The following is a 230,081-nucleotide window of genomic DNA, read 5'->3' on the forward strand; positions in this document are numbered from 1 at the left end:
TGAACAACTGTAGCAGGGGCTCCGCGCGGTTCGTCCAATCGAATGCGCGCGCTCCCCCGAGCCGCGCCGATCCCGGCAATCCAGTGGTGCCCCGTCCCCCCACAGCGGTAGTGTCGCGCCCGTGAACGCCCTACCCGCACGGGTTCTCGTCGTCGAGGACGACGAGGTGATCCGGGAACTGATCCGACTGAACCTCGAACTGGAGGGGTTCGAGGTCTTCACCGCGGTCGACGGGCAGGACTGCCTCGACCGCGCCGGGCACATCGATCCGCACGTCGTCACGCTCGACGTCATGATGCCCCGCCTGGACGGCTGGGCGGCGGCCGAGTCCCTGCGCGCCGACGCGCGCACCCGGGACTGCAAGCTCGTCCTGGTCACCGCCCGCGCCCAAGGGGACGACCACCGACGCGGGGAACGGATCGGCGTGGACGCCTACGTCACCAAGCCCTTCGACCCCGACGACCTGGTCGACGTCATCCGGGGCCTCGTCGACGGAGACGACGCGTGACCCCCTGGACCCTGGAAACCGCCCTGCGCCGGGCCGCGGTCCGCGCCTTCGGCCTGGCCCCCGACGCCGTCCCCCTCGTGTGGCCGCGCAACGACCACGCCGACGAGGGCGCTGACGCGGCGAGCGCGCTGCCGCTCCGACTCATGCGCCTGGTCGACGACGGGGCACGGCGCTCCCGGCCGCTGACGGTCGCCGGACGCGTCGCCGCCCAGCTCCCCCTCATGCGCGACGAGGGCCTGGTCGACTTCGCCCGGACGTTCACCGACGCGCGCGGGTTCGTCAACGTCGTGTTCACCCACGAGCAGTCCCGCGACCTACTGGCCGCGGCCGCCGACGGCCCCCGGTTCCTCACCGGCCGTGCCTGGGACGGCGCCGGGGAGTGGCCGGACACGCCGCTGCACGACGCGGTTCCCGTGGCCCAGGCGCGGCGCCTGGCCAGGGCGGACGCCCGCAAACGGCTGACCCTCGCGGTCGGGGGGGAGCCCCCTCCGCCGGGGCCCGGCGACGCCGAGGTCTCCTGGCGCGACCCCTACCTGGACGGGGGCAGCGCGGAGCCGATCACCCCCGCCGCGCGGGTCCTCGGCACCATCGGCGAGGCCAGTGCGCGTGTCGCCTTCTGCCGCTCGATCCCCGAGCGCCCCAAGGAGGCCGAGACGACCGGCCGCGACCTGCCCGTGCTCCCCTCAGCGGACCGTCCGGGAGCCTGGGCGCGTCTCACCGACGCCAACCCCGCCTTCCGCCTGCGCTACGCCCACGCCCACGCGCTCAGCCGGGCCCGCTGGGCACGGGAGGGGGCTCCCCCCCTCGCGGGCTGCCCACGGCACGCCGCCAGGGTGCGCGGCCTCCTCTTCGACGGCGCCAGCTCGGTGGACACGGCGGCGCGCCGAGAGGAACCCCATATCCTGGTCAGATACCTGGAGGCACTGGCCAGTGCCTACGATGAGTGGCGAACGTGCCCCACAGCCGATCCCGAGGGGGCGGAGGGGGCCGCCGCGGACCCGGCGCTGCCAGCCGCCGTCGCCGGAGTCCTGCGCACCGGGCTCTTCCTGCTCGGGGTGTCGGCGCCCACAAGGCTGTAGACATCCCGCCCCGCCCGACGGGCCGACCCAATTCCTTTGTCCCTACCGGGTAAGTGGACAATAGGTGGGGGCCTCCACCGCCAGTACAGCCGCATCCCAGCCGAAAGCCCATCATGAGCCGCTACGCCCACCCCGCCGGATCACGCCACGCGGAGATCCTGCCGGAGGACAACCCGCCGATGCCGCCCGAGGACCTCATCGGACTCGACCCCCGGGTGTGGCCCGCCACCGCGCGGCGCGCGGACGGCGAGGTCGCCGTCGGCGGCGTCGGTGTGCGCGAACTCGCCGAGACGTACGGCACCCCCCTCTTCGTCGTGGACGAGGAGGACTTCCGGGGCCGCGCCCGCGACTACCGCAACGCCTTCACCGACGCCGACGTCTACTACGCGGGCAAGGCCCTGCTGACCAAGGCCGTCGCGCGCTGGGTGGTCGAGGAGGGCCTCAAGCTCGACGTGTGCTCCGGGGGCGAGCTCGCCGTCGCCCTGGCCGCGGGTGTCCCCGCCGAACGGGTGGGCATGCACGGCAACAACAAGTCGACCGCGGAGCTGCGCCGCGCCGTCGAGGTCGGGGTCGGCCGCGTCATCATCGACTCCCTCGACGAGATCGAGCGCCTGGAGGCCGTCGCCGCCGAGTTCGACCGCCGACCCAAGGTCCTCATCCGCGTCACCACCGGCGTCGAGGCCCACACCCACGAGTTCGTCGCCACCGCGCACGACGACCAGAAGTTCGGCTTCGCGCTGAGCACCGGAGCCGCCGCCGAGGCCGTCCGCCGCGTGCTCGACGCGCCCCATCTGGAACTGGTCGGCCTGCACTCACACATCGGCTCGCAGATCTTCGACACCTCCGGCTTCGAGGTCGCGGCCCGCCGCCTCACCCGCTTCCTCACCGGAGTCCACCAGGACCTGGGCGTCACCCTCGCCGAACTCGACCTCGGCGGTGGCCTCGGCATCGCCTACACCTCCGGGGACGACCCGCTCGACCCCAAGAGCATCGCCGAGAGCCTCACCGCGATCGTGCGCCGCGAGTGCGAGGAGGCCGGGCTGCCCGTGCCGCGTATCGCGGTCGAACCGGGCCGCGCCATCGCGGGCCCCGCCGGGATCACCGTCTACGAGGTCGGCACCGTCAAGGACGTCGAGGGCATCCGCACCTACGTGAGCGTCGACGGCGGTATGAGCGACAACATCCGCACCGCCCTCTACGGTTCCGAGTACACCAGCCAACTGGTGTCCCGCGAGAGCGACGCCGAACCGATGCTCTCCCGCCTGGTGGGCAAGCACTGCGAGAGCGGCGACATCATCGTGCACGACCTCTACCTGCCCGCCGACCTCAGGCCGGGCGACCTGGTGGCGGTCGCCGCCACCGGCGCCTACTGCTACTCCATGGCGAGCAACTACAACCACCTGCCCCGACCCGCCATGGTCGCGGTCCGGGACGGGAAGGCGAGGGTCATCGTACGCAGGGAGACCGAGGAGGACCTCCTCCGCCTCGACGTAGGCTGAACCGGCCGCCGACGCGGCGCGGCCGCGCGACGGTAGGACACGAGAGAAGTGGGAGTCACGCCCAAATGGCGATGAAGGTGGCGCTGCTCGGATGCGGCGTTGTGGGCGCGGAAGTCGTCCGCCTGATCGAGGAGCAGTCCGACGAGCTGGCCGCGCGTGTGGGCACGCGGATCGAGGTCGGCGGCATCGCGGTCCGGCGCATGGACCGGGACCGCGGTGTCGATCCGGCGCTGCTGACCACCGACGCCACGGCACTGGTCACCCGGCCCGACATCGACCTCGTCGTGGAGGTGATCGGCGGGATCGAACCGGCGCGCTCACTCATCCTCGCGGCGGTCAAGGCGGGCAAGTCCGTGGTGACGGCCAACAAGGCGCTGCTGGCCGAGGACGGTCAGACGCTGCACACGGCCGCCCGCGACGCCGGTGTGGACCTGTACTACGAGGCCGCCGTGGCCGGGGCGATCCCGCTGCTGCGTCCGCTGCGCGACTCCCTGGCGGGGGATCGGGTCAACCGGGTGCTCGGCATCGTCAACGGCACCACGAACTACATCCTCGACCGGATGGACTCCCTGGGCGCCGGGTTCACCGAGTCGCTGGAGGAGGCCCAGGCCCTGGGCTACGCGGAGGCCGACCCGACCGCCGACGTCGAGGGCTTCGACGCCGCGGCCAAGGCCGCGATCCTGGCCCGCCTGGCCTTCCACACCCAGCGGGTCACCGCCGCCGACGTCCACCGCGAGGGCATCACGGCCGTGTCGGCCGCCGACATCGCCAGCGCGCGCGCCATGGGTTGCGTCGTCAAACTCCTGGCGATCTGCCAGCGCTCGGAGGACGGGGGGTCCGTGGGCGTGCGCGTCCACCCGGTGATGCTCCCGGTCGAGCACCCGCTGGCGAGCGTCAAGGAGGCCTACAACGCGGTGTTCGTCGAGGCCGAGTCCGCCGGAAGGCTCATGTTCTACGGCGCGGGTGCCGGGGGCACGCCCACCGCCAGCGCCGTGCTCGGCGACCTGGTCGCCGTGGCGCGCAACCGCCTCGCCCACACCAGCGTGGCCGAGGGAGCGCACGACACGGGGCTCCCCGTGCATGACATGGGCCACACGATCACCAGCTACCACGTCTCCCTGGACGTCGCGGACCGGCCGGGTGTCCTGTCGAAGGTCGCCGAGGTCTTCGCCGACCACGGGGTCTCGATCAAGAACGTGCGCCAGGAGGGCAGCGGCGAGGACGCTCAGCTGGTCCTGGTCAGCCACCCGGCCCCCGACTCCGCGCTCAGCAGCACCGTGGAGCGCCTGCGCGGCCACGAGCTGGTGCGCGAGGTGGCCAGTGTGATGCGTGTGGAGACCTTCGCCGACTGACACCGCTCCGTGCCCGGTCCCGAACGGTCACCCGAGGGGGTTATCGTTCGGGCGCCGGCGGGGTGGTTATGGATGGGACCGCGCCGCAGGCGTCCGTTGGGGCTGGTGGCGGGCGACGGGCGGGCAGCATCCCTGCCCCGGGGGCGACCGAACACGGTCCGAAGCGGAGCGGAGGCCCGAAACGAACACGGCCCAGGGCCGGTGAGGCGTACCCGCTGGTCCGCATGGTGAGATATCCGACCGCGATTCGAGATACTCCGGGTGGGGTCATAGACTCGTAGCTGGTGGCGGCGGCACCGCGACGGTGAACGCCCCGCCGAGTCCATCTGCGCGTCAAGCGAAGCCGCATCCACCCGAAAGGGAACAGTCGTGAGCATGGCACGGGCGTGGCGAGGGGTCGTCGAGGAGTACCGCGACCGCCTCCCCGTCAACGAGAACACCCCCGTCGTCACCCTTCAGGAGGGTGGCACGCCCCTGCTCCCGGCCACGCGTGTGTCCGAGCTGACGGGCTGCGACGTCCACCTCAAGGTCGAGGGCCTCAACCCCACCGGTTCCTTCAAGGACCGCGGTATGACCATGGCCATCACCAAGGCCGCCGAGGAGGGCGCCAAGGCCGTGATCTGCGCCTCCACCGGCAACACCAGCGCCAGCGCCGCCGCCTACGCCATCCGCGCGGGCATGACCTGCGCCGTGCTCGTGCCACAGGGCAAGATCGCCATGGGCAAGCTCGCCCAGGCCCTCGTCCACGGCGCCCGCCTGCTCCAGGTGGACGGCAACTTCGACGACTGCCTCGAACTGGCGCGCAAGCTCAGCGTCGACTACCCGGTCGCCCTGGTGAACTCGGTCAATCCCTACCGTCTCCAGGGGCAGAAGACCGCCGCCTTCGAGATCGTCGACGCCCTCGGTGACGCGCCCGACATCCACTGCATCCCCGTGGGCAACGCGGGCAACATCAGCGCCTACTGGATGGGCTACACCGAGTACGCCGAGGACGGGGTCTCCACCCGGCGCCCGCGCATGTTCGGTTTCCAGGCCAGCGGGTCCGCTCCCATCGTCGACGGCGCGCCCGTCACCAGCCCGAGCACCATCGCCACGGCGATCCGTATCGGCAACCCCGCCTCCTGGAAGCTCGCCGAGCAGGCCCGCGACGAGTCCGGCGGCCTCATCGACAAGGTGACCGACCGCGAGATCATGGCCGCCTACAAGCTGCTCGCCGCGGAGGAGGGCGTGTTCGTCGAACTCGCCTCCGCCGCCAGCGTCGCCGGTCTCCTCAAGGCCGCCCAGGCCGGGCGGGTGCCGCGCGGCAGCCGCGTGGTGTGCACCGTCACCGGCAACGGCCTCAAGGACCCCGACTGGGCCCTGGCCGGAGCCGCCTCCGCCACGACCGTCCCGGTGGACGCCCGGGCCGCCGCCGAGGCACTCGGACTCGTCTGACGCCCCGGGGAATCCCCCTCAGAAGGAACCACGATGATCCCACCGCGCCCCGCACGGGTGACCGTCCACGCGCCGGCCACCAGCGCCAATCTCGGCCCGGGCTTCGACGCCCTCGGCCTCGCCGTACGGCTGTACAACCGGTTCGACGCCGCCTTGCGCGACGATGACCGGATCAACGTCGAGGTCACCGGCGAGGGTGCGGGGGAGGTTCCCCTCGACGAGCGCCATCTCGTGGTGCGCGCCATGCGCGAAGCCTTCGACCGGGCCGGTGAGAAACTACCCGGGATCGACCTGACCTGTGTCAACAACGTCCCGCACGCACGCGGGCTCGGTTCCTCCTCCTCAGCGATCGTCGGCGGCGTCGCCGCGGCGTCCGCCCTGCTGGGCCGGACCGGTCCGGGCGGGGGCCCGGACCGGGACTGGATCTACCGGATCGCCGCGGATATCGAGGGCCACCCGGACAACGTGGCCCCCTGCGTGTACGGCGGCTACACCGTCGCCTACCGCGGCCAGGAGGGGTGGGGCGCGGTCTCCCTCGCTCCGGACGCCCGGATCCTGCCCGTCCTGTGCGTTCCCTCGTGGCGGCTGTCCACGGAACGCGCGCGCGGACTGCTCCCGGAACGCGTCACGCACGCCGACGCGTCCTTCAACGCGGGACGTTCCGCGCTCATGACGGCGGCCGTTTGTGGCCACCCCGAAACCCTGTACGCGGCCACCGAGGATCGGCTACACGAGTCCTATCGGGAACCGGCGATGCCGCGTACCCTCGAACTCATCCGTGACCTGCGTGAACGCGATGGGCTGCCCGCCGTGGTCTCCGGCGCGGGGCCGACGGTGCTCGTCCTGTGCGCCGTTTCGGAGGGCGAGGCGCGCGAGGAATCGCCGGAAATCGCCCACCAGATTGATTCGATCAGTCGGCGGGCGGGTAATGATTGGGACATACGCCCCCTGCGCGTCGAGCCGGCGGGGGTGCGGACCCCACTCCCCATCCGTAGCACCTGTGTTGAGGAATAGCCGTGGCCTCTGGTGATGTTAGGCTAGGTGAAGCACCAGATGCCCCGTTGCGGGGCGAGTGCTCATCCGCCACAGCGGCTTCCGCGAACCATACTCCGACGGTCGGATCTGACGATCGTTCGGAGGCGGCGGCCACTGTGTCGAGTCAGCGGTTTCCCCGCGACTGTGCCCACGTCACCAAAGTCAGCACCTCCTCCTCGGATGAGCGTGCCACCACGGCTGACGGGCATCACCACCGAGCCATCCGCCCCGACGTCTGGCTGTACCCAGAGCCCGCCGCGATTGGGTAGGGGACCGTCATCCGCCGGTTTCCAGCATCCACGTGGGGCAAGCCCTACCCGGCCCCTGCCGGATAGCACCACCGGGCCGGCCGCCCAAGCACCAGCTGACGGCCGAGGCCCGCTCCTTGGGAAGGACCCTTAGTGAGCGACACCACCGAACTCCACACGGACGCGGCGGTCGACAGTCAAGCCACCACCGGCGCCTCCGGAGCGGAGGCCGGCGACGCCGCCCCCTCGGGAGCGTCGGCGTCGTCGCGGTCCCGAGCGGCCACGCGCGGGACCGGGCTCGCCGCCCAGAAGCTCCCCGAGCTGCAAAAGCTCGCGTCGAGCATGGGCATCACCGGTGCGGGGCGCATGCGTAAGAGCGACGTCATCGCCGCGATCGAGGCCAAGCAGGGCGGCCCCGTCGCCGCGCCCACGAAGGCCAAATCCGCGAAGAAGGCCGATGCGGAGCCCGCGGCCGGTAAGGTCGAGGCAACCGACGGCCAAGCCAAGACCATGACCTCCGCTACGTCGGACAACGGCGACACCGCACGAACGAGTGCGGGTGAGCGGCCGTCGGGCCAGGCCGTGGCCGAATCCCAGGGTGGGCGGGGCGACAAGCCGTCCCGCAGCCGCCGTTCGTCCCGCAGGCGCGGAGACGAGTCCGGTGACCAGCCCCGGTCGGCGGACGGCACCGACTCCACTACCTCCGCGAGCAGCGTGACCAAGACATCCAGCACCCCCCAGAAGAACGGCCCCGACACCTCCGAGGACCGTGAGACGAGGTCCGGGCAGGGTCGCGAGCGCCAGCGCAACCGCCGCAACCGCAACCGCGGCGGTGACGACCAGAACAACACCGGTGCCCAGCAGGGCGGTGGCGGCCAGAACCAGGGTCGCGGCGGCGGTGACGACGACGACTTCGGCGGCGGTGGCGGCCGCAGGCGGGGTCGCCGCCGGGACCGCCGGGACCGCCGCGGGCGCGGCGGCGGCCAGGACCAGGAGCCGGTGATCGGCGACGACGACGTCCTGCTGCCGGTCGCGGGCATCCTCGACATCCTGGACAACTACGCGTTCGTCCGGACCACGGGTTACCTGCCCGGGCAGAGCGACGTCTACGTCTCCCTCGCCCAGGTGCGCAAGCACGGCCTGCGCAAGGGCGACCACATCATCGGTGCGGTCCGCCAGCCGCGCGAGGGCGAGCGCCGGGAGAAGTTCAACGCCCTGGTGCGGCTGGACTCGGTCAACGGGATGTCGCCCGACCAGGCCAAGGGCCGGCAGGAGTTCTCCAAGCTCGTCCCGCTCTACCCGCAGGAGCGGCTGCGCCTGGAGACCGAGCCCAACGTTCTCACCACGCGCATCATCGACCTCGTCGCACCCATCGGCAAGGGGCAGCGCGGGCTCATCGTCTCGCCGCCCAAGGCCGGTAAGACGATGGTGATGCAGGCGATCGCCAACGCCATCACCGAGAACAACCCCGAGTGCTACCTCATGGTGATCCTGGTCGACGAGCGGCCCGAGGAAGTCACCGACATGCAGCGCACGGTCAAGGGCGAGGTCATCCACTCGACCTTCGACCGTCCGGCCGAGGACCACACGGTCGTCGCGGACCTGGCCATCGAGCGGGCCAAGCGGCTCGTGGAGATGGGCATGGACGTCGTCGTCCTGCTGGACTCCATCACCCGCCTGGGTCGCGCCTACAACCTGGCCGCCCCGGCCAGCGGGCGCATCATGTCCGGTGGTGTGGACTCCACGGCGCTGTACCCGCCCAAGCGCTTCTTCGGCGCCGCCCGCAACATCGAGGGCGGCGGCTCGCTCACCATCCTGGCGACCGCGCTGGTGGAGACCGGCTCGCGCGCCGACGAGGTGATCTTCGAGGAGTTCAAGGGCACCGGCAACATGGAGCTCAAGCTCAACCGGGGCCTGGCCGACAAGCGGATCTTCCCGGCCGTCGACGTCGACGCCTCCAGCACGCGCAAGGAGGAGATCCTGATGTCGCGTGAGGAGCTGAACGTCGTCTGGAAGCTCCGCCGGGTGCTGCACGCGCTCGACACCCAGCAGGCCATCGAGCTGCTGCTGGAGAAGATGCGCGAGTCCAAGAGCAACGCGGAGTTCCTGATGCAGGTGCAGCAGACCACCGTCGGTCCCGAGCGCTAGACGTTCGTGGCCGACCCCGACGCCGACGGCCCCCGCCCCTTCGGGTGGGGGCCGTCGGCCGTGCGCCGGAGCCCTCCGCGCCCCCGCGCATGGGAATGGGCACTGGTCCCGGGAGCGTTGAGGGTCTGGCAGACTGGTAACCGGGACCGGCCCGCCCCTCCGCGAGGGGCCCGCCACCCGACCACCTGGATCTACGCGGCACCGGTTCGCGCATGACCCACGACGAACGCGCCACCCCCGCCGGTGGTGCGCCTGGCATGCGTCCGGCGGTCGCCCTAACGAGGAGACACACATGAAGGCCGACATCCACCCCGAATACGTGGCGACTGAGGTGACCTGCACCTGCGGGGCCCACTTCATCACCCGTAGCACCATCACCGAGGGCAAGCTGCGCGCCGACGTGTGCTCCGAGTGCCACCCGTTCTACACCGGCAAGCAGAAGATCCTGGACACCGGTGGCCGGGTCGCCCGCTTCGAGAAGCGCTTCGGCAAGCGCAAGTAGCGCCGCCCACGTTCCCGTGGCGCCGCCCACGCGGGCCGGCGCCACGGGACGGGTCCATCCCCGCACGGGGAACGGTGAGGCGAGGCGAACGAACAAGACGGGGACGTGGCGGAAGTGAAGCTGGACGATCTTCTGGGGGAGTACTACGAGCTGGAACAGCAGCTCGCGGACCCCGAGGTGCATGCTGACCAGAATCAGGCGCGCACACTGGGCAAGCGGTACTCGCAGCTCACCCCCATCATCGAGGCCTACCGGGCGCTCAAGGGGATCGAGAGCGACATCGAGGCCGCGCGCGAGCTCGCCGCCGAGGACCCGTCCTTCGCCGAGGAGGCCGACCGGCTGACCCAGGAGGCCGAGGACCTCACCGAGCGTCTGCGCTACCTGCTCATCCCGCGCGACGCCGCCGACGACAAGAACCTCATCATGGAGGTCAAGGCGGGTGAGGGCGGTGAGGAGTCCGCCCTGTTCGCCGGCGACCTCGTCCGCATGTACCTGCGCTACGCCGAGCGCCAGGGCTGGAAGACCGAGGTCATCGACTCCACCTACTCCGACCTGGGCGGGTACAAGGACATCACGATCGCCTTCAAGAACAAGGGCACCCCCGAGCCCGGCACGGGCGTGTGGCCGATGCTCAAGTTCGAGGGCGGCGTGCACCGCGTCCAGCGCGTGCCGGTCACCGAGTCCCAGGGCCGCATCCACACCTCCGCCGCCGGTGTGCTCGTCGTCCCCGAGGCCGAGGAGATCGAGGTCGACATCCAGGACAAGGACCTGCGGATCGACGTCTACCGTTCCTCCGGGCCCGGCGGCCAGAGCGTCAACACCACCGACTCGGCGGTCCGCATCACCCACATCCCGACCGGGATCGTGGCCTCCTGCCAGAACGAGAAGAGCCAGCTCCAGAACAAGGAGCAGGCCATGCGCATCCTGCGCGCCCGCATCTACGCCGAGGCCCAGGCCAGCGCGGACGCCGAGGCCGCCGCCGAGCGCAAGAGCCAGGTCCGCACGGTCGACCGCTCCGAGCGCGTGCGCACCTACAACTTCCCGGAGAACCGCATCTCCGACCACCGCGTCGGCTACAAGGCCTACAACCTCGACCAGGTCCTCGACGGGGAGCTGGGCGGGGTCATCAGGGCTCTGGTGGACGCCGACACCAAGGAAAGGCTCGAAGCGGCCCAGTCATCATGAACTTCCTGCTCGACGAGGTCGCCCGCGCGACACTGAGACTCGCGGAGGCGGGCGTGGCATCGCCTCGCACGGACGCCGAGGAGCTCGCGGCGTTCGTCCACGGTGTTCGTCGAGGGGAACTGCACGCGGTACGCGACGCCGACTTCGACGCCCGGTACTGGGAGTGCGTCGCCCGCCGCGAGGCACGTGAACCGCTCCAGCACATCACCGGCCGCGCCTACTTCCGCTACCTGGAACTCCAAGTGGGACCCGGTGTGTTCGTCCCCCGCCCGGAGACCGAGATCATGGTCGACTGGGCGATCGACACGCTGCGCGCCATGGACGTCGCCGACCCGCTCGTCGTCGACCTGGGCACCGGCTCCGGCGCGATCGCGATCTCCATCGCCCAGGAGGTCCCGCGCTCGCGCGTGCACACCGTCGAGATCGACCCCGCCGCCCTGCGATGGGCCCGCCGCAACATCGACGCCAGCGGCCACGCCGACCGGGTCACTCCCCACCTCGGCGACATGCGCGCCGCCCTGCCCGAGCTCAACGGCCGCGTCGACCTGCTCATCAGCAATCCGCCGTACGTGCCGACCCGGGAGGCCGGGGACATCCCGCCCGAGGTGCGCGACTACGACCCCGCCCCGGCGCTGTGGTCCGGCGAGGACGGCCTGGACATGATCCGCGACCTGGAGGCGGTCGGTCGCCGCCTGCTGCGCCCCGGCGGTGCGATGGCCGTCGAGCACCACGACGGCCAGGGCATCGACATCCCGTGGTTGTTCCCTGAGGACAAGGGATGGCGTGACGTCCTCAACCGCAAGGACATGGCCAGACGCGACCGCTTCGTGGTCATGCGCCGTGCCGACGAGGACGGCTAGGCTGTGTCTGCTTCGGTCCCGCCGCTTCGCTTCGGACCGTGTTCGGGCGCCCGAAAGGCCAGGTGTCTTCATCCTCGACCGCGCCCGCCGCCCGTTCCTCGCTCGCGGCCCGCCCCGTCTCGCAGACCCCTGGCGGCGCCCGAACGAGACCTCCACCCCCACCCGATCCGCTTGAGAATGAGGTGAACGCTGGTGAGCCGCATCTACGACTGCTCGGACGAGACCGCCCGCAAGGACGGCATCGCCGACGCCGCGTCAGCGGTACGCCGAGGCGACCTTGTCGTGCTGCCGACCGACACCGTGTACGGCATCGGCACCGACGCCTTCAGCCCGACCGCGGTGGCGGGTCTGCTCGCCACCAAGGGGCGCGGCCGTGAGATGCCGCCGCCCGTGCTGGTCGGTTCGATGCGCGCGGCCATGGCACTCGTCGAGGACCTCGGCAACCACGGCCGGGACCTGATGGAGGAGTTCTGGCCCGGTCCGCTGACCCTCGTGTGCACCGCGACTCCGAGCCTGAACTGGGATCTGGGCGACACCAAGGGCACCGTGGCCGTGCGCATGCCGATGGACCCGGTCGCCCTGGAACTGCTCAAGGAGGTCGGGCCGATGGCGGTGAGCAGCGCCAACAAGTCCGGCCAGCCCGCCGCCTCCCGTGTGGAGGAGGCGATCGAACAGCTCGGTGAGGAGGACGTGGCCGTCTACCTCGACGGCGGCGTGAGCGAGTCGCCGGTCGCCTCCACCATCGTCGACCTCACCTACGCGGTCCCGCGCGTGCTGCGCTCCGGCGCCATCACCATCGAACAGCTGCGCGGGGTGTGCGGCACCGTCATCGGTGAGCTGCGCAAGGGACGGACCAGGCCGAAGAAGGACGAGGAGGCGAAGGGCTCCGAGGGGTCCGAGACCCCCGAGGAGACCGACGCTCCCGAAACCTCCGAAGCGACCGATACCCCCGAGGCCTCCGAGAACGCCAGGACCCCCGCCGCGCGGGGGACCGAGGCCCCGGCGGACTCCGCTCCCACCGGCTCCGAGGCGCCCGTGGACGGCGGCCGGACCGCGGACGGCGACCGCACCGAGAACTAGAGGGGCCCGGACGTGCGGGAGTACGCACTCACCTTCGTCATCGCCGCCGCGGTGACCTATCTCCTCGTTCCGCTGGTGCGGCGGGGCGCGATCTGGTTCGGTGCCACGCCGCCGGTCCGCGACCGCGACGTGCACACCGAACCCATCCCGCGCCTCGGCGGGATCGCGATCTACGGTGGTTTCGCCGCGGCGCTGCTGATCTCCGCTCAACTGCCGCACCTGCAGAACGTCTTCGTCGCCCACACCTGGCGCGGGCTGCTGCTGGCGGGCGGGCTGATCACGATCATCGGGATCGTCGACGACCGCTGGGGCATGGACGCGCTCAGCAAGCTGGCGGGGCAGGTCGCCGCCGCGGGGATCCTCGTGTCGCAGGGAGTGCAGCTGCTGTGGCTGCCGCTGCCCGGGACGCAGCTGTCCCTGGGGCCGTGGCTGGGCGCGATGATCTCGGTCCTGCTCATCGTGGTGACCATCAACGCGGTGAATTTCGCCGACGGACTGGACGGGCTCGCGGCGGGCATCGTCGCGATCTCCTCCATGGCGTTCTTCGCCTACTACTACGTGGTCGCGGTGGACCAGGGGTTCGTCCGCCAGTCCTACCCGGCGATGATCGCGATCATCCTGGCGGGCACCTGTGTGGGCTTCCTCTTCCACAACTTCCACCCGGCCCGGGTGTTCATGGGCGACACCGGGTCGATGCTGCTGGGACTGCTGCTCACCTCGATCACCATCACGGTGACCGGACAGTTCGACGCCAACACCGCCCGGGAGGAGTTCAACTCCTCGGGCCTGGTGGTCTTCCTGCCCATCCTGCTCCCGCTGCTGGTCATCGCCCTGCCTCTGGCCGATCTGGTGCTGGCGGTGCTGCGGCGCACCCTCGCGGGCAAGTCGCCGTTCGCCCCGGACCGCGGTCACCTGCACCACCGCCTGTTGGACATGGGGCACAGCCACGTGCGCGCGGTGCTCCTGATGTACCTGTGGGCCGGGATCGTGGCCTTCGCCTCGGTGTCGCTGTCGATCTTCGACTCACCCGCGATCGTTCTGTCGGTGACCGCCCTCGTCGCCACCTGCGCGGTCGGACTCATCGCACTGCCGCGGCTGCGCCGCCGGGGGCTGCTTCCGTGGGGCGGCCGTCGGAGCGTCGCGGCGGCCCGTCATCACCATCCGACATCCGATGGATGAAGGAACGGTCACGCGTGGGGACGGGGTTCCCCAAACGTGGTGTCTCTGACCTGCGATGCCGGACTTCGGGTGTGGTGTGGTGAAGGTGACATCAGTCCCGGAAAGCGCCCGCACGAGGGCCTTCGCGCGGCGTTAAGGGTGCGTTAAGGAACCCCGGGATTCGGCACCAAAAACCTTGTGATAGCTTTCACGAGCAGGATCCCACTGAACCCCACGGAGCTTTGTCATGCAGGAACACGACGCCCGGATTCTCCGAGGCGCCGCGCTTCCGACTGCCGTCGTCGGCGTGGTCGCGCTGATCGTCGGTGTCGCTCTGGCCGGGACCCAGGGCCTGTTCGGTGCGCTGTTCGGCGTGGTGCTGGTCATCGGCGCCTTCGCCGTCTCGGCCTTCGTCATCTCCTGGACCGGCGGTCGACGGCCGGAACTGCTGCTCCCCGTGGCGTTCCTGGTCTACACGACCAAGCTCGGTATCCTGCTGGCCATCCTCCTCCTGTTCAGGGGCACCACGGCCCTGGACACCACCGTCTTCGGGTGGTCGGCGCTCGCTTGTGTCATCGCGTGGCTCGCGGCTCAGGCCGTGGCCATCAAGCGGAGCAAGCAGCCGACCATCGTCCCCGAGGGGGAACAGGACGAGGCCACCACCGAGGACAGTGGGGTACACCAGTGAACCCGCGCGGGCGGGGTGGTGTGCGCAGCCCGCTGACCTACTGCTATCTTCCGGAGCGAGATGAACGAGAACCGAGAAGGGGACGACGGACCGTCGGCCCCGAACGGCACGACTCTCGTCTCGTATCTGCTGGGGGGCCTCGCCTTCTGGGGCGGCGTGGGCTGGGTCGCCGACTGGGCACTGGGCTTCTCCGCCCTGTTCCTGCCCATCGGGATGGTCATCGGCCTGGTCGGCGGGATCTACCTCATCTACGCCCAGCATGTCCGGTCCTGACCGAACATCGAGGTGCGCCCGCCCGCGCTCGGCGCGGCACCGTACCGAACACAACCCTGAGGATTGAGTTGCGTCACGACGAAAGGGATCGCCGTGGGTGCTGACGTGAGCGTCGTCGCGGCGTCCGAAGAAGGCTGCCACATTTTCAACGACTTCGGCTGTGGGTTCGAGCCCCCGGGAGTCAGCCTGTTCTTCCCCACCCCGTGGTTGGACTTCGGGCTTCCCGGAACCTCCGGCTTGAACAAGTACTACCTGGTCGCGGTCGTCGCCCTGCTGGTCGCCGCCGCCTTCTGGTACTTCACCACGCGCAACGCGAAGGTCGTCCCCGGCCGCGGTCAGAGCGTGGCCGAGCTGCTGGTCGGCTTCCTGCGCGACCAGGTCACCCGGACCGCCATCGGCAAGGAGGGGGACCGCTACCTCCCCCTGATGGTGACCCTGTTCATCTTCATCTTCAGCATGAACATCATGGGTCTCATCCCCGGCCTTCAGCTGCCGGTGACCTCCAACCTGGCCTTCCCCGCGGTCCTGGCCATCATCGTCTTCCTGCTGTGGAACGTCATCGGCATCCGTCACCACGGGTTCGGCGGCCACTTCAAGGCTCGTCTGGTCCCCAGCGGTGTCCCTGGATGGATCCTGCCGGTGGTCGTGCCGATCGAGGCGTTGTCGAACTTCATCATCCGGCCCGCCACGCACATGATCCGTCTGTTCGCGACCATGTTCGCCGGGCACCTGCTGCTCGCGCTGTTCGCGGCCGCCGGGTTCTACATGTTCAACCCCACCTCTCCGATGGGCCCGCTCTTCGGCGCCATCTCGGTGGGCTACTCCGGTATCGCCCTGGTCGGCTTCCTGGTCTTCACGGCCTTCGAGCTGTTCATCATGGCGGTCCAGGCCTACGTCTTCGTCCTCCTGTCCTCCATCTACATCGGTGAGGCGCTGGAGGGCGCGCACTAGGAGTCCGGCCGCACGGCCCGTGTCTCCGCGCACCCCAAGACCCCGTCCGAATCGTCACCCACACCGGCGGCACCATGGTCGCCGGCGAGAAGTAAAGGGAAAATCAGCATGGACATCACCGGCAGCATCAACACCATCGGTTACGGTCTCGCCGCCATCGGCCCCGGCATCGGCGTCGGCCTCGTCTTCGGTCTCGGCGTGCAGGCCATCGCCCGTCAGCCCGAGGCGCGCGGCGTCCTCCAGGGCCAGATGATCTTCGGCTTCGCGGTCATCGAGGCCCTCGCCATCCTCGGCTTCGTTCTCGCGTTCGCCCAGGGCTAGACACCGGTTAATCGAACGCGAAGGGGATGCCAACCGTGATTTTGGCAGCTGAACATGAGAACGTCCTGCGCATTCACTGGGACGAGTTCACCTTCGGTCTCATCGCCTTCCTCGTCATCCTGGCCGTCGTCTACAAGATGTGGCCGAAGCTGACGAAGGCGCTTGACGAGCGTGCCGACCAGATCGAGGGTGGCATCGCTCGCGCTCAGAAGGCCGAGGCCGAGGCGGACGAGATCCGCCAGCAGTACAAGGAGAAGCTCGAGGAGGCGCACCGCGAGTACGCCCAGGAGCTGGAGAAGGCCAAGGAGCAGCGCGCGGCGATCATCGCCGAGGCTCGCGAGGAGGCCCAGGTCGAGGCGCGTCGGATCGTCGAGGCCGCCCAGGCCCAGATCGAGGCCGACCGCCAGCAGGCGATCGTCCAGCTCCGCGGTGAGATCGGCGCCCTGTCGACCGAGCTCGCGACCCGCATCGTCGGTGAGACCCTCAGCGACGACGCCGCGCGCTCGCGCGTGGTGGACCGGTTCCTGGAGGAGCTGGAGCAGAGCGAGGGCTCGACGCAGGCCGAGGTGCGCTGATGCGTGGTATCAGCCGTACCTCCCTGGCTGAGGTGACCCGGCGCCTGGACGAGAACGTCCTGGCGTCGGCCGACGCCGGCCAGTACGCGGCCTCCCTCGGCGGCGAGCTCTTCGAGGTCGTCGCCCTGCTCGGCGGCGAGCACTCGCTCCGCCGCTGGCTGGCGGACCAGTCCAACCCGGCCGAGAGCAAGACCGCCCTGGTCGGGCAGCTGCTGGAGACCAAGGTGTCGCCGTCCACGCTCATCGTGGTGGGCGACGTCGTCCAGCAGGACTGGTCCTCCGCGGCCGACATGGTCGAGGCCGTCGAGCGCATGGGCGTCTACGCCACCGTCGCCTCCGTCGAGGGCTCGCGCCTGGACGAGTTGGAGGACGAACTGTTCCGCTTCCAGCGGATCGTCGTCTCCCAGCCGGAGCTGCGCGCGGCGCTCACCCGCGAGGGTGTGGCCGCCGAGCACCTGCGCTCGCTGGTGGAGAACCTGCTCTCGGGCAAGGTCAACTCCGCGACGCTGGCCCTGGTCGGCGAGGCGGTCACCCGCCCGCGGGGACGTACCCTGGAGCAGGCGCTCGAACACTTCGGGCAGTTGGTCGCCGAGCGGGCCCAGCACTACGTCGCCGTGGTCCGCGCCGCACACGTCCTGAGCGAGGCCCAGCAGGAGCGCCTGCGGACCGCGCTCAGCCGGAAGTACGGCCGCGACATCCACCTGAACATCGAGATCGTCCCCGAGGTCCTGGGTGGACTGTCCATCCAGGTGGGCGACGAGGTCATCGACGACACCATCGCCGGGCGCATCGCTGAGGTCCAGCGCCGTCTGGCTGGCTGACACACGCGAACACGCAAGGCAAGCACGCACGGCGCCAGCCCGGCGCCATTTGAGAGCAAGGACAACGCAGAGATGGCGGAGCTGACGATCCGGCCGGATGAGATCCGGGACGCGCTGCAGCGCTTCGTCCAGTCGTACGAGCCTGACGCCACCCGCGCGGAAGAGGTCGGAACCGTCACCTACTCCGGTGACGGCATCGCCCGCGTCGGTGGCCTTCCCTCGGCGATGGCGAACGAGCTGCTGAAGTTCGAGGACGGCACCCTGGGCCTGGCCCAGAACCTGGAGATCGGTGAGATCGGTGCTGTCGTGCTGGGCGACTTCACCAGCATCGAGGAGGGCCAGAAGGTGCGCCGCACCGGCCAGGTCCTCTCGGTGCCGGTGGGCGACAACTTCCTTGGCCGCGTGGTGGACCCCCTGGGCGCCCCCATCGACGGCAAGGGCGAGATCGAGACGACCGAGCGGCGTGAGCTGGAGCTCCAGGCCGCCACGGTGATGGAGCGCAAGCCGGTCCACGAGCCGCTCCAGACCGGTATCAAGGCGATCGACACGATGACCCCGGTCGGCCGCGGCCAGCGCCAGCTGGTCATCGGTGACCGCCAGACCGGTAAGACCGCGGTCTGCATCGACGCGATCATCAACCAGAAGGCCAACTGGGAGACCGGGGACCCCGACAAGCAGGTGCGCTGCATCTACGTCGCGGTCGGCCAGAAGGGCTCGACGATCGCCGGTGTGCGCGGCGCCCTCGAGGAGGCCGGCGCGATGGAGTACACCACCATCGTCGCCGCTCCGGCGTCCGACCCCGCGGGCTTCAAGTACCTGGCCCCCTACACCGGTTCGGCCCTGGGCCAGCACTGGATGTACGAGGGCAAGCACGTCCTCATCGTCTTCGACGACCTGACCAAGCAGGCCGAGGCCTACCGCGCCGTGTCCCTGCTGCTGCGCCGCCCGCCGGGCCGTGAGGCCTACCCGGGTGACGTCTTCTACCTGCACTCCCGCCTCCTGGAGCGCTGCGCGAAGCTCTCCGACGAGATGGGCAAGGGTTCGATGACCGCGCTGCCGATCATCGAGACCAAGGCGGGCGACGTCTCGGCGTACATCCCCACCAACGTCATCTCCATCACCGACGGCCAGGTCTTCCTGGAGAGCGACCTGTTCAACCAGGGTCAGCGCCCGGCGATCAACGTCGGTGTCTCGGTCTCCCGTGTCGGTGGCGCGGCGCAGACCAAGGCGACCAAGGGCGTCTCCGGCACGCTCCGCCTCAGCCTGGCGCAGTACCGCGAGCTGGAGGCCTTCTCCGCCTTCGGTTCCGACCTGGACGCGGTCTCCAAGCAGCAGCTGGAGCGCGGCGCCCGGATGATGGAGCTGCTCAAGCAGGGCCAGTACTCGCCGTTCTCCATGGAGAAGACGGTCGTGTCCATCTGGGCCGGTACCACCGGCAAGCTGGACGACGTCCCGGTCGAGGACGTGCGCCGCTTCGAGGAGGACTTCCTGGCCTACATCGACCGCGAGCACGCGGGCGTCCTGGCCAGCATCCGTGACAGCGGCAAGTTCGAGGACACGGACAAGAAGACCCTCGAGGGCGCGGTTGAGAAGTTCAAGCAGGGCTTCAAGACCTCCGCCGGCACGATGCTGGGCGCCGAGGCGCTCGACGAGGAGAAGGTCGGCCAGGAGACCATCAAGGTCGCCAAGGGCGGGAAGTAACCCATGGGTGCACAGCTTCGCGTCTATCGCCGGAGGATCCGCTCGACCAAGGCGACGGCGAAGATCACCCGCGCGATGGAGCTCATCGCCACGACGCGCATCACCAAGGCGCAGCGTGCGGCGGAGGCTGCCGGACCCTACGCGCGGGAGATCACGCGGGCCGTGTCGGCTCTGACCGCCAGGGTCAGCGACCACCCGCTGCTGGCCGAGTCGGACAAGCCCACCCGCGCGGCCGTCCTCGTCATCACCAGTGACAAGGGCCTGGCCGGCGCCTTCTCGGCGAACGTGCTCAAGGAGGCGGACTCCCTGACCCAGCTCCTGAAGGAGCAGGGCAAGGAGGTCCTGACCTACATGGTGGGCCGCAAGGGTGTGAACTTCTACAACTTCCGCGACCGTCCGGTCGAGGCCACGTGGGAGGGCATCACCGAACGGCCGACCTACGCGCACGCCCAGGAGATCGGCTCCGCGCTGCTGGAGAAGTTCACCACCGACGCGGCCGACGGCGGCGTCGACGAGATCCACGTGATCTCGACGGAGTTCGTCTCCATGCTGACCCAGCGGGCGCACACCGTCCGGACCCTCCCCCTGGAGGTCGAGCCGGTGTCGAAGGAGGAGCTGGAGGCCGAGCAGGGGCCGCTGTCCCTGTACGAGTTCGAGCCGTCCGCGGAGGAGGCCCTGGACCGACTGCTGCCGCAGTACGTCACCAACAGGATCTACTTCGCGCTCCTGGAGTCCTCCGCGTCCCAGCAGGCGTCCCGTCGCGCGGCCATGAAGGCCGCGACCGACAACGCCGAGGAGCTCGCCAAGAACCTGACCCGTCTGGCCAACCAGGCGCGTCAGGCCGAGATCACCAACGAGATCAGTGAGATTGTCGGCGGTGCCGACGCGCTCGCTGCTGCCAGCGCGGGAAGTGAGTAACAAAAGTGACTGCGACTGTTGAAGGGACGGCTGGGGCTGGCACCGCCACCGGCCGCATCGCCCGGGTCACCGGCCCGGTCGTCGACGTGGAGTTCCCCGTCGGCTCCCTCCCTGCCCTCTACAACGCCCTGCACACCGACGTCACCGTCGGTGGCAAGGAGAAGACCGTCACCCTGGAGGTCGCCCAGCACCTGGGTGACAACCTGGTGCGGGCCGTCTCCCTGGCCCCGCAGGACGGCATGGTGCGCGGCGCCGAGGTGCGCGACACCGGCTCCCCGATCAGCGTCCCCGTGGGCGACGTCGTCAAGGGCCACGTGTTCAACACCCTGGGCGAGTCCCTGGACGTGCCGACCTCGGAGCTGAACGTCACCGAGCGCTGGCCGATCCACCGCGAGGCCCCGGCCTTCGACCAGCTCGAGTCCAAGACCGAGATGATGGTCACGGGCATCAAGGTGATCGACCTCCTCACCCCGTACGTGCGTGGTGGAAAGATCGGTCTGTTCGGTGGTGCCGGTGTCGGCAAGACCGTGCTGATCCAGGAGATGATCACCCGTATCGCCCGCAACTTCGGTGGTGTGTCCGTGTTCGCCGGTGTCGGCGAGCGCACCCGTGAGGGCACGGACCTCTTCCTGGAGATGGACGAGATGGAGGTCCTCCAGGACACCGCTCTCGTCTTCGGCCAGATGGACGAGCCTCCGGGCACCCGTCTGCGTGTGGCGCTGTCCGCTCTGACGATGGCGGAGTACTTCCGCGACGTCCAGAAGCAGGACGTGCTCCTGTTCATCGACAACATCTTCCGTTTCACCCAGGCGGGTTCGGAGGTCTCCACGCTGCTGGGCCGCATGCCCTCGGCCGTGGGTTACCAGCCCAACCTGGCGGACGAGATGGGTCAGCTCCAGGAGCGGATCACCTCGACGCGTGGTCACTCGATCACCTCGATGCAGGCGATCTACGTCCCCGCGGACGACTACACCGACCCGGCTCCGGCGACCACCTTCGCCCACCTGGACGCGACGACCGAGCTCTCCCGCCCGATCTCGCAGAAGGGCATCTACCCGGCGGTGGACCCGCTGGCCTCCACCTCGCGCATCCTCGACCCGCAGTACGTGGGCGAGGAGCACTACCAGGTGGCCCAGCGCGTGAAGGAGATCCTGCAGCGCAACAACGACCTGCAGGACCAGATCGCCATTCTCGGTATGGACGAGCTGTCCGAAGAGGACAAGATCATCGTCAACCGGGCGCGGCGCCTGGAGCGCTTCCTCTCGCAGAACATGTTCGTCGCCGAGAAGTTCACCGGCAACCCGGGCGTGTTCGTTCCGCTGGAGGAGACCATCGCCTCCTTCAAGGCGGTCTGCGACGGTGAGTACGACCACCTGCCCGAGCAGGCGTTCCTCGACGTCGGCAACATCGAGATGGCCGTCGAGAAGGCCAAGAAGCTGCAGGGCTAGTTTCTTGCGGGCGGGTCGACTCCGTGACGGGGTCGACCCGCCCGAACTCGCCCGCTAGCCGAGGAGTTTGTGGCAGTGTCGAAGAAGCTTTTCGTCGAGATCGTCTCTCCCGAACGTGAGGTTTGGGCGGGCGAGGGCGACATGGTCATCGCCAAGACCGTCGACGGCGAGATCGGTGTGCAGCCGGGGCACCTGCCCGTGCTCGCGCTCCTGGCCCAAGACGCGGTCGTGCGCGTCCTGGGCGCGCGCGAGACCGGCGAGGTGCGGGCGGCCGCGCACGGCGGTTTCGTGTCGGTCACCGGTGAGGGCCGGGTCTCCATCCTCGCCGAGACCGCCGAGCTGGCGGAGGACGTCGACGTGGACCGTGCGCGGACCGCGCTCTCGAGCGCGACCGAACAGGGCGACAACGACGCCCAGGGTCGTGCCCGCAGCCGCCTGCGTGCCGCTGGCGAGGACGTCGCCTAGCGAACCTGGGACCGAGGGGGGACATGGAGCAGAGGGAATCCGCTCTGGCGGGAATGGTCTCGTGGCCGGGGTCGACACAGTGGGTCGTCCTCGTCCTGCTCCTGGTCCTCATCGCGGTGCTCGCCGGAATCACCCTGCGCCGGTGGTTCCTGGTACGGCGAGGCGGGGCCGTGGAGTGTTATCTGCGTGCCCCCGGCGTACGGGGCCGCCGGGGCTCCTGGCGTATCGGTTTCGGCCGGTACGGCACGGAGAGCCTGGGCTGGTTCCCGATCTTCTCGCTCAGACCGCGGCCGACAGCGATGCTGTCGCGCCGCGGTCTCGTCGTTGTGGGGCGTCGGTCCCCCGACGAGGACGACCGCGCCCACCTTCCGGGCGATGTGAGCGTCGTCCAGGTCGCCTGGACGGGTGCGGACGGCGCGGATCCGCTGGAGCCCGAGTTCGAGATCGCGATGGGCGACGCCGCGCTGACGGGCTTCCTGTCCTGGATGGAGTCGATGCCTCCGGGGACGCAGTGGGAGGCGTGAGTGTCGTCCTTCACAGAGGGTGACGGGACGCCTAGGGTGGCCCCATGATCGTCGCTTTCTCTGTGACCCCGCTCGGTACCGACGAGCACATCGCTCCCGCTGTCGCCCGCGCGGTGAAGGTGGTACGCGACAGTGGGCTGCCCAACGAGACCACCTCCATGTTCACCAGTGTCGAGGGTGAGTGGGACGAGGTGATGGACGTCGTCAGGCGCGCGGTCGACGCGGCCGGACAGGGCGCGCACCGCATCAGCCTCACTCTGAAGGCGGACATCCGCGAGGGCGTGGTCGACGGCCTGCACAGCAAGGTGGAGGCCGTCGAACGCGAGCTCGCGCGCTAACGCTCCCCGCCGGGCTTCCACAGGATCTCGTCGCCGTCGGAGGCCACGTACCTGCCGAGGATGAACAGCAGGTCCGACAGGCGGTTGAGGTACTGGGCGGTCAGCGGGTTGACGGTGTCGCCGTGCTCCTCGATCGCGGCCCACACGCTGCGCTCGGCCCTGCGGACCACGATGCGCGCCGTGTGCAGCAGCGCGACCGTGGGGGAGCCCCCGGGCAGGATGAAACTGCGCAGCGTGGGCAGCTCCGCGTTGTAGGCGTCGCAGGCCTCCTCCAGCCGGGTGATGTACTCCGGCAGGACGCGCAGCGGCGGGAACTCCGGGTCGGGCACGATCGGCGTGGACAGGTCGGCTCCGAGGTCGAAGAGTTCGTTCTGCACCCGGGTGAGCAGGGTGCGCACGTCGTCGGGGATCTCACCCATGGCCAGGGCGACGCCGATGGCGGCGTTGGCCTCCTCGGTGTCGGCGTATCCGACCAGTCGCGTGTCGTTCTTACCGGTCCGGCTCATGTCGCCGAGCGCGGTGGTGCCCTGGTCCCCGGTGCGGGTGTAGATCTTCGACAGTACGACCGGTGTGTCCGTGTCCCGTTTGGTCATGGGCCCAGCCTATGCCCGGACCACTGGACCGCCGCTGGCCCGGTGCTGGGCTGGTACGGCGGTGATGCGTGGGAAGTGGAGTTTCCCAGGGCTCCTTTGCCGGCCCTGGACGACGTCGTCGAAGGACCGACGGCCGAGGCTCACATCGTGGATGCGCCACCCGCCGCGCGGCGGAACCTCGTCGCGAGGCGATCGAACGCCGCCGCGAGACCGTCTCCGTCGATCACCTCGATGTCGACGTCGAGCTGCGCCATCCACAACGCGAGCCGGTCCGGGTCGTCGGAACCCAACTCGACCTGGCACGTGGACTCGTCGACCGCCTCGATGTCGACCGGGATGGGGATCTTCGCGGCGATCTTGGCGGCGGGAGCGTGCACGAGTACCCGGGCGCGGTACTTCCAGGCCGCCTTGCTGACGCGTCCGACGACGTACTCGACGGCATCGTCCTCCGGGATCACGCGCGGCCGGAACCGCGCGCCCGTCGGTGCGTGCGCGACCATGCGGTCGACACGGAAGACCCGCCAGTCGTCACGGTCGAGATCCCACGCGAGCAGGTACCAGAGCGGCCCCCAGCTCACCAGCCGTTGCGGTTCGGTGTGGCGGGCCCCGTGGCCGCCCCCGGGCTTGGTGTACCCGAACCGGAGCCGTTCGTGGCCGCGGATCGCGGCGGCGACCGCGCCGAGAACCGAGAGATCGAGCGGCGGCTGCGACCCTGGGACGACGCTCATCGCCCCGCGTACCGCCTCGACGCGCCGACGCAGGCGCGAGGGCAGCACTTGCTCCAGCTTCGCGAGCGCGGTGAGCGACGTCTCTTCGACGCCGAGCCTTTGGGTCGCGACCGCACCCAGTCCGACCGCGACGGCGACGGCCTCGTCGTCGTCGAGCAGCAGTGGGGGCATCGCCGTCCCGGCGGCCAGCCGGTACCCGCCCGCGACGCCGGGGCGCGCGTCCACGGGATAGCCGAGCGACCGCAGCTTGTCGATGTCGGCGCGCACGGTCCTCGTGCTCACATCGAGCCGGCCGGCGAGCTCGGAGCCCGTCCAGTCGCGCTTGAGCTGGAGCAATGACAGCAGTTCGAGCAGGCGGGCCGAGGTCTGCAACATGTTCTCCACCATCTCAGCAATCGCGGAAGCTCACCTGCCGCATTGCCTGGGAACGTCGGTGCCATGAACGAGGACAACGCACTCACACCGTTTCGCGTCGACATCTCGCGGGCCGACGTCGACGACCTGCGTCACCGGCTGGCGCACACGCGCTGGCCGATCCCCGTGCCGGGCCGGGACGATCGCGCCGACTTCAGCCGCGGCATCCCGCTGGTGTACCTGAAAGAGCTCGCCGAGTACTGGCGTGAGGGGTTCGACTGGCGTGCGCAGGAGGAGAAGCTCAACGAGTACCAACAGTTCACGACGGTCGTCGACGGCCAGACGTTCCACGTCGTCCACGTGCGATCGACGAACCCGGAGGCCACCCCGCTGATCCTGAACCACGGCTGGCCGGGCTCGTTCGTCGAGTACCAGCGACTCATCCCGCTGCTGACCGATGGGTTCCACGTGGTCATCCCGTCGCCGCCCGGCTTCGGGTTCTCCACCCCGCTGTCAGGGACCGGCTGGGATCTGGCGCGGACGACGGACGCCTACGCCGAGATCATGACGCGTCTGGGCTACGAGAGGTTCGCGGCCCACGGCACGGACATGGGTGCGGGCACCGCCGGCCGTCTCGCGGCGCTCTACCCGGAGCGCCTCATCGGCACGCACTTGGGCGCCGACCCCCGGTGGCTCGGGTTGCTCGGCGACAAGTTCCCCTTCCCCGAGGGCCTGTCCGATGACGAGATCGCCCAGATCGAGGCGGTGCGCGCCGAGGACGCGGCCGATCGCGGGTATCTCGAGACGCAGAGCCACCGTCCCGACACGATCGGCGCGGCTCTCACCGACTCGCCGGTCGGTCAGCTCGCGTGGATCGCCGAGAAGTTCAAGACCAGGGCCGACGGCGTCCACCGGACGCCGGACGAGACGGTCGACCGCGACCAGCTCCTCACGAACGTCAGCCTGTACTGGTTCACTCGCAGCGGCGCGTCGAGCGCGCAGTTCTACTACGAGTCCGAGCACTCCGGGGCCGACGTGGTCATGGGATCCGGGGTGCCGTCCGGATGGGCCGTGTTCGACACCCACCCGGTCATGCGCCGCGCGATGGACCCGTGGAAGGCGATCGGCCACTGGAGCGAGTTCACCGAGGGCGGCCACTTCCCCGCGATGGAGGAGGCGGAGCTGCTCGCGGACGACATCCGCGCCTTCTTCCGCGGCGTTTCCTGACCCGGTGCCAGGGCCCGCGGGTCTCGAACGAGAACGAGCCGCCGGGCCGGAGTGCTCCCCTGACCGCCGCGAGCGCCTCCGCCCATTCGGCGTCGGTGCGCACGACCTGTCGCACTCGTCAGAGTGCCTCCTGCTGGCGTTTGACCTGCGAGAAGACGCGCGTTCCCGCCCGCTTGGGGTTGTGGGGCCGAGGAAAGTGGAGTTACGGAGGATAACTGTTCGGCATCATGGGGTGAAGGTGACCCATGTCACTGATACCTTGTTGCACATAGGGAGCTACTGAGAGTAGTTTCCGCACGGTGTCCGTATCGGCGATCCCGAGTGGAACATGATGAGGGGGGCCACCCGGGCGCGCCGTGGAGGGGGAGGCACCGTTCGGGGTGGGCGGCGTGGAACCGGGGGGTTCACGCCGTCCACCCCGACACGTCCTAGCGGACCCAGTCCTCACCCAGTCGGGCGAAGTCCGGAGCCGCGGCGGTCCGGAACACACCGTTCACCGGCAGGGTGCTCTCCGCGAAGAACTCGACGCCGTGGGCGCCCGCGGCGGACAGCTCGCCCAGGGAGTCACTGTTGACCTGCTCCAACGTGTCCTCGGCCGTGTGGTAGTACGGGTCGAAGGTCTCCCCGGCCGTACCGCCGTACCACTCCACCTGCTCCTCGGTCTTGACACCGTCGGCGCCGCTGAACAGGCCGCCGATCGGGACACCGGCGAGGGCGAAGGCCCGGTAGTCGGTGCGCCCGCTCAGCACACCGGGCTCGCTGACCTGGTCCTGGGAGTCGAAGTACTCCTCGAAGACCTGGGCGATCGCCCCCGAACCGGACGGCGCGGGTTCGGAGTCGGCCAGCGCACCGCCGCCGTCCAGGACGAAGCGGGCGTAGTTGCTGGAGCCGATCATGTCGAAGTTGAGGTAGAGCGCGACGTCGTCGAGCTCGCTCTCGCTCAACCCCTCCACGTACCGGGTCGAGCCGATCAGGCCGCTCTCCTCGGTGCCCCAGAAGGCGAAGCGCACCTTGTTGTTGGTCGGTGCCTGCTCGGCGAGCTGGATGGCGGTCTCCAGGACGAACGCCGTGCCGCTGCCGTTGTCGTTGATCCCCGGGCCCTCCTCGACGCTGTCGAGGTGGCCGCCCACGACCACGACGTTGTCGTCGCGTCCGTGCCGGGTCTCCGCCAGGATGTTGAAGGACTCCCGGGTCTGGACGGTCGAATCGACCATCACCCGCAGCTCCAGGGCGTCCCCGGCGGCCAGCAGGTCGGCGCCCGCGGTACCGGACACCCCGAGGACCGGGATCTGCGACGGTTCACTGACGGTGCCCGCGAAGAGTTCGTCGGAGCTGTTGATCACCAGGGCCGCGGAGGCGCCCGCGTCGGCCGCGTTCTGGGTCTTCTGGGCGAAGGAGCAGCCGCCGCGCATGGTCACCGCGACGGCGCCCGTCGGGAAGCCCGTGAAGTCGTCGGCGGTGCACCCGCTGTCCGCGCCGTCGACGTCCACCTGGACGCCGGGGGCGGTCACGTCGCCCGCCGCGGAGTAGCTCATGGTGAGGTAGTCGGTCCCGCTCGCCAGGTCGACCTGCTCGGGGGCGGTCTGGCTGAGGACGGCCTCGGAGTTCTCCTCCCAGGCGGTGTACTCGTAGGTGTCGCGGTAGGGCTCGTACCCGGCACGCTCCAGCTGGTCCTCGACGTACAGCGCGGCGACGTCGTAGCCGGCTGTCCCCGAGGCGCGGTTGCCGCCGTTGTAGTGGGCGATGGTGGCGAGGTTCTCCAGGTGCTGCTCGATCGCCTCGGCGGTCACCGCCTCCGACAGCGAGTCGCCCGCGTGGTCGGGGATGCGGGCGTGATCGGGCGGGCCCGGCTCCCCGCCGGGGGCGGCGTGGGCCGGTGCTCCGGCCGCGAGGGTTCCGGCGGCCATCAGCACGGCCATGAGACCGGCCGTCGCCGTACGCCGTGCCGTGGGGGAGGGGGAGTCCCCTCGGCGCTGTCGTCGAACGCGGTCATGGGTCGGTCGCAACGAGCCTCCTCCGTCGTACGGGGCCGTCACACCGCGGGCGCGGGGACGGGGGTACCCGTGGTGGGTGTAGCGACCGGTGCAGCCTGTCATCGGACGGAGGCACGGGGCAAGGACTGATGGGGGAAATTGCCACAATCAGCCACAGGTCTTACGTATGGGTGATCACTGTGGTTGGATAGACGGCTCGATCCGAGCAGAACGTCTGCCTCGAGCGCGGTTCCGTCGCTCCGTGTTCAGCCGTCGGCGTCGCGCTGGTGCTTGCGTCGCTTGTACTTGACGTCCACGCCGCCCATGACGGCGATGCCGCGAACGTGCACGATCGGCGCGCCGGGGGCGGCCGGTCGGCGCTGCCCGCGACCGCCGCCGAACCCGCCCATGATCGGCAGGCCGTGCACCCGCACCTCGATGTCGTCGGGCGCGACGATGTCGATGCCGCCCATGACGCACCCCGTCCAGATAGTGGTCTCGTGCTGGGTGAACCGTGCCTCGCGCAGGTCGAGGTCGATCCCGCCCATGCAGGTCGCGGCGACGAAGTGGTTCGGGACCACCCAGCTCCCGGAGCGGTCGGCGCCGCCCATGACCGCGATCGCCACACGGCTGGTGGGCGCGGCCTGGGTGACGCGCCGGGTGCCGTGCAGAGCCTGGGGGGAGGCGGGGGCGCTGGGCGTCGCGGGGGCGGTGTCCGCGCTGGGCACGGGCAGGTCCTCGGTGATGGGGACGAGTTCACCGAGAGTCTTGGCTCGGTAGACCGCCTCCAGGCGTTCGCCGTGCTCTTCGGTGTCGAGACGGCCCTCGGCGAGGGCCTCGCGGAGTCGGTGCGCGACGGCGTCACGGTCGGCGTCGGAGGCGCGCATCCTGCCTTCGTCCGAGGGGGTGATCTCGTTCATCTGCTCCACCATAGTTCGATTGTCGAGCCGGCGAAGGCTCCGCCGCATCGGGGACGATCCCTGACCCTCCCCTGATCCGGTGCACTCACGCGCCGGGAAGGAGACCGCGTCGGATGGCCTGACTGACGGCCGCGGTGCGGTCGGCCACCCCCAGTTTGTCGTAGACGCGCATCAGATGCGTCTTGACCGTGGTCGCGCTGATGTGCAGGGCCCGGCCGATCTCGGCGTTGGTGCGTCCGTCGGCGGCCAGACGCAGGACCTCCGTCTCCCGCGGCGACAGCGCGGGCGTCTCGGTGCGCCGCCGGACCCCCGCCACCAGACGGCCCGTGATCGCGGCGGCGAACACCGTCTCGCCTCGGGCGGCCGCGCGCACGGCCTCGGCCAACTCCGCCCGGGGCGTGTCCTTGAGCAGGTATCCGGTGGCCCCGGCCTCCACCGCGCGCAGGATGTCGGTGTCGGTGTCGTAGGTGGTGAGCACGAGGACGTGGCAGTCGGGATGCTCGGAGCGGATGCGCTCGGTGGCCGCCACCCCGTCACCGCCGGGCATGCGCAGGTCCATGAGGACCACGTCGGGGGTGAGCGCGGCGGCCCGGGCCACCGCTTCGGGGCCGCTGGCGGCGTCACCGACGACCTCCAGGTCGGCCTCGGCGCCGAGCATCCCCCGGATGCCCTCCCGGACCACGGGGTGGTCGTCGACCAGCAGGACGCGGACCTTCACGGCACGGCCCTCCTCTCACAGGCGGAGTCGGGTGCCGCAGGGGCGGCCGGGTCCCCCGGCTCCGGATCCAGCGGAAGGAGTAGGCGCACGGTCGTGCCCGTGCCCGGCGCGCTCGCGACGTGGACCCGACCGCCGAGTGCCTCCGCCCGGGCGCGCATCCCGGGCAGACCGTGTCCGCGCGAGTCGGGGAGCGGGGTGAAGCCCCGCCCGTCGTCGGTCACGGACAGCTCCACCGACTCCGGGGCGAAACCGAGCGTCACGCCGACCCGCCCGGCTCGGGCGTGCCTGCGGACGTTGGCCAGCGCCTCCTGAGCCGTGCGCAGCAGGCACACCTGGTGGGCGCCGGGCAGGAAGACGGGATCGCCGTTCACGCTCAGCCGCGCGGTGACGCCCGACTCGCGGCCGAACCGCTCTGTGAGGCGGGACAGCGCCGCCTCCAGGGTCTCGTTCTCCAACTGGACCGGTTGACGGGCGGCCACGATGGCGCGCGCCTCGGCGAGGTTCTCGGTGGCCGTCTCGCGCATGAGCGCCAGGTGCCGCCGCGCCAGGTCGGGGTCGGTGTCCAGCTCCGACTCGACCGCCTGGCTGAGCGCGATGATGCTCGTCAGCCCCTGGGCGAGCGTGTCGTGCAGCTCACGGGCCAGTCGTTCGCGCTCGGCGAGGGCACCCGCCTCCTCGGACAGGCGGGTGCTTTCCTCCCGGCTGGTGCGCAGCGCCGCGATGAGGTCGGCGCGCTCGTGGCTCTGCACGATCACCCGTTCGAACCAGCGGGCGAACCACAGCGAGAAGAACAGGATGACCAGGAAGATGAGCAGCTCCGGTGCCGCTGCCTTCCAAGGGAGGGAGCCGGAGACGAGTCGGAACAGGATCGGACCGAACAGGAGCGCGGCGGCGGTCGCCGTGCCCAGCCACGCGCCGCCGGTCATGAAGACGAGCGGCGAGACGGAGAACATGGCGAAGGTGGCCGTCGGGGTGAGGACGAGGGCCGGGACCATCAGCGCGACCAGACCGGCCAGGAACGGGATCGTGCGCGGGCTGCCGTGGAACTCCTGCGGGCGCAGCAGACGGCGCCCGAGGAGGAGGTACCAGACGACCACACCGCCGAGGAGTGCGGCCGTGACCCAACCCCGCCAGCCGTCGCCGGTCATGACCGCGATCACGGCGATCACCGCCGTCGACCCCGTGAAGTAGGTGCCCCAGGCCCGGTCCACGTGCCAGGCGTGGTCGTCCTCCCGTTCCTCCGTCATCGCCGCCTAGCCGTCCTTCCCCGTCTTCCAACGGAACGTGGCCAGCGTCAGGGCGAGGCCGACCACACACCACACTCCCAGAACGGCGGCCGCCGTCGTCAGGTCCCAGGACCCGCCCGGTTCCAGTGCCGCCGCCTGCGCCGGGTAGAAGGCGGCGCGCATACCCTGCGCCATCCACTTCAGGGGGAACAGTGAGGCCACGTTCACCAGCCAGTCGGGGAGCACCATCAGCGGAACGAACACACCCGAGGTGAACTGCAACGCCAGGAAGGGGACGATCACGATGGCGGAGGCGCTCTTGGCGCTGCGGGCCAGCGAACTGAACGCGATCCCCAGCAGGGAGCAGGCGATCGTGCCGAGGACGAACACCCAGGCCATCGTGGCCCACGCCTTCGGACCAGCGGGAAGGTCGGCGCCGTACACCCCGACCGCGATCGCCAGCAGGACCGCGACCTGGCCCAGCGCCAGCACGAACACCAGTGCGGTCTTGCCGACGAAGTAGGCCGACGGGGGCATCGGCGTGCCGCGCAGCCGTCGCAGGGTTCCGTTGTCGCGCTCCAGGGTGATCGCGATGGCCAGGTTCTGGAAGCTGACCGACATCAGGCCCATCGCGATCAGACCGGGGAGGTAGAAGTCGGCCGCGGGTATCTCCGTCCCGGTGGCGCCGTCGAAGATCGTCCCGAACAACAGCAGGATGAGGGCGGGGAGCGCGAACGTGAACGCCACGCTCTCCCAGTGCCGGGTGAACTCGCGCACCTCCAGCCAGGCCCGGGACAGTCCGATCCGCAGCGGACCGGGCAGCGGGCGTTCCCCGGTGGTCATCGTGGTCACGCCGGTACCTCCGTCGGCTCTGTGGCGGGTGTGTCGGCACCGATCAGCCCGAGGTAGGTCTCCTCCAGAGTGGGGCGGTGCACGGTCAGTCCCGGGATCTCCCCGGTGTGGGTCTCCATCAGGTCCCGCACCACCCGGGTCGGTTCGTCGGTCCGAACGTCGCGCCGCTCGCCGTTCTCGTCCAGCCAGGTGACGACGGTCCGCGCACGGGACCGCCCGCCCAGCGAGGCCGGGGTGCCCTCGGAGCGGATCCGACCCTCGGTGATCACGCACACCCGGTCGGCCAGCGCCTCGGCCTCCTCCAGGTAGTGGGTGGTCAGCACGATGGTGGTGCCGTCCTCGGCCAGGCCCCGGACCATCCGCCAGAAGTCGCGGCGCGCTCCGGGGTCGAAGCCGGTGGTGGGCTCGTCGAGGAAGAGGACCTCGGGGCGGCCCACGATGCCCAGGGCCACGTCCAGGCGTCGCCGCTGGCCACCGGACAGTGCGGCCACGAGGGCGTCGGACCGCTCGGCCAGCCCGGTCAGGGCGAGCACCTCGTCCATGTCGCGCGACCGGGGGTAGTACCCGGCGAAGTGCCGGACCACCGCCGAGACGGTCAGTTGGGGGACCTCGGTCTCGTTCTGCCACACGACGCCGACGCGCGAGCGCCACCGGCGTGCCGCCTGGCCCGGGTCGGCGCCCAGCACGCGTACCGTTCCCGCGTCGCGGGTCCGGAAGCCGGTGAGGATCTCCGTGGTGGTGGACTTGCCCGCGCCGTTCGGGCCGAGCAGGGCGAACACCTCGCCCCGGGCGATGGTCAGGTCGAGGCCGTCGACGGCCGGGCGGCCGCCGTACTCCTTGCGTAGTCCGCGTACCTCGACGGCGGGTCCGCGGTGTTCGGTCTCCATACCCCGATCCTGGCGCGCGGGCGCCGCCCCGGGTATCCGCCGAGCGGGCCGACCGGTGTCCTCCGAACGGAGGACACCGGTCGCGGAGGGGCTCAGAACAGGCGGAGGGTGTCCGGCTCGATCCCGCGCAGCTCGTCGTAGTCGAGCACCACGCACGAGATCCCGCGGTCCTCGGCGAGCACGCGCGCCTGCGGCTTGATCTCCTGGGCGGCGAACACGCCGCGCACGGGGGCCAGTTGCGGGTCCCGGTTGAGCAGCTCCAGGTAGCGGGTCAGCTGCTCGACGCCGTCGATGTCGCCGCGCCGCTTCAGCTCCACGGCCACGGTCGCGCTCCGCCCGTCACGGCACAGGATGTCGACCGGGCCGATCGCGGTGGGGTACTCGCGGCGGATCAGCGTGTAGCCGTCGCCGAGCGTGGTGATGTGTTCGGCGAGCAGCTCCTGGAGGTGCGCCTCGACGCCGTCCTTCTGGAGCCCGGGGTCCTTGCCGAGTTCGTGTGAGGTGTCGTGCATGACCTCTTCGACGGTCAGCACGAGCTTCTCACCGGACTTGCTGTGCGTGACCGTCCAGACGTCGGGTCCGTCGGCGACGGTCTCCTCACGGAGCTTGCACGGCGGGTTCATCCAGTTGAGCGGCTTGAACGCGCGGTCGTCGGCATGGATGGACACGCTCCCGTCCGCCTTGATGAGGATCAGGCGGGGAGCCATGGGCAGGTGGGCGGTGAGTCGGCCGACGTAGTCGACGCTGCACCGGGCGATGACGAGACGCACGGCGGCCACGTTACCGCCTTCCGTGAAGCCCACGGGCCGGAAGTCGGGTGACACCGTCCACGCTGGTGCCACCCGGTGGGTTACTGGAGAGTAACCTAGGGCTGGCGGCCCCGCCCCGAACCCCGACCGTGTGCCTCGGTCGTCGGACCACTGGCGGGGCGGGGCCGCGAACCAGAAAGTGCGTGGTCCCGCCCCCGTGCTGGGCCGCGCCTCCGTCTAAGGTGGGGCGCATGGTGCAGGAATTTGAGAAGGTCGGTGTCGTCGGACTCGGCACGATGGGCGCGGGCATCGCTGAGGTGTTCGCCCGTGCGGGGTTCGACGTCACCGGGGTCGAAATCGACCAGGCCGCCCTCGACCGCGGCCGCGGCCACGTCGACACGTCCCTCTCCCGGGCCGTGAGCCGGGGCAAGATCACCGAGGAGGAGCGCGCGGCGATCGACGCCCGCCTGACGTTCACCACCTCACGTGAGGACCTCGCGGACGCCGACTTCGTCGTCGAGGCCGTGCCGGAGAGGATGGCGATCAAGCGCGACGTCTTCGGTGACCTGGACAGGATCTGCCCCCCGGGGACGATCCTGGCCACCAACACCTCCTCCCTGTCCGTCACGGAGATCGCCGCGCTCACCGGTCGTCCCGAGAAGGTCGTCGGGCTGCACTTCTTCAACCCGGCCCCCGTCATGAAGCTGGCCGAGGTGGTCACGACCGTCTCCACCAGCGAGGAGACCGTCGACATCGTCACCGAGGTCGCCAAGCGCATCGGCAAGACCCCCGTCACGGTCGGCGACCGGGCCGGGTTCGTGGCCAACGCGCTCCTGGTCCCCTACATCAACGACGCCATCCGCCTGTACGAGCGCCGTGTGGCCACTCGCGAGGAGATCGACGCCTCCGTCCAGAAGGCCGCCGGACTCCCCATGGGCCCGCTCACCCTCGCCGACCTGGTCGGCCTGGACGTGTGCCTGGCCGTCATGGACGTGCTCTGGGAGGAGTACCGCGAACCGCGCTACGTCGCCGCCCCGCTGCTGCGCCGCATGGTGGCCGCCGGGCGCCTCGGCCGCAAGTCCGGCCAGGGCTTCTACACGGGTCAGGACGACCCCGCCGAACCCCAGCCCACGGGCCGCTTCGCGGAGATGGTCCGTGAGGAGGAGAACCTGGACCTGGGCGAGATGCTCGTCGCCCCCCAGATCGACGACGCCCTGCGCATGATCGGCGACGGCTACGCCTCCGCCCGCGATGTCGACACCGCCATGCGGTTCGGCTGCGGCTACCCCAAGGGCCCCACCGAACTGCTGGAGGAGCGCGGTGCCGAGTCCGTCGTCACCACCCTGGTCGCGATGAGCGAGTACAGCCTGACCAGCATCGCGGTACCCGCGCCGCTGCTGGTGGACCAGCTGCCCGACATCGAGCACGAGGGCCACGACCACTGAGCCCCGGCTGAGCTCGCGAGGCCGTCATAGGCACGGCGAGGGGCGTATCGGGTTCCGCGCGCCCGCCCCGAGCCCCGTACGAGCGTGTGAGCGCGTAAGAGGCACGGGCAGGGCCGCCGCCACGGGGTGTGGCGGCGGCCACTGATCGGCCTCTTCTACCCTGGAACACGTGAGCCCGCGCCGTAACTCCCCCCGCCGTAAGTCCTCCCGGGGTCGCGGCGGTCCCGCAGGACCGCCCGACGAGGATGCTCTGATGCTGCGCATCACCGGGGGGCAGCGCCGGGAGACCGGTCCCGACGGGGAGTGGGTCACGCGCCGGATCCCCGGTGCGTCCGCCACCAAGGTCTACCGTTGCCCCGGGTGCGTCCAGGAGATTCCCGTGGGTATGGCCCACGTCGTGGCCTGGCGCCCCTACGGCGACGGCGACGACCGGAGGCACTGGCATTCCTCCTGCTGGGACCGGCGTGCCCGCAGGTCCCCCCGCCACTGAGGCCCGACCCGGATTCGAGGAGCCATGGAGATCCGAGCCACCACGGTGCTTCCCGCCGTGCGCAGACCCGTCACCCTGCACACCGCCGACGGCCTGGAACTGGTCGGTGAGCTGGCCACACCAGAGGGCCGCGACCCCGTGGCCACCCTGGTGTGCCTGCACCCGCTGCCCACCGCCGAGGGCATGATGGACAGCCACGTCCTGCGCAAGGCGTCCTTCCGCCTGCCCGCCCTGGCCGATGTCGCCGTGCTGCGGTTCAACACCCGCGGTACCACGTCGCGTCACGGCACCAGCCAGGGCGGTTTCGGTGAGGGCGAGACCGAGCGGCACGACGTCCTCGCCGCCATCGAGTTCACCGAGTTCGAGGGCCTGCCCGACCCGTGGCTGCTCGGCTGGTCCTTCGGGACCGAGCTGGCGCTCAAGTGGGGGTGCGACCCGCAGGTGACCGGGGCGATCCTGCTGTCCCCGCCGCTGCACCGCGCGGGTGAGGCGGACATGAAGGTGTGGGCGGACTCGGGCAAGCCGGTGGTCGCGCTGGTGCCTGAGCACGACGACTACCTGCGCCCCGACGAGGCGCGCGAGCGGTTCGCCCCGCTCACCCAGGCACGGATCATCGGTGTGGACGGTGCTCGGCACCTGTGGGTGGGGGAGCCGTACGTGCGCCGGGTGCTGGACGAGATCGTCCGGAACGTCAACCCGGCCGCTCATCCGCTGCCCACCGAGTGGGACGGGCCCCACGAGAAGGACGTCGCCCCCCTGGGCTGACCCGCGCCTTCACCAACGACACACGAGGGGCCCGCGTCCGAAGGTGATTCGGACGCGGGCCCCTCGCGGTGTTCGCTGTGGTCCTCCGCTGCGCTTCGGACCGAACGGCGAACCCCTGGGGTGACCGTTCAGAGGAACAGGCCCCAGGGTTCCTCCGCTACTCCTGCCACCAGTCCTCGTCGTCGGAGCCCTTGCCGGAGTGGGCGGGCTGCTTGGCCTCCTCGGCCGGAGCCGGGCTCTCCTGCGGGGCGATCGCGGCGGGAGCCGGGGCGGCCGGAGCGGGGGCCGGTGCGCCACCGCCGCCGAGCAGCTGACGCAGCTGCTGGAGGTGCGACTGGATGCTGTCGCGCTGCGCGTTGAGGTCGTCGACCTCCTTCTTGGCGGCCGTCATGATCCGGTTGGCCTCAGCCTTGGCGTCGGAGAGCTGGTGCTCCGCCTTCGACTTGGCCTCCGACTCGATCTGCGCGGCGTTCTTCTTGGCGTTGCCGACCAGCTGCTTGGCGTGGTTCTCGGCGTCGCGGCGGGTCTGCTCGGCCTGCTGACTGGCCTTGGTGGCCCGCTGTTCGGCGCTGTTGGCGCGCTCCTCGGCCTCGCTGACCATCTTCTGGGTGGCGGCCTGGGCGGCGGCCAGCCGCTCGGCGTCCTGGCGCTCGGCCTCGGCACGGCGGTCGGCGAGCTGGAGCTCGAACTGGTCTTCGGCCTCGGTCCGACGCGCCTCGGACTCGGCGGCGGCCCGCTCGGCGTTCTTGCGCAGCTCCTCGGCCTGGCTCTTGGCGGCCTGGATGGTCTCGTCCCGCTCGCGCTTGGCGGCGGCGCGCGCCTGGGCGCACTCGCGCTCGGTGGTGGTGCGCAGCTTGGCGATCTCACCCTCGAACGTGGCGCGCTTCTCCGCGATCTCGTGGTCGACGGCGGAGCGCTTCTTCTGAACCTCGCGCTCGGTGGTGGAGGCCAGCTCGTCGGCCTCGCGGCGGGCCGTGGTGGTGATCTCCTCGGCCTCGGACTCGGCGGTCTGGCGCTGCTCGTCGGCCTCGCGCTGGGCGAGGGTGCGCACCTCGGTCGCCTCCGACTCGGCGGCGGCGCGCATCTCGGCGGCTTCGATCTTGGCGGCCGAACGGATGTCGTTGGCGTCGATCTGGGCGCTCTGGACGAGCTCGTTGGCCTGCTCCTCCGCCAGGCGCAGCAGCTCTTCGATCCGCGAGCCCAGGCCGGAGTAGGAGGGGCGCTCGCGCTCCTGGAGCTGGCGGTTCTTGGCGCCCAGTTCGGCCTTGAACTTCTCGATCTTCTTGTTGGACTCCTCCAGCTCGCCGCGCAGGCTGGCCGCGTAGTCGTCCACCTGGGTGCGGTCGTAGCCACGCAGCACCACGTCGAATTCGGGCGGGGTGTTGTCCTCGTTGAAGATGTTGTTGAGTTGGGAGTCAATGTTGTTTGACGACATGTGGCGGAATCCTGAACGGGTGCGAGACGGCTAACTTGCGAGCGGCCGGGGGGCGGCGGACGGCGGCCGCGTCGTCCCCGGTGGACGGGCGGTATCCAGGTGTGCGGCTACCGGACTGCAAGACATGAACCTCGGCCGGAAGAACACTCCGGCGGCTAGGCGACTTTATCAAGCGTGGAACGCCTGGGAAGAGGGTTTCGGGTAACTTCCGGTGGGCCTGTGGGCAACTCGTCCCCCACGACCCAAGCCGTGACGTGTCCGGAACGTCCCCGTGACTTTTCCGTCCGGGCGGCCACCCCAGGGGGTTGCCGTTCGGGCGCCCGAACACGGTCCGAAGCGCGGCGGAGGACCAAAGCAGACCCAGCGACTGTCACTCGGCGCTCTGCACGAGCTCGGTGAGCACCCCTCCGCAGTCCTTCGGGTGCAGGAACACGATGCTCGACCCCATCGTCCCGTGGCGCGGCTCGGCGTCCAGGACGCGCACGTCGCGCTTCCCCACCGTCGCGGCGCTCGCGGCCACGTCGGAGGTGCCGAAGGCCACGTGGTGCACACCCTCGCCGTTGCGGTCGAGGAACTTCGCCACGGGGGAGTCCGGGCGGGTGGGCTCGAGCAGTTGCAGATAGGTGGCGCCACCGTCGTCCGTGCCGTTGATCCGGAGCATCGCCTCGCGGACCCCCTGCTGCTCGTTCACCTCCTCGTGCTCGACCTCGAAGCCGTAGGTGCTGCGGTAGAACTCGATCGAGGCGTCGAGGTCGCGGCACGCGATGCCCACATGGTCGAGCCTGGTGAGACCGGAGAAGGGGGCGGTGGGGGCGGGTGCGTCACTCATGAGCGTGAACCTCTCGGATGTCGCCGAACGCTGTGTGGGTATCGTTGCAGACCAGGTGCGTCACCGATCACATGGAGGCCAGTTAAGATGCCCGGTTCCGTCATCGTCGGTGGGGCACGGACCCCCACCGGCAGACTCCTCGGCTCCCTCGCCGGGTTCTCCGCCGCCGACCTGGGCGGCTTCGCGATCAAGGCCGCCCTGGAGCGTGCCGGTGTCAGCGGTGAACAGGTCGGATACGTGGTCATGGGACAGGTGCTCCAGGCCGGTGCCGGGCAGATCCCGTCCCGCCAGGCCGCCGTGAAGGCGGGAATTCCCATGAGCGTTCCCTCCGTCACCATCAACAAGGTGTGCCTGTCCGGTCTGGACGCGATCGCCCTCGCCGACCAGCTCGTCACCGCGGGCGAGTTCGACGTCGTGGTCGCGGGCGGCATGGAGTCCATGACCAACGCCCCGCACCTGCTGCCCAAGTCGCGCAAGGGCTTCAAGTACGGTTCCGTCGAGGTCCTGGACGCCACCGCGCACGACGGTCTCACCGACGCCTTCGACAACGAGTCCATGGGCGCCTCGACCGAGCGGCACAACGCCAAGCTCGGCATCGGCCGCGCGGAGCAGGACGCCTTCGCCGCCCGTTCCCACCAGCGGGCCGCCGCGGCCGCGGCCGAGGGCCGCTTCGCCGACGAGATCGTCCCCGTGGAGATTCCGCAGCGCAAGGGCGACCCGGTCGTCTTCGGGACCGATGAGGGCGTCCGTCCCGACACCACCGTCGAGAGCCTGGCCAAACTGCGCCCGGCCTTCGACGGTGACGGCACCATCACCGCCGGAACCTCATCGCAGATCTCCGACGGCGCCGCCGCCGTGGTCGTGATGAGCCGGGCCAAGGCCGAGGAGCTCGGGGCGCCGGTCCTCGCCGAGATCGGCGCGCACGGCAACGTCGCCGGTCCGGACAACTCCCTGCACTCCCAGCCCTCCAACGCCATCCAGCACGCGCTGACCAAGGCCGGACGGGCCGTCGAGGACCTCGACCTGATCGAGATCAACGAGGCCTTCGCCGCGGTGGGCATCCAGTCGACGAAGGACCTGGGCGTCTCCGAGGACATCGTCAACGTCAACGGCGGTGCCATCGCGATCGGTCACCCGATCGGCGCCTCCGGTGCCCGCATCGCCCTGCACCTGGTCCACGAGCTGCGCCGTCGTGGCGGTGGGCTCGGCGCGGCCGCCCTGTGCGGTGGCGGCGGCCAGGGCGACGCCCTGCTGTTCACGGTGCCCGCGCAGTAGGCACGACCCATCGGGTCCCGGCCGGGGCCGAACCGACGAGGAGTCCCATGAACGCAGCCCGCCTGGTGGAACGGCTTCGGGAGGGCGACCGCAGGGCACTGGCCCGCGCGGTCACCCTGGTCGAGAACGGGGCGCCGGAGCTGCGCGGCATCATGGCGGCCCTGGCCCCGCACACCGGGCGGGCGCGCGTGGTCGGCTTCACCGGGGCCCCGGGGGTGGGCAAGTCCACGACGACCAACGCCGTCGTGCGCGTGGTCCGCGCCCGGGGGCTGTCGGTCGCGGTGCTCGCGGTGGACCCCTCCTCGCCGTTCACCGGCGGTGCCCTGCTCGGGGACCGCGTGCGGATGCAGGAGCACTTCACCGACCCCGGCGTCTACATCCGCTCCATGGCCAACCGAGGGCACCTGGGCGGACTGTCCTGGGCGGCGCCGCACGCGCTGCGCGTCCTGGACGCGGCGGGGTTCGACGTGATCCTGGTGGAGACGGTCGGCGTCGGTCAGGCCGAGGTCGAGATCGCCGGGCTGGCGGACACCACCGTGGTGCTGTGCGCCCCGGGGATGGGCGACTCGGTCCAGGCGGCCAAGGCGGGGGTGTTGGAGGTGGCCGACGTCTTCGCCGTGAACAAGGCCGACCGGGACGGCGCCCGGGTCACCCTGCGCGAACTGCGGCAGATGGTGGCGATGGTGGACCGGACCGACGAGGAGTGGAAGCCGCCGATCGTCATGACCGTGGCCGCCGAGGGCGAGGGCACCGAGGAGCTGTGGGAGCGGGTGGACCAGCACCGGTCCCATCTGGAGTCCACGGGTGGACTCACCTCGCGGCGGCGTGCCCGCGCCCGCGAGGAGGTCCAGGGGATCGCGCTCGACCTGCTGCGCTCACGCATGGGCGGGGTGGGTGAGAACGGCGGTCTGGACGCCCTGGCCAAGGAGGTCGCGGAGGGGGAGCGCGATCCCTACACCGCGGCCGACCTCCTGCTCGAGGACCTGGGCGCCGACCCCCGGTGAGGTCCTGACCCCGAACACGCCGGGCGCCGCCCCCCCCCCGGGGGGCGTTCGGGTCCCCGGACATGAGAGGGGCCGACGCGGACCGTCGCACATCGGTCCGCGTCGGCCGGGGCGGCGGTGCTCCCCGGATCAGAGCACCGACGCCCGTCCCGGAGCGGAGGGATCCGCCCGGGAGTCCGTGGTCACCGGTTCTCGACCAGTGCCGTGTCGATGGCGGCCATGAGGCTGCCGTCGGCGTCGTCGCCGTCGATCGACCAGACCATGACACCGCCGAGGCCGTTGTCGACGGCCCACTCGGTCTTCCGGGCCATGGCGGTCTCGTCGTCGTAGGTCCAGAAGGTGTTGCCGTCGTAGAGCCAGGCCGTACCCAGGTCGTCGTTCCGGTACAGGTCGAAGCCCTCCAGCTCCTTGAGAGCCGACCAGCGCGCGTCGCCCCGGGCCGGGCCGGTCGCGTTCTGGAAGAGGCCGTCCCCGTTCGGTCCGGGGTCGACGCCGGTCCAGCCCTGCCCGTAGAAGGGCACGCCCAGGACGATGTCGGCCGGGTCGACACCGCGGTCGACGTAGGCCTGGACCGTGTCCCGCGTGGAGATGACGGGTCCCCCGTCCGCCGGATCGCCGACCAGGTTGGACTGGTGGTTGGTCGTGCTCTCCCAGGTGCCGTGGTAGTCGTAGCCCTGGAGGGTGACGAAGTCGAAGTCGGTCATGAGCTCGTCGAGCTCGTAGCCGAGGTCGATCCGCCAGGTACCCGCGGGTAGGAACGCGGTCAGCTCGTACTCGCGGTCGGTGTCCGCCTCCAGGGCGTCGAGCTGGGTGCGGAACTCCTGGACGAGGGCGGTGAAGTTCTCCCGGTCCTCGGGGCGGACGGTGTTGTGCTCGTGGCCGGCGCTGCCGGGCCACTCCCAGTCGAGGTCGATGCCGTCGAAGATCCCGTAGGCCGAACCCTCTCCCCCCGCGCCGTCGATGACGGGCAGATCGCCGCGCAGGTAGAGGTCGATGCAGGAGCTGACCATGCGCTGTCGGGATTCGGGGGTGAGGGCGGCGTCGGAGAAGTGCTCGGACCAGGTCCAGCCGCCGAGGGAGATGTTGACCTTCAGGTCGGGGTACATCTCCTTGAGCTTGCGCAGCTGCTCGAAGTTGCCGCGCAGGTCCTGGCCGGGGTCGTCGGCGGCGCCGTCGACGCTGTTCTCCGCGCTGGTGGGCGTCCCGTAGTCGGCGCGGGCCTCACCCAGGCCCTCCTCGTCGGTCATGAGGCACTCGCCGTCGGCGTCGATGTTGCCGAAGGCGTAGTTGATGTGCGTGAGCCGCGCGGCGGTGCCGGAGGTGACGAGGTCGCGGACGCGGTAGCCGTGGTCCTCCGCGCTCCACTGGGGGAGGTAGGCGACACTGAGACGGTCGTGGTCGGGGCCGGTGTCGCCGTCGCACGGGACGCCGTTGACGAGGCACAGGACGGGGGCGGTCGCTCCGTCCTCGTGCAGGCCGTTGAACCCGAAGCCGTAGCTGCCCCCAGCCGGGATCGTGGCACCCCAACGCGGCGGGGTGACCGTGTACCCGCCGTCCGACTCCGCCAGGTCCGCGTTCCACATCTCGTGGACGCTGCTGCCGTCGGGGAGGTCGAAGCGGATCGTCCAGTCGGTGACCGGGACGTCAGAGGTGTTGGTCACCGTGACCTGGCCGCTGTACCCGGTGTTCCACCGCGCGGACTCCGCGAAGACGACTGTCAGGTCGCCCGGCTCGGCGGCGGAGGTCTCGTCGGCGGACGCGGGCGTGGCCGCCATGGCGAGGGGCGCCGTCAGGGCGGCGGCGGACAGGGCCGCCAGCGGGCGGCTGGATCGTCGTGTACTCACGGGTTGGATCTCCTGTGGGGCTGGGGGTGATCACACGCGGCCCCATGAGAGGGCTGGATGTGACCTGAGCCACGGGCGGATCAACTATTAGGAAACTTAACTAACAATTCTTCGTGTCGTCAAGGAACACTGTGTGATTCATGGTCACGCAGAGCACGAATGGTGCTCGTGAGGAGAACCCGACCAGCATGGGGGCCGGACCAGTGGCCGGAAGGGGAATCGTGTCCCCTTCCGGCCACCGCCATCCCTTGACGTCAGCCGCCCCCGTCGTGCCGGGCGGTCTCCGAGGGGTGGGTCAGGACGCCAACGCCGCGTCGACCGCGTTCATCAGCGTGCCGTTGGCGTCGTCACCGTCGATGGACCAGATCATGACGCCGCCCAGGCCCTGGGCCTGCGCCCAGTCGGTCTTCTGGGTCAGCGCGATCTCGTCGTCGTAGGTCCAGAAGGTGTTGCCGTCGTACAGCCAGGCGGCGCCATGGGTCTCGTCCCGGTGCAGGGTGAAGCCCGGCAGGTCCTTGATCACCTTCCAGTCGTCGATGCCCTGCTCGTAGGTGCCGGGCGCGGGGCCGGTCGCGCTCTGGAAGAGGCCGTCCCCGTTCGGGCCGGGGTCGACGCCGGTCCAGCCGCGGCTGTAGAAGGGCAGGCCGAGGACCATGTCGGCGGGGTCGACGCCCCGGCTGACGTACTCCTGGATCGCGATCTCGCTGGAGAACTGCCGCGGGCTCGGATCGTTCTGGTCGAACACCAGGTTGGACTGGTGGGCCGTGGCGTTCTCCCAACCGCCGTGGTAGTCGTAGCCCTGCACCGTGACGAAGTCGAAGTTGGGCATCAGCTGGCCCATCTGGAAGCCGGCCTCGACCTTCTCCGGGTCGGCGGGCAGGAACGCGGTCAGCTCGTAGGGCTGGCCGGTCTCGGTCTCCAGGGCGTCGAGCTGGGTGCGGAACTCCTGGACGAGGGCGGTGAAGTTCTCCCGGTCCTCGGGGCGGACGGTGTTGTGCTCGTGGCCGGCGCTGCCGGGCCACTCCCAGTCGAGGTCGATGCCGTCGAAGATTCCGGCGGCCGCGCCGGGGCCGCCGGCGCCGTCGAACATGGGCAGGTTCCCGCGCAGGAACTGGTCGATGCAGGAGCTGACCATGCGCTGTCGGGATTCGGGGGTGAGGGCGGCGTCGGAGAAGTGCTCGGACCAGGTCCAGCCGCCGAGGGAGATGTTGACCTTCAGGTCGGGGTACATCTCCTTGAGCTTGCGCAGCTGGTTGAAGTTGCCGCGCAGGTCCTGGTTCCAGGTGTCGGCGACACCGTCGACGCTCTCGTCGGCGCGGAACGAGCGGCCGTAGTCGGCCCAGGCGTCACCCTGGCCGAGCTGGTTGGCCATGAAGCACTCGCCGTTGGCGTTGATGTTGCCGAAGGCGTAGTTGATGTGGGTGAGGTTCGCGGCGGTGCCGGAGGTCTCCAGGTTGCGGACCAGGTAGCCCCGGTCGTAGATGCCCCACTGGGTGAAGTAGGCGACGCGGCGCTCGCCGGTCGGGGTGGTGCCGCCGCCCTCGAGGGTGGTCGCGGTGACCGCGGCGCTGTCCGCGCCGCGGTTGTTGGAGGTGTCGTAGGCGCGCACCGTGAAGCTGTACTCGGTCAGGGGTTCCAGGCCGCCGACCGTGGCGGTGAGGGTGTCCCCGTTGACGGAACGCACGACCTGGCCGCCGGAGACGATCTCGTAGCCCGCGACGCCGACGTTGTCGGTGGCCGCGTCCCAGGACAGGGCGACGGTGTTCGAGGTGACCTCGCCCACGGTCAGACCGCCGGGCGTGGACGGCGCCTCGGTGTCGGGCTCGCCGGGGTCGCCGGAGCAGGGGGAGCCGTTGACCGTGCAGTTGACCGGGGTGGTGTCACCGCCGCCGTGGGTGCCGTTGAAGCCGATCTGGTACGACCCGTTCGCGGGAACGGGCGCGCCCCAGGACGGCGGCGTAAGGGTGTGGGTGTTGCCGTTCACGGTGTGGACGGCGTTCCACAGGCTGGTGATCTGGACACCGGACGGGGTGTCGAAGCTCACCGTCCAGTCGGTGAGATCACTGGTGGTCTCGTTCTGGATGGTGATCTGTCCGCCGTAACCGCTGTCCCAACGGGACGTCTCGACGTAGGTGACGGTCACCTCGCCGGGTGCCGCGGCGGCCGGTGTCGGGGCCAGGGCCAGGGGGGCCACCAGCAGTGCCGCGGCCAACGCGGCGAGCCGGTTTCTCAGATGGCGTGCTCTCACGGAGGGGTCTCCAGTATGGGGGGAGGGACTGTGGGCTGACCGCAGGGGAGCGGGCGCTCCGGGCAGCGGAGGGAGTCCTTGCGGAGTGGTGATGCGTCGGATCTGAGTGAGGTCAAGGACGGTGGTGAGCGGGCCATAGCGTCTCTGACGTGGGGGAACTAATTTTTAGGAAACTTAACTAATAGTTTCCTCACGAGTCAATGAGAGCGCGGGGCCTTTTTTCGCCTTCCCCGGGGGCGGGGCGCGTTGACTCCTGGGTCAAGCCGGCTTTTCCGAGCTGGGAGGCCGGACCGGTATCGGGTGCCCCAACTGTCCCCTTGCGGCCAGGGGGGCATCTTGTCTTCCTCTGGATCGAGTGGTATTCGAGCGCATCGGAGGGCGGGTCCCGACGGGTTTGTACCGCTGTCCGTCGGCCTCCCCGGCGGCGGACCCTCGCCGGTGTGATCCGGGTCGCCGTCGTCGGCGCCGATGTCTACCCGTGAGTAGCATTCCGTCCGAGGAGCGCACGGCGGGTTGAGACGGCCCGGTTAGAGTGGCGGAGTGGGAAACCCGTTGAATCTTCCGTTCGACCCGATCGAGCGCGCGCACGACAACTGGACGCGTCGGTGGGGCGCCTCGCCCGCCATGGCCGCCGTCACCTCCGTCATGCGCGCCCAGCAGATCCTGATCGGGGAGCTGGACGGCGCCCTCAAGCCGTTCGGCCTGACCTTCGCCCGCTACGAGGCCCTGGTCCTGCTCACCTTCAGCACCTCGGGCGCGTTGCCGCTCGGCAAGATCGGTGAGCGGCTCATGGTGCACCCGACCAGCGTCACCAACACCATCGACCGGCTGGAGGGGCAGGGGCTCGTCCGCCGTCGTCCCAACCCGAGCGACGGCCGCGGTGTCCTGGCCGAGATCACCGACGCCGGGCGCGAGGTCACCGAGGAGGCGACCAACGCGCTCATGAACATGGACTTCGCCCTGGGCTGTTACTCCGACGAGGAGCTCTGGCGGATGCACGAGATGTTCACCAAGCTCAGGATCGACTTCGGGGACTTCCCCGAACCCGTCGTCGCCGAGGGTCGCTGACGCCCGTCCGGCGCCGAGGAAGCGCCATGGGCGCGCCTTCTGTACAGACTTACTTGGACGTCCTACTATCTTGGTATGACGGACACCACACCGGGGCCCACTCCCAACGGCGGATCCGAGGAGATCGAGTCGGGTCGTGAACGCTGGCAGCGCCGTTACGACTCCGCCCGGGTGCGCGACGCGGACTTCAGCTCCCTGTCCGGGCGCCCCCTCCATCCCGTGTACGGTCCGCCCCCCGGCTCCGAGGTCCCCGGTTTCGAGCGGATCGGCTGGCCGGGCGAGTACCCCTACACGCGCGGTCTGTACGCCACCGGGTACCGGGGGCGTACCTGGACCATCCGCCAGTTCGCCGGGTTCGGCAACGCCCGCCAGACCAACGAGCGCTACCGGATGATCCTCGCCTCCGGTGGCGGCGGGCTCTCCGTGGCCTTCGACATGCCCACCCTCATGGGGCACGACTCCGACTCACCGCACGCGTTGGGCGAGGTCGGGCACTGCGGGGTGGCGATCGACTCGGTCGCCGACATGGACCTGCTCTTCGACGGCATCCCGCTCGACGGGACGACCACGTCGATGACGATCAGCGGCCCGGCCGTCCCCGTGTTCTGCATGTACCTCGTCGCCGCCGAGCGGCAGGGGGTGGATATCGGCACGCTCAACGGCACGCTCCAGACCGACATCTTCAAGGAGTACATCGCCCAGAAGGAGTGGCTGTACCCGCCGAAGCCGCACCTGCGCCTCATCGGCGACCTCATGGAGTACTGCGCCGAGCACATCCCGGCGTACAAGCCGCTGTCGGTGTCCGGCTACCACATCCGCGAGGCGGGGGCCACGGCGGCACAGGAGCTCGCCTACACGCTCGCCGACGGGTTCGGCTACGTGGAACTCGGCCTGTCCCGCGGCCTGGACGTCGACCGGTTCGCGCCGGGTCTGTCGTTCTTCTTCGACGCCCACATCGACTTCTTCGAGGAGATCGCCAAGTTCCGCGCCGCCCGCCGGATCTGGGCGCGGTGGATGCGCGACACCTACGGGGCCACCACCGAGAAGGCGCGGTGGCTGCGGTTCCACACCCAGACCGCGGGGGTGTCGCTGACCGCCCAGCAGCCGTACAACAACGTGGTGCGCACCGCCGTCGAGGCGCTCGCCGCCGTGCTCGGCGGGACCAACTCCCTGCACACCAACGCGCTCGACGAGACCCTGGCGCTGCCCACCGAGCAGTCCGCCGAGATCGCGCTGCGCACTCAGCAGGTGCTCATGGAGGAGACCGGGGTGGCCAACGTCGCCGACCCGCTCGGCGGCTCCTGGTACCTGGAGTCGCTCACCGACGAGCTGGAGGCGGAGGCGGAGCGGATCTTCGCACAGATCCTGCGCATGGGCGGCGGGCGCGGGGCGGAGCACGAGATCGGGCCGATGACCTCCGGCATCCTCGCGGGGATCGAGAACGGGTACTTCAACTCCGAGATCGCCGAGGCGGCCTTCCAGTACCAGCAGGCGCTGGAGAAGGGCGACAAGCGGATCGTCGGGGTCAACTGCCACACCAGCACGGTGTCCGGGGAGCTGGACATCCTGCGGATCAGCCACGAGGTCGAGCGAGAGCAGAAGAGGGAGCTCGCCGATCGCCGCGAACGACGCGACGGGGCCGCCGTCGACCGAGCCCTCGCCCGTCTGCTGGAGGGCGTTCGGGCCGACGACGGCAACCTGGTGCCGCTCATCATGGACGCCGCCCGCGCCGAGGCCACGCTGGGAGAGATCTGCGCCACGATGGGGGAGGAGTTCGGGACCTACACCGAGGACCCGCGTTTCTGAGCCCCGCGCACCAGGGACGGCCACTCGGAGGCGGGGAAGGAGAGGTGGCCCGTGTCGCGGTTCCGCGTGTCGCGGATGTCGGCTCCGGCGGTGGCTACGCGGGCCTCCACGCACCGATCTCCGTTCATGCTGTGACCGGCCCTGCTCCTTCGCCACCCGGGTCTGTGGCAGCCCGCGCAGTTCCCGGAGCCGTCGCAGCTCTCACTGAAGCTCACCCATAGTTCACAGGTTGTCGCGGTGTTGTCAGGCGCAGGAGCTGTCCAGGTGGTTATAGCAGCGTCCCTGGCGGTGACGGATCAGTCTGGTTCAGCGTGGAGCCGTGGAGACGGCAGAATGCGGTACCTCCGGGCGGGCGACATCTACGAACCCCGCGATGCCCGTAACACCGCCGAGGCCGAGGTCGAGGAGTGAACTTCCCGGCGGCCGGTGACCGGTTCGGGAAGGCCCCCGATCCCACCCGGGCCGGTCGCGTCCACGCCGGGGCGGGGGAGGCCGTCCGGCCCCGTCCTCCACAGCTTCCTCCGGGCGTCACCCGCTCTTCCGCGCATGGGGCAGGATGGAAGTATGCAGCCTTCGGACTTTTCACCGAACAGTGCGGTTGACCTCGGGGCGCGCAAGGCGGCCTTGGAACGCGAGGCCAAGCAGCGCGCCGAGGAGTCGGCCGGTCGATCCAACCCGTACGCCGTCAACGTCGACGAGGCGAACTTCCAGGCCGAGGTCCTGGAGCGGTCGATGTCCGCCCCGGTCGTCCTCGCCGTGCTCGCCGGGTGGTCGGAGCAGTCCAAACAGGTCGAGAGCGCCCTCGACCGCCTCTCCTCCGCCTCCGGCGGCAACTGGTTCCTCGCCAAGCTCGACAGCGAGGCCAGCCCGCAGCTCGTCCAAGCCCTCCGCGTGCCCACGACCCCGATGATCATCGTGGCCGTCCAGGGCCAGGTCATGCCCGGTCCCGCCGGTCCGGCCACGCAGGAGCAGTTGCGCGACTGGCTCGGCCAGGTGTTCTCCGCCCTCGCCGAGCAGGGCATGCTGCCCCCGGGCCACCCCGGCACCGTCGAGGGCGAGCCCTCGGCGGAGGAGGCCCAGCAGCCCGAGCAGCCCGCCGTCGACCCGGTCGACGCCGAGGCCCAGGCCGCTCTGGAGCGCGGCGACCTCGCCGCCGCCGAGGCCGCCTACGCCAAGGCCGTGGAGGCCTCTCCGGACGACGTCGAGGCCAAGCTCAAGCTCGCCCAGGTCCGTCTGGTCGGCCGTCTGCAGGACGTGGACGCCGGTGCCGTGCGCCAGGCCGCGGCCGACGACCCCGAGAACGTCGCCGCGCAGTGCGCCGTCGCCGACATCGACATGTACGGCGGCAAGTTCGAGGACGCGTTCGACCGCCTGATCACCACGGTCAAGCGCACCAGCGACGACGACCGGAACAAGGCGCGCACCCACCTGCTCACGCTCTTCGAGCTGCTGCCGCCCGGCGACCCGCGCGTGGGCGCGGCCCGGCGCAAGCTCACCTCGGCGCTGTTCTGAGCGCACGTCCCGGGGCGTCGCGGGGTGCCGGCATCGGGTGGGAAATCCCGTCGTCGGCACCCGGCGATACCCGGGGTGTCACATACTTGGACATAACGGTAAATCGTCGCTTTCTTCTGCTCATGTGGACATCGGGGTAGCCGACCGGGTAGCGGGTACGAACCCGGTGACGGCGGGTCGCACGGCCCGATGGCGACCCGGCAGGTGCCCATGAACGACGACGCTCCCCGTGACGGCGGCCCCGTGGTCACGATCTCGGCGACCTTCGGTACCGGAGGCGGCGTGATCGGCCCCGCCGTCGCCGCCCGACTCGGGGTCCCCTTCCTGGACAGGGCCGTCCCGACCGCGGTGGCGGCCCACGTCGGCTGCTCCCTGGAGGAGGCCCTGCGCCACGACGGCCGCAGTCCGGGCGGGCTCGAACGCCTCCTCGCCAGTGCCGCGCGGCTTCCGACGGTCACGCTCGGCGGCGTGGACACCGCCCTGAGCGGGCCCACCGACACCCACGGCCGCCTGTTGTACGACCACGAGTTCGTCGAGGAGACCGAACGCGTCATCAATGAGGTCGGCCACGCCGGGGGAGTGGTGCTCGGTCGCGCCGCCGCCGTGGTCCTGGCCGACCACCCCACCGCCCTGCACGTGCGCGTCGACGGCGACCGGCAGGCCCGCCTGCGCCGGGCCCGCGAGCTGTGGGAGACCGGGAACCGCGACGAGGTAGGGGGTTACGACTGGTGCGACACTCCGCCCACGCTCCGCCTGCTCGACGACAACGACCGTGCCCGTGCCGCCTACGTCCGCCGCTTCTACCGTGTCGATCCCGCCTCCCCGGAGCTCTACCACCTGATCCTGGACGGAACCGCGCTGACCATCCCGGCGTGTGTGGACGTCGTGGTCCACGCGGCCCGGGGCCGAAGGGCGGACGGTGTGGCGGACGGCACCGGGAACGATGACGCCGCCGATGGTGAGGGCCCCGGCGACGGCCGGTCCCCATGACGTCGCTCCGGGGTTGCACCCCAGTCATGGAAAATTGTGGAGTTTTTTACTGAAGGTCGAATTGTCGCCTACTGCTGACGATCTCGCCTTGACTCGGGTAGGGTGAGGCGACCCGGTCGCGTGCACGAACCAACCCCCTGCCGTGACCGCGGTCCACCGTGCGGTGCACCATGAATGGAGACACCGCGCGCAGTGGGCACGCAGGACAACCCACGTTCCGCCGTGCGGACACGCGTGTCGAAGCCGCGCCCGGCGCGGGGACGGCGCACCGCCCGGAACGGACGGATCGCGGGGACGGGGTCCGCACCCCGGACCCGGACGGGGTTCTGCGCCACGGGCCTCCGTTGAGGGCGTCCCACCCGCCGCGAAGCGGCCCTTGGGCGGTGGTGGGCGACGGGCGGGCCTCCCGGGTGCCGACGTCAACGCCGACGCCCCGGGACATACGGGGCCGTCCGTGTACCCCACGGACGCACGACACCAAGCAAGAGCCAAGGAGCAACACGTGGCCAGCCTTCCCAGCGTTTCCTACTCCCTCACCGTCCGGCTCGAACTGGACGCGGGAGGCAGCGCCGTCGGCAGTCTCACCAACGCCGTCGAGCACGTGGGCGGCATGATCACCGCGTTGGACGTGGCGGCCGCCGGGCACGAGCGCATTCGGATCGACGTCACCTGCGCCGCGCGTGACACCGACCACGCCCAGGCGATCGTCGACGCCCTGGGCTCGGTCGAGGGCGTCACCGTCCACAAGGTCAGTGACCGGACCTTCCTCATGCACCTCGGCGGCAAGATCGAGATGTCCTCCAAGGTGCCGCTGCGCAACCGCGACGAGCTGTCCATGGCCTACACCCCCGGTGTCGCCCGCGTCTCCCAGGCCATCGCCGCCAACAAGGACGACGCCCGCCGCCTGACCATCAAGCGCAACAGCGTCGCCGTGGTCACCGACGGCTCGGCCGTCCTCGGACTGGGCAACATCGGTCCCGAGGCCGCCATGCCGGTCATGGAGGGCAAAGCCGCCCTGTTCAAACGCTTCGCCGACATCGACGCCTGGCCGATCGCCCTGGACACCCAGGACGTCGACGAGATCGTTCGCACCGTCCAGGTTCTGGCCCCCGGCTTCGGCGGGATCAACCTGGAGGACATCTCCGCCCCCCGCTGCTTCGAGGTCGAGGCCCGCCTGCGCGAGCTGCTCGACATTCCCGTCTTCCACGACGACCAGCACGGCACCGCCATCGTCGTGCTCGCCGCCCTGCGCAACGCTCTGCGCGTGGTCGGCAAGGAGCTGAGCCAGGTCCGCGTCGCCATGTCGGGCGCGGGTGCGGCCGGTACCGCCATCCTCAAGCTGCTCATGCACGCCGGGGCCAAGGACGTCATCGTCTGCGACGTGCACGGAGCCGTGCACACGGGACGCGAACAGCTCGACGACAACCTGCGCTGGATCGCCGAGCACACCAACCCCGAGGGCTACTCCGGCGACCTCAGGGGCGCCGTGGCCGGCGCGGACGTCTTCATCGGCGTCTCCGCGCCCAACCTCCTCAGCGGTGACGACATCGCCGAGATGAACGACGGCTCGATCATCTTCGCGCTGGCCAACCCCGACCCCGAGGTCGACCCCGAGGTCGCCCACCTGCACGCGGACGTCGTCGCCACCGGCCGCAGCGACTACCCGAACCAGATCAACAACGTGCTCGTCTTCCCGGGCTTCTTCCGCGGCCTGCTCGACGCCCAGAGCCACGAGGTCACCTCGGACATGATGGTCGCCGCCGCCGAGGCCCTGGCCGACGTGGTGACCGAGGACGAGCTCGGCCCGAACTACATCATCCCCAGCGTCTTCCACTCCGACCTGTCCGCGCACGTGGCCACCGCCGTGCGCGAGGTCGCCCAGCGCGGCCGGGGGAACTGACCTTCGGACACGCGCCCGCGGAGAGGGGCGGTCACCACTCACGAAACCCCGGGTAGGGGTGTGAACCTGGGTAAGGGTGCACCATGGACCAGCCAAGACTGACCGGGCGACTTCTGGTGGCCGCCCCTCTCCTCCAGGAGGACTCCTTCCGCCGCTCGGTGGTGTTCGTCGTGGACGACACCGCCGACGGCACCCTCGGGGTGATCCTCAACCGTCCTCTGGACACCTCCGTCGACGAGGTCATCACCCCCTGGGGCGCCTACGCGAGCGAGCCCGCGGTGATGTTCTCGGGTGGCCCCGTCGGCGAGGGGGCGGGGATCGCCCTGGGCGTGGCGGGAAGCAACGACCCTCCACCGGGCTGGTCCCCGCTGGAGGGGCTCGACCAGAACCTGGGGCTGGACGGCGTGGGCGTGGTGGACCTGGACGAGTCGCCGTCACTGCTGGGCGGAGCCCTGGGCGCGTTCCGGGTCTTCGCCGGTTACGCGGGGTGGAGCGCGGGTCAGCTGGCGGGAGAGATCGACGAGGGCGCCTGGTACGTCGTCCCCGCGATCACCGACGACGTCTTCACCATCGCTCCGGAACGGCTGTGGTCGCGTGTGCTGCGGCGCCAGGGCGGTGATCTGGCATTGTTGTCGACCTACCCGGAGGACCCCACGCTGAACTGAGCGGCGCCGAACGATCGCCGTCGGGTGCGCGGCACCCTATACCGTGGAACGCAGACGTGGAAAGGTGTGAGGAACGATGCCGATGGATGTCTTGAACAAGGTTCTGCCGGACAGCGAAACCAAGCCGGACACCTCGCACGACGACGGTGATCGTGAGCGCTTCGCGCACTACGTGCAAAAGGACAAGATCACCGAGAGCGCCGTCACGGGCAATCCGGTGATCGCCCTGTGCGGCAAGGTGTGGGTCCCCAACCGGGACCCCAAGAAGTTCCCCGTGTGCCCCGAGTGCAAGAAGGCCTACGAGGAGCTGGTGAAGTAGGCGCCTCCCAGCGCCCGCCTCGTGCTCCGACGGGAGGGCCCCGGCACAGGACGTGTGCTGGGGCCCTCCCGTCCCCCGTTCTGTCTCCACCGCGCCGGGGACGCCGCGCGGTGGGGCGGGATCAGCCCTCGGACTCGGTGGTCGCCTCGGCGGGGGCGCGCCCGCGGGACGCGACCATCGCGGCACCACCGGCGCCGATCGTCACGACCGCCGCGACGAGCAGACCGGTCAGGGCCACGCCGGTGTTGGGCAGACCCGGCTTGCCGTCTCCGTCACCGCCGCCGTCGTCACCGCCGTCCCCGTCCCCGTCCCCGTCTCCGCCACCGCCGTCGCCTCCGTCGCCTCCGTCGTCACCGTCGTCACCGTCGCCTCCGGTGTCACCGCCGGGCACGTCGGCGTCCTCGGACACACCCACGGTGAGCGTGACCGGGTCCAGCTCCTCACCCTCGGCGTAGAAGTCGGCGAAGGCGGGTACCCCCTCGGCGGTCAGGGCGGCCGGGATCGCGTCCCAGGTCAGGACGTCCTCGGCGAGGGTGTACTCGACTCCCGACAGGTCCAGGTCGGCGAAGGCCACGTCGTCGTAGGCGATGAGTTCCTCGTCGTCGAGCGACTTGCTCACCACGTCGGCGTAGAGCACGCCGGACGCGCCGTCGATCACCACCCGCGGGTCGGTGACGGTCATGTGGAGGAGCGGGTCGCCCTCCTCGTAGGCGTGCCCCTCGAAGAGCACGGTCCCCTCGAAGTCGAGGTCGGCGGTGGCCGCGGCGAGGTCCACCTCGCCCTCGCCGCCGGAGAAGGCGAACGTGCCGTCGTCGTTGCGGGCGGCGCCGTCCTCGGTGCTGATCGAACCCTGGGCGATGTCGCCCTCGATGTAGGTGCGGAAGGACTCGCGGACGCCCCAGTCGGCGCGTCCGGAGTGCACGGTCGAAGGTTCCCCGGGGGTTTCCCCGTCCCCGTCGTCGTCGGCGGCGAAGGCGACCGGGACCCACACGTCCTGGTCGCGGTTGTCGAGGTCGTGGCGGTCGTTGAACACCGCGACGTAGCACTGCTCCTCGGCGCAGTCGTAGGACGTGCCGTCCTTGTCGAAGGCGCCGACCACGTCCAGCTCGGTGCTGAAGGTTCCGTCCTCGGCCGGGGCGGCGGCGTCGCGCAGCCAGACGCCGTCGCCGTACCAGTGCCGGGGGTGGGAGTCCGGCGACCGGGGGACGCCGGTCAGCGCGACGTAGATCCCCGCGCCGGGACGGAAGCCGGTGCCCTCCACCGTGACGACGTCACCCTCGGGGTCGAGGGCCGTGGACGGGGTCACCGTGACCCGGGGGTCGTGCGGGACCGGCTCTTCACCGGCCTGGAGTGTCGTGGTGAAGGCCAGCGGGTCCATCGCGGTGCCCGCGGTGTAGAAGTTGGCGAAGGCCGGTACGGCGTCGGCGCGCAGGCCGCCGGCCGTGGACGTGAGTGTGAGGTCCTCCTCCTCGACGGAGAGCTCGACACCGCTCAGTTCGGCGACGGGGACCTGACCGAAGTCCTCCAAAGGGGCGGGCGTGGTCTGCTGGACACCCTCGAAGGGGCGACTCTCGACGTCGGCCAGCACCAGCGCGGAGCCGTCGCCGTCGAACTCCACGCGCGGGTCGGACAGGCGGATCTCCAGGACGGGCCCGTTGCCGTAGTCGTGCCCGGTGAAGGCCACCGTTCCGCCGAAGTCGACGTGGCCGGAGGAGTCCTCCTTGGACACCTCCCCTCCGACGGTCGGGAAGTCGACGGTGCCGTCGGCCAGGACGGTCGCGCCGTCGGAGCCCTCGTACCCGCCCTGGGCGATGAAGCCGGACACGTAGTCGCGGAAGGACTCCTTGACGCCCCAGGCGGCCGAGCCGCCCTCGACGGTGACGGTCTCCTCGGCCGAGGCGCTCTGGACGGGGGCCAGGGCGAGCGTGCCACCGACGACGGTGGCTCCCGTGGCGGCGGTCAGTGATCTCAGCAGGCGTCGGGTCCTCCCCGGGGCCCGAGTCCCGTTGGACGGGGTGGTGATCATGGGGCGGCTGGTTCCAATCGTGTCGGGGGATTGCCGGTGTGAGGTGGGGGGGAGAGGACGGCGGCGCGGGGTGGGACTCCGCGCCGCCGTCGTTCGGTCCGGACCTGCGTCAGTTCGTCTCGACCGTGAAGGAGATGGGGTCCATCGCGGTTCCGGCCGAGTAGAAGCCCGCGAACGCGTCGACGGCGTCGGCGTGCAGGGTGCCGCCGGTGGAGTCGAAGGTCAGCTCCGTGCCGGTGTCGGTCACGCTCTCGCCGGTCAGCTCGGTGACCGCGATCTCCCCGTAGTCGACGAGCGGGTTCGGAGTGGTCTGGAGCGGGCCGTCGAAGGTGCGGCTCACCACGCGGGCGTAGACGATGGCGTCGGTGCCGTCGAACTCCACGCGCGGGTCGTGGACCCGGACCTCCAGGACGGATCCGTTGCCGTAGTCGTGGCCGGTGAGGACCACGCCGCCGGAGAAGGAGGCGTCGAAGGACCCGTCCGTGGCCAGGGCGCCGCCGGCTCCGGGGAAGTCGACGGTCCCGCCGGTGTTGACGGTGGCGCCGTCCACGCCGACGTAGTCGCCCTGGGCGATGAAGCTGGTCACGTAGTCGCGGAAGGACTCCTTGACGCCCCAGTCCGCCGAACCGCCGGTCAGACCGGCGTCGGCCATGGCGGTCGAGGGGGCGAGGGCGAGCACGGCGCCGAGGGCGGCGGTCGAGGCGACTGTGGCGAGGCCGCGCAGCGTGCGACGGGCACGGTCGGACGTGTGGGGAGCCATGGTCAGGGACATTGGGGTGTTACCTCCGAAGGAGATGGTGGAAGGGACCGTCCCGGGTGGGGACGGGGCCGACCCGTGGCCCGGTGGCCGGACACCGGATCGGAGTGGGTGACGTCGTGGGGTGGACGCTGCCCGTGGCGGGGGCGCCCACGTGGCGTGCCTCAGGTGGCGGCGGTGTCCCGCCGTCGACGGGTGACGATCAGGGCTGTGGCTCCGGTGGCGGTGGTGACGACCGCGGTCAGGACCAGGGCCCAGAGCGCGGATCCGGTGGTGGGCAGCTCTCCGATGCCCTCGTTGCCACCGCCCACCGCGCCGCGGGAACCGTCGGAGCCCGAGTCGTCCGACCCGGAACCGGAGTCCGATCCCGAACCGCCGGAGCCCGATCCGTGATCGGACCCGTCCTGTGACGTGCCGCCCTGCCCGGAGAACGTGATCGGGACGAACACGTCCTGGCTCCGGTCGCTGGAGCGGGTGTGGTCGTTGCGGGTGACCACGGCGCACTCGGTCGAGGCGTCCGTGCAGTCAGTGTTGGCGTCGCCGGCGCGCACGGTCAGCTCGACGGAGAAACCCCCGTCGGCGCCGCCGCCGTCGTAGGGGACGGCCAACCCCTCGCCGTAGGGCGGTGGGTTACTGGACACCCACACGGACGATCCGCTGGACCCGTCCATGTCGACACCGCCGATGCACGGGCTGGGCGCCTGGTCGGCACCGGCCCGGCTGATGTCGCACAGGGCGACGTAGATGCCTTTGGAGGTGTCGTAGCCGGTGCCGGTCACGGTGACGGTCTGTCCGTCGGGGTCGAGGCCGGTGGTCTGGGAGACGCTCAGCGTCGGGTCCGCCCGGGTGGTGGGGGCGGTGGTCCGGGGCTGTGTCGTCTGGGTCCGGGGGCGTGTGTGGGGTTGGGGCTGGGTGTTCGGCGCCGTTTCAGGGGCGGCGAAGGTGATCGGGACCCGCCCGACGACCGGGGCCGGGGCCGGAGCCCTCGGGAGGAGGACGGGCGTGATCGTGCCCGCGCCCGGTGCGGTCGAGGCGTCCTCGTGCGCGCCGTCCGTGGCGGCCGCGTCCTCGGCCTCCGTGTCGGCGGTGTCGGTCTCCCCGGTGTCCTCGGTGGCGTTCGGGGGCCGCGTGCCCTCGGAGTCCTCCGTCGGCCCCGGTGGCTCCGTCGCCTCCGGGGCGGGGCCGACCTCCACGAGACGGATCTCGAAGAGGTCCTCCACGGTGTCCAGCCCGGCGTCGACGGCGAAGCCGGTGTCGGTGTCGAGGGTCACGGTGAAGGCGCCGCGCTCGCCGACGTCCACGGCGACCGCGTCGTCGGCGTCGTGGACCGCTGCCGGGTCGACCTCCGGGTCGGCGTCGGTCGCGGTCCCGGCGGGGACGGCCCAGGTGGAGACCTCGAGCCGGGACCCGGGGGCGTGTCCGATCCCGGAGACCGTCACCGTGTCGCCCTCGGGGGAGAGCCCCTCGGTCCGGTCCACGGTGGTGACCCGGGCATGGCCGTTCTCCTCGTCGGAGACCGTCTCGGCGGACGCCGCCACGGCGGGCGTGGCGGCGATGACAGCCGTCGCCGCGGCGACGGCGATTCTCCTACGCATCAGGGGCCTTCGCGTTCGTGCGGGTGTTCGGTGGGGCGTTCACCCGCGAGACGTGGGGAAGTGTACTTAGGTTATGCTTACCTATCTGAAGTGAGCCTTACCTAAGTCGGCGTTCAAGCGAGAACAGTGGACCACCGGAGCCCTGGGGTTGTCAAGATAATGACGATGTGTCATAAAAACGGGCAGGCCAACCGCACCCGACAGCCCCCACCTCGCCCCGGCCCGGACGACCGAAAGCGATCGCCATGCTCCACGCCGACACCCGGCCCTCCCGCGCGCACCGGCGCCGACGCCGCGCCGCCCCCGTGTCCGCCCGCGTTCTGGCCGCGGCCTGCGCGCTCGCCGCCGCACTCGCCGGTTGCTCCCCGGCGGGCGTGGCCCCGGACGGGACCCCCTCCGGAAGCGGTGGCGAGGACATCCCCGACCTCGCCGACAACCGGCTCCAGATCCTCGCCGACCCCGACGCCCCCGAGCTGCCCGTCACCGTCTCCTCGGTCGTGCACGACCCCTACCGCACCAGCGAGGACCCCCTGGAGTACGAGGACGTCGAGGTCACCGACGTCAGCCGGATCCTGCCCCTGAGCGGGAGTCTCGCCGAGATCGTCTTCACCCTCGGCCTCGGTGACAACGTGGTCGGCCGTGACGTGTCCGCCACCTTCGACGAGGCCGCAGACCTGCCCGTCATCAGTGAGGGGCACGACATCTCCGCCGAGTCCGCCCTCGCCCTCGAACCCACCGTCGTCCTGGCCGACACCCAGAGCGGACCGCCCGAGACCATCGAGCAGATCCAGAACGCGGGGGTACCGGTCGTCATCGTCGAGGAGGCGTGGACGATCGAGGAGATGTACCCGCGCTTCTCCCGGGTCGCCGAGGCTCTGGGCGTGCCCCACGGCGGCGCCCGCCTCACCGAACGGACCCGGGAGCAGATGGCCGAGGTAGGCGTCTCCGCCGGCGAGGCCGTCGGGGACCCGAGCGTCGCCTTCCTCTACCTGCGCGGCACGGCCGGGGTCTACCTCCTGGGCGGACCCGGCTCCGGTGCCGACGCCATGCTCGCCGAGATCGGCGTCCGTGACGCCGGGGTCGAGATGGGACTGACCACACCCTTCACCCCCATCACCGCTGAGGCGCTCATCGCCGCCCAACCCGACGTGATCCTCGTCATGACGGCAGGCCTGGAGTCGGTCGGCGGGATCGACGGGCTCGTCGAGATCCCCGGGGTCGCCCAGACCCCCGCCGGAGCCGACCGCGCCGTCATCGACTTCGAGGACGGTGTCCTGCTCAACTTCGGGCCCCGGACCCCGCAGGTCGTCGCCGAACTGGCCGAGGAACTGGCCGCCGTCGTTACGGGCGGAGCCGGCGAGTGACCGCGCCCACCACCCCGACCGGCGCCGGTGAACCCACCGCGTCCGATCCCGCCCCCGGGGGCCGCCGCGTACGGCACCGCGTGCGCGCCACCCTGCTGCTGACCGGCCTCACCGCCGCCCTCGTCGCGGTCGCCCTCGTGTCCGCCGGCCTCGGCGCCTACCCCGTCCCCGTCGACCAGGTCGCCGCCTCCCTCCTGCACGCGGTCGGCCTCGACCTCGGCACACCGCCCGACCGGATCGGACAGACCGTCCTGTGGGACGTCCGCCTACCCCGCGTCACACTCGCCGCCGCCGTGGGCGCCGCGCTGGGCGCCGCGGGCGCGATGATGCAGGGGATCTTCGGCAACCCCCTCGCCGAACCCGGGGTGATCGGTGTGTCCTCCGGCGCCGCCGTCGGCGCGATCCTCGTCATCTTCAGCGGCCTCACCGTGTTCGGCCACTGGACGATCATCGCCTCATCCTTCGTCTTCGGCCTGGCCACGACCCTGTTCGTGTACGTGTTCGCGCGCTCCCACGGGCGGACCGAGGTGGTCACCCTCCTGCTCACCGGTGTCGCCGTGAACGCCGTCGCGGGCGCGGCGATCGGTCTGATGACCAACTTCTCCCAGGACGCGCAGATCCAGACGATCACCTTCTGGCAGCTCGGCAGCGTCTCCACCGCGACCTGGGCCAAGGTCGCCGCCATCACCCCGTGCCTCCTCCTCGGGCTGGCGGTCATCCCCCTGTACGCGCGCCGCCTCGACCTCCTCGCCCTCGGGGAGGGGCCCGCCCGCCATCTTGGGGTGGACGTGGAACGCATGCGCTTGGTGGTCATCGCCGCACTGGCCCTGCTCACCTCGGCCGCCGTCGCCTTCGCCGGGATCGTGGCGTTCATCGGCCTGGTCGTGCCGCACATCGTCCGCATGGTCACAGGGCCCGGCCACAGGATCCTGCTGCCCTCCAGCGCGCTCGGCGGCGGCCTGCTCCTGATGTCCGCCGACCTGCTCGCCCGGACCGCCGCCGCCCCCGCCGAGATCCCCCTCGGCGTGGTCACCGCCGCCCTCGGCGGACCGTTCTTCTTCTTTCTGCTGCATCGCACCCGTGCCAAGCAGGGAGGCTGGTCGTGAGCGCCTGGTCCCGACTCCGTCGGCGCACCGCCGCCGCGGTCGCGCCCCTGTCCCGTCCGCCCCAGCACCCCGCTCCCGCCCCACCCGGTACGGCCGTGGTCCGGGCGGAGGGGCTCACCGTCCGGCGGGGCGGGCGCACCCTGCTCGACGGTGTCGACCTCACCGTGCGCGCCGGAGAACTGGTGGCCCTCGTCGGCCCCAACGGCGCGGGCAAGTCCACCCTCCTGGGCGTGCTGTCCGGCGACGTCGGCCCCCGGGACACCGGCGCCGCCGACTCCGGCTCGGTCCACCTGTTCGACCGGCCGCTCGCCGACTGGACCCCACCGGAACTCGCCCTGCGCCGGGCCGTCCTCCCGCAGGACTCGTCGGTCAGTTTCCCGTTCTCCGTCGCCGAACTCGTCGCCATGGGCCGGGCCCCCTGGGCGGGACTGTGCGACGCGGACACCGACGCGGCACAGACCTCCGCCGCGATGGCCCGAACCGGAATCCCCCACCTGGCCGAACGCCGTTTTCCGAGCCTCTCCGGCGGTGAGCGGGCCCGGGTCATGCTGGCCCGCGTCCTGGCACAGGGAACCCAGCTGCTCATGCTCGACGAGCCGACCGCCGCGCTCGACATCCGGCACCAGGAACTCGTCCTTTCCGTGGCGCGTGAGCTCGCGGAGGACGGTCGGACCGTTATCGTGGTCCTGCACGATTTGGGGCTTGCGGCCGCCTACGCCCATCGTGTGGCGGTGCTGTCCAGAGGACGGATCGCCGCACGGGGCACACCCGCGGACGTGTTCACCGCGTCGCTCCTCAGCGACGTGTACCAGCACCAAGTCGACGTCCTGCCGCATCCGCGTACCGGGGCCCCGCTGGTCGTTCCCCGCAGGTAGGTGTCGGAGCGCCCGAAAGCGTCCACAGGAGTAGGTCCTATTGGTCTCCACAACTGAACGGCACAAGCACGACGCCCCCGAGCCCCGTCGCGGGCGGGGCCGTCGAGGTTCGGGAGGCAGGCGCCGCAGGCCCCGCACTCCCCGCCACACTCCCGGCGACATCGTCCGCGGCGTGGTCCGAACCATCGGCGAGATCCTGTTGACCGCGGGCCTGCTCATGCTCTTCTACGCCTCCTACGAGGTCTACGGCGGCCAGTGGGAGACCGAGCGTGAGCAGGAGGAGCTGGCGCAGGGGCTGGAGGAGGTCTGGGCCGCGCAGGAGGAAGAGGAGTCCGAGCCCGGACCGGAGTCCGAACCGCTGCCCGGCAGCGCGGACAGCCGCCTGTACCTGCCCAGCCTCGATCTCGACTGGGTCGTGGTCAACGGGACGACACCGCAGGACATCCTCAACAGCCCCGGCCACTACACCGAGTACGACAGTGAGCCCGGCGCGGCCGGGAACTACTCCGTCGCCGCGCACCGCACCCCCGGTCTGTTCTGGGACATCGACCAGCTGGAGGACGGCGACGTCATGGTCCTGGAGGACGCGGAGAACTTCTACACCTACGAGGTGTTCGAGGAGCAGACGGTGCTGCCCACCGACGTGTGGGTGATCGAGCCGGACCCGTTCGACGACGCCAGTGACGAGGAGCCCGAGCGGTCCCTGATCACGCTCACCACGTGCGCCCCCAAGCTCAACAACACCCACCGGCTGATCGTCTGGGCCGAGCTCACCGAGACCACCCCCAAGTCCGAGGGCATGCCGGAGTCGATCGCCCACATGGCGCCGGACGCCGAAGAGGACGAGGAGTAGAGGCGGATGTACGGACTGATCTGGCGTGTGCTGCCCGGCCCCTGGCCGTCCAAGCTGATCCTGTCGGTGGGCCTGGTGGCGGCCGCAGCCGCCCTGCTGTGGCTCTTCGCCTTCCCGAAGCTCTCGCCGCACATGCCGTTCAACGACGGCGCGGTCGAGGTGCAGGGCGCGGACGCCGCTCCCGAGGGGGCCGGCGCCCCGGACGCGCTGCCCGGCGCGGAGTCCCCCTCGGAGTCGGGTTCCCCGGAGCCCTCCGAGTCGGAGAGTTCCTGAGTTCCCGCGCCGCCTGAGTGACGGTGCCGCGCGCGGCCACGTGTGCGCGGTACCACTGGAGCGGCTCCCGGACCGGTCCCCGGGGGCCGCTAACCTCTACCAGGTGAGTAACGGGGGACGGACAGCATGACGGTGACGCAGACCACCACGCAGGACCGCCTGCGCGGGCTCCGCGCCTGGCAGCGGGAAGCGTTCGAGGAGTACTTCCGCCGGGAACCACGCGACTTCCTGGCCGTGGCCACGCCCGGCGCGGGAAAGACCACCTTCGCCCTCACCCTGGCGAGTGAACTCCTTCGGCGGCACGCGGTCCGTTCGATCACGATCGTGTGCCCGACCGAACACCTGAAGAAGCAGTGGGCCGAGTCGGCCGCCCGGTTCGCCATCCCCATCGACCCCGAGTTCCGCAACGGTCAGGGCGCGCTGGGCCGCCAGTACATCGGCGCGGCGGTCACCTACGCGCAGGTCGCCGCGCACCCGATGCTGCACCGCAACCGCACCGAGGCGCGCAAGACCCTCGTCATCTTCGACGAGGTCCACCACGCCGGTGACGCGCTCTCCTGGGGAGACGCGGTCAGGGAGGCCTTCGACCCCGCCGCGCGGCGCCTGTCGCTGACCGGAACCCCCTTTCGCTCCGACATCAACCCCATCCCGTTCGTGGACTACGTCCAGGACGGGAACGGGGTGCGCCGCTGTTCGTGGGACTACAGCTACGGGTACGCCCCCGCCTTGGAGGACGGGGTCGTGCGCCCGGTCATCTTCATGGCCTACTCCGGCGAGATGCGCTGGCGCACCCGCGCGGGCGACGAACTCGCCGCGCGGCTGGGCGAGCCGCTCACCCAGGACGCGCTCTCCCAGGCCTGGCGCGCGGCCCTCGATCCCAAGGGCGACTGGATCAAGAAGGTGCTGCAGGCCGCGGACCGCCGTCTGACCGAGGTGCGCAAGACGCACCCGGACGCGGGGGGCCTGGTCATCGCCAGCGACCACGAGAACGCCCGCGCCTACTCGCGCATCCTGCGGCAGATCACCGGCAAGGGCGCCACCGTGGTCCTGTCCGACGACCCCACGGCCTCCAAGAAGATCTCCCGCTTCTCCGAGAACGACGACCGATGGATGGTCGCGGTGCGCATGGTGTCGGAGGGCGTGGACGTACCGCGCCTCATGGTGGGCGTGTACGCGACCTCCACGAGCACCGCCCTGTTCTTCGCCCAGGCCATCGGCCGCTTCGTGCGCGTGCGCAAGCGCGGCGAGGTCGCCTCCGTGTTCCTGCCCTCGGTGCCCACGCTGTTGGAGTACGCGGGGGAGATGGAGCGCGAGCGCGACCACGTCCTGGACCGGCAACCCTCGGACGAGGAGTACCCGGAACAGGACCTGATGAAGGAGGCCAACAAGAAGCGCGACACCCCGGAGGCGGGGGAGGAACTGCCGTTCGAGACGATGGAGTCGGCGGCGGAGTTCGATCGCGCGCTCTTCGACGGCGCCGAGTACGGCAGTGTGCCCGGTTCCACCGAGGAGGAGGACTTCCTCGGCCTGCCCGGCCTGTTGGAGCCCGACCAGGTCTCCCAGCTGCTGCGCAAGCGCAAGGCCGATCTGAAGGCCAGTGAGCTCAAGGCCAGGCAGAAGATCGAGAAGGAGCCTGACGAGGGTCCCACGCACGAGGTCGTCGCCGAGTTGCGGCGTGAACTGAGCGGGCTGGTCGGGGCCTGGCACCACCGCACGGGCAAACCCCACGGGATCATCCACAACGAGCTGCGCCGGGCCTGCGGCGGCCCGCCCGTGGCCCAGGCCTCCCCCGCCCAGATTCGTGAGCGCATCGCCAAGCTCCGTACCTGGGCGGTCGGCCGGAAGTAGCAGGTGCGGGCAAACACTTTGCAAGCTCACGCACGCCTTGTCAGCTTAGAGTGATTTTATAGCTACAGTCCGTTTGGTGATTGGACGAAGCCTCGGCGGTGGCGCAACCGCACTGTGGTCAGGACTGGTGTTGTGCGGGGTCACCCTCGCCGGGATCGTGGCGGGCACGGCGTACCAACCCGCCGGAGCCGGGGCGGACAGCGCCGAAACGGCGACGGTGGCGGCGGGGAACCGGCTCGACGAGTGCACGCCGGCCATCGACGCCCGGCTGGCCGACCCGAGCCGTTCCACCCTCCTGCCCGAGGGCGGTGACGTCTCCGTGGGGCAGGCGGCCGAGTACGAGCGGCAGTTGCGCGAGGCTCTGCGCCCGCTGCGGGGCCATGAGGCCGAACCGACGCGGGTCGTCCCAGTGGTGGTGCACGTCATCTCCGCCTCCGACGGGCGCGGGAACCTCGGCGACTGGCAGATCCGGCGGCAGATCGACGTGCTCAACCGGGCCTACCGCGGCGGGTACGCCTTCGGCGACGAGGGCGCCGACACGGGCTTCCGCTTCCGGTTGCGCGAGATCAACCGCACGGTGAACGACGGGTGGTTTCGCGACTTCAGCAGGCAGCGCGACGAGATCCGTGAACGCCTCCACCGGGGCGGCGCCGACACGCTCAACCTCTACACGACCAAGCTCGACAGTGGCCTGCTCGGATACTCCACCTTCCCGCAGGACCAGAAGTCCCACCCCAAGCGGGACGGCGTGGTGATCTCCTACGACACACTGCCCGGCGGCGACCGGTACCGCTTCAACCACGGGCACACCGCCACCCACGAGATCGGCCACTGGCTGGGGCTCTTCCACACCTTCCAGAACGGCTGCGACGAGCCCGGCGACTACGTGGACGACACCGCCTACGAACGTGAGGCCGCCTCCGGCTGCCCCCGAGGCCGCGACACCTGCCGCAGGGACCCGGGCGAGGACCCGATCACGAACTTCATGAACTACTCCGAGGACGCCTGCATGACCCACTTCACGCGCGGTCAGGGCAAGCGCATGGCCGACCACTGGAGAGCCTTCCGCTCCGGTGCGAACGAGGAGGAGGTCGACCCCCGGAGGGCGGCCCTCGCGACGGGGAGGTCATCCGGGGACGTGCGGACCACCGCGGAACCCGACGGCACGGTCGAGGGCGAGGAGAGCGTCGACTGACGGCGGACGGGTTCGGGAGCGGCCCGGTTCCGCGGGGCGGGCCCCGCGGAACCGGGCCGCCCGCGCGTCATCGGCGCCGCCCAGGGCACGAGGCACGGCTGTCCCGCTGGTCGGGCGACCGGCTCCCGGGAATCCGAGCCAGGTGTGCGGACGCGCGCCGATAGGCTGGGGCCATGGCAGCGAACACCTACCTGACCGGGATCAAGCCCACCGGTGACTTCCACCTGGGCAACTACGTCGGCGCGATCAAGCCCGCACTCGCGGCGTCCCACGAGTACGACACGTACTACTTCATCGCGGACTACCACGCGCTCAACACCATCAAGGACGCCGAGGAGCTCCGGCACAGCATCCGGTCGGGCGCTGCCACCTGGCTCGCATGCGGGCTCGACCCCGAGCGGACCATCGTCTACCAGCAGTCGCACGTCCCCGAGACCTTCGAGCTCACCACTGTTCTCAGCGCCCTGACCCCCAAGGGCCTGATGAACCGCGCCCACGCCTACAAGGCCGCGCGCGACCGCAACGTCGCGGCCGGGGTGACCGACCTGGACGCCGGGATCAACATGGGGCTGTTCAACTACCCCATCCTCATGGCCGCCGACATCCTCGTCATGGAGGGCACCCACGTGCCCGTCGGCCGCGACCAGACACAGCACATCGAGTACACCGCCGACATCGCCGGGTACTTCAACCACCGGTTCGGCGACGCCTACTCCTTCCCCATCCCCAAGGGCGTCATCGACGACAGCGACGCGAGCATCCTGCCCGGCGTCGACGGCCGCAAGATGAGCAAGTCCTACGACAACCACATCCCGCTGTTCCTGCCGGAGAACAAGCTCAAGAAGGCCATCCGGCGCATCCCCACCGACTCCACGCCGGTCGAGGAGCCCAAGGACCCGGACGGCTCCGTTCCCTTCCAGCTGCTCCAGCACTTCGCCGCCGACGACACGGTCGCCGACGTGCGCAAGCGCCTCCAGGCGGGCGGCATGGGCTGGGGGGAGCTCAAGAACGAGCTGTTCGAGGCGGTCAACGCCGAGATCGGGCCCAAGCGGGAGCGCTACGAGGAGCTCATGGCCAACCCGGAGGAGATCGACGCGATCCTCCGGAAGGGCTCCGAGCGCGCCCGCGTGCGCGCCCGCGCCACGCTCGACCGGGTGCGGACCGCCATCGGCGCCGCCTGACACGCGCGTTCGGCCCCGCGGGTTCCCTCGCGGGGCCGACACCTAGCCGACCGCCGGCTCGCCCTCGAGCTCCACACCGGCCGCGCGCAGCCGGTCCAACGCCTCGTCCACCGTCGGGCGCGCGACACCGGCGGTCAGTCCGAGCAGTACCCGGGCGCGCAGCCCCTCGCGGGCCGCGTCCAGGGCCGTGGCCCGGACACAGTGGTCGGTGGCGATGCCCACCACGTCCACCTCGTCCACTCCGTGCCCCCGCAGCCAGTCGGCCAGGGCCGTGCCGTCGTCGCCGATCGTGCCCTCGAACCCGCTGTAGCCGTCCGCGTACTGCCCCTTGCTGAAGACCGCGTCCACCCGGGCGGTGTCGAACGCCGGATGGAAGTCCGCCCCGGGTGTCTCCGCGACGCAGTGTCTGGGCCAGCTGCGCACGTAGTCCGGCTCGTCGGAGAAGTGCGCGCCCGGATCGATGTGCCAGTCCCGGGTCGCCACCACGAAGTCGTAGTCGTCGGCGTGCGCGCGTACGTACTCGGTGACCGCGGCGGCGGTGGCGGCCCCGCCGGTCACGGCCAGGCTGCCGCCCTCGCAGAAGTCGTTCTGCACGTCCACCACGATGAGTGCCTTCATCGTCAGTCCTCTCGCTTCCTCGCGGTTCCCCGCCTAGTGGAAGACCGTGGCCAGCGCCACGTCGCCGCGCGACATCCGCAGCGCCTCCTCGGGGAGCTCGGCCAGGGTCTCCCGGTGCCGCTGCCGCGCCTCGTGCACGCTCTCGTGCCCGACCACCTCGCCTCCGAGAACCAGGGGACGCAGCAGGGGACGTGTGCCCCTGTCCCCCGACGGCTCGTACGGGTAGACCTCCTCACCCACGGCCGTACCCCGGTCGTCCAACCGGCGCACCGCCCACTTACGACCGCCCCGGCTCGGCTTGCCCACCGAGCGCTTGGCCACCGGCTCCAGGGGTGCCTCCGGGGCGGTGCCGCGGGCCCGGGCCACGAGCTTGTAGACGAGCGACACCGTGGGGGCGCCCGAGCCGGTGACCAGCGCGGTGCCCACGCCGTAGCCGTTGACCGGCGCCACGGCCAGCGCTTGGACGGAGTGTTCGTCCAGGTCGCCGGTGACCACGATCCGGGTCTCGGTCGCCCCCAGCGAGTCCAGCTGCTCGCGCACCCGCCCGGCGGTCGCTGCCAGGTCACCGGAGTCGATCCGTACCGCGCCCAGCTTCGGTCCGGCCAGTTCCACGGCGGTGCGCACGGCCCGCTCGACGTCGAAGGTGTCGACGAGCAGCGTGGTCTCGGCGCCCATCGAGTCCAGCTGGGCCTGGAAGGCGTGTCGCTCACTGTCGTGCAGGAGGGTGAACGCGTGCGCGGCGGTGCCGCCGGTCGGCACCCCGTAGGCGCGTCCGGCCTCCAGGTTGGAGGAGGTGGCGAACCCGGCCACGTACGCCGCGCGCGCCGCCGCGACCGCCGACCGCTCGTGGGTACGGCGCGAGCCCATCTCGATCAGCGGCCGGCCGCCCGCCGCGACCACCATGCGGGAGGCGGCGGAGGCGATCGCGCTGTCGTGGTTGAAGACCGAGAGCGCCAGGGTCTCCAGGATGACGGCCTCGCCGAAGGGCGCCTCCACGACGAGGATCGGGGAACCGGGGAAGTAGGCCTCGCCCTCGCCGTAGCCCCACACGTCCCCGGAGAAGCGGTAGTCGGCCAGCCATTCCAGCGTCCGCTCGTCCACGACGCCCCGGTCGGACAGGAAGTCCAGTTCGGCCGTGTCGAACCGGAACCGTTCCAACAGGTCCAGGAACCGTCCGGTCCCGGCCACGACCCCGTACCGGCGACCCTCCGGGAGTCGGCGTCCGAACATCTCGAACACCGACCGGCGCCCGGCGGCACCGCTGCGCAGGGCCCCCTGCAGCATCGTCAGTTCGTAGTGGTCGGTGAGCAGCCCGCTGCTGCTGTCCTCGCTCATGCGCACGAGCCTAGTTCTTGCGGGACGGCGCGCGGAGGCCGCCCCACCAGCGGCGGGTGAGCCCGAGGAGTGGCCGGAATCATTAATACCCATCTGGTTGGTAGGGAACAGTGTTTGGGTACCCTGGGACGCATGCTGAGGATTGATCGCTCGATCTACGACCAGATCGTCGCCCACGCCCGCCGTGACCACCCGGACGAGGCGTGCGGTGTCGTGGCCGGTCCCGAGGGCTCCGACCGCCCCGAGCGGTTCATTGAGATGATCAACGCCGAGCGGTCCCCGACCTTCTACCGGTTCGACTCCCTCGAGCAGCTGAAGGTCTGGCGTGAGATGGACGACAACGACGAGGAACCCGTCGTGATCTACCACTCCCACACCGCCACCGAGGCCTACCCCTCGCGCACCGACATCTCCTACGCATCCGAGCCCGGCGCCCACTACGTGCTCGTGTCCACACGCGAGCCCGACACCGTCGAGTTCCGCTCCTACCGGATCGTCGACGGTCAGGTCACCGAGGAGCCGGTGGAGGTCACCGGCGCCGCCGCGGACCAGTAGACCCGCAGGGCCCGTACCAGCGGGGCGGCCGGTCGGAATGGGAGCGGCCGGACCCCTGTTGGGAATGAACGCACAACAACGACCGCTAACGGAGACACCTTCATGGCCATCGAGGTCCGTATCCCCACCATCCTCCGCAACCTGACCAACGACGCCAAGGTCGTCGAGGGCTCCGGCGACACCCTCGGAGCGCTCGTCAAGGACCTGGACAGCCGCTACCCGGGCATCGGTGAGAAGTTGGTGGACAACGGCAAGCTCCGCCGCTTCGTCAACGTCTACCTCAACGACGAGGACGTCCGTTTCGTCGGCGGCCTGGAGGCCGAGCTGTCCGACGGCGACAACGTGACCGTTCTGCCGGCCGTGGCCGGCGGCAGCCGCTAGGCCGGGTATGCGCTACGACTCCCTGCTCGACTCCCTCGGTGGCACGCCGCTCGTCGGCCTGCCCCGACTGTCGCCCTCACCGGACGTCCGGCTGTGGGCGAAGCTGGAGGACCGCAATCCCACCGGCTCGATCAAGGACCGCGCCGCGTTCTTCATGATCGAGCAGGCTGAGAAGGACGGGCTGCTCTCCCCGGGGTGCACCATCCTGGAGCCGACGTCGGGCAACACCGGGATCTCCCTGGCCATGGTCGCCAAGCTGCGCGGCTACCGCATGGTCTGTGTGATGCCGGAGAACACGTCGGCCGAGCGTAAGCAGCTGCTGAGTATGTGGGGGGCCGAGGTCCACTTCTCCGATGCGGCGGGCGGGTCCAACGAGGCCGTGCGCGTCGCCAAGGAGATGGCGAGGGCCAACCCCGACTGGGTGATGCTCTACCAGTACGGGAACCCGGCCAACGCCCGGGCCCACTACGAGACCACCGGCCCCGAGATCCTCGCGGACCTGCCGGAGATCACCCACTTCGTGGCGGGGCTGGGGACCACCGGCACCCTCATGGGAGTGGGCCGGTACCTGCGGGAGAACAAGCCGGACGTGCGGATCGTCGCAGCCGAGCCGCGCTACGGCGAGCTGGTCTACGGCCTGCGCAACCTGGACGAGGGGTTCGTCCCCGAACTGTACGACGAGAGCGTGCTGACCACACGCTTCTCCGTCCCCTCGGACGCCGCGCTCAAGCGGACCCGGGAGCTCCTCGACCAGGAGGGGATCTTCGCGGGCATCTCCACCGGCGGCGCCCTGCACGCCGCCTTGGGGATGGCGCGCAAGGCCGAGCAGTCGGGTGAGCGCGCTGACATCGTGTTCGTCATCGCCGACGCCGGGTGGAAGTACCTGTCCACCGGTGCCTACGAGGGGACGCTCGACGAGGCCGAGGAGCGCCTGGAGGGTCAGCTCTGGGCCTGAGGCCCTTCGACTCGACCGTCGGCCCGTGCCGGCCGGGAGGGCCGGCGCCCCGAACGGGGCGCCGGCCCTCGGTGTGTCGGGAACGACCGCGTCGGACACCGGTGGCTCCGGGATGTGACCGAACCGGACATCATTGGTCAGGTCGTGTGAAAAATTCACACGTGACGCACGTCGCCTGAGATGCAGGCCACATTTTGTACCACCCGGGCGGCCATTGGGGTACACCCGTAACAACGGGACATCCGCAGAACCAGCCGCCATCCGCGCTCAGCGTCGACAGGGACGACGAGGGTGCCACGGACGCCGCGCGGCCCATCGAGAAGGCGACGACGACGTGCGACTCACGATTATCGGGTCCTCCGGGAGCTTCCCCGGGCCGGACAGCCCGGCCTCCTGCTACCTGGTCGAAGCGGACGGCTTCCGTCTGCTCCTCGACATGGGCAACGGGGCGCTGGGGGCGCTCCAGCGGCATGTCGACATCTACTCCGTGGACGCGGTGTACCTGAGCCACCTGCACGCCGACCACTGCTTCGACCTGTGCTCGTACTGGGTCGCGCGCATGTTCCCGCCGGGCGGCGTCAAACCGCGCATCCCCGTGTACGGCCCCAAGGGCGTGGCGTTGCGCATGGCCGAGGCGTACGGACTCGACCCCGACCCCGGCATGACCGAGGCCTTCGACTTCCACGAGCTCACCGTCGGCACGTTCGGGATCGGTCCGTTCACCGCCCGCGTCGACGAGGTCAACCACCCGGTGGAGGCGTACGGGATCCGACTGGAACACCGGGGGCGGACCCTGACCTACTCCGGTGACACGGGGGCCTGCGACTCCCTGATCGAGCTCGCGACCGACACCGACCTGTTCCTGTGCGAGGCGGCCTTCCAGGACCACCGGGAACACCCCAAGGACATGCATCTCACCGGCAGCGAGGCGGGCGAGCACGCCAGCCGGGCACGTGCGCGCAAACTGCTCCTCACCCACTTGGTGCCGTGGAACGACGACGAGGTCACACTCACCGAGGCACGATCCACCTACGACGGTCCGATCGGGCTGGCGCGCAGCGGTGAGACTCACATCGTCGGGGCCTGAGGGCCGCTGAGGGCCGGGTTGGGAAGCGGATCCGTCGGCCGTGCCGGGCATGGTCGACGGACCAAGACCGCCGAAGGACGGCAAAGGGCGCGCCCTTCGCCGAGGCGGACACTTCGCGGCTCCCGTACCGATGGACACTCCACGGATATACGCTCTTTCCATGGCTCGACCTGACGGACGCGTTCCGACCCAACTCCGACCCGTGACCATCACCCGCAACTGGCTCCGCCACGCGGAGGGTTCCGCACTCATCGAGTTCGGTGACACCAGAGTCCTGTGCGCGGCCACCGTCGAGGACGGTGTCCCCCGGTGGCGTCGGGGGACCGGCGAGGGCTGGGTCACCGCCGAGTACGCGATGCTTCCCCGCTCCACCGACACCCGGGGCGCCCGTGAGTCCGTCCGCGGCAAGATCGGCGGCCGCACGCACGAGATCTCCCGCCTCGTCGGCCGCTCCCTGCGCGCCGTCGTGGACTTCAAGGCGATGGGCGAGCACACCATCACCCTGGACTGCGACGTTCTCCAGGCGGACGGCGGAACCCGGACCGCGGCGATCACCGGCGCCTACGTGGCCATGGCCGACGCGATGAAGTGGCTGCGCAAGCGCCGCAAGCTGAAGAACAACCCGCTCACCGGCTCGCTGTCCGCGGTGAGCGTCGGCGTGGTGCAGGGCCAGCCCCGACTGGACCTGAACTACCTGGAGGACTCGGTCGCCCAGACCGACATGAACGTCGTCGTCACGGGTGAGGGCAAGTTCGTCGAGGTGCAGGGCACCGCCGAGGGCGCCCCCTTCGACCGGGAACTCCTGGACTCCCTGCTCGATCTCGCGGTCAGCGGCTGCGAGGAGCTGACCGCGATCCAGAAGAAGGCGTTGGCGGAGTGACCACGGCTCACACGGCCCATCCCACCGGTTCGACGCGAGGCGGCATCGGCAGGCGGATCGGGAGCGTGCCCGGAGGAGGCGGAGAGGTGCGGATCGTACTGGCCACCCGCAACGCCAAGAAGGTCCCGGAGATGCGGGCCATCCTGGCCGAGGCGGGCGTCGAGGCCCAGGTGCTGGCGCTCGACTCCTTCCCGGACGCTCCGGAGGTCCCCGAGACCGAGCCGACCTTCACGGGCAACGCGCTGCTCAAGGCCCGCGCCATCGCCGCGCACACGGGTCTTCCCGCGGTGGCGGACGACTCGGGACTGAGTGTCGACGAGCTCAAGGGCATGCCCGGGGTGCTGTCGGCACGGTGGTCGGGGCGGTTCGGGGAGAAGGACCAGGACCGCGCGAACCTGGACCTGGTGCTCGACCAGCTCGCCGATACCCCCGCCGAGCGCAGGGGCGCACGGTTCGTGTGCGCCGCGGCGCTGGTGATGCCGGACGGGGTCGAGGTGGTGGCCGAGGGGGTGCTGCGCGGCCGACTCCTGCGGGAACGGCGCGGGGACCACGGGTTCGGCTACGACCCGGTGTTCGCCCCGGAGGGACACACCAGGACCACCGCGGAGATGTCCCCGGAGGAGAAGAACGCGATCAGCCACCGGGGGATCGCGTTCCGGAAGCTGGCGCGTGAGCTGGCCGAGATGATCTGAGGCGCGTGCCTCCCGCACGGTCGACGACGGGTGTGCGGAGCGCGCCGCACGTGAACGGACCCGGGGCGGTTCAGGGGCTTGGGAGTCTCTGGACCGCCCCGGGTCCGTGCTGTCGCGGGGGATGGAGGGTTCCCATGAGGAATCTGGGATCGGGGGGTTTGAGTCTGGGGTGAGCTGGGGAGGATGGATCTTGCCTGGACATGGTCCAGGTCACAGACAGCCGGTCCTCGAAAGAGGATCGACTCGCCCGGAGGCGCCGCTAGTCCGTGAACCGGTCGCCAGGATGAGGATCGACGCGGGACATCCGATGGCGGGGGTTACCCTCCACCAAACAGATGGAGTTGACGCTTCCGGGCCCATTGTCTAGACTCGGCAAGTCTTCGCGGGACGGCGAGCGGCGATCAGTCGACTCGGAACCGGGCCGCGGCTCACAGACCTCCTCCCGATCGAACCGGTCCGAGCACATGCTTGGAGCGGGTAAGCTCGGGGAGCCGCTTCACCAACCCGAACGGGCGAATCCGTCCGCTAGGGTGAATGAAGCAAAACGGGTGCTTTACCCCGTTCGGTTGATCCGAAACCGCCGATTTGGCGGGACACGGAACACCTGATAAAGTAAAGACACAACAAAGCGGAAACGCAGACGCCTTCCACGGAAGAGCGACCGGACACACCGTCCGGGGCTTGTACGGGAAGAGCGGTTGCTTCTTGAGAACTCAACAGCGCGTGTTTGATTTTCTTTAAGCCATGTTTGTTTTGGCCCCGTCACACACGAACCACGTGTTCGGTGTGAAGGGTTCCTTTGATTAACCACGAGAGTGGTTGGTCAGGATTACTTCTAGGTTTACCCGCCCAGACCCCTTTCAGGTGGTCGGGCAGGGTTGAGTGACCTTTATGGAGAGTTTGATCCTGGCTCAGGACGAACGCTGGCGGCGTGCTTAACACATGCAAGTCGAGCGGTAAGGCCCTTCGGGGTACACGAGCGGCGAACGGGTGAGTAACACGTGAGCAACCTGCCCCTGACTCCGGGATAAGCGGTGGAAACGCCGTCTAATACCGGATACGACCCACCACCTCATGGTGGAGGGTGGAAAGTTTTTCGGTCAGGGATGGGCTCGCGGCCTATCAGCTTGTTGGTGGGGTAACGGCCTACCAAGGCGATTACGGGTAGCCGGCCTGAGAGGGCGACCGGCCACACTGGGACTGAGACACGGCCCAGACTCCTGCGGGAGGCAGCAGTGGGGAATATTGCGCAATGGGCGAAAGCCTGACGCAGCGACGCCGCGTGGGGGATGACGGCCTTCGGGTTGTAAACCTCTTTTACCACCAACGCAGGCTCCGGGTTCTCCCGGGGTTGACGGTAGGTGGGGAATAAGGACCGGCTAACTACGTGCCAGCAGCCGCGGTAATACGTAGGGTCCGAGCGTTGTCCGGAATTATTGGGCGTAAAGAGCTCGTAGGCGGCGTGTCGCGTCTGCTGTGAAAGACCGGAGCTTAACTCCGGTTCTGCAGTGGATACGGGCATGCTAGAGGTAGGTAGGGGAGACTGGAATTCCTGGTGTAGCGGTGAAATGCGCAGATATCAGGAGGAACACCGGTGGCGAAGGCGGGTCTCTGGGCCTTACCTGACGCTGAGGAGCGAAAGCATGGGGAGCGAACAGGATTAGATACCCTGGTAGTCCATGCCGTAAACGTTGGGCGCTAGGTGTGGGGACTTTCCACGGTTTCCGCGCCGTAGCTAACGCATTAAGCGCCCCGCCTGGGGAGTACGGCCGCAAGGCTAAAACTCAAAGGAATTGACGGGGGCCCGCACAAGCGGCGGAGCATGTTGCTTAATTCGACGCAACGCGAAGAACCTTACCAAGGTTTGACATCACCCGTGGACCTGCAGAGATGTGGGGTCATTTAGTTGGTGGGTGACAGGTGGTGCATGGCTGTCGTCAGCTCGTGTCGTGAGATGTTGGGTTAAGTCCCGCAACGAGCGCAACCCTTGTTCCATGTTGCCAGCACGTAATGGTGGGGACTCATGGGAGACTGCCGGGGTCAACTCGGAGGAAGGTGGGGACGACGTCAAGTCATCATGCCCCTTATGTCTTGGGCTGCAAACATGCTACAATGGCCGGTACAATGGGCGTGCGATACCGTGAGGTGGAGCGAATCCCTAAAAGCCGGTCTCAGTTCGGATTGGGGTCTGCAACTCGACCCCATGAAGGTGGAGTCGCTAGTAATCGCGGATCAGCAACGCCGCGGTGAATACGTTCCCGGGCCTTGTACACACCGCCCGTCACGTCATGAAAGTCGGCAACACCCGAAACTTGTGGCCCAACCCCTTGTGGGAGGGAATGAGTGAAGGTGGGGCTGGCGATTGGGACGAAGTCGTAACAAGGTAGCCGTACCGGAAGGTGCGGCTGGATCACCTCCTTTCTAAGGAGTCTTTCACAGACCAGCGTTTTTCCTATGTGCTGGTCGGACTCGAAAGTGGACCCGCCGGGTTCCCTTGGTGGAACCGGTTGGGAGTGGCTTAGATGAGAATCGAACTTTGCCCCGGGCGACTAGAAGCGCCCGGGGGCGCGCTGTTGGGTGTCTGAGGAAGCAACCCTTGGGTTGGTTCCCGCGGACCGCCCCGGAGAACTCTTGTTCTGGTGGTGGGAGACGATGAGTCTTCTTGCTTCTGGTGTGAGTGGTGTTTGGGTATGCGGTTGGTGTTTTGATTTGTGAATAGTGTGCGCGAGCATCTTGTTATCTGTAGTGGCCAAGTGATAGTGGCATACGGTGGATGCCTTGGCACCAGGCGCCGATGAAGGACGTGGGAGGCCGCGATAGTCCACGGGGAGTTGTCAACCGAGCTTTGATCCGTGGGTGTCCGAATGGGGAAACCTAGCCCGAGTTGTGTCGGGTTGCCGCTGTCTGAATGTATAGGGCAGTTGGTGGTGACGCGGGGAAGTGAAACATCTCAGTACCCGTAGGAAGAGTAAACAACAGTGATTCCCTGAGTAGTGGTGAGCGAACGGGGAAGAGGCTAAACCGTGCGCGTGTGATAGACGGCAGTCGTTGCGTGTGCGGGGTTGTGGGGTGCATCTTTTCAGGTCTGCCGGCCTGGAGCGCTGATATCGACGATAGTTGAAGCTGTTGGGAAGCAGCACCGTAGTGGGTGAGAGTCCCGTAGATGAAGTCGTTGGTTAGGTGTTGATGTTCTCCCGAGTAGCGCGGAGCCCGAGGAATTCCGTGTGAATCTGGCAGGACCACCTGCTAAGCCAAAATACGTCCTGGTGACCGATAGTGCACTAGTACCGTGAGGGAAAGGTGAAAAGTGCCCCGGTGAGGGGTCGTGAAATAGTACCTGAAACCGTGTGCTGTCAAGCCGTCAGAGCTGACTTTCGGGTTGGTGATGGCGTGCCTTTTGAAGAATGAGCCTGCGAGTCATGGTGTGTGGCGAGGTTAACCCGGGTGGGGTAGCCGTAGGGAAACCGAGTCTGAAGAGGGCGTTGAGTCGCATGCTGTGGACCCGAAGCGGAGTGATCTACCCATGTCCAGGGTGAAGCGGGGGTAAGACCTCGTGGAGGCCCGAACCCACCAGGGTTGAAAACCTGGGGGATGAGGTGTGGGTAGGGGTGAAAGGCCAATCAAACTCCGTGATAGCTGGTTCTCCCCGAAATGCATTTAGGTGCAGCGTCGCGTGTTTCTTGCTGGAGGTAGAGCTACTGTTTGGCTGATGGGCCCGACAAGGTTACTGACGTCAGACAAACTCCGAATGCCGGTGAAGTGAAGCGCGGCAGTGAGACTGCGGGGGATAAGCTTCGTAGTCGAGAGGGAAACAGCCCAGATCATCAGCTAAGGCCCCTAAGCGTGTGCTAAGTGGGAAAGGTTGTGGAGTTGCTGAGACAACCAGGAGGTTGGCTTAGAAGCAGCCATCCTTTAAAGAGTGCGTAATAGCTCACTGGTCAAGTGGTTCTGCGCCGATAATGTAGCGGGGCTAAAGCACACCGCCGAAGCTGTGGAGCCCAGTCGTTTGGCTGGGTTGGTAGGGGAGCGTCGTGCATCCGGTGAAGCTGCCGAGTGATCGTGTGGTGGAGGGTGTGCGAGTGAGAATGCAGGCATGAGTAGCGAAAGCAACGTGAGAAACGTTGCCGCCGATTGACTAAGGGTTCCTGGGGCAGGTTAATCCGCCCAGGGTGAGTCTGGACCTAAGGCGAGGCCGACAGGCGTAGTCGATGGATAACGGGTTGATATTCCCGTACCCGTGCACGAGCGTCCAGTATCGAGGCGACGGATGCTAACCACGCTGGATGCCTAGGGTCCCTTCGGGGAGCTTGGGTTTTCTGGTCTGGGAACCGATGTTGTAGTAGGTAAGTGATGGGGTGACGCAGGAGGGTAGCTCTACCCGGCGGTGGTTGTCCGGGGGTAAGCGTGTAGGCTGGTGTGTTGGTAAATCCGCGCACCGTGTGGCTGAGACGTGATGCCGAGCCGTTTTTGGTGAAGTGAGTGATCCCATGCTGTCGAGAAAAGCCTCTAGCGAGTTCGTGTGTGGCCAGTACCCTAAACCGACGCAGGTGGTCAGGTAGAGAATACCGAGGCGTTCGGGTGAACCATGGTTAAGGAACTCGGCAAATTGTCCCCGTAACTTTGGGAGAAGGGGAGCCCTGTCTGGTGAAGATCTTTTCGGTCGGAGCTGGGTGGGGTCGCAGATAGCGGGGGGAAGCGACTGTTTATTAAAAACACAGGTCCGTGCGAAGTCGTAAGACGCTGTATACGGACTGACGCCTGCCCGGTGCTGGAACGTTAAGAGGACTGGTTAGTGGGTTTCGGCCCGCGAAGCTGGGAATCTAAGCGCCAGTAAACGGCGGTGGTAACTATAACCATCCTAAGGTAGCGAAATTCCTTGTCGGGTAAGTTCCGACCTGCACGAATGGCGTAACGACTTCCCCACTGTCTCAACCATGGGCCCGGTGAAATTGCACTACGAGTAAAGATGCTCGTTTCGCGCAGCAGGACGGAAAGACCCCGGGACCTTCACTATAGCTTGACATTGGTGTTTGGGATGGTTTGTGTAGGATAGGTGGGAGCCGGTGAAGCTGTCACGCTAGTGGCGGTGGAGGCGTTGGTGAAATACCACTCTGACTGTTTCGGGCATCTAACTTTGGACCGTGATCCGGTTCGGGGACAGTGTCTGGTGGGTAGTTTAACTGGGGCGGTTGCCTCCTAAAGAGTAACGGAGGCGCCCAAAGGTTCCCTCAGCCTGGTTGGTAATCAGGTGTTGAGTGTAAGTGCACAAGGGAGCTTGACTGTGAGACGGACGTGTCGAGCAGGAGCGAAAGCTGGGACTAGTGATCCGGCACCGGCGTGTGGAAGCGGTGTCGCTCAACGGCTAAAAGGTACCCCGGGGATAACAGGCTGATCTTCCCCAAGAGTCCGTATCGACGGGATGGTTTGGCACCTCGATGTCGGCTCGTCGCATCCTGGGGCTGGAGTTGGTCCCAAGGGTTGGGCTGTTCGCCCATTAAAGCGGCACGCGAGCTGGGTTTAGAACGTCGTGAGACAGTTCGGTCCCTATCCGCTGTGCGCGTTGGAGACTTGAGAAGGGCTGTCCCTAGTACGAGAGGACCGGGACGGACGAACCTCTGGTGTGCCAGTTGTCCTGCCAAGGGCATGGCTGGTTGGCTACGTTCGGGAGGGATAACCGCTGAAAGCATCTAAGCGGGAAGCTTGCTTCGAGATGAGGTCTCCTGCCTCCTTTGAGAGGGTAAGACTCCCTAGAGACGATAGGGTTGATAGGCCGGGTGTGGAAGCCTTGTGAGGGGTGGAGCTGACCGGTACTAATAGGTCGAGGGCTTGTCCGCTGCAGATAATTGGGTGTTCGCGCATACTGTTTCACACGGTTTTCCGCTGTGGCTCCTTGGTTCCCTTTGTGGGGGTGGGGGTTGTGGTGGTGTTGGGTTTCCGTGGTGGTTATGGCAGAGGGGTTACACCCGGTAACTTTCCGAACCCGGTCGTTAAGTCCTTGTGCGCTGATGGTACTGCCCTGTGGTGGGGTGGGAGAGTAGGTCGCTGCCACGGTTTTTCTTGGGGGGTCGTCCTTGGTGGGCGGCCCCCTTTTTTTGTGTGCCGGGGTTTGTGCGTTCGTGAACGGGGTGCCCGGAACGCCCGGCCGGGGGAGGGGGCTCGCCCCGGGGCTGGGAGAATCGACCCATGACGACGATTCCCGCTGAACTCCTGGCAGCCGCTGAGGCGGCCAAGGGCTTCATGCCCACCGACGAAGGCACCGCCCTGTACGAGGCCGCGCTTGCCTACGCACATCTCGGCCCGATCGTGGAGATCGGCACCTACTGTGGCAAATCCACCATCTTCCTCGGTGCCGCCGCACGGCAGACGGGGCGGAAGGCGTACACCGTGGACCACCACCGGGGGTCCGAGGAGCACCAGGTGGGTTGGGAGTACCACGACGCCACCCTCGTGGACGAGGTCACGGGGAAGTTCGACACCCTCCCGCACTTTCGGCGCACGATCACCCAGGCCGGACTCGACGACGAGGTCATCGCGCTGGTCGGTCCCTCAGCCGACATCGCCGCCGTATGGGGCGCCCCACTCGGGATGCTCTTCATCGACGGCGGTCACAGTGAGGAGGCGGCCCAGACCGACTACGCGTCCTGGAGCCCGCACGTCGCTCCGGGCGGGGCACTCGTGATCCACGACGTCTTCCCCGACCCCGCGGACGGCGGCCGACCCCCCTACAACATCTACTGCCGCGCCCTCGACTCGGGTGCGTTCAAGGAGGTTCGTGTGGTCGGCTCCATGCGTGTCCTCGAACGTGCGCTGTGACACGCCGGTCCAGACGTTAAGCCTTTGGTAAGAAGTTCCAGCTGGCTCGGCTGACCGACGATCACGCTGTTACGCCCCGGTATCGTGTGGGAGAGGGTTGAGCGAACGTGGCGGTATTCCCCGAGTCACCGCTTCAGTCCTGATTCTTACCGAACCGATCCGGGGCACAGGCGCGTCAAATATCAGGACGGCACCGTGCCGGACGTGATTTGCCATGGGGGCGGGGAACTGAGCGAGAGCACACACGGCGACGGCGGGGCGGATGGGCAGCGTCCTGAGACTGAGATGCCGGACACCAACACCTCTTCCGAAGAACTGCCCACTGACGCGACTTCCGAGAGTGGCGTACCCACCGCGGACGGGGACCAACCCTCCGAGGAGCTGATCCAGCCGGATCCGGGCGTCTTCAAGACCAGCGGCTCCTTCCTGCGTGACCGGGTGGCCCAACACCTGGAGGACCGGGGTTTCGGCAACAGAGAGGAGCCCGAGGACACTGACTCCCCGGAGACCTCCGAAGGGGAGGGCGCGCCGTCCACCGCCAGTGGCGGCAACGACCCGGTGACCTCTCCCGAGGGTGATGCCGAGGCTGACGCTGACGCCGCCTCTCCGGACACGCCGGCCGCGCCCCATCCCGCCGAGGCCGCGCCCTCCGACGACCACGCTGCCTCCTCCGAGAACGCCGACGACACCCAGTCGACGGAGGGCACGGCGGCCGCGACGGTTTCCGCACCCGCGGAGCAGGCCACCTCCGAGGCTTCCCCCGCCGCCGAGGAGAACACGGCCGAGAACGGTCCCGCGACGCAGCCCTTCCAGCCGGTGGACGAACCGGCCGACAAGGACGAGTCGATGTGGCCGACCCCCCAGCGGCTGTCCGACATCGTGTCCCAGGACCAGGACCAGGACCAGAGTCAGACAGAGGACCAGACTCCTGCTCCGGCACCCGTCCCGGCCCCGAACCCGGGCCAAGGACCGGAGCAGGGGCAGACCACCGGGGCCGCCGCTGAGGCCGCCACCGGGGCGGTCGTGACCGAGACCAAGGTCGAAGCAGCGAAGGGCGAGAAGGGGAAGAAGGGGAAGAAGGGCAGGAAGGCCCCGCTGTGGTGGCGGATCCTCCGCGTCTGCCTCGTGCTGATCGGGGTCGGCGTCATCGCCGGATGCGGCGTGTTCGCCTACTTCTACACCACGGTGGAAGTCCCCGACGCGGCCCAGGCCGACGCCGTCGACGAGGGCTCGACCTTCTACTTCTCCGACGGTGAGACCGTGTTCGCCGAGCGCGGCGTCGCCCGGGAGATCATCTCCTACGACGAGATGACCGCCGGCGGCGACCACGTGGTGGAGGCCGTCATCTCGGCCGAGGACCGGGGCTTTTGGACCGAGCCGGGCGTCTCCGTGCGCGGTACCACGCGTGCGGTCTGGTCGACCGTCACCGGCCAGCAGGTCCAGGGCGGTTCCACCGTCACCCAGCAGATGGTGCGCAACTACTTCGAGGGCGTCTCCAACGACAGGACGATCGCGCGGAAGATCCAAGAGATCATCATCGCCATCAAGATCGACCAGAGCGAGTCGAAGGAGTGGGTGATGCAGCAGTATCTCAACACCATCTACTTCGGCCGCCAGGCGTACGGGATCCAGGCCGCGGCGGAGGCCTACTACCACAAGGGCGTCGACGAGCTCACGCCGGAGGAGGCCGCCTTCCTGGCCGCCGCCATCCAGCAGCCGACCCCCTTCGGTCAGGCCGACGTGGAGACCACGCCCGAGATGGAGCAGCGCTGGCAGTACGTCGTCAACGGCATGGTCACCACCGGGGCGATCACCCAGGCCGAGGCCGACGCGATGGAGTTCCCGGCCCCCGAGCCGGAGCGTCAGACCACGGACCTCAGCGGCTACCGGGGCTACATGTTCCAGGAGACGATGAGCGAGCTCGAACGGCTCGGCTACACCGAGGACATGGTCAACCGGCAGGGCTACCGGATCGTCACCACGTTCGACCAGGACATGATGGAGGCCGCCTACACGGCCGTCGACGAGAAGGTGTCGCAGGAGGAGCTCCCCGAGGGCATCAACATCGGGCTGAGCACCGTGGACCCGGCGACCGGCGAGGTCCTGGCCTTCTTCGGCGGGCACGACTACAACGCCAACCAGTACGACAGCTCGTTCCTGGGCACGGCGCAGGCAGGGTCGGCGTTCAAGCCGTACGTGCTGGCCACCGCGCTGGAGCAGGGCCACAGTTTCAACTCCACCGTGGACGGGCGCGGGCCGCAGGTCATCAACGGCGCCTCGATCCAGAACGCGGGCAACTCTCCCGGCGGCATCATGACGCTGCGCCAGGCGACCGAGGTCTCCAACAACCTCGGGTACATCAACCTCGCCCAGGAGGTGGGTTTCGAGGAGATCCGCGACACCGCCTACGCCGCGGGGCTGCCGGAGGGCAGCATCCTCGACAACCAGCTCGTCCCGGTCATGGCACTGGGACCGAGCAGCGTCCGGCCGGTCGACCAGGCCAGCGGGTACGCGACCTTCGCCAACGGCGGGACGCACGTCGAGGCGCACGTGGTCCGGGAGATCGTCAACCGCGAGGGTGAGAACGAACGCCCGGAGGTGGAGAGCAACCGGGCCCTCTCCGAGTCCACCGCCGCGGACCTCACCTACGTCCTGGAGAGCGTGGCCAACAACGGGACCGGCCAGAACGCGAACCTGTGGGACCCGGACCACCCCGTCGCGGGCAAGACGGGGACCGTCAGGGACGAGGTCAACGGCGGCACCGCCGCGGCCTGGTTCGTGGGGTACACGCCGCAGCTGTCGACGGCCGTCGGGGTGTACAACGACGCCAACCGCGGTTTCACCATCCCCGGACAGAGCATCTCCAGCACGGGCCTGCCGTCGCAGATCTGGAAGAGCTACATGACGGCGGTGATGGAGAACTACGAGCCCGCGTCCTTCCCGGACCCGGCCTTCGGCGGGGACAACGAGTACTGGGCGCCCCAGGTGACGCCCGAGGCCCCCGAGGCCCCGGTCGACGAGGGACCCACCACGCCGGAGGTCCCGGAGGTTCCGGAGATCCCGGAGCAGCCCGAGATCCCGGAGGTCCCCGAGGTGCCCGACCCGGGGAACCCGGAGCAGCCCACCGACCCGGAACCGGGCGACCCCGGGGACACGACCGAACCGGAGGACCCGGAGAACCCGTTCTTCCCAGGGGGCGACCGCGGTAGCGGATGACGGACGGGCCCCGCACCACCGACGCGGGTGGTGCGGGGCCCTCTCGTGTCCGGGGCCGTTGGCCCGGCGCCCTACGCCTCGTCCCAGGTGTGCAGGAAGACCCGTGAACCGCCGGTCGCGCCGGTCAGGGCGTCCACGGCCAGGATCACCGCGGCCGAGGTCCACGTGCTGCGCTCGATCGGCCAGCGCACGTCCTCGGCGAACTGGTAACCGGTCCAGTAGACGCCGTCATCGGCGTCCCTCAAGTGCTGAACGTCCTTGAGCACACGTTCCCCGGCCTCGCGCTCGCCCATGGCGGCCAGCGCCAGGACCAGCTCCGAGGACTCCGCGGCGGTCACCCACGGCTGGTCGCTCACGCATCGCACACCCAGGCCCGGGACGACGAACCGGTCCCACCGCTCCTGGAGGCGCTCCTTGGCGGCCACACCGCGCACGGCCCCGCTGAGGATCGGGTAGAACCAGTCCATCGAGAACCGCTCCCGGTCCGCGAACAGGTCCTCGCGCTCGTTGATGAGCGTCTCCAGCCGGTCGGCGGCGGCCTCCCACTCCGGCCGCTCGTGTCCCAGCCGGGCGCCCAGGGCGGCGCCGCAGCGCAGGGCGTGGTAGACGCTCGAGCACACCGTGAGCAGCGCGTGGTCGCCCGGGGAACCGTCCTCCGAACGCGCCCACATGATCTCCCCGTGCTCGCCCCGCAGGTCCAGCACGAACCCCAGCCCGCTCTCCACCACCGGCCAGGTGCGCTCGGCGAACGCCACGTTCCCGGTGACCAGGAGGTGGTGGAGGAGGCCGACCGCCGGATAGGCGGCGTGGTTGGCCTCGCGCAGGGCTGTGGCGGGCGCGCCCTGGCGGAGCTTGGCGGGCCAGCCCCCGTCGGGGTGCCGGGTCTTCGCCAGCCACAGGTAGGCGCGGCGGGCCGCCTCGGCGTGCTCGGGCACGGTCCGTCCGGTGACGGTCAGTGCCATGGCGCACTCGACGTGGTCCCACACGTCGGTGTGGCCGCCGGGGAACCAGGGGATCGCGCCGTCGGGCTCCTGGGCGCGGACCAGGTAGGCGGCCGAGCGCAGGACCTGGTCGGCGGTCAGGACATCGGGGAGGGCGAGTTCGGTGCGCATCACGGCTTGCGCACGTACACGACGACGCTCTTGCCGATGACCGGATTGAGCAGGCGTTCGGCGACGCGGGTCACCTTCGGGGCCTGGAGCATGTCCCACACCAGGAGGTCGTGGTAGGCCTTGGCCGCCGGGTGGTCGTCATTGGACGTGCCCACGGCGCACTTGATCCACCAGTAGGGCGAGTGCAGCGCGTGCGCGTGGTGGTGCGGGCCGATCTCGAAACCGGTGGCCTTGAGCTTGGCCTCCAGCTCGGCGCGCGTGTAGATGCGGATGTGACCGCCTTCGTTGGTGTGGTACTCCTCCGACAGCGCCCAGCACAGCCGCTCGGGCAGGAAGCTCGGCACGGTGACGGCGGCGATCCCCCCGGGCCGCAGCACCCGGAAGAGCTCCTTCATGGCGGCGGTGTCGTGCGGGATGTGCTCGAAGATCTCGGCGGCCACGACCCGGTCGAAGCTGGCGTCGTCGAAGGGCATGTCGAGGGCGTCGCCCTTGACCGTCTCCGCGGTGGCTCCCTCGGGGGCCTCACCCTCGGTACGCATGGCGGCGAACATCGTCTCGACCTCGGCCAGGTCGCTGACGTTCTGGTCGAAGGCGACGACGTCGGCGCCGCGGCGGTAGATCTCGAAGGCGTGGCGGCCGCCGCCGCAGCCCAGGTCGAGTACGCGCTTACCCGGGCCGACGGGGAACAGGTTGAAGTCGACGGTGATCAGTGGAGGCTCCCTACAGGTGTGATGCGCGGTCAGGCGTGGTGTGCGCGGGTCCCCGGCCAGAGCCCCTGACAGCGTCGATGGTGGAGGCGTAGCGCTGGGCCGTGAGTTCGGCGACGGCCCGCCACGTGAACCGCTCCTGGACGCGCCGCCAGGCGGCGGCGCCCATGCGTGCGCGCTCCTGGTCGTCGTCCAGGAGGGCGGCGAGTTCGCTCGCCAGGACCTCGGGGTCGCCCGGGGGGACGAGGCGTCCGGCGTCGCCGTCGGTGCCCACGACCTCGGGCAGGGCTCCGGCGCGGCTGGCGACGAGGGGGGTGGCGCAGGCCATGGCCTCGACGGCGGGCAGGGAGAAGCCCTCGTAGAAGGAGGGGACGACGGCCACCTGGGCGCTGGCGATGAGTTCGGCGAGGGCGGTGTCGTCGATGCCGCTGACGAACTCGACGCGGTCGCGCAGGCTCAGCTCGTCGACGAGGCGGTCGGTGGGGCCGCCGGGCTTGGGCTTGCTGACGATGGTCAGCCGCACGTCGCGCTCGGTGGCGAGTTTGGCGGCGGCGCGCAGCAGGGTGGCCACACCCTTGAGGGGGCTGTCGGCGCTGGCGGTGCACACGATGCGGCCGGGTACCCGTTCGGTGTCGGGGCGGGGGTGGAAGTAGCGGGTGTCCACACCGAGGGGGGTGACCTCCATGGCGGCGGGGTCGACGCCGAACTCGCGCGCGATGTCGTCGGCGGAGGAGCGGGAGGGGACGAGGATCGGGTCGAGCTTGCGCGCGACCTTGGCCTGCATGGCGACGAACCCGTACCAGCGGCGTTTGGAGAGTTTCTGGAGTCCCCGGGCCTCGTCGAGTTCGATGCGGCGGTCGACGCTGATGGGGTGGTGGATGGTGGTGACCAGGGGGAGCCCGGCGGACTTGATGCCGAGCAGGCCCCAGCCGAGGGTCTGGTTGTCGTGGACGACGTCGAAGTCGGTGAGGCGGCGGCGCAGTTCACGGTTGGCGCGCAGGGAGAAGGTGAGCGGTTCCGGAAAGCCCGCGGTCCACATGGTGGCGACCTCCAGGACGTCGATCCAGTCGCGCCACTCGCGCACGGGAGGTGCGGTGAACGGGTTGACGTCGTTGTAGAGGTCGAGGGAGGGGACCCGTTCCAGGGTGACGCCCTCGTCCAGCACGGGGTAGGGCTGGCCGGAGAACACGGTGACCTCGTGTCCGAGGGCGGCCAGTTCCCGCGAGAGGTGGCGCACGTACACGCCCTGGCCGCCGCAGTGTTCCTTACTGCGGTAGGACAGCAGTGCGACGCGGAGGGGGCGGTCGCCGGACGGGTGCGGGTTCGGTCCCGTGCTGGTGCCCGACTGGGTCAAGAGTCCACCTCTTCGTTGGGTCGCGGGCCCGGTCGCCGTCGCGCCGTCGGGCAGCCTTCGATGGCGGGGCGTCCCGGTGTGGGCGCGCGTGCTCGCCGGTGAACAGGCGTCCCATATGTTACTCGGGAGTTTTGTGCGGATCGGTGCCGGGCTGGTTGGTAAGGGATCCTATGTGTGGCTCGCCTGGCCGGTGACGGCGACCCATCGGGGACGGTCGTCGGTTCCGTGTCGGGCGGCGCGGCCCCGTTCCTCAAGGGTGCGCAGGTGGGCGGCGGTCTCGGCGGCGGCCATGTGGCGGGCCAGGAGACGCATGTCCTGCCAGGGACGCTTCCAGCGCAGGCGCGAGGTGAGTTCCCACAGGGTGGCGGGCCCCTCGTCCAGGAGCGCGGTCATCGCGTCGAGGCGCTCCTCGTGGTGGGCGACGATCGTCGCGGTGCGGTCGGGCAGGCCGGTGAACCGCCGCTCGTGTGAGGGAAGGCACAGCAGACGGTCGGCCCCGGGGAGGGCACCGACGGTTCGCTGGGAGGTCAGGAAGTCGCCGAGCGGGTCCCCGGCGGGTGTGTCCAGGGGGAAGTGGCCCACGTGCGGGGTGATGCCGGGCAGGACGTGGTCGCCGGTGAAGAGCATGTCGGCGTCGGCCAGGCGCAGGCACAGGTGCCCGGGTGTGTGCCCGGGGGTCCACAGGGTGCGTAGGTCGCGGCCGGGCAGGTCGACGGCCGCGCCGTCGTCCAGGGCGAGGTCGGGTAGAGCGGAGGGGTCGATCACGTGGGGGTCGGCGAGGAAGGCGTCGACGTCCTCGTCGGGGAACCCGGCGGCGCGGAACTGCTCGGCCACGGAGTCGGCGCGTTCGCGCGCGCCGGTGGCGGCCAGCTGTTCGGTGACGGCGATGTCGGCGGGGTGCATCGCGATCCAGGCGTCGGAGGAGGCGCGCAGACGGGCGGTGAGTCCGGAGTGGTCGGGGTGGAAGTGGGTGAGGACGGCGCCGCGGATGTCCTCGACCGCGTGTCCGGTCTGTTTGACGCCCTGGACGAGTCCGTCCCAGGAGTCGTCGTGGTTCCATCCGGTGTCCACGAGCACGGGGCCTCGGTCGCCTTCGACCAGGTAGACGAGGGTGGCGCCGAGGGGGCTGTGGGGGATGGGTACCGGTAGGCTCCACACGCCGTTGCCGAGGTCTTCGACCGGGGGGACGTCGTTCATGCTCGGGGCGACCTCTCCACTAGAAACCGAATCTGATTCGATTCTAGGGGTGGGCGCCCCGGGCGGGGGCGCGCGGGGTTCGGGTGGAGGGAGATGGTGGAGTGGTGTGTCCGGGAGGTGTCGGACTGTCACATCGGCGGCAAATAGAACATATTCTACAAATGCGATCGAGGGATCCGAAAACCCTGTCCATCTCTTCGTATTGCTACTGCCACGTCGGGCAATGAGGCGAGGATCATGGGTTCGAAGCACTCCACGAACGGGAAATCCTTAGATAACGTGTTCTCGGTCGGAGCCCAGAGCGGGCGCCGGCTCCACGAACGGCGGCGCGGCCGGCGGACGGCGCGCGACTGATGACGAACGGGAGAGACCCTGTGGCGGTGCAGGCGCCGACTGGAACCATGTCGCGAAGTCAGACCCAGCGCCGCAAGCGCATCGTGCAGACCGCCGCGGCCCTGGCCGTGCGCGGCGGCGTCGACGCCATGCAGATGCGCTCGGTGGCCGAGCGTGCCGGGGTCGCCCTCGGCACCCTCTACCGTTACTTCCCCTCCAAGATGGACCTCGTCGTCGCGGTGGTCACCGAGGAGCTCGACCTGCTGGAGGGCGGTATCGTCCGCCGTCCGCCCACCGCGGACACCCCCGCGGGTCGCGCGGTCGACGTCCTGCTGCGCGCCACCCGGGGCCTGATGCGCGAGCCGGAACTGGCCGACGCGCTCGTCCGGTCGCTCATCATGGCCGAGGTCAAGATCGAGCTCGACACACGTATCTCCGACCTGGTGTGGCGCGTGGCCACGGGCGACCTGGAGGGGGTCGCGCCCGCCGAGGAGCCGGTCGAGGGTGGCGACGGCCAAGCACCGGTCGACCGCGACGAGGTCGGGTACGTCCTGGTCGGTTCGCTGACCAGCGTGTGGATCTTCGAACTGGTGGAGATCCTCAAGGGCCGCCGTGACGTCGATGAGGTCGAGCGGCGCCTGCACACGGCCGCCGAGCACCTGCTCGCCCCGTTCTGACCGGGTTCGGGAACCGGCGGGGCTCAGCCGTCGCCGAAGAGGAAGTCCAGCAGCCCGTCGAACAACCCGTCCTCGGACTTCTCGCCGTCGGGGACGGGGGTGCTCTCGTCCTCCGGGTTCTGCGAGGGGTCCTCGTCCTGCGTACCCCCCGACTCCTCCGGTGAGGGTGAACTCGGTGCCTCCGAGGGCGAGGGGGAGGGCGCCTGCGGGGGCGGATCGCTCTGCTCGGTCCCTCGCACCGGCTCCTTCGTGGGGTGCCCGGACGGCGCCGCGTCGTCTCCCCTCTGGTGGCCGCTCTGGGGGTCGTGCGCCTGGTCGGGGGCGCCCGTGTCCGGTTCCGCGACCGGTCTGCCGTCCGAGGTGGTGGATGCCGCCTCCAGGTCTTGGGTCATGGGGCTGCGCTCGGCGTCGGCGTTGTCGGTGCCGATGATCGTGGAGGGAGCGCCGAGCGCGCTGGCCCACCACCACAGGGCGACCGCGAGGACCACCGTGATCACCCCGGAGACGGCGGGCAGCGGCCATCGGCGCGGGGAGGCGCCGTCGTCTTCGGCGCCCGGGGCGGTCGACGGCCCGGGCAGCGGTGTGGTCGTCTCGGCGCGGACCGGGTGGTCACGGGTGGTGACACGGTCTCCGGGCAGGGCGCGCGGCAGTTGTTCGGCTGCGGGCTCGGCGGGCTCCGGGGCGGGTTCCTCGACGTCCTCGCTGGCGCGGGCGCGGTGTACCGGGTACCCGTCGCTGGTGAGCGGGTGCATGGCCGCGCCGATTCGCTCGCGCCGCTCCGCGTGGTCGGGGTCCACGCAGGTGCGCACGACCAGGTCGCGCAGGCCCGGGGGAGGCCCCGGCGGGCGCAGCAGCGCCAAGGTGAAGGACACCTCCTGGACCCGGGCGCGCCACGTGGCGGCCGGTGAGTCGGGCCTTTCACCGTCGTTCCCGTCGAGGTCGGACAGCCCGTCGGCGGCGCGGCGGATCGCGGAACGGGACAGTTCGCCGCACAGCTGGGTGTCCAGGCCGAGGATGCGGGCGATGGCCGAGACCGGCAGCGCGTGGCGCAGGTTGAGTTCGACGAGTTCCCGGTGGCTGGCGGGCAGTCGCGCGAACATGCGTGCCGCGGGTGCCTCGGCGGGCATCGTGGCCAGGCGGGTGTAGGGGCAGGTGAGGGCGAAGCCGCGGCGCTGGCAGGCTGAGCGGACCAGGGCGTAGAGCCAGGGGCCCCGGTCCGCGGGGTCGGCGAGCTCGTCGGCCAGGACCACACTGGCGACCAGGCCGTCGTGCACGGCCTCGGCGACACGGTCGGCGGCCTCCCTGGAGGCGGTGCCGCCCACCGGTTCGGTGGCGTGGTTCGGATCGGCCCCGCCGCCCAGCAGAGACCAGGCGTACCGGTACAGGGCCGGTGCGAAGGCGTCGTAGAGCTGCTCGACCGCCTCCGGGGTTGGTTCGTCGCTTTCGATGCCTCTGGTCACGATTCTCCCCCCGCTTCACCCGAGACGGTAGCGGGGGCAGGCGCGCGGCGCGGGCGTTTCGGTGACCTTCGCCATGAAGGTGAGGGTTCTGTTATCGCGGACGGGGACGTGACCGGCCCGGTGCGGTTCCGGGCCGGTCACGGAGCGGTCGGGTTCCGGAACCGACCGCTACTCGCCGCCTCGGGAGGGGGATCCGATGGCGATCATCCGCTCGACGGAACGGCGGGCGCGCTCGGAGGTCTCGGCGTCGACGGTGATCTCGGTCGTGCCGTGGCGCAGCGAGCCGAGGAGCTTGTCGGCGTCGATCATCTTCATGTAGTGGCACTCGGCGCGGTTGTTGACCGGCTCGAACTCGGTGGTCGCGTTGGCGTTGCGCAGCTGGTGCAGCATTCCGGTCTCGGTCGCGATGAGCACCTTCTTGGCGGTGGTGTTCTCCGCTGCGGTGAGCATGCCGCCGGTGGAGAGCACCTTGACGCGGTCCTCCGGGACGGCGCCGCTGCCCACGAGGTAGAGGGCGGAGGTGGCGCAGCCGCACTCGGGGTGGACGTAGACCTCGGCGTCGGGTTCGGCCGCGACCCGCTCGCGCAGGGTGTGGCCGTCGATCCCGGCGTGCACGTGGCACTCGCCCATCCACACGTGGATGTTGTCCCGGCCGGTGACGCGCTTGACGTGGGCGCCCAGGAACTGGTCGGGGAGGAAGAGGATCTCCTGGTCCTCGGGGATGGACCGGATGACGTCGGCGGCGTTGGAGGAGGTGCAGCAGATGTCGGTCTCGGCCTTGACCGCCGCGGTGGTGTTGACGTAGGCGACGACGACCGCGCCCGGGTGCTCGGCCTTCCAGGCGCGCACGTCCTCGGCGGTGATGGTGTCGGCGAGGGAGCACCCGGCGTTGGGGTCGGGCAGCAGGATCGTCTTCTCGGGGGCGAGAATCTTCGCGGTCTCGGCCATGAAGTGCACGCCACAGAAGACAATGGTGCTGGCGTCGACGTTCGCGGCCAGGCGGGAGAGGGCCAGCGAGTCGCCGGTGTGGTGGGCGACGTCCTGGATTTCCGGGCGCTGGTAGTTGTGCGCGAGGATGACGGCGTCGCGCTCGTCCGCCAGGCGGCGGACCTCGGCGGCCCATTCCTGCCTGGTCATGGTGTCCGCCGTGGCGGTGACCGGTGCCATGTCCTACTACTTCCTTGAGGCTGTGGGCACGTCGTACGGGCTCCGTGCCAGTGGTGGTCGGTGCTGGTGGACAGGTTTTAGCCTGTCAGGCACAAACCTGATTCAGCTTAACATGGCGTGGAACGGAAGGGACAGGGTGGACATCCTTAAAGGAAACGGACAGGTGGCCACGCGTGGTACGGAGGAGAGCGAACCGCTCTCCGCTCACGAGGCCCTGGCCGTCGTCCTGCAGATTCGCGCCGGAGAGCTGTGCGTCCTGCTGTGGCGGCGGGCACTGCCGCCGTGCGAGGGCGAGTGGTCGCTGCCCGGCGGCAGGCTGGGCCCGGACGAGAGCCTGGGCTCCTCCATCCGGCGCCAACTCGCGCAGAAGGTGGACGTGCGCGACCTGGCCCACCTCGAACAGCTGGAGACCCGCAGCGACCCCACCCGGCATCCCCGCCGCCGGACACTCGCCACCGCCTACCTCGGCCTGGTCCCCGCCCACATCGACCCCGTCGTGCCCGAGGACACCGGCTGGCACCCGGCCGCCGATCTGCCACCGATGGCCTTCGACCACGCCGCCATCGTCCGCTCCGGGCGGCTGCGACTACGCGCCAAACTGGGCTACACCAACGTGGGCTTCGCCCTGGCGCCACCGGAGTTCACGATGTCGGAGCTGTCGGGCTACTACCGGGCGGCCCTCGGCTACGACGTGGCCGCCACGAACCTGCGCCGCGTCCTGCTGCGGCGCGGCCAGATCGAGGAGACCGGCCGATCCGTCCCCTCCGGCCGTTCGGGCGGGCGCCCCGCCGCGCTCTTCCGGTTCCGCGCCCGCGAACTGGAGATCACCGACGCCTTCGCCGTCCTGCGCCCGCCCGAACGCGGCTGAGGCCCCGAACACGGGTCTGTTTCCTGGAACAGTTACCCCTGGGGGTTTCGTTCGGGCGCTGGCAGGGTTCTTGTGGATGGGACTGCGCCGCAGGCGATGCTCCTATGGGTGTCAAACGGCTTGGGTGAGGTCTTTGCGTGGGGTGCCGCAGACGGTGCTGGTGGTGCGGATCGACCGCATCAGGACGGGATAGACCTCGCGGGCCACATAGCGTTTGAGGCAGCGCATGATCTCCTTCGTGGACAGCCCATCGCGGGTGCGGCGTTCGACGTAGGCGCGGGTGCGCCCGTCGCAGCTCATCCGGGTCAGCACGATGGTGTGCAGCGCGTGGTTGGCGGCCCGGTCACCGCCCCGGTTGAGCCGGTGCCGGTCCCGCCTGCCGGAGGAGGCCGGGATCGGTGCGGCCCCGCACAGGTGGGCGAAGGCCGCCTCCGAACGCAGCCGGTCGGGGTTGTCCCCGGCGGTGGCCAGTAGCTGCCCGGCCACCTCGGGGCCCACCCCCTTGAGGTTCAGCAGGCCAGGAGCGGTCTGGGTAGTCAGGGGCTTGAGGTGGGTGTCGAGCTCGGTGATCTCCTCGTCCAGGGCACCGATTCGCTTGGCCAGGCGGCGCAGCGCGGCCTTGGTCGCCTGGGTCGGGTCGGCCAGGTCCGGCCCGGGCCGCAGCCGGGCGCACGCCTGGACCAGGGCCTTGGGTGAGAGCCCGCGCAGCGTCGAGCGGAGCTGTTCGGGAGCGGTGACCAGCAACTGGTGGAGCTGGTTGAGGGCCTGGGTGCGGGCTTTGACCGCTGAGCGGCGTGCCACGCGCAGGGCGCGGATGGACTCCACAGCGCCGTCGCGGGTCTTGGGGGTGCCGCTGGCCCGGCCGGAGGCCACTGCTTGGGCGGCGGCGTAGGCGTCGATGGGGTCGGACTTGCCCTTGGACCGGCGTGTCTTGCGGTCGGGGCGGTCGACCTCCACGACCCTCAGGCCGGTGCGGGTCAGGGTGCGGGCGAGTTCAGCGCCGTAGGAACCGGTGCCCTCCACGCCGATGGCGGCCAGGGGGCCGAAGGAGTCCAGCCAGGTGAGCAGTTGTTGGTAGCCGGTGCCGGTGGCGTCGAACTCCTTGTCGGCCAGGTGGCGGCCCAGGTGGTCGATGACGGCGGCGTGGTGGGTGTCGTGGTGGGTGTCCACGCCCGCTGTGACTTTCAGGGCTTGATCGGTCATGCTGGTTACCGCTGTCCTGTCGTTGGTTCCGGTGGGGTGGCACGCGTCGGCCGGGCGGGCGGACAAGACTGTGGTGGGGCTTGTTGGGCCAAGCTCCTATGAGGTCACATGCCCGTCCGGTCGTGTGCGGTGGTTTCCCCGTACGGGTCGACAGATCGTCTGCGAGACAGTCGCTGAGGGCGTCAGTCCGTTGGTGGGTCAGAGCCCGTTGGAGAAGCCACCACACATCCTCACAGTCCGTTGAGGGTGGTGGCGGGCGACGGGCGGGCCAAAGCGAAGCGGAGGACCAGAACAAACACGACCGTGGTCCGGCACGCCTTGTACACTCCCTGTCCGTGGCAATTCGTACTGTGGTGTTCGACGTCGGCGAGACGCTGGTCGACGAGACGCGGATCTTCGCTCGCTGGGCCGACCGCCTCGGAGTCCCGCACATGGCGTTCTTCGGCACCATCGGCGGTGTCATCGCCTCGGGCGGTACTCTGACCGACGCGTTCGATCTGGTCGTGCCCGGATTCGACCTGGCGGCCGAGAGCGCGCGCTGGCGCGCCGAGGACCCCGGGGGCGAGCGCGAGCACTTCGGCGAACGCGACCTGTACCCCGACGTGCGCCCGGCGTTCGACACCATGCGCCGGGCCGGTCTGTCCCTCGTCATCGCCGGGAACCAGCCCCCCGAGGCCGGACCGGCGCTGGCCGCCATGGACCTCGGCGTCGACGGCATCGGCATCTCCGACGACTGGGGCGTGAGCAAGCCCGACCCCGCCTTCTTCGACCGTGTCCTCAAGCTCGCCGACGCGGCCCGGCCCGGGATCGGCGCGGACGAGATCCTGTACGTCGGCGACCGCGTCGACAACGACGTCCTGCCCGCGCGCGCGGCCGGGATGCGCGCCGCCCTGCTGCGGCGCGGTCTGTACGGCTACCGGCACGCCGCCACCCCCGAGGCGCGAAGGGCCGACACCGTCGCCGACGACCTCCACCAGCTCGCCGACTGGGCCGCTGAGCGGACCTGAGCGCGCATTCCGGTGCGCGGCGTCGGACATCTCACGTCGCACAGGTGTCCGAAGCGGTCCGGCGTGTCGTCCGTTTGATCTACCTTCGCCTGGGTAGCGTGCGATCCTGCGTACGCCTCCGACCACCACCCGCCCCCGAATGGAGGCAGCCCGGCCGATGATCACGTTCGAGGGTGCCAGCAAGCACTACCCCGACGGCACGGTCGCCGTCGCCGACCTGGACCTGACCGTCGAGACCGGGGCGACCACCGTGTTCGTCGGTCCCTCCGGCAGCGGCAAGACCACGTCGCTGCGGATGATCAACCGGATGGTCGAGACCACCGGAGGGACCATCCGGATCGACGGCGAGGACATCCGGCGCCAGGACCCCGCCGTGCTGCGCAGGTCCATCGGCTACGTCATCCAGCAGGCGGGCCTCTTCCCGCACCGCACCGTCCTGGACAACATCGCCACCGTGCCCCTGCTCCTGGGCTGGCGCAGGGCGAGGGCGCGGGCGCGCGCCGCCGAGCTGATGGAACTCGTCGGACTCGAACCGGCCCAGGCCCGCCGCTACCCGCACCAGCTCTCCGGCGGGCAGCAGCAGCGCGTGGGCGTCGCCCGAGCCCTGGCGGCCGATCCGCCGATCCTGCTCATGGACGAGCCGTTCAGCGCCGTCGACCCCGTCGTGCGGACCACCCTCCAGGACGAACTCCTGCGCCTCCAGCAGGAGCTGCACAAGACCATCGTGTTCGTCACGCACGACATCGACGAGGCCGTCCGGCTGGGCGACCGCATCGCCGTCTTCCGGCCGGGAGGCGTGCTCGCGCAGTACGCCGCCCCCGAACGCCTGCTCGCCGAGCCCGCCGACGCGTTCGTCGAGTCCTTCATCGGCTACGACCGGGGCGTGCGCCGCCTGTCCTTCTTCCCCGCGCGCGACCTGTCCCCGCACGAGGACACCGTGTTCGACGACCAGACCCGGGCCGAGGACGCGCGCGACATCGCCGCGGGCCACGGCAGCCCGTGGGTGCTGGTGGTCAGCGCCGAGCGCATGCCCCTGGGCTGGGTCGGCACCGACCACCTCTCCCGGGTGCCCGCCGGGGTCCCGCTCGGCGACCTCGATCTGGCGCCCTACGGCCACACCTTCAACATCGGCACCGACTCGCTGCGAGCCGCCCTGGACGCGGCGGTGCTCTCCCCGGCGGGCAGGGCGGTCGGTGTGGACGAGGACGGACGCGTGGTCGGCGTGGTCTCGCAGGACGACCTGGGCACGGCGATCTGGTCGGTGACCGAGTGAGCGCGGCCGAGGCGGCGCACGCGGGGGCCGCCGCCTGGGACTGGGTCACGGGCGTCGCCCAGTGGGGCGTCGACAACTGGAGCCGACCGGGTGAACCCGACCGCGGTATCCGACCGAGGCTGGTCCAGCACATGCGGTTGTCGTACGTGTCGATCGGTATCGGGCTGGCGCTGGCCCTGCCCCTGGGGCTGGCGTGCGCGCGGTGGAGGCGGCTCTATCCGCCGGTGCTGACCGGTGTGAACGTGCTGTACGCGGTGCCCTCGATCGCGCTGTTCTTCCTCATGCTGCCCTACACCGGGTTCAGTGAGTGGACGGCGATCGTCCCGCTGGCGCTGTACACCCTGGTCATCCTGTTGCCCAACGTCGTGGACGGGTTGCGGCAGGTACCCGACCACGTGCGTCAGGCGGCGGTCGCGATGGGCTTCGGGCCGTTGCGCCGACTGGTGTCCGTGGAGTTGCCGGTGGCGGTCCCGGTGATCATCGCCGGGCTACGGGTCGCCTCCGTGGCCACCATCAGCATGGTCAGCGTCGCCTCCCTCGTCGGGTTGGGCGGACTGGGCCAGCTGATCCTCACGGAAGGGTTCCGGCGCCAGTTCGACGCGCCCATCGTCACCGGCATCCTGCTCACCGTCGCGCTGGCGCTGGTGACCGACGCCGTACTCGTTCTGGCTCAGCGTCGGCTCACACCGTGGGCCCACCGTGACCGGGCCCGGACCAGGCGTGTCCGGGCGGCCTCCGCGCAGGCGGGGAAGAGGTAGCCGTGGACATCCTGATCGATCTGTACCAGTGGTTCGCCGACCCCGCGCAGTGGTCCGGAGCCTCCGGGATCCCGGCCCGGCTGGTCGAGCACGTGTACTACTCGGCACTCGCGCTGGTGCTGTCGAGCGCTGTCGCTGTGCCGCTGGGCCTGCTCACCGGGCACACCGGCGTGGGCGGGTTCGCCACGACCAGCCTCGCCAACTTCGCCCGCGCCCTGCCGACCATCGGGGTGCTCTTCCTCGTCGTGCTGTTCGCGGGCATCGGCCTGGTTCCGGTGGTGTGCGCCCTGGTCGCGCTGGCCGTACCGCCGATCCTCGTCAACACCCACGAGGGGGTGCGCGGGGTCGAGCCGCGGTTGAGGGACGCCGCCCAGGGGATGGGCATGCGCGGCCGCGAGGTGCTCATGCGGCTCGAACTCCCGGTGGCCACGCCTCTCATCCTCATCGGTATGCGCACCGCCGCGGTACAGGTCGTGGCGACCGCGACCATCGCCGCGTACGTCGGTGTGGGCGGCCTGGGGCGGTACATCGTGGACGGACAGGCCCGCCAGGACCTGACGATGATGCTGGGTGGTTCCGTGCTCGTGGTGGCGCTGGCCGTGGCCACCACGCTCCTGTTCGCCGGGTTGCGGAGGTTGCTCGTCGCACCCGGACTGCGCGCCGAGACGGCGTCGGCGCGCTGAGGCGCGCACACCGTGAGAGAGAAGGTTGGGACATGCGGAACAGAATCGCCCTCGCCGGGCTCCCGTTGGCGCTGCTGCTGAGCGCGTGCGGTGGGAGCGACCCCTACGAGGAGGGCGGCTCCGGCGAGGAGGGCGCCGGCGGCGACGGCTCCGTCGTGGTCGGGTCGGCCGACTTCCCCGAGAGCCAGCTGCTGGCGGAGATCTACGGGCGGGCGATGGAGGCCGCCGGGGTCGACGTCGACTACCAGATGGGCATCGGCAGCCGAGAGGTGTACTACTCGCAGATCGAGTCCGGCAACCTGGCGGTCTTCCCCGAGTACAACGGGGCCATCCTGGCCTACCTCGACGAGGACGCCCCCAGCGGCACCAGCGAGGAGACCAACGCGCTGCTGGCGGAGGCGCTGCCGGAGGGGCTGGAGATCCTGGACTCCTCGGCCGCGGAGAACAAGGACTCGGTGACGGTCACCCGGGAGACCGCCGACGAGTACGACCTGGCCAGCCTGGCCGATCTCGCCGAGGTCTCCGGGGAGCTGACGCTGGGCGGGCCGCCGGAGTTCGAGACGCGGCAGCAGGGCGTGGTCGGCCTGGAGGAGGTCTACGGGATCGAGTTCGGCTCCTTCCGCTCGCTCGACGTGGCCCTGCTGACCCAGGCGCTCCTCGACGGTGACGTGCAGGCCGCGAACCTGTTCACCACCGACCCCCAGATCGCCGCGAACGGTTTCGTGGTGCTGGAGGACCCGGAGAACCTGTTCGGCGCGCAGAACGTCACCCCGTTGGTCAACTCCGAGCAGGTGGGGCCGCAGGCGCGTGAGGCGCTCGACGCGGTGTCCGCCGCGCTGACCACCGAGTCGCTCACCGAGCTCAACGAGCGCGTGATCGTCGACAACGAGAACGCGGCGGACGTCGCCGAGGAGTGGCTGTCCCAGGAGGGCCTGGCCTAGCTTTCTTCGGGCCTGCCGCCTCGCTCGGAGTGAGGCGTTCCCGAGGACGGGACGGGCCGCACACGATGATCCGTGTGCGGCCCTCCTGCGTTCCGGGGGCGGTGGTGGCTACAGGCCCTCGCCGTGGACGGAGCCGGGGGTGCCGCCGGTGGTGGCGTAGGCGCCGGTCGCGCCCTTGTCCTGCCACTCGTCGAAGGACAGCTGCCAGTAGCCCCAGCCGTTGTACCACTCCACCTCGCGGTCGGTGCCGGTGGTCTCCAGGACGTCGCCCAGCGCGGTGTTCTCGTACAGCCAGCGGGCGTCCTCCATACGCAGGTTGGTGCACCCGTTGGAGGTGTTGGCGATGCCGATGTTGGTGTTGTAGGACGCCTCGTGCAGGTACTCGCCCGAGTTCGTGGTGCGGATGCCGTACCTGACCGTGGTGTTGTAGCCGGCCATGTCCTCGGGCATGTCCGTGGTGGAGGAGTCCATGGTCACGGTCTCCTGCCGTTGCATCAGGACGTGGCTGCCGCTGGTCGTGGTGTTGAACCGCACGGTGGCGGCGCCGTTGCTGACCGGGATGACGCGCTCCTGCTCGCCGTCGGTGGTGACGACCAGTTCGTGGTCGGGCACGTGCATCGTCAGGATCCGCTCGGCGCCGATCTCGAACTCGAGGCGGTGGTTCTTGATGCCGTACACGCCGTCGGCGGCCTCCACCCCCGCCAGGTGCATGTCCACGGCGACGCTCTGGTGGGGTTCCCAGTACTCCTCGGGCCGGAAGACCGCCGTCGTGTCGTTGTCCAGCCATCCCCAGGCCCCGGTGACGCCCTGGTCGGATACGACCTCCATGGCGCTCTCCACCTGGGCCTTGTTGGTCACCGGCAGGTCGAAGTTGACCACGATCGGCATGCCCACGCCGACCGTCTGCCCGCTGTTGGGGAAGTTGCTCACCAGCTCCAGGCGCTGCCCGGCGACGGCGGGCGCGGTCGTGAACTCGGCGGTCTCCTCGGTCGTCCCGCCCGATCCCTCCGCCACGGTGGCGGTGACGGTCACCTCCGCACCGGGGCGCAGAGCCCAGTCGCTGACCCACTCGGTGGCGTCCCCGTTGAGGGACCCCGTCATCGAGTAGAGGTCGCCGTCCCCCGTCTCGTCCCCGTCCGGCGAGCTCGCCCCGTCGACCACCTCCTGCTCCACCCGCACGTCGGTGATGGTGCCGCCCTCGGCGGCCACGCGGACGGGGGTGTTCGGCGCGACCTCCCCGGCCCCCGGGGTGATGCTCAGCTCGACGGACCCCGACGCGTTGTTCTGGGTTTCCGCTTCACTGGTGGTGCAGGCGGTCGCGGCGAGGGCGAGCGCCGTCAACCCGATGCCGAGTCCGCGCACCCCCGCCGCGTGGTTCCTGGCCGCCACGTGTGAACCTCCATGCCATCCGTTGACCATCCAAGAGATGGGATGCGCGGAGACACAAAAGGTTCAAGGATTCATCAAATCCACATACTTCAGCGGGGCGGTCAGGCCAACGAGTGGTAGCGGCCCGACCACCGGGCCAGTGCCGGGCCCGTTCCCCCGACCTCGGGCAGTCCGGTGACGTCGGCGAAGAACACCACGTGGTCGCCGATCGCCACCCGATGGCGGACGGAGCACTCCAGCGCGGCCAGCGCGTCGTCCAGCACCAGGGCACGCGTGCGCTCGCCCCGGTGGTGCGGTTGCCCGGAGACGAGCAGTCGCGCGCTGGGGCGGCCCTCAGCCGAGAACCGGCCGGCCAGGGCGCGCTGTCCGGCGCCCAGCACGTTCACCGCGAACGCACCGACCTCCTCGATCACCTCGGCCATGTACCCGTCCGCGTGCACACTCACCGACACGATCGGCGGGTCCGCGGACACCGACCCGAAGGCACTGACCGTCGCACCGACGTCGTCGCGGCCGTCAGCGACGGTCACCACGGTCACACCGGTCGGCACCAGCGCCATCGCGTCGAGGAACGGGCCCGTCAACGGATCTCCCAACCGTCGGCCATCGACAGCGGACCGCCCACGGGCAGTCCCATCGCCAGGGCGGCGTTCTCCAGCGCCCCCCACGGGCTGAGCGTGGACTGCGGCTGGGCGGAGGCCAGGTCCTCACTGGACTCGTGCGGACGGAACCGGTCGAGCGGGTGCGTGCGGGGGAAGGTCCGCAGCGGCAGCGGTCCCGCCCCGGCCCTCTCCCGGGCCAGGCGCACGGCCGTCGCCAACCCGCCCAGCTCGTCCACCAGCCCGCGCTCGAGGGCGTCCCGGCCGGTCCACACCCGGCCCCGGGCCACCTCGTGCACCTGTTCGCGCGTCATGCCGCGCGCCTGGGCGACCTTGCCGACGAAGTCGTCGTAGATCTCGTCCAGCAGCGCGTTCACGCGCTCCCACTCGGACTCGGTGAACGGGCGGTCGGTGTCGAACATGCCCGCGTGCTCGGCGCTGCTCACGGAATCGGTGGTGACGCCGAACCGCTCCATCAGCGCCCCGAACACCGGCTTGCCGGTGATCACGCCGATCGACCCGGTGATCGTGCCCGGTTGGGCGACGACCGCGTCCGCGCCCAGGGTCACGTAGTAGCCGCCCGACCCGGCGACGTCGCCCATGGCGGCCACCACGGGGATTCCGGCCTTGCCGGTCAGTTCGCTCTCGCGGCGGATCGCGTCGGAGGCGGTCGGGGAGCCGCCGCGGCTGTCCACCCGGAAGACGACGGCCTTGACCCGCGGGTCGCGCCGCGCGGCGCGGAAGGCGGCCGTCACGGTGTCCGAGCCCATGATCGTGCCCCCGCCCAGCGGGGAGCGGCGGGACCGGCCCAGAGTGATCGCCCCGTTCGCGGAGATCAGCGCGATGTACCCGGGGCCCTCGCCCACCGTGGGCCTCGGTACGGGCGTGTGCTTGCGGTGGTAGCGGGCGACGTAGAGCAGTTCGGGCTCGTCCTTGCCCGGGTGCTCCTCGCGCACCTGGCCCAGGAGGTCCTCGTACACCTCGTCGCGGTAGGCCAGCGCGTCGACCAGACCGGTGTCGAGCGCCTCCTTGGGCATGAACGGACCACCCGAGACGAGCTCGCGTACCTTGTCCTCGGTCAGCCCGCGCGCCTCGGCGACGGCTTCGACGATCTGGTCGCTGAGGGAGGTGACGATCCGGTCGGTGGCCTCGCGGTGGGCGTCGGTGAAGCCGGTCTCGGTGACCCCGTTGAGGGCGTTCTTGTACTCGTGGCGTTTGCCGACCTCGTACCGGACGTCGAGCTTGTCGATGGCGCCCTTGACGAAGGTGCTGCGCATGATCAGGCCGGTGAGCCCCAGGACCCCGGTCGGGGACATCACCACGCGGGAGAACGCGCACGCGAGGTAGTAGGGGAGGTTGCCCGAGCCCAGCTCACCGAAGGAGTCGGCCCAGGCGATCGCGGTCTTGCCCGAGGCCCGGAAGTCGGCGACCGAGTCCCGCAGCTCCTGGGTCTTGGCGAACCCGAGCGGGCGGCCGTCGATGCGCACGATCAGGGCCGCCACCTTGGGGTCGCGCGCACCCCGCCGGATGCCCTCGACGACGTCGAGGAAGTGCTGCCGACGGCGGTTCATGAGCTGGCCGATCGGGTCTCCGGGGGCCTCGTCGGCGACCCCCTCGGTCAGGTCCAGCTCCAGCACCAGCGGCCCGTGCGGGCCGGGGCGCAGACGCGGGAGGGACAAGGGCTCCGTGATCTTCGACAGGTCCACCATGAACCCAGACTAATGGCCGGTGAGCGGACTTCCCCCGTGCCGCCGCGCGGACCGCGCCCCCTGGCCGCGGGGGCCTGGGGAGTGCACGGGCGGTGGGCGGGAGCGCCAGGGCGTGTTCGCCGGATATGCCTTATGGTCATGGGTGTTCTGAGCACGGGACGCACGGCTGAGAGGGACGACGCATGGCGGGCACGAAGGACGGGGCCGTCCACGGTCGACGGTGGCGGACACCCGCCGCGCGCACCGGTGTGGGAGTGGCGGCGGCCGCGACGGCGATGCTGGTGCTCGGCGCCTGTTCCGGCGGCGGTGGCGGTGAGGGCGACCCCGAGATGCGGTTGGGCGACAGCGGTCTCATGGCCGCGGTCGATCCCCCGAGCGCGGGCCCCGAGGGTTTCAGCCCGGTGGACGTCGCGGGGATCGCGATCAACGCGCCGGAGGGGTGGGAGGTCCAGAACGAGGGTGACTCGCTGTGCATGACCCCGCCCGGGCAGGCCGCGTGCGCCTACGGTTCGGTGCGGCTCGTCCCCCGGGCGGCGGCCAACCACCCCCAGGGCTGGCCGAACGAGGGCGAGGCCTTCAAGGACGAGAACGGGTGGGCCGCCAACCCGGACAACTGTCGCAGCCTCAACACGGCTGCCTCGGGCAACATCGGGGTGGAGGGCGCCGCGCTCACCTTCTCCGGCTTCTTCGAGGACCACGCGGACGGTCTGGTCTCCCACCAGTCCGTGTGGGAGGTGCGGTGCGTCAACGGTGAGAACTTCGAGGTGCGTATGTGGTTCCTGCCGATCAGCGACGTCCTGCTCTACGTCTGGTCAGCGGACCCCCAGTACGACGAGGTGTACACCGCTGTCGCCGAGTCCATGGACACCACCGGCTACCAGGACTGAGTCCGGCCGGCCCCGCCGCTTCCACCTCCGTATGCGGCCGATCACGCGATGGGTGTCCGGAAGCCCTCCAGAGGCCGTAGGGTCGTAGTCGTCAAGTGACGATGACAGTTCGGCTACGGCGCGAATCGGGGTGCAACACTGGTGACGACCAATGAAGCGGCGGGACGTGTGGGTCAGTACACGCTCGACAACGGATTGCGTTTGGTGACCGCACCGGCGTCCACCGGGCGGGTCGCCGCCGTCAACCTCTGGTACGGGGTCGGCTCCCGCCACGAGGTGCCTGGGCGCACCGGGTTCGCGCACCTGTTCGAGCACCTGATGTTCCAGGGCAGCGGCAACGTCGTCAAGGGTGAGCACTTCGAGGTGGTCGAGCGGCTCGGCGGCGACATCAACGCCTCCACCTCCACCGACCGCACGAACTACTACGAGACGGTCCCCGAGCACGCGCTCGACCTCATCCTGTGGCTGGAGGCCGACCGCCTGTCGACCCTGCGCGACGGGATGACCCAGGAGGTCCTGGACAACCAGCGCGACGTCGTCAAGAACGAGCGGCGCCAGCGTTACGACAACCAGCCCTACGGAACGGCCCTGGAGCGCATCCTGCGCCTGGCCTACCCCGAGGGGCACCCGTACCACCATCCGACCATCGGTTCCATGGCGGACCTGGACGCGGCCGACCTCGACTACGTCAAGTCCTTCCACAAGGCGCACTACGGTCCGGACAACTGCGTCCTGACCGTCGTCAGCGACCTGGACCCCGAGGACGTCCTGGCCCGCGTCGAGCGGTTCTTCGGCCCCATCCCCGCCCGTGACACCCGTCCCGAGGCGCCCGACGCCGCCCTGCCCGCGCCGCTGGGCGGCCCGGTCCGCGACGCGGTGACCGAGACCGTGCCCGCCGCCGGTGTGTTCGCCGGGTTCCGCGTCGCCCCCTACGGCACGCGCGACTTCGACGTCATGCACCTGGCCTCGGCCGTGCTCGGCCAGGGCCAGGGCAGCCGTCTGTACCGCGCCCTGGTGGTCGACCGGCCCATCGCCGCCGACGACGGCGGGGCGGCCGCCGACATCCTGTCGTTCCGCTACACCGACAGCCTCCTGCTGGTGAACATGCTCGCCCGCGAGGGTGTCAGCGGCGACGAGCTGGAGACCGCGATGCGTGAGGAGATCGCCAAGCTCGCCACCGGTATCACCGAGGAGGAGCTCGACCGCGCCCGCGCCGTCCTGGAGCGCGACCACCTCCAGTCGATCTCCAGCCCGGCGGGCCTGGCCGACGCCATCGGCAGCGCCACGCAACTGCTCGGCGACCCCGAGCTGGTCTTCACCTGGCCCGAGCGTTGGGTCGACATCACCGCGGAGGAGGTGCGCTCGGCCGTCGAGCGCCTGCTGGTGGACGACAACCTGCTCGTGGTCCGTTTCGACCCCCAGGCGGCCGAGACGTCCCCGGAGCCCGAGCCCGCCGTCTCCTAGTCACAGGCCCTGTCACCGCAAGCCGCAGAAAGAGCCGCAGAGCATGCCGAACACCCGTCCGGACCTCGGTGCCCCAGCGTCCTACTCGTTTCCCAAGCCCCAGCGGATCAGCGTCGGGGGCGGCACGGTCGTCGCCGTCGACGTGCCCGGCCAGCAGCTGGCCTCCCTCCGCCTCGTCCACCCGCACGGTGGCGCCGCCGAACCGCTCGACGCCATGGGCGTCAGCGCCCTCACCAGCGAGGTCCTGGAGGACGGCCCCGACGGCAACAGTTCCCTCGCCCCGGCCCTGGAGCGCCACGGCGCCGAGTGGGTTTCCCGGGTCACCTGGGACGCCTTCATCACCGGCCTCGACGTCCCGGTGAACCGCCTGGGCGAGGCGGTGCGCCTGTTCTCCGACGCCGTGCGCCGTCCCGCGCTGGCCGCCGACGACGTCGTCCGCCGCCGCGACCAGCTCCTGGAGCGGTTCTGGCTGGAGTGCGCGTCCGCGTCCACGCTGGCCATGCGCAGCCTGGGCGGACAGCTGTTCACCGGGCGCTACGCCACACCGCTGGCGGGCGGCCCCGTCCGTCTCGCCGACGTCACGCCCGAGACGGTCGCGCGCTTCCACAACGACTTCGTCGCCTCCGTCGCGGGAACCCTCGTGGTCGTCGGCGACCTGACCGGCGTGGACCTGGAGGCCCTGGGCAAGACCGTGTTCGGGGACGTCGCCTCCCTGCCGGAGCCGGAGTTCACCGCCCCCGCCCCGCCGCCCGGGGAGCTGCCCCGCCTGCTCATCGTGGACCGGCCCGGATCGGTGCAGTCGGCCCTGGTCATCGCGCACCGGTCCCCGTCGCGCTCCCAGGTGGACCTGCCCCGCGCCGAAGGCATCGGCGAGGTGCTCGGCGGGATGTTCACCTCCCGCCTCAACATGGAGCTGCGCGAGCGTCTGGGCTACACCTACGGCGCCGGCGCGCGGTTCGACCTGCGCCGCGACAGCGGGGTCTTCTTCGCGTCCACGCAGGTGGAGGCGGACACCACCGCGCACTCGATCACCTCGTCCCTGGAGCAGTTCGCCAAGCTCCGCGAGTCCGGGGTCACCGAGGAGGAGCTGTCCGCGGTCCGCGAGTCCAACATCGTGGGCCTGCCGGTGAGCTACTCGACCGCGCGTGCCATCGCGGGCGCGCTCGTGGACATCGTCGTGCACGACCTGCCCGACGACTACGTCGACCGCAACCGGGCCGGGTACGAGCGGCTCACCCGGTCCGACCTGGACTCCGCGGCCCTGGAGTACCTGCACCCGGAGGAGGCGGTCGTGGTCGTGGTCGGCGACGCCGAGCGCCTGCGCCAGCCCCTCACCGACATCGCCGTGGGCCCGGTCCAGGTGCGCACTCCCGAGTCGCTCTGGTCCTGACGCCGTGCGCGGGCGCGGTACCCGTCCGGACACGGGCGCCGCGCCCGTCCTCGCCCCCGGCCCCGGGCAAGGAACGGTCAAGGAGAGGTAGGTCACCGCATGTGTGCCCGCCTACCGGACATAACGAAAACGAACCTATGTATCAGTGTTCCGGCAACGACCAGCATGGACCCCGGGTGCGCCTGATATAACGAGTGATCCGTGCACCTACGTGGTGACAGCGACCGCAATGCTCCGCAGGAGGCCGCCATGACCGGTGAATGGACCCGTGGATAACCTTGTCCTCCCTAGACAACCCCCACACCCAGCGGCCCGAGGCGTCGCCCGACGCGGCGTGCCCGGAGGATGCCAGCATGGCCGAAGCCGAACCTGAGGGACGGCTGCTCAAAGGGCGCTACCAACTGACCTCGGAGATCGCCAGGGGCGGCGTGGGCACCGTGTGGCGCGCCACCGACCTCGTCATCGACCGAGAGGTCGCCGTCAAGGAGCTGCGGCTGCCCGCCGACCTGAGCCGGTCCGAACGTGAGTCGCTGTTGCAGCGGACCACGCGTGAGGCCCGCGTCGCCGGGCGCCTGACCCACCCCAGCCTGGTCACGGTCCTGGACGTCGTGGACGAGGACGACCGCCCGTGGATCGTCATGGAGTTGGTGGAGGCCTCCACCCTGGAGGCGATCATCCAGGTGGGCGGCCCGCTGCCCTATCAGCGTGTGGCCGAGATCGGGCTCCAGCTGATCGACGCCCTGAAGGTGGCGCACGCCGAGGGCATCGTCCACCGTGACGTCAAACCCGACAACGTGATGATCAGCGAGTCGGGGCGCGTGGTGCTGACCGACTTCGGCCTGGCCGCGTGGAACGGGGAGTCGGCGCTCAGCGCCTCCGGGCGCATCATCGGCTCGCCCGCCTACATCCCGCCGGAGCGGGCCAAGGCTGGTCCGGTGGGGCCGGAGTCGGACCTGTGGTCCCTGGGCGCGACCCTGTACGCGGCGGCCGAGGGGCATCCGCCCTACGACCGCAAGGGCTACATCAAGATCCTGCGGGGCGAGCAGCTGGACGAGCCCGCGGAAGCGGCCAACGCCGGCCCGCTGGCCCCGGTGCTGGCCGGACTGTTGCGCGTCGAGCCCAGCGAACGGCTCACCGCGGAGAACGCCACCAAGATGCTGCGGATCGCCGCGCTGGCCCCGTGGGCGCCCGAGACCAGTCCCGAGCGCGCCGCCGACGGTCCCGCGATACCCGCGGAACCGCGTCCCGGTGGCGAGGAGCTCCCGGACCCCCACTCATCGGCCCGTGAGCAGGCCCGTGAGCACTTCCGGGCGGGGGCGCACGTGCTGGCCGAGTCCATCAACGAGCGGCTGCGCCACAGTCCCGAGGCGATGAACTCGATCATGACCTCGATCCGCGACTCCACGGACACGCTCGGCCTGACCAGTTCCGGCAAGCACGCCGAGAGCAGCCGTCTGCCGGTGGTGATCGCCGTCGTACTGGGGATCGTGGTGCTGCTGGCCGTCGTGCTGTGGGCGCTCCTGGGCCGGTAGCGCAGCGGCGGGCCCAGAACGAGCACGGCCCCGAGGACGGTTGTTCCCGTCCACGGGGCCGCCGCGAACCTCAGTGGGGCCGGCGGGATTCGAACCCGCACTGTACAGCACCTAAAGCTGCCGTCTCCTGCCAGTTGGACTACGGCCCCGTCGGGACAACTGTACCGGTGCCCGGAGGGGGTGCTGCGCCCGGCCCGAGGGGGACCGGGCACCGCCGGTGCGGGGCCTCAGACGCCGAGTTCGCGCTTGACGCGGTCGACGTGGCCGGTGGCCTTCACATTGTAGAAAGCCTTGGCGACCTTGCCGTCGGCGCCGACGACGATCGTGGAGCGGATCACGCCCTGCACGAGGCGGCCGTAGTTCTTCTTCTCCCCGTAGGCGCCGTAGGCGCGCAGGGTGTCCTTGTCGGGGTCGCCGAGCAGGGGGAAGGTGAGTCCCTCCTTGTCCCGGAACTTGGCGAGCTTGTCCGTGGTGTCCGGGGAGATGCCCAGCACCGTGAACCCGGCGGAGTCGAAGTCGCGGAGGTTGTCCCGGAAGTCGCAGGACTCCGTGGTGCAGCCGGGCGTCATGGCGGCGGGGTAGAAGTACAGAACGGCGCTTTTGCCGGTGGAGGTCAGGACCTCGCTGAGCGTGACGGGCTTGCCGTCGGCGTCGGTGAGGGTGAAGTCGGGGGCCTGGTCGCCGGGTTCCAGACGGATCGGGTCGCTCACGTGGTGTTCCAATCTGTGGCTGGCGGGGCGGTGCGCCCCGTTGTCCTTCGTCCTCACACTACGGCCCCGGGACGCGGGCCGCCGCTTCGGAGGCCGGGGCCGCCGGCTCGGGCGTCGTTCGGTTGCGATTGCGGTTCGGTTCCTCCGCGACGGCGGTGATCGGCGGTTTCATCGCCTATCGTTGACCGAACTCAGGATTTCGGTCCGGTCCGTCGCGACCCGGACCTGTACGTACACTCGGGCGACACGCCCGCTCCGGTAAGGCGGCCTCGAAGCCCCACGGGACCGGAACAGACCCGCTTCGCGTTTGGGAGTCATTGCCGACGATGCCTGGATTCACACTCGACGAGGTCAGGACGCGGACCCTCAAGCAGCGCGACTCCTGGTGGACGGTCCACCTCATGGACCCGATGGCGATCCGGCTCGTGCGCCTGTTGGCGAACCGGACGTCGGTCACGCCCAACCAGCTGACGGTGCTCGCGCTCTTCCTGGGGCTGGGCGCGGCGGTGTGTTTCGCGCTGGGCTACCGGGAGGCGCTCGCCCTGGGCGCACTGCTGTACTTCCTGTGCTTCCTGGTGGACTGCACGGACGGTAAGCTCGCCCGGCTCACCGACACCGAGTCGCTGTTCGGATCGTGGATGGACTACGTCTCCGACCGGTTCCGCGTGCTGGTGTGCGCCGTCGCCCTCATGGGCGGCCAGTACGTCGTGGCGACGGAGAACAACCCGGACTCCGCGCCCGTGGTGTTCGTGTGGCTGGCCCTGGCCGTGGTCTTCCTGGACATGTTGCGGTACCTGAACGCTCTCCAGGTGTACAAGCTGCGCCGTGAGATGCGCTCCCACCTGGCGGGGGCCCTGGAGCGGGCGCGCGCCACGCTGTCGATGCTGGAGCCGGAGGAGGACGACGGCTCGGAGCTCACCGGTGAGCGGCGCGGCGGCGCGATGAGCGACGGCGGTGAGCAGGCGGTCCTGCGGCACGGGATCGACGTCCTGGAACAGATCCTGCGCAGCCAGAACGAGCGGGAGACGCGCAACCACCGGACGGCGGGCAAGCAGCCCGACATGACCCTGCCCAAGGTGGACCTGCACCAGGAGTTCCGGACACGGTTCCCCTGGTACACGAGGTTCTGGGGGGCGTTGAACGACCGCCGGGTGCGCACCCACCTGTTCAGCGGCATCGAGTTCCAGATCGCGGTGTTCGTGATCGCCCCGGTGGCCGTCGCGGTGACCGCGATGCCCGCGGTCATCGGTTGGATCGCCGCGGTGGCGGGCGTTTTGCTGCTCGCGTTCGAGATCGCCATCATCTATAAACTGTGGTTGTCCACGCGGGACTTCTTCCGCGTGGTCGACGGAATCGATGGCGCGCTGAGATTCTCCGGTCCGTCCGACGGCGCGGAGGAAGAGAGCCGGGAGACCGGCTCGGACACGGACTCCCATTCGACCCTGCGCTGATGGAGGAAGGCAACCCAATGACGGGACGCGACACCGAGCCGCGCCAGACCCCGGCCGACATCGAGGCCGAGATCAACCGCGAACAACGGCGGTTGGCTGAGACCCTGGACCAGTTGTCCGAACAGGCCCGCCCGTCCAACATCGCGCGCAGGCAGATCAGTCGGGTCCGTGAGCACGGCGCCCGGATCGCCGACGAGGCCCGGGCGCTGGTGGCGGGGGGCGGCGCGGTGCGGGTGGAGAGCCACCTCGTGGAGCCGGAGGAGGGCAGCATCCTCCTTCGGGGTGACGAGGAGGTCGTGACCACCTACCAGGCGCGGCGCAAGCTTCCCCCTGAGGCGCTGATCCTGGCCGCGGGCGTGGGCACGGTCATCGCCGTGGGCGTGGTGGCCTGGGCGGTCCGCCGGAGTAAGTAGGCGTGGACGTTCTCTCGGGGCGGTCACCCGAGGGGGTTCGACGTTCGGGCGCCGGCAGGGTGCTGATGGACGGGGCCGCGCCGTAGGCGTCCGTGGAGGGCGACGAAGAGGGAGAAGCCGCGCCGGAGGCGTCCGTTGAGGGTGGTGGAGGGCGACGAAGAGGGAGAAGCCGCGCCGGAGGCGTCCGTTGAGGGTGGTGGAGGGCGACGGGCGGGCCGAAGCGAAGCGGCGGGCCCAGAACGAACACGGCCCGGACGACACCGTCCGGGCCCGACGTGTGCGCGGGGTTCGGTCAGAGGAAGGTGCGGCCCTCGCCCCGGTAGGTGGGGGCGTCGCCCAGGTACTCGCCAGTGTCGCCGTCGACGAGGTGCAGGGCGGCGAAGCGCTCGCACATCTCGCCCGCCTTGGCGTGGCGCATCCACACGCGGTCGCCGACCTCCAGGTCGTGCGCGGCCGCGCCCAGAAGTGGGGTCTGTACCTCGCCGGCGCCCTCGTTGGCGGTGTAGGAGAGCCCCTCGGGCAGGTACGGCACGGGTGCGCGGTGCTGGTCGGCCGGGCCCGACGCGGGGTAGCCGCCGCCCAGGACGGTGGCCACGCCGGGGGAGGGGCGGCGGACGACGGGCAGCGCGAACAGGGCTGCGGGACGGCCGTCGAAGGCGCGGAAGTGGTCGAACAGATGGGGATGGTAGAACCCTGAGCCGGCGGCGAGCTCGGTGACCGCCCGTTCCCGGCCGGTGGTGTGCAGGCTGCCGGTGCCGCCTCCGTTGACGAAGCGGACGTCGGCGACCTCGCGGACCGCACGGACGATGGCGGCCCGGCGCCGGGCGAGTTCGACCGCGGAGCGCCGCTGGACGGTGCGCAGCAGGCGGCCGAGGAGGGGTTTGCCGGGAGGGGCGTCGCCGACCCCGGCGATCTGACCCTCGTAGGCCATGACGCCGTCCAGGAGGAGTTCGGGGCGGCGGACGACGGCGCGGGCGAGGGCGGCGGCCTGAGCGGGGGTACGGACGGGGGAGCGGTAGGTGCCCACGCGCAGTCCGGGGCCGAGCGGCTGCCAACTGGTGTCGATGTCCAGGCACACGCGGATGGGGGGTGCGTCGGGGCCGCGTTCGTCGGCGGCTCGGGCGACCGCGGTGCTGATGAGGTCCAGGTGGGCGGTGGAGTCCACCATGAGGGTGATGCCGCGGGACGCCGAGGGCGTGCGCGCGAGCTGGACGAGGGCGTCCTGGTCGGCGGTGGGGTAGGCGACGAGGATGTCGTCGCTGATCGGGCCTTGTTCCTCGTCGGTCGCCAGCCAGAGTGCCTCGGGGAGGGTGAAGGCCATGACCCCCGCGTAGCCGGGCAGTTCCAGGGCCGCGCGCATCAGGTGGCGGCAGCGGAGGGACTTGCTGACGACGCGGATGGGGCGGCCGTGGGCACGTCGGGTGAGAGCGGTCGCGTTGGCGCGGAAGGCGGCCAGGTCGACGACGGCGAAGGGGGCCTGGAGTTCGCGTGTGGCCGCCTCGTACTTCTCGCGCGGGTTTGTCATGTTTTGAGGATGCCAGAACATGAATAGATTTCATATTCCTTGGAGTGGCCGTTCCCGGACGCGTGTGTGGCGGCCACGACCCGGCCGAACCCGCGCGCGGCTCGACAGGTGCCGATATCCTGGAGCATCCTGGCTGATCAGCCGGTGTCCGATCCCTGGAGTGGTTTTTTCCATGAGTGAGCGCGAGTACGTCCTGACCCTTTCGTGTCCCGACAGCAGGGGCATCGTCGCGGCGGTGGCCAACCTGCTGTCCGACCACGGTTGCAACATCACCGAGAGTCAGCAGTACGGTGACCACTACACGGGACGCTTCTTCCTGCGGATGCAGTTCGTGGCCGAGAGTGGAACGGACGGCGCGGCGGTCGGCGAGGACGCTCTGCGGGGCGCGTTCGCGGCGCTGGCCGGCGACTTCGGCGACGGGGGCGGTGACCCCGTGGTGGAGTGGAGCCTCCAGGTCCGCGACATCCGCCCGCGCATGATCGTCATGGTCTCCAAGTTCGGGCACTGCCTCAACGACCTGCTCTACCGCCAGCGCAGCGGGCTGTTGGACGTCGACATCGCCGCCGTGGTGTCCAACCACCCCGACCTGGAGTTCCTCGCCGACTCCTACGGCGTGGACTTCCACCACCTGCCGGTGACCTCGGCGACCAAGGGGGAGCAGGAGGCGCGGCTCCTGGAGCTGGTCGACTCCTACGACGTGGACCTCATCGTCCTGGCCCGCTACATGCAGGTGCTCAGCGAGCAGCTGTGCACCAAGATGTCCGGCCGGATCATCAACATCCACCACTCCTTCCTGCCGAGTTTCAAGGGCGCGCGCCCCTACCACCAGGCACACCGGCGCGGGGTGAAGCTGATCGGCGCCACGGCCCACTACGTGACCGCCGACCTCGACGAGGGGCCGATCATCGAGCAGGAGGTGTCCAGGGTCGACCACACCCACAGCCCGGAGCAGCTCACCGCGATCGGCCGGGACCTGGAGTCGGTCGCGCTGGCGCGTGCGGTCAACTGGCACGCCCAGCGCCGTGTCCTGCTGAACGGGGACAAGACGGTCATCTTCGACTGACGCGTGTGCGGTTCTCCCGGGGCGGCACGCCGGGTCGGAGCCGTTTTCGGACGCATAGGGGGGCGCCTTCGGGCGCCCTCTCGTTTTCCCGTCCACAAGGTTCGCGGCGCGGTTTTGGGGCAAGGATGGTATTGCCGTTACCTTTCTGACCTGGGAAATCTCACTCACTGTATCTTGTCGACCACGAACAGTACGTATATGGTGTGTTGAGGTAGATTCCCGTCGGTACACAGGTCGGAAACGGTGACCGGGTTTCGGTCCGCTACTCCTGGGGTGCTTCGCCCGAGGGGGAGGACAGAAATGGGTAACCGCGTGTCAGGGAGGTGGCCCCAGGCCACCGACCTCCGACACCGGCCGCGGCCACGGGTCTGGTGCACACTGCTGAGGGGGACCGGTGTCGGATACCAGGAGCGAGGCAAGGGTGCCCGGGGCCCGCGACGCGGCCCAGGGCGAGCGCGGCGCCGGAGGCGCCGGACACACGCACATCGCCGACGGCGTGGTCGCGAAGATCGCCGGGATGGCCGCGCGGGAGATCGGTGGCGTCCACGCCATGGGCGGAGGCGCGGCGCGCGCGGTCGGAGCCGTGCGCGACGCGGTGACCCGAAGCGGTGACGGCGGGTCGGTGACCCGAGGGGTCTCGGTCGAGGTGGGGGAGCGCCAGGCCGCCGTCGACATCGACCTCGTCGTCGAGTACGGCGTGGCCATCCAGGACCTGGCCGCCGCGGTGCGCCGTAACGTCACGGCCGCCGTGGAGCGGATGACCGGGTTGGAGATCACCGAGATCAACATCAGGGTCGACGACATCCACCTGCCCGACGACGGTGATGACGCAGGCGCCGAGCAGGGCGGGGGCGGCGGCGCGCCCCGGGTCCAGTAGCGGTGGGCGAGGACGACGAACCGGCGGAGACCGCCGCGCGCCTGGCCGAGGCCGCGCTCTGCTTCCCGGACGTGGTGGGGCTGTCCGCGGGAGCGTTCGGGACGATCAGCACTCCGGCGCGCGGCGGATTCGTCCACGGCGTCGCGGTCCGGTCGGGGGCGGTCGAGGTCGGGCTCGTCGTGCGGTTCGGGAGGCCGATCCCGGGGGTCGTCACCGAGGTACGGGACGGGTTGGGGCCGCTCTCCGGAGGACGCGCCGTCCACGTGTTCGTGGAGGACGTGGTGGCAGGGCTCGGAGGGGACGCGCCGTCCGGTGGCTGAGGTCGCCGCGGGCGCTGGAGGCGGTTGGACACGAGAGGGGGAGGCCATGTGGCCGATCGTGGGGTTGGCGTTCGGGACGGTGCTGGGTCTGGCCGGGGCGTTCGGCGGGTTCGCGGCCTTCGGTCTGGTGCTGGGCCTGGGGATCGCCGGGTTCGTCGCGGGGCGGGCGGTGGAGGGCGAGATCGACCTCGCCCAGGTGTTCACGCGGCGCTCGGCCTAGGGGCGCGTGTGGAACGGTGGCGCGACGGGCGACTGACGGTCCCGCGGCAGCGGAGCCGGCCGGGGCCGGAGGGCGTCGTCGGCCGAGACCCCGGAGGACGGACGGGCATCCCGCCGCGCGTGGTCGAGCGGGTCGCGTTGCAGGCGATCCGGGAGGTTCCCGGGGCCGAACCCGCCCGGTCACGTGTGGCCAGGGCCCGGATGGGCGGCGGCGTCGTGCGGTTGCGGCTGCGGATCGTGGTGCGCTACCGGGATCCGGTGGGCCGGGTCGCCGGACGGGTGCGCTCGCACGTCAGGGAGCGGGTCGAGTGGGCCACGGGAGGACGGGTCCACCACGTCGACATCGAGATCACGGAGTTGGTGCGCTGACATGACCACCGTGGAAGAGGCCCTGGGCCGTCCCGACCAGGGAATCGACCGGCGGGCGAAACGCGTGGCGGTCCACACGTTCCGTCCTCGCAGGTCCTGGCCCGCGGTGATGACGGGGGCGGTGATCCTCGTGCTGGCCGTGGTGTCGGCCGCCGAGGTCATCTCCGCCCTGGCGGGCAGCCCGCTGCGGATGATCCCGGTCGGGGCGGCGACGGACTACGCGGAGACCACGACGTGGTCCGAGCCGTCGGTCCAGATCGCCTCGGCGGTGCTCGCCGCGATCGGGCTGGCCCTGATCGTCATCGCGTTGGCCCCCGGCAACGGGCGGTGGACCGCGCTGCGCACCGACGACCCGGCGCTGGTGGTCGGGTTGACCCGCCCGGCCCTGCGCCGGACGGTGTCGTCGGCGGCGCAGGAGGTCAGCGGGGTCGACTCGGTGCACGTGGTGCTGAGGGGGCAGCGGATACGGGTCCACGTGCGCACGGACACACCCGACTGGGAGGGGCTTCCGGCCGAGGTGACCGCGGCCGTGGAGCGCCGGTTGGAGGAGTTGGCTCCGCTGCGCAGCATGCGGATCGTCACGCACGTGCGCTACGCGGAGGACTGACATGGGTCGGGACATGAACCGCCGGTCGGCCAGGGGCAACCGCGTGGGCCTGCTGGCCGTCGGGTTGCTGTTGATGATCGTCGGTCTGGCGGCGCTGGCCGCGGGCCGGGGCGTCCTCGGGCCGGACCTGGCCGGGGAGGCGATCGCCGGTACGCGGGTCAGGGAGCTGCTCGACCAGCGGTGGGTGCCCTACGCGGCGGTCGCGGTGGCCTTCCTCTCCGGGTTCCTCGCCCTGCGGTGGCTGCTGGTGCAGGGCATGAACGACACGGTCGGCAGGGTGGTGCTCGACCACGGCCCGGGCGGGCGCGTGGAGATGAGCGAGAGCGTGGCGCGCGGCGCCCTCGAACAGGAGGTCGCCGAGTACCCCGGGGTACGTCGGGCGCGGGCCCGGCTGACCGAGTCGAGCGAGGCGCCGCACCTGCGGCTCGCGCTCCTGCTGGAGGAGGACGCGGACGTGACACGGGTGTGGGAGCGGGTGCGCTCGGAGGCGTTGGCGAACCTGGGCGAGGCGCTCGACCTGGAGCGGATCCCCACGGTCATCCGGATGTCGGTGGCCGCCCCGGCGCGGGTTCCGCGCCGCGGCCTGGCGTGAGGAACGCCCGGCCCCCGAAGCGGGAAGGAGGCCGCCCGCTTCGCCGACGACGACCTGCGCGTCGACATCCTGTGCGGACGCGGGGACTCCCCCACCTGGTACCGGATCAGCGGTCTGGTGCCGTCCGGGGGCGGCTGAGAACGGTTTTCCACGCGGTCTCCTGAACCGCGAGGTCCGTCGGCACTCGATGACGTTGACGGCCAGGCCGCCGCGCGAGGTCTCCTTGTACTTGTCGTGCATGTCGCGGCCGGTGTCCCTCATGGTCCTGATGGCCTTGTCCGGGGAGACGGATCCACACGCGGGAACCGGGGTGGCGGTCGTCAGGGCCGTGGGAGGCCTCCACCGCAGTATCCGGTTCGCCTGATACATTGTGTACACAAAGTTCATTGGTTACTCTGTAGCCATGAATGACACAATCTCCTCCAGAGAGTTTCGAGCTCACCTCGCCGAGGTCATCGACCGCGCGAGAGCCGGTGATACCACGGTCGTCACCCGCAATGGCAAGGCCGTGGGAGCGTTCGTTCCCATGGAGGTCCTGGAGAAGGCGCGACGGAGCGACGAGGACGAGCTCCGGCGGCTCATCGAGGAGCGTCGGGACTCGCCGCTGGTATCCATGGCCGAGGTGATGGCGGAGACGCTCGAGCGCGATGACTAAGTACGTCACGGCCTTCAAGGTCGAGGCCCAGGCCGAGCTTCGGAAGATACCCCGTGATCAGGCCATGTCGATCCTGCGGAAGCTCGCCGAACTCGAGACGGATCCATTCGCGTTCGGCACCAAGGCCCTCGTGGGGATTCCCGGGCACCGGCGGCTCCGTGTCGGCGACTACCGCGTGATCTACACCGTTGACCAGGGGCGACTCGTCGTCGTGGTCGTTCACGTCGACCATCGGTCGACCGTCTACGATTGACGGAGCGTGTCGTCGGCCCTCAGCACTCGATGACGTTGACGGCCAGGCCGCCGCGCGAGGTCTCCTTGTACTTGTCGTGCATGTCGCGGCCGGTGTCCCTCATGGTCTTGATGACCTTGGCGGGTGCGATGGTCAACAACGCCTGTGCGGTCACTCCTGACGGATGTAACCTGGTACCAGGTTAGGTACCAAGTGGGGTGGGAGTATGCCTGCGCTGAACATCGAATTCTCCGAAGAAGAGATGGAGCAGATCCGCCAGGCGGCCGCGGCTGAGTCGACCAGCGTCAAGAAGCTCGCCAAGGAGAGTGTCCTCGACGCGATCCAGCGTCGTCGGGTTATGGAGGCAGCAGCGCGGGTGACCCGTGTCTCCGCTGAGCTGAACCGGAGGCTCGCCCAGTAGATGCCCTCAGACGCCGTCATCTATCTGAACGCGTCCCTCATAGTCGAGATCACCACCCTCACCCTGCGACAGAACGAGCAGGGTGACGCGGTGGTACGGGACTACGGGCTCCTTGAGAGCGCGACACATCGTCCGCGCTCGTCATCGTTCGGCGTGGAGCACTATCCGGGGCTGTTCGACAAGGCCGCAGCACTCATGCACTCCCTCGCTCGGAACCACGTGTTCGTCGACGGCAACAAGCGGGCCGCGTGGAACTGCGCGGCCACCTTTCTGGAGGTGAACGGGGCTCCGTTGATCGAACCCGTCGACGAGGACAGGGCGGAGGCGTTCGTCCTCGACGTCGCCACGGGAAGGCTCGGCGACATCGAGGACATCGCGGCGGCCCTGCGCACCTTCCACGTGGTGGCCTGAGACGCCCTCAGCACTCGATGACGTTGACGGCCAGGCCGCCGCGCGAGGTCTCCTTGTACTTGTCGTGCATGTCGCGGCCGGTGTCCCTCATGGTCTTGATGACCTTGTCCAGGGAGACGAAGTGGCTGCCGTCGCCGCGCAGCGCGATCCGCGCCGCGCTGATCGCCTTCACCGAGGCCAGCGCGTTGCGCTCGATGCACGGCACCTGGACCAGTCCGCCGATCGGGTCGCAGGTCAGCCCCAGGTTGTGCTCCATCGCGATCTCCGCCGCGTTCTCCACCTGGGCCGGGGTCCCGCCCAGCACCTCGGCCAGACCGGCGGCCGCCATCGACGACGCAGAACCCACCTCGCCCTGGCAGCCGACCTCGGCCCCCGAGATCGACGCGTTCTGCTTGAACAGGATGCCGATCGCCGCCGCGGTCAGCATGAACCGCACGACGCCCTCGTCGCCCGCGCCCGGGCTGAAGTGCAGGTAGTAGTGGAGCACCGCGGGAACGATCCCCGCCGCGCCGTTGGTCGGGGCGGTCACCACCCGGCCCCCCGCCGCGTTCTCCTCGTTGACGGCCAGGGCGTACAGCGTGATCCAGTCGCTGCCGCGCATCGGGTCGGAGTCCACCGAGGCGGGCGGCAGCAAGCCCGAGTCGTCGCACACCCCGCCCAGCTGTCGGTACAGCCGGTGCGCCCGGCGCGGCACCTTCAGCCCCCCCGGCAGGCTTCCCTCGGTCAGCACGCCGCGTCGCACGCACTGGCGCATCGCCGTCCAGATCGTGAGCAGTTCGGCCCGGATCTCCGCGGTGGTACGGCCGAACGCCCGCTCGTTGGCGAGCATGATCGCACTGATCGACATCCCGGTCTCCGCGCAGAGGCCGAGGAGTTCCTCAGCCGTGGCGAAGGGGTGGGGCTGCGCGGTCTCGTCCACGGTGATCCGGTCGGCACCCGCCGCCCGCTCGTCGACGACGAACCCGCCGCCCACGGAGTAGTACACCTTCGCCGAGATCTCGGCGCCGACCGAGTCCAGCGCCACGAACCGCATGCCGTTCGGGTGGTCCGGCAGGCTCTCCTTGCGGCGGAAGTCGACGTCGACCGCCGGGTCGAACGCGACCGCCGGCCCCTCCGGGCCGCCCAGGGACAGCGTCCGCTCAGCACGCGTCCGCTCCACGAGCGCGGGCACCGCGTCCACGTCCACGTGTTCGGGCGTGTGTCCCATCAGCCCCAGGATCACGGCGGTGTCGCTGCCGTGCCCCTTGCCGGTGAGGGCGAGGGAGCCGTACAGCTCCGCCCGCACGTGCGCCACAACGGACAGCTCGCCGCGCGACCGCAGACCCTCGACGAAGGTCAGGGCCGCCCGCATCGGGCCGACCGTGTGCGAGCTGGACGGTCCGATACCGATGGTGAACAGGTCGAAGACACTGATGGCCATGGCTGTCCTCCTCGTCGAGCACAGGTGTGGCGTGTGGGCCGCGCGGGGCGCGCTGCGCCCCGCGCGGTGGGTGTTACAGGTTGGGGTAGAGCGGGTGCTGGTCCGCGAGCGCCCGCACACGGCCCCGCAGGGCCTGGGCGTCGAACTCGGGCTTGAGCGCCTCGGCGATGATGTCGGCGACCTCGGCGAAGTCGTCCTCACCGAACCCGCGGGTGGCCAGCGCCGGGGTGCCGATCCGCAGACCCGAGGTCACCATCGGCGGACGCGGGTCGTTGGGCACCGCGTTGCGGTTGACCGTGATCCCCACCGAGTGCAGCCGGTCCTCGGCCTCCTGGCCGTTGATCGCCGAGTCCACCAGGTCCACCAGGACCAGATGCACATCGGTGCCCCCGGTCAGCACCCTGACCCCGACCTCGGCCATGTCCGGGCGGGTCAGCCGCTCGGCGAGCAGTCGGGCGCCGGCCACCGTGCGGTGCTGGCGCTCGGCGAAGTCCTGGCCGGCGGCGACCTTGAGCGCGACCGCCTTGGCGGCGATCACGTGCTCCAGCGGGCCGCCCTGCATGCCCGGGAACACCGCGGAGTTGATCTTCTTGCCCAGCTCCTTCCTGGCCAGGATCAGTCCGCCGCGCGGGCCGCCCAGGGTCTTGTGCGTGGTGGTGGTGACCACGTCGGCGTGCGGGACCGGGTTGGGGTGCTCGCCGGCGGCGACCAGGCCCGCGAAGTGGGCCATGTCGACCATGAGCAGGGCGCCGACCTCGTCGGCGATCTGGCGGAAGCGCGCGAAGTCGAGCTGGCGCGGGTAGGCCGACCAGCCCGCCACGATCATCTTGGGCTGGTGTTCCTTGGCCAGGGCGGCGACCTCGTCGTAGTCGACGGTGCCGTCCTGGGGGCGCACGTGGTAGGCCACGGCGTTGAGGATCTTGCCCGAGTAGTTGATGCGCATGCCGTGGGTCAGGTGGCCGCCGTGGGCCAGGTCCAGGCCCAGGATGGTGTCGCCCGGCTTGAGCAGGGCGAAGTAGACCGCGGTGTTGGCCTGGGCGCCCGAGTGGGGTTGGACGTTGGCGTGCTCGGCGCCGAACAGGTCCTTGGCGCGGTCGATCGCGAGCTGCTCGACGACGTCGACGTGCTCGCAGCCGCCGTAGTAGCGGCGCCCGGGGTAGCCCTCGGCGTACTTGTTGGTCAAAACGGTGCCCTGGGCTTCCAGGACCGCCTGCGGAGCGAAGTTCTCCGAAGCGATCATCTCCAGGGTTTCGCGCTGGCGCGCCAGCTCGGCGTCGACCGCCGCCGACACCTCCGGGTCCAGCTCACTGAGGCTCTGGTTGAGCACGGTCTTGTCGGTAGCCATCGGAGGCCTACTCCTCATCCTTGGTCAGAGCCTGGTACTCCTCGGCGGAGAGCAGGTCGGAGGGTTCCCCGGAGACCCGTGCCCGGAACAGCCACCCTTCCTCGTAGGGGCTGGAGTTGACCGTCTCCGGTGTGTCTTCGAGGGCCTCGTTGACCTCGACGACCTCACCGTTCACCGGCGAGTAGATGTCGCTGACGGACTTGGTGGACTCCACCTCGCCGCAGGTCTCCCCGGCGGTCACCTCGGTGCCCGCCTCGGGGAGCTCGACGTACACGATGTCGCCCAGCGACTCGGCGGCGAACTCCGTGATCCCGACGGTGGCGACACCGTCCTCGATCCGGACCCACTCGTGTTTGTCGGTGTAACCCAGCTCCGTGGGAACGCTCACTTCGACTCTCCTTGGAGATATACCTTCATCCTGCCGTGCGCGCGTGCGGCGCCCCGGCCCGGCCTACGCCTGGTCACACCCCGTACGTGCCGGTCCCCGGGTCGGGGATCCCGCCGTGGGGGTGGGTGGGCCCCAGGGGTGTGGGGCCCGGGCTGTCACGACTGCCGCTTGTAGAACGGCAGCTCGACCACGTCGACGTCCTCACCGCGTCCGCGCACGTCCACGGTGAACGCGCCGGTCGTGGTGTCGAGGTCGCCGTCCACGTAGGCCATGGCGATGGGGCGGCCCAGGGTGGGTGAGGGCGCGCCACTGGTGATGGTGCCGACGACGGCGCCGTCGCGCAGGACGTCCTGGCCCTTGCGCAGCGGGCGGCGGCCGCGGGAGGCGAGGCCGATGAGGCGGCGTTCGCGCGCGGTGCGCGCGGATTCCTCCAGGGCGGCGCGGCCGACGAAGTCACCCGGCTTGTCGAACTTGACCACGCGGCCGAGACCGGCGTCGAAGGGGGTGAGGTCGGCGGTGAGCTCCTGCCCGTACAGCGGCATCCCCGCTTCCATGCGCAGGGTGTCGCGAGCGGAGAGTCCGGCGGGGACCAGACCGTACTCGGCGCCCGCCGCCATGAGGGTCTTCCACACGTGCGGGGCGCGGTCGGCGGGGCGGATGAAGATCTCGAACCCGTCCTCGCCGGTGTAGCCGGTACGGGCGAGCAGCACGGGGACCCCGGCCACGGTGTGCTCGTAGCCCGCGTAGTAGCGGATCCCGTCGAGCTCGGCGTCGGTGAGCGGGGCCAGGATGTCCACCGCGCGCGGGCCCTGGACGGCGATCAGCGCGTATTCGGCTGACTGGTCGGTGACCTCGACGTCGAAGGCCTTGGCCCGTTCGGTGAGGGCCTCGGCGACCACGGACACGTTGGCCGCGTTGGCCACGACGAGGTACTCCTCCTCGCCGAGGCGGTAGACGATGAGGTCGTCCAGGACTCCGCCGTCGGCGGCGGTGATCATGGTGTAACGGGCGCGGCCGACCTTCACCTTGGACAGGTGGCCGACCAGGGCGTGGTCGAGGGCCTCGGCGGCTTGCGGCCCGGACAGGTGGATCTCACCCATGTGGGAGAGGTCGAAGAGCCCGGCGGCCTCGCGGACCGCCGTGTGCTCGGCGGTCTCGCTGGCGTAGCGCAGCGGCATGAGCCATCCGGCGAAGTCGACCAGGGTCGCGCCGGATTGTTCGTGGATCTCGCGCAGCGCTGTCGCGCGGGGCGCGGACGCGGGCTCTGACATGGGCACTCCCGAGAGGATGGGCGTCTGTCGTGTGTGGCGTTGCCATCCTCCCCCTCTGTCATCTGTGCCTGAGAGCTTCACCACGTGCTCGGCGTGGCTTGCACCTTCGGCGAGGGACGCGTGTCCCTGCTTTCCAGAGTGGTCTCGCCCGTACGGTCCACTGTGCCTGAGAGGTTTCATCGGGGAGGGATTGCTCCTTCGGCGGCCCACATTGGCTACGCGGGCGCTCTCCCGTACGGGGTCAGCAACATGATCAGCCTAGCAGTGGCCGCTCTCGGCTCCCAAGGGTGGCCGAGGTCTTACACGGCGCGCGGCCGAAACCTCCCTACCGCGGGGGCGCAGCCGTTAGCTTGGGTTCGGTGGAACGGGAACCGACGCGTGGGGAGGCGCGAGTGGGTACCGACATCGGGTGGGGGAGACGGACGGCGGTTTCGGGCCGTCGGGTGGTGCTGACGGTCGCGGCGGGTGCGGTGACCGTTCTGGTGGGAGCGGCGTGCTCCACAGTGGTTCCGGAGACCGCGGGTCACGTCCGCGGCGACGCGCGGCCCGTCGACCGGGCGGGTGGCGACGTTCCCTCGGTGGAGCGGGAGGACCTGGAACGGGTCTTCGACGAGGCGGGGGTGGAGGGCACCTTCGTCCTCTATGACACGAGTGAGCGGTCGGCCATCGTCGTCGATCCGCAGGAGGCCCACCGCCGCAGTGTGCCCGCGTCCACGTTCAAGCTGGTCAACTCGGTGATCGCGTTGCAGGCGGGCGCGGTTGCCGACGTTGACGAGGTCGTCCCCTACGGCGGTGAGCCGCAGCCGGTCCCGGAGTGGGAGCGGGACATGAGCATGCGTGACGCCCTGCCCGCGTCCAACGTGCCCGTCTACCAGGAGATCGCGCGCAGGGTCGGTCGTGACCGGATGGCGGCCTGGGTGGACCGGTTCGACTACGGCAATCGCGAGATCGGCGGCGCGGACGCGGTGGACCGGTTCTGGTTGGAGGGTCCGCTGGAGGTCACCCCCATGGAGCAGACCGTGTTCCTGGCGAGCCTGGCCCGGGCTGAGCTGCCGGTGGAGGAGCGGCACCAGCGCGCCGTCCGCGAGATCGCGATGGTCGACGAGGTCGGTGACCACGCCCTCTTCGCCAAGACCGGATGGGGCGGGACCGTGGACCCGTCGCCGGGGTGGTGGGTCGGCTGGGTCGAGTACGGGGACGATGTGCACACCTTCGCCCTGCGGGTGGACATCGAGGACGAGTCACAGCTGGAGCTGCGTGAGCGGGTCGGTCGGGAGCTGCTGGTCGAACTCGGTGTGCTGCCGCCGGAGGCCGCCGCCTGATGTGTCCGGCGGTGGGTCGCCGCCCCGCGTGTTCGTGACACGGTGTGGGCCCGGCGCGCGCCGGGCCCACACCGTGTCTTCGCGGCGTCCGCGTCCGACCTGGCTCAGGCGGCGTTCTTGCGGCGCTGGCGCACGGCTTCGGCCAGCTCGGAGAGCACGTGCTCGGTGGTCTCCCAGCCCATGCACTTGTCGGTGATCGACTGGCCGTAGGTCAGCGCGGCCGGGTCGCCCAGCTTCTGGGCGCCCTCCACGATGAAGCTCTCCAGCATGACGCCGATGATGCCGGTCTGCCCCCCGGCGACCTGCTCGGCGATGGCGGAGGAGACACCGGGCTGGCGGGTGTGGTCCTTGCCGCTGTTGGCATGGCTGGCGTCGATCATCAGCCGGCGCGGCAGGCCCGCTCGGCCGATGACGTCGAGCGCGGCCTCGACCGGCTCGGCGTCGAAGTTGGGGCCGCTCCGTCCGCCGCGCAGGATGACGTGGCAGTCGGGGTTGCCTTCGGTGACCACGACCGATCCGGCGCCGGTCGGGTCGACGCCGAAGAACGTGTGCGAGGCCGCGGCCGCGCCGACGGCGTCCACGGCGACCTGAACGTCGCCGTCGGTGCCGTTCTTGAAGCCGACCGGGGTGCTCAGCCCGCTGCTCAGCTGGCGGTGCACCTGGCTCTCGGTCGTGCGGGCGCCGATCGCGCCCCAGGTCACGGCGTCGGCGATGTACTGGGGCGTGATCGGGTCGAGGAACTCGGTGCCCGCGGGCAGTCCCAGAGAGTTGATGTCCAGCAGGAGCTGGCGGGCGATGCGCAGGCCGTGGTGGACGTCGTAGGTGTCGTTCAGGTGCGGGTCGTTGATCAGGCCCTTCCACCCCACGGTGGTGCGCGGCTTCTCGAAGTACACGCGCATGACCACGCACAGGTCGTCGCGCAGGGAAGGCACGAGGCCGATCAGGCGTCGGGCGTAGTCCATCGCCGACTCGGGGTCGTGGACCGAGCAGGGTCCCACGACGACCAGGAGGCGGTCGTCCTCTCCGTCGAGCACGCGCTTGACCTCGGCGCGCGACTCCTCGACGAGGGAGTTGCGCTCGTGGCCCAGGGGCAGTTCCTTGAGCAGGTCCCCGGGGGCGATGAGTGGCTGGTAACTCGCCACCCGTGTGTCGTTGGTGCTCGGCATCGTGTTCCCCTCGGTCCCTCGGTCGGTGCTGGCTGTCGCCGCGACTGACAGTAGCGCGGCCCGGGCCGGTCGAACGCGGTCGTGTGGGGTGTCGGCGTCGCACACGGGATGGGAAACACCACACGGACGAGACACGGAAAAGATTCGTCTCACTATGTGGGACGGAAATTCCTGAGTCCATTCCGCTCCGGGGGCGCAGATCAGTCCTTCAGCCCCGGAAGATCCTCTTCCCAGAACTCGCGCTGGTTGCGCTGGCCGTCGGTGACCGTGCCGCGCTCGGCTTCGGCCCGCCGTAGTTGTACACGTCGGATCTTACCCGAGACGGTCTTCGGAAGATCGGTGAACTCCAGGCGGCGCACCCTCTTGTAAGGGGAGAGACGCTCTCGGGAGTAGGTCAGGATGGCGCGGGCCGTGTCCGCGTCCGGGGGCACGCCCTCGGCCAGGGCGATGTAGGCCTTGGCCACTGACAGGCGCAGCGGGTCGGGGGAGGGGACGACCGCGGCCTCGGCGACGAATTCGTGCTCAACGAGCACACTTTCGAGTTCAAATGGTGAGATGCGGTAATCCGAAGCCTTGAACACATCGTCGATCCGGCCGATATAGGTAATGTAGCCGCGCGGGTCCCGGGCGGCGAGGTCACCGGTGTGGTAGAGGCCGAGCCGGGTCACGTCACGGGTCATGTCGGTGCCGTCGGCGTACCCCGTCATCACCCCCACCGGGTCCCCGGACAGGTCGACGCAGATCTCCCCCGTCTCGGTCCTCTCGTCGGTGGTGGGGTCGGTGAGCACGATGTCGTAGCCGGGCAGCGGGCGGCCCATCGACCCGGGCACGACGGACTGCCCGGGAGCGTTGCCGACGAGCATGGTCGTCTCCGTCTGCCCGAACCCGTCGCGGACGGTGATCCCCCAGGCGTCGCGCACCTTGTCGACCACCTCCGGGTTGAGTGGCTCGCCCGCGGCGGCCGCCTCGCGCAGCCGCACGCTCCAGGAGGTCAGGTCGGTCTGGATGAGCATGCGCCACACCGTGGGCGGCGCGCACATGGTGGTCACGCCACAGCGGACGACCTGGTCCAACAGCCGCTCGGGGTCGAACCGGGCCTGGTTCACCACCAGGGAGGTCGCCTCGGCGTTCCACGGGGCGAACACACTGCTGTAGGCGTGCTTGCCCCAGCCGGGGGAGGAGATGTTCAGGTGGATGTCGGCGGGCTGGACGCCGAGCCAGTACATCGTCGACAGGTGGCCGACCGGGTAGGAGCGCTGGGAGTGGGAGACCAGCTTGGGCCGGGAGGTCGTGCCGGAGGTGAAGTACAGCAGCAGGGGGTCGTCGGCGCCGACCGGGCGCGGCGGCGTGAAGTCCAGGGCGGCGTGCTCCGAGTCCGGGTAGCTCAGCCAGCCGTCCATGTACCCGACGCAGACGCGCGTCCAGTGGCCGCGCAGGTGCGCGAACTTCTCGGTCTCCGCGGGGGAGCACACCACGTGCGCGACGTCGCCCCGGTCCAGCCGGTCGACGAGGTCGCTCTCGGTGAGTATGGGCGCCGTCGGGCAGACGACGGCACCGAGTTTGATCGCCGCGAGTGTGGTCTCCCACAGTTCGACCTGATTGCCGAGCATGAGCATGATCCGGTCGCCCGGGTGCACGCCCTGGCCGATCAGCCAGTTGGCCACCTGGTTGGAGCGCTCGGACAGGTGCTGGTAGGTGTACTTGGCCTCGCTCCCGTCCTCCTCGACGATCCACAGCGCGGTGCGGTCGGGGATGGTCTCGGCCAGCGCGTCGAAGTAGTCCAGGGCCCAGTTGAACCGGTCGGGCCGGGGCCAGCTGAACTCCCGGTGCGCTCTGGGCTGGTCCTCGCGGTGCCGGAGCAGCAGGTCACGGGCGGCCCGGAACTCCGCCGCGCCCTCGGCGGCCCTCTCTTTCGACATCGTCGGCGACCTCCGGTTCGGGATCCGCGGACGGGGTGGCCCGTCCGCGCGCTCGGCCCGCGTGGGGCGCTGTGAACGGTGTGCCCAGCAGGTCCTACCCGGTAAGCGCGCGGGCGACGCCTGCGGTCCGCGCGCCCTACCATGGGCCGCATGGAGGAACTGCGCGGACACCACGGAACCTGGCGATTCGACGGGCAGACGGTTCGGCTCGGGTTTGACTCGGGGCGCAGGGTCCCCACCCTGTTCAAGCACCTGGGGGAGTGCGCGGTTCCGCTGGCGGCGGTGCGTGAGATCGAGTTCGACCGCGGCGACCGCAAACGCGGGTGGCGGCTGCGGCTGCGGCTGGTCGACGGCGCCGACCCGTACGCGAACCTGGGCGTGCCCGGCCGGGGCGGAACGTCCCCGCTCCTGCTCACCGGGCCGCACGACAGGGAACTCGTCGCCGAGTACGTGGCCGACGAACTCACCTCCACCGTCCGCCTGGCCAGGGAGACCGCCGACGGTGTCCCCGACCCGCGACAGGTGGCCCGGGGGCTGGTCGCCCGCCTGCCGTTCCAGGCCCGCACAGCCGAGGGGTCGGCCACTTTCGACGGCACCCGTGTCCGGATCCAGTGGGACGGCCTGATGGCCGGTTCGGCCAAGGAGAAGGAGAAGGCGCGCGAGTTCCGGCTCACCGAGATCGCCGAGGCCCGCTGGCTCCCGCCGGTCGACCTGACCGAGGGCCTGCTGCGCATCGAACTGCGCGGCGTGACCGTCTCGGAGGCCACCGACATCGAGCACGACTTCTTCACCCTCGCCTCCCACGGCACCAAGGGCGGTGACGAGACCCTCCTCATGGCGGCGACCATCAACGCCCACCTCACCCCGTCCCCGGTTCCGGAGGCGGCGGCACTGCCCGGGGCCGGTCCGTCCCCCTCGACCGAGCAGGACGCGGAGACGATCTTCGCCACCATCCGTGAACTGGGACGGCTCCACGCCGAGGGGCTGCTCACCGACGAGGAGTTCGGTGCCAAGAAGGCCGAACTCCTCGGACGCCTCTGACGGTGTCCGTACGGCCTCGGCCGGGAACCGGGGCGTGGAGGACCCGCCCCCCTCGTATGTCTGTTCTGCCCGCCGGACGACCGTCCGGCGGTTCGCACTCGGAAAGGTCACAAGCCTTGCGCACCCTGTACCCGTCCATCGAGCCGTACGACTCCGGAATGCTCGACGTCGGCGACGGAAACCGCGTCTACTGGGAGCTGTGCGGCAACACCGCGGGCAAGCCCGCGGTGTTCCTGCACGGTGGCCCCGGCGGGGGCTGCAACCCCGCCCACCGGCGGTTGTTCGACCCGGAGCGGTACCGCGTCCTGCTGTTCGACCAGCGCAACTGCGGTCGGTCCGTCCCCCACGCCAGCCGGATGGACTCCGACCTGTCCGCGAACACCACGTGGACGCTGGTGGAGGACATGGAGCGTCTGCGCGAGATGATCGGCGTGCGGACGTGGCAGGTGTTCGGCGGGTCCTGGGGTAGCTGCCTGGCGCTGGCCTACGCGCAGACCCACCCCGAGCGGGTCAGCGAGCTCATCCTGCGCGGGATCTTCACCCTGCGCGACGAGGAGCTGCGCTGGTTCTACCAGCAGGGTGCGTCCATGCTCTTCCCGGACCTGTGGGAGTCCTACCTCGCGCCGATCCCCGAGGAGGAGCGCGACGACCTCATCGCCGCCTACGAGCGGCGCCTCAACGACCCCGACCGCGACGTGCGCCTCGCGGCCGCCCGCGCGTGGAGCGTGTGGGAGGGGTCCACGGTCACCCTGCTGCCCAACGAGGAGATCCGCAGCCAGCACGCCGACGAGGACTACGCGCTGGCGTTCGCGCGGATCGAGAACCACTTCTTCTCCAACCGCGGTTTCCTGACCCCGAACCAGCTCATCGACGGCGCGGAGAAGATCCGGCACATCCCCGGGGTGATCGTGCAGGGGCGCTACGACGTCTGCACACCCGTCCACACCGCCTACGACCTGCACAGGTCCTGGCCGGAGGCGGAGTTCCACATCGTCGACGACGCCGGGCACGCCTACAACGAGCCCGGCATCCTCGACCGGCTCATCGAGGCCACGGACCGCTTCGCCGGTTAGCGGGCCGTCCGGGTTCCGGGCGCTCGTCGCCCGGAACCCGGAGCGCGGCCGTCGCCGCCGACGGGTGTCAGGGACGGTAGGAGTCGATGCAGTTCGCGTTGAACTGGTCGACGTAGTCGAACGGCCCCGCTTCCGCCAACAGCCGCCGTCCCTGGCTGCGGGACAGGTTCCACGACGCGAGGCCCCCGTGGTCGGGGCGCTCCAGGCGGTCCTGGAGCGCCAGGAGCGCGCAGACCCGGTCGTCCTCCTCCAACTCGATGAGTCCGGGGACCGCGTCGGCGGACAGGGTGTCCAGGTACCAGGTGTCGACCGTGGTCAGGTCGAGGTCCTGGTGGCTCTCGGCGATGCGCAGATCCGGGTTCCCGTAGGCGAACACGGCCAGTGCGACCGCGGAGAGTGCGACCGTGGCACGCGGGAGCCAGGTGGTGGAGCGGCCGAGCGTGTTGACCAGACCCGCCACCATGACCAGGACGAACACCGCGCCGCTCCACAGGATCCACGCCTCGGCGCCGGCCCGCATGCGCGTCAGCCCGAAGACGTCGATGTAGAGCTGGAGCCGCATCATCGCCGAGGCGAGGATGACGAGGGTGAGCAGGCACAGCAGACCGAGCAGGACGTTGCGCGTGGTGCGCACGGCCCTCTCCCGGGCCGGGACCAGCGCCGTGGTCAGGGCGATGACGCCCAGGACCAGGAAGCTGACCACGACGAGCTGGAAGAAGCCCTGCCGGGCGTACTCGGCGTAGATGAGCCCGGTGACCGACTGGACGTAGTCGTCGCCGCCGAACATCACCGCGCCCTGCACCGCGACGAACGCCGTGAACAGCGCGATGAGGGAGCCGAGCGGGATGCTCCAGACCCACATCGGCCAGTTCGGTCCGGACTCGGGGGGTGGGACCGGCCCGTAGCGGGGCGCCGGGCGCCGCCGGGCGGCCAGGACGGCCGAACCCGTGAAGAGGACGGTCAGGGCGCCGCCGAACAGGCGGGAGACGACCGTCCCGAGGTCCATGTTCTCGAACGGTCGGGCCAAGTAGTTGGCGAACACGGGGTCGGCGAAGGCGAGGAGCACGCCGAAGACGGTCAGCAGCAGGGCGGTGACGACCGCGGTGAGCACGGCGGGGGCCACGAGCCCTCGGGCCCGGCCGGAGCGCAGGGGGCTGAACAGCAGGCGCGGGCTCGCCGGAAGGTGCCGGAAGAGCGCCAGGCTCCCGACGAGCACGCTGACGGGGCCGCGCCGGGAGGCGGGGTTGTGGACGGCGAAGGCCAGCGAGGCCAGGAGGAGGGCGCCGGTCAGTGTCCACACGAGGACCCAGCCCGCGTCGCGGACGGCGGCGGTGGCCAGCAGCACGGCGGCGAGCACGCCGAAGACCGCCGACCAGGCACGGCTGTGGCGTTCGGGTTCCGGTTCGGGGACGGGCACCACGGGTGGGGGAGCCTGGGCGGTTCCCCAGGGGGCGGGCGCGGCCCGGTGGGGGTGCTGTCGCGGGTACGGCGGCCAGGGGGAGTGTCCCCACGCGGTGTTGTACGCCTGGGCGGGGTGGGGGCCGTGGGCGGGGTGGGGCGGGTGTCCCGGGGAGGGCCAGGGGGCGCCGCCGGGTCCCTGGGGGCGGTGCGGCGGGTTCGCCCGTTCGTTCCCGGCGGCCGCGCCGGGCTCGGAGGTTTCCCGGGGCGTGTCCGTCCCGTCGCCCTTCCGGGGAGTGGCGGTCTCGCCGGTCGTCTGGGAGTCCTCGGAATTCGTCGCCTCCCGGGCCTCGGCGGCCTCACCGGCATCAGTGCCCCCGGGAGCTTCGGGGGTGGCCGCGTCTGGTTCGGGGGGCTCCGGTGCCACGGTGGCGGCTTCGTCGGTCGCCTGGGAGTCCTCGGGGTCCATCGCCTTCCGGGCCTCGGCGGCCGCTCCGTGTCCTCCGGCCTCGGCCGTTGATTCCGCCCCCTCGGCTCCCGTGCGTTCCAGGGGACCAGCGGACTCCTCGGACCCGGCGGCCGCGTCGTGGCCGTCTGCCTCGCCGGGTTCGGATGCCGTGTCCGGTTCGGGCTCCTCCGCGGGGGTGTCCCCGTCGAGGGCCTCCCGTGCCGTCGCGGCTTCGTCGGTCGGCTGGGAGCCCTCGGGGCCCGTCCGGGCCTCGGCCGACTCCTCGGAGTCGTCCTCCGTGAGGGCGGGCCGCGCCATGAGGGCGGCGAGCGCCGTCAGCCCCGCCGCCACGCCGGTGATGACCAGTCCGATCCCTGGTCGGTTCAGCGTGGCGAGCAGAGCGGCGACGACGCCGACCGCCACTACCGCGACGGGGAGCCAGCCCGGCGGCCGGGGGAGCGGGGGCCTCGGTCTGCGGTAGGACGGGTGGACGAGCGGATCATAGGGCGAATAATCCGACGGCGCCGCCACCGGGGGTCGGGGCCCCAGCCGTGCTTCTTCTGATGTGCCTTTGTAGGCGGTCAACGCGTCCCCTTCCTCGTACGGGGCTCCTGGGCCCCGTGGGATTGTGGGAGGTAGGACCGCCCAAACGGGGAGAAGGTTCACACGGCGCGCCCAAGGCACACCCCCTCGGGGGCCGCGGGCCTCGTGGGCCGGGGCCCGGTGCGGCATTAGAGTCGAGGCACCCGCAATCCGCGCGAGGAAGGGACAGTCATGCGAGTCGAGGTCGACTTCGACCAGTGCGAGAGCAACGCCCTGTGCATGGGAGCGGCCCCCGAGGTCTTCGAGGTCCGCGACGACGACTATCTCTACCTGCTGACCGAGGAGCCGTCCGCCGAACTGCACGAGAAGGTGCGTGAGGCCGCGCGCCTGTGCCCCAAGCAGGCCATCACCGTGAAGGAGTAGCCCCCGCGGCGGTCAGCGCCTCATCCCATGGCGTGGGCTTCTCCAGCAGGCCCCGGTACCGCATGGTGCGGGGCGTTGACCGCAGTCCCAGCACCCCGGTGAGCATCCCGTCCCGGCCCAGGAAGGCCACGAACTTCCGGTCCTCCGCAGATCCGTGCACGAAGGCGACCTCATCGGCGGGTGCGCCCTGCCCCAGCAGCTGGATCTTCATCTTGTATTGGTCCGACCAGAAGTAGGGGACCGGGGTGAAGGGGGTCCGGCCCGTGCCCGCGAGGAGGTTGTTCGCCGCCGCCGCGCCCTGTTGGCTGGCGTTCGTCCAGTGCTCCAGCCGGATCCGGCCACCGTAACGGGGGTGCGGCCAGTTCGCCAGGTCGCCGACGGCGTACACGCCGGGCGCGGACGTCGCGGAGAACTCGTCGCAGACCACCGCGCCGTCGGCGAGCAGTTCCACACCCGAACCGCGCAGCCACTCGGTGTTCAGGTGGACGCCCAACCCGGCCACCACGAGGGACGCCTCGATCGACGACCCGTCCGCCAGCCGGACGCGTTCGACGCGGTCGGCGCCCTCGAACCCGGTCACGCCGACCCCGAGGCGCACGTCGACCCCGTTCTCCCGGTGCAGTTCGGTCAGGATCCGCCCGATCCTCGGGTCGATCACCCGTGTCAGCGGCGTCGGCGCCGCCTCCACCAGGGTCACCTCCATACCCACGGCACGGGCGCTGGCCGCCACCTCCGCTCCGACGAACCCCGCTCCGACGACCACGAGGCGCCCACCCGAGTCGAAGGCCGCGCGTACGGCCTCGGCGTCGTCGAGGGTGCGCAGGACGTGCACGCCGCCGAGGGGCGTGTCGGGGCGTCGGGCCCGCGCACCGCTCGCGATGACGAGGCCGTCGTAGCGCACGGTCCCGCCGCCCTCCGGGCCGGTCACGTCGATCTCACGGGCCCGGGCGTCGAGCCCGACCGCCCGGGTGTTCAGGCGGAGGTCCAGGTCCAGGGCGTCCACGTCGGCGTCGTCGCGCAACCGGAGGGAGCGGTGGCCCACGAGCCAGCCGGGCCCGCCGTTCGACGGGTCCATCCCGACCCCGGTCAGGACCTCCTTGGACAGCGGGGGCCGCGAGTAGGGGCGGTACGGTTCCTCACCGACCACCGTGAGCCGTCCGTCGAAGCCCTGTTCCCGCAGGGCCTCCGCGGCGTGCAGCCCCGCCATACCGGCGCCGACGATGACGATGTCCTTGAGGGTGTCCGGCACTGTGGTGCCCTTCCGAAGTCGAGTCCCACCGGGGGTCGGATGTCCGGTCTACAGCGCGCGGACCTCCCCGACGGGCGCGCCGCCGCCGTAGATCTCGACGCGCAGCCGGTCCTGGACGGGGGAGACGTCCACGCCGATGGTGCGCAGCGCGTTGAGTGCGACCAGGGTACGCGCCCGCTCCTCGGCGTCGCCGTCGCTGATCTTGACCGCGACGGTCTCGCCGGTGGGCGCGCCGATGAGGTGTACCCCGTCCGCGCCGATCTTGGCCACCGCCCCCGGAACCCGGGTCATCAGCTCGGTGTCGATCCGGTCGGTACCCGACACGTACTCCGGGTGGGCGCTCATGGCGTCGGTGACGGCGCGTTCCCGGCTGCCCTCGGGGGAGGTGCGCATCCGCCACAGGCCGCGGGCCAGTCCGGCCAGGGAGACGGCGAGCTGGGGAGCCCCGCAGCCGTCGACGGCGGTGTGCGCGACGTGCTCCCCGGTCAGTTCCTCGATGGTCTCGCGGACGAGAACCTGGAGGGGGTGGCCGGGGTCGAGGTAGTCGTCGGTGCTCCAGCCCCGCTCGACGCAGGCGGAGAGCATGCCCGCGTGTTTGCCGGAGCAGTTCATGAGGAGGCGCTCGGGCTCGCGGCCCGCCCGCAGGAACGCGCGGCGCGCGGCCCGCCCGCCGGGGATGTCGGCGGGGCACCGCAGTGCGTCGGGGGTGAGACCGGCCTTGGCGAGGATGCGCTCGGCCTCGGCGGCGTGCAGGTCCTCGCCTCCGTGACTGCCCGCGGCGATGGCCAGGGAGGGGCCCTCCAGCGGGGCGCCCGCGCGCAGCATGGCCAGGGCCTGGAAGGGCTTGGCGGCCGAGCGGGGGAACATCGGCTGGTGGACGGGCCCGCGCGCGACCGCGATCCGTCCGGTCGCGGACAGGGCGACCACCGCGCCGTAGTGGACGCTCTCGCGCATACCGGAGCGGGTGGCCTCGGCGAGGGGCACGTACTCCGGGTGCGGGCTCAGCGTCGGCTGCGGGGTGTCGGTCATGCGGGCTCTCCTCGCCGTTGAGGTTCAGGTGCGCGGGGAGTGTCCATGTTTCTGTGGACACGACTAAGAACGTTACATAATCAGCCTTTCTTCCGGTCGCGGGGTGGGATCGACCACTCCGTCGGCCTCTCGTTCCCGCTCACACGTGTACCCCGGCCACACGCGGCCCGGTCGGCTCCTCGGACGGCCGTGGTACCGGTGCGCACGGGGAGTAAGGTCGGTTCGAGCACGGACCGGTCCGGACACCGGTGGATCGGCGGTGACGAGGAAGTGGAGCACGCGATGGGAACGCTGCGAATGGGCGCGCTGACCCGGAGACGGGTCGGCCTGCGGGCGGCGGACCTGGAGTACGCGGTGCTCGACACCGAGACGACGGGGCTGGACCCGAGCACGGGTGCGCGCGTGGTCGAGATCGCCGTGGTGCGCGTGCGCGGTGACGGAACGGTGATCGAGGAGTTCAACACGCTGGTGGACCCGCGTGCCGAGGTGAGCGGGCACGAGTTCCACGGCATCGGCGACAGCGACACCGTCGGCGCCCCCACCTCGGCCCAGCTGGTGCCCAAACTGACCGAACTCATCTCCGGCGCGGTCGTGGTCAGCCACAACCTGGACTTCGAACAGCGTTTCCTGGCCTCGGAGTTGATCCCCGCGGGGCTCCCCGCCGGCCAGTCCGGCCTGTGCACGCTGCGGGCCCTGCGTTCCCAACTCGACCTGGGGCGGTACTCGCTCGCCCGGGCCTCCCACGCGCTCAGCGGGGACTGGCCGACCGGTCAGCACACCGCTCTGGGGGACGCCCGGGCCTGCGCCAAGCTGCTCGCGGAACTGCTGACCAACGCCCCCGGCGAACTCCGCTACAGCGGTCCCGAGCCGCGGATTCTCCCGATCTCCGGAACGGGAGCCGCCTCCGCCTCCGTGCGGTGGAAGCCGCGCACGAACGCCGTGCCCGGCGGCCTCGCGCCACTGAGCCCCTGGTCGTCGTCCTGGCGGGCGGTGGAGCTGGACGCGCAGCTGTGCGGGGGCGCGTTCGACGCCCGGGCCCGGGCGGAAGCGGAACTGGCCGCTCACCGCGACAGCCGCCTGCGCGCGCGGCTGGCCACGGCCGCGGCGGTGACGGGCGGGGTGGCGGCCACGGCCGTCGGCGGGCTGCTCGTGCGCATGGCGGGGGAGTTCGGCGGCCTCAGAGGCCGGAGAGGGTGAGGAAGAACGCCACGATCAGCGCGCTTCCCCCGACCGCCGTGCACAGGGCGCGTCCCTGTTCGGTGAGCCGCGCCGAGACCAGCCGGACCCGGGGGCGAACGCCGGCCCGGGGCCCGGTCGCGGCGCGACGGGTCGCCGTGCCCCCACGTGCGGGCGCGGCGCCGCGCCCGGTGGTGGGACGGCTCGGCGCCACGTAGCGGGGCACCTTGTTGAACAGCGCGAGCGACACCAGGGCGGTGCCGAACAGGATCAGCACGAGGGACACGTCGGGGAGGGCCTCACGACTCGGCGGGGTGGTCGGGCGCCCGGGAGGGGCGGGCAGCCCGATTCTTACCGAAGGCGCCGACACGTCGCGACTCGGTCCGCCTGGGAGGGGTTGACCGCTCGCGTTACGGACCCGCCCTTATCGCGCTGTGCTCACGTACTCGTACCGTGGGTTACGGTGCGCGTCGATTTCGGCAGGATCGTGTCGACGGTTTCGGTTGGCACTCCCAGTGCCCGGAGGACGAACCGGGTGACGAGCGCGTGGGTCTCGTCCAGGTCGATCTCCCCGCTGACGAGCGGGATGCGTTGGGACCCCACCATGGACAGGGTGAGCCGTGCGGTCGCCTCGGGGGGTAGCGGGTCGAATTCGCCGGCGGCGGTGCCCTCCTCCAGGATCCCGGTGAGCAGGCGCTGCATAGGCGCCACGTGCGCGGCGAGTGCCTGGTAGGCGTCCGGGCCGAGGCTGGCCCCGAGTTCGGCCGCTGGCGGATGCGGGTGGGCGACGATGCCTTCGAGCTGGAGGCGGACGAACGCGGAGACCCTGCGCGCGGCCGACACACCGGACGGGAGTTCGCGCTCGTACTGGTCGACGAACGCGCTGCTGACCTCCTCGGTGAAGGCCAGCAGCAGCGTGGCCTTGTCCGGGAAGTAGTTGTACAGGGCCGTGCGGGTGATGCCCGCGGCGTTGGCCACGTGGGTCATGGAGACGCGGTCGATCCCCTGTGACCGGATCAGCTCGTCGACGGCCGCCATGATGCGCTCCCGTGTGCGGGCACGGTGCGCGGCGATGGTCGGTGCCGTGATCTTGGGCATCCTCCTATGGTGTCACGCGTCGCGGCCCCCGGGTGCGTACCGCGGCGCCGGGCGGGGGCGTCCGGTGTGACCGCCGCAAGGACGAGGAAGGCGGGGAGGAGGTTTCCTACCGGGGTCGCCACACACGTCCCAGGTCGGCCAGGACCTCGGTGTTGAGCTGGTAGGCCAGGCGGGTCTCGCGGACGAGGCGGTCGGCGTCGGCCGGGGCCAGGTCCAGGGAGTCGAGTCGTTCGCGGTAGCCGGAGCGGAACCGGGGCAGGCTGCCGAGCTCGTCGAAGACGTAGAAGGACAGTCCCTCGTGCGTGAGCCCGTAGGTCCTGGCGGCCACCTGGCGGATGAACTGGCCGCCGGACACGTCGCCCATGTACCGCGTGTAGTGGTGGGCGACGAACCCCTCGGGATGGTCGGCCATCTGCTCGATACGTGCCACGTAGGTGCGGGTGGCGGGGGTGGGGGAGATCTGGTCGCGCCACCCGGGGCCGAGGAGGTGCTCCAGATCGAGGGCGAGCGCGGGGACGCGCGGGAGTCCGGGCCAGTGGAAGCGTCCCGCCACCGGGTCGTCGGCCAGGGCGCGGCCGAGGTCCTCCAGGGCCGCGTAGGCGAAGTAGTGCTGCGCGACCATGGCGGTGTAGCCGCCGATCGGGAGCGTGCCGCTCATGAGGGCTTGGGTGAATCCGTGGTGCTCCGCCGCCCCGTGGTCGCTCCAGGTCGCGGCCTTGAGCCGTTCGGAGAACGGGGCCCCGGACTCCTGGGGCGTGGTGGCCTGGGCCGTCGCGCTCATCCGGGCTTCCGCCTTCCGTCTCGGAAATTTCATGACATGATGTCATCAAGACGGGGCGGCGTGTCAAGAGGTATATGACACCGTGTCAGATACATTGCCGATGCACGCCGGGCCGAGCGGAACATCACATCCCGCATGTTCCCCATGCACGCGCTGATGCGTGTGCCAAAACCCTTTGCAGCGGGCCTGCACGTGCATTCCCGCGCGCCTCCGGGGCTCCTACGTGCGGCGAAGGGATGCCCCCTGAACGCGCCGACGTTGGATGTGTCTCGTCACGCCCGCTGGTCAACAGGTCGCCGTGGCGTTTATCGTTTGGTTGTCGTGCGGGTCCGAACCGCCGGGAAGACCCGAGGTGTCCAACCCCGGGACACGCGGTGCGACAGCGCCCCACGAGCCAGCAGATCAAAGGCGATGAGTGGATACCAGGAGAACAGGGCACGATCCCGTGACGGTGATCGGTGACGAGGCGGCCGGTACCGCCACCACACACGGCGCCGCCGCCTATGACGGCGCCGCCCTCGGTGACGGCGCCGACCCGGCACATCGTCCGGAGGCACCCGTCGAATCGGTGGACATCCTGCTCGTCGAGGACGATCCGGGCGACGCCCTCCTCGCCGAGGAGCTGCTCGCCGACACCCCTCTGGCCACGCGCATCACGTGGGTCACCACGCTCGGGGACGCCCGCGCGCCCCTCAAGGACTTCCGCGGCTGCGTCCTGCTCGACCTCAACCTTCCCGACGCCCAGGGCCTGGACCTGCTGCGCGAGGTGCTCCAGAGCGCGCCCTCGGCCGCCGTCGTCGTCTTCACCGGCCTGGACGACGAGCACGAGGGCGTGGCCGCGGTGGCCGCCGGAGCCCAGGACTACCTGGTCAAGGGCCAGGTCGACGGCTCCCTCCTCGGCCGCAGCCTGCGCTACTCACTGGAGCGCCGCCGCGCCGACGACAACGCCCGGCAGCTGAACGAGGCCCGCATGCGCGCCCGCGAGAACACGCGCCTCGAACGCGGCCTCCTGCCCCAGGTCCTGCTCCAGAGCTCGCCCCTGAGCCACCGCGCCTACTACCGGCCGGGCCGCAAGCGCGCCGTGGTCGGCGGGGACTTCTACGACGCGGTCGAGAAGAACGGCACCACGCACGTCATCATCGGCGACGTCAGCGGCCACGGCCCTGACGAGGCCGCTCTGGGAGTGAGTCTGCGCATCGCCTGGCGCACCCTGGTCATGGCCGGGGTCGACGAGGACCAGGTCCTGCCGAACCTGGAGGAGATCCTGGTCAGCGAGCGGGCCCAGGAGGAGATGTACGCGACGCTGTGCATGGCCAGCCTGGACAGCGGCACCGACCGCGTTCGCGTCCGTGTCCTGGGCCACCCTCCGCCCCTGGTCATCCAGGATGGCTCGGTCGTGGAGACCCAGGCCTCCCCGCAGCCGCCGCTGGGTGTCTTCCCCGTCGAGCAGGCCGACGTCGACGAGGTCGTCCTGCCGGTGGGCGCGAGCATGCTCTTCTACACCGACGGCCTCGTCGACGCCTACGACGGCGGCCCGCCCGCGCGCCTGGAGGTCGCGGGTCTGCGACGGATGGTCAGCGGTGTCCTCGACCAGGGCGTGTCCCTGAACCTCCTGCCCGAGTACGTGGTGGACGAGGCCGAACGCAGCAACGGCGGTCCGCTCCAGGACGATGTGGCGATGCTGTTCATCGCGCACGGTGTGGACGGGGACGCCGAGTGAGTCGTACCGGGGAGGCGGTCGTGGAGTCCGAGGAGAACGAGCCCCGCCGCTCCCCGGGCACGCCGGTCGGCGGAGTCCTGTTCGTGGACGGTGTGCCGCGCGGGCTGGCCGGACCACGCGCCTCCTGGAGCCTGCGCCGCCGCGTCACCAGCCTGTTGACCGTGGTCGCGGTCGTGCTGGTCACGGCCGTGTCGGTGATCACGCTGGCCGCGCTCAACGCCCGTGACTCGCTCACGCTGCAGGTGGACTCGCTGAACCCCGCCGTGAACGCCGTCGAACAGACCCGTTCGGCCTACCTCAGCCAGGACCACGCCCTGCGCGGCTACATCCTCACGCAGGACCGCGAGTTCCTGGAGCCCTACGTGGAGGCCAACGTCGAGCTGCTGGACAACCGCGCCGAACTCGCCCACCGGGCCGAGGACAACCCCACCGTGGCCTCCAACGTCGAGGACCTGCTCGTCGCCGGGGAGGCGTGGACCACGGAGTTCGCCGAGCCCGTCCTGGAACAGGTCAGCAACGGGGAGACCCCCTCCCAGGAGGACCTCCAGAACGGCCGGGTGCTCTTCCTGGAGCTCAACCGCGTCAGCGACTCCACCAACCAGCAGCTCCTGAACGAGATCGACGAGGCCCGCACCGGGTTGACGACGGCCACGCAGCAGGTCGTCGCGCTGCTGGTCCTGGTCGGTCTGGTCGTGGTGTTCTTGTCGGTGTTCCTGTGGGTCATGCTCCAGCAGTGGGTCCTGCGACCTCTGGAAGAGCTCGCCGGGCACATGAGGCAGGTGTCGGAGGGGTACTACGCCCACCGCATCAGCCTGCACGGGCCGCCGGAGATCGTCCGGCTGGGCCAGGACGTGGACGCCATGCGTGAACGCATCGTGCACGACCTCGACGAGGTGGCCAACGCGCGTCGTACGCTCCAGGAGCAGTCCACGCTGCTGGAACACCAGACCGAGGAACTGCGCCGCTCCAACCTGGAGCTCGAGCAGTTCGCCTACGTCGCCTCCCACGACCTCCAGGAGCCGCTGCGCAAGGTGGCGAGCTTCTGCCAGCTGCTGCAACGCCGCTACCACGGGCAGCTGGACGAGCGCGCCGACTCCTACATCGACTTCGCGGTCGAGGGAGCCAAGCGCATGCAGACCCTCATCAACGACCTCCTGGCCTTCTCCAGGGTCGGCAGGACCAAGGACTTCGCGTCCGTGGACCTGGACGTGGCGCTGGGCGACGCGCTGAGCAGCCTGTCGACCAGGCTGGAGGAGGCGGGCGCCGAGGTCACGGGCGACTCCCTGCCCACGGTCCAGGGTGACCGCACACTGCTCACCCAGGTGTTCTTCAACCTGGTGGGCAACGCCGTGAAGTTCCGCGCGGAGGAGGACCCGCGGGTCCACATCAGCGTCGAGCGCGACGGTGACGAGTGGGTGTTCTGCTGCACCGACAACGGGATCGGGATCGAACCGCAGTACGCCGAGCGCATCTTCGTGATCTTCCAGCGCTTGCATACCCGTGACAAGTACACGGGAACGGGTATCGGCCTGGCGATGTGCAAAAAGATCGTGGAGTTCCACGGCGGTCGGATCTGGTTGGACACCGACGACGGGTCGGAGGACACCGGTCGGACCGGAACGCGCATATGCTGGTCCCTGCCCGCGGACCCCGACGAGGACGTGACGGCCGACACGGGAACCGTCGAGGACGTCAGCGACGATATCGGGGACGAGGGGGCGGAGGACGCCGGAGCCACGACCGCGGACACGGACGTGGAGCCGGCACCGGCGGCCGCTCGGCGGCCCGCGGGCACCGACGCCTCCGGAGTGGACGGCGCGGAGCCGGGCGCGGAGCCCGGTGGGACGTCGTCCTCCCGGTCCGTCACCGATGACGGTACGGTTCCCCCCGGTGACGGGGCGGGGCCCTGAGCAGGGGTCTGGAAGCTTGAGCGAGGTCATGTTGGTGCATCCGATAGAGGTGCTGCTGGTCGAGGACGATCCCGGGGACGTCCTCATGACCAAGGAGGCGTTCGAGGAACACAAGCTGGGCAACCGGCTGCACGTGGTCTCGGACGGCGTGGAGGCGCTGCGTTTCCTGCGCAGGGAGGGTGAGTACACCGACGCGCCCCGCCCGCACCTGATCCTGCTCGACCTCAACCTCCCCCGCAAGGACGGACGCGAGGTCCTGGAGGAGGTCAAGGCCGACGACGAGTTGGCGCACATCCCCATCGTGGTGCTGACGACCTCCGAGGCCGAGGAGGACGTGCTGCGCAGCTACCGCCTGCACGCCAACGCCTACGTGCCCAAGCCGGTGGACTTCGAGCAGTTCATCAAGGTGGTCCGCCAGATCGACGACTTCTTCGTCACCGTGGTGCGCCTGCCCAAGGGGTAGGCGGTGTCCGTCTCGGTCCTCCGCTTCGCCGCGGCCCGTGTTCGGGCGCCCGAACGACGGCCCCTGAGCCCGCGGAGGGAGAGACGCGGCGAAGACCCGCAAGGACACTGCTTCGGCTCTTCGGGACGCCGAGCGCGTGAGCTGCGCGGTTTTTCGTTACGGTAAGAGGTATGAGCTTGCCGGAACCGCGTGACCCCGCCGGGCCGTACCGTGTCAGCCTCGTGTGCCTGGGGAACATCTGTCGCTCGCCCATGGCCGAGAAGGTCCTGGCCGCCGACCTCGAACGGGCGGGTCTGGGCGATCTCGTCGCCGTCGACAGCTTCGGGACGGGCGACTGGCACGTGGGCGGGGGCATGGACCCGCGCGCCGCGTCCACTCTGCGCGTCCACGGGTACCTGACCGACCACACGGCCAGGCAGTTCACCCCGTCGCTGCTCGCCGAACGGGACCTGGTCCTGGCCCTGGACCTGGACAACCTGGAGGACCTGCGCACGGTCGTGGGCGAGCGGGGCGCTGAGCTCGGTTTCTCCGTTGACCGCCTGCGCCTGTTCCGCTCGTTCACACCGGGGGTCGGCCCCAACCCCGAGGTGCCCGACCCGTACTACGGCGGCGACGACGGCTTCACGGCCGTCCTCAACATGGTCGAGTCCGCCGCCAAGGGTCTGACCGGTGAACTCGTCGTCCGGCTGCGTGGGTAACGCGGGTGGACGGAGACCCGATCGTGTGCCCCGTCGGCGGTGGTGACGGCGACGGGCCCCGCGAGAACCACCGCCGGGATCCCGTCACCGGAACGATGGCCGACCGCCTCACCGTCCTGCTCGGTCGGGGTGTCCGTCGTGCCGCGTGGGCCGGGAGCAGCCACGACTGGGAGATCTCCTACGCAGAACTGACCGACGGCACCCGGCTGTTCGTCAAGTCCCTGCCGCGGGGGGCACCGGCCAGCGGGGTGCTCACAGCCGAGGCGCGCGGGCTGGACTGGTTGGGGCGCGGCCTCGGGTCACCCGCGATCGACGTCGTGGCCTGGGATGATCGTATCCTCGTCCTGCCGTGGGTGACGGAGTGCGAACCCTCGCCCCCCGCCGCCGAGCGGCTGGGACGCCAGCTCGCCGGGATGCACCTGACCGGCGCGGACCACTTCGGGGCGGATTGGCCCGGCTACATCGGCCCGTTGCCCATGGACCACACGCCCTCCGCGGACTGGTCGCGCTTCTACGCCGAGCAGCGGCTCCGCCCCTACCTGCGCCAGGCCGTCGACCAGGGGGCGCTGACCCCCTCCGACGCCCGGATCGTCGACCGGGTGGTGGAGGCCGTACCCGACCTGGCCGGAGCCCCCGAACCTCCGGCTCGTGTGCACGGCGACCTGTGGAACGGCAACATCATCTGGCGGGCCGAGGACGCGGTGCTGGTCGACCCGGCGGCGCACGGAGGTCACCGGGAGGCCGACCTGGCCATGCTCGCGCTGTTCGGTCTGCCGTTCCTGGACCGGGTCCGGGACGCCTACAACGAGGTGGCGCCGCTGGCCGACGGCTGGCGTTCCCGGGTGGCGCTGCACCAGCTCCACCCGCTTCTGGTGCACGTGTGCCTGTTCGGCGCCGCGTACCGGACCACGGTCCTGGAGGCCGCGCGGTCGGCGCTGCGCGGCGGCTGAGCCGTGCTTGCCTTGGGTTTTCGCTGATGGGTCACCCCAGGGGGGGTGCCGTTCGGGCGTCGGCGGGGTTCTGCAAGACGAGGCGAGCCGCGTAGCGAGGAACGAGCGACAGGCGCCGCCGAGGATGAAGAATCCCTGCCCTGAGGGCGCCCGAACAGAGTGAGTACCGCGCCGAAGGCGTCGGTTGAGGGTGCCCGCCCCGCCGCGGAGCGGCCCCCGGGCGGTGGAGGGCGACGGGCGGGCCGAAGCGAAGCGGCAGGCCCAAAACAAACACTGGCTCATCCCTTGACGCTGCCCGCCAGCAGGCCGCGGACGAAGTAGCGCTGGAGGAGGAAGAAGACGATCAGCGGCACGACCATGGCCACGAACGCGCCCGCCGTGAGTCGGTGCCAGTCCTCGCCCCGGGTTCCGGCCAGTTCGGCGAGCTGCACGGTGAGCGGGGCGGTGGCGCTGTCGCCCCCGGTGAAGATGAGGGCCACCAGCAGGTCGTTCCACACCCACAGGAACTGGAAGATCCCCAGTGACACCAGGGCCGGAGTGAGCAGTGGCAGGACGATGCGGAGGAAGATCCTGCCGTGCCCGGCCCCGTCCACGCGCGCCGCGTCGAACAGGGAGCGCGGCAGTTGCGCGATGAAGTTGTGCAGCAGGAAGATCCCCAGCGGCAGCCCGAAGATCGTGTGCGCCACCCAGACGTTGGTGAACGCCATGGCTCCCGTGAGTTCCCAGGCGGGCAGGATCTGAACCCCGCCGACGCTCACTCCCTGGGAGAAGAACCGCAGGAGCGGGACCAGGGACATCTGGAGCGGGACGATCTGGAGGGCGAAGATCCCCAGGTACACCCAGTCGCGGCCACGGAAGTCGATCCAGGCGAGCGCGTAGGCGGCGAGGGCGGCCAGACCCAGGACGAACACCGTCGAGGGCAGGGTGATGACGACGGAATTGACGAGGTGGCTGGCGAGCCGCCCGTCGCCCGCGGTCCCGAACAGGACGTCCCGGTAGTTGTCCAGGGTCACCTCCGGGGAGGTCGGGAACGTCCACCAACCGGTCGTGCGGATCTGTTCGGCGGGCCGGAACGAGGAGACGAACAGCCCGGCGGTCGGTACGGTCCAGAGCACGGCGATCACCACCGCCGCCGCGCTGGCCGCCGTTCCGCTCAGGCGGGCGCGCACACGGGCGGCGGGGCCTCCCGTTCGCTGGGAGGCGGTACGCTCCGGGCTCTCTTCCGTCGCGTTTCGGGCGGTGGGGGTCGTGGCCTGGGTCATGCGAGCTCCCTCGCCTTGCGTGTGCGTCGGATCTGCACGATCACCAGCGGGATGACCAGCAGGAAGAGGAACACCGCCAGAGCGGAGCCCTGGCCGACCTGCCCCTGTTGGAAGGCCTGGCTGTACATCTCGTTGGCGATCACGCTGGTGCCGTAGTTGCCGCCCGTCATGGTGCGGACGATGTCGAAGATCTTCAGGGTCTGCACCGTGATGGTGACGAGGACGACCAACAGCGTCGGCCACACGGTCGGCAGGGTGATCCGGGTGAACAGCTGCCAGGCTCCCGCGCCGTCGATCCGGGCAGCCTCGACCATCTCCGCCGGGATCGCCTTGATGGCGGCGGACAGGACCACCATGGCAAAGCCCGCCTGGACCCAGATGAGGACCAGGATGAGGAGGAAGGTGTTGACCGGCTGTTCCAACAGCCACAGGCGCGGCTGGCCACCGAACCACACGATGATCTGGTTGAACAGCCCGTACTGCTCCTGGTCGGCGGGACGGTAGGCGAAGACGAACCGCCAGATGATGCTGGCGCCGACGAACGAGATCGCCATCGGCATGAAGACCAGGGACTTGGCGACCGGTTCGAACCGGGAGCGGTCGACCAGGACCGCGTAGACGAGCCCGATGCCGGTGGCCAGGAGGGGGGCGAACAGCACCCAGAGCAGGGTGTTGCGCAGGACCAGCAGGATCTCCGGCCGCTGGAACATCCAGACGTAGTTGGCCAGCCCGACGAACTCCGTTCCGGAGCGGTCGTGGAGGGACAGCACGGTGGTGCGCAGCACCGGGTAGACCAGTCCGCCGATGAGCAGGATCAGCGCGGGCGCGAGGAAGGCGACGGCCTGCCAGCGGTCGCGTTTGGTGCGAGGGGCGTCGAGGAGGACGAGCACCAGGCCGATGACGCCGAGGAAGGCGACGATCCCGATGAGCATCCACACGATCTTGGGCAGCTCGTCGAGGAACGAGAACTCCATGAGGGCCTCTTGTCGGTGCCGGGCCCGGGACCCGACCGGTGTCGGATCCCGGGCGCGGGCGGGCGGAGTACGGGCGGGAGCGGCCCGGAACGCGGATCCGGGCCGTGTCGGGGCGTCCTACCAGGCGGACTCCACGGACTCCAGGACGTCGCCGGTGGGGGTTCCGGTCACCCAGTCGACCATGCCGCTCCAGAACACGTCGGTGCCGACGGCCGAGGGCATGGAGTCGCTGGCGTCGAAGTAGAACACGGTGTCGGGGTCGGTCAGGACCTGCTGGGTGAACTGGTCGGTCGGGTCGGTCAGGGTGGAGGGGTCGAGGTCCCGGTGGGCGGACACCCAGGCGCCCTCGGAGGCGCGGCTGTCCGCGTAGTCGGCCGTGGACAGGTACTCGTGGAAGGCGTTGACCTCGGGGCGGTCACTGAAGGGGACGGCGAACTCGCCGCCTCCCATGACGGGAACCTGGGCGCCTTCCTCGAGCGGGGGCAGGACGAACCCGTAGACGTCGCCGTCCTCGGCGATCTCGACGCCCTCGTCGAAGTTGGCCGCGTAGAAGGAGCCCATCAGGTAGAGGCCGCAGCCCCCGTCGAGCAGCGGGAGCCCGGCCTCCTGGAAGGAGGTGACGGCGATGCTGTCCGGTCCGCCGAAGGTGCCGTTGACGTACTCCTCGTCGAGGAGGATGTCGCCGGTCAGGTCGAAGGCCTCCTCGATCTCGGGGGCGTCGAACGGGATGTCGTGGGAGATCCAGTCCTCGTACACGTCGCCGCCGGAGGTGCGCAGCAGCACGTTCTCGATCCAGTCGGTGCCGGGCCAGCCGGTGGCGTCCCCGGACTCGAAGCCCGCGCACCACGGCTTGGTGCCGGAGGCGGCGATGTCCTCGGTGAGCGCCATCATCTCGTCCCAGGTCTGGGGGACCTCGTAGCCGTTCTCGTCGAAGAACGCGGGAGAGTACCAGACCATCGACTTCATGTTGGCGCCGTAGGGGGAGCCGTACAGTTCACCGTCGACCGTGGCGTAGCCCCGCCAGTCCTCGCCCCAGCCGGCCTCGGCGTTGGCGCGGACGCCGTCGGAGACGGGGAGGGCGTGGCCGTCCTCGACCACGCGCTGGAGCAGGCCGGGCTGGGGGATGAGCGCGAGGTCGGGGGCGTTGCCGCCGTCCAGGCGGATGGGCAGCTGGGCCTCGAACTCGCCGCTGCCCTCGTACTCGATGGCGATCCCGGTGCAGGCGGAGAACTCCTCCCAGGAGCGCCTCATGCGCTCGGCCTCCTCGTCCCGGATCGAGGCGTACATGGTGACCGTGCCGCCGATGTCCGCCCACTGCTCGTAGGGGGAGCAGTCCATACCGGAGGTGTCGACGGTGCCGCCGTCGTCCTCGCCGCTGAGGTAGCCGCAGCCCGAGGCGAGGAGGACCGCGCAGCCGGCCGCCAGGAGCGCGTGGCGCCTCGGTGTACTGCTCCGTGTGTGTCGCATGGCAACCCTTCCGTCGTCCGCCCACGGGCTCCTGGGGGCGAACGACCGCATCGGTGTGGCGTAGGTCATCTACTGATGATGAAAGTCCCGTCTCATTCACATGTCCAGACTTGTCGCAAAAACTTGCGTAACGATACGAAAACTTGCAGTCCGGTCTTGCTGGATCCCGTTGTACCGACAGGCCGTAGATTGGGCGCATGTCTGACGCATCCCACCGCCCTGAGCTGGGCGCACACGGTGGACCTGAGCTGCACGTCGCGCTGGTCGGCTATGGGAAGGGCGGCGAGGTCTTCCACGCGCCGATCATCGACGCGGTCCCGGGGCTGCGCCTGTCCGCCGTGGTCACCGGGGACCCCGAGCGCCGCGCGGCGGCCGAGGCCCGCTACCCGGGTGTCACCGTCTACCCGACCGCCGCCGACCTGTGGGCGGACGCGGATCGGTACGAGATCGCGGTCGTGACCACCCCCAACCACACGCACGCCCCGTTGGCGAGGGCGGCACTGGAGGCGGGGTTGGCGGTGGTCGTCGACAAGCCGTTCGCGCTCACCGCGAGCGAGGCGCGGGAGCTGACCGATCTGGCGGAACGGCTCGGACGGGCGCTCACCGTGTACCAGAACCGGCGTTGGGACGCCGACTTCCTGACGCTGTGGCACCTGGTCGAGGAGGGGTCGCTGGGGCGGGTGCACCGGTTCGAGTCGAGGTTCGAGCGCTGGCGCCCCGAGGCCAAGGGGACGTGGCGGGACAGCGGTTCGGTCGCCGACGGCGCCGGGATCCTGTACGACCTGGGACCGCACCTGATCGACCAGGCGGTCAACCTGTTCGGCCCGGTCGCCTCGGTCTACGCCGAGGTCGATGCCCTGCGCGGCGGGGGCGGCGCGGACGACGACGTGTTCCTCGCGCTCACGCACGAGCGGGGCACCCGTTCCCACCTGTGGATGAGCGCGCTCGCCGCCCAGAACGGGCCGCGCTTTCGGGTGCTCGGTGACGAGGCGGCGTTCACCAGCCACGGCATGGACGGCCAGGAGGACCGGCTGGGGGCGGGTGAGCGCCCGGACGCCCCGGACTGGGGTGTGCTGCCGGAGGAGGCGTGGGGAACCCTCGGGGCGGACGGCCGAGGGCGCCGGGTGCCCAGCGCGAAGGGTGCCTACCCGGAGTTCTACGCGGCGGTGCGGGACGCGGTCGGGGAGGGGGAGCCGCTGCCGGTCGACCCGCACGAGGTGATCCACGGACTGGAGGTCATCGAGGCGGCCCGGCGCAGCGCCGAGACGGGATCCGTGGTGTCCCCGCGGACGCGGTGATCCGGGGCTGCGCCTCTGGGGCGTCCGCCAGAGCGAAGAGGGCCGCGACCGGGGGCGGTGACGGCACCCGCCGCGCGCGGGGTCAGGTGTCGGCGGGGTCGGTGGCGGCCGGGGGGTGGCCGAGGGCGGTGCGCGTGAAGTCGACGAGGAACTCGCGCAGGCGCTCCTGTTCGGTGTCGCTGGCCGCGTCGGGGCCCAGGACGAGCCGGGCGATCTGCGGCGCGATCTGCGGCCAGACCGCCAGGCCGATCAGGGTGAGCAGCAGTTGGCGGGTGTCGGACACCTCCGTGTCGACGCTCAGGGCGTCGGAGAGGGAGGCGGCCTTGGCGTCGTAGAGCTCGGCCCGCTCCTCCTCGGCGGGCAGTCGGGCGTTGCCGTAGTGCAGGGACTCCCACAGGAGGAGCCGCAGCAGGTCGGGATGGGCGCGGTGGTAGTCGAAGACGCGGGCGACGTAGGCGGCGGGGTCCTGGTCGTCGGTCACGGTCACGGCCTTGGAGAGTTCGTTGAGGGCCTTCACGACCACGTAGCGGAAGAGCTGTTCCTTGTCGCCGAAGTGGGCGTAGATGCGCTGTTTGTTGACCCCGGCGCGTTCGGCGATGCGATCCACGCGCGCACCGGCGATGCCGTGCTCGGCGAACTCGTGCCGCGCGGCCTGGAGGAGGAGGGCGCGGGTGGTCTCGGTGCGGGTGGTGTTGCGCATGGTGACAGGTTAGGCCAACCGGTCGGTTGCTGGAATGGGGAATCGGTGCGTGTGTGGCCGGAAGGGGGCGGGGCGGGGATCCGGGGCGACAACCAATGAGTTGGTTCCCGTCGTGGCTCCGTGCCTCCACCCGCCCCACCCCACCTCCTCCGCCCGCTGGCGGTCGGCGTCCGAGGTGAGGCCCCGCACGGCGGTCTTTGGCCCTATGTTGGAGGGAGATTACCCCAGCGTTTCGTGCGAAGGAGCAGTGCCGTGGCCCAGGTCCTCGTGGTGGCGGACGACCTCACCGGAGCCAACGCCACCGGTGCCCGTTTCGCGCGTACCGGGATGCGCGTGGCCACGGTGACACCCGAGCACGTGAGCCGGGTGGAGGGCGACTACGACGTGGTCGTGGCCAACCTGGACAGCCGCCACGTGCCCGCCGAACACGCCGCCGACCTGGTGACCGACGTGGTCGAGGCGGTGTGGCCGGTGGGCCTGGTGGTCAAACGGACCGACAGCACGCTGCGGGGCAACATCGGGGCCGAACTGGAGGCCACCTACGACGCCGTGCGCGAACGGGTGCCCGCCGGAACCCGCGTGCGGGTCCTGTTCACCCCCGCCTTTCCCGGCTCCGGGCGGATCACGGAGGACGGGGTGCAGCTGCTCAACGGTCAACCGCTGGAGCGCACCGACCTCGCCCTGGACCCCCTCACTCCGATGACCACCAGCGTGGTGTCCGACATCCTCGCCGCCCAGACCGACCTGGCGGTGCGGCACGTACCGGTCCGGCAGGTCACGCAGACGATGCTCACCGCCGAGCTCCTCGCGGGCGACGAACCCGTGGTGGTGTGTGACGCGAGCACCGAGCAGCACCTGGCCGACATCGCCGAGGCCGCCGCCGAGGCGCACCACAGCGAGGGCGTCGTGTGGGTGTCGGCCGACCCGGGGCCCACGGGGGCACTGCTGGCCTACGCGCTGCGGCTGCGCGGACAGGCGGGTTCGCGCGGGCCGCTGCTCGGGGTGGCGGGCAGCACGACCGGCCTGACGCGCCGTCAGCTCGCCACGGTCGCGCGGACCGGCGCGGTGCGGTTCGTCGACCTGGACGCGCTCGCGCTCAGCGACCCGGATGGGGACCACGCCGAGGCGGTCGCCGAGGAGCTGGCCGAGCAGCTGTCCTCCTCCGGGTTCCCCGAGCTGTGCGTGCTGCGCGTGGTGACGACCGCCGAGCGCGTACGGGAGTTGCCGGTCCAGGACCGGGCCGAGCTGCCGGGGCGGATCGCGCGCCTGGTGGCCGGGGTCATCCACGACATCGCGGACACCACGGGCGCCCACGCCCTGCCCAGCGGGCTGTACCTGACCGGGGGCGACCTGACCGCCAGCCTGCTGGACGAGCTGGACGTGCACGCGGTGGACGTGGGCGGTGAGGTGGTGCCGCTGGCGGTGCACGGACACCTCAGCGGAGGGCCGCTGGACGGGACGCCGGTGGTGGCCAAGGGCGGTCTGGTGGGCGACGACATCACCCTGGTCGAGTGTCTGGCCAAGTTGCGCAGGGCTGTCCAGACGCGCCTGCACCAGGTGCATTCGGAGGTGTCGGAGCACGTGGTGCCGATGCTCACGAGGGACCCGGCCTGAGCGGAGCCGCTCGGCGAGTGCGGGGACACCATCGCGACGCTCCCCCTCAACGCGGGTTCACGCCTCGATCGTCGTGCCGGTCCGCGCGGTCCGCCCGTTCGCGTCGGAGCGTGCCAGCGCCGCGTCGATGAGGATCCGGGCGGCCGCGCGTGCCTGGTCGGCCACCCCGGCGTCGCCGGTGATGGCGGCGGTGGTCTGCGCGCCCTCGGCCAGGAGCGCGAGCTGGGTCGCCAGGGAGGGGTCGGCGCCGATCCGCCCCACGAGTTCGGCCAGGTAGTCCTGGAAGGAGGTCTTGTGCTCGCGCGCGATGTCGGCGACATCGGAGTTGACCGCCCCCAGTTCGGCGAAGGCGTTGATGAACCCGCACCCCCGGAAGTCCTCCTCGCAGAACCAGTCGGAGAGGAAGTCGTAGACCGCGAGCAGCTTCTCCCGGGCCGTGGGCGCGGCGTCCACGTGTTCCCCCAGGCCCCGGGCCCACGCGCGGCGCCGGTCGCGCAGGACCGCCATGACGATGTCGTCCTTGGAGGGGAAGAGCCGGTAGAGGCGGCGCAGGGACACCCCGGCCGCGTCTCTGAGTTGGTCCATGCCCACCGCTGAGAAACCTCGGGCGTAGTAGAGCCTGTCGGCCGCGTCGATGATGCGTTGGCGGTACTCCTCGTCGTCCATGCCTTCAGTCTACTTGTCATGAGAACGATCGTTCTCTACACTTCGGAAAAAAGCGAGAACGGCCGTTCTCGCTCACGGTCTGCCTGAGAACGATCGTTCTCAGGAGTGGAAGGGGTCCATCATGGGGCGCATCACCGCCGGTACCGAGAACAGCACTCCGATCGAGCTCCACTACGAGGACCAGGGCACCGGACAGCCGGTCGTCCTCATCCACGGCTACCCGCTCAGCGGCCACTCCTGGGAGAAGCAGACCGCCGCCCTGCTGGACGCCGGATACCGGGTCATCACCTACGACCGCCGAGGCTTCGGCCAGTCCTCCCAGCCCTCCACCGGCTACGACTACGACACCTTCGCCGCCGACCTGAAGACGGTCCTGGACACGCTCGACATCGACGACGCGGTCCTGGTCGGCTTCTCCATGGGGACCGGCGAGGTCGCCCGTTACCTGAGCACCTACGGCTCCGACCGGGTGGCCAAGGTCGCCTTCCTGGCCTCCCTGGAACCGTTCCTGCTCAAGACCGAGGACAACCCCGGCGGCGCCGCTCCGCGGGACTTCTTCGAGGGCATCGTCTCGATCGTCAAGGCCGACCGGTACGCCTACTTCACCGACTTCTTCCAGAGCTTCTACAACCTCGATGAGAACCTCGGCACCAGGATCAGTGAGGAGGCGGTCCGCGGCAGCTGGAACGTCGCGGCGGGCTCGGGGGCGGTCGCCGCCGCCGCGGCCCCCCTGACGTGGTTCACCGATTTCCGCGACGACATCCCCAAGGTGGACGTCCCCGCGCTGATCCTGCATGGCACGGCGGACGACATCCTGCCGATCGACGCGACCGGCCGCCCGTTCGCCGCGCTCCTGCCCTCAGCCGACTACGTCGAGATCGAAGGGGCTCCGCACGGCCTGCTCTGGACCCACGCCGAGGAGGTCAACGAGGCACTGCTGGCCTTCCTCGAGAGATAGCGGGTCGGGCGGCGGTCCCGGAAGACGCCTCGCGCACCTCCCGGGCCGCCGGTGCGCAACCCGGCTCGGGTGTCCGCCGGTTCCGGATCCGCCTCAGTCCCGAACCGGGTCCGCCCCCACGTGGTCGGCGGTCAGTTTCTCCAGCAGTTCGGCCAGCGCCTCGGGTGCTTCCAACGGCCCCATGTGCCCGACCCCCGGGAGTTCGACGACGGGGCCGTCGGCGCCCGGGACGGCGTCGACCGTGTGGTGCGCGTGCCACGGCGGCGTGAACTTGTCCTCCGCCCCCGCCACGACGACGGTCGGCGCGGTGATCGCGCGGGCCGACTCCTCCAACTCCAAGGTCGCGAGCACCCGGCCCCAACGGCCGCGCGCCACGGGTTCGCACGCGTGTACCATCCGTGCGGTCAACCGCCTGGCACGGCGGTCCGCGTTCCTCCCGAGGACCAGGTAGGCCAACGCGGCCGACGTGACCGGGCTGGTCGGACCCATGGGCAGCGTCGTGCGCAGGAACGCCTGGGCACCCAGGTCGCCGAGCAGCCCGGGTAGGGGGAACGCGGTGGAGCGCTTGACCAGCTGCGTGTACCCGGTGTTGGTGAGCAGGACGGCGGCGGCCCGGTCCGCGAACACCGCGCGCGGTCCGGCCGCCATGACGGTCATGCCGCCGATGCTGTGCCCGGCCACCACGGCCTTGCGGCCCTCGGGGACGGTGGCCTCCAACACGGCGCACAGGTCGTCGGCGAGCTGGTCCGTGCCGTATCCGGCCTTCGTGATCGGGGTCTGACTGCGTCCGTGGCCGCGCTGGTCGTACAGCACCACGCGGAGCCCGGGGTCCAGTGCGCGCACCACCGGACCCCAGGACGCCAGCGAGGTGGCCCAGCAGTGGGCCAGGACCACGGTCGGGCCGTCCTCGGGTCCGCGCACCTCGACGTGCAGTCGGGTGTGGTCGGCGGAGCGCACGGTGAGTTCCCGGGCCTGGCCCAGGTGTCGGGTCGCCATCGGGGGGCACCTCTCGGTCGGGGGTCGGGGGCAGGGGAGGGCGCACGATCAGTCGTCGATGGTCACGTCCGGGACGCTGAACGGCGGGGGGCCCGCACCGCTGATCGGATGTCCGCCCCAGAGGTTGGGCTCGTCCAAGTCGCCGGTGCCCTCGTGCCCGTCCGGGGTCCGGACCCGGACGGTGCGCACCCCGCTCTCGAAGGCGGCGGTCACCCCGGGGTGGGCGGACAGCCGTCCCTTCCATCGGTAGTCGCCGGTCAGCGGGGAGAAGTGGCCCGCCAGGTGGGCGTCGACCTCGATCTCCCCGTCGGGCAGGGTGACGGTCACCGGCCCCCGGTACTCCTCTTCCCCGTCGTCGAACCCGCTCATCGCGCCACCGCCGCGCGGTTGAGCCGCAGGTCGTAGTTGTGGGGGTCGAACCACCGGGTCCGCAGCGCGTAGCTCCAGGTGAAGGTCGGCCACAGCGTGGTGTTGCGGCCCTCCTCGTTCAGGTACCAACTGTCACAGCCACCGGACACCCACACGGTGCCCTCCATCGACTTGGCGACCATGTCGTTGTAGGCGCGCTGGGCCTCGGGGCGCACATCCATGCGATCGATCCGGTTGCGGCACACGTACTTGAGCGCTTGCATCGTGTACCGGATCTGGGCCTCGATCATGAACACCTGGGAGGTGTGCCCGAGCCCGGTGTTCGGTCCGGCGAGGACGAAGGCGTTGGGGAACCCGGCGACGGTGGTGCCGCGGAACGCCTGGGCGGTGGTTCCCCAGTGCTCGGCCAGGGACACCCCGTCGGAGTCGAACATCCGATGCGCGATCGGGGGGTCGGTGACGTGGAACCCGGTGCCGAGGATGATCGTGTCGACCTCGTGCTCGGTCTCGCGGCCGGACGCGTCGCGGGTGACGATCGCGTTCGGCCGGACCTCGACGATCCCATCGGTCACGACGTCCACGTTGGGCCGGGCCAACGCGGGATAGTAGTCGTTGGACATGAGGATGCGCTTGCACCCCGCCCGAAAGTCCGGGGTGAGCTTGGCGCGCAGTTCCGGGTCCTTGACGGAGCGGTTGATGTTGGCCCGGCCGAGCCGTTCCACCACTCCGAGCAGCCGGGGGTTCTTGGCGAAGCCGAACACGTAGTTCTCCCGGCCCCAGTAGATGCCCTTGCGCGCGATCTGCTGGGTGAGGGGGAGGTTGCGGTACAGCCAGCTCTCCAACCGGGTGATGTCGCGATCGTGGCGGAACATCACCCACGGCGCGGTGCGCTGGAAGAGGGAGAGCGCGCCGACCCTCGGCTGGATCCTGGGCACGAACTGGATCGCCGACGCCCCGGTCCCGATGACCGCCACCCGGCGTCCGGTCAGGTCGTGGTCGTGGTCCCAGTTCGCCGAGTGGAAGAGGGTCCCCTCGAAGGTGTCCAGTCCCTTGATGTCCGGGAAGGACGGGTCGGCGAGCGGTCCGGCGCCGCTGACCAGGAACTGGGCGGTCACGGTGCCGCCGGTCGTCTCGATCCGCCACCGGTTGCGGCGCGGCTCCCAGCGTGCGGCTTCGACGTCGTGCCCGTAGCGGACGTGGCGGTCGACGCCGTACTCGCCCGCGACCCGCTTCAGGTACTCCCAGATCTCCGGCTGCGGGGAGAACGAACGGCTCCATCCGGGGTTGGGGGCGAAGGAGAAGGAGTACAGGTGCGAGGGGACGTCGCAGGCGGCGCCCGGGTAGGAGTTGTCCCGCCACGTGCCGCCGACGTCGTCGGCGCGCTCCAGGACCACGAAGTCGGTCAGGCCCGCCTGCCTGAGGCGGACGGCCATGCCGATCCCGGCGAAGCCGGTCCCGATGACGGCCACCCGGAAGTGCGGTGGTTCTTCGGTCATGTTCAGGTCCCTTCGTGCGAACCGGATCGGCTCCGCGGTCGGGTCGGGGGCGTAGGGCTCCCGGGGGCGCGGCGCGTTCGCCCCCGGGAGGTGGGAGCCGGGGGCGCAGGACGTGGCGCGTTTCGCCCTCCGCCCCCGGCGTTCGTGGGCCCGGTCAGCGACCGAGCAGTCCGGCCTTCCTCCAGAAGTGCCTTCCGAGGCCGGAGATGGCTCCGGCGGTGGTCAGGGTTCCGACGACCTTGCGGGCCGCCCAGGTCTTGGTGTCGATCCAGTGCGGGTTGGTCCTGGCGACCCGGTAGGCCTCCTTGGGGTCCAGCCCGACCTGCTCGTAGACCTTCGGGTTGATCAGCCGCGTGGCGGAGTAGTAGGTGACCAGGCCGAGGATGAGACGGCTGTAGGCCCTGTTGACGGGGCCGCGCTTTGCCCAGTCGCGGGCGAACTCCTCGCGGGCGTAGCGCATGTGCCGCGCCTCCTCCACCACGTGGATCCGGGAGACGGCACGCACCAGGGGCAGGACCTGCTCGTCCGGCACGGCCTCACGCTGGAGCTGGTCGAGGACCTCCTCGACGAACAGCGCGCCCGCGAAGATCAGCGGTCCGTGCGCGATCGCCTTGAACACCCTCCCGAGGTGGTAGGCGACCGGGTCGAGCCGGTGGGTGTGCCAGCCGAGTTTGCCGACCATCTTGGCGAACATGACGGTGTGGCGGCACTCGTCGGCGATCTCGGTGTAGGCGTACTGGACGTGGTTGGTGGTCGGGTCGTTGTGGTAGGCGTGCCGTACCAGCATCTGCATGAGGATGGTCTCGAACCAGATGCCGATGGTGGCGACGGAGGCGATCTCCAGGCGGCTGAGCTCCTTGCGCTTCTCCTCGCTCAGCCGGTCCCACAGGTGCGTGCCGTAGATGGAGATGCGCTCGGGGCGGATGGCCCACATGTCGGGGTCGACGGGGGCGTCCCAGTCGATCTCGACGAGCGGGTCGAACGAGGCCTTGGCCGAACCGCGCAGCAGGCGCTTGGCGATGTCCTCGCGGTCGGTGAGCTTGGGCTTGGTGGGCGTCTGTGTGGTCATCTCGTCCCTCCTCAGGACACGTTCGGCCGGGGGCTGGCGCCGCCGTGACGGGCGTGGAGTCCCTGGGCGATCTCCGCGTCGCCGAAGGCGCCGTCTGCGAGGAGCAGGCCCAGTTGGAGCGACACGATCTGTTCGGTCGTGCCGGGGAAGTGCCGGGTCAGGTGCAGCGCGACCGTGCCGAGGCCGGTGGAGGCCACGTCTCGTGGGGCCCTCTTGGCTCCGGCGGCCCGGATCACCGACATGACGGTGTCCCGTTCCCGTTCGGCCGGGACGAGGCCGTCCAGCGCGACACCGGTGGCCCGGGAACTGTCGTGGATGGGTGTGTCGACGTAGCCGGGGTAGACGGTGGTGACCCCGACGTGGGTGCCGTACTCCGCGCGGAGGCAGTCGGCGTAGGCGGCCAGGGCCCGCTTGGAGACCGTGTAGGCCCCGGCGAAGGGCAGCTGGAGGTTGGCCAGCAGGGACGAGGTGAGGACGACCCGTCCCCCGCTCTCCGCCAGCGCGGGCATCGCGGCGGAGGTGACCCGCCAGGCGCCGAGCAGGTTGACCTCCAGCGCCTGGTGCACGTGGACGTCGGGCTCCCGGCCGATGTCGACCGCCGGACCGACACCCGCGTAGTGGATCAGCAGGTCGAGCCGTCCGCCGAGCTGTTCGACGGCCTCGGCGACCGAGGAGCGGACCTGCTCGTCGTCGGTGATGTCGCAGCCGATGACGCCGGGGGCGGGCTTGCGGTCGAGGCCGACGACGTTCACCCCGAGGTGACGGAGGACGGCCACGGTGGCGCAGCCGAACGCTCCGGAGGCACCGGTGACGATGGCGTTCTGGCCGGGGAGCCGTCGCAGGTGGCGCGGCAGGGGGGTCGTCATGTGATCTCCTCCACAGTCATTGCCGGAACGTTACAACGAGCATTGTCACAATGCAATGGGGTGAGGCGGGAAATTTACTTGCGAGTAGCTTCAGGGCGAGGGGGAGGCCGCGGGGGCGAACGGGGCCGGTTGGCGCGGGAACGCCCCGCCTCGTCGGCCCTGTCGTGCTCCGATCACCTCGGCAACCGGCCGACAGCGCGGGCGGCGGTCTCTACGCTTGACCCATGGCCGAATACCGCATTGACGAACTCGCCCGACTCGCTGACACGACGGTGCGCAACGTCCGGGTCTACCAGGACCGGGGGCTGCTCGCCCCGCCCCGCAAGCAGGGGCGCGTGGGTATCTACTCCGAGGCGCACCTGGCACGCCTGCGGCTGATCGGCCAGCTGCTGCGGCGCGGGTACACGTTCGCCAACATCGGCGAGATGTTCGCGGTCTGGGAGCGCGGCGGGAACCTCTCCGACATCCTCGGCTTCGAATCGGCCGTCGGGGACGCCTGGAGCGACGAGATCGCCGACTACATCACCGTGGGGGAGCTGCGCGACCTCTTCGGCAAGGGCGTGACGCCCAGAACGATAAAGCGGGCCGTCGACCTGGGGGTGATCGAGCGCGATGGCCTGCGCTTTCGGGCCTCGAGCCCGCGTCTGCTGCACGCCGGCGCCGAACTGGTCCGGATGGGGATGAGCGTGGACTCGGTCCTCGACATAGCGGAGAACCTGCGCGCCAAGGTCGGCGACGTGGCCGAGCACATGGTCCGCCTGGTCGCCGAGCACATACTCGCCGAGTACGCGCCGCTGACGGTGATACAGACCGGAAGCGAGGAGGTCGCGGAGATCGCCGAGCTGATCCGCCGGCTGCGCCCGCTCGCCCAGCAGGCCGTGGACGCGGTCCTGGCCCAGGAGATGGCGGAGAAGATGAACGACGTGATGGGCGAGCACTTCGCCCTGGCGATGGAACACCTGCGCGGCGAGCCGAGCACCCACCCCAAGGAGGACGGTCCCGCGGGACCCGCCTGAGCGCGGACCGCGGCACCGCCCTCCCGTCGGTCGCTCAGGCGCCGTCCCCCTCGGCGTCGGCGCTCTCCCGGGGCGCCCTCCGGTCGGACGGGGTCTCGTCGCCTCCGTTCACCACCGACAGCGGGAGCGGGGTGGTGTAGCGCAGCTCCGCGAAGGCGCCGGCCGGGACCGCGGGCGCGTGCGGGAAGACCGGCCGCAGCCGCTGGTACGGCTCTCCCTGCCCGGGTCGGGAGTCCTCCTCGCCCTTGTTCGGCCACAGCGACATGGCGCGCTCGGCCTGGGCGGTGATGGTCAGCGACGGGTTCACCCCGAGGTTGGCGGTGACCGCGGCGCCGTCCACGACGTGGATGCCGGGGTGCCCGTACAACCGGTGGTAGGGGTCGATCACACCGTTGTCCGGGCTGTCCCCGATCGGGCACCCGCCCAGGAAGTGCGCGGTCATCGGGATGTTGGCCACGTCGCCGATGGTGCCGCCGGGGTAGCCGTCGATCCGCTCGGCGAGCCGGGTGGCGGCCTCCTGGCCCTCCGGGATCCAGGTCGGGTTCGGCTCCCCGTGGCCCTGACGCGAGGTCAGCTTCTTGCGGCCGCCGAACAGACCGCGTTTGACCGAGGTCGTCAGCGAGTTGTCCAGGGACTGCATGACCAGGCCGATGATGATCCGCTCCGACCAGCGCCGGTTGGAGAGGCTGCGCGCGAAGACGTGGGGTTGGCGCGCGGCCCGGCCCAGGAAGCGCAGCCAGCGCGGCACCCTCCCGCCGCCCGGCACCTGGATCGTGGTGAGCAGGCCCATCGCGTTGGAGCCCTTGCCGTAGCGGACCGGTTCGATGTGGGTGTTCTCGTTGGGGTGGATGGAGGAGGTGATCGCCACCCCCTGGGTCAGGTCCTCGGGCGGCGGCACGTGGCGGCTCATCGCGCCCACGAGCGCCTCGGAGTTGGTGCGGGTCAGTGTTCCGAGCTTGGCGGACAGGCGGGGCAGCAGTCCGGCGTCGCGCATCCGGTGCAGGAGGGTCTGCGTGTTGTACGTCCCGGCGGCCACCACGACCTGCCCGGCGGTGAACGTACGGGCGTTCTCCCTGCGGCGCGGCGCGTCGGTGCGGACCGTGTCGACGGCGAAACCGCCGTCGGGCAGTTCCCGCAGGCGCTCGACGGTGGTCAGCGGGTGGATCTCGGCGCCCGCCCGTTCGGCGAAGTACAGGTAGTTCTCGGTGAGCGTGTTCTTCGCGCCGTGCCGGCAACCGGTCATGCACTCGCCGCACTCCGTGCACGCCCGACGCTCGGGTCCCGCGCCGCCGAAGTAGGGGTCGCCGACGGACTCACCGGGCGCGGCCTTGCCGCCGTCGCCGTCCGCACCGTCGCCGAAGCACACTCCGACGGGGGTCAGGCGGAAGGTGTGGCCCACGCCCATCTCCTCGGCGACCGCCTTCAGATGGACGTCGGAGGGGGTGACGGTGGGGTTGGTGCGGACGCCGAGCATGCGCCGGGCCTGGTCGTAGAAGGGAGCGAGCTCCGACTTCCAGTCGGTGACGTGCCGCCACTGCGGATCCTCGAAGAACGCGTCCATCGGGTGGTAGAGCGTGTTCGCGTAGTTGAGCGAACCGCCGCCGACGCCGGCTCCGGCGAGGATCATGACGTCGCGCAGCAGGTGGATGCGCTGGATGCCGTACATGCCCAGCCGCGGGGCCCAGAGGAAGTTGCGCACGTCCCAGGAGGACGACGGCAGTGTTCGCGGGGTGAACCGGCGTCCGGCCTCCAGGACGCCGACGCGGTACCCCTTCTCGGTGAGGCGGAGTGCGCTCACCGATCCTCCGAAGCCGGAGCCGACCACGATGACGTCGTAGTCGTACTGGTCCGCGGTGTGTTCGGGGGAGCGGACGGGCGGTTGTGCGTTGCGCTCTGGGGACACGGGGCCTCTCTCAGTTCAAGTGTCGCGGTCCCGTAGTGCGCCGGATACGAGTCTGCAACATCGAATACGCCATCTGGAAATGTGACATTTTCTATTGTAACGTTCGTCACTACCGCCGAGTAGGGTGTGTTCCATGTAACACGCGAGGCGCGCGTCGGCGCAACACACGTTCCCCCTCGCCGCTCCCGGCGGCGAAACCCTGGAGGTTGCAGATGCCCAAGCCTTCCGACGAGGCGCCCCAGGCGCCTCAGGACGCGCCTGAGCAGCACGAGGGCGGTGGAGGTACGCGGTGGCGGAGGTTCACCCTCATCGCCGTGCCCGGCCTGGCCGCCGCCGCCGTCCTCGGCGGGATGACGACACAGGGGCTCCTGGCCGCCTCGTTCGCCGTCTCCGGTGACAGTTTCAAGATGTCCGCTGACCAGCTCACCGGGCAGGGCTTCACCCAGTACGGCGACGTCGCCGAGTCCGTCGACGGCTCCGGCCGCGCCGTCGGACTGTCCACGGTCAACACCGCCGACCTGGACAACCTGTGCATGTCCTCCCTGTGGGACCTGGGCATCGGCGAGGCCACCCTGGTGATCACCGCCGGTGAGGCGGACCCGGTCCACGGCACCGACCTGGTGCTCGACCTCGAACAGCTGCGCGGCGACGCCGAGTTCGACCAGATCGAGATCGGCCGCGATGCCAGCACGCTGGACAAGGCCGAGGGCGGTCAGGGACCGGCGGGCGGGTTCGGCCTCCAGGCGGACGAGATCCGAGTGGCGGACGTGGAGCTGACCACCTGGGCCGTCACCTCCGGCTCCCTGCGGTTGAGCGGCCTCAACCTGGCGGTCCTCCCAGGCAACCACGAGTGCTTCTGATCCCATGGCCCACGCACTCGACGCGCTCAGCGCGGTCTGGGGACGGTTCCGCTCCTGGCGGCGCACCCGACCGTTCTGGGGCGGCCTGCTGCTCGTCGCCGCGGGTGTGGAGCTCTTGGTCGCACCCGCCGCGCAGAGCCTGATCCTGCCGATCGACCTGATCATCTACGCCGGTATCGCCGGTGTGTCCGGCACCCTCATCGGTGTCCTGCTGATCGCGATCGGGGTGCTCAGCTGGCTCCAGCCGGTGCAGCACACCTTCTTCGGGCTGGTCGGGCTCCTGTTGGCGCTCGTGTCCTTCGTGACGTCCAACTTCGGTGGGTTCGTCATCGGGATGCTGCTCGGCATCGTCGGCGCCTCGCTCGTCTTCGCGTGGGCACCACGCGTGCGGCGGCGACCACGTGGTCGCCGCCGCACGCGGCCTCTCCGCGGCGCCGACACGGTGACCGGGGACGGTGACGCGGAGGAGGACGACGGTGGGGAGGGCGGCGCCGACGGGACCGTCGCCTCAGGCGGGACCCGTCCCCTCGCCGCCCTCGCGCTGCCGCTCGCGTTCGCCCTGACGGTCACGGCCGTCCAGGCGCCCACCGACTGGCCCTGGGACTGGTTCTTCCCGCCGGGGGACGAGGAGGAGCAACCCTCCGATGCTCCCTCCGACGGGACCTCTCCCACGGACGGCCCCTCCGACACCCCCTCAGAGGATCCCTCCGCCGACCCGACGGCCGAACCCACTGACGGCGACCCCGACGACCCCCCGGAGGGGCCCGGTGACGGCGGTGACCCGGCCGATCCCGGGGCGGAGGACGGCGCCGAGGACGAGGAGAGGGAAAGCGAGGAGGACGCCGACCCGTCCGACTGCCCGATCGTGACCGGTACGACCGGAGAGGCCGAGACCGAGGAGGAACTCCTGTCGGCCGTCCGCGCCTGCCAGGCCGCGGAGGAGGAGGGCGACCTTCCGGACGCCGTGGTCGACGAGACCTACGACTGTTTCTCCGGCGCGACCAGCACCGGCGGTCTGAACGCGGACCGCCTCACGATGAGCGGGGCCAGGTACGACGGTGTCGTGGAGTGCCCCACCGCGGACGGTCCCCGCCGTTACCTCCGGCTCTCCATGAGCCGGGCGGACCTGCGCGGCGCCGAACTGTGGTTCGAGGACGCCGGGACCCGGATGAGCCTCGGACTGCCCACCCTGACCATGGAGGGCAGCGTGGAGATGCACGTCACCCGCATGCACGTGCACATCCTGGGCATCCCGCTCACCTTCACCCCGGACTTCCCGCCCCCGCTGCTGCTCCCGTACATGATCGTCACCGACGTCGACGTGGCCAACCCGATGGCCAGCACCGACCTCATGACCATCCCCGGCTTCGACGGCCGCTACAGCGGGGCCTGAGGACCGGATCCGACGGGGGCGCCGAGCACGGCGCCCCCGTCACCCGCTCACCAGGAGTCGGCGATGAGGCGGCTGGGCCGGCCCACGTGCGACACGTACAGCGCGTCCCTGGCCCGCGTCGCGGCGACGAACAGCAGCGTCCGCTCCCGCTGGAAGGTGTGCTCCAGGGCGACCTGGTCGCCGTCGGCCGCCTCGATGGCCGCCTTGGGGGGAAGCAGGTGGTCGCTCACCCCCACCAGGGCCACACAGCGGAACTCCTGTCCCTTGAGCCGGTGCATCGTGCCGACCCGCACCGCCTCGCCTCCGTCGGGGCCCTCCAACGGTGCGGTGCGCACGTCGCGCGCCTCCAGTTCCTTGGCGACACCGCGCGCCACCCACTGGTTGCGTCCGGCCACGGCGATATCGCTCGGGTCGACCCCGGCCTCCAGCCACACCCGGACCCAGTCGCCGAGCGCGCTGATCTCCTCGGCGCGGTTGGCGCACCCGCGCACCACCGGGGCCGGACCGCGCAGGAGGGAACGGTAACCGGCGAGGGTGTCGGCGTCGTCGTCCATCCCCAGGGCGGCACGGCGGCCCAGGATCGGCATGCTCCAGTCGAGGATCTCCTGTGTGACCCGGTAGCTGACCCGCAGCCGGTGTCCGCGTCCGCGCACGTTGATGCCGAGGGAGGCCAGGGAGACCCGGTTGTCGGACACCCGCTGGTGCGGGTCGGCGACGATGAACAGGTCGTCCGGGCCCTCCGGCACGGCGGCGCGGAGCATCCGCCACTGGGCGGGGTGCAGGTCCTGGGCCTCATCGATCACGGCGTGCCGGAACAGCGGCTCGCCCCGCTCCAGCAGCCGCGCCGCCTCGGCCGCCAGCTGGGGGTGCGACCACAGACCCTCCACACGCATGGCTCCGACGTAGCGGCGGACCGTCTCCCACACCTGACGGCGGTGCTCGGGGGCCAGGTGCTGGATCCGACCGCTGCGCTCGCAGCGGATGTACTGCGGCAGCAGCTCCAGGTTCTGGGCGAGGATGACCTGTTCCCACTCGTCGACGAGGAAGCGGCCCGAGAAGGGCAGTCCGTCGGCGACCGCCACCGCGCGCCAGCGCTGGGCCAGCTCGTCCCCGCTGATGAGGTGGGGCGCCACGCTGGAGTGCGCCTGGACCACGGAGCGCGCGAGGCTGTCGATGGTGGCCACCCGCACGCGGGAGCGGGTGCCGGGGTCGGGCAGTAGCTGGTCGAGGCGGTCGGAGAGGGTCTGGGCGAGCGACCGGTTGTAGGTGGTGAGCAGGACCGACTCGCGAGGGTCGTCGGGGCGGGCGGCGGCGTCGCGCAGGGCCAGGTGGGCGGCGCGGTGCAGGGCCAGGACCGTCTTTCCGGTCCCCGGGCCGCCGGTGACCTGTGTGGACCCGTTGAAGTGCGCCTCGGCGAGCTCGTGCTGGTCGGGGTGCAGGGTGATCTGCCACTGGTCGAAGGGCGCGCGCAGGGCCCCGGACAGTTCGGGCGGACCGGTGGGCGTGGGGTCGACGTTCCCGGGGCCTGCGACGGTGGGGACGCCGGGGCGCAGTCCGCGGGCGAAGCGGAGCGCCTCGTCGCGGGGGCGCACGGCGATGAGGCGGTACCGGGGGGTGTCGTCCTCGGGCCGGTCGGCGGGATCGCGCTCCTCGACCTCGGGGTTGGGCAGGACGACGCCGGACCAGTCGGGGGCGATGCTGACGACCCGGACGCGCGGGTCGGCGGCGCCCTCGACGGTCTCCAGAGCCGGGTGGTCGCCTGCCTGGTAGGCGCGCATCGCGCTCAGCGCGAGGAGCTGGACGTCGGGCGTGAGGCGGGAGAAGTCGCTGAGAAACGTCGGGGCGATCGCAAGGGCGGACACGTCGTGGTTTCCTCCGGTCTTCGACCAAGTGGTGTCGGGCTGTACTGGGCGGTCGGAGCGGATGGTGTCGGGCGGGTGGCGGCGTTCGGCGCGCCGTCGCTCTACGTGAATGATGCTCGCGGCGGAATTCCGGCAAACGCCGCGATGAAGGCGATTCTCGGCATGTTCGAGGCGAGTGTGAGGCATCGTGTTCATGCAGGTCAAAAGCACGTTTACGGAAGTCAGTTCGATGCGTTCGGGAGACTCTCTCCGGGCTCGTCGCGGTGGGCCCCGTGACCTGCGGTTCTTCCTGTGCCTCCTAAGTCCGTAAGTGCCTTATCGTCCTGTCCGAAACTCGGGCACTGGGTGATCGAAGCCCTGTTCCGGTCGGTGGTCGTGGGGGAGGTGAGGTGTCCTCGACCGGGGACGACGACGACCGAAAACGGGAACGCGCCGTGACGGGCCGGACGAGGCGAACCGGGGCGGCCGGTACGCCGCGGAGCGCGGACGGCGGGGGAGGGCCCGGTCGGCCGATCACACCGCCAACGGCATGGCCGGATCCGGACACGCCCTGTCCGTGCCCGCCCCCGCGCGGGATCGTGTACGGCACGGAGCACGCGGACCACGCGTGGTTCAGGGCCCTGCCGGGGTCCGTCCTACCCCGGCAGAGTCCTCAACCACCCTGGACATCCGGTACCCGGTGCCGGTCGGTGGCAAAGCGCTCCGGAACCGGGAACCTCGTGCGGTGGGTTCCGGCGCCGCCCGGCCTCGACCGGGCGCACCCATGATGGCTCAGAGGAACGACAAAGCGACGGTCGGTGCCTCCGACCCGTGCCGTCCGACGGCCCCGGCGCCGGCACCCCGCCGGTAGGCCATGATGGGTGCGCACACGCGTCGGAAGAGGAAGGCGGCCGTGGTGGCTGTGTGGATCGTGGCGATCGGGGTCGGCGCGCCGGCCCTGGCACTGGCGCCGTTCGCGTGGACGTACCTGGCCAGCGCCGGCCGGCGCAGGAGCCCGCTGACCGTGCCGTACCGGCCCGTCGCCGTCGTCCTGGGCGCCGCGGCCTGGAATGACGGGCCCTCGCCCCTGCTCGCCCGCAGGCTCGACATCGCCGTGCGCCTGTTCGAGGAGGACCGGGTCGAACGGATCATCGTCTCGGGCGACAACCGCGAGGTCTCCCGCCGTGAGACCGACACCATGACCGGGTACCTGGTCGCCCACGGAGTTCCGGCCGACCGGATCGACGCCGACCGCTACGGGTACCGGACCTGGGACACCTGCGTGCGGGTGCGCGACCTGTTCGGGGTCGACGCGGCCACGATGGTCACCCAGTCCTTCCACCTGCCACGCACCGTCGCGCTCGCCCGCGCGGCCGGGATCGACGCCGTCGGCGTCGGCGACCCGAGTCTGGGGGCCCGCCGGCGATCCACGGTCATCGGCTACACACGGGAGGTCGGCGCGGCCGTCAAGGCCCTGCGCGACGCCGTACGCCGCCCCGCCCCGGCCCACGCGGAGCCCTGACGGCAGCCGACCGCGAGCCCTTCCGGTTCGCACGGACGACGCTCCGCGTTTCCCACCTTTCATCTGCTTGTTTGTAGGCTCCCAGCAGGAAGGAGGTGGGTGCCGCCTCCCCGCCGAGGACGGGCGGTCCACACCCACGAACACAATGAACGCGACCACGGGTAACGGCTCACACGACGGCGCGCGGGAGGTGGACTGGGTCGCTCTGGCCCCCGAGGGGGGTGAGCGAGTCCCCCAACTCCTGGAATCCCTCGCCGGGAGCGACGCGGCGCTCTCCGAGCTCCACGACATCATCCACTTCCCCGCGCCCGGCCACCGCGCCGCGCCCCGGGCGGTCGACTTCCTCGTCGACATCGCCTGCTCACCGGACACCCCGATCACCGACCGCTGGCGTCCGCTCAGCCTCCTCCTGGAACTGGTGAGCGGCCACGCCGAGGACCACTTCCCGCAGCCCCGCGACCTCCAGCAGTGGCGGGACGAGGTCGCCTGGGCGGCCTCCAACGACGCGGAGAAGGTACGCGAGCAGTACCGGAGCTGGATGGAGGAGGCACCGGACGAACAGCAGTACCGGCGCATGCGCAACCGACTGGCCGTCATGCGGGAGCCCGACGGCGCCGCCGTCCTCCAGGCCGAACTGGACACCCACGAGGCGATCCGCGCGCGCGTCCCCGACCTGGTCTCCCTCCTGCGGGGCAGCGGCAACAGGGGCGGCCTGGACCGGGCAGGGGAGTGGGTCAGCTACGTGCTCGCCTTCCTGCACGAGGACGCCGAGTTCATCGCGGCCGAGATCACCGGGGCCTCCCAGTTCCTGCTCGCCAAGGACCTGCGCGGCGCGCCCCAGGCGCCCGCGTCGCTGAGCGAGCTCAGGAACGGCATCGACAACGGGGAACCGCTGGCCGCCGAACTCTTCGCCCTCGGCCTGCTCGCCAGCCCCGAGGACGTCGACATCACCGTCGCGCTCGCCCACGAGATGGCGGGCGGGAACCTCTACAACGCCTTCGCCGCCTCCGTGGCGACGGTGCTCATCCACGGTGAGAACACCCCGCGCGAGGGGCTGCGCCGGATCGGTCGCGGCGGCGGTACCCACGTCGGCTACGAGGGCCTGTTCAACGAGTCCTGGCCGCACTGCGGCACGCGGTCCCCGCAGGTCCTCGGGTTCCTGGCGCTCGGCCGGGCCGGAGACCGCGCCCGCCGACTGCGACTGGACATGCTGCCGGGGCTGATCAAGGGCGAGTCCGACTCACGCGCACTGGTCACCGGAGTCGGCCTGGAGACGGTGCTGGGCCCCCGCTCCCGGGAGTACTCGGCTGAGGAGCACGCCCGGGCCGACTACGACGAGGAGACACTCAAGGTCCTGTGGGCGATCGCCGAACTGCCCGCCTCCGCCTGGGAGGACGAGGAGTTCACCGACACCCTGGGCGCCTGGGCGCTGCCGGAGGACCCCGCGCGGTTCTGCGAACTCGTCGGAGTGGAACCCGAGCCCGCGCAACCGCGGGCCGCCGAGACCCCCGAGACGGGGCCCCCGGGGCGGACAGCCGAGCGCGGAGGCCTGTTCGGGCGCCTCTTCGGTGGACGTTAGGCGGCGGCCAGGGCGTCGTCCACCCCGGACTCGTACTCGCCGAGGAACACGGGATCGGGGCGCAGCGCCATCGTGAGGAACGCGGCCGCGGTCGCGGGGACCTCCCGGAGCCAGCCGTAGACGGTGGCGGCGGTGCGCTCGCGCAGGCTGGAGTCGGCCACCCCCACCGCGTCGATCCCAGCCGTCCGGCACAGGCCCACGGCGCGCGGCAGGTGGAAGTCCTGGGTGACGACCGTGGCCGCCTCCACCCCGAACACCTCGTTGGCCCGAGCGCAGGAGTCCCAGGTGGAAAAGCCCGCGTAGTCGGCGACGACGTGCTCCTCGGGGACCCCTGCGGCCACCAGGTAGCCGCGCATGGTGTCGGGCTCGTTGTAGTGCTCGACGCTGTTGTCCCCGCTGACCAGGATCGCCTGGACGCGGCCGTCGAAGTAGAGGTCGGCGGCGGTGTCCAGGCGGCGGGCGAGCAACAGGGTCGGGTGCCCGTCGGAACGCACCCCCGCGCCGAGCACGAGGGCCACCGGGCGGTCGGGCACGGTCGCGGCGGAGTGGCGGTCGGCGGAGGTGGACACGAGCGACCACACGAACGGTGCGCAGCCCACCAGGACGGCGGCCACGGTCAGAGCACCGAGGATCCGCCGCCAGGGGCGCCCGGGCGCGTCGGCGTCGTCCTCGTCACGTTCGTCCCGGTCCACGGGCTCCTCGCGGTCGTCGGCGGGCTCGGAAGGTGTGGAGTCAGAGGTCGTCACATCCGGGGAGACGATCCGACGGGCGGTCGGGTTCCGGGTTCGCCCCGTGTTCACGTTCCCGCCGTTCGCGGGCGTTCGCCGAACCGGGTTCTGGGCCCGTGGAGGCGGTGGTTTAGGGTCATCGGATGTCTGAGAAACCAGGACACGAACTTCTTCCGCGACTGCGGGCGCTGGCCGACCTCACCCCCGGTGCCATGCGCGAGGGCGCGGGCATGCACGAGTACGACGGCGTCGTCGCCGACCTGTCTCCCGAGGGGGTCCGCACGGGCCTGGCCGCCCTCGGCGGGGCCCGCCTCGACGACCCCCACGACGAGGCCCACCTGGCCGCCTTCGAGGACGGACTCCGCGTGGAACTGGGTGAACTCCAGCTGCACCGCGCCAACCCGCTCCACCACCTCGGCGAGCTCGACGTCTCCTGCTACGACAGGGCCTACGCCCCCGAGGAGGAGCGCGACCGCGCCAGAACGGCCCACCTGGAGCAGTGGCCCGAAACCGTGGACCACGCGATCGAGGCGCTGGACCGCCTCTCCGCCCCCGTCGCCCGGTCGCTCCTGGGCGCGGTGAGGGGCGCGGCCGAGGGGCTGCCCGACACCGTTCCCAGCGAGGTCCGCCGCACCGCCCTGGCCGCCCACGCCCGTCTGGTCGCCCACGTGGAGGAGGCCGCCGTCTCCGGGCCCGGCAGCGCCGCGCTGGGCGCGGACGGCCTGAGCAGGCTCATGGGCGTCTCCGAGGCCGCCACCGTCGACCTCGCCGGCCTGGCCGCCCGAGCCGACGCCGAACGCGATCGCCTGCGTGAACGGCTGGCCGAGGCCACCGGACGCCTGGCGCCCGGCCGTGACCCTATGGAGGTCAGCCGGGAACTGACGCGCCAGCACCCGGACGCCGAGGGCGTCCTCGACGCCGCACGCGGCTGGACCCGCCTCGCCCTCGACTTCACCGCCGAACGCGGCCTGGCTCCGTACGGCGACGGCGAGTGCAGTGTGGACGCCTCCCCGCCCTCCCAGCGGTGGGCCACCGCGATGATGGCCTGGTCGGGGCCGTGGGAGGCGGACACCCCGTCCTTCTACCACATCACCCCGCCCGATCCCGCCTGGTCGGCGGAGGAGGCCGCGGAGTGGCTGGAGATGTTCAGCCACACCACCCTCCCCGCCGTCAGCGTCCACGAGGTGGCACCCGGCCACTACTCCCACGGCCGCGCGTTGCGCCGGGCGCCCAGCGCGGTCCGCCGTGCCCTGCACTCGATGACCTTCGCGGAGGGGTGGGCGCACTACGCCGAGGAGATGTGCCTGGAGGAGGGCTTCGGCGCGTACGCGGCCGAACGCCTGGGTGACCCGGGCTGGACCGGGACCCACTACGAGATCGGCGTGTGGCTGGAGGCCCTGATCCGCGTGACCCGCCTCTCCGTCGCCATCGGCGTGCACACCGGAGGGATGACCGTGGAGGAGGCGGCCACCCGCTTCTCGACGGACACACCGCTCCAGGGGCCCGCGGCCCTGTCCGAGGCCAATCGGGCCACCTTCGACCCCACCTACGGCCGCTACACCTGGGGCAAGCTGGAAATCCTCGCGCTCCGGGAGCGGGCCCGGGAGCGGTGGGGCGACGGGTTCTCCCTCGCCCGGTTCCACCGGGCCATGCTCGACCTGGGCTCGCCGCCGCTCGGCCTCCTCGACACGGCCCTGGAGGGTTAGCGGTCACCCGAAGCGAAGCGGCAGGCCCAGAGAGAACACGGTCACACCGTCTGGTCGGGCGCACCCAGCTCGGCCAGGGCGGCGCGGACACGACCCCCACCCGTGGACAGTGCCCGCGCCGCCCGCGTCGGATCCACGTCGGCCAACAGCGACACCAGCGCCACGCGGGTGTCGCCGTTGGCCGCGGTCAACGCCTTCGCGCACGCCCGCTCGCCCAGTCCGGTCGCCTGCGACAGGATGGTCACCACGCGTCCGCGCAGCTTGCTGTTGGTGGCGTCGACACCGACCATGAGGTTCGAGTAGGTCCGCCCCATCCGCACCATGACGGCGGTCGAGAACGCGTTCAGCGCCAGTTTCTGCGCCGTACCCGCCTTCATCCGCGTGGACCCGGCGATCACCTCGGCGCCGGTGTCCATCCCCACGTGCACGTCCGCGCCCGCGGCCAGCGGTGAACCCGGGTTCGCGCTGATCAGTACCGTCGCCGCGGACCGCTCCCGGGCCGCCTCCAACGCGCCGCCCACATAGGGGGTGCGCCCGCTCGCCGCCAGTCCCACGGCGAGTGATCCGGGCGCCACACCGGCCGCGTCGATCCGCCCGGACTCCCAGTCGTCCTCGATCCCCTCCACCGCGTGCGCCAGGGCGTCACCGCCCCCCGCGTGGTGGGCGATCACCCACTCCGCGGGCACGCCGTAGGTGGGCGGCAGTTCGGCGGCGTCCTGGGCCGCGATCCGCCCCGAGGTGCCGGCGCCGAAGTAGTGGATGGCCGCGCCGGACTCCAGCGCCGCCACCCCCAGGTCGACGGCGCGCGCCAGTTCCGGCAGGGCCGCGGCCACGACGGCCGGCACCGTCGTGTCCTCCGCGTTGATCTGCCGCAGGATGTCCAGCGACGAGAGCAGGTCGATGTCGTGGGTCCCCGAGTTGCGGGCCTCGGTGGGCGACCGGACGATCACGGTGTCGCCGCCTCCCGGAGGCCAGGCGGCGCGGTGTTCCCCGGGGCCGTCGTCCGTACCGCTGTGCACAGCGCTCTCCTGTTCGGTCCGCACCGGCAGCCGTTCCCTTCCGTGAGTGGTCGTCCCCGCACCGTCACCGTGGTGCGGTGCGGGACGGCTCGGATCACTCGTCGCCCGCGCCCGCGGCGTCGGGGACCTCACCGTTTCTGCGGCGTCTGCGGTCGTCGTGGATGCGCAGCCCCCGGACGGCCTCGTAGGTGGTCTCCAGGGCGGTGCGGCTCTCCGTGTAACGGCTCTGAGCCAGTCCCACGAAGAGGCAGTCCACGACCGTGAGCTGGGCGAGTCTGCTCGCGGTCGCTCCCGACCGGAACGTGGTCTCGCGCGCCGCGGTGGTGAGCACATGGTCGGCGAAGCCGATGGGGGAGCGGGGGAAGTTGGTGATGGCCACCGTCCGCGCTCCGCGCCGTCCCGCCTCGGTCAGGGCCTGCACGGTGTCGATCGTGGTGCCGCTGTGGGAGATGCCGATCGCCACGTCCCGTTCGTCGAGCAGTGCCGCGCTGGTCAGCATGACGTGGGCGTCCGCCCACGCGAAGGACGTCATCCCGATCCGGTGCAGTTTCTGCTGCAGGTCGGCACCGACGAAGGCGCTCGCGCCGACACCGTACACGTCGATCCGTCGGGCCGCCGCCATGCCGTCGATGACCGAGCGCAGCACGTCGACGTCGAGTGCCGCCCCGGTCTCCTCGACGGCCCGCGCGTCGGTGTAGGCGATCTTCTGGACCACGGTGACCAGGGTGTCGTCCGGGTCGATGTCGCTGGCCATCTCGGGCGCCCCGGAGCGGGCGCCGCGCGCTTGACCGGCCTCCGTGGCCAGGGCCAGACGCAGCTCGCGGTAACCGCTGAAGTCGATGGTCCGACAGAAGCGGATCACGGTGGCCTCGGAGGTGGCGCAGTCCTTGGCGAGCTGGGTGATGGACGATGCCGCCGCGCGCTCGGGGTCGTCGACGATCCGTTGGGCGACCCGCCGCTCGGCCGGGGCGAGCGACGGGATCAGCGACCGGATCCGCAGGACCGTGGTGGGAACCGCGGGGGCGGGGGCGTTCCCGGCGGCCTGGTCGCCGGAAGACTTCGGGATTTGCGCCATGGAGGAAAGTTTCTTTCGGTCGTGGTGCAGAGTCAACGCGCGGAAGGGAAAAAGCGGGAGAATCAAGGATGACAAGGCACGCCTCCGGCGGCAAGTACCTGGGTGGAGATTGCGAAATCCCAGTTCAGAGGGCACTCTGGGGTCGGGCGTCACGGCTCGCCGCTGAGGTTGGCGCCGTTTGGCAGGGGGGATGGTGCTGTGTCGCGACGCGACTCGGCGAGACGCCGGTACGCCACGACCGCCGACACCCGACACGCGGAACCGCCCTCGAGGGGGCGTCCGCCCGGGAGCCTTCGCGTCACGGTCCTCGGCCGTCTCGGAGCCGAGGTCGACGGGGTCGCGCTCCCGTTGCGCGGCGGCAAGCGTCGGGCCCTGCTGGCATCCCTGTTCCTCGGTGCGGGGCGGACCCTGGCCGTGGAGGACCTCGTCGAACGCGTGTGGGGGGTCCCGCCGGACCAGGCCAACCGCAGTGCCCTCCAGGTGCACGTGGCCCGTGCCCGCGCCCTGTTCGACACGCACTGCGGCCGACCGCTCATCCTGGGCGGCGAGGGCGGCTACCGGATCGAGCTCGACGAGACCGAATCCGACCTGCTCACCTTCCGATCCCTGGTCCGCCGGGCCGGCGCGGCCGACTCCCCGGGGGCCCGAACCGACCTGCTGATCCACGCCCTGGGGCTGTGGCGCGGCCCCGTCCTGGGCGATGTCACCAGCACCGTCCTGCACGCCCGCGACGTCGCTCCGCTGCACGAGGAGCTGCTGCGCGTCGCCGAGGAGGGGTTCGGAGCCGCACTCGACCGCGGTGACCACGAGGAGGTCGCGCGTCGGGTCGCCCCGGTCGCCGCCGACCACCCCGAACGCGAACCCCTGGCCCGCATCCGCATGGTCGCCCTCTACCGTGCGGGGCGTTCCAGTGAGGCACTGCGCGTGTACGCGCGTACACGCGCGGTCCTGGCCGAACGCCTTGGAGCGGATCCGGGCCGAGAACTTCGGGAGACCTTCCACGGCATCCTGCGGGGCGACCTCGACCGGGTGCCGCGCGTTCCGCGCCCCCGCGCCCTGGGCGGTGCGGACGCGGCGGGCCTGGAGGGGACCTTGCGGTCGGGGCGGGCGGCCGATCCCCCCGATTCCGGGATGGTTCCCGCCGAACTGCCCGCGGCGGTCACGCCCCTGGTGGGTAGGGAACGGGCACTGGCCGAACTCGACCGGCTGGTCGACCCCTGCGGTCTGATGCCCGGCGGGGTGCTGGTGCGCGGACCGGCGGGTGCGGGGAGCAGCGCCCTCGCCGTGCGCTGGGCGCACGGCGCGGCGGCGCACTTCCCGGACGGGCAGCTCTACGTCAACCTCCGCGGTGAGGACGGGCGGCCGCGTGATCCGGCCGAGGTGCTGCGCCGCCTGCTGCGTTCCCTGACCGGAGGCGCCGAGGTCCCCCCGGACCTGGGAGCGGACGAGGTGGCGGCGCGGGCGCGGACGCTCACCGCCCGCCGACGCGTCCTGCTCGTCCTGGACAACGCGGTCTCCGCCCGGCAGGTACGTCCTCTGTTGCCCGGGGGGACCGGGTGCGCGGCGGTGGTCACCAGCCGGTACTGGTTGACCGACCTGCTGGTTCGGGACGGGCTGCGAGTGCTGCCGGTGGGCGCCCTGGAGCAGGAGGAGGCGGTCGCGCTCCTGGAGTCATTGGTGGCGCCCGAGCGTTGTTCCGGGGAGGGGCTGGAGCGGCTCGCCCGGCTGGCCGGTTGCCTGCCGCTGTCGCTGCGCATGGCGGTCGCGTGGCTGGACACCCGCCCGAGCCGGTCGGTGGACGACCTGGTGCGGGCGGTGGAGGGGGTGGACCCGGCGCGCGGTGGGACACCCACGGCTCGGATGGCCGCGGTGTTGCGCGCCGGGCCCGAGGAGGGCCGCCTCGGCCGCGGGGAAGTACCGGCCGGACCCGGCCCACCGGACACGAGTCTCGAGCCCCGGTCTTACGCGCCGCTTTCGCCTGGGTGAGTTTCGCCGGCCACGCGGGAGAAGAGGATCTCGGTGGGTCGTGAGAAACCCAAGGGGCGGTTGTGATCTCGGTTCGATCCGTTCTCGGGGGTCCTCACGGGCCGCGTGAGTCGCTAGTGTCGATCACATGACACAGAACAATGATCCCAACGTCGACCCGGCGGGGAACACACAGCACTTCCGCCGTTTCGTCGATGAGAATCCCGTGACCGACGAGCCCGCGCGCCGACCGATCGTTCCGCTCGTCCTGGCCGGTGTCGGTGTGGTCCTCGTCATCGCCGTGGCCGTCATCGTCTTCCTCGCTCTCACCTAGGCCCCCTTGTTCCGGGCCGTCGCCTCGCCTCGGCCCCGAGCACGGGTCAGGGGCGTCCTGAGTGGCCGTTCCATCGGTTCGCGGCCGCCCCGAGGTCCTGCTAAGGTTGTCGTTGTCGCCAGGGAGGACGGCCCACCGGCCGCCCTGGAACACGACGAGCGTCATTAGCTCAGTTGGCAGAGCAGCTGACTCTTAATCAGCGGGTCCGGGGTTCGAGTCCCTGATGACGCACGCCGGAACGGTCCCGGTCGGGAGGTCACGCCCCCCGACCGGGACCGTTCGTCTTCTCCGCCGCCCGCGTTCACCCTGGTGGCGTGCCCCACACGGAGCCGCCGCCGGTTCGGGGCGGTCCGGAGATCCGGTAGAGTTGAATCCGTTGCCGCGGCGGGCCGAAGGCCCCCGAGACGACGAGCGTCGTTAGCTCAGTTGGCAGAGCAGCTGACTCTTAATCAGCGGGTCCGGGGTTCGAGTCCCTGACGACGCACAGACAAGGCCCTGGTCGATCGACCAGGGCCTTCGTGTTGTGCGGGGTGTGATTCCGCCCACGGCCACCCCTCGCCCCGCCGGGTCTTCTCCGGCGGTGTGCCGAACCACCGTCGAACCCCGGAAGGGCCCACGGCTCAACGGTTTCCCCACTCGCGGCGAATGGTGTTCCGCGCCCCGGCCACTCCGGCCGAGCCCCGGATCCGCGTTCTGTCACAGGCCTGGTTTATTGTTCCCATACCCCTTGGGCGAGGAAATCTCTCCGCCAGGACCTGCAAGTATCACTGGTGGTAGTCATCCATTCGCTATTCGTCGTTTTCTTTATTTCGAATTGACATTCCCCGCCCGGTGGGGAACTCTTGCGACTCGCGCCCCCCCGCGCGAGATCACCCCTGAACACACCCGGAGTACCCTCATGTCTTCCGTCTCCCCCGCTATCCGCACCACCCTGGTGTCCGCGACGGCCGTCGGCGCCGTGCTCGGACTCAGCGGCTGCGGCGCCCTGCTCTCCGTGATCGGCGGCGGCAACGTCTTCGAGCTCAACGTCGGTGACTGCTTCGTCGAGGAGGAACTGAACGCCGCCTTCGGAAGCGAGAAGGTCTCCGACGTGCCGCTGGTCGACTGCGCCGAGCCGCACGACTCCGAGTTCTTCTACGCGGAGGACATGGCGGAGGGTGACTTCCCGGGTGAGGCTGCTGTCGACGCGGCGGTCGAGGACGTGTGCTACGGCGACAACTTCACCGATTTCGTCGGTGTCCCCTACACCGAGTCCGAGATCTACGCCGGTGCGCTCTTCCCGGACGCCACCGGCTGGGAGAACTTCGACGACCGGGAGATCATCTGCTACGTGTTCACCGAGGAGATGGTCACCGGCACCCTCGAGGGCGCCAACCGCTAGTCGTCCGGAGCCCGCGGTCCCTCGCCCCCTGCCCTGAGCGAAGGCCCGCGTGTGTGCCCAGCCCTGGGGCGGGCCCCGGATCCGACCCGTCCCCCCGCTCGGCTGCCCTGCTGTGGTCACTATGTACCGCCTGCCATTGCCCGGCTGCGGTCCGAAATTGTCCGGCTCCGCCGAAACCTTCCCCGTCTTGGGCGCGTCTGCTCTAGGTGCGCCCACCCGACCTGGAAACGGTCGGGATGTGAACCTCAATCTTCTGGAGTTTTGATGCTGTCCGAAAAGCGCCACACGATGCTCGGCCGAATGGCCCTCGGCACCCTGGCCGCCGGTGCCGCCCTGGCGCTGTCGGCCTGTGCCCCCATCGCCGACATTCTCGGTGGCGGGTCCGTTGAGGTCCCGGAGGTGCCCGAGGTCGACGTCGACCTGGAGACGGACGCCGCGACGGAGGAGGCCGCCCCCGCGGGCCCCGAGGACACTGACGTGTTCCAGCTCGCCGTCGGCGACTGCTTCATCGTGGACGACCTGAACACGGCCTTCATGAGCGAGAGCGTCTCCGAGGTCCCGATCCTCGACTGCTCCGAGGAACACGACGCGGAGATCTTCTACACCTACGACCTGCCGGCGGGCGACTACCCGGGTGCGGACGCGATCGGCACCGACGCGGGCGAGACCTGCTCGGGCCAGGCCTTCACCGACTTCGTCGGTATCGAGTACACGATGTCGGACATCTACATCGACGCCTTCACACCCACCGAGGACGGGTGGAACAGGCTCGACGACCGCGAGGTGGTCTGCTACCTGGACACCCAGGGCGAGCTGATCACCGGCACGCTCGAGGGCGCCAACCGCTAGCCGGCGGCGGAGCGCCGTGCCGGGGCGGGGTCCACACGGGCCCCGCCCCTCGTTGTCACCGGCGGTCCTCCGACGGCTCGGGGGCCGATACTCCCGGCACCTATCGATTCGGTGACATGCCGAACGTTCCTCCCCTTCCGTGCGTCTGTACGGGTGTCACCGGCCTCCCGTCGGTGCGAGTACGACGACCCCGTGGAGTGACCGTGGTGTTCGATACGCGCCGTCCGATACCCGGCCGAACCGCCCTGGGCCTCCTGGCCGTCGGCGCCGCCCTGGCGCTGTCGGCGTGCGGCCCCGTCCCCCTGCTTCCCCCCGCCCTGAGCGACGGCCGGACCCTCGAACCGGAGCCCACCGAGACCTCCAGCCCGGAGCCGCGTCCGACCCCGCCCCCTGAGCCCACCCACACGCCCGAGCCCACCGAGTCCCCCGGCCCGGAGTACGTCAGCGTCTTCGCGCTGGAGGAGGGCGACTGCGTCGCGGAGTTCGAGGGCCGCGAGGGGATCTCCCAGGTGCCGGTCGTCCACTGCGACGAACCGCATCTCTACGAGATCTACTACGCGGGTGACCTCGACGGCGATGAGTATCCCGGAGAGGAGGAGGTCATCTCGATGACCTCCGAGCGGTGCGGGGAGGAGTTCGAGGACTTCGTCGGTGTCGAGCCGACGCGGTCCGAACTGGCGCACAGGTCGCTCTTCCCCACCGAGGACGGCTGGAACGAGGACGACGACCGCGAGATCCTCTGCCTGGTCCACGAGAGGAACGGCGACCAGGTGGCCGGCAGCCTGGAAGGCGCCCGCCGCTGACCCCGACCGCGTGAACGGCCCGCCCCGGCGCCCGGATGCTGTTGGCGAATTCCGGGTCCTGACGTTGCGTCCTGCCGGGCTTCACCCGGCGGGACGCAACGCTGCGACCGGGCTGGTTCGGGTCCGGGCTCGGGGCATGCCCCTCAGATGCGCATCGATGCGCACGAGGTTCATCGCGGCGCCGGTGATCTGGTGCTGCAAGCCGGTCTTGGCCAGACCCCGGTAACGGGATCTGCGCAGCCCGTGGGCCTGCACCCCCTGGGAAACGGCGCCCTCGACCCCGGCCCGGACCTTGTAGCGCTCCTTCCACTCCCCTGTGCTCTGCAAAACACGGGCCTCGTGGAGAACCTCGTGGTCCGCGCGGGGCCGCAACGTCAGCTCACGGCGTTGAGCCTTGGGCGAGCTGACGCAATCACGCAACGCCGGACAGGTACGGCAGTCAGCAGGCGAGAACCTCACCCGGATCACAGCAAGACCGGCCTGGGACCGGCCCTGCCCCCAACCGGTGCTGGTGCGCCCGTGGGGGCACCTCACACTCTGGGCGTCCCAGTCGATGACGAACGCGTCCTGGGAATAGGCGGCATCACCTCTGGTCTGGGCATTGGTGACGGACTTCAACGGCCCGTGCAACTCCACCCCGTGATCGCGGCGGGCCGTGGCCAGGGCGGCGGCGTTGGCATATCCGGAATCAACCCAGTGCTCGGCGGGCAGCAGACCGCGTTCGGCCAGGCCCGCGTGGACGACGGCCGCCATACGGTCGTCGGAGACCGACGCATCGGTGGTGGTGACGTTGGTGATCAGGTGCGGGGCGTCCGCCTCGCAGGTCTCGGTGAGGTGGACCTTGTAACCGGACCAGAGCAGGTCACGTTTGGCCCCGGTGCGGGCCTCCGGGTCATAGGGGGTAACCAGGCGTTCGGCGCTGGGAGGCCGCTCTTTTGGGGCCCTCCGCCGCACCTGCCCCTCCACCTGGTGGAAATGCTGTTCCCACACCCGGCGCAGGCACTCCACCTCGGGCAGATCCCGCAGGCCGGGCGGCGCCTGGGCCGTGTCCACCGCGTTCAGCAGGTGCGTTCCGTCATCGCCGATACGCTGCCCGACCTCGGCGCGTTTGGCCGGGGACTTGGGGAACCGGGAGTCCTCGACCCGGGTGGCGTAGTGGGTGAACCACTCCGTCGGCGCGTGGGTGGCCAGCCAGTCCGGCTCTTGGGAGGCCACGGCGTTCAACGCCCGGCGCAGGGTCTCACCGACCAGTTCGAGCCAGTTCAGGTCCCGGGCGGCCGAGAGCACGTGCGTGGAATCGGTGCGCATCCGGCGGCCTCCGGTGAGCAGCCCGTGATCGCGGGCCGCGGCCAGGACGGAGTCCAGGACCCGGTGCTGCGCGCCGGCGTCGATCAGCCGGTCGCGGAACTCCGAGAGCACCGAGTGGTCGAAACCGGGGTCGGTCAGCTCCAAGCCCAGGGCGTATTTCCAGTCGATGCGGGCCCGGACCGCTTCGGCGGTCTGGCGGTCGGTGAGGCCCTCGACGAACTGCAGCACCGCCACCAGTGCCAACCGGCCCGGTGGCCAGGCCGGTTGCCCCCTGCGGGGGTACAGGTCGGCGAAGTCGGCGTCGTGGAAGAACTCTCCCAGCTCGTCCCGGACCCGAATCGCCAGGCTTGCCCTGGGAAAGGCCGCTCGCGCGATGTGGGCGGTCTGTGCGGGGATCGGGTGCGGGTTCCTCGGGCTCATCGACATCGATCCGCCTTCCAGGACAACGCCGGTCTTCTCCACCGCAAGGGTCTCGAAGACCGGCGTTGGGCGGGGCCCAAACCGAGAATTCGCCAACAGCATCCGGTGGTTCCGGGACGGGCCGCGTCGAGGGAGGGTATTCCCTACCGCCGGACGGCCGACAGCGCGTAGGCGTCCGTCATGGCCTGCCGCACCCCGGCCAGCGCCTCGCCGACCCCGGCGGTCTCCGCCGGGTTCCGGGGCGCGTCGGACGGGCGCGGGAGGCCCGGACAGGTGGCCTCCTCGGGAGCGGCCCCGTCCACCAGGTAGGCGTCGACGGCGTCGGTCACGCAGGACATCCCGGGCATCGAGTAGAAGCCGTGCCCGCCGTCGTCGGCGACGGTGATCAGGGGGTTGTCGAGCCGCTCGGCCATCGCCGGGCCGCCGTCGTAGGCGGTGTTGGCGTCGAACTCACCGGCGATGACCAGCCCGGCCGGGTGGCCGTCGCGCTCGAGGTCGACCAGGGGCTCGACCGGGTCGTAGGAGGCGAAGGTGCACGGCTGCGGTTGGTGTTGGTAGGCGCCCAGGCCGAAGGGGTGCTCCTCGCGGACCTCCCGCATGTCCCGGTAGTACCCGGAGATCCGGTCGGGCCACTCGGCCTCGCACTGCACCGCGATGAGCAGGCCCGCGTTGAACGACTCGTACTCCGGCTCCTCCGCGGCCGCCGCCCCCGCGGACGGCGGGAAGGGCTCGTCGTGGACGAGGTACCAGAGAACGGAGGCGGACACGTCCCACTCGCTCTGGAACCGGGCGTAGTAGCCGACCGCGAAGTCGAAGTCGGCGGTGCCGAACGTCTCCCCCGGAGGGAGCCCGGGGACGTCGTCGCGGGGGTTCTCCCGGAGCCGCCGCGACGTCTCCTCGAAGGTCGCCACGACCTCCTCGGGCGTCGAACCCATGCCGTAGACGTCGTCGCGTTCGGCGATCCAGGGTGTGTAGCGCTCGACGTTGGCGGTGTAGGCCGGGGCCATCCGCGTGAACACGTCGCGCCAGATCCCGTCAGGGTGCACCGAGGAGTCCAGGACGCTGCGGTCCAACCGGTCGGGGAACAGGCTGCCGTACACCGCCCCCAGGTAGGTGCCGTAGGAGACGCCGAAGTAGTTGAGCCTCTCCTCGCCCAGGGCGGCGCGGATGACGTCCATGTCCCGCGCGGTGTTGGCGGTGGTCATGTACGGACGTGTGGCGCCGTCGGCCTGCTGGCAGGCGCGTTCGGCGGCGATCGCCTCGCGCGTGATCCGGGAGAAGTCCGCGTCGTCGGGGCGCGGGACGATCGCTGCCTGGGACACCTCGCACTCCATCCTGGGGGTGGAGGCGCCGCTGCCGCGCGGGTCCATGCCGATGACGTCGTAGACCTCGGCGACCCGTTCGTCGCCGAGTCCGTAGTAGATGCCGCGTTCGGGGTCGTCGGCCAGGGGGAGGGTGCGGCCCGTGCCGCCGGGGCCTCCCGGGTTGGTGAGCAGGATCCCGCGACGCCGTTCGGGGTCGGCGGCGCGTTCGCGGCTGATCGCGATCGTGACGCGCTCGCCGTCGGGGTTCGCGTAGTCCAGGGGCGCCTGGACGTCGGCGCACTCCAGCCCGGCGAGGATCGGCTCCTCGCACGGCGCCCACACGACCTCCTGGTCGTGGAACTCGGCGAGCGGGTCGGCGGATGCGGTGGGGTCGGCGGCGGCGGGGACGGCCGCCGCGAGGGTGAGGGTGAGGGCGCCCGTGAGGACGCCGACGGTTGACGTGGTGATCGTGCGTGCTCCGCGCACGTGTCGCCTCCGCTCTTCGCCCGAGCCGTGGGGGTGCTCGGGTGGCTGTCGTCGGAACCGTCACCGTACGAAGCGAGCGGTGCGGGGCAACACTGACAAAAGTTGTGTAAGTCACGGGTTGGCCGGATGTGGACAGCCCGAATTATGAGTGAACGTCACTCAATGCGTCGTTTGTGGAACTGATCGTGTCGCGCTCCAGACGCCGTTTGGTCACGGGGGTGGCGCGCGACACATCCCGCCGATTACGGTGAGCTTCTATTAGGAAACTTTCCTAATAAATAAATGAGCCCTCCACGCACGACCCGACCCCCGCTCGAAGGAGCACCGTGACCACCGACATCGCGGCCTCCCCACCACCGTCGCCACCCGTGGGGCGCGTCCCCGCCCGGAAGGACGCCCGCCCCCTCTGGCTCCGGATCTGGCGCCACTACGCCGTCGTCAAGGTCCGCAAGGCCCTGACCGTCGTGTTCGTGGTCGCCAACGTGACCTTCTTCCTCGGCCGCGCCATGCCCGGCGACCCCGTCGACGTCATGGCCGGGCGGCTCACCCAGGGCGGGATGAGCATGGAGGAGGCCCGGGCGATCGCCACGTACTCTCTGGCCTACGACGTGGACGCGCCCCTGTACGAGCAGTGGTGGGACTTCCTCGTCGGTCTGGTCACCTTCGATCTGGGCGACACCATCAACCGGCCGGGCGTCACCGTGATGGAGGCCATCAGCGCCTACCTGCCCTGGACGCTGTTCAGCATCGGCACCGGAACCCTCATCGCCATCGTCCTCGGCCTCGTCCTGGGCATGGTCATGGCCTACTGGCGCAACCGGTTCCTGGACCACGTGCTCAGCGTCGTCGCCTCCGTGCTCGGCGCCGTCCCCAACTACCTCATCGCCATGGTGCTCGTGGCCGGAGGGGGGATGTACCTGGGCTGGTTCAACCCGATCGCCCTGCGCGGGACACTCAGCCCCGGGATCGAACCCGGCTTCACGGCGGAGTTCGTCGGTGACGCGTTCCTCCACGCGCTCCTGCCGATCATCACCTACGTCCTGGCGATCATCGGCGTCTGGATGCTCATCATGAAGGCCTCCACCACGGAGGTCCTGAGCGAGGACTACGTGACCGTGGCCCGCGCCCGCGGGCTGCGGGACACCCGCATCGCCTCCGCCTACGTCGGGCGCAACGCCATCCTGCCGTTGGTGGCCCAGATCGCGATCTCCTTCGGCGTCCTCGTCGGCGGCGCGATCTTCGTCGAGGAGGTCCTGGTCTACAAGGGCGTGGGCGGCCTCCTCCTGGACGCCGTCAACTACCGCGACTACCCGCTCCTCCAGGGCCTGCTGGTCATCATCACCTCGTGCGTGGTCCTCGCCAACCTCATCGCGGACCTGCTCTACAGCCGTCTCGACCCGCGCATCCGCGACTAGGGCCGCCGCCATGCACCGATCCACGCGCGACACGCACACCACACGCCCCGGAGGGCCACGACCATGACCACCGCCACCACGTCGACCCCCGCAGCCGGTGTCTGGGGGAGCATCTGGCGGGGGCTGACCCACAGCACGAGCGGATTCGTCGGGCTCTGCCTCGTCGTCGGCGTCCTGCTGTTCTCCTTCGTCGGGCCACTGGTCGTCGACACGGACAACCCCACGGACGTCAGCCTCATCTGGGGGCCGATGACCGCCGAGCACTGGCTCGGCGCCAACCACGAGGGCAAGGACACCTTCGTCCAGCTCGTGCTGGGCGGGCGCGAACCCATCTGGGTGGGTGTCCTGGCCGCCGTCATCACCGTCGCCGTCGCCGTCGTCCTCGGCGGGATCGCGGGGTACGTGCGAGGCCGGGTCGACCATTTCCTGCTCCAGCTCACCGACATCACGATGACCATCCCGTTCATCGTGCTGATGTTGGTCGTCGCCTCGTTCTACCGCACCGCCTCGCCGATGGTGGTCGCGCTCATCATCGGCCTGGTCACCTGGCCCCATCTCATGCGCTCCATTCGGGCCCAGGTGCTCACCCTGCGCGAACGCGAGTTCGTCGAAGCCGCCCGCCTGCAGGACCTCGGGACCGCTCGCATCCTCTTCGTCGAGGTCATGCCCAACATGGCGGGCTACATCTTCATCAACTTCATCATCGCGATCACCAACGCGATCTACGCGGTGGTCGGGATGTACCTGCTCGGTCTGCTGCCCAGCACCGCCGACAACTGGGGCCTGATGATCCAGCAGGCCTGGAACAACAACGCGTTCCTGCTACCCACCGCCATGCCCTTCCTCATCGCCCCCATGGTGATGATCATGCTCTTCCAGATCGGCCTGGTCACCATGACCCGGTCCCTGGAACAGGCCCTCAACCCGCGACTCCGGGACAGGTGAGCCACGTGAACGACCACCGCACCGACCCGGGCGAGGACACCGGGGCCCTGCTGTCCGTCAGCGGCGTGGACATCGGCTACCGCACCGGCAGGCGGACCGGGACCACCATCGTCCGCGACGTCTCCTTCGACCTCCACCCCGGGCAGTCCCTGGCCCTGGTGGGGGAGTCGGGCTGCGGCAAGACCACCCTCGGCCTGGGGCTGCTCCGCCTGCTTCCGCGCACCGGGCGGGTGTCCGCCGGGCGGATCCTCTTCCGCCGCAAGGACGGCCGCCGCGTGGACGTGCGCACCCTCGGCAAGGAGGAGCTGCGCCGGTTCCGCTGGAACGAGGCGGCGATGGTCTTCCAAGGCGCGATGAACTCCTTCAACCCCGTCCTGCGGATCGAGGACCACTTCACCGACACCTTCCGCGCCCACGAGAACGGGCGCGGACGGCGACCACGCGCGCGGATCCTGGAACGCTCCGCCGAACTGTTGGAGATGCTCCAGCTCGACCCCGCCCGGGTCCTGCGCGCGCACCCGCACGAGCTCTCCGGCGGCATGCGCCAGCGCGCCCTCATCGCGCTGGCCCTGGCCCTGGAACCGCAGCTGCTCATCCTCGATGAGCCCACCACCGCGCTGGACGTGCTCACCCAGCGCGCCATCGTCGAGCGCCTGGCCGAACTGCGCGAGCGGCTCGGCTTCTCGATGGTTTTCATCACCCACGACCTCGGCCTGGCCGCGGAGCTGTCCGACCGCGTCGCCACCATGTACGCCGGGCGGCTGATCGAGACCGGGAGCACGCACGACATCTTCCACCGTCCGCGCCACCCCTACACCTCGGCGCTGATCAACTCCGTGCCTCCCGTCTCCGGCGGCCGCACCATCCCGGAATCCCTGCCCGGCGGCCCGCCCAGCCTGGCCGCACTCCCGCCCGGATGCTCGTTCGCGCCGCGCTGTGCCCACGCGCTCGACCGGTGCTCCCGGGTGCGGCCCGAACCCGAGCTGCTCCAGGAGCGCGACCGGGGGATGAGCCACTCCGCGGCCTGCCTGCGCTCGACCGACACCGCACTCTTCGCCGAGGGGGCCACCCGTGACTGACCAGCCTGTGCTGAGCCTGCGTGGCGTCCGGCGGGAGTTCGACACCCCGCGCGGCCGGATCAGCGCCGTGGCCGGGGTCGACCTGGACGTGCGCCCCGGATCGGTGGTGTGCCTGGTCGGCGAGTCCGGCTGCGGGAAGACCACCACCGCCAGGGTCGCGGCCGGGCTGACCGCCCCCTCCGAGGGGGCGGTGCTCTTCCGGGGACGCGACGTCGCCGCAATGGACAAGCGGGAGCGCGCCGAGTTCCGCCGCTCCGTCCAGTACATCCACCAGGATCCCTATGCCTCGCTCAATCCGGTGCGCACGGTGTGGTCGACGGTCACGGCCGGGCTCCGCCGCCACCGTAGGGTCGGCGGCCGCGCCGAGGCGCGAAGGACCGCCGCCGAACTCCTGGAACGGGTCGACCTCACCCCGGCCGAGGACTACCTGGACAAGTACCCGCACCAGATGTCCGGCGGGCAGCGCCAGCGGGTCGCCGTCGCGCGTGCCCTGGCGATGAACCCGGAGGTGGTCATCGCCGACGAGTCCACATCGATGCTGGACGTGTCGATCCGGGTCAGCATGCTCAACACCCTCGGGCGGCTCCGGGACGAGCTCGGCGTCGGGTTCCTCTTCATCACCCACGACCTGGCCGTGGCCAAGTACTTCGCCTGGGAGGGCGAGATCGCCGTCATGTACCTGGGCCGGGTCGTCGAGCACGGACCCACCCCGCGCGTGGTCGGCGAGCCGAGCCACCCCTACACCCGGGCGCTGATCTCGGCGGTGTGCGAACCCGACCCCGACCTGGTCCACGGCAAGGAGCGCTTCCGGCTGCGTTCGGCCGACGTCCCCGACCTGACCGACCTACCGCCCGGCTGCGACTTCCACCCGCGGTGCCCCCTCCACGAGGCGGGCGGCTGCGACACGCTGCGTCCGTCGCTGGTCCGCCACCAGGACCGGCTGCTGTCCTGCCACGTCGTCACGAGGGGGTGAGCGGGTGCTGTTCATCGGCCGCTTCGGATTGGCCGTCGGTGCCTTCCTCGCCCTGGCCAGCACCCTCACGGCCTTCCTCAACCCCCCCGGCACGGCCGAGTTCGTCATCAGCGTCGTCACCGTCGGTGTCGGCCTGCTCGTCGTCGCTCTCGGTCTGCTCGCCGTCCTACTGGAAAGGAAGCGACAAGAATGACCCCCACCCCCTCACCGGAGATGCTCATGCGGGACCTCAGCCGCCGGCGACTGCTCAAGGCGGTCGGGTTCGGCGCGGCCGGGGCGGCGGGCGCCGGTGCCCTGACCGCCTGCTCCGGGGGCGAGGAGGAGTCGGGTGCCACCCAGTTCACCGGGGTCTATGACTACGACCTGGACTCCAACACCCGCAACATGGCGGTCGAGGACGGGGCGCTCCTGCTCAACTCCGTCTACGAGGACCTGTTCCTGACCACCGGCGCCATGTACGACTGGCGTGAGCACACGTGGGACTACCTCCTGCTGGAGGGCTCGGAGTGGGACGGGGACCACCTCATCGTGACCCTGCGCCCCGATCTGCGGTGGAGCGACGGCACCGACCTCGACGCCGAGGACGTGATCCAGACCTATGCGATGGCGATCTTGGAGACGCCGCCGTGGTCCGTGGGCTTCCCCCAGGTCACCGAGCTCGAACAGCTCGACGACCTGAGCGTCCGGCTGGCCTTCGACGACCCCTTCGTCAACATCGAGCGCAGCATCCTCAAGCGCCGGTTCGTCAGCAAGACGACCTATGCCGACTTCGGTCCGCGCGCGGTCGAACTGGTCAACGCGGGGGTCCGCCAGGGCGATGACGAGCACGGCGCGTTCAACGCCGAGTTCATCGAGTTCAACCCGGAGGAGATCGTCTGCAGCGGGCCGTACATGTTCGACCGGTCCCGGATGTCGGACGCGAGCATCACGCTGGTGCGCAACGAGAACGGCTATCGGGGGACCGAGGTGGGCTTCGACGAGGTCCTCATCCACCGGGGCGACAACCGCCAGGCCGCGCTGCTGTTCCAGCAGGGTGAGGTGGACTACTCGTCGTTGGCGCCCACGGCCGCCGACCAGCGGGCCTTCCAGAGCGTGGAGGGGTTTCGCTGGGTGGAGCACACCGGCTACGACGGCTGCGGCATCATGTTCAACTACGCCGCCAAACCCGAGCTCAGGGACGTCCGTGTCCGCCAGGCGCTCGCCCACGTCCTCGACGGCGACACCATCGGCCGGGTGGCGCGCGGTGAGGCCTACGAGGGAGTCCGGTACTACGCGGGGCTCGTGGACGTCCAGGCGGAGGAGATCTTCACCGAGGAGGAGCTGGGCCGGTTCACCCACTACGGGTACGACCCCGACCGCGCCACCGAACTGCTGGAGGAGGCCGGCTGGACCCTGGAGGACGGGATCTGGCACCTGCCCAACGGCGACGAGGCCAGCTTCGAGGTGATCGGGGTGTCCGGTTGGAGCGACTTCGAGCTGACCGCGGTGCAGGTGGAGGAGGCCTGGAACGGCTTCGGGATCCCGACCACCGCGACCAACGTGCCCTCGGACAACCCCTGGGGCATCTGGGGCGCGGGTGACTTCGAGGTGGCGGTCCGGCACTGGGGCAATCCCGAGATCCCGGATTACTGGGGCGCCTTCCAGATGAACTTCCTGCTGGAGAACGCGGGGACCGAGGACTCGCCGGGCCAGTCCTTCGACCTGGAGGTCGAGAGCCCGTCGATGGGTGAACTCGACCTGGCGGCGCTGGTGGAGGACGCCAAGCAGGCCGAGTCGCTGGAGGAGCAGCGCGAGACCCTCCTGACGATGGCCACCGCCTTCAACGAGCTGCTGCCGCGGATCCCGATCTGGACCTTCCGGTATCTGGCCCCCGCGTTGAACGGGGTGCGGGTCGAGGGCTTCGACACCGAGCTTCCGTCGGACGCCAACCAGATGTACCAGGACAACCACGTCATGCTGGCGCTGATCCAGGGGAATCTGCGGCCGACGGGGGAGTGACCCGGCCGCCGGTGACCGGTGAGGGGCGGAGCCGCGCGGTCCCGTCCCTCAGACGTGTGTATGGCGGATGCGAGTCATGTGGCCACAGTTGGTTGTGTGACTCGGGACACATGCCTTGGATCGGGTGACTAATGTCGTGAAGGCGGCAAATCAGACAATAGGGATCTAAGGGATAAAATAACTTTGTCTGCGTTGTCGCACGTCACCGGTGGTGTGTTGAGGTCTTTTCGCGTGCTTCTCGGATTCTCCTGCCAAGCTGGAGGGCCTTTGTTAGTCTGACGATCCGAACGACGGTTCTCGGTGGATGTACAGGAATTGTGTCGGACGTGGATACTTGTCTCCGGATAGGGCGTTACTCTCCTTGTCCGGGCGTCCGATCGTGCGTGCCGCCTCCATCGCGGAGCCCGTTCCGGCGTTCCCCCGGCGTACGGGACGCCCGTCGCCACGGGGTCCCAGCGCGGTCCTCGCGGCGGCACCTCCCTGGTCAGGGTGGTGAAGCGGGGCCACCGCCGATCCGCCCACCTGATGCGAGGAGACGAGACTGTGGCACAGGCCCCGTCACCGCACGAACGCGATGGCAACCCCCTGGCCGAGATGAAGTCGACGGAGGATGGGCGAGGAGGAAGGTTTCGCCGGGCCATCTCCCGGATGGTCAAGTCCCAGGACCCCCCGTCACCGGAGACCGAGCGAGGACATCCCGTGCATCAGCCCGTGCATCCGCACTCGCGGTCCGCCGAGCCCACCAAGGGCGGAGGCGGTGACCAGCGCTCCGCCGGTGCCACTCCCGCGGACGGTGACGACCCGTCCGACCGGCCCGTGGGGCCGTTCTCCGCGTCGGCCGAGAAGGGCTACCGTCCCGCGACGCGCACGAGCGTCCCGAACCCCTACACCACCCGGCGCCTGGAGGTCGACGACGTCGACACCGGCGCCCACCCGGTCGGGCAGTGGCGCGGAGTGGGCCTCGACGAGCCCGATCCGCGTGGTCGGCCCAGGACCCCGGACTCCCCACGACACATGAGCGACACCACCCCGAACACAGGCGCCACCGCGCGGCCCGCAACCGGACCACAACCCCGGGCGGCCGCGGAACCCGTCGAGAAGGACCGGCGGGAACCGGTCGCCCCGACACCCCCCGCGGACCACGCGGCGCAGCACACCCACACACCCCGACACACCTCGGAGGCCGCCACCAGCCGGACCCCCGCCCGACAGGGGACCGGCGACACGGGCGCCACCCACACCCCGCGCACCGGCGAGATCGACCCGGTCGGATCCGCCGCCCCGGAACCCTCGGGCGAACGGGACCGGCGCGCGTCGGAGACCGGGCAGCACGGGGCCGACCCCCTGGAGGGAGGTTCGCGCATGGACGACCAGCCGAACCCGTACGGGACAGCGGAATCCCGGAACACGGAGACGACGACCGGCCAACACGTGGCCCCGGAGCAGGCGCCCGCCCCGGGGACGTGGCCGCGGGCCGACCGCCCGCCGGTCGCCCCGCAGGGTCCCGCGCCCCAGGCCGCCCCGGCCGGGCCCCGTTCCGTGTACGAGGGTCACTCGACACGGTCCGAACACCCCGGGCAGTCGGCGCCCGCGGCGTGGGCGGCACACCACGCCTATCCTCCCCACCAGGGGCAGCCCGGGTACCAGCCCGAAACGGGCCCGCAGCCCCACCACGGTCACCCGGACCAGGTCGGGCCCGCCCAGCCGGTGTACCCGGCATACCCGGACCCGCGCGGCGCCTGGGGCGACGGCGGGCATCCCGGCTACCCCCGGCCCGCCGAGTACCAGCGGTCCGCGCCGCCCCCGCACTACCCGGCTCCCTATCCGCCGCCGCACCCGATGATGGCCTACCCGGGCGCCTACCCGGCCCCGTACCAGCCGCCGGGTTACGTGTTCCCCGGTCAGCCGGTGATCCTCCCCGGCCAGTTCCCGGCCTACGGCCAGCCCGTCCAGCACGTCATCGTGCTCACCTCCGGTCAGGCGCCGCAGGTGATCACCGCCGAACCGGCCACGTACTCCGACCGTTCCGAGCCCGAGCGTGAGGAGCGCACGCGCGTCCGCGCACCCCGCGAGGACCGGGCGGAGGTCGAGCGCGAGACCGGGCCGGACGCCGACGAGGAGACCCCCGACACGCGGAGCGCCGAGGCGGAGGAGGCCACCGCTCCGACCGCGGACGACGCGTCCGCCGACACGGAGGAGGTCCCCGAGACCACGTCGGTGGACGGGGCCGAGCAGGACGGCCCCGTCCCGGACCGGGAGGGGCTGCTCAACGAGGCTCTGGCCGGTCTGGCCATGCGCGACCTGTCGCTGGTCGACGCCCTCCTGGAGACGGTCGAGGAACTGGAGACCGACGCCCAGGACCCCGACCTGCTCGACAAGCTCTTCCAGATCGACAACCTCGCGACCCGTATGCGGCGCAACGGGGAGAACTTCCTTGTGCTGACCGGCCACGACGGCGGCGAGTCCGACGCCCACGACGAGATCGTCCCGCTCCTGGACGTGGCCCGCGCCGCGACCTCCGAGATCAAGGACTACCCGCGTGTGCGGCTGGGCAAGCTCCCGCAGACGTCCATCACCGGTATGGCCGCCGACGACATCAGCCACCTGCTCGCCGAGCTGCTGGACAACGCGACCGCCAACTCTCCCGAGCACTCCCAGGTCGTGGTCAGCGCCCGCGAACTCGAGGACGGCCGCCTGATGATGGTGGTCGAGGACGAGGGGGTGGGCATCCCCGAGGCCCAGCTCGCGGAGCTCAACCAGAGGCTCGCCGGCGCACCCGTGCTGGACGAGGAGGTGCCGCGCCACATGGGCCTGTACGTCGCCAGCCGGATCGCGCGCAGGCACGGACTGGAGGCCCGTCTGGAGTCGCGCTCCTTCCGCGGTGTCAACGCCTACGCGATCATCCCCAAGGACCTCCTGCGCGTGGCCACCCCCCCGATCCCGGGCCAGGCCCGCACCTCGACGGTGCCCCCCGCGACGGCGCCGAGGACCCCCGTGATCACCCCGACCACGACCGGGACCAACGGTGTGAACGGCAGTTCGTCCACCAAGCCCCTCGGCGGTGGCAACTCCGCCGTCACCTCGGCCGGGCTGCCCCGCCGCAGCGCCACCCCGCACGGATCGCCCCTGCGGATGATGCCCCCGCCGGACCACTCCGCCGAACCGCCCGCCGACACGCCCCCGAAGCTGACGGGCGACGCGCGGGCGGAGCAGATCCGCGACGAACTCGGAGACTTCCTCGACGGCGAACGGGAAGCCCTCGAGGACCGGCCGGACGGAGAGGACACGTGATCCCCCTCTCTCCCCGGCCCGTCCCCCGGGTGCCGACACGCACCCCCCGAACCCCCGAACACGACCCTCGGCCCAGGCAGGTAAGCGATGACCGAACCCGTTAACGACAGCGTTGAGAACTTCTCCTGGCTCATCGACCGGTTCGTCCGGGACGTCCGCGGAGTCGAGCACGCCGTGGTCGTCTCGTCCGACGGACTGGTGCTGACCCACTCCAGTGACTTCCCCGAGGAACACGCCGAACAACTCGCGGCGATCGCCAGCGGCCTGCACAGCCTCGCCGTCGGCGGTGCCGGGCTCTTCCAGCGCGGTGAGTGCGAGCAGCTCCTCGTCCGCTTCAACAAGGGCCACCTGTTCATCATGGCCATCAGCGACGGTTCGTGCATGGCCGTCCTCACCTCCCCGGGCAGCGAGCTCAAGCTCATCGGTTTCCAGATGACCAAGCTCGTGGAGAACGTCGCGCACGTGCTCACGCCCCAGCTGCGAACGCAATTGCGCGAGGTCATCCAGAACTGAGCCGGCGACCCGTAGCGGTTCGGCAGGGATCACGAGAAGGTTGCCACTGACATGAGCTTCCGCAGGCGAAGGAGTAACCGCGTCCGCCCGTTCACCTTCACGGGCGGGCGGACGCGGTCGCGGCATCCGCTGATGGTGCAGACCCTGGTCTCGACGTCCGAGCCCGGGAAGGAACCTCCGAGCACCCTCATGCCGGAGTCGATCAACATCTACAGACTGTGCCGGGAGACGCGGTCACTCGCCGAGGTGTCGGCGGAGCTGAACATCCCCCTGGGCGTCACCCAGGTCCTGGTCAGCGACCTGGCAGAGCAGGACATGGTGTACATCCACCCGACCATCACCGGCAGTAGTCCATCGGAAAACCAGGTTCTGGAGAGGGCTCTTCGTGGTCTCGAACGACTTTTCCAGTGACAACAGGTCGAATCGCAAGAAGATGTCGAGCAAGATCGTCATCGCCGGTGGCTTCGGCGCCGGCAAGACGACCTTGGTGAGCTCGGTCTCGGAGATTCCACCGGTCACGACAGAGGCGATCATGACCGAGGCGAGCATCGGTCATGACGACACCTCGATCACACCCGACAAGACGACGACCACCGTCGCGATGGACTTCGGTCGCATCACCATCGACGACGAGCTGGTCATGTACATGTTCGGCACGCCGGGACAGGCGCGCTTCTGGTTCATGTGGGACGATCTCGTGCGCGGCGCGGTGGGTGCCGTCGTCGTGGTCGACTGCCGGAGGCTCGCGGACTCCTTCGACGCGGTGGACTACTTCGAGACGAACCGGCGCATCCCCTACATCGTGGCGCTGAACAAGTTCGAGGGGCGGTTGGACTACACCGCGGAACAGGTCCGTGAGGCGTTGGAGGTCAGCCCGGAGGTGCCGATCATCGACTTCGACGCGCGCCAGCGCAACTCCGGCGGCGACGTCCTCAAGACGCTGCTCCGGTACGCGTTGCAGCACAACCGCGCGAGTGAGCCCGTCGGCTGACGTGCGGGGAGCCGCCACGCCCTCCCCACCGCCCCCGTAGACTCCCCAGGAAAGTTAGCGACAGATGCGCAAGATCCTTATCGTCGGAGCGGGCCACGCCGGTCTGCACCTGGCCCATGGGCTGCTGACCGAAGGCTACGACGTCACGGTGATCACGGGGCAGTCCTCCATGGAGATCCGCACCGGCAAGCCGTCGATCTCGCAGTTCACCTTCCCGACGGCCCTGAACTACGAGCGTCAGCAGGATCTCGATCTGTGGAGCGCTCTGTCGCCGCAGATCAGGGAACACAAGCTCTTCCTGTACCCGAAGGACGCGCCCCACAAGGTGTTCAAGGGCAGGTCGAGCGCGGGCAACGACTACACGGTCGCCGTGGACCGGCGGGTCAAGATGGCCGACTGGCTTGAGTACTTCGAGGACAGGGGCGGCAAGGTCGTCATCCACGGCGTGACCGTGACCGACCTGGACTACTTCTCCCGGATGTTCGACCTCATCGTCGTGGCGGTGGGAACCGGTGAACTCGGGCAGCTCTTCGACAGCGACACCAGCCGCTTCAGCGGTGCCAGGCCCCGGTCCATCGCGCAGGCCTACATCTACGACGTCTGGCCGGATCCCGGGCAGCCCGAGAACATCGGGTGGGAAGGGACCACGGCTGAGGCGGGCAACATCATGTTCATCCCGATCCTCACACAGGACGGACCGTGCCACAACCTGCTGTTGGTGGACAAGAAGCACGGCCCGATGGACGCCTGGCCGGACCGTCCGGGCGCGGAGGAGCAGCTGAGGCGGATGAAGGATCTCCTGCGCAGGTACGCGCCGGAGTTCTTCGAGCGGGTGAAGGACGCCGTACTGGTCGACGGCAGGAGCACGCTGGTCGAGGAGTTGACTCCGCAGGTCCGCAACCCCGTGGGCGTTCTCCCCTCGGGCGGCCTGGTCTTGGGGATGGCCGACGTGGTCGTCACCATGGACCCCTTCGTCGGGCAGAGCTGGAACAACTCGACCAGGTGCGCCAGGGCCTACCTGGAAAGCATCATCGAGCACGGTGACCAGCCGTTCGACGAGGGATTCCTGGTCAAGACCTTCGACCGGTTCTGGGAGTTCGGCATTCACAACCAGCACTGGGCCGAACTGTGTTCCACCATGTGGGACGCCGGTGACGTGCCGGACTATTTCAACCAGTTGATCGACGGTGCCATCGCCTATCCGGAGATCGCCGACCGGTGGATTCAGGGGTGGGACTACCCGCCGGACTACGGGAAGTGGCTGTTGGACCCCGAGCTGGCCCTGGGATATCTGGCCGAGGTCCGTGCCCGGAACGGGGACTGACCTTCCCGCCGACTACCAGACGCCCGGTGTTGTCAGGACACCGGGCGTCTTGCCGTGTGTTCACCTGAGATGTCTCTCTGGTTACGTCGATGACTGAATGCTCAGGAGGGCAGACCGAAAACGAAGTGTTCGTTGTCATGCATCGTGAGCAGCGGTTACGATCCTTCGTGTTGATGTCAGTTAGTGACACATAGCGATGAGTGGTGCTGGTGCGCCTCTTATGTGTGGTGTGTCCGGCGCCCGTGGTTTCGGTCCTCCTCCTACTGGCCGAACGGTGTCGGCTAGGAAGGATGCCCCATGTCCCCCGGAGTCTTCCCCCCTCGCTCCCTCCGTCTCGGCGGTAGCTGTGGTGGCGTGCTCTGAGACAATTTTGGACGAAGCTGTCGACACACTCCCGATAATCCATTCTGACCTGCGAAAAACGTGACCAGGCGCGTGCATCTGCACGGGACACGAAGCCGGTCCCCGCGCCGTTGTGAGTCCTCGTCCACGCACCACGTGAGGACGAAGCGTGATCGGAGGGAACACGATGAGCAGTAACCACGCGTCCACCGCGCCGAAGGTCGCGGACACCCCCGTCGCGGTCGTGGGAGTGGCGTGCCGTCTCCCAGGAGCGTCGACCCCGGAGGCCTTCTGGAGACTGCTGTGTGAGGGACGGGAGTCCATCACCAGGCCGCCGGAGCGCCTGGGGGCCACGGTACCCGAGCGCGATCACCGCTGGGGAGGCTACCTGGACCGGGTCGAGGACTTCGACGCCGCCTTCTTCGGCATCTCGCCGCGTGAGGCCCTGGCCATGGATCCCCAGCAGCGGCTCATGCTCGAACTGGGCTGGGAGGCGGTGGAGAACGCCCGGAACGCGCCCGATGCCCTCCGTGGGACGGCCACCGGTGTGTTCATCGGGGCCATCGCCTCCGACTACGCGCTCCTCCACCAGCGCGAAGGCACGACTGTCGGCCACCACACCCTGACCGGGACCCAGCGCGGCATGATCGCCAACCGGGTCTCCTACACGCTCGGACTGTCCGGGCCGAGCCTGACGGTGGACAGTGGGCAGTCCTCTTCCCTGGTGAGCGTGCACATAGCCATGGAGAGCCTGCGCCGGGGCGAGTGCGGTGCCGCCCTCGCCGGGGGGGTGAACCTCATCCTGACCCCCGAGAGCACCGAGAGCGTCGCCCGGTTCGGCGGGCTCTCTCCGGATGCCCGCTGCCACGCCTTCGACGCGCGCGCCAACGGTTACGCGCGAGGTGAGGGCGGGGCCGTCGTGGTTCTCAAGCCCCTCGACCGCGCCCTGGCTGACGGCGACCGGGTCCACGCGGTGCTTCGCGGGAGCGCGGTCAACAACTCGGGGAGCACCTCCTACCTGGCCCGCCCCGACGTCAAGGGACAGGAGGCGGTCCTGCGCGCCGCCCTGCGGCGGGCCTCAGCGGACACCTCCCAGGTCGGCTACGTCGAACTGCACGGAACGGGGACCCCGGCGGGAGACCCGGTCGAGGCGGCCGCCCTCGGAGCGGTCTTCGCCCCGGGCCGGGCCGAGATGCTCCGCGTCGGATCAGTCAAGACCAACATCGGTCACCTGGAGGGTGCCGCGGGCATCGTCGGTCTCGTCAAGACCGTGTTGAGCGTGGCGCACGGTCAGCTACCCCCGACGCGCAACTTCGAGTCCCCCCACCCCGACATCGACCTCGCCCGCCTGCGCCTGTCCCTTCAGACCGGTCGGGAGCCCTGGCCCGCCGACGCGCCGCTGGCCGGGGTCTCCTCCTTCGGGATGGGCGGGACCAACTGCCACGTGATCGTGGGTCCTCCGCCGCCGCACCAACCCGACACCAGCGGCAAGGGGGTCGGGGAGGGCACTCTGGACCCGGTCCCGTGGGTGCTCTCCGCCCGTTCGGAAGCCGCGCTACGCGCCCAGGCCGCTGCCCTGCACGCGCACGTCTCGGCGCGACCGGGGCTGCGTGCCGAGGACGTGGGCCTGTCCCTGGCCACCACCCGCACGGTGTTCGAGCACCGTGCCGTGATCCTCGCTTCCGGCGGTGGCAGCGGCGCGCGTGAACTGGAGTCCGTGCGCCTGGAACGGCCCCCTGAGTCCGCTGCCGACGGCCCCGGCCCGGTCCTGGTCTTCCCCGGCCAGGGTGGCCAGTGGGCGGGCATGGCACGTGATCTGCTCGACGGGGACGGTCCGCTCGCCCAGGCGTTCACCAGGAGGGTGCTGGAGTGCGAGCGTGCTCTGGCCCCCCACGTGGACTGGTCACTCGTCCACGTGCTGCGGGGCGACCCGCACGCACCGTCGTTCGTCGGTCCCGGAACCCGGGTGGACGTGGTGCAGCCGGTGCTGTGGGCCGTCATGGTGGGTCTGGCCGAGGTGTGGGCCGAGTTGGGGGTGTGCCCCGCCGCGGTGATCGGTCACTCCCAGGGGGAGATCGCCGCGGCGTGCGTGGCCGGTGCGCTCAGCCTGGAGGACGCCGCCCGCGTCGTGGCGTTGCGGAGCCGCGCGCTGACCGCGCTCGCCGGAACCGGGGGTATGGCCTCGCTCGGTCTGTCCCGGGAACGGGCCGAGGAGTTGGTCGCGGCGACGGACGACCTGTACCTGGCCGCAGTGAACGGCCCTGACTCCGTGGTGGTCTCCGGCGCCCCCGTGGCCGTGCGCCGAGCCGTGGAGGCCTGCCTGGACAACGGGGTCCACGGGGCCCTCGTCGACGTCGACTACGCCTCCCACTCCGCGCACGTGGAGCGCCTCCGCGACGTCCTGGCCGAACTGTTGGCGGGGCTCGCTCCGCGTCGTCCGCGGGTGCCGTTCCTCTCGACCCTGACCGGTGACCGGCTGGCCGAGGACGACGCCGTCCTCGACGCCGAGTACTGGTACCGCAACCTGAGCCAGACGGTTCGGTTCGCCGAGGCGACAGAGGCGGCCGTCGACGCCGGCCACACCACGTTCATCGAGGTCGGGCCGCACCCGGTGCTCGCCTACGCGATCGAGCGGACCCTGACGGACCGCGGGATCCAGGGCAGAGTGCTCAAGACGCTGCGCCGAGACCGGGGCGACCAGGCCCAGCTGCTCACAGCGGCGGCCAGGGCCTTCACCTACGGGCTGGACATCGACTGGGGCCGTCTGTTCTCCCGGACGAACGCGCGCCCGGTCGATCTGCCCACGTACCCCTTCCAACGTCGGCGATTCTGGCCCGGGACCGCGCTCGCGGGTGAACCCGACAGCCCGGACTCGTTCGCACGGGCCTCCGGGCCGGGAGGCGACGGGGTGGGCGGGACGCGTGCCCTGGTCGCGGCGCTGTGCGCGAGGGTCCTGGAACGCGCAGCCCTGGGCGAGGCCGACCACGACCGGGCCTTTCGGGACCTCGGCTTCGACTCGATCATGCTCCGAGAACTCGGAGCCAAGGTGGGCGAGGAGACCGGTGTCCGCATGGACGCCACCGTCCTGTTCGACCTGCCCACCCCCGCGGCGCTCGCCGCCCACCTGGACTCCGTCCTGGGCGGGGAGGCACACGGAGCGGACCGGACCGACCCGGCCCCGCCCCGCCCCGAGGCCGCCTCCGCCGCCGGTGTCCCGTCCGAGGACGACGATCCGGTCGCCATCACCGCGATGGCGTGCCGCCTGCCGGGCGGGGTCGGCTCCCCCGAGCAGCTGTGGCGGCTCGTCGAGGACGGCGTGGACGCCATCGGCGACTTCCCGGACAACCGCGGCTGGGACCTGGCGGGCCTCTACGACCCGGAGCCGGGCGTCCCCGGGCGCACCTACACGCGCTCGGGCGGGTTCCTGTACGACGCCGACCTCTTCGACCCCGACTTCTTCGGCATCAGCCCCCGTGAGGCCGACGCCATGGACCCCCAGCAGCGCCTGCTGCTGGAGACCTCCTGGGAGGCGATCCACCGCGCCGGGCTGTCGACCGACGCCCTGCGCGACCGGCAGGTCGGCGTGTTCGTCGGGGCCATGCCCACCGAGTACGGTTCCCGACTGGCCGATCCGGGAGCGGGCGGCGACGGCGGATACCGCCTCACGGGCAGCACCCTGAGCGTCGCCTCGGGGCGTGTCGCCTACGTCCTGGGCCTGCGCGGCCCCGCCCTGACCATCGACACGGCGTGCTCGGCCTCCCTCGTGGCGCTGCACCAAGCCGTCGCCGCGATCCAGCGCGGCGAGTGCGAGATGGCCCTGGCGGGCGGCGCCACCGTCATGGCGACCCCCGGCATGTTCCTGGAGTTCTCCGCTCAGCGCGGCCTCTCCCCGGACGGGCGGTGCCGCGCGTTCGGCTCTGGTGCCGATGGGACCGCCTGGGCCGAGGGGGTCGGCATGCTTCTTCTGGAGCGCGCCTCCCAGGCGCGTCGCCACGGGCGGCCCGTGCTGGCCCTGGTCAGGGGCAGCGCCGTCAACTCCGACGGGGCCAGCAACGGGTTGACCGCGCCCAATCGGGAGGCCCAGGAGCGGGTGATCCGGCAGGCCCTGGAGACCGCGGGTCTGGCACCGCACGAGGTCGACGCGGTGGAGGCACACGGGACCGGGACCCGGCTGGGCGACCCGATCGAGGCGCGTGCGCTGAGCTCGGTGTACGGGCGGGGCCGTGAGCCCGGATCCGAACTGCGGTTGGGGTCGCTCAAGTCCAACATCGGCCACGCCCAGGCGGCCGCCGGGGTGGCCGGGGTGATCAAGACCGTGCAGGCGCTACGGCACGGGCGACTTCCCCGCACCCTGCACGCGGACGAACCCACGGACAGGGTCGGGTGGAGGGACAGCGGCCTGCGCCTCCTCCGGGAGGCGGAGCCCTGGCCCGACACCGGGCGGCCCCGCCGGGCGGGCGTCTCCTCCTTCGGGATCAGCGGGACCAACGCACACGTGGTGCTGGAGGGCGTCGCCGACGAGGGCGCCCCCGTCACCGTGCCGGACGACCCCTTCCGACGCGTCCGCCACTGGGCCGTGCCGAGCCAGCCGCGACCCGCCGCCCCCGAGCCGGAGCGGCTGCCGTGGCTCGACGACGGTCTGTCGCTGGCGGACGGGCGGACGGTGTTCACCGGACGGATCGACCCCGCCGACCACCCCTGGGTCCACGACCACGGCCTGCTGGGCCGCGTCGTCCTGCCCGGCACGGCCTATGTGGACCTGGTCGCTCGTGCCGCGGACCGGGTCGGCGCGGGAACCGTCGCCGAGCTGGCGCTGGAGGCGCCGCTGGTGATCGTCCGCGAGCGGGCCGTGTCCGTTCAGGTGACCGTGGGTCCCCGCGACGCTGGCGGGTGCCGGGAGGTACACGTCCACGCGCGCCCCGGGGACGCGGGGGACACCACGTGGACACGCCACGCCTCGGGTTTCCTGGACCCGACGGCCGCACTCACGGAGAAGGCCGCTCAGGTGGCGCCCGTCCCAGACTCCGACGCCCAGGTGGGCACGGCCGACTACGCACTGTTGGAACGGCGCGGCCACGTCTACGGCCCCGCGTTCCGGGGACTGCGGGCGGTGCGGCGGCACGGTGCGGAGATCCTCGCCGAGGTGGTCGCACCCGACGTCCTGGACATGGCAGTTCCCTTCCACGGGCCGCACCCGGCGCTGCTGGACGCGGCGTTGCACGCGGCGCTCCTGAGGGGCACCTCTGACGAGCGGACCCTGATGGTTCCGTTCACCTGGACGGGCGTGCGGCTGGCCGCCGTCGCGGACGGCGCCGCCCCCCGGCTCCTCCGCGTGCACTGCGTCGAACTCGGCTCCGGGCGCTACCGCCTCGCGGTGTCCGACGAGCACGGCACCGCGCTCGTCTCCGTCGACGAGGTGGTCCTGCGACCCTTCGACCGGGATTCCCTGCCCGAGCCGGGACCCGGCGAACTGCCGCAGCTGTACGAACTCAGGTGGCGCAGGGCGGACGTGCCCGATCCGGATGTGTCGGTACCGAGCGGGCTGCCTGACCTGGCCTCCCTCGGACCGGACGATCCCGTGCCCCCGGTGGTTTCCACCGAGCTGCCCGCCGCGGCCGTCTACACGGAGGACGCCTCCGTGCCGGACGCGGTCCGGGAGGGGATCCGATTCGTGCTCGACACGGTCCGCTCCTGGTTGGCCGACGAGCGGTTCGCGCACGCCCGCCTTGCCGTGGTGACCTGGCGCGCGGTGTCCACCGGCCCGGACACCCGGCTCACCGGTCTGGCCGCCTCCCCCGTGTGGGGTCTGCTGCGGACCGTGCAGCGGGAGCACCCCGGCCGGATTGTGCTCGTGGACTCGGACGGCTCGGAGGACTCGCACCGGATGCTGGCCGCGGCGGTCGGCCTGGACGAGCCCCAGCTGGCCCTGCGATCAGGGACGGTTCTGGTACCCCGTCTGGTCCAGGCCGACGCCGCGTTCGAACCGCCCGTGCCCATGTGGCAGTTGTCGACCGACGAGACCGGGGCATTGGAGGACCTGGACGTCGTGCCCGCACCCGAGATCGGCGTGCCGTTGGGCCCCCAACAGGTTCGCATCGCCGTACGGGCCGCCGGGGTGAACTTCCGTGACGTCGCGGTGTCCCTGGGAATGGTCGACCATGACGGCCGTCTGGGCATCGAGGGCGCCGGGATCGTCCTGGAGACCGGTGAGTGCGTGGACGACCTGGAACCTGGGGACCGGGTGGCCGGGATGTTCGGCGGAGCCTTCGGCCCGGTCGCCGTCGCCGACGCCCGCAGGGTCGCGCGTATGCCGGACGGATGGAGCTTCGAACAGGCCGCGGCGGTTCCCGTCGCGTACCTGAGCGCCTACTACGGGCTGGTGGACGTGGCCGCGGTCCGTCCCGGTGAGAGTGTCCTCGTGCACGCCGCGGCCGGCGGCGTGGGAACGGCGGCTGTGCAGCTCGCCCAGCATATGGGTGCGCGCGTGTTCGGTACGGCCAGCCCGCACAAGTGGGCCGGGCTGGCGGAGTACGGGCTCACGGAGGACCGACTGGCCTCCTCCCGCACTCTGGAGTTCGAACAGCGGCTGATCGCCGCCAACGACGGTCGGAAGATGGACGTCGTCCTCAACTCGCTGAGTGGGGAGTTCGTGGACGCCTCCCTCCGGATGCTTCGCGTCCCGAGCGACGGCGAAGGTCCCGGGGGGCGCTTCGTGGAGATGGGAAAGACCGACCCGCGGTCCCGGGAGGAGGTGTCCGTGGTCTACCCGGGCCGCGATTACCAGTCCTTCAACCTGCCCGAGGTCGATCCGGAGAGGATCGGACAGATACTCGTCCGGGTGCTGGAGCTGTTCGCGAGCGGTGCCCTCAAGCCCCTGCGCACCACCGTCGACGACGTGCGGCGGACCGGGCGGGCACTTCACGAACTGCAGCACGGCAAGACCGTGGGCAAGCTGGTCCTGACGGTACCGACTCCCTTCCCCCAGGAGGGAACGGTCCTCGTCACGGGCGGAACGGGGACGCTCGGGCACAGGCTCGCCAGGCACCTGGTCACCGGTTACGGCGTCCGGCACCTGCTGCTCATCAGCCGCGGCGGCCCCGAGACCGTGGGGCAGGACGCCCGCACGGCCGAACTGGAGGCGCTCGGAGCCCGAGTAGACGTGGTGGCGTGCGACGCCGCGGACCGGAAGGCCCTCGAACAGGTCCTGGGACGGATCCCCGAGGACCGCCCCCTCCGGGCGGTGGTCCATACGGCCGGTGTCCTCGACGACGCCACCGTCGCGTCGCTCTCCGGCGGGCAGGTCGACCGCGTGCTGCGCCCGAAGGTCGACGCCGCCTGGAACCTGCACGAACTGACGACCGACGAGGAACTGGGAGCGTTCGTGCTCTACTCGTCGGCCGTCGGGGTCCTGGGCAACCCGGGGCAGGCGAACTACGCGGCGGCCAACGTGTTCTGCGACGCCCTGGCCCACCACCGCCGTGAGCGAGGCCTGCCCGCCGTCTCCCTCGCCTGGGGTCTGTGGGGCGAGTCCAGCGGGATGACGTCCCACCTGGGCGACAGGGACATCGGCGTGCTCGGCCGCGGCGGACTCCTGCCGATGCCGACCGACCCGGCCCTGGCCAAACTGGACGCGGCCCTGCATCACGAGGCACCGGTGCTCGTGCCCGCGCTGCTCGACACCGAGGGCGCGGCGGACCTCCCGGTGCTGCGGGAGGTGGCCCGACCGGGCGGGACCGGGGCGGGTGAGGGACCGGCGGTCCGGGAGGAGCCTCCGCTGCTGCCCGAGCGTCTCGCGGGGCTTCCCGAGGCCGAGCGCGGTCGGCTGATCCTCGCGCAGGTGTGCGCCCACACCGCCGTCGTCCTCGGCCACGACGGGGACGACGGTACCGCCAGGATCCCCGTCGACCGCCCGTTCAAGGAACTCGGACTGGACTCCCTCACCGGAGTCGAACTGCGCAACCGCCTGAGCGCGGCCACGGGCGTGCGTCTGCCCGCCACCGCCGTGTTCGACCACCCCACGCCGCGGGCCATGGCCGACCTCGTCGCCGGGCTGCTGTTCCCTGGCACACCCGATGTTCCGAGGCAGGGGCACCCGGCAGACGCACCCGTGCCCAGTGGGGACGCGGAGCAGGAGGAGGAGATCGACACCATGAACGTTGACAGCCTCGTCGAGTTGGCGCTCCAGGGGCGGCCATCATCCGCGACCGGAGGACAGGAGTCCGCTGATGACCAACGATGACGGGCGTCTCGTCGCCGCACTCAGGTCGGCCCTGAAGGAGAACGCCCGCCTGCGTGAGGAGCGTGACCGGGCCGTGCACGGGGAGCCGGTCGCCGTCGTTGGCATGGCGTGCCGCCTTCCCGGAGCGGTCGACTCCCCCGAGGCGCTGTGGACGCTTCTCTCGGAGGGCGGTGACGCGGTCGGTGAGCTTCCCCGGGACCGGGGCTGGGACCTGGATGAGCTGCTCGGGGAGGGCCCCGGAGGAGCGCGTTCGGTGATGCGGGGGGGAGCGTTCCTGGGCGACGCCGCCGCCTTCGACGCGGGGCTGTTCGGGATCTCGCCCAAGGAGGCCGTCTCCATGGACCCGCAGCAGCGGCAGCTGCTGGAGGTCAGCTGGGAGGCGGTGGAGAGGGCGAGGATCGCCCCCTCGACCCTGGCGGGCACCGACACCGGTGTGTACGTGGGGCTGACCGCGCAGGAGTACGGTCCCCGCATGGCCGACTCCGTGGAGGAGGGGCTGGCCCTGACCGGTACCCTGCCCTCCGTGGCCTCCGGCCGCATTGCCTACACGCTCGGGCTGCACGGGCCCGCGTTGACGGTCGACACCGCGTGCTCGTCGTCACTGGTCGCCATCCACCAGGCCGTCCGCGCGCTGCGGGACGGTGACTGCTCCATGGCGCTCGCCGGGGGCGCGGCGATCATGGCCAGTCCGGGCCTGCTCGTCGAGTTCACCCGCAAGGGCGGGCTCTCCCCGGACGGCCGTTGCCGGGCCTTCGGCTCCGGCGCGAACGGCACCGGCTTCTCCGAGGGCGCGGCGATGATCGTCCTGGAACGGCTCTCGGACGCCCGCCGCTCCGGCCACCCCGTCCTCGCGGTGATCCGCGGGAGCGCGGTCAACCAGGACGGTGCCTCCAACGGACTGACCTCCCCGAGCGGACCCGCCCAGAGCCGGGTCATCCGAAGCGCGCTGGCGGACGCCGGCCTCGCCCCGGAGGAGGTGGACGCGGTCGAGGCACACGGCACGGGCACGGTCCTGGGCGACCCCATCGAGGCGTCGTCCGTCGTGGAGGTGTACGGCCGGGGCCGCCGGGACGGTCAGTCCCCGCTGCTCCTGGGCTCACTCAAGAGCAACGTCGGGCACACCCAGGCCGCGGCCGGGGTGTCCGGGGTCCTCAAGGCGGTGCAGGCGTTGCGGGCCGGACTGGTCCCCGCGACCCTGCACGCCGAGGAACCGACACCCCACGTGGACTGGGAGCGGAGCGGGGTCGCCCTGGCAACCAGTACCAGAGAGTGGCCGGAGGTCGATCGCCCCCGGCGGATCGGGGTGTCCTCGTTCGGCATCAGCGGGACCAACGCGCACATGATCATCGAACAGGCTCCGCCCGAGCAGGAGCGGGGGACCGGCCCCGGGCCGCGGCCGCACCGGGGGCCGGTCCCCTGGCTGGTCTCGGGCCGAACCGACACGGCCCTGCGCTCGCAGGCGGCGCGGCTGGCCGCGTCGCGGGAGGTGACCGCCGACCCCTTCGACGTCGGCTACTCCCTGGCCGTCACCCGGTCCGCGCTCGATCACAGAGCGGTCGTGGTGGGCGCGGACACGGAGGCCCTGCTGCGCGGACTGCGCGCGGTCGCCGTCGGCGAACCGGCGCCAGGGGCCGTCACCGGTCGCGCCGCCAACCCCGCCGTGACCGCGTTCCTGTTCTCTGGGCAGGGTGCGCAGCGCGCGGGAATGGGGCGCGGCCTGTACGAGGCCTTCCCCGCCTTCGCCGAGGTGTTCGACGCCGTGGTGGAGGAGTTCGACAGGCACCTGCCCCTTCCTCTCAGGGACGTCATGTGGGCCGACGAGAGCGCCCCGGAGCACAAGTCCCTGACGCAGACCGCCTTCACCCAGGCCAGTCTCTTCACGTTCGAGACCGCGCTGTACCGGCTGCTGGAGTCCTGGGGGGTCCGGCCCGACTACGTTGCCGGACACTCAATCGGCGAGATCACGGCCGCGTACGTCGCCGGGGTCATGTCCCTGTCCGACGCGGCCGCCCTGGTCGCGGCGCGTGGAAGACTCATGCAGGCGCTCCCCTCGGGCGGGGCCATGGCCGCCCTCCAGGTGGGCGTGGCGGAGGTCGAGGAGGTCCTGACCGACGTGGGCGGTGGCGCGTGCGTCGCTGCGGTCAACGCCCCGGACTCCGTGGTCGTCTCCGGGGAGGAGCGGGCCGTCACCGAGGTCACCGCCAGGTTCTCCCGGCGCGGGTTCCGAGCCAAGCGCCTGGAGGTCTCCCACGCCTTCCACTCCGCCCTCATGGATCCCATGCTCGACGACTTCCGGGCCGTCGCCCGACGCGTGCGGTACGAGCGGCCGACCATCCCGCTGGTGTCCAACCTGAGCGGTGTCCGTGCGGGTGAGGAAGTGTGGTCACCGGACTACTGGGTGCGGCACGCCCGCGAGACGGTGCGCTTCTCCGACGGCGTGGACTTCCTGAAGGGCGAGGGGGTGACCGCGTTCGTCGAGGTCGGGCCGAACTCCGCCCTGACGTCCATGGTCCAGCCCGTCCTCGGACACGGGGACGGGCGGCGGGCGGTCGCCCTTCTGGGCACACGGCGTCCCGAGCCCGACAGCCTCGTCACCGGGCTGGCGGAACTGCACGCCGTGGGCGTCCCCGTGGACTGGTCGACCTACTTCGACGGGGCGAACACCGTCGACCTGCCGACCTACGCCTTCCAACACCGTCGCTACTGGCTGGACACCCCTTCGTCCGGCCGGGCCGCCGTGGTGGGGGACCCCGGGCCCGACCACGAGGACACGCCCGACGCGTCCGCCGAGGCACAAGCCCTGCGGACACGTCTGGCCGCGATGCCCGCTGCGGTGAGGGAGGAGGAACTGCTGGAGACGGTCCGGCGCGAGAGCGCGGTCCTGCTCGGCCACGACGATGTCCGTGAGGTCCCCGCCGACCGGGGCTTCCTCGACCTCGGCTTCGACTCCCTGACGGCGGTACGGCTGGGTTCCCGGCTGAGCGCCCTCACCGACCTGGACCTGCCCACCACCGTCCTGCTCGACCATCCCAGCCCGCGTGCCGTCGCCGCCCACCTGGCGGCCGAACTGGACGGCGGAGTCGGCCCGGTGCCCGAGGGCACCGCGGAGGAGGGGGGAGGCGCCCAGGACGTCGACAGCGTGGACATCGACGACCTGATCCGCATGGTCTACGAGAAGTGACACCGGGCGCGAGCGTGAATCGGGGCGTGATGAGCGGGATGAGGAACGCGGACAACAAGGTCGTCAGGGCGCTCAGGGACTCCGTCAGGGAGGCCCAGCGCCTGAGGGAGGAGAACCGGAGGCTCACGGACGCCTTCGCCGAGCCGATCGCGGTGCTCGGCGTCGGGTGCAGGTTCCCCGGTGACGTCCGGTCCCCGGAGGACCTGTGGAACCTGGTCGCCTCGGAGACCGACGCGGTCGGGGACTTCCCCACCAACCGCGGCTGGGACCTGTCCGGCCTGTTCGACGACGATCCGGACACCCCCGGGACCAGCTACGCCCGGCAGGCCGGATTCGTCCACGACGCGGGCGAGTTCGACGCGGCCTTCTTCGGGATCGGGCCGAGGGAGGCGCTCACCATGGATCCCCAGCAGCGGCTGCTGCTGGAGACCTCCTGGGAGGCGATCGAACGCGCCGGGATCGATCCCACCTCGCTCGGCGCCACCCCCACCGGCGTCTTCGTCGGTGTCACCGCCCCCGACTACGGGCCGCGGCTGATCCACGCCCGCGACGGCATGGAGGGACACCTGCTCACCGGCACGGCGACCAGCGTCGCCGCGGGGCGGATCTCCTACACGCTCGGACTGTCCGGTCCGGCCTTGGCCGTCGACACCGCGTGCTCGTCCTCCCTCAGCGCCCTGCACCTGGCGGTGGCCTCGCTGCGCCGAGGCGAGTGCGACCTGGCCCTCGCAGGGGGAGCCACGGTGCTGTCCGACCCCGGATCCTTCCTGGCTTTCAGCCGTCAGCGCGGCCTGGCGGCGGACGGGCGGGCCAAGTCCTTCGACGCCTCCGCCGACGGCACCACCTGGAGCGAGGGCGCGGGCGTCGTCCTCCTCGCCAGGCTCGGCGACGCGCGGCGCCTCGGCCACCCGGTCCTGGCGCTGGTGCGGGGGAGCGCGGTCAACCAGGACGGGGCCAGCAGCGGGCTGACCGCCCCCAACGGGCCCGCACAACAGAGGCTCATCCGCGAGGCGCTGCGGGACGCCCGACTGCGCCCTGAGGACATCGACGCGGTGGAGGCGCACGGGACGGGCACCCGGCTGGGGGACCCCATCGAGGCGCGGGCCCTCATCGCGGTCTACGGACAGGGGCGGTCGGACGACCGGCCGCTCGGCCTCGGTTCGCTCAAGTCCAACATCGGGCACAGCGTCGCGGCCGCCGGGGTCGGCGGGCTCATCAAGATGGTGATGGCCCTGCGCAACGAGGTCCTGCCGCGCACACTGCACCTGGAGGAGCCGACCCCCGACGTCGACTGGGCCGCCGGGAACGTCCGCCTCCTGACGGAGAGCTGCCCCTGGCCCCGGGGCGAGCGGCCCCGCAGGGCCGCCGTGTCCTCCTTCGGCATGAGCGGCACGAACGCGCACGTCATCCTGGAGGAGGCGCCCGAGCCCGAGACGGCCTCCGCCCCCCGCTCGTCCGCGGGCCGCCCCGACACCGTCCTCTGGCCCGTTTCCGGACACAGCGCTGCGGCGCTCTCCGCGCAGTCGGCCCGCCTGCTCGACCACGCGGAGACGCACCCGGACCTGGACCCGGCCGACGTCGGGCACACGCTCGCGGTCGGCAGGGCCGAGCTGGAGCACCGCGCGGTCGTCGTCGGGGCGTCCCCGGACGAGCTCCTCTCCGGTCTGAGGGCCGTCGCCGAGGGCGGCGACGCGGAGTCGGTCGCCCGCGGCCGGGCCCGTGACACGCACCGGGTCGCCTTCGTCTTCCCCGGACAGGGCACGCAGTGGACCGGGATGGCCCGCGACCTGCTGGACACCTCACCGGAGTTCGCCGACCGGATCGCCGAGTGCGAGAAGGCGCTCGCCCCCCACGTGGACTGGTCCCTGTCGGGTGTCCTGCGCGGCGACCCCGCCGAGCCCGACCTGACCCGCACCGACGTCGTCCAACCGGCCCTGTTCTCGATGATGGTGTCCCTGGCCGAGCTGTGGCGCGCGCACGGCGTCCGCCCGACCGCGGTCGTGGGGCACTCGCAGGGCGAGGTCGCCGCCGCGTGTGTCGCGGGAGCCCTGTCACTCGACGACGCCGCCCGCGTCATCGCCCTGCGCAGTCGCCTGGTCGCCAGGCTGGCCGGGACGGGAGCGATGCTGACCCTCTCCCTTCCCGTCGACCAGGCCGAGGCCGTACTCGAACGGTGGGACGGCCGACTGGTGGTCGCCGCCGTCAACGGCCCGTCCGCGGTCGTCGTGGCCGGGGACATCGACGCGGTCGAGGAGCTGGCCGCGCGGTGCGTCGCCGACGGGGTCCACCACCGGCGCGTCGACGTGGACTTCGCCTCGCACTCGCCGCACGTCGACGCCCTGAGGGAGGACGTCCTCTCCGCCCTGGACGGGATCACGCCCCGGGCGGCCGAGGTCCCGTTCTACTCGTCGGTTGCCGGGGAACCCCTCGGCGGCACGGAGCTCGGCCCCCACTACTGGTACCGCAACCTGCGCGGGCGCGTGCGGCTCGACACGGCCGTGCGGAGGCTCCACGAGGCCGGATACACCGCCTTCGTGGAGGTCGGCCCGCACCCCGTCATGGCCTACGGGATCGGACAGACGCTGGACGCGGCCGGGGCCGACGACCCCGCGGTCCTGGCCACGCTCCGGCGCGGTGAGGGCGGGCGGGACGGGTTCCTCGCGGCGCTCGCCCGCGCGTACGCGGTCGGAGTCCCCGTCGACTGGTCGGCCGTCCACCGGTCGTCCCGACGCGTGGACCTGCCCACGTACGCCTTCCAGCGGCGGCACTTCTGGCTCGCGCCGGGGCGGGAGCCGGGGGCGCTGGACCCCGTCGGACTCGACCCCGCCGACCACCCCCTGCTGGGCGCGAGCCTCGCCCTGTCCGGCTCCGGGGGGCACGTATTCACCGGTCGGATCTCCCTCGACACCCATCCCTGGCTGGCGGACCACACCGTCGCGGGGACGGTCGTCCTTCCGGGCACGGCCTTCCTCGAACTGGCCCTGCTCGCGGCGGAACGGATCGGCGGGCTCTCCGTCGCCGAGTTCACCCTGAACACGCCCCTCGTCCTGACCGAACGGCGGGGTGTCCGTGTCCAGGTGACGGTCGATCCGGCCGACGCGGACGGCGGGCGCGCAGTGCGCGTGCACTCCCTGCCGGACGGGGACCACACGGGCACGTGGTCCGTCCACGCCGAGGGTGCGCTCACGCCCGGCGAACGGGCGCCGGCCGGGCCCGAGCGGGAGTGGCCGCAGACCGGAGCCGCGGAGGTGGCGGGGGCGGACCTCTACGCCGACCTGGCCGAACGCGGCTACGGCTACGGGCCCGCGTTCAGCGGGCTGCGGACCGCCCGGCGTTCGGGGGGCACCGTCCACGCCGAGGTGGGCCTGCCGGACGACCTGCGCGAGGACGCCTCCTCCTTCGCCGTCCACCCCGCCCTCCTGGACGCCGCGCTGCACGCCCTGTCCCTGACCGGTCAGGACGGCGCCGGCGTCCGGCTTCCGTTCTCCTGGTCCGGGGTGTCCCTGTACGCGCGGGGGGCGACGGACGCGCGGGTGCGTGTCACCGCGCGCGGCGCGGACGAGTACGCGATCGAGCTGTTCGACCCGTCGGGCGCGCCGATCGCCGCGATCGAGTCGCTGCTCGTCCGCCCCCTCCCCGAACGGTTCGCGGCCGAGGCCGGCGGTCCGGCGGACATGTACGCCCTGGAGTGGGTGCCGCTCACCGCCCCCGGGCCGGAGCCCGGTCCCGCGCTGACGGTCGCCGGGGCCGACCCCCTGGCACTGCGGGAGTCCCTGGGCGCGGCGGGTGTCCCGGCCGTCCGCGAACCCGACCCCCTTGCGCCGACGCTCACGCGGGGCGCGAACACGGTCGTCCTGCCCTTGGCCGGACCCGGCTCAGTCCCGACGGGGGAGGACGTCCGCCGAACCGCCCGCGAGACCCTCGCCCTCCTCCAGGCCTGGACCGCCGACGAGGACCGGGAGGACGTCGAGCTGGTGGTCGTGACGCGCGAAGCCGTCGCGGTCCTGCCCGACGAGACCGTGGAGGACCTCGAACACGCGCCGCTGTGGGGGCTGCTCCGATCCGTCCAGGCGGAATGGAGCGGCCGTATCCGCCTCGTCGACGTCGACGACCCCGCCGGGGCGGCCGCCCTCCTGCCCGCCGCCCTGGCCACCGGAGAACCCCAGGTCGCGATCCGTGCGGGCGGCCTTCGCGCCCCCCGCCTGGTCCGGCCCCGCCCCGCCACGGAGCCGGGCACGGACGCCCTTCCCGACCTCGGTGACGGCACCGTCCTGGTGACCGGTGCCACGGGTACGTTGGGCGCGATGGTCTCCCGCCATCTTGTGCGCGCGTACGGCGCCCGGCGCCTCCTCCTCCTGAGCAGGAGCGGGGGCGACGGGCCGGGAGCCCGGGAGTTGGCCGCCGACCTCCGCGCGCTCGGCGCGCACGCGGAGTTCGTCCCCTGCGACACGGCCGACGCCGACTCCCTGGCGGAGGCCGTCGCCACCGTGCCCGACGACCGGCCCCTGGTCGCCGTGGTACACCTCGCCGGAGTCCTGGACGACGGAGCGCTGTCCTCCCTCACCCCCGAACGCCTGGACCGCGTGCTGCGGCCCAAGATCGACACGGCCCTCCACCTCCACCGCCTGACTGAGCACCTGCCGCTGGCGGCGTTCGTCGTGTTCTCCTCGGCGGCGGGTGTCCTGGGCAGCCCCGGACAGTCGAACTACGCGGCGGCCAACGTCTTCCTCGACGCGTTGGCGCACCACCGGCGCTCACGCGGGCTGCCAGCGTTGTCCCTGGCCTGGGGGTTGTGGGACCAGCGCAGCGACATGACCGCGCACCTGTCCGCCGCCGACATGGCCCGGCTGTCGCGCATGGGCGTGGCCCGGCCCATCGGCACCGACGACGGCCTGGCCCTCCTGGACCACGCCATGGGCATGGACCTGCCCTGTGTGGTGCCCCTCCCACTGGACGTCCCCGGTATCCGGGGCCGCGTGGCGCGCACCGGCACGGTGCCGCCGCTCTACCAGGCACTCGTGCCGCCGCCCCGCCGCCGTGCCGCGACCGGGGACGGAGGCGCGACCAGTGCCGACACGCTGCTGGCCCTGCCCGCAGGGGAACGCGGGGAGGCGCTGATCGCACTGGTCCGCTCACACGCCGCCGACGTCCTAGGCCGCTCGGCGGCCGACGACATCCGGACCGACCAGGAGTTCCTCGAACTGGGCTTCGACTCCCTCACCGCCGTCGAGCTGCGCAACCGCCTCAGGGAGGCGACGGATCTGCGCCTGCCCGCGGGTGTGGTCTTCGCCCACCGCACGCCGCTCGCGCTGGCCCGTCACCTGGACTCCGAGCTTCCCGGCCCGGGTGACGCATCCGCCGACACGGCGGCACCGGCGGCCACTGGCGGCTCGGAGGCCGGAACGGCTCAGGCCCTCGGCGGTGTCGTCACCCTGTTCCGTGAGTCCTGCCGACAGGGCCGTATCGAGGACGGGGTCGCGCTCATCCGGGCGGCCGCGGCCTTCCGGCCGGAGTTCGTCTCGGTGGAGGAGTTCGGCGCGGCCCCCAAACCGCTGAAGATCTCCCAGGGCGGCTCCGGAGCACGACTCCTCTGCCTTCCCTCCCTGGTCATGGTGTCCGGTGTGCAGGAGTACGCGCGGTTCGGGGCCGGGCTCCAGGGCGTGCGCGAGACGGTCGTGCTCCCGCAGCCGGGCTTCGCCCCGGGAGAGCCGCTGCCCTCCCACCGCGACGCGGCCGTGGAGTTCCAGGCGCGGGCCGTCCGCGCGTGCGCGGAGGGGGCGCCCTTCGTCCTGTCCAGCCGCTCCTCCGGCGGGTGGATGGCGCACGCCGTCGCGGAACGCCTCCAGGAGGAGGGTGTCGTTCCGGAGGCGGTGGTCGTCATGGACACGCCGACCCCCCAGGAGCGGAGCACGATGGCGATCATCGAGACCGGTGTGCTCGAACGCGAGCAGCGCTTCGGGCTCATGGACGCGGACCGGGTGACCGCGATGGGCCGCTACCTCTCCCTGTTCCAGGACTGGACTCCGGGTCCGCTCACGGCTCCGATCCTGGCGGTCCGCCCGAGGGAACGGGTCCGCGACTCCGGGGGGCGTCCGATCGGGGGAGACGACTGGCGGTTCGACTGGCCGGTTCCGCACACCGCGTTGGATGTGGAGGGAGACCACATCACCATGCTGGAGGAGCACGGGGAGGCGACGGCGCGGGCGGTGCACGCGTGGCTGACCGGACAGGGGTTCTGACCGGCGGGCCGGGGGGAGGGGCGGGCACCCGGTGAAGCCCCTCCCACCCGATCGCTCAGATCGTGGCGGTGTCGATGACGAACCGGTAGCGCACGTCGCTGTCGACCACGCGCTTCCACGCCTGGTTGGCCTCCTCCGCGCGGATCACCTCGATCTGCGCGCCGAGGCCGTGCTCGGCGCAGAAGTCCAGCATCTCCTGGGTCTCGGAGACGCCGCCGATCATCGACCCGACCAGGCTGCGGCCGCCCGTCATCAGGGAGAACAGGTTCAGCGAGACGGGGTCGTCGGGGGCGCCGACGTTGGCCAGCACACCGCCCGGCCGCAGCAGGCCGAGGTACTGGTCGAAGTCGAGCGCCACCGACACCGTCGACAGGATCAGGTCGAACGTCCCGGCCAGCGCCTCGAAGGTCGCCGGGTCGCTGGTCGCGTGGTAGTGGTCGGCGCCCATGCGCAGGCCGTCGTCGCGCTTGCGCAGCGACTGGCTGAGCACGGTCACCTCCGCGCCCATGGCGTGCGCCAACTTCACGCCCATGTGGCCCAGGCCGCCCAGGCCCAGGACGGCGACCTTCGATCCGGGACCGACCTCGGCCCGGCGCAGCGGCGAGTAGGACGTGATGCCCGCGCACAGCAGCGGCGCGGCCGTGTCCAGGGGCAGGGAGTCGGGGATGCGCAGCACGTACCTCTCGTCCACCACGATGCCGGTGGAGTAGCCGCCGTAGGTGGGCTCGCCCTGGCGGTCGAGGCCGTTGTAGGTGACGGTCATGCCCTCGGCGCAGTACTGCTCCAGGCCCTTCTCGCATTGGTCGCACTCGCGGCAGGAGTCGACGAAGCAGCCGACCCCCACGCGGTCACCGACCTCGTACCGGGTCACTCCGGGGCCGACCTCGGCGACCACACCGGAGATCTCGTGGCCGGGGACCATGGGGAAGATCGACTCGCCCCAGCCCTCGTGGGCCTGGTGGATGTCGGAGTGGCAGATGCCGGCGTACTTGATGTCGATCCGGACGTCGGACTCGCCGACGGGGCGCCGCTCGATGGTGGTGCGCTCCAGCGGGGCCTTGGCGGCGGGCGCGGCGTAGGCGGCGACGGTGGTCAAAGGGTTCTCCTCGGGTTCGCTCACCGTCCGTCCCTTCCTTCGGGGCGGACGCACGACCGAGTGTGCCGGGCCGTCAGGGGCGCACCCAGACCTCCGTCCAGCGTAAGACGGGCGTTCCTACCACTGGCGGGGCCAGCCTCAGGGGCGTGGGATCGGGAATACTGGCGGGCATGGACGAGCACCCAGTCGAGGGGAACGCCACCTCCCGCATGGACACCGCCCCCCATCCCGGGACCACCCCACACGCGGGCACCGTCCCCGTCTCCGGGGCCGACCCCCTCAGGGAGACCGACCCGCCGCTCGACCGGCGCGCTGAGCTCAGCGAGTTCCTGCGCTCCCGGCGTGCGCGCCTGAAACCCGAGGACGTCGGCCTGCCCGACTTCGGCCGCTACCGGCGCGTGCCGGGGCTGCGTCGGGAGGAGCTGGCCCAGCTCGCCGGGGTCTCCGTCGCCTACTACACCCGCCTGGAGCAGGGACGGGGACAGGGGGTGTCCTCGGAGGTGCTCGACGCGATCGCGCGGGCCCTGCGGCTGACGGCCGCCGAGCACGCCCACCTGACCCACCTGGCCCAGCCGAGGCGGCACGGGAAGAAGCCCGCCGTGCGTACGCAGCAGGTGCGCTCCTCCCTGCGACAGCTGCTGGACAGCCTCACCGGGGTGCCCGCGTACGTGATGGGCCGCCGCCTGGACATCCTCGCCTGGAACGGGATGGCGACGGCGTTGTTCGGGGACTGGGGCGCACTGCCACCCCGGGAGCGCAACTGGGCGCGCCTGGTGTTCCTGCGTCCGGACTACCGTGAGATGTTCGTGGAGTGGGAGACCAAGGCGTCCGACACGGTCAACCAGCTGCGTATGGACGCCGGATACCACGTGGACGACGCCCAGCTGGCCGCACTGGTCGGTGAGCTGTCGATGAAGAGCGACGTGTTCCGACGGTTGTGGGCGGCGCACGACGTGAAGGAGCGGGGACACGGGGCCAAGCGGATCCGGCACCCGGTGGCCGGGGAGCTGACGCTCTTCTTCGAGACGTTCGCCCTGCCGGACGACCCCTACCAGTTCCTGGTGACCTATCACGCCGAACCCGGATCGCCGTCGGAGGAGGTCCTGCGGCTGATCGGCAGCTGGGGCGCGGTCGGACTCAGCGCTGGGGAAGACTGATCTGGTAGGCCTTCCTCAGCGTCTCGTGGACGGTCCAGGTGGTCCGGTCGCCCTCGCGCAGGACGCAGGCGTCGCCGGGGCCGACCTCCAGGGTGGGGCCGTCCTCCACCTCGATGGTGGCGCGCCCGCTCACCACGACGAAGAGCTCGTCGGCCTCGGTGTCGGTGACCACGCCGGGCGTGATCTGCCACAGGCCCCGGACCTGGGTGCCGTCGGCGGATTCCCACAGCACTGTGCCGGTGACCACGGGGTCGCCGGAGACGACCTGCCCGGGGTCGAGCGGTTCCGGCTCCAACTCGGCGTCGGGGACGTGCAGTGCGAAGGGGGCGGTGGCCTGGTCGTTCGTCGTCATGGCAGGCAACACTAGCCCGGTGACGCCGCTCTGGCGGGGGACAGGATGTCAATGATCCCGCGGAGTGCCGGACACCCCGTCAAGGGCGGGGATCATCCGGCGGCGGAGCCCAGCAGGTCGAGCAGGTCGTCGACGAGGTCGTCCGGGTCCGCCCGTCCCCTGCCGTCCCGAGGCGGGTGCCCGGTCAGGTACAGGGTGATCGCCCCGTGCACCACGGCCAGCAGGAGCGCGGTGCGCCGTTCCGGGTCGCCGCCGGGGACGACGCCGTCGCGCTGGCACTGGCTGACCACGGCCGTCAGCGCGGCCCGCGCCCGGTCGGCCGCGCGGTCGAGGTCCTCTTGGGGGCGGGCCCAGGAACCGAAGACCAGCCGGAACCGCACCGGGTGGTCCAGGGCCCAGGCGGTGTAGGAACGCAGCACGGTTCGCAGGGCGTCCCGCGAGTTCCGGGACTGGCGGGCGGCGTCGTCGACGACATCGCTCAGCCGTTCGAGCTCACGCGCGGCCACGGCGGCGAGTAGCGCCTCCTCGTCGGCGAAGTGCTTGTAGGGCGTCGTGTGGGACACCTCGGTCAGCCGCCCGACCTCTCGCAGCGTGACCGCGTCGATCCCGCCCGAGTCCAGGAGGGCGCTGGCCGAAGCCACCAGGGCGGTGCGCGTGTCCTTGGGCATACGGACCATCCTGGCATAGCACGCGGGAGGGGATCGGTGTGTCCGGCCCCGCCGGCGCGGTCACCGGGCGGCGGCCCCGCGGGTCGTCACGGCGTCCGGGTAGCGCTCGCGCAGCAGTCGGATCACGGAAGGGTCCGCGGTGGTGACCTCCCAGAGCGAACTGTCGACCTCGTTGAGCGTCACCCTCGGCTCGCCGTCGGCGTACCCCTCGAACACCCCGTCGACGGTCTGGACGTCCGGTGCGGCCAGGGCCAGGAGTTCCAGGGTTCCGACACCGCCCTCGGAGCACGCGTTCTCGATCTCGGCGCATCCCGGAGGTGGGGGCTCTCCACGAACGCCCTCCAGGTGAGGTCGATCGTCGAGCCGCCGAGGACGACGAGGAGCTCGGCCAGCGTGACGTAGCGCCTGTGCGTCGCGTGGTGCCGAGGGACGGACGGGTCACGCCAGGCCGCGAACCCGACGCTCCACGTTCCTGGAGACGGCTGGGCCATGTGTCCGCGACTCCTTCTCGTTCCGGGGCCCGACACTACCGGCGAGCGTCGTCACCCCGGCGCGGGAGTCCGCCCGCAGCCGGCGTTCCCGGTCGGGCGGGGAGACGGGGACCCGGAACAAACGGGGAGGGTTCGGCGTTTGCCCCAGCGGCCCTCCCGTTCCCGTCCGCCCGACCTCGCCGCGGCCGCGCGCGGTCGCGGGGCCGAGCCGGGTGAAAAACCGGTTGCCGACCCTCATAACCTTGAGAACTGATGAGCACCACCACGCCCGCGCCCGGCGCGGACACACTGCGAGCCCGGCTGCGCGACCTCATGCCGACGGACCGGCACCGGCTCCGCCGCCGTATCGACGGTCTGGCCAAGATCCGTGACGAGCGCCGTCGTGCCTCCGTGACCGAGCAGATCGGTCGGGACATCGACGAGGCCGTCCTCCGTGTGGACCTGCGGCGCGAGGCCGTGCCCGAACTCACCTACCCCGAGGCCCTCCCGGTCAGCGCCCGCCGCGACGACATCGCCGAGGCGATCCGCGACCACCAGGTCGTCATCGTCGCAGGTGAGACCGGTTCCGGGAAGACCACGCAGCTGCCCAAGATCTGCCTGGAACTGGGACGCGGCGTCATGGGCACCATCGGCCATACCCAGCCCCGCCGCCTGGCCGCCCGCACGGTCGCCGAACGCATCGCCGACGAGGTCGGCACCCCGCTGGGTGAGACCGTCGGCTACAAGGTGCGCTTCACCGACTCCTCCAGCGACAGCACGCTGGTCAAGCTGATGACCGACGGCATCCTGCTCGCCGAGATCCAGCACGACCGCATGCTGCGCGCCTACGACACGCTCATCATCGACGAGGCCCACGAGCGCAGCCTCAACATCGACTTCCTCCTCGGGTACCTCAAGCAGCTGCTGCCCAAGCGCCCCGACCTCAAGGTCGTCATCACCTCGGCGACCATCGACCCCGAGCGCTTCTCCCGCCACTTCGACGACGCCCCCATCGTCGAGGTCTCCGGCCGCACCTATCCCGTCGAGGTCCGCTACCGGCCGATCTCCGACGAGATCCTCGACCCCGAGGAGAAGAACCCGGGCGGCGGCACCGACCGCGACCAGACCCAGGCGATCCTCGACGCCGTCGACGAGCTGGGCCGCGAGGCCCCCGGCGACGTCCTCGTCTTCCTCAGCGGTGAGCGCGAGATCCGCGACACCGCCGAGGCCCTGGAGCGCAAGAAGCTCCCGAACACCGAGGTCCTCCCGCTCTACGCCCGCCTCTCCGTGGCCGAGCAGAAACGCGTGTGGACCTCCCACCGCGGCCGCCGCGTCGTGTTGGCCACCAACGTCGCGGAGACCTCGCTGACCGTCCCCGGCATCAAGTACGTCATCGACCCCGGCACGGCGCGCATCTCCCGCTACAGCCACCGCACCAAGGTGCAGCGCCTGCCGATCGAGGCGGTCTCCCAGGCCTCGGCGAACCAGCGCAAGGGTCGCTGCGGCCGAGTGTCCGAGGGCATCTGTATCCGGTTGTACTCGGAGGAGGACTTCCTCTCCCGACCCGAGTACACCGACCCCGAGATCCTGCGCACCAACCTCGCCTCGGTCATCCTCCAGATGGCCTCCCTGGGCCTGGGCGACGTGGCCGCCTTCCCGTTCGTGGACGGCCCCGACCACCGCCAGATCAAGGACGGCGTCAACCTCCTCACCGAGCTCGGCGCCCTGCACCCGGACCCCTCCGGCAAGAAGCGCCGCCTCACCCCCACGGGCCGCCGCCTGGCCCAACTGCCGATCGACCCCCGGCTGGGCCGGATGGTGCTGGAGGCCGAGGAACGGGGCTGTCTGGCGGAGGTCCTGGTCATCACCTCCGCCCTGTCCATCCAGGACCCGCGCGAGCGTCCCACCGACAAGCAGCAGCAGGCCCAGGCCGCGCACGCGCGGTTCGCTGACAAGGAGTCGGACTTCCTGGCCTTCCTCAACCTCTGGCGGTACCTGCGCGAGAGGCAGCGCGAGCTGTCGGGCAACCAGTTCCGCAAGCTGTGCCGCGAGGAGTTCCTCAACTACCTGCGCGTCCGCGAGTGGCAGGACATCCACGGCCAGCTCAAGCAGGTGCTGCGCTCCATGGACGTGGAGGTGCCCCGCCTCCCCGAGGACGCGGTCGACACCCGTTCCGTGCACATGTCCCTGCTGGCCGGACTCCTCTCGCACGTCGGCCTCAAGGACCCCGACAAACACGAGTACCTGGGCGGGCGCGGCGCGCGGTTCGCGATCTTCCCCGGTTCGTCGCTGTTCAAGAAGCAGCCGCGCTTCGTCATGGCCGCCGAGCTGGTGGAGACCTCCAAGCTCTGGGGGCGCATGGTCGGCAAGATCGAACCGGAGTGGGCCGAGGAGCTCGCCGGGGACATCGTCAAGCGCAACTACAGCGAACCGCACTGGGAGCGCAAGCGCGGCGCCGTGATGGCCTTCGAGCGCGTCACCCTCTACGGTGTGCCGATCGTCGTGCAGCGCAAGGTGCAGTACGGGCGGATCGACCCCGCGCTCTCCCGCGAGTTGTTCATCCGGCGCGCGCTGGTCGAGGGCGACTGGGACACCCGGCACCACTTCTTCCATGACAACCGCAAGCTCCTGGAGGAGGTCGAGGACCTCGAACACCGGGCCCGCCGCCGCGACATCGTCGTCGACGACGAGGCGCTGTTCGCCTTCTACGACCGCCGCGTCCCGGAGCACGTCGTCTCGGCGGCGCACTTCGACTCCTGGTGGAAGAAGGAGCGCCGGACCGAGCCCGCCCTGCTCGACTTCACCCGCGATGAGCTGATCAACGACGGTGCGGGCGATGTCAGCGAGGACGACTACCCCGACGTGTGGCGTCAGGGGCCCTTCGCCTTCCCGCTCACCTACCAGTTCGAGCCGGGCAGCGCCGCCGACGGCGTCACCGCGCACATCCCGCTCAAGGTCCTCAACCAGGTCGAGGCCGACGGGTTCGACTGGCAGATCCCCGGTCTGCGCGACGACCTGGTCACCGCGCTGATCCGCTCGCTGCCCAAGCCGCTGCGCCGCAACTTCGTCCCGGTCCCGGACAACGCCGCCCAGGCCCGTGCCGGGCTCGTTCCCTACCAGGGGTCCCTCGTGGGCGCGCTCGCCGACGAGCTGACCCGGATGGCCGGGGAGAAGGTCCCCGCGAGCGCCTTCCAGCTGGACCGGGTGCCCGACCACCTGCGCATCACCTTCCGCGCGGTGGACGGCAGGAACCGGTCCCTCGCCGAGGACAAGGACCTGGAGAGACTCCGCGCCAAGCTCAAGCCCAGACTCCGGGAGGCGATCTCGGCCGAGGCCAAGGGCGTGGAGCGGAAGGGGATCACCTCCTGGGACTTCGGTCCGCTGGAGCGGACGCTGGAACGCAAGGCGCTCGGACCCAAGGTCAAGGGGTATCCGGCCCTGGTGGACGAGGGCGACAGCGTGGCCGTGCGGATCTTCGACACCCAGCCCGAGCAGCGCGCCGCCATGTGGGCGGGCACCCGCAGGCTCCTCCTGCTCAACATCCCCTCTCCTGCGCTCGCGGTGAGCAAGGGGCTGAACAACCCGGACAAGCTCGCCCTCGCCGACAACCCGCACGGGTCGGTCAAGAAGCTCATGGCCGACTGCGAGGCCGCCGCCGTCGACCACCTGCTGGCGCGCGAGGGCGGTCCGGTGTGGAACGCCGAGGACTTCGCCAAGCTCGCCGACCGGATCCGGGCCGACCTCGGGGACGCCCTGGCCGAGCTGCTCGGCAGGGTGGCCCGCGCCCTCGTGGTGTGGCGGAAGGCGTCCAAGAAGGTCAAGGGCACCACGTCCCTGGCCGTGCTCCCCTCGCTCAACGACGTGCAGGGCCAGCTCGGCGACCTGGTCTCGGAGGGTTTCGTCACCCGGACCGGCCTGTCCCGCCTGGACGACCTGCACCGGTACCTGCGCGGCGTGGAGTACCGGCTGAACAAGCTGTCGGAGAACCCGCGCCGCGACCAGGTGAACATGGCCAAGGTCGAGCAGATGCGCCAGGCCGTGCGCAAGGTCGTGGGCGCGCTGCCCGCCGGGCGCGCGGCCGACATGGACGTGGTCGAACTGCGCTGGATGCTGGAGGAGTACCGGATCAGCCTGTTCGCGCAGGAGTTGCGGACCGCCTACCCGGTCTCGGACAAGCGCATCATGAAGGCGCTGGAGGCGGTGAAGGCGGCCGGACGATAGCATGCCGCTGGTGGTATAGACCACTTTCGGCGCATGTGCGAAGGAAACGAGGTTGCTCGGTGGACCAGCGGTGGCGTCTCCTCTTCGTGGGTACCTACACCCCCGACTCCGATCCGCCAGGCAAGGGCGGGGGCGTCCACCGGGTCTGGTTCGACCCCGCCACGGGGGAGCTGACCGACGGCGGAGTCGCCGCGCGCACCCCCGGGCCGTCCTTCCTGGCGCTCAACACCATGGCCGAGGGCGCCCAGGGGTACGCCGTGTACGCGGTCAACGAGCGCGCCGAGGGTACGGTCACCGCCTTCCGCGTCGCGGGTGACGCCACGCTCACCGAACTGGGCTCCGTGCCCTCCGGCGGCGGGTCGCCGTGCCATGTGCTGGCGAGGGGCTCGGAACTCGCGGTGAGCAACTACGCCGACGGTGTCGTGGGTTTCCACGACCTGGCGCCGGACGGCGCCCTGGGGGAGCGCACGGCGCGGTTCGGGCACACGGGCGGCGGCCCGGTCGCCGACCGCCAGGAGGGTCCGCACGCGCACAGCGCGGCATGTGTCGGTGACCACGTGCTGGTGGCCGATCTGGGCACCGACGAGTTGCGCGTGTACTCCCGGGACAGTGCCGTCGGAGCCGTGGTGCTGCCTTCCGGCGCCGGTCCGCGCCACATGGCGGCGGCGCCCTCGGGCGCCCGCGTGTACGTGTCCGGCGAGCTGGACTCGCGGGTGCACGTCGTGCGGTGGAACCCGGCCACGGGCACGGGTGAGCACGTCGGGTCGGTCCCCGCCACCGCGGAGGAAGCCGCCGGGACCAACTTCCCGGCCGAGGTCACCGTGCACGGCGAGCGCGTGTACGTGTCCAACCGGGGCGCGGACGTGCTGTCGACCTTCGCCGTCCACGACGGCGGGGACCGGCTGGAGCACCTGGCCGACACGCCTCTGGGCGCGTGGCCGCGCCACTTCACCGTCGTGCGAGGGCACCACGGCGACCCCGACCACATCGTGGCCGCGGCCCAGAACGGGGACTCCCTGATGTCGCTGCGAGTGGACCCCGGGACCGGGATCCCCGCGGACACGGGTCACCGCCTGGCGGTCCCCGATCCGGTCTGCGTGCTCCCGGTGCCGATCAAGCGGATCCAGCGCAGCGAGTAGGGCCGGGATTCAACGGGTCGTGCACGTTGCCGCGATGGCCGAAATCGCGGAACGAGTGTGGCCCGGGAGACTAGCCCCGGGCCACGGTCAGTGATCAGGCACCGCGTCGGCGTGGTCGGGGCACCAGCCGCCACGACGGGTGCGGACGGGGCTGGATCCTTTCGATCTCCGCCACCAGTTCCTCGGCGCTGTCACCGCTGACCAGCACCGTCCGGCCGGTGTGCGCCGCCCAGTACTGGCCGGTCGACTCCCCGTGCCAGATCGTCCATCCGCGTCGTCGGTAGGCGGACTGGAGGCGGTGGACCTCCCAGGCCACCGGCAGCCCGGTGATCTCCCGTTCCACGGTCATGGTCATCGCGGTCACCGGCCCTTCCGCTGGAGGGGGACCACGGGGGCGAGGAGTTCGGGGACGTCCCAGCGCGGCTCGAAGAACATGCCGGGGCCCAGGACCGACTGGAAACGCCCCCACCGCGAGGCGAGCGCGTTCACCAGGACGAGGCCGCGACCGCTCTCGTCCATGGCGTCGGGGGAGGCAGCCCTGAGGACTGGGGGGCGCGCCTGCTCGCGTCGTGGACCTCCACCCGCAGCCAGCCGTGGAGGAAGAACACCCGGACGGAGAAACCGCCGAGTTCGCCCGGAGGCCTCGGGGAGTGCTGGACGCTGTTGGTCGCGAGTTCGGAGAGGAGGAGACGCGCGGTGTCTGCGGTCTCCTCGGGCGCGTCTGCCAGGGCGATCCGCCGGTCGAGCCACTGACGGGCCTCGCTGACGCTCTCGGGCCGACCAGCGAACCGGAAGGAGCAGCGTCGCAGCGGCAGTCGTCGACGGGGTTCGGGGAAGGATTCGGTACGTTTGGACATGAGTCCGCACCTGCTAACTCAGGTTGTGGGCCAAGGCCCTGACCAGGTGTGCCAGCACCTGATCAGGGCCGTTTTCGTGTGGGCTCGCTGTGTTCGGCGCCGGTGCGAGCCTCCGGACGGCCACCGTCATCACTGCTAGTGTGCACGGCAACACAGATATTGGCAAGAGAGTCTTTAGAATCTCTATTATTGGCAACTTGCGAAAAGTTGGCGCCGTGCATTGGATCAGCGAAACTGTGGACGTCCATGTCTGCATCAGGAGGTGTCGGGTGGCGGACGCCAGCCCCACGGTCGCGCGGCGGACCCTGGCCAGAGTGCTGCGTCAGCGCAGGGAGGGCGCGCGGATCACGGCAGCGAAGGCGGCCGAGCACGCAGGCATGCACGCGGCGACACTGAGCAAGGTCGAAAGCGCGACGACCAGGATCCAACCCGGTACCGCGCAGGTCCTCATGAAGTACTACGGAGGCACCGACGAGGAGTGCGATGCTGTCTTCGAGCTGGCGCACGCCGCGCGTCGCCGGGGTTGGTGGCAGACGTACAAGACGACGCCAGCGTGGTTTGACTCCTATGTTGGGCTGGAGACCGAGGCCGACACGATCCGCGATTACCAGACCGAGCTGATCCACGGGCTGTTCCAGACCGAGGAGTACGCGTTCGCTCTGGCCCGTACGGCCGTGGATGTTGTCTCCGATGACGAGGCGCGGGAGCACGCCGCGTTGCGGAAAGCCCGTCAGGAACGGCTGACCGGTAACAATCCCCCGACGCTGGACGTCATCATGAACGAGTCCGCGCTCTACCGCGAGGTGGGCGGACCCAGGGTGATGGCGACCCAGCTTCGTCATCTCCAGGAATGCTGCGAACTGCCCAGAGTGACGTGCCGAATCCTGCCCTTCAACGCGGGCGAGCACCCGGCCGGATACGGCTCGTTCATGATCCTCTCGTTCCCGGACTCGGGGCTGAAGGCGATCACCTACAACGATGTCGTCTACATCGAGTACGGCTTGGGCGCGCTCTACCTGGAGGACCTCGCCGACGTCGCGCACTTCTCCGGGATCTTCGACGGTTTGCGGGAGCGGGCTCTGAGCCGTGAGAAGTCGTTGGAGTTGATCGAGCGCTCGCTCGCCAAGTACACGTAGCGAAGGGGTCGCATCATGGAACGAACCGCACTCTCATGGCGCAAGTCGTCGTACAGCTCGAACACCGGAGCCTGTGTCGAGGTCGCGGACACGGACTCAGGCGTCCATGTCCGGGACACGCAGAACCGCTCCCTCGGCCATCTCTCGTTCCCCGGCTCCGACTGGACCGTCCTCCTGACCTCCCTCCGCGGGGACGCAGGCCCGCGCCGGAAGTGACGCGCGTCTCAGGCGGACTCCCACAACACCGGGGCGCGGCCTTCTGTGCGCCCCGGCCTACATCTGCGAACCGGGCATACCGGACAATAGTTGGGATCCATCACCCGCTACCTCCCTGAGGGGAACTCCGCATGCCCACCCCCACGACCACACACGTTCGCTACAAGGGCCTGACCGCCCGCGACCTGTCGCTCATCGCCGTCTTCGCCGCCCTCATCGCGGCCCTGAGCGTCTCCGTGGCCATCCCGATCCCCTTCTCCCCCGTGCCGATCACCCTCCAGACGCTCGGCATCATGCTCGCCCCCACCCTCCTGGGCTGGAAGCGCGGCACCCTCGCCGTCGCCACCTTCCTCGCCCTCGGCCTGGCCGGACTCCCGCTCTTCGCGGGCGGACGCGGCGGTCTGGCGGTCCTGGCCGGCCCCTCCGCCGGATTCATCGTCAGCTGGATCTTCGCCGCCCTCGTCATCGGCGTCCTCACCGACCTCATGATCCGCGGCGGAAAGTACTCCTTCTGGAAGGGCCTGGGGATCAACCTGGTCGGCGGCATCCTCGTCATCTACGCGATCGGTGTGCCCTGGATGGCGGTCGCCCTCGGTGACGGCGTCCTGGCCGCCGGACTCTCGATGCTCGTCTACCTGCCCGGCGACGCCGTCAAGGCCGTGGTCACCGCCCTCATCGCCGCCACGGTCTTCCGCGCCTACCCGATCCCGCCCGCCGGACGCCCGGTGCTCGAAGAGGCCGCCTGATGCTCCGGCTGGAGGGGGTGTCCCACTCCTACGACGGCCGCGCGGTACTGCGCGACGTCACCCTCGATCTCGCCGAGCACCGCATCGGCGTGATCGGGGCCAATGGGTCCGGCAAGTCCACACTCGCCCGTACCCTCAACGGCCTCGTCGTCCCGGACGTCGGCACGGTGTCCTTGGGGGAGTGGAACACCCGGCGGCACGCCAGGCGGGTCCGCCGTCGGGTCGGGTTCGTCTTCTCCGACGCCTCGCACCAGATCATCATGCCGACGGTGGCCGAGGACGTGGAGATCGGCCTGCGGTCGCTGCGCCTGGGCGCCGAGGAGACCGCCCGCAGGGTGGACCGGATCCTGGAGCGGTTCGGCCTGGACAGCCACCGCGACCACCCCGGACACCTGCTGTCAGGCGGCCAGAAGCAGCTCCTGGCCCTGGCGTCGGTGCTGGTCACCGAACCCGAGGTACTGGTCTGCGACGAGCCCACCACGCTGCTCGACCTGCGCAACACCCGGATGGTGCACCGCACCCTGGAACGCCTCGACCAGCAGGTCGTCCTCTTCACCCACGACCTGGACCTGCTCACCGGCTTCGACCGCGTGCTCGTCATCGACGACGGGCGCGTGGTCTTCGACGGCGCTCCGGGAGAGGCGGTGCCCTTCTACGTGGACCGGATGGAACGGGCGGACCGGGAGGAGGCCGACCGGTGACCGGCCTCTACGTGCCGGGTTCGGGGCCGCTGCACCGGATCCCGGCCGGTCCCAAACTCCTGGCGCTGCTGGTCGTCGGTGCCGCCCTGGTCGTGGCGGCCCACCACTGGCTGGCGGTCGGTGCGCTCGGCGCCGCCCTCGTCCTGTACCCGGTCGTCGGCCTGCCGCCGCGCCACGCGTTCGGGGTCCTGCGTGCCCTGTGGCCGTTCCTGTTGGCCATCGGTGTGTTCCAGACGCTGTTCGGCGACTGGCAGACGGCTCTTCGGCTCTGCGCGCAGCTGGCCGCCCTCGTGCTGCTGGCCAACGCCGTCACGCTCACGACCCGTGTCGGTGAGATGCTCGGCCTCTTCGAGCGCCTGGCCCGACCACTGCGCCGCGTGGGCGCCAACCCCGACCGTGTCGCCCTGGTCCTGGCACTCACCGTGCGCTCCATCCCCATGGTCCTGGTGGCCTGGCGGACCGCCCGTGAGGGCTACGTGGCCCGGGGCCTGTCGGGACGTCCGTACCTGCTGGTGGTGCCGGTGATCGTCCAGCTGCTGAGGATGGCCGACGCGACCGGCGAGGCGCTCGTGGCACGCGGCATCGACGAGGAGACGCGCCGACAGGGGTGACCCGGGGGCACACGTTCCGAAACGGGGCCGTATCCGGCCATACCGATTCAATATCGGCTAAGCGCAGTGCTCACTTGTGGGTAGATAATGGGCAAAACAGCCCATTCCTCCCCGCCAACGGACCGGTGATAGCGTGCCCCGGCGTCCTCCAGCCGACCCGCGCACCTGGCCGCGCGCGCTCGCGGCGGTCACGGTGGCCGCGACCATGGCCCTCGTCCTGCCGGGATCGGGCTCCGCCGCACGTGGGGACACCGTCCCGGAACCACCCGGCGGCGTGGTCGCCGGGGACGTCGTGCCGGCGCCGGGGGACACCCCCGAACCCGTCTCCGGGAGCGCCGTGCTCACCCCGGAGCAGCGCGGGGAACTCTCCGAACGGGTCGCGGCGATCATCGCCGAACACGGTGTGCGGTGCGGCATCGCCGTGCAGGACCTGCGTACGGGAACCACGTTCAGCCACGCGCCGCAGGACCCCTTCCAGACGGGCAGTGCGGCCAAACTGACCATCCTCACCATGCTGCTCCTGCGCGCCGACGCGGAGGGGCGCGAGCTGACCGCCTCCGAGCGCGCCCAGGCGGAGCGGATGATCCGCTACAGCGACAACGGGGTCACCAACGGCCTCTACTCGCGTCTCGGCTTCACCGAGGGATTCGAGGCGGGAGCCGCGACACTCGGCTTCACCGGCACCGAACCCCACCCGCGCGGCGTCTGGGGCGCGACCCGCACCACCGCGTCCGACCAGCTCCGCCTGCTGCGCGCCCTACACGCCGACCAGGGTCCGCTCTCGGAGGAGGACCGCGCGTACGTGCGCGGCCTCATGGAGTCGGTCGCCCCCGAACAGGCGTGGGGGATCAGCGCCGCGGCCGGACCCGGTGACACGGTGGGGCTCAAGAACGGTTGGGTTCCCCGTGAGAGCAACCACGGTCTGTGGAACATCAACAGTGTCGGCTACGTGGTGGGGCCCGACCGCGAGTACCTCGTCGCCGTCCTCTCCGACGACCACCCCGACTACTTCAGCGGTGTCGACCTGGTCGAGGAACTGGTGTCCGCCGTGATCGGGGAGTTCGAGAACCCCGGGGCCGGGAGGGGACTCGGAGGCCGGGAGACGGCCGTCGGCTGACCGCCCCTCTCGCCCCCAGGGCGTTGGGATATCTCACCATCGAAGCGTCGACAACGTGTGTCCGTTTGACCGGTGGGGCGTGGTCGTATTGACTTTTCCTCGGTCGATTCTCCGGTGCGCGGAAAAGCCTGCCTCAGCATGTTGAGGTCAGTGTCTTCCCAGGTCTTTGTGCATGCTGAGGCGGAATCGTCCCATCGGGAACGGGAAGGGAAAGTAGAAAATGCCGACGACCGAGTGGAACCGAAAGATCTGGGGAGAAAAGCACACATGGGACCACAACGGTGATGAATGGGAATGGATGGCCGCTCATTGCCGCCAGCCCTACGCGGCCTGGAAGGGATCCCTCGTCGACACGCTGCTCGCCCCCGGAGCCACCGGGTGCGACGTCCTGGAGATCGGTCCCGGTCGAGGCCGCTGGACCGAGCACCTGCTCGAACACGCCCGCACGGTCTGGATCGTCGACATCAACCAGAACTGCCTCGACCACTGCCGAGAGCGATTCGGCGACCGACGGGGACTGCGGACCCATCACACCTCCGACTGCGGCATGGAACCCGTTCCCGACGCGTCGCTCGGCTTCGTGTGGTCCTTCGACGTGTTCGTGCACTTGGACGAGGACGTCATCACCGGCTACCTCGACGAGATCGCCCGCATCCTGGAACCCGGCGGGAGCGCGGTCATCCACCACGCCGGCAAACCCGACTGGACACTGCGTCTGGCCCCCCTGACCCGACGCGCCGGACGCCCGGGGAAGGTCGTCCAACGCTGGGTCAGCCAGCGCCGCTGGCGCGACGACGGCAACCGCTCCGACGTGTCACCACGGGCGTTCGCCGACTGGGCGCGGGCGGCGGGTCTGCGTGTGACCCGGCAGCGCGACTCGTGGGGGGACCGGGGACAGTACGACGTCACCAAGTACCGCGACTGCATCACCCTGCTGGAGAAACCCGCCTGAGTGCCCGCTTCGGGAAACCGGTCGGGTGGGAGGGCCGGCCCCCTCCCACCCGACCGTCAGGCTGAGCGGTCAGCCGGTGGCCGTCTCCGGGCCGACGTCAGTCGAGCGTCTCGCCGCTTGTGCGCTATCCACTGACCTGGAACCGGGAGGGCTTCCTGCCGCCCCTGGATACCGCTGAGCTGACCCCGATGGGCCCAGAGATTCCGCGAAGAGAGTGTGACCGTGGGTGATCGGACGCTAGTGTTGGCGCAGTTCTGACACGGTGGGAGCCCAGAGTGCGTGAACTGCACGACTTCGAGATAGAGCCAGAGGTACGTGACTGGCTTGACAGTCTGAGCGACAGTGACTTCAAGCGTGTGGACGAGGTCGCTGGGATGTTGGCCGAGCGGGGGAGTGGGCTGGGCGGTCCTTGGTCAGACCATCTGGAGGGTCCGGTATGGGAGCTACGCCTTCGCTTGCGAGGAGTGGCCGCCCGTGTAACGTACTGGTGCAGGCCTGACGGCAGGATCGTACTGCTCACAGTCTTCCGTAAAACGAAGCAGCATGATCAACGGCAGATCGACAGGGCGGTTCGGGCCCAGAAGATCTGCGCGAACGAGCATGACGGGCCGGTCGTTGAGAGCTACGAGAGGCGGGTGTGATGGCTGGTTACCACACGCGTTGGGTGCGTCCGGATCCTCGGCCCGAAGACCCGGAGCGGATCGCGATTCGGGAGGCCCTTGCTTTCGGTAAGGCACTGTATGACCGGCGGACGGCTCTGGGGCTCTCCGTTGATGAGCTGGCTGAACGGGCGGTCATGACTCCCGACGAGATCGAGTGCATCGAGGAAGGCGGGACTGCGCCGACCGTCGACCTGCTGCGCCGACTCGCGGCAGCGCTCAACGCGGATGTCCGACTGACGGCCGGACATGACATCGACTCGGTCTGGTTCGAGCCGCACGCGGCCTGACCTATTCGGAAGTGGACAGAGACGTGGGAGGGGTCCGGGCCCCTCCCACGCGAGCGTCAAGCCGAACGGGCCGCCGCTGATGTACTACGCGCTAACCGAGCGGCTGTACTCTCCTCATGAGAGCGGCCCGCTGGTTGCGCACTATGTACTAACCTGGCGGCTCCCTGGTTAGGTCATCCTAGAGGGCCGCCCGCCACGTAGATGACCTGGCCGGACACGAACCCGGCCGCCTCACCGGTGAGGAAGGCGATCGTGTTGGCGATGTCAGCGGGCTCCCCCACCCGGCGCACCGGGATCTCGGCGGCCTTGAACTCCTTCATGGCGTCGTAGTCGACGCCGACGCGCTCGGCCGTGGCCCGGGTCATGTCGGTCTCGACGAACCCGGGCGCGACCGCGTTGCAGGTGACGCCGAACTTGCCCAGTTCGATCGCGAGGGTCTTGGTGAAGCCCTGCAGGCCGGCCTTGGCCGCGGAGTAGTTGGCCTGGCCGCGGTTGCCCTGCGCCGAGGAGCTGGACAGGTTGACGATCCGGCCCCACGTGTGCTCGGTCATGTGCGCCTGGGCGGCCCGGCTCATGAGGAACGCGCCCCGCAGGTGCACGTTCATCACGGTGTCCCAGTCCTCCACCGACATCTTGAACAGCAGGTTGTCGCGCAGGACACCGGCGTTGTTCACCAGGATCTGCGGCGGCCCCAGGCGTTCGGCGACGGTGTCGACCGCGGCGGCCACCTGGTCGGCGTCGGACACGTCGCAGCCCACCGCGAGCGCGCGACCGCCCTCGGCGGTGATGCGGTCCACGACCTCCTGGGCGTCCGACTCCTTCAGGTCCAGCACGGCCACGGCCCGGCCCTCACGTGCCAGCCGTTCGGCGGTGGCCGCGCCGATGCCTCGGGCGGCGCCGGTCACGATGGCCACACGGGGTGTTGGGGACATGGTGTTACCTCCAAGGTTCACGAGGTGGGCGCGAGCGAATCCTATCGCCATCCCTACCGGTCGGTAGGTAGTCGGGGTGGTGTGAACGGGTCGTGCGGGGAAGGCCGTGACATGCGCCGGAAACCTCGTCGGGGATTGGTGTCCCCGTTTCCCTGCACATTGTCAGGGCTTGGCCTACGATTGCCTCCAAGGCCAGGGTGCACGTGCATTCGAACCGTGCAGCGGCACGCGCCGAGCGGTGTGACGCGCCGTTCCCCAGCGTGGGGGAGGGTTTCACGGCCATATCCGTAAGCGCGGGGCGAACGGGTTCGGGGCACACGCACCGGGGAGGAGTGGAAGGCATGGAATGTGCGGAGGCGGTGGCGGAACCGGCCGGTGGATGGTGGTTCAGGGTCCTGAAGCACGGTTCCAGCCGGTGGAACACGCCCGTGTGCGGTGACCGGCACGACGCCGTCACGTGGGGCTTCGAGCCCCGGCCGTACGCCGTGGGCGCCGCGCGCGAGATATCCGAGGCCCTTCTCCGCGAATGGGAGATGGGGTACTTGTCCGATGATGTCGCGGTCGTTGTTTCCGAATTGGTGACCAATGCGGTCCGACACGGCGGCCCCCTGCCGGTGGCTCGGCCGGGTGAGGGCGGTATTCAGCTCTCGCTCATGCGCAGCGGGCGAGAATTCATCTGTGCGGTTCGCGACGGCGGGGAACGGTGGCCGAGGAGAAGGCAGCCGGACCTGACCCTCGAAGGAGGGCGGGGGCTTGCACTCGTCAGTGCTTTCGCGCGAGAGTGGGGAGTGATTCCGACACCCCCCACCGGAAAGTTCGTTTGGGCGCAATTCGCGTGACGTGCCGACCGGCGCGGTGGGCGGCCGCCCCGCCGCCGCGACCGCTCGAGGGGCGGTCGGACACGGGACAGTGACCCGATGGGGCTCCGTGTGTACGGCCACCATGGCTATATCGTGTACGTGTAGTGTCCTGACCGCACGGCAAAGGAGTCCCACCGGTCCGGATACCCTTGTTCGGGGAATGACAGAGAGGCGGCGAACGTGGATATCGCTCGATTGCGCAAGGGGAGTGGCCCCACCGTGCGTCGCATGCTCCTCGGGCACGAGCTACGGCAGTACCGCGAACAGCGCGGTATCACTCGCGAGGACGCAGGGAACCGGATTCGCGCGTCCGCGTCCAAGATCAGCCGGATGGAACTCGGTCGGGTCGGTTTCAAGCTCCGGGATATCGAGGACCTCCTCAAGATGTACGGGGTCACCGACCGTAAGGTCATCAAGCAATTCCTCGAAGTGGCTCGCGAATCCAACAAGCCGGGCTGGTGGAAGGAGTACGGCGACTCCCTGCACAAGTGGTTCGTCCGCTACGTGGGTTTCGAGGAGGCCGCCGACCACATCCGGATCTACGAGTCCCAGTTCGTGCCGGGCCTGCTCCAGACCGAGGAGTACGCGCGTGAGATCATCTCCGGTGGCGTGGAGACCGACATGGTCACCGAGCAGCGGATCGAGGCCAGGCTGCGCAGACAGCAGCGGCTTGACCGCGACAAGGACATGCGCATGTGGGTCATCCTCGACGAGGCCGCGGTCCGTCGGCCCATCGGGGGAAAGCCGCGGGGCCGGGAGATTATGCGCGGCCAGCTCCGGCGGCTGATCGAGTTCTGCAAGGACTACGACAACATCACCCTCCAGATCGTCCCCTTCGAGGTCGGCGCGCACGCCGCCGAGGCGGGATCGTTCACCCTGCTCCGCTACTCCGCTTCGAGCTCGCGGACCTGCTCTACCTGGAGCAGCTGACCGACGGGGAGATCGTCGACCGTCGGAACGTGGTGGAGGCCTACACCAAGGCGATGACCAGACTGAGTGTCGCGGCGGCCACACCGGACGAGACACTGGAGATGCTTGAGGAGATGCTGGCGGACCTGGAAAGGGACTGACCGCCAGCCGTGTGTCGACGGGGTGCGGGGCCGATGCCCTGGCCCGCCGTGGGATCGTGGCCCCGTCGGGCCTGGGGGCTCCACCGTCGCGGTGGAGCCCCCAGGTTCGCGGCCGCCCGATCGGGGTGAGAGAGTCCCCGGTGCCGCCGCTCGGGAGAGACGGGCGTTCGGGGGCGGAGCCTCCGACGCGCGCCGTCGGATCGTTTCGTCCTTCGGGTCAGCTCAGCAGGTTGTCGAAGTCACCGTCCTTGGCGCCCAGGATCATGCAGTCGATCTCCTCCTGGGTGTAGACCAGGGCGGGCCCCGAAGGGAAGCGGGAGTTGCGTACGGCGATCGATCCGTCGCTCAGTCGTGCCATCTCCACGCAGGCGCCCTGGGAGTTGCTGCGCTTCGCCTTCTGCCACGCCGCACCGGTGAGTTCGGTCGCGGAGATGCCGTTGTGTGCGCTCATGCTGTCCTGCTCCTTTGCCACTTGAGGGGAGGTGCTGTGCCGATGCACTGACATATGCACGTGCATCAGCACTGTCACATTCACAAGACTAGCGTGACGGCGGCCACTTGTCCCCGGCTTTCGCATGATGTAAGCGCCATGTAATCGAATGGCTCCGTTCGGGGGTGAGTGCACCCGACAAAAGTCTAGAAAGGCGGAAAAAACACCCAGGGAAAGGTCACCAGAGGCACAAGTGAGAGCCCCACCGGTCGGGTGACCGATGGGGCTCGGGGAGGGGGAGGGGTGTGGCTCGGCGCGTCTCAGATGGACCGGGAGGTAGTGGTCAGGAGCACTCCAGGGCCGCCGTCAGTGCAGCCAGGTTCCCGCGCATGATCGAGGGGTAGTCGTCGCCGGGGGACTGGTCGGTCACCCCCTCCAACGGGTCGAGTACGGCGACCTCGGCCCCGGACTCGGCGGCGATGGTGTCGGCGGTCGCGGCGGGCATCAGAGGTTCGGTGAAGACCGTGGTGATGCCGCTCTCCTCCACGATGTCCGCGATCGCCGCGATCTGCGAGGGGGAGGGCTCTGTGTCGGGGTCGACCCCGCTGACGCCGATCTGCTCCAGCCCGTGGGCCTCGGTCAGGTAGGCGAAGGCCGTGTGTCCGACGACCACCTCGTGGCGCGCGCAGTCGGTCAGTCCCGCGTCGTACTCCTCGCCGATCGTCGTCAGCTCCGCGGTCACTGCCTCGGCGTTCTCCTCGTAGGTCTGCGCGCCGTCGGGGTCCAGTTCGGCCATCCGGTCGGCGAGCGCGGCGGCGGCCTCCGCCATGAGATCGACGTCGAGCCAGAAGTGGGGGTCGAACTCGCCGTGGTCGTGCCCGTCGCCCTCCTCGTGGCCTTCTTCGTCCTCCTCGGCGTGCGCCTCGTGCTCGCCCTCCTCCTCGTGGGCGTGCTCGCCTTCTTCTTCGTGGGCGTGCTCGTCCTCGTGCTCGTGGCCGCCGTCATCACCGATGGGGTGGAGTTCGACCACGTCGGCGACGTCGAGCGCGGTGTCCGCCGCCTCCTGCTCGACCGCCTCGTCCACGGCGGGCTGGAGTCCCGAGACGTAGAAGGCGATGTCCGCCTCACTGACCTCACCGATCTGACGGCCGGTCAGCTCGAGGTCATGGGGTTCGGCGCCCGGCTCGGTGAGCTGCGTGACGGCCACGCGGTCGCCGCCGACCCGCCCGGCCAGCCACTCCAGGGGGTAGACGCCGGTGACGAGGGTCAACGCGGCGTCCTCCGCGCCGTCGGCCCCGCCCTCGCCGCCGCCGCACGCGGTGATCATCATGAGTGTCGCGGCGCCGAGGGCGGCGGCCCGCACGGTGGTCCCAGTTCGCATGGGACCCATCATGCGGGAAAATGAAAACGGTTGTCAATTTGTCCGACTGGTGGGGAAGATCCCAGGTCGGTGGATCCGCTCCCGGTCGGCCGAGCCCGCGCGGCTCAGTCCGCCTCGGCGAACCGCTCCACGTCCTCGGTACGACCGGCGACCACGATCACGTCCCCCTTACTCAGCACGGTTTCCCTGCTGGCGTAGGTGAACGCCGCGCCGCGGTGCTTGACCGACACGACCGTGATCCCGTACTTCTGCCGGACCCTGGTCTCGGCCAGGGGGAGGCCGATGAGCTCCTTGGGCGCCTTGGTCTTGCCGAGCGAGA

199 protein-coding genes, 3 tRNA genes, 3 rRNA genes, 3 pseudogenes and 1 riboswitch (1 of these 209 running past the window's edge) are annotated in these 230,081 nt (G+C 70.5%); of the genes and pseudogenes, 134 read left to right on the forward strand and 74 right to left on the reverse strand.

All coding sequences use genetic code 11. The features are described from left to right. Positions 1 to 121: 121 nt before the first annotated feature. From KIK06_RS00005 to KIK06_RS00120, 24 genes are all read left to right on the forward strand, one after another. Positions 122 to 508 (forward strand): response regulator, encoded by a 387-nt coding sequence (locus KIK06_RS00005; protein ID WP_017600368.1) that lies wholly within the window; start codon positions 122 to 124, stop codon positions 506 to 508. Beyond that, positions 505 to 1,587 (forward strand): DALR anticodon-binding domain-containing protein, encoded by a 1,083-nt coding sequence (locus tag KIK06_RS00010; protein WP_268641400.1) that lies wholly within the window; start codon positions 505 to 507, stop codon positions 1,585 to 1,587. The genes KIK06_RS00005 and KIK06_RS00010 overlap by 4 nt, the downstream gene beginning before the upstream one ends. 113 nt (positions 1,588 to 1,700) lie before the next feature. After that, positions 1,701 to 3,086 (forward strand): diaminopimelate decarboxylase, encoded by a 1,386-nt coding sequence (gene lysA / locus KIK06_RS00015; RefSeq protein WP_017600366.1) that lies wholly within the window; start codon positions 1,701 to 1,703, stop codon positions 3,084 to 3,086. 65 nt (positions 3,087 to 3,151) lie between these two features. Then, positions 3,152 to 4,438 carry a homoserine dehydrogenase gene (locus tag KIK06_RS00020; protein ID WP_017600365.1) on the forward strand — a complete coding sequence of 429 codons (1,287 nt, stop codon included), beginning with the start codon at positions 3,152 to 3,154 and terminating at the stop codon, positions 4,436 to 4,438. 375 nt (positions 4,439 to 4,813) lie between these two features. Then, positions 4,814 to 5,872: a threonine synthase gene (thrC, locus tag KIK06_RS00025; protein ID WP_017600364.1), complete on the forward strand. Its 1,059-nt coding sequence runs from the start codon at positions 4,814 to 4,816 to the stop codon at positions 5,870 to 5,872. A gap of 33 nt (positions 5,873 to 5,905) precedes the next feature. Then, entirely contained in the window at positions 5,906 to 6,886 is a 981-nt protein-coding gene (thrB, locus tag KIK06_RS00030) for a homoserine kinase (protein ID WP_268641402.1), read from the forward strand. Between the two features lie 422 nt (positions 6,887 to 7,308). After that, positions 7,309 to 9,303, forward strand: coding sequence for a transcription termination factor Rho (gene rho / locus KIK06_RS00035; RefSeq protein ID WP_268641403.1), 1,995 nt, complete (start codon positions 7,309 to 7,311; stop codon positions 9,301 to 9,303). 292 nt (positions 9,304 to 9,595) lie between these two features. Then, positions 9,596 to 9,805 carry a 50S ribosomal protein L31 gene (gene rpmE / locus KIK06_RS00040; RefSeq protein WP_017600361.1) on the forward strand — a complete coding sequence of 70 codons (210 nt, stop codon included), beginning with the start codon at positions 9,596 to 9,598 and terminating at the stop codon, positions 9,803 to 9,805. Positions 9,806 to 9,919: 114 nt separating this feature from the next. Beyond that, positions 9,920 to 10,990 carry a peptide chain release factor 1 gene (gene prfA, locus KIK06_RS00045; protein ID WP_268645810.1) on the forward strand — a complete coding sequence of 357 codons (1,071 nt, stop codon included), beginning with the start codon at positions 9,920 to 9,922 and terminating at the stop codon, positions 10,988 to 10,990. Then, on the forward strand, positions 10,987 to 11,850 hold the full coding sequence (gene prmC / locus KIK06_RS00050) for a peptide chain release factor N(5)-glutamine methyltransferase (RefSeq protein ID WP_268641404.1): 864 nt from the start codon (positions 10,987 to 10,989) through the stop codon (positions 11,848 to 11,850). Before prfA ends, prmC begins: the two co-directional genes overlap by 4 nt. 192 nt (positions 11,851 to 12,042) lie before the next feature. Beyond that, the gene (locus KIK06_RS00055; protein WP_268641406.1) at positions 12,043 to 12,930 is read left to right on the forward strand and encodes an L-threonylcarbamoyladenylate synthase; all 888 of its coding nucleotides are present in this window, start codon (positions 12,043 to 12,045) and stop codon (positions 12,928 to 12,930) included. A gap of 12 nt (positions 12,931 to 12,942) precedes the next feature. Beyond that, positions 12,943 to 14,109 (forward strand): MraY family glycosyltransferase, encoded by a 1,167-nt coding sequence (locus tag KIK06_RS00060; protein ID WP_268641407.1) that lies wholly within the window; start codon positions 12,943 to 12,945, stop codon positions 14,107 to 14,109. A gap of 226 nt (positions 14,110 to 14,335) precedes the next feature. After that, entirely contained in the window at positions 14,336 to 14,776 is a 441-nt protein-coding gene (locus KIK06_RS00065; protein ID WP_017600356.1) for a hypothetical protein, read from the forward strand. Positions 14,777 to 14,836: 60 nt separating this feature from the next. Then, positions 14,837 to 15,049: a hypothetical protein gene (locus tag KIK06_RS00070; RefSeq protein WP_017600355.1), complete on the forward strand. Its 213-nt coding sequence runs from the start codon at positions 14,837 to 14,839 to the stop codon at positions 15,047 to 15,049. Positions 15,050 to 15,142: 93 nt separating this feature from the next. Further along, positions 15,143 to 16,000, forward strand: coding sequence for a F0F1 ATP synthase subunit A (gene atpB, locus KIK06_RS00075; RefSeq protein WP_017600354.1), 858 nt, complete (start codon positions 15,143 to 15,145; stop codon positions 15,998 to 16,000). 108 nt (positions 16,001 to 16,108) lie between these two features. After that, positions 16,109 to 16,321: an ATP synthase F0 subunit C gene (gene atpE / locus KIK06_RS00080; protein ID WP_017600353.1), complete on the forward strand. Its 213-nt coding sequence runs from the start codon at positions 16,109 to 16,111 to the stop codon at positions 16,319 to 16,321. Positions 16,322 to 16,347: 26 nt separating this feature from the next. Then, the gene (locus KIK06_RS00085) at positions 16,348 to 16,896 is read left to right on the forward strand and encodes a F0F1 ATP synthase subunit B (RefSeq protein ID WP_040690482.1); all 549 of its coding nucleotides are present in this window, start codon (positions 16,348 to 16,350) and stop codon (positions 16,894 to 16,896) included. Next, a complete protein-coding gene (locus tag KIK06_RS00090) occupies positions 16,896 to 17,717 on the forward strand; it encodes a F0F1 ATP synthase subunit delta (RefSeq protein ID WP_268641408.1) in 822 nt (273 codons plus the stop codon). Before KIK06_RS00085 ends, KIK06_RS00090 begins: the two co-directional genes overlap by 1 nt. A gap of 72 nt (positions 17,718 to 17,789) precedes the next feature. Beyond that, positions 17,790 to 19,418, forward strand: coding sequence for a F0F1 ATP synthase subunit alpha (atpA, locus tag KIK06_RS00095; protein ID WP_017600350.1), 1,629 nt, complete (start codon positions 17,790 to 17,792; stop codon positions 19,416 to 19,418). Positions 19,419 to 19,421: 3 nt separating this feature from the next. Continuing rightward, positions 19,422 to 20,336: a F0F1 ATP synthase subunit gamma gene (locus tag KIK06_RS00100; RefSeq protein ID WP_017600349.1), complete on the forward strand. Its 915-nt coding sequence runs from the start codon at positions 19,422 to 19,424 to the stop codon at positions 20,334 to 20,336. 5 nt (positions 20,337 to 20,341) lie between these two features. Beyond that, positions 20,342 to 21,784, forward strand: coding sequence for a F0F1 ATP synthase subunit beta (gene atpD / locus KIK06_RS00105; protein ID WP_268641409.1), 1,443 nt, complete (start codon positions 20,342 to 20,344; stop codon positions 21,782 to 21,784). A 75-nt stretch (positions 21,785 to 21,859) separates the two neighbouring features. Further along, a complete protein-coding gene (locus KIK06_RS00110) occupies positions 21,860 to 22,249 on the forward strand; it encodes a F0F1 ATP synthase subunit epsilon (RefSeq protein WP_268641410.1) in 390 nt (129 codons plus the stop codon). Between the two features lie 23 nt (positions 22,250 to 22,272). Continuing rightward, entirely contained in the window at positions 22,273 to 22,773 is a 501-nt protein-coding gene (locus KIK06_RS00115; protein ID WP_241479670.1) for a DUF2550 domain-containing protein, read from the forward strand. A gap of 44 nt (positions 22,774 to 22,817) precedes the next feature. Then, a complete protein-coding gene (locus KIK06_RS00120; protein ID WP_017600345.1) occupies positions 22,818 to 23,111 on the forward strand; it encodes a thiamine-binding protein in 294 nt (97 codons plus the stop codon). Here the strand turns inward: KIK06_RS00120 and KIK06_RS00125 are convergent. Next, on the reverse strand, positions 23,108 to 23,704 hold the full coding sequence (locus KIK06_RS00125; RefSeq protein ID WP_017600344.1) for a cob(I)yrinic acid a,c-diamide adenosyltransferase: 597 nt from the start codon (positions 23,702 to 23,704) through the stop codon (positions 23,108 to 23,110). The two genes, KIK06_RS00120 and KIK06_RS00125, sit on opposite strands and share 4 nt — an antisense overlap. Before the next feature lie 140 nt (positions 23,705 to 23,844). Beyond that, complete coding sequence (locus KIK06_RS00130; RefSeq protein ID WP_268641414.1) at positions 23,845 to 24,807, reverse strand: helix-turn-helix transcriptional regulator; 963 nt, start codon at positions 24,805 to 24,807, stop codon at positions 23,845 to 23,847. A gap of 63 nt (positions 24,808 to 24,870) precedes the next feature. Here KIK06_RS00130 and KIK06_RS00135 point away from each other — a divergent pair, with 63 nt between their 5' ends. Then, entirely contained in the window at positions 24,871 to 26,013 is a 1,143-nt protein-coding gene (locus KIK06_RS00135) for an epoxide hydrolase family protein (protein WP_268641415.1), read from the forward strand. Positions 26,014 to 26,441: 428 nt separating this feature from the next. Here the strand turns inward: KIK06_RS00135 and KIK06_RS00140 are convergent, their stop codons facing one another. From KIK06_RS00140 to nucS, 7 genes are all read right to left on the reverse strand, one after another. Next, on the reverse strand, positions 26,442 to 27,932 hold the full coding sequence (locus KIK06_RS00140; RefSeq protein ID WP_268645811.1) for a M20/M25/M40 family metallo-hydrolase: 1,491 nt from the start codon (positions 27,930 to 27,932) through the stop codon (positions 26,442 to 26,444). A gap of 320 nt (positions 27,933 to 28,252) precedes the next feature. Continuing rightward, positions 28,253 to 28,918 (reverse strand): DUF1707 SHOCT-like domain-containing protein, encoded by a 666-nt coding sequence (locus KIK06_RS00145; protein ID WP_268641416.1) that lies wholly within the window; start codon positions 28,916 to 28,918, stop codon positions 28,253 to 28,255. 73 nt (positions 28,919 to 28,991) lie between these two features. Next, a complete protein-coding gene (locus KIK06_RS00150; RefSeq protein ID WP_268645812.1) occupies positions 28,992 to 29,564 on the reverse strand; it encodes a response regulator in 573 nt (190 codons plus the stop codon). A gap of 56 nt (positions 29,565 to 29,620) precedes the next feature. Next, a complete protein-coding gene (locus KIK06_RS00155; protein ID WP_268641417.1) occupies positions 29,621 to 30,871 on the reverse strand; it encodes a sensor histidine kinase in 1,251 nt (416 codons plus the stop codon). A gap of 6 nt (positions 30,872 to 30,877) precedes the next feature. Beyond that, positions 30,878 to 31,693 (reverse strand): ABC transporter permease, encoded by an 816-nt coding sequence (locus KIK06_RS00160; protein WP_268645813.1) that lies wholly within the window; start codon positions 31,691 to 31,693, stop codon positions 30,878 to 30,880. Positions 31,694 to 31,698: 5 nt separating this feature from the next. Next, positions 31,699 to 32,589: an ABC transporter ATP-binding protein gene (locus KIK06_RS00165; RefSeq protein WP_268641418.1), complete on the reverse strand. Its 891-nt coding sequence runs from the start codon at positions 32,587 to 32,589 to the stop codon at positions 31,699 to 31,701. Positions 32,590 to 32,681: 92 nt separating this feature from the next. After that, entirely contained in the window at positions 32,682 to 33,359 is a 678-nt protein-coding gene (nucS, locus tag KIK06_RS00170; protein WP_026127907.1) for an endonuclease NucS, read from the reverse strand. A 230-nt stretch (positions 33,360 to 33,589) separates the two neighbouring features. On the opposite strand from nucS, the gene KIK06_RS00175 reads away from it, so the two are divergent. The 3 genes from KIK06_RS00175 to KIK06_RS00185 all read left to right on the forward strand — a co-directional run bounded on the left by KIK06_RS00175 (position 33,590) and on the right by KIK06_RS00185 (position 36,038). Then, entirely contained in the window at positions 33,590 to 34,783 is a 1,194-nt protein-coding gene (locus KIK06_RS00175) for a 3-hydroxyacyl-CoA dehydrogenase (RefSeq protein ID WP_017600336.1), read from the forward strand. 253 nt (positions 34,784 to 35,036) lie between these two features. After that, entirely contained in the window at positions 35,037 to 35,273 is a 237-nt protein-coding gene (locus KIK06_RS00180; RefSeq protein ID WP_017600335.1) for a hypothetical protein, read from the forward strand. A 24-nt stretch (positions 35,274 to 35,297) separates the two neighbouring features. Continuing rightward, positions 35,298 to 36,038 (forward strand): alpha/beta hydrolase, encoded by a 741-nt coding sequence (locus tag KIK06_RS00185; RefSeq protein WP_017600334.1) that lies wholly within the window; start codon positions 35,298 to 35,300, stop codon positions 36,036 to 36,038. Between the two features lie 157 nt (positions 36,039 to 36,195). Here the strand turns inward: KIK06_RS00185 and KIK06_RS00190 are convergent, their stop codons facing one another. Further along, positions 36,196 to 37,473 carry a DivIVA domain-containing protein gene (locus KIK06_RS00190; protein WP_017600333.1) on the reverse strand — a complete coding sequence of 426 codons (1,278 nt, stop codon included), beginning with the start codon at positions 37,471 to 37,473 and terminating at the stop codon, positions 36,196 to 36,198. Positions 37,474 to 37,843: 370 nt separating this feature from the next. Continuing rightward, the gene (gene mce / locus KIK06_RS00195) at positions 37,844 to 38,302 is read right to left on the reverse strand and encodes a methylmalonyl-CoA epimerase (RefSeq protein WP_017600332.1); all 459 of its coding nucleotides are present in this window, start codon (positions 38,300 to 38,302) and stop codon (positions 37,844 to 37,846) included. An 87-nt stretch (positions 38,303 to 38,389) separates the two neighbouring features. Here mce and KIK06_RS00200 point away from each other — a divergent pair, with 87 nt between their 5' ends. Together KIK06_RS00200 and meaB are read left to right on the forward strand one after the other, a co-directional pair. Continuing rightward, the gene (locus tag KIK06_RS00200; RefSeq protein ID WP_268641420.1) at positions 38,390 to 39,577 is read left to right on the forward strand and encodes an acetyl-CoA C-acetyltransferase; all 1,188 of its coding nucleotides are present in this window, start codon (positions 38,390 to 38,392) and stop codon (positions 39,575 to 39,577) included. A gap of 47 nt (positions 39,578 to 39,624) precedes the next feature. Then, the gene (meaB, locus tag KIK06_RS00205) at positions 39,625 to 40,581 is read left to right on the forward strand and encodes a methylmalonyl Co-A mutase-associated GTPase MeaB (protein ID WP_017600330.1); all 957 of its coding nucleotides are present in this window, start codon (positions 39,625 to 39,627) and stop codon (positions 40,579 to 40,581) included. Between the two features lie 182 nt (positions 40,582 to 40,763). On the opposite strand, the gene KIK06_RS00210 is transcribed toward meaB, so the two are convergent. Both KIK06_RS00210 and KIK06_RS00215 read right to left on the reverse strand, forming a co-directional pair. Further along, the gene (locus KIK06_RS00210) at positions 40,764 to 42,425 is read right to left on the reverse strand and encodes a glycosyl hydrolase family 18 protein (RefSeq protein WP_268641423.1); all 1,662 of its coding nucleotides are present in this window, start codon (positions 42,423 to 42,425) and stop codon (positions 40,764 to 40,766) included. A 295-nt stretch (positions 42,426 to 42,720) separates the two neighbouring features. After that, positions 42,721 to 44,673: a glycoside hydrolase family 18 chitinase gene (locus tag KIK06_RS00215; protein ID WP_268641424.1), complete on the reverse strand. Its 1,953-nt coding sequence runs from the start codon at positions 44,671 to 44,673 to the stop codon at positions 42,721 to 42,723. A 552-nt stretch (positions 44,674 to 45,225) separates the two neighbouring features. Here KIK06_RS00215 and KIK06_RS00220 point away from each other — a divergent pair. Then, positions 45,226 to 45,741, forward strand: a complete 516-nt coding sequence (locus KIK06_RS00220; RefSeq protein WP_017600327.1) for a MarR family transcriptional regulator — start codon at positions 45,226 to 45,228, stop codon at positions 45,739 to 45,741. A gap of 75 nt (positions 45,742 to 45,816) precedes the next feature. Continuing rightward, entirely contained in the window at positions 45,817 to 47,547 is a 1,731-nt protein-coding gene (locus KIK06_RS00225; protein ID WP_268641426.1) for an acyl-CoA mutase large subunit family protein, read from the forward strand. On the opposite strand, the gene KIK06_RS00230 is transcribed toward KIK06_RS00225, so the two are convergent. Then, positions 47,523 to 47,762, reverse strand: a complete 240-nt coding sequence (locus KIK06_RS00230; protein WP_268641428.1) for a DUF397 domain-containing protein — start codon at positions 47,760 to 47,762, stop codon at positions 47,523 to 47,525. The two genes, KIK06_RS00225 and KIK06_RS00230, sit on opposite strands and share 25 nt — an antisense overlap. 349 nt (positions 47,763 to 48,111) lie before the next feature. Between KIK06_RS00230 and KIK06_RS00235 the strand changes: the two genes are divergently transcribed. The 5 genes from KIK06_RS00235 (at position 48,112) to KIK06_RS00255 (ending at position 52,933) form a co-directional block, all read left to right on the forward strand. After that, positions 48,112 to 49,059, forward strand: a complete 948-nt coding sequence (locus KIK06_RS00235; protein WP_268641429.1) for a tetratricopeptide repeat protein — start codon at positions 48,112 to 48,114, stop codon at positions 49,057 to 49,059. A 210-nt stretch (positions 49,060 to 49,269) separates the two neighbouring features. Next, positions 49,270 to 50,049 (forward strand): cytidylate kinase-like family protein, encoded by a 780-nt coding sequence (locus tag KIK06_RS00240; RefSeq protein WP_051059228.1) that lies wholly within the window; start codon positions 49,270 to 49,272, stop codon positions 50,047 to 50,049. A gap of 502 nt (positions 50,050 to 50,551) precedes the next feature. Next, positions 50,552 to 51,949 carry an NAD-dependent malic enzyme gene (locus KIK06_RS00245; RefSeq protein ID WP_017600322.1) on the forward strand — a complete coding sequence of 466 codons (1,398 nt, stop codon included), beginning with the start codon at positions 50,552 to 50,554 and terminating at the stop codon, positions 51,947 to 51,949. An 83-nt stretch (positions 51,950 to 52,032) separates the two neighbouring features. Continuing rightward, a complete protein-coding gene (locus KIK06_RS00250) occupies positions 52,033 to 52,614 on the forward strand; it encodes a YqgE/AlgH family protein (RefSeq protein WP_026127905.1) in 582 nt (193 codons plus the stop codon). Positions 52,615 to 52,690: 76 nt separating this feature from the next. After that, the gene (locus KIK06_RS00255; RefSeq protein ID WP_026127904.1) at positions 52,691 to 52,933 is read left to right on the forward strand and encodes a DUF3039 domain-containing protein; all 243 of its coding nucleotides are present in this window, start codon (positions 52,691 to 52,693) and stop codon (positions 52,931 to 52,933) included. A 121-nt stretch (positions 52,934 to 53,054) separates the two neighbouring features. On the opposite strand, the gene KIK06_RS00260 is transcribed toward KIK06_RS00255, so the two are convergent. The 3 genes from KIK06_RS00260 to KIK06_RS00270 all read right to left on the reverse strand — a co-directional run bounded on the left by KIK06_RS00260 (position 53,055) and on the right by KIK06_RS00270 (position 57,311). Then, entirely contained in the window at positions 53,055 to 54,959 is a 1,905-nt protein-coding gene (locus KIK06_RS00260) for an HtaA domain-containing protein (protein WP_268641430.1), read from the reverse strand. A 109-nt stretch (positions 54,960 to 55,068) separates the two neighbouring features. Then, positions 55,069 to 55,731, reverse strand: a complete 663-nt coding sequence (locus KIK06_RS00265; RefSeq protein ID WP_268641431.1) for an HtaA domain-containing protein — start codon at positions 55,729 to 55,731, stop codon at positions 55,069 to 55,071. Between the two features lie 149 nt (positions 55,732 to 55,880). Next, positions 55,881 to 57,311 (reverse strand): cell wall protein, encoded by a 1,431-nt coding sequence (locus KIK06_RS00270; RefSeq protein WP_268641432.1) that lies wholly within the window; start codon positions 57,309 to 57,311, stop codon positions 55,881 to 55,883. Between the two features lie 245 nt (positions 57,312 to 57,556). Between KIK06_RS00270 and KIK06_RS00275 the strand changes: the two genes are divergently transcribed. The 8 genes from KIK06_RS00275 (at position 57,557) to KIK06_RS00310 (ending at position 66,006) form a co-directional block, all read left to right on the forward strand. Continuing rightward, positions 57,557 to 58,675: a heme/hemin ABC transporter substrate-binding protein gene (locus KIK06_RS00275; RefSeq protein ID WP_268641433.1), complete on the forward strand. Its 1,119-nt coding sequence runs from the start codon at positions 57,557 to 57,559 to the stop codon at positions 58,673 to 58,675. Beyond that, entirely contained in the window at positions 58,672 to 59,781 is a 1,110-nt protein-coding gene (locus tag KIK06_RS00280; RefSeq protein ID WP_268641435.1) for a FecCD family ABC transporter permease, read from the forward strand. Before KIK06_RS00275 ends, KIK06_RS00280 begins: the two co-directional genes overlap by 4 nt. Beyond that, positions 59,778 to 60,656: a heme ABC transporter ATP-binding protein gene (locus KIK06_RS00285; RefSeq protein WP_268641436.1), complete on the forward strand. Its 879-nt coding sequence runs from the start codon at positions 59,778 to 59,780 to the stop codon at positions 60,654 to 60,656. Before KIK06_RS00280 ends, KIK06_RS00285 begins: the two co-directional genes overlap by 4 nt. Before the next feature lie 40 nt (positions 60,657 to 60,696). Beyond that, positions 60,697 to 61,509 carry a class E sortase gene (locus KIK06_RS00290; protein WP_442789729.1) on the forward strand — a complete coding sequence of 271 codons (813 nt, stop codon included), beginning with the start codon at positions 60,697 to 60,699 and terminating at the stop codon, positions 61,507 to 61,509. Positions 61,510 to 61,515: 6 nt separating this feature from the next. Further along, on the forward strand, positions 61,516 to 61,782 hold the full coding sequence (locus KIK06_RS00295; RefSeq protein WP_017600313.1) for a hypothetical protein: 267 nt from the start codon (positions 61,516 to 61,518) through the stop codon (positions 61,780 to 61,782). Positions 61,783 to 61,908: 126 nt separating this feature from the next. Continuing rightward, positions 61,909 to 63,630, forward strand: a complete 1,722-nt coding sequence (locus tag KIK06_RS00300; RefSeq protein ID WP_268641439.1) for a DEAD/DEAH box helicase — start codon at positions 61,909 to 61,911, stop codon at positions 63,628 to 63,630. 130 nt (positions 63,631 to 63,760) lie between these two features. Further along, on the forward strand, positions 63,761 to 64,825 hold the full coding sequence (locus KIK06_RS00305) for a zinc metalloprotease (protein WP_442789811.1): 1,065 nt from the start codon (positions 63,761 to 63,763) through the stop codon (positions 64,823 to 64,825). 173 nt (positions 64,826 to 64,998) lie between these two features. Further along, complete coding sequence (locus KIK06_RS00310; protein WP_017600310.1) at positions 64,999 to 66,006, forward strand: tryptophan--tRNA ligase; 1,008 nt, start codon at positions 64,999 to 65,001, stop codon at positions 66,004 to 66,006. 42 nt (positions 66,007 to 66,048) lie between these two features. Here the strand turns inward: KIK06_RS00310 and KIK06_RS00315 are convergent, their stop codons facing one another. Together KIK06_RS00315 and KIK06_RS00320 are read right to left on the reverse strand one after the other, a co-directional pair. Continuing rightward, the gene (locus KIK06_RS00315; protein ID WP_017600309.1) at positions 66,049 to 66,624 is read right to left on the reverse strand and encodes an isochorismatase family protein; all 576 of its coding nucleotides are present in this window, start codon (positions 66,622 to 66,624) and stop codon (positions 66,049 to 66,051) included. Positions 66,625 to 66,657: 33 nt separating this feature from the next. Beyond that, on the reverse strand, positions 66,658 to 67,959 hold the full coding sequence (locus tag KIK06_RS00320; RefSeq protein WP_017600308.1) for a nicotinate phosphoribosyltransferase: 1,302 nt from the start codon (positions 67,957 to 67,959) through the stop codon (positions 66,658 to 66,660). A gap of 132 nt (positions 67,960 to 68,091) precedes the next feature. Between KIK06_RS00320 and KIK06_RS00325 the strand changes: the two genes are divergently transcribed. The 11 genes from KIK06_RS00325 to KIK06_RS00375 all read left to right on the forward strand — a co-directional run bounded on the left by KIK06_RS00325 (position 68,092) and on the right by KIK06_RS00375 (position 82,538). Continuing rightward, on the forward strand, positions 68,092 to 68,514 hold the full coding sequence (locus KIK06_RS00325) for a Mov34/MPN/PAD-1 family protein (RefSeq protein WP_017600307.1): 423 nt from the start codon (positions 68,092 to 68,094) through the stop codon (positions 68,512 to 68,514). A gap of 102 nt (positions 68,515 to 68,616) precedes the next feature. Beyond that, entirely contained in the window at positions 68,617 to 68,895 is a 279-nt protein-coding gene (locus tag KIK06_RS00330; RefSeq protein ID WP_268641441.1) for a MoaD family protein, read from the forward strand. Positions 68,896 to 68,902: 7 nt separating this feature from the next. Beyond that, a complete protein-coding gene (locus tag KIK06_RS00335; protein WP_017600305.1) occupies positions 68,903 to 69,850 on the forward strand; it encodes a PLP-dependent cysteine synthase family protein in 948 nt (315 codons plus the stop codon). A gap of 334 nt (positions 69,851 to 70,184) precedes the next feature. After that, positions 70,185 to 70,937 carry an MBL fold metallo-hydrolase gene (locus tag KIK06_RS00340; protein WP_017600304.1) on the forward strand — a complete coding sequence of 251 codons (753 nt, stop codon included), beginning with the start codon at positions 70,185 to 70,187 and terminating at the stop codon, positions 70,935 to 70,937. A 160-nt stretch (positions 70,938 to 71,097) separates the two neighbouring features. Beyond that, positions 71,098 to 71,817: a ribonuclease PH gene (gene rph, locus KIK06_RS00345; protein ID WP_083924268.1), complete on the forward strand. Its 720-nt coding sequence runs from the start codon at positions 71,098 to 71,100 to the stop codon at positions 71,815 to 71,817. An 86-nt stretch (positions 71,818 to 71,903) separates the two neighbouring features. Next, positions 71,904 to 72,509 carry an RdgB/HAM1 family non-canonical purine NTP pyrophosphatase gene (gene rdgB / locus KIK06_RS00350; protein WP_026127901.1) on the forward strand — a complete coding sequence of 202 codons (606 nt, stop codon included), beginning with the start codon at positions 71,904 to 71,906 and terminating at the stop codon, positions 72,507 to 72,509. A gap of 888 nt (positions 72,510 to 73,397) precedes the next feature. Beyond that, a 16S ribosomal RNA gene (locus tag KIK06_RS00355) occupies positions 73,398 to 74,930 on the forward strand. 325 nt (positions 74,931 to 75,255) lie between these two features. After that, positions 75,256 to 78,344, forward strand: a 23S ribosomal RNA gene (locus tag KIK06_RS00360). Between the two features lie 100 nt (positions 78,345 to 78,444). After that, positions 78,445 to 78,560 (forward strand): 5S ribosomal RNA (rrf, locus tag KIK06_RS00365). The 16S, 23S and 5S rRNA genes sit together here, the layout of an rRNA operon. A 132-nt stretch (positions 78,561 to 78,692) precedes the next feature. After that, positions 78,693 to 79,322, forward strand: a complete 630-nt coding sequence (locus KIK06_RS00370; protein ID WP_268641443.1) for a class I SAM-dependent methyltransferase — start codon at positions 78,693 to 78,695, stop codon at positions 79,320 to 79,322. Between the two features lie 285 nt (positions 79,323 to 79,607). After that, positions 79,608 to 82,538 carry a transglycosylase domain-containing protein gene (locus KIK06_RS00375; protein ID WP_442789730.1) on the forward strand — a complete coding sequence of 977 codons (2,931 nt, stop codon included), beginning with the start codon at positions 79,608 to 79,610 and terminating at the stop codon, positions 82,536 to 82,538. 71 nt (positions 82,539 to 82,609) lie between these two features. Here KIK06_RS00375 and KIK06_RS00380 read toward each other — a convergent pair whose 3' ends face one another. The 4 genes from KIK06_RS00380 to KIK06_RS00395 all read right to left on the reverse strand — a co-directional run bounded on the left by KIK06_RS00380 (position 82,610) and on the right by KIK06_RS00395 (position 86,908). Continuing rightward, a complete protein-coding gene (locus KIK06_RS00380) occupies positions 82,610 to 83,650 on the reverse strand; it encodes a prenyltransferase (protein ID WP_268641445.1) in 1,041 nt (346 codons plus the stop codon). Continuing rightward, on the reverse strand, positions 83,650 to 84,303 hold the full coding sequence (locus tag KIK06_RS00385) for a methyltransferase domain-containing protein (RefSeq protein WP_442789812.1): 654 nt from the start codon (positions 84,301 to 84,303) through the stop codon (positions 83,650 to 83,652). The genes KIK06_RS00380 and KIK06_RS00385 overlap by 1 nt, the downstream gene beginning before the upstream one ends. A 67-nt stretch (positions 84,304 to 84,370) precedes the next feature. Beyond that, on the reverse strand, positions 84,371 to 85,711 hold the full coding sequence (locus KIK06_RS00390; RefSeq protein ID WP_017601931.1) for a glycosyltransferase family 4 protein: 1,341 nt from the start codon (positions 85,709 to 85,711) through the stop codon (positions 84,371 to 84,373). A gap of 168 nt (positions 85,712 to 85,879) precedes the next feature. After that, the gene (locus KIK06_RS00395; RefSeq protein WP_268641447.1) at positions 85,880 to 86,908 is read right to left on the reverse strand and encodes an MBL fold metallo-hydrolase; all 1,029 of its coding nucleotides are present in this window, start codon (positions 86,906 to 86,908) and stop codon (positions 85,880 to 85,882) included. 374 nt (positions 86,909 to 87,282) lie between these two features. Here KIK06_RS00395 and KIK06_RS00400 point away from each other — a divergent pair, with 374 nt between their 5' ends. Continuing rightward, a complete protein-coding gene (locus tag KIK06_RS00400; RefSeq protein ID WP_268645815.1) occupies positions 87,283 to 87,918 on the forward strand; it encodes a TetR family transcriptional regulator in 636 nt (211 codons plus the stop codon). Positions 87,919 to 87,941: 23 nt separating this feature from the next. On the opposite strand, the gene KIK06_RS00405 is transcribed toward KIK06_RS00400, so the two are convergent. Continuing rightward, on the reverse strand, positions 87,942 to 89,378 hold the full coding sequence (locus tag KIK06_RS00405) for an RNA polymerase sigma factor (RefSeq protein ID WP_268641448.1): 1,437 nt from the start codon (positions 89,376 to 89,378) through the stop codon (positions 87,942 to 87,944). 168 nt (positions 89,379 to 89,546) lie between these two features. Then, positions 89,547 to 90,545, reverse strand: a complete 999-nt coding sequence (gene nadA, locus KIK06_RS00410; protein WP_268641450.1) for a quinolinate synthase NadA — start codon at positions 90,543 to 90,545, stop codon at positions 89,547 to 89,549. A gap of 136 nt (positions 90,546 to 90,681) precedes the next feature. On the opposite strand from nadA, the gene KIK06_RS00415 reads away from it, so the two are divergent. After that, positions 90,682 to 91,413, forward strand: a complete 732-nt coding sequence (locus tag KIK06_RS00415) for an NUDIX hydrolase (RefSeq protein ID WP_026128207.1) — start codon at positions 90,682 to 90,684, stop codon at positions 91,411 to 91,413. 111 nt (positions 91,414 to 91,524) lie between these two features. On the opposite strand, the gene KIK06_RS00420 is transcribed toward KIK06_RS00415, so the two are convergent. Next, the gene (locus KIK06_RS00420) at positions 91,525 to 92,616 is read right to left on the reverse strand and encodes an IS110 family transposase (RefSeq protein WP_268641451.1); all 1,092 of its coding nucleotides are present in this window, start codon (positions 92,614 to 92,616) and stop codon (positions 91,525 to 91,527) included. 335 nt (positions 92,617 to 92,951) lie between these two features. On the opposite strand from KIK06_RS00420, the gene KIK06_RS00425 reads away from it, so the two are divergent. From KIK06_RS00425 to KIK06_RS00445, 5 genes are all read left to right on the forward strand, one after another. After that, the gene (locus KIK06_RS00425; protein WP_268641452.1) at positions 92,952 to 93,623 is read left to right on the forward strand and encodes an HAD family hydrolase; all 672 of its coding nucleotides are present in this window, start codon (positions 92,952 to 92,954) and stop codon (positions 93,621 to 93,623) included. Between the two features lie 157 nt (positions 93,624 to 93,780). Then, the gene (locus KIK06_RS00430; RefSeq protein ID WP_268641453.1) at positions 93,781 to 94,896 is read left to right on the forward strand and encodes an ABC transporter ATP-binding protein; all 1,116 of its coding nucleotides are present in this window, start codon (positions 93,781 to 93,783) and stop codon (positions 94,894 to 94,896) included. Then, positions 94,893 to 95,654, forward strand: coding sequence for an ABC transporter permease (locus KIK06_RS00435; protein ID WP_268641454.1), 762 nt, complete (start codon positions 94,893 to 94,895; stop codon positions 95,652 to 95,654). Before KIK06_RS00430 ends, KIK06_RS00435 begins: the two co-directional genes overlap by 4 nt. A gap of 2 nt (positions 95,655 to 95,656) precedes the next feature. Then, positions 95,657 to 96,337 (forward strand): ABC transporter permease, encoded by a 681-nt coding sequence (locus KIK06_RS00440; RefSeq protein ID WP_017601939.1) that lies wholly within the window; start codon positions 95,657 to 95,659, stop codon positions 96,335 to 96,337. 32 nt (positions 96,338 to 96,369) lie between these two features. After that, positions 96,370 to 97,278 carry an ABC transporter substrate-binding protein gene (locus tag KIK06_RS00445; RefSeq protein ID WP_017601940.1) on the forward strand — a complete coding sequence of 303 codons (909 nt, stop codon included), beginning with the start codon at positions 96,370 to 96,372 and terminating at the stop codon, positions 97,276 to 97,278. A 108-nt stretch (positions 97,279 to 97,386) separates the two neighbouring features. Here KIK06_RS00445 and KIK06_RS00450 read toward each other — a convergent pair whose 3' ends face one another. From KIK06_RS00450 to sppA, 3 genes are all read right to left on the reverse strand, one after another. Continuing rightward, complete coding sequence (locus KIK06_RS00450) at positions 97,387 to 98,667, reverse strand: L,D-transpeptidase (RefSeq protein ID WP_268641455.1); 1,281 nt, start codon at positions 98,665 to 98,667, stop codon at positions 97,387 to 97,389. Between the two features lie 101 nt (positions 98,668 to 98,768). Then, positions 98,769 to 99,227 carry a flavin reductase family protein gene (locus tag KIK06_RS00455; protein WP_040691879.1) on the reverse strand — a complete coding sequence of 153 codons (459 nt, stop codon included), beginning with the start codon at positions 99,225 to 99,227 and terminating at the stop codon, positions 98,769 to 98,771. A 20-nt stretch (positions 99,228 to 99,247) separates the two neighbouring features. Next, the gene (gene sppA, locus KIK06_RS00460; protein WP_268641456.1) at positions 99,248 to 100,975 is read right to left on the reverse strand and encodes a signal peptide peptidase SppA; all 1,728 of its coding nucleotides are present in this window, start codon (positions 100,973 to 100,975) and stop codon (positions 99,248 to 99,250) included. 182 nt (positions 100,976 to 101,157) lie between these two features. Here sppA and KIK06_RS00465 point away from each other — a divergent pair, with 182 nt between their 5' ends. From KIK06_RS00465 to KIK06_RS00480, 4 genes are all read left to right on the forward strand, one after another. Next, a complete protein-coding gene (locus KIK06_RS00465; RefSeq protein WP_017601945.1) occupies positions 101,158 to 101,862 on the forward strand; it encodes a hypothetical protein in 705 nt (234 codons plus the stop codon). Positions 101,863 to 102,003: 141 nt separating this feature from the next. Further along, a complete protein-coding gene (locus KIK06_RS00470; RefSeq protein WP_026128210.1) occupies positions 102,004 to 103,326 on the forward strand; it encodes a M16 family metallopeptidase in 1,323 nt (440 codons plus the stop codon). Positions 103,327 to 103,369: 43 nt separating this feature from the next. After that, the gene (locus tag KIK06_RS00475) at positions 103,370 to 104,716 is read left to right on the forward strand and encodes a M16 family metallopeptidase (RefSeq protein WP_017601947.1); all 1,347 of its coding nucleotides are present in this window, start codon (positions 103,370 to 103,372) and stop codon (positions 104,714 to 104,716) included. Between the two features lie 353 nt (positions 104,717 to 105,069). After that, positions 105,070 to 106,248, forward strand: coding sequence for a serine/threonine-protein kinase (locus tag KIK06_RS00480; protein WP_268641458.1), 1,179 nt, complete (start codon positions 105,070 to 105,072; stop codon positions 106,246 to 106,248). A gap of 74 nt (positions 106,249 to 106,322) precedes the next feature. Here the strand turns inward: KIK06_RS00480 and KIK06_RS00485 are convergent. Further along, positions 106,323 to 106,397: transfer RNA gene (locus tag KIK06_RS00485), tRNA-Leu, on the reverse strand. A gap of 78 nt (positions 106,398 to 106,475) precedes the next feature. After that, positions 106,476 to 106,958, reverse strand: coding sequence for a thioredoxin-dependent thiol peroxidase (bcp, locus tag KIK06_RS00490; protein ID WP_026128211.1), 483 nt, complete (start codon positions 106,956 to 106,958; stop codon positions 106,476 to 106,478). Between the two features lie 326 nt (positions 106,959 to 107,284). On the opposite strand from bcp, the gene KIK06_RS00495 reads away from it, so the two are divergent. Both KIK06_RS00495 and KIK06_RS00500 read left to right on the forward strand, forming a co-directional pair. Continuing rightward, on the forward strand, positions 107,285 to 108,409 hold the full coding sequence (locus KIK06_RS00495; RefSeq protein WP_017601949.1) for a CDP-alcohol phosphatidyltransferase family protein: 1,125 nt from the start codon (positions 107,285 to 107,287) through the stop codon (positions 108,407 to 108,409). A gap of 17 nt (positions 108,410 to 108,426) precedes the next feature. Next, positions 108,427 to 108,822, forward strand: coding sequence for a DUF3618 domain-containing protein (locus tag KIK06_RS00500; protein ID WP_017601950.1), 396 nt, complete (start codon positions 108,427 to 108,429; stop codon positions 108,820 to 108,822). A gap of 292 nt (positions 108,823 to 109,114) precedes the next feature. Here KIK06_RS00500 and KIK06_RS00505 read toward each other — a convergent pair whose 3' ends face one another. After that, on the reverse strand, positions 109,115 to 110,347 hold the full coding sequence (locus tag KIK06_RS00505) for an alanine racemase (RefSeq protein ID WP_268641460.1): 1,233 nt from the start codon (positions 110,345 to 110,347) through the stop codon (positions 109,115 to 109,117). A gap of 172 nt (positions 110,348 to 110,519) precedes the next feature. Here KIK06_RS00505 and purU point away from each other — a divergent pair, with 172 nt between their 5' ends. From purU to KIK06_RS00540, 7 genes are all read left to right on the forward strand, one after another. After that, positions 110,520 to 111,410 (forward strand): formyltetrahydrofolate deformylase, encoded by an 891-nt coding sequence (gene purU, locus KIK06_RS00510; RefSeq protein WP_268641461.1) that lies wholly within the window; start codon positions 110,520 to 110,522, stop codon positions 111,408 to 111,410. Between the two features lie 394 nt (positions 111,411 to 111,804). Continuing rightward, complete coding sequence (locus KIK06_RS00515) at positions 111,805 to 112,287, forward strand: Asp23/Gls24 family envelope stress response protein (RefSeq protein WP_026128212.1); 483 nt, start codon at positions 111,805 to 111,807, stop codon at positions 112,285 to 112,287. A gap of 2 nt (positions 112,288 to 112,289) precedes the next feature. Next, a complete protein-coding gene (locus KIK06_RS00520) occupies positions 112,290 to 112,607 on the forward strand; it encodes a hypothetical protein (RefSeq protein ID WP_268641463.1) in 318 nt (105 codons plus the stop codon). Positions 112,608 to 112,653: 46 nt separating this feature from the next. After that, complete coding sequence (locus tag KIK06_RS00525) at positions 112,654 to 112,827, forward strand: hypothetical protein (protein WP_017601956.1); 174 nt, start codon at positions 112,654 to 112,656, stop codon at positions 112,825 to 112,827. A gap of 32 nt (positions 112,828 to 112,859) precedes the next feature. Beyond that, on the forward strand, positions 112,860 to 113,195 hold the full coding sequence (locus tag KIK06_RS00530; protein WP_442789813.1) for a hypothetical protein: 336 nt from the start codon (positions 112,860 to 112,862) through the stop codon (positions 113,193 to 113,195). A 1-nt stretch (position 113,196) separates the two neighbouring features. Beyond that, positions 113,197 to 113,802 carry a DUF6286 domain-containing protein gene (locus tag KIK06_RS00535; protein WP_268641464.1) on the forward strand — a complete coding sequence of 202 codons (606 nt, stop codon included), beginning with the start codon at positions 113,197 to 113,199 and terminating at the stop codon, positions 113,800 to 113,802. A gap of 1 nt (position 113,803) precedes the next feature. Next, complete coding sequence (locus KIK06_RS00540; protein WP_268641465.1) at positions 113,804 to 114,394, forward strand: alkaline shock response membrane anchor protein AmaP; 591 nt, start codon at positions 113,804 to 113,806, stop codon at positions 114,392 to 114,394. Between the two features lie 180 nt (positions 114,395 to 114,574). Here KIK06_RS00540 and KIK06_RS29305 read toward each other — a convergent pair. After that, positions 114,575 to 114,682, reverse strand: a pseudogene (locus KIK06_RS29305) (L-serine ammonia-lyase, iron-sulfur-dependent, subunit alpha); the annotation flags it as partial. Between the two features lie 115 nt (positions 114,683 to 114,797). On the opposite strand from KIK06_RS29305, the gene KIK06_RS00550 reads away from it, so the two are divergent. After that, positions 114,798 to 115,049, forward strand: coding sequence for a type II toxin-antitoxin system Phd/YefM family antitoxin (locus KIK06_RS00550; RefSeq protein WP_268641466.1), 252 nt, complete (start codon positions 114,798 to 114,800; stop codon positions 115,047 to 115,049). Further along, complete coding sequence (locus tag KIK06_RS00555; protein ID WP_268641468.1) at positions 115,042 to 115,302, forward strand: type II toxin-antitoxin system RelE family toxin; 261 nt, start codon at positions 115,042 to 115,044, stop codon at positions 115,300 to 115,302. Before KIK06_RS00550 ends, KIK06_RS00555 begins: the two co-directional genes overlap by 8 nt. A gap of 19 nt (positions 115,303 to 115,321) precedes the next feature. Here the strand turns inward: KIK06_RS00555 and KIK06_RS00560 are convergent. Beyond that, a pseudogene (locus KIK06_RS00560) lies at positions 115,322 to 115,420 on the reverse strand (hypothetical protein); the annotation flags it as partial. An 87-nt stretch (positions 115,421 to 115,507) separates the two neighbouring features. Between KIK06_RS00560 and KIK06_RS00565 the strand changes: the two are divergent. Together KIK06_RS00565 and KIK06_RS00570 are read left to right on the forward strand one after the other, a co-directional pair. Continuing rightward, positions 115,508 to 115,702, forward strand: coding sequence for a hypothetical protein (locus tag KIK06_RS00565; protein ID WP_017601963.1), 195 nt, complete (start codon positions 115,508 to 115,510; stop codon positions 115,700 to 115,702). Next, positions 115,703 to 116,113, forward strand: coding sequence for a type II toxin-antitoxin system death-on-curing family toxin (locus KIK06_RS00570; RefSeq protein WP_268641470.1), 411 nt, complete (start codon positions 115,703 to 115,705; stop codon positions 116,111 to 116,113). Positions 116,114 to 116,120: 7 nt separating this feature from the next. On the opposite strand, the gene KIK06_RS00575 is transcribed toward KIK06_RS00570, so the two are convergent. From KIK06_RS00575 to gcvT, 4 genes are all read right to left on the reverse strand, one after another. Next, entirely contained in the window at positions 116,121 to 117,533 is a 1,413-nt protein-coding gene (locus tag KIK06_RS00575; protein WP_268641472.1) for an L-serine ammonia-lyase, read from the reverse strand. Between the two features lie 73 nt (positions 117,534 to 117,606). After that, entirely contained in the window at positions 117,607 to 118,878 is a 1,272-nt protein-coding gene (glyA, locus tag KIK06_RS00580) for a serine hydroxymethyltransferase (protein WP_268641473.1), read from the reverse strand. Positions 118,879 to 118,885: 7 nt separating this feature from the next. Continuing rightward, positions 118,886 to 119,266 carry a glycine cleavage system protein GcvH gene (gene gcvH / locus KIK06_RS00585; protein ID WP_268641474.1) on the reverse strand — a complete coding sequence of 127 codons (381 nt, stop codon included), beginning with the start codon at positions 119,264 to 119,266 and terminating at the stop codon, positions 118,886 to 118,888. A gap of 155 nt (positions 119,267 to 119,421) precedes the next feature. Next, positions 119,422 to 120,537 (reverse strand): glycine cleavage system aminomethyltransferase GcvT, encoded by a 1,116-nt coding sequence (gene gcvT / locus KIK06_RS00590; protein ID WP_268641475.1) that lies wholly within the window; start codon positions 120,535 to 120,537, stop codon positions 119,422 to 119,424. Positions 120,538 to 120,680: 143 nt separating this feature from the next. Then, a riboswitch (glycine riboswitch) is annotated at positions 120,681 to 120,781 on the reverse strand. A 148-nt stretch (positions 120,782 to 120,929) separates the two neighbouring features. Here gcvT and blaOXA point away from each other — a divergent pair. Next, positions 120,930 to 121,859, forward strand: coding sequence for a class D beta-lactamase (gene blaOXA, locus KIK06_RS00595; RefSeq protein ID WP_327084616.1), 930 nt, complete (start codon positions 120,930 to 120,932; stop codon positions 121,857 to 121,859). A gap of 104 nt (positions 121,860 to 121,963) precedes the next feature. Here blaOXA and KIK06_RS00600 read toward each other — a convergent pair whose 3' ends face one another. Beyond that, positions 121,964 to 123,025, reverse strand: coding sequence for a 3-deoxy-7-phosphoheptulonate synthase (locus tag KIK06_RS00600; protein WP_017599802.1), 1,062 nt, complete (start codon positions 123,023 to 123,025; stop codon positions 121,964 to 121,966). Positions 123,026 to 123,225: 200 nt separating this feature from the next. Then, positions 123,226 to 124,944 carry an AMP-binding protein gene (locus KIK06_RS00605; protein WP_268641476.1) on the reverse strand — a complete coding sequence of 573 codons (1,719 nt, stop codon included), beginning with the start codon at positions 124,942 to 124,944 and terminating at the stop codon, positions 123,226 to 123,228. A 150-nt stretch (positions 124,945 to 125,094) separates the two neighbouring features. Here KIK06_RS00605 and KIK06_RS00610 point away from each other — a divergent pair, with 150 nt between their 5' ends. Together KIK06_RS00610 and pip are read left to right on the forward strand one after the other, a co-directional pair. Next, positions 125,095 to 125,985 carry a DUF4429 domain-containing protein gene (locus KIK06_RS00610; protein WP_268641477.1) on the forward strand — a complete coding sequence of 297 codons (891 nt, stop codon included), beginning with the start codon at positions 125,095 to 125,097 and terminating at the stop codon, positions 125,983 to 125,985. 116 nt (positions 125,986 to 126,101) lie between these two features. After that, complete coding sequence (pip, locus tag KIK06_RS00615) at positions 126,102 to 127,058, forward strand: prolyl aminopeptidase (protein WP_268641478.1); 957 nt, start codon at positions 126,102 to 126,104, stop codon at positions 127,056 to 127,058. Between the two features lie 67 nt (positions 127,059 to 127,125). Here pip and KIK06_RS00620 read toward each other — a convergent pair whose 3' ends face one another. Then, positions 127,126 to 129,327: a DUF4153 domain-containing protein gene (locus KIK06_RS00620; RefSeq protein WP_268641479.1), complete on the reverse strand. Its 2,202-nt coding sequence runs from the start codon at positions 129,325 to 129,327 to the stop codon at positions 127,126 to 127,128. A 351-nt stretch (positions 129,328 to 129,678) separates the two neighbouring features. Between KIK06_RS00620 and KIK06_RS00625 the strand changes: the two genes are divergently transcribed. Next, complete coding sequence (locus KIK06_RS00625) at positions 129,679 to 129,870, forward strand: ferredoxin (protein WP_017599797.1); 192 nt, start codon at positions 129,679 to 129,681, stop codon at positions 129,868 to 129,870. Here the strand turns inward: KIK06_RS00625 and KIK06_RS00630 are convergent. Further along, positions 129,854 to 131,119 (reverse strand): NAD(P)/FAD-dependent oxidoreductase, encoded by a 1,266-nt coding sequence (locus KIK06_RS00630; RefSeq protein WP_268641481.1) that lies wholly within the window; start codon positions 131,117 to 131,119, stop codon positions 129,854 to 129,856. The genes KIK06_RS00625 and KIK06_RS00630 overlap by 17 nt on opposite strands. 48 nt (positions 131,120 to 131,167) lie before the next feature. Beyond that, positions 131,168 to 132,148: an asparaginase gene (locus KIK06_RS00635; RefSeq protein WP_017599795.1), complete on the reverse strand. Its 981-nt coding sequence runs from the start codon at positions 132,146 to 132,148 to the stop codon at positions 131,168 to 131,170. Between the two features lie 282 nt (positions 132,149 to 132,430). Between KIK06_RS00635 and KIK06_RS00640 the strand changes: the two genes are divergently transcribed. Then, on the forward strand, positions 132,431 to 133,345 hold the full coding sequence (locus KIK06_RS00640) for a 3'-5' exonuclease (protein WP_268641482.1): 915 nt from the start codon (positions 132,431 to 132,433) through the stop codon (positions 133,343 to 133,345). On the opposite strand, the gene KIK06_RS00645 is transcribed toward KIK06_RS00640, so the two are convergent. The 3 genes from KIK06_RS00645 to KIK06_RS00655 all read right to left on the reverse strand — a co-directional run bounded on the left by KIK06_RS00645 (position 133,326) and on the right by KIK06_RS00655 (position 135,203). After that, positions 133,326 to 133,610: a hypothetical protein gene (locus KIK06_RS00645; RefSeq protein WP_268641483.1), complete on the reverse strand. Its 285-nt coding sequence runs from the start codon at positions 133,608 to 133,610 to the stop codon at positions 133,326 to 133,328. The two genes, KIK06_RS00640 and KIK06_RS00645, sit on opposite strands and share 20 nt — an antisense overlap. Positions 133,611 to 133,762: 152 nt before the next feature. Next, positions 133,763 to 134,422 carry a TetR/AcrR family transcriptional regulator gene (locus KIK06_RS00650; protein WP_268641484.1) on the reverse strand — a complete coding sequence of 220 codons (660 nt, stop codon included), beginning with the start codon at positions 134,420 to 134,422 and terminating at the stop codon, positions 133,763 to 133,765. 106 nt (positions 134,423 to 134,528) lie between these two features. Further along, positions 134,529 to 135,203, reverse strand: coding sequence for a biliverdin-producing heme oxygenase (locus KIK06_RS00655; RefSeq protein ID WP_017599792.1), 675 nt, complete (start codon positions 135,201 to 135,203; stop codon positions 134,529 to 134,531). A gap of 445 nt (positions 135,204 to 135,648) precedes the next feature. On the opposite strand from KIK06_RS00655, the gene KIK06_RS00660 reads away from it, so the two are divergent. The 5 genes from KIK06_RS00660 (at position 135,649) to KIK06_RS00680 (ending at position 140,944) form a co-directional block, all read left to right on the forward strand. Further along, the gene (locus KIK06_RS00660; protein WP_268641485.1) at positions 135,649 to 136,923 is read left to right on the forward strand and encodes a PP2C family protein-serine/threonine phosphatase; all 1,275 of its coding nucleotides are present in this window, start codon (positions 135,649 to 135,651) and stop codon (positions 136,921 to 136,923) included. A 20-nt stretch (positions 136,924 to 136,943) separates the two neighbouring features. Beyond that, the gene (locus KIK06_RS00665) at positions 136,944 to 138,833 is read left to right on the forward strand and encodes a sensor histidine kinase (RefSeq protein WP_442789814.1); all 1,890 of its coding nucleotides are present in this window, start codon (positions 136,944 to 136,946) and stop codon (positions 138,831 to 138,833) included. A 28-nt stretch (positions 138,834 to 138,861) separates the two neighbouring features. Next, positions 138,862 to 139,296 (forward strand): response regulator, encoded by a 435-nt coding sequence (locus KIK06_RS00670; protein WP_026127813.1) that lies wholly within the window; start codon positions 138,862 to 138,864, stop codon positions 139,294 to 139,296. A 170-nt stretch (positions 139,297 to 139,466) separates the two neighbouring features. Next, positions 139,467 to 139,994, forward strand: coding sequence for a low molecular weight protein-tyrosine-phosphatase (locus KIK06_RS00675; RefSeq protein WP_268641486.1), 528 nt, complete (start codon positions 139,467 to 139,469; stop codon positions 139,992 to 139,994). Positions 139,995 to 139,999: 5 nt separating this feature from the next. Then, the gene (locus KIK06_RS00680; RefSeq protein ID WP_017599787.1) at positions 140,000 to 140,944 is read left to right on the forward strand and encodes a fructosamine kinase family protein; all 945 of its coding nucleotides are present in this window, start codon (positions 140,000 to 140,002) and stop codon (positions 140,942 to 140,944) included. A 278-nt stretch (positions 140,945 to 141,222) separates the two neighbouring features. On the opposite strand, the gene KIK06_RS00685 is transcribed toward KIK06_RS00680, so the two are convergent. The 3 genes from KIK06_RS00685 to KIK06_RS00695 all read right to left on the reverse strand — a co-directional run bounded on the left by KIK06_RS00685 (position 141,223) and on the right by KIK06_RS00695 (position 144,647). After that, on the reverse strand, positions 141,223 to 142,206 hold the full coding sequence (locus tag KIK06_RS00685) for a carbohydrate ABC transporter permease (RefSeq protein ID WP_017599786.1): 984 nt from the start codon (positions 142,204 to 142,206) through the stop codon (positions 141,223 to 141,225). Further along, positions 142,203 to 143,180: a carbohydrate ABC transporter permease gene (locus tag KIK06_RS00690; protein WP_268641487.1), complete on the reverse strand. Its 978-nt coding sequence runs from the start codon at positions 143,178 to 143,180 to the stop codon at positions 142,203 to 142,205. Before KIK06_RS00690 ends, KIK06_RS00685 begins: the two co-directional genes overlap by 4 nt. A gap of 117 nt (positions 143,181 to 143,297) precedes the next feature. Continuing rightward, positions 143,298 to 144,647, reverse strand: a complete 1,350-nt coding sequence (locus KIK06_RS00695) for an ABC transporter substrate-binding protein (protein ID WP_268641488.1) — start codon at positions 144,645 to 144,647, stop codon at positions 143,298 to 143,300. Between the two features lie 197 nt (positions 144,648 to 144,844). On the opposite strand from KIK06_RS00695, the gene KIK06_RS00700 reads away from it, so the two are divergent. Next, positions 144,845 to 145,945, forward strand: a complete 1,101-nt coding sequence (locus tag KIK06_RS00700) for a Gfo/Idh/MocA family oxidoreductase (protein ID WP_268641489.1) — start codon at positions 144,845 to 144,847, stop codon at positions 145,943 to 145,945. Between the two features lie 82 nt (positions 145,946 to 146,027). Here KIK06_RS00700 and KIK06_RS00705 read toward each other — a convergent pair whose 3' ends face one another. Further along, the gene (locus KIK06_RS00705; protein ID WP_017599783.1) at positions 146,028 to 146,645 is read right to left on the reverse strand and encodes a TetR/AcrR family transcriptional regulator; all 618 of its coding nucleotides are present in this window, start codon (positions 146,643 to 146,645) and stop codon (positions 146,028 to 146,030) included. A gap of 252 nt (positions 146,646 to 146,897) precedes the next feature. Between KIK06_RS00705 and KIK06_RS00710 the strand changes: the two genes are divergently transcribed. Beyond that, positions 146,898 to 148,259, forward strand: coding sequence for a four-carbon acid sugar kinase family protein (locus tag KIK06_RS00710; RefSeq protein ID WP_268641490.1), 1,362 nt, complete (start codon positions 146,898 to 146,900; stop codon positions 148,257 to 148,259). 57 nt (positions 148,260 to 148,316) lie between these two features. Here the strand turns inward: KIK06_RS00710 and KIK06_RS00715 are convergent, their stop codons facing one another. Beyond that, positions 148,317 to 148,925 (reverse strand): TetR/AcrR family transcriptional regulator, encoded by a 609-nt coding sequence (locus KIK06_RS00715; RefSeq protein WP_017599781.1) that lies wholly within the window; start codon positions 148,923 to 148,925, stop codon positions 148,317 to 148,319. Between the two features lie 121 nt (positions 148,926 to 149,046). Here KIK06_RS00715 and KIK06_RS00720 point away from each other — a divergent pair, with 121 nt between their 5' ends. Further along, positions 149,047 to 149,883, forward strand: coding sequence for an alpha/beta fold hydrolase (locus KIK06_RS00720; RefSeq protein WP_017599780.1), 837 nt, complete (start codon positions 149,047 to 149,049; stop codon positions 149,881 to 149,883). 93 nt (positions 149,884 to 149,976) lie between these two features. Here the strand turns inward: KIK06_RS00720 and KIK06_RS00725 are convergent, their stop codons facing one another. From KIK06_RS00725 to KIK06_RS00745, 5 genes are all read right to left on the reverse strand, one after another. Then, the gene (locus KIK06_RS00725; RefSeq protein ID WP_017599779.1) at positions 149,977 to 150,879 is read right to left on the reverse strand and encodes an alpha/beta fold hydrolase; all 903 of its coding nucleotides are present in this window, start codon (positions 150,877 to 150,879) and stop codon (positions 149,977 to 149,979) included. A 48-nt stretch (positions 150,880 to 150,927) separates the two neighbouring features. Beyond that, positions 150,928 to 151,248 (reverse strand): DUF4873 domain-containing protein, encoded by a 321-nt coding sequence (locus KIK06_RS00730; RefSeq protein WP_017599778.1) that lies wholly within the window; start codon positions 151,246 to 151,248, stop codon positions 150,928 to 150,930. Further along, on the reverse strand, positions 151,245 to 152,744 hold the full coding sequence (locus tag KIK06_RS00735; RefSeq protein ID WP_268641491.1) for a flavin-containing monooxygenase: 1,500 nt from the start codon (positions 152,742 to 152,744) through the stop codon (positions 151,245 to 151,247). The genes KIK06_RS00730 and KIK06_RS00735 overlap by 4 nt, the downstream gene beginning before the upstream one ends. A gap of 154 nt (positions 152,745 to 152,898) precedes the next feature. Beyond that, a complete protein-coding gene (locus tag KIK06_RS00740) occupies positions 152,899 to 153,813 on the reverse strand; it encodes an AurF N-oxygenase family protein (RefSeq protein WP_268641492.1) in 915 nt (304 codons plus the stop codon). Positions 153,814 to 153,824: 11 nt separating this feature from the next. Then, entirely contained in the window at positions 153,825 to 154,679 is an 855-nt protein-coding gene (locus tag KIK06_RS00745) for an SDR family NAD(P)-dependent oxidoreductase (protein ID WP_268641493.1), read from the reverse strand. Positions 154,680 to 154,903: 224 nt separating this feature from the next. Here KIK06_RS00745 and KIK06_RS00750 point away from each other — a divergent pair, with 224 nt between their 5' ends. Continuing rightward, complete coding sequence (locus KIK06_RS00750; RefSeq protein WP_017599774.1) at positions 154,904 to 155,695, forward strand: MerR family transcriptional regulator; 792 nt, start codon at positions 154,904 to 154,906, stop codon at positions 155,693 to 155,695. A gap of 34 nt (positions 155,696 to 155,729) precedes the next feature. On the opposite strand, the gene KIK06_RS00755 is transcribed toward KIK06_RS00750, so the two are convergent. Continuing rightward, positions 155,730 to 157,598, reverse strand: coding sequence for a GMC oxidoreductase (locus KIK06_RS00755; RefSeq protein WP_268641494.1), 1,869 nt, complete (start codon positions 157,596 to 157,598; stop codon positions 155,730 to 155,732). 212 nt (positions 157,599 to 157,810) lie between these two features. On the opposite strand from KIK06_RS00755, the gene KIK06_RS00760 reads away from it, so the two are divergent. Continuing rightward, positions 157,811 to 158,458: a DUF6230 family protein gene (locus KIK06_RS00760; RefSeq protein ID WP_017599772.1), complete on the forward strand. Its 648-nt coding sequence runs from the start codon at positions 157,811 to 157,813 to the stop codon at positions 158,456 to 158,458. Positions 158,459 to 158,462: 4 nt separating this feature from the next. Then, positions 158,463 to 159,851 carry a DUF6114 domain-containing protein gene (locus tag KIK06_RS00765; protein ID WP_268641495.1) on the forward strand — a complete coding sequence of 463 codons (1,389 nt, stop codon included), beginning with the start codon at positions 158,463 to 158,465 and terminating at the stop codon, positions 159,849 to 159,851. Between the two features lie 47 nt (positions 159,852 to 159,898). Here the strand turns inward: KIK06_RS00765 and KIK06_RS00770 are convergent, their stop codons facing one another. After that, the gene (locus tag KIK06_RS00770) at positions 159,899 to 161,713 is read right to left on the reverse strand and encodes a UvrD-helicase domain-containing protein (protein WP_268641496.1); all 1,815 of its coding nucleotides are present in this window, start codon (positions 161,711 to 161,713) and stop codon (positions 159,899 to 159,901) included. Between the two features lie 895 nt (positions 161,714 to 162,608). On the opposite strand from KIK06_RS00770, the gene KIK06_RS00775 reads away from it, so the two are divergent. Both KIK06_RS00775 and KIK06_RS00780 read left to right on the forward strand, forming a co-directional pair. Next, on the forward strand, positions 162,609 to 163,214 hold the full coding sequence (locus KIK06_RS00775; RefSeq protein ID WP_026127811.1) for a SanA/YdcF family protein: 606 nt from the start codon (positions 162,609 to 162,611) through the stop codon (positions 163,212 to 163,214). A gap of 145 nt (positions 163,215 to 163,359) precedes the next feature. Continuing rightward, positions 163,360 to 164,793, forward strand: coding sequence for a hypothetical protein (locus KIK06_RS00780; RefSeq protein ID WP_017599767.1), 1,434 nt, complete (start codon positions 163,360 to 163,362; stop codon positions 164,791 to 164,793). Here KIK06_RS00780 and KIK06_RS00785 read toward each other — a convergent pair. After that, complete coding sequence (locus tag KIK06_RS00785) at positions 164,790 to 165,539, reverse strand: SanA/YdcF family protein (protein ID WP_327084617.1); 750 nt, start codon at positions 165,537 to 165,539, stop codon at positions 164,790 to 164,792. The genes KIK06_RS00780 and KIK06_RS00785 overlap by 4 nt on opposite strands. Before the next feature lie 125 nt (positions 165,540 to 165,664). On the opposite strand from KIK06_RS00785, the gene KIK06_RS00790 reads away from it, so the two are divergent. After that, positions 165,665 to 167,227, forward strand: coding sequence for a DUF885 family protein (locus tag KIK06_RS00790; protein WP_268641497.1), 1,563 nt, complete (start codon positions 165,665 to 165,667; stop codon positions 167,225 to 167,227). Between the two features lie 41 nt (positions 167,228 to 167,268). On the opposite strand, the gene KIK06_RS00795 is transcribed toward KIK06_RS00790, so the two are convergent. Together KIK06_RS00795 and KIK06_RS00800 are read right to left on the reverse strand one after the other, a co-directional pair. After that, a complete protein-coding gene (locus KIK06_RS00795) occupies positions 167,269 to 168,270 on the reverse strand; it encodes an N-acetylmuramic acid 6-phosphate etherase (protein WP_268641498.1) in 1,002 nt (333 codons plus the stop codon). Between the two features lie 70 nt (positions 168,271 to 168,340). Beyond that, positions 168,341 to 169,321, reverse strand: coding sequence for a MurR/RpiR family transcriptional regulator (locus KIK06_RS00800; protein ID WP_268641499.1), 981 nt, complete (start codon positions 169,319 to 169,321; stop codon positions 168,341 to 168,343). A gap of 198 nt (positions 169,322 to 169,519) precedes the next feature. Between KIK06_RS00800 and KIK06_RS00805 the strand changes: the two genes are divergently transcribed. From KIK06_RS00805 to KIK06_RS00835, 7 genes are all read left to right on the forward strand, one after another. Further along, positions 169,520 to 171,307 (forward strand): AfsR/SARP family transcriptional regulator, encoded by a 1,788-nt coding sequence (locus KIK06_RS00805; protein ID WP_268641500.1) that lies wholly within the window; start codon positions 169,520 to 169,522, stop codon positions 171,305 to 171,307. A 127-nt stretch (positions 171,308 to 171,434) separates the two neighbouring features. Next, a complete protein-coding gene (locus KIK06_RS00810; protein WP_017599761.1) occupies positions 171,435 to 171,620 on the forward strand; it encodes a hypothetical protein in 186 nt (61 codons plus the stop codon). A 158-nt stretch (positions 171,621 to 171,778) separates the two neighbouring features. Next, positions 171,779 to 171,851: transfer RNA gene (locus tag KIK06_RS00815), tRNA-Lys, on the forward strand. 180 nt (positions 171,852 to 172,031) lie between these two features. Then, a tRNA-Lys gene (locus KIK06_RS00820) sits at positions 172,032 to 172,104 on the forward strand. A gap of 414 nt (positions 172,105 to 172,518) precedes the next feature. Beyond that, positions 172,519 to 173,001, forward strand: coding sequence for a hypothetical protein (locus tag KIK06_RS00825; RefSeq protein ID WP_017599760.1), 483 nt, complete (start codon positions 172,519 to 172,521; stop codon positions 172,999 to 173,001). A 264-nt stretch (positions 173,002 to 173,265) separates the two neighbouring features. Further along, complete coding sequence (locus KIK06_RS00830; RefSeq protein ID WP_268641501.1) at positions 173,266 to 173,850, forward strand: hypothetical protein; 585 nt, start codon at positions 173,266 to 173,268, stop codon at positions 173,848 to 173,850. 203 nt (positions 173,851 to 174,053) lie between these two features. Beyond that, positions 174,054 to 174,653: a septum formation family protein gene (locus KIK06_RS00835; RefSeq protein ID WP_268641502.1), complete on the forward strand. Its 600-nt coding sequence runs from the start codon at positions 174,054 to 174,056 to the stop codon at positions 174,651 to 174,653. An 81-nt stretch (positions 174,654 to 174,734) separates the two neighbouring features. On the opposite strand, the gene KIK06_RS00840 is transcribed toward KIK06_RS00835, so the two are convergent. Further along, complete coding sequence (locus KIK06_RS00840; protein ID WP_268641503.1) at positions 174,735 to 176,387, reverse strand: IS1182 family transposase; 1,653 nt, start codon at positions 176,385 to 176,387, stop codon at positions 174,735 to 174,737. A 137-nt stretch (positions 176,388 to 176,524) separates the two neighbouring features. After that, entirely contained in the window at positions 176,525 to 178,171 is a 1,647-nt protein-coding gene (locus tag KIK06_RS00845) for an alpha/beta fold hydrolase (protein WP_268641504.1), read from the reverse strand. 326 nt (positions 178,172 to 178,497) lie between these two features. Between KIK06_RS00845 and KIK06_RS00850 the strand changes: the two genes are divergently transcribed. From KIK06_RS00850 to KIK06_RS00915, 14 genes are all read left to right on the forward strand, one after another. After that, entirely contained in the window at positions 178,498 to 179,586 is a 1,089-nt protein-coding gene (locus tag KIK06_RS00850; RefSeq protein WP_268641505.1) for an ABC transporter permease, read from the forward strand. A 63-nt stretch (positions 179,587 to 179,649) separates the two neighbouring features. Beyond that, a complete protein-coding gene (locus KIK06_RS00855) occupies positions 179,650 to 180,531 on the forward strand; it encodes an ABC transporter permease (RefSeq protein WP_268641506.1) in 882 nt (293 codons plus the stop codon). After that, on the forward strand, positions 180,528 to 181,610 hold the full coding sequence (locus KIK06_RS00860) for an ABC transporter ATP-binding protein (protein WP_017599755.1): 1,083 nt from the start codon (positions 180,528 to 180,530) through the stop codon (positions 181,608 to 181,610). The genes KIK06_RS00855 and KIK06_RS00860 overlap by 4 nt, the downstream gene beginning before the upstream one ends. After that, entirely contained in the window at positions 181,603 to 182,583 is a 981-nt protein-coding gene (locus tag KIK06_RS00865; protein ID WP_268641507.1) for an ABC transporter ATP-binding protein, read from the forward strand. The genes KIK06_RS00860 and KIK06_RS00865 overlap by 8 nt, the downstream gene beginning before the upstream one ends. A gap of 4 nt (positions 182,584 to 182,587) precedes the next feature. Beyond that, entirely contained in the window at positions 182,588 to 182,776 is a 189-nt protein-coding gene (locus tag KIK06_RS00870) for a hypothetical protein (RefSeq protein ID WP_017599753.1), read from the forward strand. Beyond that, positions 182,773 to 184,581: an ABC transporter substrate-binding protein gene (locus KIK06_RS00875; RefSeq protein ID WP_268641508.1), complete on the forward strand. Its 1,809-nt coding sequence runs from the start codon at positions 182,773 to 182,775 to the stop codon at positions 184,579 to 184,581. Before KIK06_RS00870 ends, KIK06_RS00875 begins: the two co-directional genes overlap by 4 nt. A gap of 699 nt (positions 184,582 to 185,280) precedes the next feature. Continuing rightward, positions 185,281 to 187,872: a sensor histidine kinase gene (locus KIK06_RS00880; protein ID WP_268641509.1), complete on the forward strand. Its 2,592-nt coding sequence runs from the start codon at positions 185,281 to 185,283 to the stop codon at positions 187,870 to 187,872. An 87-nt stretch (positions 187,873 to 187,959) separates the two neighbouring features. Next, positions 187,960 to 188,385 (forward strand): roadblock/LC7 domain-containing protein, encoded by a 426-nt coding sequence (locus KIK06_RS00885; RefSeq protein WP_017599751.1) that lies wholly within the window; start codon positions 187,960 to 187,962, stop codon positions 188,383 to 188,385. 51 nt (positions 188,386 to 188,436) lie between these two features. Next, complete coding sequence (locus KIK06_RS00890; RefSeq protein WP_017599750.1) at positions 188,437 to 188,796, forward strand: DUF742 domain-containing protein; 360 nt, start codon at positions 188,437 to 188,439, stop codon at positions 188,794 to 188,796. A 22-nt stretch (positions 188,797 to 188,818) separates the two neighbouring features. After that, positions 188,819 to 189,376, forward strand: coding sequence for a GTP-binding protein (locus tag KIK06_RS00895; RefSeq protein WP_017599749.1), 558 nt, complete (start codon positions 188,819 to 188,821; stop codon positions 189,374 to 189,376). Between the two features lie 64 nt (positions 189,377 to 189,440). Next, a complete protein-coding gene (locus tag KIK06_RS00900) occupies positions 189,441 to 190,700 on the forward strand; it encodes a styrene monooxygenase/indole monooxygenase family protein (protein ID WP_268641510.1) in 1,260 nt (419 codons plus the stop codon). Positions 190,701 to 191,229: 529 nt separating this feature from the next. Then, positions 191,230 to 199,281, forward strand: a complete 8,052-nt coding sequence (locus tag KIK06_RS00905; protein ID WP_268641511.1) for a type I polyketide synthase — start codon at positions 191,230 to 191,232, stop codon at positions 199,279 to 199,281. Next, complete coding sequence (locus KIK06_RS00910; protein ID WP_268641512.1) at positions 199,268 to 202,462, forward strand: type I polyketide synthase; 3,195 nt, start codon at positions 199,268 to 199,270, stop codon at positions 202,460 to 202,462. The genes KIK06_RS00905 and KIK06_RS00910 overlap by 14 nt, the downstream gene beginning before the upstream one ends. A 29-nt stretch (positions 202,463 to 202,491) precedes the next feature. Continuing rightward, the gene (locus KIK06_RS00915; RefSeq protein WP_442789731.1) at positions 202,492 to 208,701 is read left to right on the forward strand and encodes a type I polyketide synthase; all 6,210 of its coding nucleotides are present in this window, start codon (positions 202,492 to 202,494) and stop codon (positions 208,699 to 208,701) included. A gap of 55 nt (positions 208,702 to 208,756) precedes the next feature. Here the strand turns inward: KIK06_RS00915 and KIK06_RS00920 are convergent, their stop codons facing one another. Then, positions 208,757 to 209,797: an NAD(P)-dependent alcohol dehydrogenase gene (locus KIK06_RS00920; protein ID WP_026127806.1), complete on the reverse strand. Its 1,041-nt coding sequence runs from the start codon at positions 209,795 to 209,797 to the stop codon at positions 208,757 to 208,759. Between the two features lie 170 nt (positions 209,798 to 209,967). Between KIK06_RS00920 and KIK06_RS00925 the strand changes: the two genes are divergently transcribed. Next, entirely contained in the window at positions 209,968 to 210,954 is a 987-nt protein-coding gene (locus tag KIK06_RS00925; RefSeq protein WP_017599741.1) for a helix-turn-helix domain-containing protein, read from the forward strand. Here the strand turns inward: KIK06_RS00925 and KIK06_RS00930 are convergent. From KIK06_RS00930 to KIK06_RS00940, 3 genes are all read right to left on the reverse strand, one after another. Continuing rightward, positions 210,935 to 211,306, reverse strand: coding sequence for a cupin domain-containing protein (locus KIK06_RS00930; RefSeq protein ID WP_017599740.1), 372 nt, complete (start codon positions 211,304 to 211,306; stop codon positions 210,935 to 210,937). The two genes, KIK06_RS00925 and KIK06_RS00930, sit on opposite strands and share 20 nt — an antisense overlap. A gap of 92 nt (positions 211,307 to 211,398) precedes the next feature. Continuing rightward, a complete protein-coding gene (locus tag KIK06_RS00935; RefSeq protein ID WP_017599739.1) occupies positions 211,399 to 211,974 on the reverse strand; it encodes a TetR/AcrR family transcriptional regulator in 576 nt (191 codons plus the stop codon). A 60-nt stretch (positions 211,975 to 212,034) separates the two neighbouring features. Next, positions 212,035 to 212,190, reverse strand: a complete 156-nt coding sequence (locus KIK06_RS00940; protein WP_268641515.1) for a hypothetical protein — start codon at positions 212,188 to 212,190, stop codon at positions 212,035 to 212,037. A gap of 527 nt (positions 212,191 to 212,717) precedes the next feature. Here KIK06_RS00940 and hrpA point away from each other — a divergent pair. Beyond that, positions 212,718 to 216,665, forward strand: coding sequence for an ATP-dependent RNA helicase HrpA (gene hrpA / locus KIK06_RS00945; protein ID WP_268641517.1), 3,948 nt, complete (start codon positions 212,718 to 212,720; stop codon positions 216,663 to 216,665). A 59-nt stretch (positions 216,666 to 216,724) separates the two neighbouring features. Further along, positions 216,725 to 217,804 (forward strand): lactonase family protein, encoded by a 1,080-nt coding sequence (locus KIK06_RS00950; protein WP_268641518.1) that lies wholly within the window; start codon positions 216,725 to 216,727, stop codon positions 217,802 to 217,804. A gap of 94 nt (positions 217,805 to 217,898) precedes the next feature. On the opposite strand, the gene KIK06_RS00955 is transcribed toward KIK06_RS00950, so the two are convergent. The 3 genes from KIK06_RS00955 to KIK06_RS00965 are packed head-to-tail and all read right to left on the reverse strand — an operon-like array spanning position 217,899 to position 218,661. Then, on the reverse strand, positions 217,899 to 218,159 hold the full coding sequence (locus KIK06_RS00955; protein WP_268645819.1) for a hypothetical protein: 261 nt from the start codon (positions 218,157 to 218,159) through the stop codon (positions 217,899 to 217,901). 5 nt (positions 218,160 to 218,164) lie between these two features. Continuing rightward, positions 218,165 to 218,323 carry a hypothetical protein gene (locus KIK06_RS00960; protein WP_268641519.1) on the reverse strand — a complete coding sequence of 53 codons (159 nt, stop codon included), beginning with the start codon at positions 218,321 to 218,323 and terminating at the stop codon, positions 218,165 to 218,167. Continuing rightward, entirely contained in the window at positions 218,290 to 218,661 is a 372-nt protein-coding gene (locus KIK06_RS00965) for an ATP-binding protein (protein WP_268641520.1), read from the reverse strand. The genes KIK06_RS00960 and KIK06_RS00965 overlap by 34 nt, the downstream gene beginning before the upstream one ends. Before the next feature lie 269 nt (positions 218,662 to 218,930). Here KIK06_RS00965 and KIK06_RS00970 point away from each other — a divergent pair, with 269 nt between their 5' ends. The 9 genes from KIK06_RS00970 to KIK06_RS01010 all read left to right on the forward strand — a co-directional run bounded on the left by KIK06_RS00970 (position 218,931) and on the right by KIK06_RS01010 (position 225,089). Then, positions 218,931 to 219,797, forward strand: a complete 867-nt coding sequence (locus tag KIK06_RS00970; RefSeq protein ID WP_017599733.1) for a helix-turn-helix domain-containing protein — start codon at positions 218,931 to 218,933, stop codon at positions 219,795 to 219,797. 15 nt (positions 219,798 to 219,812) lie between these two features. Next, a complete protein-coding gene (locus KIK06_RS00975; protein WP_017599732.1) occupies positions 219,813 to 220,013 on the forward strand; it encodes a DUF397 domain-containing protein in 201 nt (66 codons plus the stop codon). Positions 220,014 to 220,144: 131 nt separating this feature from the next. Further along, positions 220,145 to 220,759: a biotin transporter BioY gene (locus tag KIK06_RS00980; protein ID WP_017599731.1), complete on the forward strand. Its 615-nt coding sequence runs from the start codon at positions 220,145 to 220,147 to the stop codon at positions 220,757 to 220,759. After that, entirely contained in the window at positions 220,759 to 221,460 is a 702-nt protein-coding gene (locus KIK06_RS00985; protein WP_268641521.1) for an energy-coupling factor ABC transporter ATP-binding protein, read from the forward strand. The genes KIK06_RS00980 and KIK06_RS00985 overlap by 1 nt, the downstream gene beginning before the upstream one ends. Continuing rightward, on the forward strand, positions 221,457 to 222,071 hold the full coding sequence (locus KIK06_RS00990) for an energy-coupling factor transporter transmembrane component T family protein (protein WP_268641523.1): 615 nt from the start codon (positions 221,457 to 221,459) through the stop codon (positions 222,069 to 222,071). The genes KIK06_RS00985 and KIK06_RS00990 overlap by 4 nt, the downstream gene beginning before the upstream one ends. Positions 222,072 to 222,204: 133 nt before the next feature. Then, complete coding sequence (locus KIK06_RS00995; RefSeq protein WP_268641524.1) at positions 222,205 to 223,188, forward strand: serine hydrolase; 984 nt, start codon at positions 222,205 to 222,207, stop codon at positions 223,186 to 223,188. A gap of 220 nt (positions 223,189 to 223,408) precedes the next feature. After that, positions 223,409 to 224,140, forward strand: coding sequence for a class I SAM-dependent methyltransferase (locus tag KIK06_RS01000; RefSeq protein WP_268641525.1), 732 nt, complete (start codon positions 223,409 to 223,411; stop codon positions 224,138 to 224,140). A 275-nt stretch (positions 224,141 to 224,415) separates the two neighbouring features. Then, on the forward strand, positions 224,416 to 224,781 hold the full coding sequence (locus KIK06_RS01005; RefSeq protein WP_075928173.1) for a type II toxin-antitoxin system RelE/ParE family toxin: 366 nt from the start codon (positions 224,416 to 224,418) through the stop codon (positions 224,779 to 224,781). Continuing rightward, positions 224,781 to 225,089: a helix-turn-helix domain-containing protein gene (locus tag KIK06_RS01010; RefSeq protein ID WP_075928203.1), complete on the forward strand. Its 309-nt coding sequence runs from the start codon at positions 224,781 to 224,783 to the stop codon at positions 225,087 to 225,089. Before KIK06_RS01005 ends, KIK06_RS01010 begins: the two co-directional genes overlap by 1 nt. Before the next feature lie 173 nt (positions 225,090 to 225,262). On the opposite strand, the gene KIK06_RS01015 is transcribed toward KIK06_RS01010, so the two are convergent. After that, positions 225,263 to 226,021 carry an SDR family oxidoreductase gene (locus tag KIK06_RS01015; protein ID WP_268641526.1) on the reverse strand — a complete coding sequence of 253 codons (759 nt, stop codon included), beginning with the start codon at positions 226,019 to 226,021 and terminating at the stop codon, positions 225,263 to 225,265. Between the two features lie 341 nt (positions 226,022 to 226,362). Here KIK06_RS01015 and KIK06_RS01020 point away from each other — a divergent pair, with 341 nt between their 5' ends. Next, positions 226,363 to 226,860 carry an ATP-binding protein gene (locus KIK06_RS01020; RefSeq protein ID WP_017599725.1) on the forward strand — a complete coding sequence of 166 codons (498 nt, stop codon included), beginning with the start codon at positions 226,363 to 226,365 and terminating at the stop codon, positions 226,858 to 226,860. A 249-nt stretch (positions 226,861 to 227,109) separates the two neighbouring features. After that, a pseudogene (locus tag KIK06_RS01025) lies at positions 227,110 to 227,951 on the forward strand (helix-turn-helix domain-containing protein). Between the two features lie 217 nt (positions 227,952 to 228,168). On the opposite strand, the gene KIK06_RS01030 reads toward KIK06_RS01025, so the two are convergent. From KIK06_RS01030 to KIK06_RS01040, 3 genes are all read right to left on the reverse strand, one after another. Next, the gene (locus KIK06_RS01030) at positions 228,169 to 228,402 is read right to left on the reverse strand and encodes a DUF397 domain-containing protein (RefSeq protein WP_017599723.1); all 234 of its coding nucleotides are present in this window, start codon (positions 228,400 to 228,402) and stop codon (positions 228,169 to 228,171) included. Positions 228,403 to 228,724: 322 nt separating this feature from the next. After that, the gene (locus KIK06_RS01035) at positions 228,725 to 229,762 is read right to left on the reverse strand and encodes a metal ABC transporter substrate-binding protein (protein ID WP_268641527.1); all 1,038 of its coding nucleotides are present in this window, start codon (positions 229,760 to 229,762) and stop codon (positions 228,725 to 228,727) included. 104 nt (positions 229,763 to 229,866) lie between these two features. Next, on the reverse strand, positions 229,867 to 230,081 hold the 3' portion of the coding sequence (locus tag KIK06_RS01040; protein ID WP_017599721.1) for a potassium channel family protein. It continues 457 nt past the right edge of the window; only the last 215 of its 672 coding nucleotides appear in the window; its start codon lies off the right edge, out of view; it ends in the stop codon at positions 229,867 to 229,869.

The organism is Nocardiopsis sp. EMB25 (assembly GCF_026797795.1).
In the GTDB taxonomy this organism is placed as follows: Bacteria; Actinomycetota; Actinomycetes; order Streptosporangiales; family Streptosporangiaceae; genus Nocardiopsis; species Nocardiopsis lucentensis.

Excerpts from the sequence above, each read along its gene's own strand:
- KIK06_RS00535 (WP_268641464.1), top strand. The coding sequence starts at position 113,197 with ATGACCACCGTGGAAGAGGCCCTGGGCCGTCCCGACCAGGGAATCGAC.
- KIK06_RS00370 (WP_268641443.1), top strand. The coding sequence starts at position 78,693 with ATGACGACGATTCCCGCTGAACTCCTGGCAGCCGCTGAGGCGGCCAAG.
- KIK06_RS00180 (WP_017600335.1), top strand. The coding sequence starts at position 35,037 with ATGCTGCGCATCACCGGGGGGCAGCGCCGGGAGACCGGTCCCGACGGG.
- KIK06_RS00955 (WP_268645819.1), bottom strand. The coding sequence starts at position 218,159 with ATGACCATGACCGTGGAACGGGAGATCACCGGGCTGCCGGTGGCCTGG.
- KIK06_RS00130 (WP_268641414.1), bottom strand. The coding sequence starts at position 24,807 with ATGTTGCAGACCTCGGCCCGCCTGCTCGAACTGCTGTCATTGCTCCAG.
- KIK06_RS00140 (WP_268645811.1), bottom strand. The coding sequence starts at position 27,932 with ATGGCCGTGCTGATGGCCGCCGGAACCCTCGCGGCCGGAGCACCGGCC.
- KIK06_RS00635 (WP_017599795.1), bottom strand. The coding sequence starts at position 132,148 with ATGACCGACACCCCGCAGCCGACGCTGAGCCCGCACCCGGAGTACGTG.
- KIK06_RS00895 (WP_017599749.1), top strand. The coding sequence starts at position 188,819 with ATGTCGAGCAAGATCGTCATCGCCGGTGGCTTCGGCGCCGGCAAGACG.
- KIK06_RS00265 (WP_268641431.1), bottom strand. The coding sequence starts at position 55,731 with ATGTCCCTGACCATGGCTCCCCACACGTCCGACCGTGCCCGTCGCACG.
- KIK06_RS00965 (WP_268641520.1), bottom strand. The coding sequence starts at position 218,661 with ATGTCCAAACGTACCGAATCCTTCCCCGAACCCCGTCGACGACTGCCG.
- nadA (WP_268641450.1), bottom strand. The coding sequence starts at position 90,545 with ATGGCACCGGTCACCGCCACGGCGGACACCATGACCAGGCAGGAATGG.
- KIK06_RS00155 (WP_268641417.1), bottom strand. The coding sequence starts at position 30,871 with ATGACGGAGGAACGGGAGGACGACCACGCCTGGCACGTGGACCGGGCC.
- KIK06_RS00145 (WP_268641416.1), bottom strand. The coding sequence starts at position 28,918 with ATGGTGGAGCAGATGAACGAGATCACCCCCTCGGACGAAGGCAGGATG.
- mce (WP_017600332.1), bottom strand. The coding sequence starts at position 38,302 with ATGAGTGACGCACCCGCCCCCACCGCCCCCTTCTCCGGTCTCACCAGG.
- KIK06_RS00445 (WP_017601940.1), top strand. The coding sequence starts at position 96,370 with ATGCGGAACAGAATCGCCCTCGCCGGGCTCCCGTTGGCGCTGCTGCTG.
- KIK06_RS00085 (WP_040690482.1), top strand. The coding sequence starts at position 16,348 with ATGCCAACCGTGATTTTGGCAGCTGAACATGAGAACGTCCTGCGCATT.
- KIK06_RS01010 (WP_075928203.1), top strand. The coding sequence starts at position 224,781 with ATGGCTGGTTACCACACGCGTTGGGTGCGTCCGGATCCTCGGCCCGAA.
- KIK06_RS01015 (WP_268641526.1), bottom strand. The coding sequence starts at position 226,021 with ATGTCCCCAACACCCCGTGTGGCCATCGTGACCGGCGCCGCCCGAGGC.
- KIK06_RS00925 (WP_017599741.1), top strand. The coding sequence starts at position 209,968 with ATGGACGAGCACCCAGTCGAGGGGAACGCCACCTCCCGCATGGACACC.
- KIK06_RS00825 (WP_017599760.1), top strand. The coding sequence starts at position 172,519 with ATGTCTTCCGTCTCCCCCGCTATCCGCACCACCCTGGTGTCCGCGACG.
- KIK06_RS00810 (WP_017599761.1), top strand. The coding sequence starts at position 171,435 with ATGACACAGAACAATGATCCCAACGTCGACCCGGCGGGGAACACACAG.
- KIK06_RS00495 (WP_017601949.1), top strand. The coding sequence starts at position 107,285 with ATGCCTGGATTCACACTCGACGAGGTCAGGACGCGGACCCTCAAGCAG.
- purU (WP_268641461.1), top strand. The coding sequence starts at position 110,520 with ATGAGTGAGCGCGAGTACGTCCTGACCCTTTCGTGTCCCGACAGCAGG.
- KIK06_RS00275 (WP_268641433.1), top strand. The coding sequence starts at position 57,557 with ATGCTCCACGCCGACACCCGGCCCTCCCGCGCGCACCGGCGCCGACGC.
- KIK06_RS00735 (WP_268641491.1), bottom strand. The coding sequence starts at position 152,744 with ATGACCGAAGAACCACCGCACTTCCGGGTGGCCGTCATCGGGACCGGC.
- KIK06_RS00555 (WP_268641468.1), top strand. The coding sequence starts at position 115,042 with ATGACTAAGTACGTCACGGCCTTCAAGGTCGAGGCCCAGGCCGAGCTT.
- KIK06_RS00685 (WP_017599786.1), bottom strand. The coding sequence starts at position 142,206 with ATGACCCAGGCCACGACCCCCACCGCCCGAAACGCGACGGAAGAGAGC.
- thrC (WP_017600364.1), top strand. The coding sequence starts at position 4,814 with ATGGCACGGGCGTGGCGAGGGGTCGTCGAGGAGTACCGCGACCGCCTC.
- atpE (WP_017600353.1), top strand. The coding sequence starts at position 16,109 with ATGGACATCACCGGCAGCATCAACACCATCGGTTACGGTCTCGCCGCC.
- KIK06_RS00100 (WP_017600349.1), top strand. The coding sequence starts at position 19,422 with ATGGGTGCACAGCTTCGCGTCTATCGCCGGAGGATCCGCTCGACCAAG.
- KIK06_RS00690 (WP_268641487.1), bottom strand. The coding sequence starts at position 143,180 with ATGGAGTTCTCGTTCCTCGACGAGCTGCCCAAGATCGTGTGGATGCTC.
- KIK06_RS00540 (WP_268641465.1), top strand. The coding sequence starts at position 113,804 with ATGGGTCGGGACATGAACCGCCGGTCGGCCAGGGGCAACCGCGTGGGC.
- KIK06_RS00830 (WP_268641501.1), top strand. The coding sequence starts at position 173,266 with ATGCTGTCCGAAAAGCGCCACACGATGCTCGGCCGAATGGCCCTCGGC.
- KIK06_RS00565 (WP_017601963.1), top strand. The coding sequence starts at position 115,508 with ATGCCTGCGCTGAACATCGAATTCTCCGAAGAAGAGATGGAGCAGATC.
- KIK06_RS00915 (WP_442789731.1), top strand. The coding sequence starts at position 202,492 with ATGAGCGGGATGAGGAACGCGGACAACAAGGTCGTCAGGGCGCTCAGG.
- KIK06_RS00765 (WP_268641495.1), top strand. The coding sequence starts at position 158,463 with ATGGCCCACGCACTCGACGCGCTCAGCGCGGTCTGGGGACGGTTCCGC.
- KIK06_RS00420 (WP_268641451.1), bottom strand. The coding sequence starts at position 92,616 with ATGACCGATCAAGCCCTGAAAGTCACAGCGGGCGTGGACACCCACCAC.
- KIK06_RS00700 (WP_268641489.1), top strand. The coding sequence starts at position 144,845 with ATGTCTGACGCATCCCACCGCCCTGAGCTGGGCGCACACGGTGGACCT.
- KIK06_RS00125 (WP_017600344.1), bottom strand. The coding sequence starts at position 23,704 with ATGACCAAACGGGACACGGACACACCGGTCGTACTGTCGAAGATCTAC.
- KIK06_RS00165 (WP_268641418.1), bottom strand. The coding sequence starts at position 32,589 with ATGGAGACCGAACACCGCGGACCCGCCGTCGAGGTACGCGGACTACGC.
- KIK06_RS00120 (WP_017600345.1), top strand. The coding sequence starts at position 22,818 with ATGATCGTCGCTTTCTCTGTGACCCCGCTCGGTACCGACGAGCACATC.
- KIK06_RS00800 (WP_268641499.1), bottom strand. The coding sequence starts at position 169,321 with ATGGCGCAAATCCCGAAGTCTTCCGGCGACCAGGCCGCCGGGAACGCC.
- KIK06_RS01000 (WP_268641525.1), top strand. The coding sequence starts at position 223,409 with ATGCCGACGACCGAGTGGAACCGAAAGATCTGGGGAGAAAAGCACACA.
- lysA (WP_017600366.1), top strand. The coding sequence starts at position 1,701 with ATGAGCCGCTACGCCCACCCCGCCGGATCACGCCACGCGGAGATCCTG.
- KIK06_RS00475 (WP_017601947.1), top strand. The coding sequence starts at position 103,370 with ATGCCGAACACCCGTCCGGACCTCGGTGCCCCAGCGTCCTACTCGTTT.
- KIK06_RS00900 (WP_268641510.1), top strand. The coding sequence starts at position 189,441 with ATGCGCAAGATCCTTATCGTCGGAGCGGGCCACGCCGGTCTGCACCTG.
- meaB (WP_017600330.1), top strand. The coding sequence starts at position 39,625 with ATGAACGCAGCCCGCCTGGTGGAACGGCTTCGGGAGGGCGACCGCAGG.
- rpmE (WP_017600361.1), top strand. The coding sequence starts at position 9,596 with ATGAAGGCCGACATCCACCCCGAATACGTGGCGACTGAGGTGACCTGC.
- KIK06_RS00655 (WP_017599792.1), bottom strand. The coding sequence starts at position 135,203 with ATGAGCGCGACGGCCCAGGCCACCACGCCCCAGGAGTCCGGGGCCCCG.
- KIK06_RS01035 (WP_268641527.1), bottom strand. The coding sequence starts at position 229,762 with ATGCGAACTGGGACCACCGTGCGGGCCGCCGCCCTCGGCGCCGCGACA.
- KIK06_RS00975 (WP_017599732.1), top strand. The coding sequence starts at position 219,813 with ATGGAACGAACCGCACTCTCATGGCGCAAGTCGTCGTACAGCTCGAAC.
- KIK06_RS00985 (WP_268641521.1), top strand. The coding sequence starts at position 220,759 with ATGCTCCGGCTGGAGGGGGTGTCCCACTCCTACGACGGCCGCGCGGTA.
- KIK06_RS00740 (WP_268641492.1), bottom strand. The coding sequence starts at position 153,813 with ATGACCACACAGACGCCCACCAAGCCCAAGCTCACCGACCGCGAGGAC.
- KIK06_RS00855 (WP_268641506.1), top strand. The coding sequence starts at position 179,650 with ATGACCACCGCCACCACGTCGACCCCCGCAGCCGGTGTCTGGGGGAGC.
- KIK06_RS00750 (WP_017599774.1), top strand. The coding sequence starts at position 154,904 with ATGGCCGAATACCGCATTGACGAACTCGCCCGACTCGCTGACACGACG.
- hrpA (WP_268641517.1), top strand. The coding sequence starts at position 212,718 with ATGAGCACCACCACGCCCGCGCCCGGCGCGGACACACTGCGAGCCCGG.
- KIK06_RS00175 (WP_017600336.1), top strand. The coding sequence starts at position 33,590 with ATGGTGCAGGAATTTGAGAAGGTCGGTGTCGTCGGACTCGGCACGATG.
- KIK06_RS00570 (WP_268641470.1), top strand. The coding sequence starts at position 115,703 with ATGCCCTCAGACGCCGTCATCTATCTGAACGCGTCCCTCATAGTCGAG.
- KIK06_RS00335 (WP_017600305.1), top strand. The coding sequence starts at position 68,903 with ATGCGCTACGACTCCCTGCTCGACTCCCTCGGTGGCACGCCGCTCGTC.
- atpA (WP_017600350.1), top strand. The coding sequence starts at position 17,790 with ATGGCGGAGCTGACGATCCGGCCGGATGAGATCCGGGACGCGCTGCAG.
- KIK06_RS00325 (WP_017600307.1), top strand. The coding sequence starts at position 68,092 with ATGCTGAGGATTGATCGCTCGATCTACGACCAGATCGTCGCCCACGCC.
- KIK06_RS00525 (WP_017601956.1), top strand. The coding sequence starts at position 112,654 with ATGTGGCCGATCGTGGGGTTGGCGTTCGGGACGGTGCTGGGTCTGGCC.
- KIK06_RS00260 (WP_268641430.1), bottom strand. The coding sequence starts at position 54,959 with ATGATCACCACCCCGTCCAACGGGACTCGGGCCCCGGGGAGGACCCGA.
- KIK06_RS00115 (WP_241479670.1), top strand. The coding sequence starts at position 22,273 with ATGGAGCAGAGGGAATCCGCTCTGGCGGGAATGGTCTCGTGGCCGGGG.
- KIK06_RS00500 (WP_017601950.1), top strand. The coding sequence starts at position 108,427 with ATGACGGGACGCGACACCGAGCCGCGCCAGACCCCGGCCGACATCGAG.
- KIK06_RS00135 (WP_268641415.1), top strand. The coding sequence starts at position 24,871 with ATGAACGAGGACAACGCACTCACACCGTTTCGCGTCGACATCTCGCGG.
- KIK06_RS00310 (WP_017600310.1), top strand. The coding sequence starts at position 64,999 with ATGGCAGCGAACACCTACCTGACCGGGATCAAGCCCACCGGTGACTTC.
- KIK06_RS00875 (WP_268641508.1), top strand. The coding sequence starts at position 182,773 with ATGACCCCCACCCCCTCACCGGAGATGCTCATGCGGGACCTCAGCCGC.
- KIK06_RS00980 (WP_017599731.1), top strand. The coding sequence starts at position 220,145 with ATGCCCACCCCCACGACCACACACGTTCGCTACAAGGGCCTGACCGCC.
- KIK06_RS00650 (WP_268641484.1), bottom strand. The coding sequence starts at position 134,422 with ATGCCCAAGATCACGGCACCGACCATCGCCGCGCACCGTGCCCGCACA.
- KIK06_RS00935 (WP_017599739.1), bottom strand. The coding sequence starts at position 211,974 with ATGCCCAAGGACACGCGCACCGCCCTGGTGGCTTCGGCCAGCGCCCTC.
- KIK06_RS00675 (WP_268641486.1), top strand. The coding sequence starts at position 139,467 with ATGAGCTTGCCGGAACCGCGTGACCCCGCCGGGCCGTACCGTGTCAGC.
- KIK06_RS00150 (WP_268645812.1), bottom strand. The coding sequence starts at position 29,564 with ATGCTCGGCGCCGAGGCCGACCTGGAGGTCGTCGGTGACGCCGCCAGC.
- KIK06_RS00715 (WP_017599781.1), bottom strand. The coding sequence starts at position 148,925 with ATGGACGACGAGGAGTACCGCCAACGCATCATCGACGCGGCCGACAGG.
- KIK06_RS00235 (WP_268641429.1), top strand. The coding sequence starts at position 48,112 with ATGCAGCCTTCGGACTTTTCACCGAACAGTGCGGTTGACCTCGGGGCG.
- KIK06_RS00670 (WP_026127813.1), top strand. The coding sequence starts at position 138,862 with ATGTTGGTGCATCCGATAGAGGTGCTGCTGGTCGAGGACGATCCCGGG.
- KIK06_RS00200 (WP_268641420.1), top strand. The coding sequence starts at position 38,390 with ATGCCCGGTTCCGTCATCGTCGGTGGGGCACGGACCCCCACCGGCAGA.
- KIK06_RS00395 (WP_268641447.1), bottom strand. The coding sequence starts at position 86,908 with ATGAACGACGTCCCCCCGGTCGAAGACCTCGGCAACGGCGTGTGGAGC.
- thrB (WP_268641402.1), top strand. The coding sequence starts at position 5,906 with ATGATCCCACCGCGCCCCGCACGGGTGACCGTCCACGCGCCGGCCACC.
- KIK06_RS01020 (WP_017599725.1), top strand. The coding sequence starts at position 226,363 with ATGGAATGTGCGGAGGCGGTGGCGGAACCGGCCGGTGGATGGTGGTTC.
- KIK06_RS00705 (WP_017599783.1), bottom strand. The coding sequence starts at position 146,645 with ATGCGCAACACCACCCGCACCGAGACCACCCGCGCCCTCCTCCTCCAG.
- KIK06_RS00320 (WP_017600308.1), bottom strand. The coding sequence starts at position 67,959 with ATGAGCGAGGACAGCAGCAGCGGGCTGCTCACCGACCACTACGAACTG.
- KIK06_RS00240 (WP_051059228.1), top strand. The coding sequence starts at position 49,270 with ATGAACGACGACGCTCCCCGTGACGGCGGCCCCGTGGTCACGATCTCG.
- KIK06_RS01030 (WP_017599723.1), bottom strand. The coding sequence starts at position 228,402 with ATGAGCGCACACAACGGCATCTCCGCGACCGAACTCACCGGTGCGGCG.
- KIK06_RS00930 (WP_017599740.1), bottom strand. The coding sequence starts at position 211,306 with ATGACGACGAACGACCAGGCCACCGCCCCCTTCGCACTGCACGTCCCC.
- KIK06_RS00185 (WP_017600334.1), top strand. The coding sequence starts at position 35,298 with ATGGAGATCCGAGCCACCACGGTGCTTCCCGCCGTGCGCAGACCCGTC.
- glyA (WP_268641473.1), bottom strand. The coding sequence starts at position 118,878 with ATGGCTACCGACAAGACCGTGCTCAACCAGAGCCTCAGTGAGCTGGAC.
- KIK06_RS00640 (WP_268641482.1), top strand. The coding sequence starts at position 132,431 with ATGGGAACGCTGCGAATGGGCGCGCTGACCCGGAGACGGGTCGGCCTG.
- KIK06_RS00730 (WP_017599778.1), bottom strand. The coding sequence starts at position 151,248 with ATGAGCGGGTTCGACGACGGGGAAGAGGAGTACCGGGGGCCGGTGACC.
- KIK06_RS00600 (WP_017599802.1), bottom strand. The coding sequence starts at position 123,025 with ATGCCGAGCACCAACGACACACGGGTGGCGAGTTACCAGCCACTCATC.
- KIK06_RS00375 (WP_442789730.1), top strand. The coding sequence starts at position 79,608 with ATGCCGGACACCAACACCTCTTCCGAAGAACTGCCCACTGACGCGACT.
- KIK06_RS00780 (WP_017599767.1), top strand. The coding sequence starts at position 163,360 with ATGAACGCGACCACGGGTAACGGCTCACACGACGGCGCGCGGGAGGTG.
- gcvT (WP_268641475.1), bottom strand. The coding sequence starts at position 120,537 with ATGTCAGAGCCCGCGTCCGCGCCCCGCGCGACAGCGCTGCGCGAGATC.
- KIK06_RS00065 (WP_017600356.1), top strand. The coding sequence starts at position 14,336 with ATGCAGGAACACGACGCCCGGATTCTCCGAGGCGCCGCGCTTCCGACT.
- KIK06_RS00295 (WP_017600313.1), top strand. The coding sequence starts at position 61,516 with ATGTACGGACTGATCTGGCGTGTGCTGCCCGGCCCCTGGCCGTCCAAG.
- KIK06_RS00430 (WP_268641453.1), top strand. The coding sequence starts at position 93,781 with ATGATCACGTTCGAGGGTGCCAGCAAGCACTACCCCGACGGCACGGTC.
- KIK06_RS00890 (WP_017599750.1), top strand. The coding sequence starts at position 188,437 with ATGAGCTTCCGCAGGCGAAGGAGTAACCGCGTCCGCCCGTTCACCTTC.
- KIK06_RS00605 (WP_268641476.1), bottom strand. The coding sequence starts at position 124,944 with ATGTCGAAAGAGAGGGCCGCCGAGGGCGCGGCGGAGTTCCGGGCCGCC.
- KIK06_RS00885 (WP_017599751.1), top strand. The coding sequence starts at position 187,960 with ATGACCGAACCCGTTAACGACAGCGTTGAGAACTTCTCCTGGCTCATC.
- KIK06_RS00300 (WP_268641439.1), top strand. The coding sequence starts at position 61,909 with ATGACGGTGACGCAGACCACCACGCAGGACCGCCTGCGCGGGCTCCGC.
- KIK06_RS00575 (WP_268641472.1), bottom strand. The coding sequence starts at position 117,533 with ATGGCCATCAGTGTCTTCGACCTGTTCACCATCGGTATCGGACCGTCC.
- KIK06_RS00610 (WP_268641477.1), top strand. The coding sequence starts at position 125,095 with ATGGAGGAACTGCGCGGACACCACGGAACCTGGCGATTCGACGGGCAG.
- KIK06_RS00225 (WP_268641426.1), top strand. The coding sequence starts at position 45,817 with ATGACGGACACCACACCGGGGCCCACTCCCAACGGCGGATCCGAGGAG.
- KIK06_RS00380 (WP_268641445.1), bottom strand. The coding sequence starts at position 83,650 with ATGCGCACCGAACTCGCCCTCCCCGATGTCCTGACCGCCGACCAGGTC.
- KIK06_RS00720 (WP_017599780.1), top strand. The coding sequence starts at position 149,047 with ATGGGGCGCATCACCGCCGGTACCGAGAACAGCACTCCGATCGAGCTC.
- KIK06_RS00960 (WP_268641519.1), bottom strand. The coding sequence starts at position 218,323 with ATGGACGAGAGCGGTCGCGGCCTCGTCCTGGTGAACGCGCTCGCCTCG.
- KIK06_RS00330 (WP_268641441.1), top strand. The coding sequence starts at position 68,617 with ATGGCCATCGAGGTCCGTATCCCCACCATCCTCCGCAACCTGACCAAC.
- KIK06_RS00465 (WP_017601945.1), top strand. The coding sequence starts at position 101,158 with ATGGCGGGCACGAAGGACGGGGCCGTCCACGGTCGACGGTGGCGGACA.
- KIK06_RS00455 (WP_040691879.1), bottom strand. The coding sequence starts at position 99,227 with ATGGCGCTGGTGCCGACCGGTGTGACCGTGGTGACCGTCGCTGACGGC.
- KIK06_RS00725 (WP_017599779.1), bottom strand. The coding sequence starts at position 150,879 with ATGGCGACCCGACACCTGGGCCAGGCCCGGGAACTCACCGTGCGCTCC.
- KIK06_RS00695 (WP_268641488.1), bottom strand. The coding sequence starts at position 144,647 with ATGCGACACACACGGAGCAGTACACCGAGGCGCCACGCGCTCCTGGCG.
- KIK06_RS00550 (WP_268641466.1), top strand. The coding sequence starts at position 114,798 with ATGAATGACACAATCTCCTCCAGAGAGTTTCGAGCTCACCTCGCCGAG.
- KIK06_RS00790 (WP_268641497.1), top strand. The coding sequence starts at position 165,665 with ATGTCTGAGAAACCAGGACACGAACTTCTTCCGCGACTGCGGGCGCTG.
- KIK06_RS00745 (WP_268641493.1), bottom strand. The coding sequence starts at position 154,679 with ATGACGACCCCCCTGCCGCGCCACCTGCGACGGCTCCCCGGCCAGAAC.
- sppA (WP_268641456.1), bottom strand. The coding sequence starts at position 100,975 with ATGGTGGACCTGTCGAAGATCACGGAGCCCTTGTCCCTCCCGCGTCTG.
- KIK06_RS00625 (WP_017599797.1), top strand. The coding sequence starts at position 129,679 with ATGCGAGTCGAGGTCGACTTCGACCAGTGCGAGAGCAACGCCCTGTGC.
- KIK06_RS00905 (WP_268641511.1), top strand. The coding sequence starts at position 191,230 with ATGAGCAGTAACCACGCGTCCACCGCGCCGAAGGTCGCGGACACCCCC.
- KIK06_RS00020 (WP_017600365.1), top strand. The coding sequence starts at position 3,152 with ATGGCGATGAAGGTGGCGCTGCTCGGATGCGGCGTTGTGGGCGCGGAA.
- KIK06_RS00160 (WP_268645813.1), bottom strand. The coding sequence starts at position 31,693 with ATGACCACCGGGGAACGCCCGCTGCCCGGTCCGCTGCGGATCGGACTG.
- KIK06_RS00480 (WP_268641458.1), top strand. The coding sequence starts at position 105,070 with ATGGCCGAAGCCGAACCTGAGGGACGGCTGCTCAAAGGGCGCTACCAA.
- KIK06_RS00910 (WP_268641512.1), top strand. The coding sequence starts at position 199,268 with ATGACCAACGATGACGGGCGTCTCGTCGCCGCACTCAGGTCGGCCCTG.
- KIK06_RS00315 (WP_017600309.1), bottom strand. The coding sequence starts at position 66,624 with ATGAAGGCACTCATCGTGGTGGACGTGCAGAACGACTTCTGCGAGGGC.
- KIK06_RS00840 (WP_268641503.1), bottom strand. The coding sequence starts at position 176,387 with ATGTCGATGAGCCCGAGGAACCCGCACCCGATCCCCGCACAGACCGCC.
- KIK06_RS00255 (WP_026127904.1), top strand. The coding sequence starts at position 52,691 with ATGCCGATGGATGTCTTGAACAAGGTTCTGCCGGACAGCGAAACCAAG.
- rph (WP_083924268.1), top strand. The coding sequence starts at position 71,098 with ATGGCTCGACCTGACGGACGCGTTCCGACCCAACTCCGACCCGTGACC.
- KIK06_RS00760 (WP_017599772.1), top strand. The coding sequence starts at position 157,811 with ATGCCCAAGCCTTCCGACGAGGCGCCCCAGGCGCCTCAGGACGCGCCT.
- KIK06_RS00250 (WP_026127905.1), top strand. The coding sequence starts at position 52,033 with ATGGACCAGCCAAGACTGACCGGGCGACTTCTGGTGGCCGCCCCTCTC.
- KIK06_RS00090 (WP_268641408.1), top strand. The coding sequence starts at position 16,896 with ATGCGTGGTATCAGCCGTACCTCCCTGGCTGAGGTGACCCGGCGCCTG.
- KIK06_RS00190 (WP_017600333.1), bottom strand. The coding sequence starts at position 37,473 with ATGTCGTCAAACAACATTGACTCCCAACTCAACAACATCTTCAACGAG.
- KIK06_RS00505 (WP_268641460.1), bottom strand. The coding sequence starts at position 110,347 with ATGACAAACCCGCGCGAGAAGTACGAGGCGGCCACACGCGAACTCCAG.
- KIK06_RS00070 (WP_017600355.1), top strand. The coding sequence starts at position 14,837 with ATGAACGAGAACCGAGAAGGGGACGACGGACCGTCGGCCCCGAACGGC.
- KIK06_RS00270 (WP_268641432.1), bottom strand. The coding sequence starts at position 57,311 with ATGCGTAGGAGAATCGCCGTCGCCGCGGCGACGGCTGTCATCGCCGCC.
- prmC (WP_268641404.1), top strand. The coding sequence starts at position 10,987 with ATGAACTTCCTGCTCGACGAGGTCGCCCGCGCGACACTGAGACTCGCG.